General features: G+C 33.9%; 199 protein-coding genes, 2 tRNA genes and 2 riboswitches (1 of these 203 cut by a window edge). Of the genes, 138 read left to right on the forward strand and 63 right to left on the reverse strand.

From position 1 onward, the window contains the following. Positions 1-952: the 5' portion of an Ig-like domain-containing protein gene (locus HHX25_RS05870; protein WP_169671166.1), read on the reverse strand. Its footprint begins 656 nt before the window's first position; 952 of the gene's 1,608 nt are visible here — the first part of the coding sequence; its start codon is at positions 950-952; its stop codon lies beyond the left edge, outside the window. 58 nt (positions 953-1,010) lie between these two features. Further along, positions 1,011-1,688: a ComF family protein gene (locus HHX25_RS05875; protein ID WP_169671168.1), complete on the reverse strand. Its 678-nt coding sequence runs from the start codon at positions 1,686-1,688 to the stop codon at positions 1,011-1,013. A 212-nt stretch (positions 1,689-1,900) separates the two neighbouring features. Between HHX25_RS05875 and HHX25_RS05880 the strand changes: the two genes are divergently transcribed. Next, the gene (locus tag HHX25_RS05880; protein ID WP_169671170.1) at positions 1,901-3,442 is read left to right on the forward strand and encodes a glycine--tRNA ligase; all 1,542 of its coding nucleotides are present in this window, start codon (positions 1,901-1,903) and stop codon (positions 3,440-3,442) included. 104 nt (positions 3,443-3,546) lie between these two features. On the opposite strand, the gene HHX25_RS05885 is transcribed toward HHX25_RS05880, so the two are convergent. From HHX25_RS05885 to HHX25_RS05895, 3 genes are all read right to left on the reverse strand, one after another. After that, a complete protein-coding gene (locus HHX25_RS05885; protein ID WP_169671172.1) occupies positions 3,547-3,873 on the reverse strand; it encodes a hypothetical protein in 327 nt (108 codons plus the stop codon). 346 nt (positions 3,874-4,219) lie between these two features. Next, positions 4,220-4,690, reverse strand: a complete 471-nt coding sequence (locus HHX25_RS05890; protein WP_169671174.1) for an Lrp/AsnC ligand binding domain-containing protein — start codon at positions 4,688-4,690, stop codon at positions 4,220-4,222. A gap of 199 nt (positions 4,691-4,889) precedes the next feature. Beyond that, complete coding sequence (locus tag HHX25_RS05895; protein ID WP_169671176.1) at positions 4,890-6,254, reverse strand: saccharopine dehydrogenase family protein; 1,365 nt, start codon at positions 6,252-6,254, stop codon at positions 4,890-4,892. An 80-nt stretch (positions 6,255-6,334) separates the two neighbouring features. On the opposite strand from HHX25_RS05895, the gene HHX25_RS05900 reads away from it, so the two are divergent. Together HHX25_RS05900 and pckA are read left to right on the forward strand one after the other, a co-directional pair. Next, positions 6,335-6,733 (forward strand): DUF423 domain-containing protein, encoded by a 399-nt coding sequence (locus HHX25_RS05900; protein ID WP_169671178.1) that lies wholly within the window; start codon positions 6,335-6,337, stop codon positions 6,731-6,733. Positions 6,734-6,793: 60 nt separating this feature from the next. Further along, the gene (gene pckA, locus HHX25_RS05905; RefSeq protein ID WP_169671180.1) at positions 6,794-8,410 is read left to right on the forward strand and encodes a phosphoenolpyruvate carboxykinase (ATP); all 1,617 of its coding nucleotides are present in this window, start codon (positions 6,794-6,796) and stop codon (positions 8,408-8,410) included. 74 nt (positions 8,411-8,484) lie between these two features. Here the strand turns inward: pckA and HHX25_RS05910 are convergent, their stop codons facing one another. Both HHX25_RS05910 and HHX25_RS05915 read right to left on the reverse strand, forming a co-directional pair. Continuing rightward, positions 8,485-9,234: a uroporphyrinogen-III synthase gene (locus tag HHX25_RS05910; protein WP_169671183.1), complete on the reverse strand. Its 750-nt coding sequence runs from the start codon at positions 9,232-9,234 to the stop codon at positions 8,485-8,487. 18 nt (positions 9,235-9,252) lie between these two features. After that, on the reverse strand, positions 9,253-9,825 hold the full coding sequence (locus tag HHX25_RS05915; RefSeq protein ID WP_240964317.1) for a DUF4271 domain-containing protein: 573 nt from the start codon (positions 9,823-9,825) through the stop codon (positions 9,253-9,255). Positions 9,826-10,015: 190 nt separating this feature from the next. Here HHX25_RS05915 and HHX25_RS05920 point away from each other — a divergent pair, with 190 nt between their 5' ends. From HHX25_RS05920 to HHX25_RS05930, 3 genes are read left to right on the forward strand one after another with little or no spacing between them, the layout of a single operon-like run. Beyond that, positions 10,016-10,738: a polyprenol monophosphomannose synthase gene (locus HHX25_RS05920; RefSeq protein ID WP_169671187.1), complete on the forward strand. Its 723-nt coding sequence runs from the start codon at positions 10,016-10,018 to the stop codon at positions 10,736-10,738. 6 nt (positions 10,739-10,744) lie between these two features. Further along, on the forward strand, positions 10,745-12,091 hold the full coding sequence (locus HHX25_RS05925) for a dihydroorotase (protein WP_169671189.1): 1,347 nt from the start codon (positions 10,745-10,747) through the stop codon (positions 12,089-12,091). Beyond that, positions 12,088-12,648 carry a DUF4296 domain-containing protein gene (locus HHX25_RS05930; protein WP_169671192.1) on the forward strand — a complete coding sequence of 187 codons (561 nt, stop codon included), beginning with the start codon at positions 12,088-12,090 and terminating at the stop codon, positions 12,646-12,648. The genes HHX25_RS05925 and HHX25_RS05930 overlap by 4 nt, the downstream gene beginning before the upstream one ends. On the opposite strand, the gene HHX25_RS05935 is transcribed toward HHX25_RS05930, so the two are convergent. Continuing rightward, a complete protein-coding gene (locus tag HHX25_RS05935; RefSeq protein ID WP_169671194.1) occupies positions 12,617-13,624 on the reverse strand; it encodes an NAD-dependent epimerase/dehydratase family protein in 1,008 nt (335 codons plus the stop codon). The genes HHX25_RS05930 and HHX25_RS05935 overlap by 32 nt on opposite strands. 232 nt (positions 13,625-13,856) lie before the next feature. Between HHX25_RS05935 and tyrS the strand changes: the two genes are divergently transcribed. After that, on the forward strand, positions 13,857-15,152 hold the full coding sequence (gene tyrS, locus HHX25_RS05940; protein ID WP_169671196.1) for a tyrosine--tRNA ligase: 1,296 nt from the start codon (positions 13,857-13,859) through the stop codon (positions 15,150-15,152). Positions 15,153-15,303: 151 nt separating this feature from the next. Here the strand turns inward: tyrS and HHX25_RS05945 are convergent, their stop codons facing one another. After that, positions 15,304-16,284 (reverse strand): LuxE/PaaK family acyltransferase, encoded by a 981-nt coding sequence (locus tag HHX25_RS05945; RefSeq protein ID WP_169671198.1) that lies wholly within the window; start codon positions 16,282-16,284, stop codon positions 15,304-15,306. 80 nt (positions 16,285-16,364) lie between these two features. Further along, entirely contained in the window at positions 16,365-16,706 is a 342-nt protein-coding gene (locus HHX25_RS05950) for a T9SS type A sorting domain-containing protein (protein ID WP_169671200.1), read from the reverse strand. A gap of 204 nt (positions 16,707-16,910) precedes the next feature. Here HHX25_RS05950 and HHX25_RS05955 point away from each other — a divergent pair, with 204 nt between their 5' ends. Further along, positions 16,911-17,591: a response regulator transcription factor gene (locus HHX25_RS05955; protein ID WP_169671202.1), complete on the forward strand. Its 681-nt coding sequence runs from the start codon at positions 16,911-16,913 to the stop codon at positions 17,589-17,591. Continuing rightward, the gene (locus HHX25_RS05960; protein WP_169671204.1) at positions 17,592-18,635 is read left to right on the forward strand and encodes a sensor histidine kinase; all 1,044 of its coding nucleotides are present in this window, start codon (positions 17,592-17,594) and stop codon (positions 18,633-18,635) included. Here HHX25_RS05960 and HHX25_RS05965 read toward each other — a convergent pair. Beyond that, entirely contained in the window at positions 18,609-19,664 is a 1,056-nt protein-coding gene (locus tag HHX25_RS05965) for a glycosyltransferase (RefSeq protein ID WP_169671207.1), read from the reverse strand. The two genes, HHX25_RS05960 and HHX25_RS05965, sit on opposite strands and share 27 nt — an antisense overlap. 186 nt (positions 19,665-19,850) lie before the next feature. Between HHX25_RS05965 and trmB the strand changes: the two genes are divergently transcribed. The 6 genes from trmB to HHX25_RS05995 all read left to right on the forward strand — a co-directional run bounded on the left by trmB (position 19,851) and on the right by HHX25_RS05995 (position 23,539). Beyond that, complete coding sequence (gene trmB / locus HHX25_RS05970) at positions 19,851-20,528, forward strand: tRNA (guanosine(46)-N7)-methyltransferase TrmB (protein ID WP_169671209.1); 678 nt, start codon at positions 19,851-19,853, stop codon at positions 20,526-20,528. Then, the gene (locus tag HHX25_RS05975; protein WP_169671211.1) at positions 20,528-21,157 is read left to right on the forward strand and encodes a lysine transporter LysE; all 630 of its coding nucleotides are present in this window, start codon (positions 20,528-20,530) and stop codon (positions 21,155-21,157) included. The genes trmB and HHX25_RS05975 overlap by 1 nt, the downstream gene beginning before the upstream one ends. 3 nt (positions 21,158-21,160) lie before the next feature. Further along, positions 21,161-21,490: an MGMT family protein gene (locus tag HHX25_RS05980; RefSeq protein ID WP_169671213.1), complete on the forward strand. Its 330-nt coding sequence runs from the start codon at positions 21,161-21,163 to the stop codon at positions 21,488-21,490. Between the two features lie 205 nt (positions 21,491-21,695). Further along, positions 21,696-22,832 (forward strand): Mrp/NBP35 family ATP-binding protein, encoded by a 1,137-nt coding sequence (locus HHX25_RS05985; protein WP_169671215.1) that lies wholly within the window; start codon positions 21,696-21,698, stop codon positions 22,830-22,832. Between the two features lie 11 nt (positions 22,833-22,843). After that, positions 22,844-23,086 carry a NifU family protein gene (locus HHX25_RS05990; protein ID WP_169671217.1) on the forward strand — a complete coding sequence of 81 codons (243 nt, stop codon included), beginning with the start codon at positions 22,844-22,846 and terminating at the stop codon, positions 23,084-23,086. Between the two features lie 123 nt (positions 23,087-23,209). Beyond that, positions 23,210-23,539, forward strand: a complete 330-nt coding sequence (locus tag HHX25_RS05995; RefSeq protein ID WP_169671219.1) for a 2Fe-2S iron-sulfur cluster-binding family protein — start codon at positions 23,210-23,212, stop codon at positions 23,537-23,539. Between the two features lie 6 nt (positions 23,540-23,545). Here HHX25_RS05995 and HHX25_RS06000 read toward each other — a convergent pair whose 3' ends face one another. The 10 genes from HHX25_RS06000 to HHX25_RS06045 all read right to left on the reverse strand — a co-directional run bounded on the left by HHX25_RS06000 (position 23,546) and on the right by HHX25_RS06045 (position 34,785). After that, positions 23,546-24,340 (reverse strand): DUF1853 family protein, encoded by a 795-nt coding sequence (locus HHX25_RS06000; protein ID WP_169671221.1) that lies wholly within the window; start codon positions 24,338-24,340, stop codon positions 23,546-23,548. A 24-nt stretch (positions 24,341-24,364) separates the two neighbouring features. After that, entirely contained in the window at positions 24,365-24,988 is a 624-nt protein-coding gene (locus HHX25_RS06005; protein WP_169671223.1) for a hypothetical protein, read from the reverse strand. Positions 24,989-24,990: 2 nt separating this feature from the next. After that, entirely contained in the window at positions 24,991-25,890 is a 900-nt protein-coding gene (locus HHX25_RS06010) for a metallophosphoesterase family protein (protein ID WP_169671225.1), read from the reverse strand. Positions 25,891-25,923: 33 nt separating this feature from the next. Then, positions 25,924-26,670: an SGNH/GDSL hydrolase family protein gene (locus HHX25_RS06015; protein WP_169671226.1), complete on the reverse strand. Its 747-nt coding sequence runs from the start codon at positions 26,668-26,670 to the stop codon at positions 25,924-25,926. 108 nt (positions 26,671-26,778) lie between these two features. Then, positions 26,779-27,498, reverse strand: coding sequence for a 3-ketoacyl-ACP reductase (locus HHX25_RS06020; protein WP_169671228.1), 720 nt, complete (start codon positions 27,496-27,498; stop codon positions 26,779-26,781). Between the two features lie 12 nt (positions 27,499-27,510). Then, the gene (locus HHX25_RS06025) at positions 27,511-29,025 is read right to left on the reverse strand and encodes a Dabb family protein (protein ID WP_205958003.1); all 1,515 of its coding nucleotides are present in this window, start codon (positions 29,023-29,025) and stop codon (positions 27,511-27,513) included. Between the two features lie 33 nt (positions 29,026-29,058). Continuing rightward, positions 29,059-29,544: a GlcG/HbpS family heme-binding protein gene (locus HHX25_RS06030; RefSeq protein WP_169671230.1), complete on the reverse strand. Its 486-nt coding sequence runs from the start codon at positions 29,542-29,544 to the stop codon at positions 29,059-29,061. Between the two features lie 90 nt (positions 29,545-29,634). Then, positions 29,635-30,207: a Crp/Fnr family transcriptional regulator gene (locus HHX25_RS06035; RefSeq protein ID WP_169671231.1), complete on the reverse strand. Its 573-nt coding sequence runs from the start codon at positions 30,205-30,207 to the stop codon at positions 29,635-29,637. A 223-nt stretch (positions 30,208-30,430) separates the two neighbouring features. Further along, entirely contained in the window at positions 30,431-33,883 is a 3,453-nt protein-coding gene (locus tag HHX25_RS06040; protein ID WP_169671233.1) for a hypothetical protein, read from the reverse strand. Positions 33,884-34,059: 176 nt separating this feature from the next. Beyond that, the gene (locus HHX25_RS06045) at positions 34,060-34,785 is read right to left on the reverse strand and encodes a LytR/AlgR family response regulator transcription factor (RefSeq protein WP_169671235.1); all 726 of its coding nucleotides are present in this window, start codon (positions 34,783-34,785) and stop codon (positions 34,060-34,062) included. A gap of 153 nt (positions 34,786-34,938) precedes the next feature. Here HHX25_RS06045 and HHX25_RS06050 point away from each other — a divergent pair, with 153 nt between their 5' ends. Both HHX25_RS06050 and HHX25_RS06055 read left to right on the forward strand, forming a co-directional pair. Further along, positions 34,939-35,310, forward strand: coding sequence for a MotA/TolQ/ExbB proton channel family protein (locus tag HHX25_RS06050; RefSeq protein ID WP_169671237.1), 372 nt, complete (start codon positions 34,939-34,941; stop codon positions 35,308-35,310). A gap of 13 nt (positions 35,311-35,323) precedes the next feature. After that, positions 35,324-36,790: an alpha/beta hydrolase family protein gene (locus tag HHX25_RS06055; RefSeq protein ID WP_169671239.1), complete on the forward strand. Its 1,467-nt coding sequence runs from the start codon at positions 35,324-35,326 to the stop codon at positions 36,788-36,790. A 6-nt stretch (positions 36,791-36,796) separates the two neighbouring features. Here the strand turns inward: HHX25_RS06055 and HHX25_RS06060 are convergent, their stop codons facing one another. Together HHX25_RS06060 and HHX25_RS06065 are read right to left on the reverse strand one after the other, a co-directional pair. Continuing rightward, positions 36,797-37,975 carry an acyl-CoA dehydrogenase family protein gene (locus HHX25_RS06060; RefSeq protein ID WP_169671241.1) on the reverse strand — a complete coding sequence of 393 codons (1,179 nt, stop codon included), beginning with the start codon at positions 37,973-37,975 and terminating at the stop codon, positions 36,797-36,799. Positions 37,976-38,084: 109 nt separating this feature from the next. Further along, entirely contained in the window at positions 38,085-38,828 is a 744-nt protein-coding gene (locus HHX25_RS06065) for a tRNA1(Val) (adenine(37)-N6)-methyltransferase (protein ID WP_169671243.1), read from the reverse strand. A 152-nt stretch (positions 38,829-38,980) separates the two neighbouring features. On the opposite strand from HHX25_RS06065, the gene HHX25_RS06070 reads away from it, so the two are divergent. Beyond that, entirely contained in the window at positions 38,981-39,430 is a 450-nt protein-coding gene (locus HHX25_RS06070; RefSeq protein WP_169671245.1) for a hypothetical protein, read from the forward strand. 21 nt (positions 39,431-39,451) lie between these two features. Here HHX25_RS06070 and rimM read toward each other — a convergent pair whose 3' ends face one another. The 3 genes from rimM to HHX25_RS06085 form a co-directional block, all read right to left on the reverse strand. Beyond that, positions 39,452-39,976, reverse strand: coding sequence for a ribosome maturation factor RimM (rimM, locus tag HHX25_RS06075; RefSeq protein WP_169671247.1), 525 nt, complete (start codon positions 39,974-39,976; stop codon positions 39,452-39,454). Between the two features lie 175 nt (positions 39,977-40,151). After that, complete coding sequence (locus HHX25_RS06080; RefSeq protein ID WP_169671249.1) at positions 40,152-40,670, reverse strand: 30S ribosomal protein S16; 519 nt, start codon at positions 40,668-40,670, stop codon at positions 40,152-40,154. Between the two features lie 111 nt (positions 40,671-40,781). Then, entirely contained in the window at positions 40,782-41,843 is a 1,062-nt protein-coding gene (locus tag HHX25_RS06085) for a lactonase family protein (protein WP_169671251.1), read from the reverse strand. A gap of 156 nt (positions 41,844-41,999) precedes the next feature. Between HHX25_RS06085 and dnaE the strand changes: the two genes are divergently transcribed. Next, positions 42,000-46,388, forward strand: a complete 4,389-nt coding sequence (gene dnaE / locus HHX25_RS06090; RefSeq protein WP_169671254.1) for a DNA polymerase III subunit alpha — start codon at positions 42,000-42,002, stop codon at positions 46,386-46,388. Positions 46,389-46,909: 521 nt separating this feature from the next. Here dnaE and HHX25_RS06095 read toward each other — a convergent pair. From HHX25_RS06095 to HHX25_RS06105, 3 genes are read right to left on the reverse strand one after another with little or no spacing between them, the layout of a single operon-like run. Beyond that, entirely contained in the window at positions 46,910-47,359 is a 450-nt protein-coding gene (locus tag HHX25_RS06095; RefSeq protein ID WP_169671256.1) for an SRPBCC domain-containing protein, read from the reverse strand. Beyond that, positions 47,352-47,681 carry an ArsR/SmtB family transcription factor gene (locus tag HHX25_RS06100; RefSeq protein WP_169671258.1) on the reverse strand — a complete coding sequence of 110 codons (330 nt, stop codon included), beginning with the start codon at positions 47,679-47,681 and terminating at the stop codon, positions 47,352-47,354. Before HHX25_RS06100 ends, HHX25_RS06095 begins: the two co-directional genes overlap by 8 nt. Beyond that, a complete protein-coding gene (locus tag HHX25_RS06105) occupies positions 47,671-48,102 on the reverse strand; it encodes an SRPBCC family protein (protein ID WP_169671260.1) in 432 nt (143 codons plus the stop codon). Before HHX25_RS06105 ends, HHX25_RS06100 begins: the two co-directional genes overlap by 11 nt. A gap of 525 nt (positions 48,103-48,627) precedes the next feature. On the opposite strand from HHX25_RS06105, the gene trxA reads away from it, so the two are divergent. The 10 genes from trxA (at position 48,628) to HHX25_RS06155 (ending at position 58,975) form a co-directional block, all read left to right on the forward strand. Then, positions 48,628-48,945: a thioredoxin gene (gene trxA, locus HHX25_RS06110; RefSeq protein ID WP_169671262.1), complete on the forward strand. Its 318-nt coding sequence runs from the start codon at positions 48,628-48,630 to the stop codon at positions 48,943-48,945. A 215-nt stretch (positions 48,946-49,160) separates the two neighbouring features. Next, positions 49,161-49,703: a ClpP family protease gene (locus tag HHX25_RS06115; protein ID WP_169671264.1), complete on the forward strand. Its 543-nt coding sequence runs from the start codon at positions 49,161-49,163 to the stop codon at positions 49,701-49,703. A gap of 55 nt (positions 49,704-49,758) precedes the next feature. Then, positions 49,759-50,688, forward strand: a complete 930-nt coding sequence (locus HHX25_RS06120; RefSeq protein WP_169671266.1) for a DUF58 domain-containing protein — start codon at positions 49,759-49,761, stop codon at positions 50,686-50,688. Positions 50,689-50,826: 138 nt separating this feature from the next. Further along, positions 50,827-50,900, forward strand: a tRNA-Asp gene (locus tag HHX25_RS06125). Positions 50,901-51,155: 255 nt separating this feature from the next. Further along, complete coding sequence (locus HHX25_RS06130; protein ID WP_169671268.1) at positions 51,156-51,485, forward strand: YegP family protein; 330 nt, start codon at positions 51,156-51,158, stop codon at positions 51,483-51,485. A 182-nt stretch (positions 51,486-51,667) separates the two neighbouring features. Beyond that, positions 51,668-52,279 (forward strand): hypothetical protein, encoded by a 612-nt coding sequence (locus HHX25_RS06135; protein ID WP_169671270.1) that lies wholly within the window; start codon positions 51,668-51,670, stop codon positions 52,277-52,279. Positions 52,280-52,521: 242 nt separating this feature from the next. Continuing rightward, on the forward strand, positions 52,522-53,268 hold the full coding sequence (locus HHX25_RS06140) for a hypothetical protein (RefSeq protein WP_169671272.1): 747 nt from the start codon (positions 52,522-52,524) through the stop codon (positions 53,266-53,268). A 1-nt stretch (position 53,269) separates the two neighbouring features. Continuing rightward, positions 53,270-56,035, forward strand: coding sequence for a TonB-dependent receptor (locus tag HHX25_RS06145; RefSeq protein WP_169671275.1), 2,766 nt, complete (start codon positions 53,270-53,272; stop codon positions 56,033-56,035). Position 56,036: 1 nt separating this feature from the next. Then, positions 56,037-57,224 carry a DUF4249 domain-containing protein gene (locus tag HHX25_RS06150; protein ID WP_169671277.1) on the forward strand — a complete coding sequence of 396 codons (1,188 nt, stop codon included), beginning with the start codon at positions 56,037-56,039 and terminating at the stop codon, positions 57,222-57,224. Further along, complete coding sequence (locus tag HHX25_RS06155; RefSeq protein ID WP_169671279.1) at positions 57,212-58,975, forward strand: hypothetical protein; 1,764 nt, start codon at positions 57,212-57,214, stop codon at positions 58,973-58,975. Before HHX25_RS06150 ends, HHX25_RS06155 begins: the two co-directional genes overlap by 13 nt. A 1-nt stretch (position 58,976) precedes the next feature. Here HHX25_RS06155 and HHX25_RS06160 read toward each other — a convergent pair whose 3' ends face one another. Beyond that, on the reverse strand, positions 58,977-59,591 hold the full coding sequence (locus HHX25_RS06160; protein ID WP_169671281.1) for a deoxynucleoside kinase: 615 nt from the start codon (positions 59,589-59,591) through the stop codon (positions 58,977-58,979). 5 nt (positions 59,592-59,596) lie between these two features. Then, positions 59,597-60,379 carry a hypothetical protein gene (locus HHX25_RS06165; protein WP_169671284.1) on the reverse strand — a complete coding sequence of 261 codons (783 nt, stop codon included), beginning with the start codon at positions 60,377-60,379 and terminating at the stop codon, positions 59,597-59,599. 284 nt (positions 60,380-60,663) lie between these two features. Between HHX25_RS06165 and HHX25_RS06170 the strand changes: the two genes are divergently transcribed. The 7 genes from HHX25_RS06170 (at position 60,664) to HHX25_RS06200 (ending at position 70,171) form a co-directional block, all read left to right on the forward strand. Then, on the forward strand, positions 60,664-61,518 hold the full coding sequence (locus HHX25_RS06170) for a GLPGLI family protein (RefSeq protein ID WP_169671286.1): 855 nt from the start codon (positions 60,664-60,666) through the stop codon (positions 61,516-61,518). A gap of 35 nt (positions 61,519-61,553) precedes the next feature. Further along, the gene (locus HHX25_RS06175) at positions 61,554-64,265 is read left to right on the forward strand and encodes a TonB-dependent receptor (RefSeq protein WP_169671287.1); all 2,712 of its coding nucleotides are present in this window, start codon (positions 61,554-61,556) and stop codon (positions 64,263-64,265) included. A 59-nt stretch (positions 64,266-64,324) separates the two neighbouring features. Next, positions 64,325-64,406 (forward strand) — tRNA-Tyr (locus HHX25_RS06180). A 620-nt stretch (positions 64,407-65,026) separates the two neighbouring features. Beyond that, a complete protein-coding gene (locus HHX25_RS06185; protein ID WP_169671289.1) occupies positions 65,027-67,876 on the forward strand; it encodes a leucine-rich repeat domain-containing protein in 2,850 nt (949 codons plus the stop codon). Between the two features lie 341 nt (positions 67,877-68,217). Beyond that, a complete protein-coding gene (locus HHX25_RS06190) occupies positions 68,218-68,964 on the forward strand; it encodes an AraC family transcriptional regulator (RefSeq protein ID WP_169671291.1) in 747 nt (248 codons plus the stop codon). 134 nt (positions 68,965-69,098) lie between these two features. Then, positions 69,099-69,491, forward strand: a complete 393-nt coding sequence (locus HHX25_RS06195) for a VOC family protein (protein ID WP_169671294.1) — start codon at positions 69,099-69,101, stop codon at positions 69,489-69,491. 8 nt (positions 69,492-69,499) lie between these two features. Continuing rightward, positions 69,500-70,171 (forward strand): class I SAM-dependent methyltransferase, encoded by a 672-nt coding sequence (locus HHX25_RS06200; protein ID WP_169671297.1) that lies wholly within the window; start codon positions 69,500-69,502, stop codon positions 70,169-70,171. Between the two features lie 382 nt (positions 70,172-70,553). On the opposite strand, the gene HHX25_RS06205 is transcribed toward HHX25_RS06200, so the two are convergent. The 4 genes from HHX25_RS06205 to metK form a co-directional block, all read right to left on the reverse strand. Beyond that, positions 70,554-70,895 carry a hypothetical protein gene (locus HHX25_RS06205; RefSeq protein ID WP_169671299.1) on the reverse strand — a complete coding sequence of 114 codons (342 nt, stop codon included), beginning with the start codon at positions 70,893-70,895 and terminating at the stop codon, positions 70,554-70,556. 289 nt (positions 70,896-71,184) lie between these two features. Then, on the reverse strand, positions 71,185-71,505 hold the full coding sequence (locus HHX25_RS06210; protein ID WP_169671301.1) for a hypothetical protein: 321 nt from the start codon (positions 71,503-71,505) through the stop codon (positions 71,185-71,187). Between the two features lie 225 nt (positions 71,506-71,730). Further along, on the reverse strand, positions 71,731-72,306 hold the full coding sequence (locus HHX25_RS06215) for a hypothetical protein (protein WP_169671303.1): 576 nt from the start codon (positions 72,304-72,306) through the stop codon (positions 71,731-71,733). A 182-nt stretch (positions 72,307-72,488) separates the two neighbouring features. Then, positions 72,489-73,742: a methionine adenosyltransferase gene (gene metK / locus HHX25_RS06220; RefSeq protein ID WP_169671305.1), complete on the reverse strand. Its 1,254-nt coding sequence runs from the start codon at positions 73,740-73,742 to the stop codon at positions 72,489-72,491. A 652-nt stretch (positions 73,743-74,394) separates the two neighbouring features. Here metK and ilvD point away from each other — a divergent pair. The 5 genes from ilvD (at position 74,395) to ilvA (ending at position 81,240) form a co-directional block, all read left to right on the forward strand. Beyond that, entirely contained in the window at positions 74,395-76,074 is a 1,680-nt protein-coding gene (gene ilvD / locus HHX25_RS06225) for a dihydroxy-acid dehydratase (RefSeq protein WP_169671307.1), read from the forward strand. Positions 76,075-76,085: 11 nt separating this feature from the next. Continuing rightward, positions 76,086-77,822 (forward strand): biosynthetic-type acetolactate synthase large subunit, encoded by a 1,737-nt coding sequence (gene ilvB / locus HHX25_RS06230; protein WP_169671309.1) that lies wholly within the window; start codon positions 76,086-76,088, stop codon positions 77,820-77,822. 109 nt (positions 77,823-77,931) lie between these two features. Then, positions 77,932-78,465 carry an acetolactate synthase small subunit gene (ilvN, locus tag HHX25_RS06235; protein WP_169671312.1) on the forward strand — a complete coding sequence of 178 codons (534 nt, stop codon included), beginning with the start codon at positions 77,932-77,934 and terminating at the stop codon, positions 78,463-78,465. Positions 78,466-78,482: 17 nt separating this feature from the next. After that, positions 78,483-79,958 carry a ketol-acid reductoisomerase gene (gene ilvC, locus HHX25_RS06240; protein ID WP_169671314.1) on the forward strand — a complete coding sequence of 492 codons (1,476 nt, stop codon included), beginning with the start codon at positions 78,483-78,485 and terminating at the stop codon, positions 79,956-79,958. 16 nt (positions 79,959-79,974) lie between these two features. Further along, positions 79,975-81,240 carry a threonine ammonia-lyase IlvA gene (gene ilvA / locus HHX25_RS06245; RefSeq protein WP_169671316.1) on the forward strand — a complete coding sequence of 422 codons (1,266 nt, stop codon included), beginning with the start codon at positions 79,975-79,977 and terminating at the stop codon, positions 81,238-81,240. 259 nt (positions 81,241-81,499) lie between these two features. On the opposite strand, the gene HHX25_RS06250 is transcribed toward ilvA, so the two are convergent. The 3 genes from HHX25_RS06250 to HHX25_RS06260 are packed head-to-tail and all read right to left on the reverse strand — an operon-like array spanning position 81,500 to position 85,487. Then, positions 81,500-82,681: a Gfo/Idh/MocA family protein gene (locus HHX25_RS06250; RefSeq protein WP_169671318.1), complete on the reverse strand. Its 1,182-nt coding sequence runs from the start codon at positions 82,679-82,681 to the stop codon at positions 81,500-81,502. 39 nt (positions 82,682-82,720) lie between these two features. Then, positions 82,721-84,067, reverse strand: a complete 1,347-nt coding sequence (locus HHX25_RS06255; RefSeq protein WP_169671320.1) for a Gfo/Idh/MocA family protein — start codon at positions 84,065-84,067, stop codon at positions 82,721-82,723. A 16-nt stretch (positions 84,068-84,083) separates the two neighbouring features. Beyond that, the gene (locus tag HHX25_RS06260) at positions 84,084-85,487 is read right to left on the reverse strand and encodes a 3-keto-disaccharide hydrolase (RefSeq protein ID WP_169671322.1); all 1,404 of its coding nucleotides are present in this window, start codon (positions 85,485-85,487) and stop codon (positions 84,084-84,086) included. Between the two features lie 258 nt (positions 85,488-85,745). On the opposite strand from HHX25_RS06260, the gene HHX25_RS06265 reads away from it, so the two are divergent. The 3 genes from HHX25_RS06265 to HHX25_RS06275 all read left to right on the forward strand — a co-directional run bounded on the left by HHX25_RS06265 (position 85,746) and on the right by HHX25_RS06275 (position 88,582). Then, the gene (locus tag HHX25_RS06265) at positions 85,746-87,338 is read left to right on the forward strand and encodes an NADP-dependent glyceraldehyde-3-phosphate dehydrogenase (RefSeq protein WP_169671324.1); all 1,593 of its coding nucleotides are present in this window, start codon (positions 85,746-85,748) and stop codon (positions 87,336-87,338) included. A 45-nt stretch (positions 87,339-87,383) separates the two neighbouring features. Further along, complete coding sequence (gene azu / locus HHX25_RS06270) at positions 87,384-87,893, forward strand: azurin (protein ID WP_169671326.1); 510 nt, start codon at positions 87,384-87,386, stop codon at positions 87,891-87,893. A gap of 146 nt (positions 87,894-88,039) precedes the next feature. Continuing rightward, positions 88,040-88,582, forward strand: a complete 543-nt coding sequence (locus HHX25_RS06275; protein ID WP_169671328.1) for a hypothetical protein — start codon at positions 88,040-88,042, stop codon at positions 88,580-88,582. A gap of 22 nt (positions 88,583-88,604) precedes the next feature. Here the strand turns inward: HHX25_RS06275 and HHX25_RS06280 are convergent, their stop codons facing one another. The 6 genes from HHX25_RS06280 to HHX25_RS06305 form a co-directional block, all read right to left on the reverse strand. Further along, positions 88,605-89,468 carry a hydroxypyruvate isomerase family protein gene (locus HHX25_RS06280; protein WP_394352858.1) on the reverse strand — a complete coding sequence of 288 codons (864 nt, stop codon included), beginning with the start codon at positions 89,466-89,468 and terminating at the stop codon, positions 88,605-88,607. A gap of 91 nt (positions 89,469-89,559) precedes the next feature. Then, positions 89,560-90,369 carry a 3-keto-disaccharide hydrolase gene (locus tag HHX25_RS06285; RefSeq protein ID WP_169671333.1) on the reverse strand — a complete coding sequence of 270 codons (810 nt, stop codon included), beginning with the start codon at positions 90,367-90,369 and terminating at the stop codon, positions 89,560-89,562. A 13-nt stretch (positions 90,370-90,382) separates the two neighbouring features. Further along, the gene (locus HHX25_RS06290) at positions 90,383-90,988 is read right to left on the reverse strand and encodes a gluconate 2-dehydrogenase subunit 3 family protein (RefSeq protein WP_169671335.1); all 606 of its coding nucleotides are present in this window, start codon (positions 90,986-90,988) and stop codon (positions 90,383-90,385) included. Then, positions 90,985-92,676: a GMC oxidoreductase gene (locus HHX25_RS06295; RefSeq protein WP_169671337.1), complete on the reverse strand. Its 1,692-nt coding sequence runs from the start codon at positions 92,674-92,676 to the stop codon at positions 90,985-90,987. The genes HHX25_RS06290 and HHX25_RS06295 overlap by 4 nt, the downstream gene beginning before the upstream one ends. Before the next feature lie 24 nt (positions 92,677-92,700). After that, positions 92,701-93,318: a gluconate 2-dehydrogenase subunit 3 family protein gene (locus HHX25_RS06300; RefSeq protein ID WP_169671339.1), complete on the reverse strand. Its 618-nt coding sequence runs from the start codon at positions 93,316-93,318 to the stop codon at positions 92,701-92,703. A gap of 4 nt (positions 93,319-93,322) precedes the next feature. Continuing rightward, positions 93,323-95,047 (reverse strand): GMC oxidoreductase, encoded by a 1,725-nt coding sequence (locus HHX25_RS06305; protein ID WP_169671341.1) that lies wholly within the window; start codon positions 95,045-95,047, stop codon positions 93,323-93,325. Between the two features lie 149 nt (positions 95,048-95,196). Here HHX25_RS06305 and HHX25_RS06310 point away from each other — a divergent pair, with 149 nt between their 5' ends. From HHX25_RS06310 to fucP, 23 genes are all read left to right on the forward strand, one after another. Beyond that, complete coding sequence (locus HHX25_RS06310) at positions 95,197-96,228, forward strand: helix-turn-helix transcriptional regulator (RefSeq protein ID WP_169671343.1); 1,032 nt, start codon at positions 95,197-95,199, stop codon at positions 96,226-96,228. Between the two features lie 130 nt (positions 96,229-96,358). Further along, positions 96,359-97,315 (forward strand): sugar phosphate isomerase/epimerase family protein, encoded by a 957-nt coding sequence (locus tag HHX25_RS06315; protein ID WP_169671345.1) that lies wholly within the window; start codon positions 96,359-96,361, stop codon positions 97,313-97,315. A gap of 23 nt (positions 97,316-97,338) precedes the next feature. After that, complete coding sequence (locus HHX25_RS06320) at positions 97,339-98,553, forward strand: MFS transporter (protein WP_169671347.1); 1,215 nt, start codon at positions 97,339-97,341, stop codon at positions 98,551-98,553. An 8-nt stretch (positions 98,554-98,561) separates the two neighbouring features. After that, the gene (locus HHX25_RS06325) at positions 98,562-99,710 is read left to right on the forward strand and encodes a Gfo/Idh/MocA family protein (RefSeq protein WP_240964280.1); all 1,149 of its coding nucleotides are present in this window, start codon (positions 98,562-98,564) and stop codon (positions 99,708-99,710) included. 87 nt (positions 99,711-99,797) lie between these two features. Beyond that, positions 99,798-100,850 carry a sugar phosphate isomerase/epimerase family protein gene (locus HHX25_RS06330; RefSeq protein ID WP_169671349.1) on the forward strand — a complete coding sequence of 351 codons (1,053 nt, stop codon included), beginning with the start codon at positions 99,798-99,800 and terminating at the stop codon, positions 100,848-100,850. A 102-nt stretch (positions 100,851-100,952) separates the two neighbouring features. Further along, positions 100,953-101,729: a 3-keto-disaccharide hydrolase gene (locus HHX25_RS06335; protein ID WP_169671768.1), complete on the forward strand. Its 777-nt coding sequence runs from the start codon at positions 100,953-100,955 to the stop codon at positions 101,727-101,729. An 11-nt stretch (positions 101,730-101,740) separates the two neighbouring features. Next, positions 101,741-103,108, forward strand: a complete 1,368-nt coding sequence (locus HHX25_RS06340) for a Gfo/Idh/MocA family protein (protein WP_169671351.1) — start codon at positions 101,741-101,743, stop codon at positions 103,106-103,108. Between the two features lie 521 nt (positions 103,109-103,629). Continuing rightward, positions 103,630-104,247 carry a GNAT family N-acetyltransferase gene (locus tag HHX25_RS06345; protein ID WP_169671353.1) on the forward strand — a complete coding sequence of 206 codons (618 nt, stop codon included), beginning with the start codon at positions 103,630-103,632 and terminating at the stop codon, positions 104,245-104,247. Then, positions 104,244-105,419: an argininosuccinate synthase gene (locus HHX25_RS06350; protein ID WP_169671355.1), complete on the forward strand. Its 1,176-nt coding sequence runs from the start codon at positions 104,244-104,246 to the stop codon at positions 105,417-105,419. The genes HHX25_RS06345 and HHX25_RS06350 overlap by 4 nt, the downstream gene beginning before the upstream one ends. 3 nt (positions 105,420-105,422) lie before the next feature. After that, positions 105,423-106,400 carry an N-acetyl-gamma-glutamyl-phosphate reductase gene (argC, locus tag HHX25_RS06355; protein WP_169671357.1) on the forward strand — a complete coding sequence of 326 codons (978 nt, stop codon included), beginning with the start codon at positions 105,423-105,425 and terminating at the stop codon, positions 106,398-106,400. Positions 106,401-106,516: 116 nt separating this feature from the next. Continuing rightward, on the forward strand, positions 106,517-107,311 hold the full coding sequence (gene proC / locus HHX25_RS06360) for a pyrroline-5-carboxylate reductase (protein ID WP_169671360.1): 795 nt from the start codon (positions 106,517-106,519) through the stop codon (positions 107,309-107,311). A 1-nt stretch (position 107,312) separates the two neighbouring features. After that, positions 107,313-108,458, forward strand: a complete 1,146-nt coding sequence (locus tag HHX25_RS06365) for an aspartate aminotransferase family protein (protein WP_169671362.1) — start codon at positions 107,313-107,315, stop codon at positions 108,456-108,458. A gap of 62 nt (positions 108,459-108,520) precedes the next feature. Further along, positions 108,521-109,717: a glutamate-5-semialdehyde dehydrogenase gene (locus HHX25_RS06370; RefSeq protein WP_169671364.1), complete on the forward strand. Its 1,197-nt coding sequence runs from the start codon at positions 108,521-108,523 to the stop codon at positions 109,715-109,717. A gap of 2 nt (positions 109,718-109,719) precedes the next feature. Continuing rightward, on the forward strand, positions 109,720-110,481 hold the full coding sequence (proB, locus tag HHX25_RS06375; protein ID WP_169671366.1) for a glutamate 5-kinase: 762 nt from the start codon (positions 109,720-109,722) through the stop codon (positions 110,479-110,481). 58 nt (positions 110,482-110,539) lie between these two features. Continuing rightward, on the forward strand, positions 110,540-111,481 hold the full coding sequence (locus tag HHX25_RS06380) for an N-acetylornithine carbamoyltransferase (protein WP_169671368.1): 942 nt from the start codon (positions 110,540-110,542) through the stop codon (positions 111,479-111,481). Positions 111,482-111,524: 43 nt separating this feature from the next. Continuing rightward, positions 111,525-112,301 (forward strand): acetylglutamate kinase, encoded by a 777-nt coding sequence (gene argB / locus HHX25_RS06385; RefSeq protein WP_169671370.1) that lies wholly within the window; start codon positions 111,525-111,527, stop codon positions 112,299-112,301. Position 112,302: 1 nt separating this feature from the next. Beyond that, complete coding sequence (locus HHX25_RS06390) at positions 112,303-113,367, forward strand: M20 family metallo-hydrolase (protein ID WP_169671372.1); 1,065 nt, start codon at positions 112,303-112,305, stop codon at positions 113,365-113,367. 296 nt (positions 113,368-113,663) lie between these two features. Further along, the gene (gene argH / locus HHX25_RS06395; RefSeq protein WP_169671374.1) at positions 113,664-114,938 is read left to right on the forward strand and encodes an argininosuccinate lyase; all 1,275 of its coding nucleotides are present in this window, start codon (positions 113,664-113,666) and stop codon (positions 114,936-114,938) included. Positions 114,939-115,301: 363 nt separating this feature from the next. Continuing rightward, on the forward strand, positions 115,302-115,868 hold the full coding sequence (locus HHX25_RS06400; RefSeq protein ID WP_169671375.1) for a TetR/AcrR family transcriptional regulator: 567 nt from the start codon (positions 115,302-115,304) through the stop codon (positions 115,866-115,868). Positions 115,869-115,930: 62 nt separating this feature from the next. Then, positions 115,931-116,503 (forward strand): carboxymuconolactone decarboxylase family protein, encoded by a 573-nt coding sequence (locus HHX25_RS06405; RefSeq protein ID WP_240964284.1) that lies wholly within the window; start codon positions 115,931-115,933, stop codon positions 116,501-116,503. Between the two features lie 180 nt (positions 116,504-116,683). Beyond that, the gene (locus tag HHX25_RS06410) at positions 116,684-117,550 is read left to right on the forward strand and encodes an alpha/beta hydrolase (protein WP_169671376.1); all 867 of its coding nucleotides are present in this window, start codon (positions 116,684-116,686) and stop codon (positions 117,548-117,550) included. A 438-nt stretch (positions 117,551-117,988) separates the two neighbouring features. Further along, positions 117,989-121,006: a GH92 family glycosyl hydrolase gene (locus HHX25_RS06415; RefSeq protein ID WP_169671377.1), complete on the forward strand. Its 3,018-nt coding sequence runs from the start codon at positions 117,989-117,991 to the stop codon at positions 121,004-121,006. A 32-nt stretch (positions 121,007-121,038) separates the two neighbouring features. Next, positions 121,039-122,343 (forward strand): L-fucose:H+ symporter permease, encoded by a 1,305-nt coding sequence (fucP, locus tag HHX25_RS06420; protein ID WP_169671378.1) that lies wholly within the window; start codon positions 121,039-121,041, stop codon positions 122,341-122,343. Between the two features lie 65 nt (positions 122,344-122,408). Here the strand turns inward: fucP and HHX25_RS06425 are convergent, their stop codons facing one another. Together HHX25_RS06425 and HHX25_RS06430 are read right to left on the reverse strand one after the other, a co-directional pair. Continuing rightward, complete coding sequence (locus tag HHX25_RS06425; protein ID WP_169671379.1) at positions 122,409-123,128, reverse strand: LytR/AlgR family response regulator transcription factor; 720 nt, start codon at positions 123,126-123,128, stop codon at positions 122,409-122,411. Then, positions 123,128-124,207, reverse strand: a complete 1,080-nt coding sequence (locus HHX25_RS06430; RefSeq protein ID WP_169671380.1) for a sensor histidine kinase — start codon at positions 124,205-124,207, stop codon at positions 123,128-123,130. Before HHX25_RS06430 ends, HHX25_RS06425 begins: the two co-directional genes overlap by 1 nt. A 318-nt stretch (positions 124,208-124,525) precedes the next feature. On the opposite strand from HHX25_RS06430, the gene HHX25_RS06435 reads away from it, so the two are divergent. The 13 genes from HHX25_RS06435 (at position 124,526) to HHX25_RS06495 (ending at position 146,910) form a co-directional block, all read left to right on the forward strand. Next, positions 124,526-126,421 carry a sodium:solute symporter family protein gene (locus tag HHX25_RS06435; protein WP_169671381.1) on the forward strand — a complete coding sequence of 632 codons (1,896 nt, stop codon included), beginning with the start codon at positions 124,526-124,528 and terminating at the stop codon, positions 126,419-126,421. Further along, positions 126,384-127,346, forward strand: a complete 963-nt coding sequence (locus HHX25_RS06440) for a glycoside hydrolase family 130 protein (RefSeq protein ID WP_169671382.1) — start codon at positions 126,384-126,386, stop codon at positions 127,344-127,346. Before HHX25_RS06435 ends, HHX25_RS06440 begins: the two co-directional genes overlap by 38 nt. Positions 127,347-127,348: 2 nt before the next feature. Further along, complete coding sequence (locus HHX25_RS06445; protein WP_169671383.1) at positions 127,349-128,431, forward strand: carbohydrate-binding family 9-like protein; 1,083 nt, start codon at positions 127,349-127,351, stop codon at positions 128,429-128,431. An 8-nt stretch (positions 128,432-128,439) separates the two neighbouring features. Next, entirely contained in the window at positions 128,440-129,534 is a 1,095-nt protein-coding gene (locus tag HHX25_RS06450) for a putative glycoside hydrolase (RefSeq protein WP_169671384.1), read from the forward strand. An 8-nt stretch (positions 129,535-129,542) separates the two neighbouring features. Further along, positions 129,543-131,816, forward strand: coding sequence for a GH92 family glycosyl hydrolase (locus HHX25_RS06455; protein ID WP_169671385.1), 2,274 nt, complete (start codon positions 129,543-129,545; stop codon positions 131,814-131,816). Positions 131,817-131,863: 47 nt separating this feature from the next. Then, entirely contained in the window at positions 131,864-132,805 is a 942-nt protein-coding gene (locus HHX25_RS06460; RefSeq protein WP_169671772.1) for a N(4)-(beta-N-acetylglucosaminyl)-L-asparaginase, read from the forward strand. Then, positions 132,783-135,122 carry a GH92 family glycosyl hydrolase gene (locus HHX25_RS06465; protein ID WP_394352857.1) on the forward strand — a complete coding sequence of 780 codons (2,340 nt, stop codon included), beginning with the start codon at positions 132,783-132,785 and terminating at the stop codon, positions 135,120-135,122. Before HHX25_RS06460 ends, HHX25_RS06465 begins: the two co-directional genes overlap by 23 nt. Before the next feature lie 9 nt (positions 135,123-135,131). After that, complete coding sequence (locus HHX25_RS06470; protein WP_169671386.1) at positions 135,132-136,343, forward strand: PNGase F N-terminal domain-containing protein; 1,212 nt, start codon at positions 135,132-135,134, stop codon at positions 136,341-136,343. 58 nt (positions 136,344-136,401) lie between these two features. Continuing rightward, positions 136,402-138,636, forward strand: coding sequence for a GH92 family glycosyl hydrolase (locus HHX25_RS06475; RefSeq protein WP_169671387.1), 2,235 nt, complete (start codon positions 136,402-136,404; stop codon positions 138,634-138,636). 178 nt (positions 138,637-138,814) lie between these two features. Then, complete coding sequence (locus HHX25_RS06480; RefSeq protein WP_169671388.1) at positions 138,815-141,949, forward strand: SusC/RagA family TonB-linked outer membrane protein; 3,135 nt, start codon at positions 138,815-138,817, stop codon at positions 141,947-141,949. A gap of 33 nt (positions 141,950-141,982) precedes the next feature. Next, positions 141,983-143,935: a SusD/RagB family nutrient-binding outer membrane lipoprotein gene (locus HHX25_RS06485; RefSeq protein WP_169671389.1), complete on the forward strand. Its 1,953-nt coding sequence runs from the start codon at positions 141,983-141,985 to the stop codon at positions 143,933-143,935. Between the two features lie 352 nt (positions 143,936-144,287). Beyond that, complete coding sequence (gene nagB, locus HHX25_RS06490; RefSeq protein ID WP_169671390.1) at positions 144,288-146,225, forward strand: glucosamine-6-phosphate deaminase; 1,938 nt, start codon at positions 144,288-144,290, stop codon at positions 146,223-146,225. A gap of 166 nt (positions 146,226-146,391) precedes the next feature. After that, positions 146,392-146,910 carry a DUF5004 domain-containing protein gene (locus HHX25_RS06495; protein ID WP_169671391.1) on the forward strand — a complete coding sequence of 173 codons (519 nt, stop codon included), beginning with the start codon at positions 146,392-146,394 and terminating at the stop codon, positions 146,908-146,910. 118 nt (positions 146,911-147,028) lie between these two features. Here the strand turns inward: HHX25_RS06495 and HHX25_RS06500 are convergent, their stop codons facing one another. From HHX25_RS06500 to HHX25_RS06515, 4 genes are all read right to left on the reverse strand, one after another. Then, on the reverse strand, positions 147,029-148,204 hold the full coding sequence (locus HHX25_RS06500) for a trans-sulfuration enzyme family protein (protein WP_169671392.1): 1,176 nt from the start codon (positions 148,202-148,204) through the stop codon (positions 147,029-147,031). 135 nt (positions 148,205-148,339) lie between these two features. Further along, positions 148,340-151,765, reverse strand: a complete 3,426-nt coding sequence (thrA, locus tag HHX25_RS06505; protein WP_169671393.1) for a bifunctional aspartate kinase/homoserine dehydrogenase I — start codon at positions 151,763-151,765, stop codon at positions 148,340-148,342. A gap of 17 nt (positions 151,766-151,782) precedes the next feature. Then, entirely contained in the window at positions 151,783-153,057 is a 1,275-nt protein-coding gene (locus HHX25_RS06510) for an O-acetylhomoserine aminocarboxypropyltransferase/cysteine synthase family protein (protein WP_169671394.1), read from the reverse strand. Positions 153,058-153,299: 242 nt separating this feature from the next. Next, positions 153,300-153,400: riboswitch (SAM riboswitch) on the reverse strand. Between the two features lie 149 nt (positions 153,401-153,549). Beyond that, positions 153,550-155,100, reverse strand: a complete 1,551-nt coding sequence (locus tag HHX25_RS06515; protein ID WP_169671396.1) for a hypothetical protein — start codon at positions 155,098-155,100, stop codon at positions 153,550-153,552. Positions 155,101-155,248: 148 nt separating this feature from the next. On the opposite strand from HHX25_RS06515, the gene HHX25_RS06520 reads away from it, so the two are divergent. The 21 genes from HHX25_RS06520 to HHX25_RS06620 all read left to right on the forward strand — a co-directional run bounded on the left by HHX25_RS06520 (position 155,249) and on the right by HHX25_RS06620 (position 176,425). Beyond that, a complete protein-coding gene (locus HHX25_RS06520; protein WP_169671398.1) occupies positions 155,249-156,424 on the forward strand; it encodes a 2-isopropylmalate synthase in 1,176 nt (391 codons plus the stop codon). Positions 156,425-156,500: 76 nt separating this feature from the next. Then, a complete protein-coding gene (gene leuB / locus HHX25_RS06525) occupies positions 156,501-157,619 on the forward strand; it encodes a 3-isopropylmalate dehydrogenase (protein WP_169671400.1) in 1,119 nt (372 codons plus the stop codon). A gap of 172 nt (positions 157,620-157,791) precedes the next feature. Then, complete coding sequence (locus tag HHX25_RS06530) at positions 157,792-158,205, forward strand: RrF2 family transcriptional regulator (RefSeq protein ID WP_169671402.1); 414 nt, start codon at positions 157,792-157,794, stop codon at positions 158,203-158,205. Positions 158,206-158,385: 180 nt separating this feature from the next. Further along, positions 158,386-158,631 carry a DUF2061 domain-containing protein gene (locus HHX25_RS06535; RefSeq protein WP_240964297.1) on the forward strand — a complete coding sequence of 82 codons (246 nt, stop codon included), beginning with the start codon at positions 158,386-158,388 and terminating at the stop codon, positions 158,629-158,631. Positions 158,632-158,645: 14 nt separating this feature from the next. Continuing rightward, on the forward strand, positions 158,646-159,266 hold the full coding sequence (locus tag HHX25_RS06540) for a phosphoadenosine phosphosulfate reductase domain-containing protein (RefSeq protein WP_169671407.1): 621 nt from the start codon (positions 158,646-158,648) through the stop codon (positions 159,264-159,266). 122 nt (positions 159,267-159,388) lie between these two features. Next, positions 159,389-160,294, forward strand: coding sequence for a sulfate adenylyltransferase subunit CysD (gene cysD, locus HHX25_RS06545; RefSeq protein WP_169671409.1), 906 nt, complete (start codon positions 159,389-159,391; stop codon positions 160,292-160,294). 128 nt (positions 160,295-160,422) lie between these two features. Then, positions 160,423-161,670 (forward strand): sulfate adenylyltransferase subunit 1, encoded by a 1,248-nt coding sequence (locus tag HHX25_RS06550; protein WP_169671410.1) that lies wholly within the window; start codon positions 160,423-160,425, stop codon positions 161,668-161,670. Between the two features lie 50 nt (positions 161,671-161,720). Then, positions 161,721-163,829 (forward strand): HEPN domain-containing protein, encoded by a 2,109-nt coding sequence (locus HHX25_RS06555; RefSeq protein WP_169671411.1) that lies wholly within the window; start codon positions 161,721-161,723, stop codon positions 163,827-163,829. An 8-nt stretch (positions 163,830-163,837) separates the two neighbouring features. Next, the gene (gene cobA / locus HHX25_RS06560) at positions 163,838-164,599 is read left to right on the forward strand and encodes a uroporphyrinogen-III C-methyltransferase (protein WP_169671412.1); all 762 of its coding nucleotides are present in this window, start codon (positions 163,838-163,840) and stop codon (positions 164,597-164,599) included. Positions 164,600-164,610: 11 nt separating this feature from the next. After that, positions 164,611-165,195: a precorrin-2 dehydrogenase/sirohydrochlorin ferrochelatase family protein gene (locus HHX25_RS06565; RefSeq protein WP_169671413.1), complete on the forward strand. Its 585-nt coding sequence runs from the start codon at positions 164,611-164,613 to the stop codon at positions 165,193-165,195. Position 165,196: 1 nt separating this feature from the next. Continuing rightward, positions 165,197-166,249 (forward strand): NAD(P)/FAD-dependent oxidoreductase, encoded by a 1,053-nt coding sequence (locus HHX25_RS06570; protein WP_169671414.1) that lies wholly within the window; start codon positions 165,197-165,199, stop codon positions 166,247-166,249. A gap of 8 nt (positions 166,250-166,257) precedes the next feature. Then, positions 166,258-167,001: a serine O-acetyltransferase EpsC gene (epsC, locus tag HHX25_RS06575; RefSeq protein WP_169671415.1), complete on the forward strand. Its 744-nt coding sequence runs from the start codon at positions 166,258-166,260 to the stop codon at positions 166,999-167,001. Further along, positions 166,988-167,878, forward strand: coding sequence for a cysteine synthase CysM (gene cysM, locus HHX25_RS06580; RefSeq protein ID WP_169671416.1), 891 nt, complete (start codon positions 166,988-166,990; stop codon positions 167,876-167,878). The genes epsC and cysM overlap by 14 nt, the downstream gene beginning before the upstream one ends. Before the next feature lie 76 nt (positions 167,879-167,954). After that, positions 167,955-168,065: riboswitch (SAM riboswitch) on the forward strand. Positions 168,066-168,220: 155 nt separating this feature from the next. Beyond that, positions 168,221-169,240: a homocysteine S-methyltransferase family protein gene (locus HHX25_RS06585; RefSeq protein ID WP_169671417.1), complete on the forward strand. Its 1,020-nt coding sequence runs from the start codon at positions 168,221-168,223 to the stop codon at positions 169,238-169,240. Positions 169,241-169,252: 12 nt separating this feature from the next. Then, entirely contained in the window at positions 169,253-169,534 is a 282-nt protein-coding gene (locus HHX25_RS06590) for an antibiotic biosynthesis monooxygenase family protein (RefSeq protein ID WP_169671419.1), read from the forward strand. Next, positions 169,534-172,209 (forward strand): methionine synthase, encoded by a 2,676-nt coding sequence (gene metH / locus HHX25_RS06595; RefSeq protein ID WP_169671421.1) that lies wholly within the window; start codon positions 169,534-169,536, stop codon positions 172,207-172,209. Before HHX25_RS06590 ends, metH begins: the two co-directional genes overlap by 1 nt. A 61-nt stretch (positions 172,210-172,270) precedes the next feature. Continuing rightward, positions 172,271-172,510, forward strand: coding sequence for a hypothetical protein (locus HHX25_RS06600; protein WP_240964300.1), 240 nt, complete (start codon positions 172,271-172,273; stop codon positions 172,508-172,510). A gap of 3 nt (positions 172,511-172,513) precedes the next feature. Further along, complete coding sequence (locus HHX25_RS06605) at positions 172,514-173,467, forward strand: methylenetetrahydrofolate reductase (protein WP_169671423.1); 954 nt, start codon at positions 172,514-172,516, stop codon at positions 173,465-173,467. 90 nt (positions 173,468-173,557) lie between these two features. Then, positions 173,558-174,514, forward strand: a complete 957-nt coding sequence (gene metF, locus HHX25_RS06610; protein WP_169671425.1) for a methylenetetrahydrofolate reductase [NAD(P)H] — start codon at positions 173,558-173,560, stop codon at positions 174,512-174,514. 37 nt (positions 174,515-174,551) lie between these two features. Then, entirely contained in the window at positions 174,552-175,652 is a 1,101-nt protein-coding gene (locus HHX25_RS06615; RefSeq protein ID WP_169671427.1) for an acyloxyacyl hydrolase, read from the forward strand. A 26-nt stretch (positions 175,653-175,678) separates the two neighbouring features. Further along, a complete protein-coding gene (locus tag HHX25_RS06620) occupies positions 175,679-176,425 on the forward strand; it encodes a head GIN domain-containing protein (protein ID WP_169671429.1) in 747 nt (248 codons plus the stop codon). On the opposite strand, the gene HHX25_RS06625 is transcribed toward HHX25_RS06620, so the two are convergent. From HHX25_RS06625 to gldA, 3 genes are all read right to left on the reverse strand, one after another. Then, positions 176,396-177,598 carry an acetate/propionate family kinase gene (locus HHX25_RS06625; protein ID WP_169671431.1) on the reverse strand — a complete coding sequence of 401 codons (1,203 nt, stop codon included), beginning with the start codon at positions 177,596-177,598 and terminating at the stop codon, positions 176,396-176,398. The genes HHX25_RS06620 and HHX25_RS06625 overlap by 30 nt on opposite strands. A gap of 2 nt (positions 177,599-177,600) precedes the next feature. After that, entirely contained in the window at positions 177,601-179,691 is a 2,091-nt protein-coding gene (pta, locus tag HHX25_RS06630) for a phosphate acetyltransferase (protein ID WP_169671433.1), read from the reverse strand. A gap of 150 nt (positions 179,692-179,841) precedes the next feature. Then, a complete protein-coding gene (gene gldA, locus HHX25_RS06635; protein ID WP_169671435.1) occupies positions 179,842-180,738 on the reverse strand; it encodes a gliding motility-associated ABC transporter ATP-binding subunit GldA in 897 nt (298 codons plus the stop codon). A gap of 341 nt (positions 180,739-181,079) precedes the next feature. Between gldA and HHX25_RS06640 the strand changes: the two genes are divergently transcribed. The 4 genes from HHX25_RS06640 (at position 181,080) to HHX25_RS06655 (ending at position 185,106) form a co-directional block, all read left to right on the forward strand. After that, a complete protein-coding gene (locus HHX25_RS06640; RefSeq protein ID WP_169671437.1) occupies positions 181,080-181,907 on the forward strand; it encodes a prephenate dehydratase in 828 nt (275 codons plus the stop codon). Then, positions 181,904-183,049: a pyridoxal phosphate-dependent aminotransferase gene (locus HHX25_RS06645; RefSeq protein ID WP_169671439.1), complete on the forward strand. Its 1,146-nt coding sequence runs from the start codon at positions 181,904-181,906 to the stop codon at positions 183,047-183,049. Before HHX25_RS06640 ends, HHX25_RS06645 begins: the two co-directional genes overlap by 4 nt. Before the next feature lie 102 nt (positions 183,050-183,151). After that, complete coding sequence (locus HHX25_RS06650) at positions 183,152-184,003, forward strand: prephenate dehydrogenase (RefSeq protein ID WP_169671441.1); 852 nt, start codon at positions 183,152-183,154, stop codon at positions 184,001-184,003. A 20-nt stretch (positions 184,004-184,023) separates the two neighbouring features. Then, positions 184,024-185,106: a bifunctional 3-deoxy-7-phosphoheptulonate synthase/chorismate mutase type II gene (locus tag HHX25_RS06655; protein WP_169671443.1), complete on the forward strand. Its 1,083-nt coding sequence runs from the start codon at positions 184,024-184,026 to the stop codon at positions 185,104-185,106. A gap of 68 nt (positions 185,107-185,174) precedes the next feature. Here HHX25_RS06655 and HHX25_RS06660 read toward each other — a convergent pair whose 3' ends face one another. Beyond that, positions 185,175-185,624: a hypothetical protein gene (locus tag HHX25_RS06660; protein ID WP_169671445.1), complete on the reverse strand. Its 450-nt coding sequence runs from the start codon at positions 185,622-185,624 to the stop codon at positions 185,175-185,177. A gap of 88 nt (positions 185,625-185,712) precedes the next feature. Here HHX25_RS06660 and rsgA point away from each other — a divergent pair, with 88 nt between their 5' ends. The 13 genes from rsgA (at position 185,713) to HHX25_RS06725 (ending at position 199,617) form a co-directional block, all read left to right on the forward strand. Then, a complete protein-coding gene (rsgA, locus tag HHX25_RS06665; protein WP_169671446.1) occupies positions 185,713-186,663 on the forward strand; it encodes a ribosome small subunit-dependent GTPase A in 951 nt (316 codons plus the stop codon). Between the two features lie 60 nt (positions 186,664-186,723). Beyond that, positions 186,724-187,176, forward strand: a complete 453-nt coding sequence (gene dtd, locus HHX25_RS06670; protein WP_169671449.1) for a D-aminoacyl-tRNA deacylase — start codon at positions 186,724-186,726, stop codon at positions 187,174-187,176. Further along, positions 187,176-187,697 (forward strand): metal-dependent hydrolase, encoded by a 522-nt coding sequence (locus HHX25_RS06675; protein WP_169671451.1) that lies wholly within the window; start codon positions 187,176-187,178, stop codon positions 187,695-187,697. Before dtd ends, HHX25_RS06675 begins: the two co-directional genes overlap by 1 nt. Before the next feature lie 72 nt (positions 187,698-187,769). Continuing rightward, positions 187,770-189,680: a DUF3857 domain-containing transglutaminase family protein gene (locus HHX25_RS06680; RefSeq protein WP_169671453.1), complete on the forward strand. Its 1,911-nt coding sequence runs from the start codon at positions 187,770-187,772 to the stop codon at positions 189,678-189,680. An 18-nt stretch (positions 189,681-189,698) separates the two neighbouring features. After that, positions 189,699-191,702 carry a DUF3857 domain-containing protein gene (locus HHX25_RS06685; RefSeq protein WP_169671455.1) on the forward strand — a complete coding sequence of 668 codons (2,004 nt, stop codon included), beginning with the start codon at positions 189,699-189,701 and terminating at the stop codon, positions 191,700-191,702. Position 191,703: 1 nt separating this feature from the next. Then, positions 191,704-192,030, forward strand: coding sequence for a nucleotide pyrophosphohydrolase (locus HHX25_RS06690; RefSeq protein WP_169671456.1), 327 nt, complete (start codon positions 191,704-191,706; stop codon positions 192,028-192,030). Between the two features lie 33 nt (positions 192,031-192,063). Next, positions 192,064-193,290 carry a 3-phosphoshikimate 1-carboxyvinyltransferase gene (locus tag HHX25_RS06695; protein ID WP_169671778.1) on the forward strand — a complete coding sequence of 409 codons (1,227 nt, stop codon included), beginning with the start codon at positions 192,064-192,066 and terminating at the stop codon, positions 193,288-193,290. 169 nt (positions 193,291-193,459) lie between these two features. Then, positions 193,460-194,509, forward strand: coding sequence for a tRNA preQ1(34) S-adenosylmethionine ribosyltransferase-isomerase QueA (gene queA / locus HHX25_RS06700; RefSeq protein ID WP_169671458.1), 1,050 nt, complete (start codon positions 193,460-193,462; stop codon positions 194,507-194,509). Positions 194,510-194,699: 190 nt separating this feature from the next. Beyond that, positions 194,700-195,740 (forward strand): 23S rRNA (adenine(2503)-C(2))-methyltransferase RlmN, encoded by a 1,041-nt coding sequence (rlmN, locus tag HHX25_RS06705; protein ID WP_169671460.1) that lies wholly within the window; start codon positions 194,700-194,702, stop codon positions 195,738-195,740. A gap of 184 nt (positions 195,741-195,924) precedes the next feature. Next, on the forward strand, positions 195,925-196,902 hold the full coding sequence (locus tag HHX25_RS06710; RefSeq protein WP_169671462.1) for a polyprenyl synthetase family protein: 978 nt from the start codon (positions 195,925-195,927) through the stop codon (positions 196,900-196,902). Between the two features lie 173 nt (positions 196,903-197,075). Then, positions 197,076-197,654 (forward strand): RNA polymerase sigma factor, encoded by a 579-nt coding sequence (locus HHX25_RS06715; RefSeq protein ID WP_240964303.1) that lies wholly within the window; start codon positions 197,076-197,078, stop codon positions 197,652-197,654. Further along, positions 197,641-198,405 (forward strand): hypothetical protein, encoded by a 765-nt coding sequence (locus HHX25_RS06720; RefSeq protein ID WP_169671464.1) that lies wholly within the window; start codon positions 197,641-197,643, stop codon positions 198,403-198,405. The genes HHX25_RS06715 and HHX25_RS06720 overlap by 14 nt, the downstream gene beginning before the upstream one ends. 132 nt (positions 198,406-198,537) lie before the next feature. Next, the gene (locus tag HHX25_RS06725; protein WP_169671466.1) at positions 198,538-199,617 is read left to right on the forward strand and encodes a hypothetical protein; all 1,080 of its coding nucleotides are present in this window, start codon (positions 198,538-198,540) and stop codon (positions 199,615-199,617) included. Positions 199,618-199,851: 234 nt separating this feature from the next. On the opposite strand, the gene HHX25_RS06730 is transcribed toward HHX25_RS06725, so the two are convergent. Together HHX25_RS06730 and HHX25_RS06735 are read right to left on the reverse strand one after the other, a co-directional pair. Then, positions 199,852-201,036: a cytochrome-c peroxidase gene (locus HHX25_RS06730; protein WP_169671468.1), complete on the reverse strand. Its 1,185-nt coding sequence runs from the start codon at positions 201,034-201,036 to the stop codon at positions 199,852-199,854. 7 nt (positions 201,037-201,043) lie between these two features. After that, the gene (locus HHX25_RS06735) at positions 201,044-203,278 is read right to left on the reverse strand and encodes a M1 family metallopeptidase (RefSeq protein ID WP_169671469.1); all 2,235 of its coding nucleotides are present in this window, start codon (positions 203,276-203,278) and stop codon (positions 201,044-201,046) included. A gap of 127 nt (positions 203,279-203,405) precedes the next feature. On the opposite strand from HHX25_RS06735, the gene HHX25_RS06740 reads away from it, so the two are divergent. Further along, a complete protein-coding gene (locus HHX25_RS06740) occupies positions 203,406-203,933 on the forward strand; it encodes an inorganic diphosphatase (protein ID WP_169671471.1) in 528 nt (175 codons plus the stop codon). Positions 203,934-204,233: 300 nt separating this feature from the next. Further along, positions 204,234-206,549: a sodium-translocating pyrophosphatase gene (locus HHX25_RS06745; RefSeq protein WP_169671473.1), complete on the forward strand. Its 2,316-nt coding sequence runs from the start codon at positions 204,234-204,236 to the stop codon at positions 206,547-206,549. A gap of 70 nt (positions 206,550-206,619) precedes the next feature. Here the strand turns inward: HHX25_RS06745 and HHX25_RS06750 are convergent, their stop codons facing one another. Both HHX25_RS06750 and HHX25_RS06755 read right to left on the reverse strand, forming a co-directional pair. After that, a complete protein-coding gene (locus HHX25_RS06750; RefSeq protein ID WP_169671475.1) occupies positions 206,620-209,130 on the reverse strand; it encodes a S9 family peptidase in 2,511 nt (836 codons plus the stop codon). A gap of 38 nt (positions 209,131-209,168) precedes the next feature. Next, positions 209,169-210,497, reverse strand: coding sequence for a sugar MFS transporter (locus tag HHX25_RS06755; protein ID WP_169671477.1), 1,329 nt, complete (start codon positions 210,495-210,497; stop codon positions 209,169-209,171). Positions 210,498-210,756: 259 nt separating this feature from the next. Between HHX25_RS06755 and HHX25_RS06760 the strand changes: the two genes are divergently transcribed. From HHX25_RS06760 to HHX25_RS06780, 5 genes are all read left to right on the forward strand, one after another. Further along, entirely contained in the window at positions 210,757-210,900 is a 144-nt protein-coding gene (locus HHX25_RS06760) for a DUF5679 domain-containing protein (RefSeq protein ID WP_169671480.1), read from the forward strand. Positions 210,901-211,182: 282 nt separating this feature from the next. After that, positions 211,183-212,190, forward strand: coding sequence for a LacI family DNA-binding transcriptional regulator (locus HHX25_RS06765; protein ID WP_169671482.1), 1,008 nt, complete (start codon positions 211,183-211,185; stop codon positions 212,188-212,190). A gap of 344 nt (positions 212,191-212,534) precedes the next feature. After that, on the forward strand, positions 212,535-212,687 hold the full coding sequence (locus HHX25_RS06770; RefSeq protein WP_169671484.1) for a hypothetical protein: 153 nt from the start codon (positions 212,535-212,537) through the stop codon (positions 212,685-212,687). 185 nt (positions 212,688-212,872) lie between these two features. Then, positions 212,873-214,642, forward strand: coding sequence for a tetratricopeptide repeat-containing sensor histidine kinase (locus HHX25_RS06775; RefSeq protein WP_169671485.1), 1,770 nt, complete (start codon positions 212,873-212,875; stop codon positions 214,640-214,642). Positions 214,643-214,656: 14 nt separating this feature from the next. Then, positions 214,657-215,331 (forward strand): response regulator, encoded by a 675-nt coding sequence (locus HHX25_RS06780; RefSeq protein ID WP_169671487.1) that lies wholly within the window; start codon positions 214,657-214,659, stop codon positions 215,329-215,331. A 506-nt stretch (positions 215,332-215,837) separates the two neighbouring features. Here the strand turns inward: HHX25_RS06780 and HHX25_RS06785 are convergent. Continuing rightward, a complete protein-coding gene (locus HHX25_RS06785) occupies positions 215,838-216,317 on the reverse strand; it encodes a DUF456 domain-containing protein (protein ID WP_169671490.1) in 480 nt (159 codons plus the stop codon). A 158-nt stretch (positions 216,318-216,475) separates the two neighbouring features. On the opposite strand from HHX25_RS06785, the gene HHX25_RS06790 reads away from it, so the two are divergent. From HHX25_RS06790 to HHX25_RS06805, 4 genes are read left to right on the forward strand one after another with little or no spacing between them, the layout of a single operon-like run. Continuing rightward, entirely contained in the window at positions 216,476-216,838 is a 363-nt protein-coding gene (locus HHX25_RS06790) for a BlaI/MecI/CopY family transcriptional regulator (RefSeq protein WP_169671492.1), read from the forward strand. Between the two features lies 1 nt (position 216,839). Continuing rightward, the gene (locus HHX25_RS06795) at positions 216,840-218,243 is read left to right on the forward strand and encodes a M56 family metallopeptidase (protein WP_169671494.1); all 1,404 of its coding nucleotides are present in this window, start codon (positions 216,840-216,842) and stop codon (positions 218,241-218,243) included. Continuing rightward, positions 218,240-219,385: a tetratricopeptide repeat protein gene (locus HHX25_RS06800; RefSeq protein ID WP_169671496.1), complete on the forward strand. Its 1,146-nt coding sequence runs from the start codon at positions 218,240-218,242 to the stop codon at positions 219,383-219,385. Before HHX25_RS06795 ends, HHX25_RS06800 begins: the two co-directional genes overlap by 4 nt. Before the next feature lie 41 nt (positions 219,386-219,426). Next, entirely contained in the window at positions 219,427-219,903 is a 477-nt protein-coding gene (locus HHX25_RS06805) for a hypothetical protein (protein ID WP_169671498.1), read from the forward strand. A 262-nt stretch (positions 219,904-220,165) separates the two neighbouring features. Here HHX25_RS06805 and HHX25_RS06810 read toward each other — a convergent pair whose 3' ends face one another. Then, complete coding sequence (locus tag HHX25_RS06810; RefSeq protein ID WP_169671500.1) at positions 220,166-221,290, reverse strand: glycosyltransferase; 1,125 nt, start codon at positions 221,288-221,290, stop codon at positions 220,166-220,168. Positions 221,291-221,292: 2 nt separating this feature from the next. Then, positions 221,293-222,261, reverse strand: coding sequence for a lysylphosphatidylglycerol synthase domain-containing protein (locus HHX25_RS06815; RefSeq protein WP_169671782.1), 969 nt, complete (start codon positions 222,259-222,261; stop codon positions 221,293-221,295). 38 nt (positions 222,262-222,299) lie between these two features. Between HHX25_RS06815 and HHX25_RS06820 the strand changes: the two genes are divergently transcribed. The 9 genes from HHX25_RS06820 to HHX25_RS06860 all read left to right on the forward strand — a co-directional run bounded on the left by HHX25_RS06820 (position 222,300) and on the right by HHX25_RS06860 (position 229,530). Beyond that, positions 222,300-222,941 carry an outer membrane beta-barrel protein gene (locus tag HHX25_RS06820; protein ID WP_169671502.1) on the forward strand — a complete coding sequence of 214 codons (642 nt, stop codon included), beginning with the start codon at positions 222,300-222,302 and terminating at the stop codon, positions 222,939-222,941. Further along, positions 222,938-223,489 carry a crossover junction endodeoxyribonuclease RuvC gene (gene ruvC / locus HHX25_RS06825; RefSeq protein ID WP_169671504.1) on the forward strand — a complete coding sequence of 184 codons (552 nt, stop codon included), beginning with the start codon at positions 222,938-222,940 and terminating at the stop codon, positions 223,487-223,489. Before HHX25_RS06820 ends, ruvC begins: the two co-directional genes overlap by 4 nt. A gap of 62 nt (positions 223,490-223,551) precedes the next feature. Beyond that, a complete protein-coding gene (gene hemW / locus HHX25_RS06830) occupies positions 223,552-224,706 on the forward strand; it encodes a radical SAM family heme chaperone HemW (RefSeq protein ID WP_169671506.1) in 1,155 nt (384 codons plus the stop codon). Between the two features lie 138 nt (positions 224,707-224,844). Then, positions 224,845-225,594 (forward strand): cyclase family protein, encoded by a 750-nt coding sequence (locus tag HHX25_RS06835; protein WP_169671507.1) that lies wholly within the window; start codon positions 224,845-224,847, stop codon positions 225,592-225,594. After that, positions 225,595-226,203, forward strand: a complete 609-nt coding sequence (locus HHX25_RS06840; RefSeq protein ID WP_169671509.1) for a DUF4230 domain-containing protein — start codon at positions 225,595-225,597, stop codon at positions 226,201-226,203. 56 nt (positions 226,204-226,259) lie between these two features. Next, entirely contained in the window at positions 226,260-226,622 is a 363-nt protein-coding gene (locus HHX25_RS06845; protein ID WP_169671511.1) for an MmcQ/YjbR family DNA-binding protein, read from the forward strand. Positions 226,623-226,640: 18 nt separating this feature from the next. Further along, the gene (locus HHX25_RS06850) at positions 226,641-227,510 is read left to right on the forward strand and encodes a LamG domain-containing protein (RefSeq protein ID WP_169671513.1); all 870 of its coding nucleotides are present in this window, start codon (positions 226,641-226,643) and stop codon (positions 227,508-227,510) included. A 375-nt stretch (positions 227,511-227,885) separates the two neighbouring features. Further along, positions 227,886-228,719: a hypothetical protein gene (locus HHX25_RS06855; protein WP_169671515.1), complete on the forward strand. Its 834-nt coding sequence runs from the start codon at positions 227,886-227,888 to the stop codon at positions 228,717-228,719. A gap of 232 nt (positions 228,720-228,951) precedes the next feature. Then, positions 228,952-229,530 (forward strand): PhnA domain-containing protein, encoded by a 579-nt coding sequence (locus HHX25_RS06860; RefSeq protein WP_169671517.1) that lies wholly within the window; start codon positions 228,952-228,954, stop codon positions 229,528-229,530. A gap of 26 nt (positions 229,531-229,556) precedes the next feature. Here HHX25_RS06860 and HHX25_RS06865 read toward each other — a convergent pair whose 3' ends face one another. Together HHX25_RS06865 and HHX25_RS06870 are read right to left on the reverse strand one after the other, a co-directional pair. Continuing rightward, entirely contained in the window at positions 229,557-230,033 is a 477-nt protein-coding gene (locus HHX25_RS06865; RefSeq protein WP_169671519.1) for a GNAT family N-acetyltransferase, read from the reverse strand. 3 nt (positions 230,034-230,036) lie between these two features. Continuing rightward, positions 230,037-230,468, reverse strand: a complete 432-nt coding sequence (locus HHX25_RS06870; protein ID WP_169671521.1) for a YybH family protein — start codon at positions 230,466-230,468, stop codon at positions 230,037-230,039. Positions 230,469-230,686: the final 218 nt, after the last annotated feature.

Genomic DNA, 230,686 nt, shown 5'->3' on the forward strand with positions numbered 1-230,686 from the left:
TGACTTTAAAAAGCAACGAATCTACTTCAAGACGGGGTTTGTACCAATAATTAAGACTGTCTGTTTTGGGATCTTTGGTTACACGGTATTCGAAATCTGGAGGTGTTTCAGATAGTATATTAATAGCCATACCTTCATAATCTCCTTCATAGCCAAAAGCAATTTTTTCACCAGATAGTAATTTAGGCCTTGTAGAGTTAAAATCTAACGCTTCAGAAAATAATTTTAAAGTATAAAGTGAATCTGTGGGTACCTCGATAAAATCTTTATAAAATGCGATCTGATCTGTCTTTTGCTGGAACTTGTTATCCCCATTGTTATCTTTTAAGGCCATAAGCATATACGTCCCTTCTTTGATGTTTTCAATAGAGAAGGTGGTAAGGCTATCCAGTGTATTGGTAATATATCTAGGGGTTTCCTTATAAACAATGGAGTCGCTAAAAGTAGAATCAATTTCGTATAGAGACACCGAAACAAAAGTTTCAGGTTGTTTTTTTAAGGCATCTACAATAATACCATTTACACTAAGGGAATCTATGTAGTCGCCCGTTGATAGTACATATCTGTAGTACGGATACGGATTGCCTTCATTATTATCTGCAATACTGTTTCCAAAGTTAAAAGCATAGGTGGTGTTGGGTTGTAGGGTGTCGTGAATTTTTATAGTAATATATTTACTGGCACCTCCTAAAGGTGTCACTTCAGGTTGAGTGGTCATAGGAGGCGAAATAATAAGTTGTTTTTGCAAGTCTTTAATTTTAACATATTCGTCAAAGTATACCCGTATTTCGTTCCCTGTAAAATTGGTTGAATAATTTTCTGGAACAGATTTAATGATATTCGGAGGGGTTTCATCTTTTGGGCCTCCACCAGGAGTCCCACGATTAGCACAGTTTATAAAAAACAAGCTCAAAAAAACGATTAAAATAAAATTTGAAAGGGTTTTATTCATTACCAATTTTAAATTTTGCACAAACCTACATAATTTTAGAGATATAACGGTTAACTCATTAAGCTATTGCCATAGTAGCGATGCTTATTTTTATGTTTTTTGCCTGATTTAGCACCGTAATACAAGCTTCTAAAGTGGCTCCAGTAGTAATAATGTCGTCTACTAACAGGATATGTTTGTTCTCAATGGATTTAGAATCAACAAGTGTAAACAATTCGTCACTGTTGTTCCAGCGTGCTAATCTTTTTTTATTAACCAGCGATTTGGAAGCGGTGATTTTTAAAAGAGCATCGGCCTTGTAATCTATGTTTAAGGCTTTAGCTATTTGTTGACCAAATTTAGTGGTTTGATTATACCCTCGTTCCTTTAATTTCTTTTTATGCAGTGGCACAGGAACCACTACGTCAATAGATTTATACGATTCTATATTTTTTAATTCGCCTCCCAGCCAATCACCAAGAAAGAAACCAATGCTTTCGTAACCTTTATATTTTAACCTGTGAATGAGTTGCTGTACGATACCTTTTTTTTCAAATCGAAAAAGAGCAGTTCCGTTTTCAATTTTTGCACGCCCATAAAGCACCTTTTTAACTGTGTCATCATTATCAAAATGAAAATTGGTGATAGGTAAATTGTGGCGACAATCTATACAAATGGTCTTTTCATTATCGCCCAACAAATTAAGGCATGCGTAGCATACTTTGGGGAAGAACAGGTTGATTATTGAGTGGATCATTTATTGAGAATAAGAACAGGAGTAAACTTAAATAAAAAATAGATTAAAGAATTATTTTTTCGAAAAATAATTCTTACAATTCGCTTGCTGGGAATTTTTTTGAAATGATAGATGTTGTATAAAGTTGAAATCCGATATGAAGAATTTAAAGAAAGGCTTTATTTTTTAAGAAAGAACTCTGTTTGTTTAAAGCGGTTTTTTATTTTTGCACCATGGCAAATCAAGACGATCAATTTAAGAAGGTTATTTCGCATGCAAAGGAGTACGGTTATGTATTTCAAAGTAGCGAAATTTATGATGGATTAAGTGCAGTTTACGACTATGCGCAAAATGGTGCAGAGTTAAAGAAAAATATACGCGACTACTGGTGGAAAGCCATGGTGCAAATGCATGACAATATTGTAGGCATAGATGCTGCCATTTTTATGCACCCGACGACTTGGAAAGCGTCTGGACATGTCGATGCGTTTAATGACCCATTGATCGATAATAAAGATTCTAAAAAACGCTACCGTGCTGATGTTTTAGTTGAAGATTTTAGAGAGAAAATATCTGAAAAAATAGAAAAGGATGTTACTAAAGCCAAAAAACGTTTTGGAGATGTATTCGATGAACAACAATTTAGAGAAACGAATCCAAATGTGGTTCGTCGTCAGAAGCAAATAGATGAAATTACTGAGCGTTTAACTAAGGTTCAAGAAGAAGGTGATTTAGAAGGGTTTAAACAATTAATATTGGATTTAGAGATAGCCTGCCCGGTTTCTGGAAGTAAAAACTGGACCGATGTTAAGCAGTTTAACCTCATGTTTGGTACAAAACTTGGGGCGTCTGCCGATTCTGCTATGGATTTGTATTTGCGTCCAGAAACAGCTCAAGGAATTTTTGTGAATTTTTTGAATGTTCAGAAAACAGGACGTATGAAGATTCCGTTTGGAATCGCACAAACAGGAAAAGCTTTTAGGAATGAGATTGTAGCCAGACAGTTTATTTTTAGAATGCGTGAGTTTGAACAAATGGAAATGCAGTTTTTCATTAAGCCAGGTACTCAAAAAGAGTGGTACGAACACTGGAAAGAAACAAGACTAAAATGGCATTTGTCTTTAGGTATGGGAGAAGACAAGTACCGTTTCCACAATCATGAAAAATTAGCACACTATGCTGATGCTGCGGCCGACATTGAATTTAAGTTTCCATTCGGTTTTAAAGAATTAGAAGGAATCCATTCGCGTACAGATTTCGATTTAAAAGCGCATGAAGAATACTCAGGAAAGAAATTACAGTATTTCGATCACGAGGATAATGCAAGTTATACGCCTTACGTTTTAGAAACCTCCATTGGTTTAGACCGTATGTTTTTAGCGGTATTTTCCAATTCGCTGCAAGAAGAGGAACTGGAAAATGGCACCACGCGTACAGTTTTAAAATTACCAAGCGTTTTAGCTCCAGTAAAAGCCGCTATTTTGCCATTGGTTAAAAAAGATGGTTTGCCAGATGTGGCCCGTAAGATTGTAGATGAACTGAAATGGGATTTCAATGTGATCTATGATGAAAAAGATGCGGTTGGAAGACGTTATAGAAGGCAGGATGCCAATGGAACACCATTTTGTATTACTGTAGATCATGATACTCTGGAAGATAATACCGTAACGATTAGACATAGGGATACTATGGAACAACAACGTGTTAACATTGAAGATTTAAGAGAGATTATAAAGCAAGAAGTAGATGTACGTTCTTGGTTGATGAAGATGTAAACGATAAGTGTTTTATGCTGAACTTGTTTCAGCATCTCATAAAACTATAAAACCTAGGTCTTTGCCTGGGTTTCTTTTTTATACCAAAATTTGATTTTGAAATATTATCTGTTTTTTTCAAGAACGATGACTACCGAGAACAATTTTCTTTTAATAAAAAAGTTCACTTTTTTGTCGTTTAACCTAGACTTTACGTAGTTAACAATTTTTTCATCTTGAGGTTTCACATCCAAAACATGAATCTTTTTATCATCATCTATTTTAAAAACAATTTTTGTACGAACATTTTCTTTAAGAATAATGTCAGGTTCTTCAAGTAGTGTCGCAATTTTTGATCTTAATTTTCGCTCAGGGTCATAATCTAATTCATTATAGGCAAAAGGAGTATTAGAATTTAAAAAAACAAGAAGTAATACAAACAAATTTTTCATTGCAGGCTAATTTTAAGGTTGATTTGAGGGGAATGCAAATATATTTTTGAAAACCATTTAATACGTATTATATCATGTTATTAGATTGTCATGTTTATGTAATTAAGCCGTTAATTTTAGCTTTAGCTAAAGGGGAATTTGCCTGTATTATTTGTCCAAGCCAAAAAGTTAAAGCCCTATAGCGGGTAGGAAACGAAAAGAAAAACCACATTTTTAGATACAAGATGTGGTTTTGTTATTATAGATGCTAAATTTTAAATTCTACAATAGTATCACATGATGTGAGGGTTTAAGTTAAAGTCTTCTTGTCAATCAAATCAAATATTTTTTAGATCTTTTGTGCTATCTATATACGTATTTGCCTATTAATTTGCTGATCTAAAGAAATTATAGATTCCGTTCTTAAAACGCCTTTTATACTTTGAATTTTGTTATTTAATAATAGCATTAGATGGTTATTGTTATAAGCCAGCATTTTAATAAAGATATTCCAATCGCCGGTGGTATAATGGCATTCTAAAACTTCAGGGACCTTCTTTAAGGCTCTAATAACATCTTCTGTATTTACGGCCTTTTCGAGATAAATTCCAACAAAGGTCATGGTGGAATAGCCTAAAACTTTGGGGTCAATAATAAACTGTGAACCAGAAATAAGCTTCGATTTTTCTAGCTTTCGTAAACGTTGGTGTATAGCGGCACCAGAGATACCAACATTACGGGCAATCTCTAAAATGGGGGTTCTGGCATCTTCAGTTAATGCACGCAGTATTTTTTTATCGATTCCATCTATTATTATAGGCTTGTTTTTAGATTTCATTAGTTTTATTTTAAAACATAAAAGTAACTATTTGATTTCAATTCGAAACTATTTTAATTAGAAGACTATTTGTCGAATAGTATTAAGAATGAATGTGTTTAGGGGCTGATTGAGATCTATTCGTGAAAGTCCCACGACAGTTCTTGAGAAAGCAAATAGATGTATTTTGTTTGTTTAATAAGGCCAGCTTATAATAGAATTAATTGTTTAAGGGGTTGTACCCCAGATAAGGCACTTCCTTTTCGTGAAAAGTTACACCAAAAGCTTCCAATTCTTTTAAAATAGGTTCATAAACTTCTTTAGTAATGGGAATTTGAACACCAGGTGTTGTGATTTTTTTGTTAAGAATGCCTAAAGTAGCCATAGCAACAGGTAAACCTACCGTTTTTGCCATAGCCGTATAGGTTTGATCTTCACCCAAAACAACCATATTGGCATCGATTTGATATTTTTTGCCCTCATTTTCATAACCAAATTTATGGTACATAACGATCATGTCTTTATCATGTATATCAAGCGTCCAACTATCCATGAGTATTTTTTGAAGTATTTGAGCAGGAGTGGCTTTTTTAAGTCCCACCTTTTTATGAGGATTAAAAATATCGAGTTCTGTAAGTTTATCCCAAACAATATCATCCTGATCAATTTTAAGGGCATGCCTTAATTTTAATTCTACAGAATCTGTAGGGCTGTAGGTTAAAAAGGCATTTATAAAATCACGATAGCTCATGTTTTCACTATCGTCTATGGTATAACTATCGTCAGTCATTCCCAGTATAACAAAAATGTTCCATGCGCGACTAAAACCAACGCGCCTCATAGTACCTCTATACAGGGTTTTAGCATTATCGAGCCCGTAAACACTTTGGTATTTTAGAGAATCTCTGTTTGCATAAGCTTCAAAACGGCCATAACCGTCAACGTCCAAAAATTCGGTACGCCTGAATAAACGATGATAAGGAATATATTTATAAGTGCCTTCCTGTAAAAACTTGGCAGTACCTCCTTGCCCAGCAGTTACCACATTTCGAGGGTTCCATGTAAATTTATAATTCCATAAATTGGTATCACTTTCGGGAGCTACTAAACCACCAGTAAACGATTCGAATAAAATTATTTTCCCCCCGTTGTTGCGTATGCGATCTAAAACCTGCATGGCACTCATATGATCGATACCTGGGTCGACACCAATCTCATTCATGAGTATAAGCCCTTTGCTTTTTGCATCTTCATCCAACGCTTGCATTCCTGGACTTACGTACGAGGCCGTAACCATATGTTTTCCATGCAAAATACAATCTTTAGCAACTTCAATATGTAAACGGGCAGGCAACATAGAAACTACGATATCTGCTTCTTTTATCGCATTGGTACGTGATGTTTCATCAAAAATGTCCAACAACATGGCTTTGGCATTTTGATGCTTACCAATTAGCTTTTTTGCAGCATCTAGGTTTAAATCACCAACCGTGACAAAAAGATTTTCTGAAGCCGATTTATCTAACAAATATTTTAGAAGACTAGAAGCTGATTTTCCTGAACCAATGACTAAAATTTTTCGCATACTAAGAATAGTTAACTAGTTTTGTAATGACGAATTTAATAAATACAATAGGTTTTAATAGACAATGAGTAAGGTATATTATGAACAAAAAAATATTAATCACGGCATCCATTTTTGGTTTATTGGCAGTTGTTTTGGGAGCATTTGGAGCCCATACATTAAAAGAATTGATAACGGTTGAAGCACAACAAACTTTTGAGACTGGAGTGAGATATCAGATGTATCATGCTATTTTGTTATTGTTTGTAGGATTTATTCCATATATTCAACAAAAAATAAAAAAGGTTTTATACTATTTAATTGTTGTCGGAATTATTTTGTTTTCAGGATCCATTTATGGACTGGCAACAAATTTGTTAACAACTTTTGATTTCAAAACCATTGGTTTTGTAACTCCAATAGGCGGATTATTTCTAATTTTGGCATGGGGAATAATGATTGTGAATTTCTTAAAAATGAAAGCTAAAAACGATTATTAATAACAAATAGTTTAAAATAATTGTTTTAATTTTGCATAATAAATAATTTTACAACAAATTATGGTGAATAATAATCAAGATACGAAAACGATTTCGTTAGAGGCATACGGAATAAAAAATGCCAATGTAAAATATCAACTTTCCCCAGAACAACTTCATGAAATTACTATCGAAAAAGGCTTAGGTTTGGAAGCTTCATCTGGAGCTTTAGCCGTAAACACAGGCGAATTTACAGGACGTTCTCCAAAAGATCGTTTTATTGTTAAAGATGATATCACACGAAATCGAATTTGGTGGGGTGACATTAATATTCCGTTTGACACAGATAAGTTTGATTCGCTATATGATAAGGTTGTTAATTATTTGTCTAATAAAGAGATTTTTGTAAGGGATAGCTATGCTTGTGCAGATGATGATTATAGATTGAATATTCGTGTTATTAATGAATATCCTTGGAGCAATCAGTTTGCGTATAATATGTTTTTACGGCCAACGGATAATGAGTTAGAAGGTTTCGACCCAGAATGGATAGTTGTTAATGCACCAGGATTTATGGCAAATCCTGAAGTGGATGGTACACGCCAACATAATTTTGCAATTTTAAATTTTTCTAAAAAAATAGCATTAATCGGTGGTACAGGTTATACGGGTGAAATTAAAAAAGGTATTTTTTCTGCTCTTAATTTTATACTTCCAGTATTTAAAAACACCCTGCCAATGCATTGCAGTGCCAATGTTGGAAAGGAAGGAGACACAGCTATTTTCTTTGGATTATCAGGTACAGGGAAAACAACCTTGTCAACAGACCCAAATAGAAGTTTGATTGGAGATGATGAGCATGGTTGGACCGCTGAGAATTCAGTATTTAATTTTGAGGGTGGATGTTATGCTAAGGTTATTAATCTTTCAAGAGATAATGAACCAGAAATATATGATGCTATTAAAAAAGGAGCGATTCTTGAAAATGTGATTTTAGATGGGAAAGGAGATGTTAATTTTGAAGATACTTCGATTACCCAAAATACAAGAGTTAGTTATCCTATAGAGCATATTGAAAATATTCAAGTACCTTCGATGGGTAAAAATCCAAAAAATATTTTCTTTTTAACGGCAGATGCTTTTGGAGTATTGCCTCCAATTTCTAAGTTAACACCTAGCCAGGCAGCTTATCACTTTATTTCTGGGTATACAGCGAAAGTTGCTGGAACTGAAGCTGGAGTTGTAGAACCGCAACCATCTTTTTCTGCTTGTTTTGGAGCGCCATTTATGCCTTTACATCCTGCTAAATATGCCGAAATGCTAAGTGAAAAGATGGTAAGCTCTGGAGTTAATGTATGGCTGGTAAATACTGGCTGGACAGGCGGACCTTACGGTATAGGAACAAGAATGAAATTAAAATATACACGTGCGATGATTAACGCCGTATTAGATGGTAAGCTAGGTTTATATAATTACGATGATTACCATATACATTCTGTTTTTGGAGTGGCACAACCAAGAGAGTGTCCAGGGGTGCCAACGAGTGTTTTGAGTCCTAGAGCGACTTGGAATAATGATAAAAAGTATTACAAAACAGCTTTTAAATTAACCAATGCGTTTCGAGAAAATTTTAAAAAATTCGAAGCTCATTGTAATGAGGAAATTAGGCGTGGGGGACCACAGCGTTATGCATTTTAATTAAAAGGAGCGTTAAAATAAAAAGGGACGATTGTTAAAAATCGTCCCTTTTTTTATTTATACTTTCTGTAAGGCTACTTTCCTTTATTGACCTTATCAATATATTTCTGTAAAGCCATTGTCATGGAGGGTGTTTCAGGTGTTGGTGCAGCAATATCTACTCGCAACCCTTTTTCTTCCACAGCTTTTATCGTTGTATTCCCAAAAACGGCAATTCGTGTATTGTTTTGTTTGAAATCTGGAAAATTTTGAAATAAGGATTCTATTCCAGAAGGGCTAAAAAATACTAAAACATCATAATACACATTGGCTAGGTCTGATAAGTCGCTAACCACCGTTTTGTAAAAAGTAGCTTGTTTCCAATTAACACCTAAAGCGTTCAGAGTTTCGGGAACTGCAGGTTTTACTTTATCTGTATTAGGCAATAAGAAAGTTTCTTCCTTGTACTTTTTAATTAATGGTGATAATTCTGCAAATGTGCGTTTACCAACATAAATTTTACGTTTTCTATACACCACATATTTTTGAAGGTAGAAAGCAACAGCTTCAGACTGACAAAAATATTTCATAGTGTCTGGCACTTTGAATCGCATTTCCTCAGCAATTCTAAAAAAGTGATCTACGGCATTTCTGCTGGTTAAAATAATAGCCGTGTAGTTTTTTAAATCTACCTTTTGCTGTCTAATTTCCTTTGCAGAGACACCTTCAACATGAATAAAGGGTCTGAAATCTATTTTTACCTTTTGCTTTTCTTGTAAATCAAAGTAGGGTGAGTTCTCTATTTTAGGTTCTGGTTGAGATACTAAAATTGTCTTTACTTTCATACTTGTAAGTAGTTTGTTCTAATTATTTGGCAAAAACACCTTATATAAAATGATATAAGGTGAGATTTCGAGTGTGCAAAGATACAAAATAAAATAAAAATAATGCGATTTTATTAAACTTTGATGTGTTTTAAAAGAAGTGATAAGGCCAATAATATTTACAATTAACAATAAAATAATTATTAAATATATTATAACTAAAGATGGTTGAAAACTAAATAGTAGCAGAGCATTTATAGGAAGCAATAAAATACCTAAGTAATTTTTATAGGTTATTTTCTGAAAAAGATATTGATCTAAAAGTTTGTCAATTTCTAAAAGGCTACCAATAAGTCGTTCAACAAGTACCTTTATCAAAATTAAAATAGCGATGCTTAAAGGTAGTTTTATTTTGAGACCAGTAGAAAGAATTCCTCCATTTGTTAAAAATTGGTAAGAAATAAAGATAAAAACTGATAAGGAAATAATTAAGTTGCCAAATAACAAAGCATCAAATTTGTCAAGGAATTTTTGATCCCTTGAATAGATTTTAAGGTATTTAGAATTTCCCAAAACAAATATGAAATCATCAAAACGTTTTGGAGAAACCAATTTTGCGATAGCAACAATGAGTAATCCTGTAACTAGTAGAATAGTGTATAATTCATTTGATATGATATCCCGAAGCATGCCATAAAATTATTATAATTATTAACACAACGCTTATAATTATTAAGGAATATTTAAAAAAAATAAGCGCTTATTGACGTACATTTGCTAAAATTTTAATTAAAGTTAGAGAATGAAGGATACGGTTGTTATCATTCCAACATACAACGAGATAGAAAATATTGAAGCGATTGTAAAGGCTGTATTCTCTCAATCGGATAGTATTCACATACTTGTTGTCGATGATAATTCCCCAGATCTAACAGCTTCAAAAGTAAAAGAACTTCAAGCTCATTTTGTCAATAGGCTGTTTTTAGAAACACGACAAGAAAAATCGGGACTTGGAACTGCCTATATTCACGGTTTTAAATGGTGTTTGAGCAAATCTTATAAGTATATTTTTGAAATGGATGCCGATTTCTCACATGATCCTAAGGATTTAATAAAACTCTACAATGCTTGTCATACAGATGGTGCCGATTTATCTATAGGCTCTAGATATGTAACGGGAGTGAATGTTGTTAACTGGCCCATGAACCGCGTTCTCATGTCTTATGGTGCATCTAGATACGTGCGTATAATTACTGGTATGAAAATTCATGATACAACCGCTGGTTATGTTTGTTATAGGCGTCATGTACTTGAGGCTATAAATTTAGATACTATAAAATTTATCGGTTATGCGTTTCAAATTGAAATGAAATTTAAAGCCTACTTAAAAAAATTTAAAATTATAGAAGTACCAGTTATTTTTACTGATAGAACAAAGGGCGAATCAAAATTAAGTTCAGGTATTATTTCTGAAGCTATTTTTGGAGTTATTTCGATGAAATTAAAAAGCCTGTTTAAAAAATAGAACGATATGAAACTAAAATCGACACTTATTAAAAATGCGAATATTGTAAATGAAGGCGTCATTTTTAATGGAGATATATTAATTGAAGGAGAATACATTAAGAAGATAAGCGATTCAATAAGCGTGAAATCTGCCGATGTACTTGTTGTAGATGCCGAAGGTAAGTATTTATTGCCTGGAGCTATCGATGACCAGGTTCATTTTAGAGAACCAGGATTAACCCATAAAGGTAATATAGAAACAGAATCTAGAGCAGCTATTGCAGGAGGTATTACTTCTTTTATAGAAATGCCAAATACAAATCCTCAAACGACTACTATTGAGAAGTTGGAAGAAAAATTTGAGATAGCTTCTAGAACTTCGTCTGCTAATTATTCGTTTATGTTTGGTGGCACTAATGATAATCTGGAAGAAATTTTAAAATTAGACGTTAACCAAGCTGCTGGTCTAAAATTATTTTTGGGATCTTCAACAGGTAACATGTTGGTTGATGATTTGGAAGTATTGGAGAAAATTTTTAAAAGCACCAACATGCTTATTTCTGTTCATTGTGAGGATGAAGCAACCATAAAAAAGAATTTTCAAGAGCATATAGATACATTTGGAGACGATATTCCTATAAAATATCATCCTGTTATAAGAAGCGAAGAAGCTTGCTATTTGTCATCTTCCAGAGCCATCGAATTAGCAAAAAAAACTGGAGCGAGACTTCATGTTTTTCATCTTTCAACAGGAAAGGAAACGAATTTATTTAGTAACAAAATACCTTTAAAAGAAAAAAGAATTACATCTGAAGTTTGTATCCACCATTTGTGGTTTAGCGATGAAGATTACGATAACAAGGGCACTTTTATAAAGTGGAATCCAGCTGTAAAAACAAAAGAAGATAGAACTCAATTATGGGATGCTTTGTTAGACGATAGAATAGATGTTATTGCTACAGACCATGCGCCACATACTTTAGAAGAAAAGAAAAACGTTTATACTAAAGCGCCATCTGGTGGCCCGTTGGTACAACATGCGCTACCTGCAATGCTAGAAATGTATCATAAAGGTAAAATTTCTGTAGAAAAAGTAGTTGAAAAAATGTGCCATAACCCAGCCATTTTATTTCAAGTTGCAAGAAGAGGTTTTATAAAAGAAGGCTATTATGCAGATTTGGTGTTAGTAGATTTAAATAGTCCTTGGACTGTAAATAAAGATAATATTCTATATAAATGTGAGTGGTCTCCTTTTGAAGGAACTACTTTTAAATCTAGAATAACGCATACATTTTTAAACGGTAGTTTAGTGTATCAAAACTCTAAGTTCAACAATATAAAAGCGGCTAAACGCTTAACTTTTAATAGATGATTTTAAGACGACTTACCATATATTTAAGCATTATTGTAGCTTTTTTAGCTTGCCATGATATAGAAAAACCAAAGAAACCTGATAATTTGATTTCCAAGGAGAAAATGGTTGATATTCTAATTGACGCTAAAATAATAGCATCGGCGAGTTCTGCAAATAGAAAAATAATGGAGGAGCATGGGGTTAAATTAAATTCGTATGTTTATACTAAGCACCAAATAGATAGCCTGCAGTTTGCCTTGAGTAATGATTATTATGCATTTCATGTAAAAGATTATGAAGAAATTTATGAGAAAGTTAAGGACAGTTTAGGAAAGCTTATAGTCAAGGTAAAAGAAGAGGAAGAGAAAGAAAGGATTGAAAAGGAAAAGAGAAGAGAAGATTCGCTTAGGGTGGTATTTAAAGACAAGGATTCTTTAGGCCTGTTCAGAATTAGGGACTCATTAAAGGTACAGGCAATAAAAGATTCGATAACCGAAATGTTAATTGACAACAGACTTGAGGAATTGAGAGGTTTAATAGCGCCTATTTCTTCTTCAGATAAAGATGACCAATAGTGCTAATCGTTTCGTCTATAGGTTTAAACTTGTAATTTAAACCTGTTTTAATTTTTTTATTACTGTAATTTTTTTCTGTCGATAAAGATGTGACAATATGTTTAGTCAATTGTCTTCGTTTGCCTGTTAATTTAGTTTTTAACCAATCTAGTTTCCAAGCCAGTTGTAATAACCAACTACTAGCCATTTTTTCTGGAGGCTTAACTTGAACAGATTTAGACAAGGTTTGCAAAAATTGCTTATAGGTCCAATTCTCGGCAACTAACAAAAAACGTTCATTTACAATATCACTTTTTGTAAGTGCTATCATAATTGAAACAACATCTTCAACAGCTATGAGAGCAATGGTTCCAGAGGTGTAATATTTAAATCCCTTATGCGCCTTTTTAAAAAAACTTCCAGTCCCATAGCGCCAGATACCTGCGCCTAAAATAACGCCAGGATTAACTATGACAACATTAAGGCCTTCTTGTGTAGCGCGCCAAACTTCCATTTCTGCACCGTATTTCGTAATGGCATAAACGCTATTATCATCTTCAGGATTCCAAATCGTTTCTTCTGTAATTTCTTCATTATTAATAGCATTTCCTAAAGTAGCGATAGAACTTACATAGCAAAGTTTGTTAATTGTATTTGATAAACAGAGGTTAACAATATTAGCAGTTCCTTCAATATTTGTTTTTCGTAATGTTTGATATTTATCTGGTTCAAAAGATACAAATGCAGCACAGTGATATACATGGGTAACTCCAGTAAACGCTTCAGACAAAGCTGGGATATCTAAAAGGTCTGCCTTCACCCATTCAATAGCTTTGAAAAGGGATTCGAAATTAGAACTATAAGTAGCAAAAACAGATTTCACATTGGCAAGTTTATGTTCTGTCCTATAAATAGCCCTAACTTTCTCTTTACCACTTACAAGCTTGTAAAGTAAATGAGAACCAACTAAACCAGTACTTCCTGTTACTAAAATCATGCAACGAAAGTAATAAATATTTAAGAGTACTCAGGTTTAAATAATGCCTATATAAATTTTATTGCTTGTATTCCTGTTAAAACCATACCGAGAGAAGAAAATGGTAATTTCAACCAAAATTGAAGCCCTTTTTTAATAACCTCATGTTTTTCGAATAAAGAATTATTCATAATATCTAAGTAATTATACATTGATTTTTATCTTTGCCATAATTTTTAAAAATTGAAGAGTAATGATAAAGAATTTTGTTGAAGAATTAACATGGAGAGGTATGATACATACCGTAATGCCTGGAGCAGAAGAGCATTTAATGGAATGTATGCGCAGTGCTTATGTGGGTTTCGACCCTACAGCAGATTCTTTACATATTGGAAATCTAGTCCCTATTATGCTTTTGGCACATTACCAACGTTGTGGGCATAGACCGGTAGCTTTGGTAGGAGGAGCCACAGGAATGATTGGAGATCCTTCGGGTAAATCAAATGAGCGTAATTTGTTAGATGAAAAAACATTACGCCACAACCAGGAAGCTATTAAAAATCAATTATCGCATTTTTTAGATTTTGAAAGCGATGCTGAAAATGCAGCACTTTTAGTGAATAATTACGATTGGATGAAAGATTTTTCGTTTCTTGAATTTATTCGAGACATTGGTAAACATATTACCGTAAACTATATGATGGCAAAAGATTCTGTAAAAAACAGAATTTCATCTGAGTCGTCTGAAGGTATGAGTTTTACTGAGTTTACGTATCAATTAGTTCAAGGGTACGATTTTCTTCATTTATACAAGGAAAATGATTGTTCCATACAAATGGGAGGAAGCGATCAATGGGGTAATATTACAACGGGAACAGAATTAATTAGAAGGATTGGTAGTGGAAAAGGATTTGCTATCACTTGCCCGTTAATTACAAAATCTGATGGTTCTAAGTTTGGAAAATCAGAAGGAGGTAATGTTTGGTTAGATGCCAATAGAACGTCTCCTTATAAATTCTATCAGTACTGGCTAAACTCTAGTGATGAAGATGCTGAAAAATATATTAAGATCTTCACTTTTTTAACTCAAGAAGAAATTAATACTTTGATAAAAACACATAAAGAAGCACCACATTTACGTGTTTTACAAAAACGGTTGGCAGGAGAAATTACAACAATGGTACATTCTAAAGATGATTTAGAAAATGCTGTAAAAGCGAGTAATATTCTTTTTGGAAAATCTACCAGCAATGATTTAAAAGGGTTAAATGAACAAACATTTTTAGATGTGTTTGATGGTGTACCGCAAACAGCAATACTCCAATCGGATATAGATAGTGGCTTAGATATTATTGCAGCTTTAGCAGAAAAGGGAGGGTTTTTAAAATCTAACGGAGAAGCAAGGAGAGCGCTTAAGGAAAATTCCATTTCTGTAAACAAAGAAAAAGTAAAGGATGATTACCGTATCACTGCAAAAGATTTGATTAATGATAAGTTTGTGTTATTGCAGCGTGGTAAGAAAAACTATTTTGTACTACGCGTTAAATAAAAAATAACAAAGCCTGGTTTCAAACCAGGCTTTGTGTTTAACCAACCAACTAAAAACTAATCTTTCTTTTTCTTAGCTGATAATTTTGTCGTAGTTATTTTAAATGCCTTACACAAAGATTAAATTATTTCGATTAAGCTTGTTTTTGCAATTAAAGCACCATAAGGTTACACCCGCGAATATCCGAATTATCAAACCGGCCAAGGACTTCGAACGTGCTGTTATCGTTAACGCGCCCCAGATCTTGAGTGGCAATAAAAGAACAAGAATTAATGTTTGCCAGATCAATGATATTTATTCCGCCAGTTTTACCCGTTGCTTGTATAGAAAGTGGGTCTTCGGTATCCCGTGTTAAAATACGCATCCAATTAGGGGAATTAAAAAGACCGTGCCCTTTTGAGTAGCCCTGACTTAAAAGTTCAGTCATACCATATTCGCTATGTATCAAGTCAACCCCGAAACCTGTTTTCAATTTTGCATGTAAATCTTCCCTGATAAGTTCTTTTCTTCTGCCTTTCATACCTCCAGTTTCCATAATAGTGGTGTGATTTAAATTAAACTGATATGTTTCAACCAAGTCTAATAAGGCAAAAGATACGCCTATTAATAAGATTTTTTCCCCACTTGAGTCTAATCTTATCAATGTGTCTTTTAACTCAGAATAATTGTTTAAATAAAAGCCGCTTTCAGAATATTTTGATTGCTTAATCATGGCATTTGCCATATATATTAACGAAGAACCTTCGCGTTCTAGATAAGAAGGTAATAATGCCAGAATTACATAGTCTTCAACATAGCCATAGAATTGTTGAAAACCTTTGGTAAAGCTTTGTATGTAAATATCTAAATCTGTTATATGGTGTTTACTTGTATTACTTCCAGTAGTACCAGAACTTGAAAAAGTAGTTTGAATGGGAACCTTAGAACTTAGTATTTTATGAGATTTAAAGAACTGAATGGGCAAAAAAGGAATATCCTTTATGGTTTTTACATCGCTGGGATGTTTGTATAACAAATCGCAAAAAGAACGATAAGTACGATTGTTTTCAAATTGAAATCTGAAAATTTTCAGAGCTAACTCTTCAAACTCTGTTTGGTTATTAATGTTGAAAATAGAATTTGTGTCAATCATAATTATTAGAAAGACAAAAGTATGTAAAATAAAAAAGTGTTACCAATGGTAACACTTTTAAAATTTATGAATTGTGATATTTACTTGATCACTAATTTTCTTGTTTCACTAATATCGTTTTCTGTAATCTTCAAAATATAAACGCCTTTTCGCAAATTTGAAATCTTTAATTCCTTGCCGGTTAAAATGGTAGAATAAACTTTTTTACCTAAAACGTTAAAGAACTCAATTTTTTTAGTCAAATTACGTTTAGATGTTAGATATACAAATGTTCTATTGCTACTAGCGGGGTTTGGATATATAGATAAGCCTTCTATATTTTGCGCAATAGAAACCTCTTTAACATTGTTTTGAGCGAATCCGTATTGGGTGGCTGACAATGTTAAGGCTAAAAATAAAATGAATAAGTAGTTTTTTTTCATACGTTCTATTCGGTACCATAAAGGTAATGAATTACTACAAAAGTGATGCCAAAAAAGTGTTAAAGATTTCGTTATTTGGTCGAAAGTTTAATTTACTGTATCTTGTTTGTTACGTTAATGTTATTAATTTTGAAATATCAATAAAACGGTATTATTTAGTTTTATCTTTACTTTAAGAAATAAATTATAATTTGTTATTTAAGTATGAAAAAGAATGATATTAAAATATTATTAGTTGATGATGAACCTGATATTTTAGAGATTGTAGGCTATAATTTGTCAAGCGAAGGCTATCAAGTTATTACTGCGGAGAATGGTCATGAAGGTGTTAAAAAGGCAAAAAAAGAGTTACCGCAATTAATCATTTTAGATGTCATGATGCCAGAAATGGACGGTATTGAAGCTTGTGAATTAATTCGTAAAAATCCAGATTTAAAAAATAGCATTATCACTTTTTTAACAGCGAGAGGAGAAGATTATTCTCAGGTGGCTGGTTTTGATGCTGGTGCAGATGATTACATAACAAAACCCATAAAACCTAAGGTTTTAGTAAGTAAAGTAAAAGCGCTTTTAAGACGTTTTAAAGAAGAAGATGTAACAGATACTGTTAAAATAGGAAGCTTGGTAATAAATAGAGATGAGTATAAGATCATTTCTAAAGGAGAAGAAATTGTTTTGCCAAGAAAAGAATTTGAATTACTATCATTATTGGCCTCAAAACCAGGAAAAGTTTTTAAAAGAGATGAGATTCTTGATGCCGTTTGGGGTAATGAGGTTGTTGTTGGAGGCAGAACAATCGATGTACACATTCGTAAATTAAGGGAGAAATTAGGAGATAAGAGTTTTAAAACCATAAAAGGAGTAGGCTACAAGTTTGTAGAATAAATGCAGACAAAATTTAAAAGATCATATAGGTTTTCTATAAAAACGTCACTATATATAACTTTATATACAACGCTCGTAATGAGTGTTTTTTTATATTATTTTTATGAACTTAAGTGGCTTCATTTACTCATTTTTGTTCCAAGTGTTTATGTTTTTTCTTTTGTTGTCATTCAGTTTAGTGTAGAACGGTTTATATATAAACGTGTTAAAAAAATATACGATGATTTAACACTTTTAGAATCGGCTAGTTTAAGTAAGGGGCCTATTACGACCGATATGCGAACGCTTACCCAAGAGATTGATAAGTTTGCACGAGACAAAAAGATAGAAATAGAAACCCTAAAGGTTCGTGAAAAGTATAGAAAAGAATTTTTAGGAAATGTATCTCACGAACTAAAAACACCATTATTTACAGTGCAAGGGTACGTTCTTACACTATTGGATGGTGCTATGAATGATGAGAAATTACGAGAAAAATATTTAGAACGAGCAAGTAAAGGTATTGAGCGTTTAGGTTATATTATTAAAGATTTAGACATGATTACCAAATTAGAAGTTGGTGATTTAAGTTTAAATATAGAAGAATTCGATATTGTAGAGTTGGTCGAAAATGTATTCGAAATGCTTGAGATGAAAGCCAGTAAAAAAAGAATTACGCTTACTTTTGATACTGAGTACAACAAACAAGTACTAGTTAAAGCAGATAAAGAACGTATACAGCAAGTATTGGCAAACCTCATAGTAAATTCTTTAAAATATGGAAGAGAAAAAGGGACTACAGAAGTAAGTATCGAAAATTTGATAAAAAACAAGGTTATAGTTCGTGTTACCGATAATGGTGAGGGTATTGAAAAAAGGCACCTTCCTCGTTTGTTTGAACGTTTCTATAGAGTAGACAAAAGTGGTTCCCGTAAAGAAGGAGGATCGGGGTTAGGACTTTCTATAGTAAAACATATTATTGAAGCTCATGACGAAAAAATATATGTAGAAAGTGAGTTTGGAGTTGGTAGCGAGTTTTCATTCACACTCGAAAAGGTTGAATAGTTTTTTGAAATTCACATGATAATCAAAAGCGTTTAAACCTTTAAAAGATATCATGTTTTTTAATTTATCTAATGTAAAATCTTCTTGTTTGCAACTTGGAACCAATTCTAAGTCCGTTAGCCTTTTTGCCAGGTATTCTTGTTCATATTGCCCAGGAGTAGGTATAAAAAAGGCTTTTTTACTAAGTTTTGTTAAATCCATAATGGTTGTATAACCAGATCTGGATAAAATTAACTTGCTTTGGTTAATGGTTTTTTCTAGTAAATTTGAAGTCATAAAATTATAAATCGTCATATTTCCTATAATCTGAATAGTTTGTTCCTTATCCATAATGCCTTTAACAAAAACAATTTTTCCAGCATAATTCTTTAACTCTGAAAGAAGTTTTTTTTCAAGTAAAGTACGTTGTGGTTCTGGGCCAGAAAGCAATACCATTAAGTCGTTTACAATATTTAAATGCTTCTTTTCAAACCGACTCAAGGGACCTATGTATTTAGTAAGTATTTCAAAATCATCAGTATGTCCAAGTTTTCCACTTAAACTCATGCTCCCCTCGGTATCAGGAACCCAGCATTCATTAAATTTTTTGATGATTTTTTGATGCATTTTTGTGCTAAACCATGTTGTACTCCCTGTTAAAACATTTAATTGATGTGTTATGAAAACCGATGGTACTTTCTTACTATAAACACCCAATCGGTTATCGGAAATAATGCCTATAATATTATGAGTTTCTACAATTACCTTGGTTATTTTCTTTTCAGCTTTAATAGCTTTAAGAAGTTTAGGAGAATCCTTAATCATCTTTAATTTAAAATGCTTTCCTTTTTTAGCATAAGTAATATTATAAGATGGTAATTCTATAGAAGAAAGGCTAGGGAATTCTTTTTGCAAAAGTGTTAAAGCAACACCATCACTGGCAATAATAGGTTGGAAACCATGTTTTATTAACGCATAAATAATAGGAATACTTCTTGTGGCATGTCCTAGCCCCCAGTTTAAAGGCGCAACTAAAATTCTTTTTTTCATAGATAGTTTAAGACGCGTTTTTTATAAAAACTAAGCTTTCTGTTTATATCTTGCACCTAATTTGAATAAAAATCAAATTAAAAAGGGTATAGTAGAAAGCTTTCGCGCAAGTTTTCAGTAAAATCAAAGATAAGCATAATAACACTCTCGTATATTTCCTTAATTTTACCAAAATTTTAAATAATAGTGGGAAGTAAAAATAAACTCAGAAGATTTAAAGAAAACGAAACTTTTTCAAACGTATTTCAACCAACTAGGAATGAGTTGGTTAAAAGTGAGTATGAGTTAAAAGGCAATTGGCGAAAGTCTGTATTCAAAAACGAAAACCCATTGGTATTGGAGCTAGGTTGTGGAAAAGGGGAATATGCTGTAGCGTTGGCGAAAAAATACCCAGATAGAAATTTTATAGGAATAGATATTAAAGGAGCACGTTTTTGGAGAGGAGCAAAAACAGCTATAGAAGAAGGTATACCAAATGTTGTTTTTTTAAGAACCCAAATCGAATTAATAGATCATGCTTTTGCAGAAAATGAAGTGGATGAAATTTGGATAACTTTCCCAGATCCTCAAATAAAGTATAAGCGCACGAAACATAGAATGACTAATGAAGCGTTTTTAAAACGCTATAAAAAAATATTGAAACTTGAAGGTGTTGTTAATCTAAAAACCGATAGTGAATTCATGCATGGGTATACGCTTGGTTTATTGCATGGAGCGGGGCATGAGGTGCTTTATGCCAATCATAATGTTTATAAGCAAGAAGGCAGTCCCGAAGAGGTAACAAGCATTCAAACATTTTACGAATCGCAATATTTAGAACAAAACAAACCAATTACGTATATTCGATTTAAAATTAAGCATTAGTGAATATTACTTTTATCTTTATTTTAGGATTATTTATAGCTTTAATAGGGGTTATTCCCCCAGGTTTGCTAAATATGACAGCTGCTAAAATAAGTTTAAAGGAAGGACACACGAGAGGTGTTATGTTTTCTATTGGGGTCTGTGTTATTGTGCTACTTCAAACTTATGTAGCCTCAGTTTTTGCAAGATATTTAAGTAAACATTTAGAAGTTGTCGACATTTTACAGCGCGTAGCGTTTGTTATTTTTGTATTAATAACGGTCTATTTTTTACTTATAGCAAAATCAAAACACAAACAACAAATTAAACCTCAAATTCGTAGTAAGCATAGTCGTTTTTTTCAAGGAGTATTCCTCTCGGCAATCAATGTATTCCCTATTCCTTACCAAGCATATATGACCATTACTTTGGCATCTTTTGGATGGATGTCGTTCGACCAAATTAGCATTATATCATATATGGCGGGTGCTGCTATGGGGACTTTCGTTATGTTATATATGTATATTTTCTTTTTTGATAAAATAAAAGGAAAGTCGTTTACATCTCAAAAAAATATGAATTATGTTATAGGAGGTATTACAGCTGTTATTTCTGTGATTACACTAATTAATATAATTAAGGAGATATAGATTATGAAACCAGAGACTTTAAATTTCTTCGATAAAGTTTATAAGGTTGCTAAATTGATTCCTTATGGGAGGGTGACCAGTTATGGAGCTATTGCCAACTATTTAGGAGCAGTTAGAAGTGCTCGTATGGTTGGTTATGCTATGAATGGTTCAGGAGGAAAAGACGTGCCAGCACATCGTGTAGTTAATAGAAAAGGCCTATTAACAGGTAAACATCACTTTGATGGAACAAACCTGATGCAACAATTACTGGAAAGCGAAGGCATTGAGGTAATTGACAATCAAATTCAGAATTTGGAAAAGGTGTTTTGGGATCCCTCAAAAGAGTTATAACTATTTCCTATAAATAAACTGAATGTTTGTATAAATCATTTCAATTAAATGCCTTTAAATTCTAAACAATTCACTGTATATTTGCATTTTAGAACGATTCTTAATTAGTAAAGCTTTTAGTTCGAAAGTTAAGGCGAATCAAACTAAATTGATTGAATTTGTCCCAATTTTATATTGGGATTTCATAATGTAGAACTTTTAGTTAATGAAGCTCAATAAACAAGATATATTAAAAGCGCTTGAATCTATAACCGTACCAGGTGAAGGACAAAACATGGTTGAAAGCGGTGCTGTAAAAAACGTTATCACCTTTGGAGATGAGGTTATTGTAGATATTACTATTAAAAACCCTAGCTTACAAGCAAAAAAACGTACAGAGGTAGATATTTTAAAAACGATACATGAACAGGTTTATGAAAAAGCTAAAATAACCGTAAATGTAAAAGTTGATGCTCCAGCGAAGCCAAAAGCAAATGTTATTAAAGGAAAACCTATTCCAGGTATTCAGAATATTGTAGCAGTAGCCTCAGGCAAAGGAGGTGTAGGTAAATCTACTGTGACAGCCAACTTAGCAGTAACTTTAGCGAAGATGGGCTTTAAGGTAGGTGTTTTAGATGCCGATATTTATGGGCCTTCTATTCCTATTATGTTTGATGTAGAAGCTGAAAAGCCTTTAGCAGTGAATATTGGTGGAAAGTCTAAAATGAAACCTATAGAAAATTATGGGGTAAAGATATTATCTATTGGATTTTTTACACAGCCTAATCAAGCAGTGGTTTGGAGAGGTCCTATGGCGGCAAAAGCATTAAACCAAATGATTTTTGATGCACATTGGGGGGAACTTGACTTTTTGCTTTTGGATTTGCCTCCAGGAACGGGCGATATTCATTTAAGTATTATGCAGTCCCTTCCAATTACAGGAGCTGTTGTTGTGAGTACGCCACAAAACGTAGCATTAGCAGATGCTAAGAAGGGAGTGGCAATGTTCCAACAAGAAAGCATAAATGTACCTGTATTAGGAATTATAGAGAATATGGCTTATTTTACACCTGAAGAATTACCAGATAATAAGTATTATATCTTTGGAAAAGAAGGTGCTAAAAATTTGTCAGAAGATTTAAAAGTACCATTTTTAGGAGAACTGCCTTTGGTACAAAGTATTAGAGAAGCAGGAGATGTTGGGCGTCCAGCAGCTTTACAAACAGCTACAGCGTTAGAACAAGCTTTTGAAAAACTAACTCAAAATGTAGTAGAAGAAGTAGTTAGACGAAACGATGATCTGCCTCCTACAGAAGCAATTAAAATAACAACAATGGCTGGGTGTTCAGCGGTTAAAAAGTAGTATAGTAACAGATGACTTCAGAAGAACTTAAAGTAAATGTTGAGAAAGCCTTGGATGAGATTCGTCCTTTTTTACAAAGTGATGGTGGTGATATTTCTTTGCTATCAATAGAAAATGATACTTTAGTTAAAGTACAGCTACAAGGGGCTTGTGTAGGTTGCAGTGTTAACCAAATGACCTTAAAATCTGGCGTCGAAATGACCATTAAAAAGTATGCACCTCAAATAGAACAGGTTATTAATATTGAAATTTAATCTCTTTTTTTTAATTCCTACTAAAATAATAGGAAAAACTTACCCTTAAATAATTCAGAAAGTTTAAATTTGCGGCACGAATTGTGAAATGCTTTTTATTCGAGAAAGTATAAAAATTTAACAATGGAAGACATTAATATAAAAATAACAGATAGAGATGGTGTAACTCATGATATAGTCGCACCAACAGATATGGCAATGAATCTTATGGAAGTTGTAAGGACTTACGAACTGGCTCCAGAAGGGACTATTGGTGTTTGTGGAGGTATGGCTATGTGTGCGTCCTGTCAATGTTATGTTAAGAGTGATACTGAGTTACCGCCAATGTCTGATGACGAAGAAGCCATGCTTTCTGAAGCGTTTGATGTTCAAGATAATTCACGTTTAGGTTGTCAAATCCAAATGACTCCAGATATGGAGGGATTAGAGGTGGAATTGGCTCCTGAGAGTTAATACTGATTACCACCAAACCAGAAACACTTTTTTTAATTCTCCATTTTTAAATTTTATCCAGAACAATGGAGAAAATTGTTGCTCGAAATAATCTTTAGCGATTAGTATAAACTCATTAAAGCTTAACCATTTTACGCGAGTGTATGGAATTACCAACCAATCCTTCTTTTTGGGGATATAAAACTTACAATTGGTAAATTTTCTCAGTTCATTTTTAGTAATATAAAACCCAACAACGCAGGCGTTATTTAATGTTTTAAGATGTATATCTTGGTTGGCATAAGGGAGGAATAATTGGGCTTTAAAATAGACCTGTTGGGAAATATCAGCTGTTTTTATACTAAGACTTTTTAGGTAATGCTTACATTCATTGGAATGCAAGAGTGGTAATTGTTTATCTTTTAGTTTGGATATTTTGTCTTTTAAAGAATCCTTTCTGTTAGGACCAATAAAATACTCGATTTCCGTCTCTCCCACTAAAGGATCGTAGAGATAGAATTTATAAATAATCTCTAGATGTATGGGTTTATTATTTTTAAGTAGTAAACAGTCTAATTCTCCTAAAGTTACTTTGTGATGTTGAATTTGCACATTTTCAGCTAAAATAGAAATGTTCTTATGTTGGTTTAATTGAAAAGAAACAAGGCGTTCAACATATTTGCCCAAACGTAGTTTTTCATCAATGTTAATATTAATTTTGTTAAATATGGAATTAACTTCAAACTGTTCCAATTTAAGAATGGCATCATTGTGCCATAAACATGGCGTTTTTAAAAAGCCTTTATATCTCTTTTGAAGCATATATTGTATTAGCTTTTTTAATACTTATTTCCAAACACCAAATTCATTACTTAAAAGATTAGTTATTTCAGAATAAAAAATCAATTCGTCTATTTCTGGATATAGTTTTAGATATTCGATATGATTTGAAAAGGAGAATTCATTGTTTTTGTAATCAGAAATTTGAACTTTGATAACATAACCATCGACAATATTATGTTTTTTTCGACCTTCTAATTCATAGTTTATTTTTTTATCCCCTTTATTGTTTATCTTTCTTTGAATAGTTATAACTTTTCCTTTATCAACCATTTTCCAATTAATACTATTCATATCTGGCAAATCAAGAATGTGATTAAGTTTAAGGTTTAGGTAAATTAGTTCTATATCAGTTTTCGGTTTTAGATGTCTTTTTTTAGAATTGAATCCTTTTTCATTGTTAGTCATGAACCAATGTTCATAGAATTCGGCTTTCCATTCATTTGCATTATCCATATAAATTCTAAGAACGGATGTATAATTCGAAACTCCAAATCTTTTGTATAATCGAACTTCTTTTTGAAATGTAAGAGAGTCTGATAATTCCAAGTTTTTATTTATTTTCGACACATTTTGGCAAATTGCTATAAATGGAGCCAGATAGAAGATAGTAAATAAAAAGATCCTCATTCTTATTCAGTTTTATAATCAATCAATTTTCTAGGACCTTCAAGTACCGTTCTAACAATTTGAAGTGTGCCATCGTCTTTGGTGGCGATATGCCATTTGATTAATGAGATTTCACCCTTTTCAATTTCAATACCCGTAATGCTTCTTGGGTGTACGCAACTCCCATCATTAAAAAAAGCGATATCTCCTGGTTCTGGAAAACGAGGCCTGTGTGTATGCCCGACAATAGTTAATAAATTATTGTTTTCGCTAATCCATTTTTTAGTTCTACGCTCTACTTTTATAAGTTCTTTGTAATTCTTAGCAGGACTTGTTGGGTCTGCAATCCCCATAACATTTAAGGGTTTCCAAAGAATTCTAACTAAAAACCTACTCCACTTCCAAAATAAAAAATTCCACCAATCGGCCTGGTGGCCATGGGTTAAAAAAAGTTCTTGTCCTGTTTCGGAATGTTTTAAAATAATGGCTTCATTGTATACAATATTACCAAAAAGCTCTACGTCTTCACCAATTTTTGGGTCAAAATAAGAAGACAAATGCTTTTTTACATAATTTGGATTTCTATAAACCATATCATGGTTGCCCCAAATCATGTGTAGTTTACCTTCCTTATGAAATTGTTTCATAAGCATAAATACATTCTTATGCGCATTAAGAATTGATGTAAACGAAATGTTTTCCCAAAGCTCATCGCCATCACCAAGTTCACAATACTGAAAGCCTTCTTTGGAATAGTGCTTTAAGGCATGGAAGTAAATATTTCTATTATTAGCGAAGTCGTCTGCAAAACTATTGTCTCCACGGTGGCAATCACTAAATAAAATAAATTTACTAGAGTCATTAAATGAAATAACTTTAGCATTTTTATAAGCGTGGTCTAAGCGTTTTTTAGATGAAAACATTTGCCTTTGTACTTTGGGCTAATATAGACATTATTAATTTGTATTGTATCCAATTTTTTCAAGGGCTTTTGGTAGCATGCGACTTACAAAATGGGAATAGGCAATTGTAGATGGATGTAAACCATCATTAGCTACTAATTCTGGTTTTTGAAAACCCTCTCTAGTAATATCTGTTATATAAACATATGTAATGCTGTACTGTTTACAATAGTTTTCAATGTAGGTATTGTACTTATCTAAATCTTCAGAAATATTTGTGTTTCCATTGCCAAAAGGTGTAAAAGCATAATCAGGGATAGAAACTACTATGAGCTTTTCCTTATTTAATTTAGTGAGTTTTATAGCAGTATTTACTAATTGAGGAAATTCTTCTTCGAATAAACTAAATGGTTTACGTTGAAATTGATTGTTAACACCTATAAGTAAGGTTACTAAGTCATAGTCTTCGATTAAATTTTCTTTTTCAATGGCGTCTTTTAAAAAAGTGGTAGTCCAGCCAGTTTGTGCTATAACCTTTAAGGTTACATTATTCTTGCCTATTTTTTTAATAATACTGTCTTTAAGTTGTTCGGGGAATTTACAAGTATCACAAACGCTTTCTCCAATAGTGTAACTATCTCCAAGTGAAATTATTTTTATAATAGTATCCTCATGAGAGTCATCTTTGGGTATTTCAGAATCTATTTCTTCATCGCTTAGTTTATCAACGTCTGATGAAGAGCAACTAAACCAAACTATAGTAAATATACCAAGACATAGTAAAGAGGTTTTCAATGTCATTTTTCTTTTAAAGATACAACTTTAAAAAATGTGGTTAAATAAGAAAAGCCTCTGTTTGTAGAGGCTTTTCATAAGTTTATGTTTGTCAAGTGTCCTACTTAGTTAAATTTATGGGTTTGTAGACCATAAAGCTGCACTTTTCATCATAGCTCTTCTTGGAAGTTTTAAACCTGATAGAATTAATTCTGCAAAATCCTCTGGCTGAAGTACTGTTTCATGAGATCCTTCTTTTGCAATCCCTAGATCAATTGTCATATCTGATTCTATGGTGCTAGGTGTTAAAGTGATGACTCTTATGTTGTTTTTACGGACTTCCTTCATTAAAGATTCAGACATACCTATTACGGCAAATTTTGATGCCGAATAAGCAGATATATTTGCATTTCCATTTAAACCAGCTGTAGAAGCTACATTAAAAATATCACCTTCATTTTTGTCTAATAAATAAGGTAATACTTCTTTAGTAACATAATACATACCCATGACGTTGGTTTGAATCATTTCGCTCCATTGTTCTACAGGCATATCGTTAAAAGACCCAACAGCAGCAATACCAGCATTATTTACTAAAATATCTACACCTCCTAAAGTATTAATAATGTTTTTAATATTACTTTTTACCTCCTTGTAATTTCCAACATCAAATACAGCATAGGTGACGTTTACGCCAAATGTTTTTAATTCTTCAGTGGTTTTCTTTAAAACCGTTTCATTTCTGCCTGTTATGGCAACATCAATGCCTTCTTTAGCAAATGCTATCGCTGTTGCTTTTCCTAAGCCTCTACTACCACCGGTTATAATGGCTTTTTTATGTTTTAAATTGCTCATATGCTTTTTTAATTATTTTTTTGTCCAATAATCCATTACTAAAACACCACCTATAATTGGGCCTACTTTACTAATGAGGTCTAAATGTGCTTTGTGAAATAAGTAAATTTCTCTAGCGTGTTCATCATTAAAGGTTAGGGTAAAACAATGGGTAAAACCATCACTATGGCCTTCTGTACTATCATTCACACCCCACTCTATATCAGCTATTTCTGGAATTTTATTTTTGAGCTCTAAAAATATATTAACAGCTTCATCTATTTGTTTTTGAGAGGCTTCTTCTTTATATTTTAGATTTACAATATGTCGTAAAACTTTTCCTTCTCTTTCTATTTTTGGTGCTACTCTATAAGTTGCTACCTTTCCAAAGTCAAACCTGAAAGACCCAGCAATTAAGAAATTGGTATCTTCAATTTTATGAGATCTTAAACCATAATAGATAGAGAAGCCAGTTTCTAAATAGTTGATTGGGGTTAAGACACCCGCCTCACTTAATTTGCAAAGTTGAATAGCTTCATCATCTCTGGTGCCTACAGCTATTACTGCTTCGTTATTATCTACTGAAACTACCTCTATTCTTGTTTGTCCTTGCAACTTGGTGTTTTCATCATCTTTTAAAATAGAATGAGGTACTAAAGCCCCCTTTTTATTCACTTTAAAAACACTTACGGCATCACCATGATACACAAAATCTGTCTTTTTAATAAAACCACTTCTTTTATAATATTTATGGTGTCTGTGCCCAACAATTACATAATTGTTATCGCCTAAAGTTACACCAGTTACAGGATAAGCACCAGTTAAGAATCTATCTTTGGTATTATCACTTATGTTGTTCACATTTTTGAACGTTCCATCATCATAAATTCTAAAGCTGCTTACACCATTGTCTTGAAATCCACTTGTATATAAAAAGGTTTTACCCTTAATTTTATGAACATACATGCCAATAATACCATCTGTATGAAGTTTGTCATCATCTTTCATAGATTGTACATGTGTTAACTTTCCATCATCTTGAATTTTAAAACAGCTTAACCCAGGCGTATCTTCAAGCCCTCCAACAAATAGGTAAGATGCATTTTTCATATGCACTACTTGTAGTGTAATTGCAACAGCAAGGTGAGTGTCTTCAGTATCTTCTACCAGAGCAACACGTTCAATAGAACCGTTATCTAAAATTTTAAAGGTTTCTATAACATTACCGTATTTATTGGCTACAAATAAGAAATCTGTACCATTAATATTGTCGGCCACCATACCTCTTGCAGGGCCTTTTTGTTTGTACAGCTCATGATTGCTAATAGGCGTAAGCATACCTTCTTTATCAAGGCTATATACATCAATATTGCCAAAACCTCCAACGTATACATAATCTGAACTTCCTTTTTTGTAGCTCGTTACAGTTACTGTGTTTTGTGCAGAAATATTTTTAAAATCTTTACGGTAAAGCATTAAATCGTCAGATGTTTGAGCAAAACAAACATGGGATAAAAACAATGCTAAAATGAAAATTGCTTTTTTCATGGGTTTATATATTTTATATTTCAAATTTAGTTATTATAAGATAGATGCTGCACCAGCAGTAGCAATAGCTCTGTCTTGATCAATAGTACCACCGCTCACACCAATGGCACCAATAATTTTACCTTCTTTATTTTTTATAGGTATGCCGCCAGGGAACGTAATTAAACCATCATTAGAATGTTCTATATTGTAAATTATGCCTCCTGGTTGCGTTAGTTCTCCCAATTTTCCAGTATCAATATTAAAATACCTTGCCGTTTTTGCTTTTTTAATGGCTACATCGATGCTTCCTAGAAAAGATTCATCCATTCTTATAAAGGCTTTTAAATTAGCACCAGCATCTACTACTGCAATATTTACCAATACGTTCGAGTCTTCGGCTTTTTTCTTGGCAGCTAAAAGGGCTTTAAAAGCTTCATTGTGAGTAATATCATTAGTAATTTGGGCATGTACCGTATTTGATAGTAATGCTAGTGTCAATGTAATGATACAAATTTTTAATGGTTTAAGTAAGTTCATAATTCTGTTTATCGTTTTATAAATACAAAAATTATAAACCATTCTGAGAAAATAGTTGAACAAGTTCAACTTGATAAAATTTCACTGGATTTAAGATTGTTTTTTAATTTTACTTAAAAACTCATGCGTAATACCCAAATAGCTGGCAATTTGTTTGTCGGTGAGTTTGGAAGCGATGTTCGGATAGGTATTTGCAAAGTAATGATAGCGTTCTTTTGCCGTTTCGCAATGATTTCTAATTAAACGACGCTGCCATGCAACTAGCGCTTTTTGAGACATCACTCTGAATAATTTCTCAACGATAGGGATAGATTCGTAAAGCGCCAATTTATCGGTTCTGTTAATTAAAAGTACTTTGCTGTCTTCCAGGGCTTGTATATTTAAATTCGATGGTGTTTGGTTCATGAAACTATCAATATCCATTAACCACCAATCTCTCGTGGCAAAATATAAGGTGTTTTCATTGCCTTTTTTATCGATGGTGAAGATTCTAAAACAGCCTTCTAAAACAAAGCCTTCAAATTTGCATATTTCACCTTGGGTTAGTAGAGAAGCCTTTTTTTTAATAGACTGAGGATAAAAGTATTTACAGATTTCTTCTAATTCTGAATTAGAGAGTTGGGCATTTTTCTTTATATTTTGTTTTAGTAAATCGTTAACCATTAATGTAAATAAGCATTGGAAACTCGGTGGAAATTTACTAATTTTAAAAGGATTGAAACATAATATTTCAATAGAATTTTATCTGTGCTATGTGTAAGTAAATAATATGTTTGTGACTCTTAACTCTGCGTATACGGATTTCTCTTTTTTTATATAAAAAAGGTCTGAAAAACCAAAATAGATTTTTCAGACCTCATTGAAAAACGCAATTCAAGGTATTATGTTACTTCCTGTATAAAGGATCTGCTCCAATAGTACCAATTAAACTGTTTAAATATGAGTCGGATTTAACTCGATTATATAATTGTTTTACAGATTCCAAACGATCTTTAATTTTCATTTCGGCTACTAAAACATTATTGTTCGGGTTTGAAATGAAGGCTTCTAAATAAGTGATTTGCGAATCATAAAAACGGATATCTTTTTGTTGTTTCAATACCAGTCTTTCTTTATACCAGTCACTATTTAATACGTAATCTCTGTTAAAATATTTACGTAACTCAGGATCACTGATGTCTTTTCCTTCATAATTGCCATAGGCCATCATGTGCAATAAGATTTTTAGTGGTGGTATAGCAGATTCTATGCTACCATCTTCGAAATAACTTATAGCCACTTTTTGCTGAGCTTCAACAATGTTTTTTATGCCATCTACGTAATCCTCCATACCTTGCAGTTCAGGTTTTAACATCCTTTCATTAAAAACGGCAATTGGTTCATCAAATAAACGATTTAAACATCTTAGGGAGAATGTTTTGGTAATTCTGTATCCTAAACGGCTTGCTAAAATGGTTTCACCATTAAACTCAAAATCTTCAATTTTTTCTAAGGAACCATCAGCAATTAGTTTTTGAGGGTCTCTGTTCTCTGGTTCTAAACGTGCCCAAATCTCTGGAATTAATAAGCTTACATCGTGGTCTATCTTGTTTTCAGCGCCTACATAACCAGCAGCCGTACTAAATCCGTTAGATTCTGTTAAAATATGTGATAATAGGGCATTATTTAAATCGGTTGTAGGCGTTAACATGTTAAACGGGGCTTTTGTTAAAGCACCTTCCGATCCTGCGCCTGTTGTTGATGGTGACTTACCTGTTAAACTACAGATAAAGTCCATAAATAACTCTGGTGTTTCTTGATAGTGAATCGGGTTGTAAACTGCTAATGGTCTAATACCAGCTTCTCTATCTACAGGGTTGTTTCTTCTGCCGGGAAGTACAGCATTTACGACGTGAATAACAGGGTCTTCAGGTTTGATTTTTCTGCGTAAGCGCACGCCTATATTAGAGATATACGAGGCTTCTGTTTCATTGTAAAACCTGTTTGGTTCTAAATAACGCGGGTTTTTAGTTGGTAGACCATCTTCAATAATTCTTGGGTGAGACGGTAATACAAACTGTTCGTCATCATTTTCGCTATTAATAACTTCAAGTATAAAATCCTTAACAGGTTGTGTGTATTTGTCAAAATTTATAGTGTCCTCATATATCGCAATAGCATCTTCTTTTGTTAACATTTCATAATTTGTTAAGAATCTGCCATCTGAAATAATATCTAATTCGGCAATTTTATCATAACCTCTAACAATGGCCTCATCGGGTCTTTGGAATAAATGTGCTTCACAATTAGTTAATACTTTTACACTAGGGTTGTTGTATTCTGGATTCAAGTCTTTAAACTGGTCTCTTGGAAGCGTAATAGATGCAGAAATATCATCTTCGGTTTGAATTTTTTCACTTGCAGAGAAATCAGAACGCAGTTTGTTAAGCATCCAGTTGCCGTTTTGGTTGAACCCGATACGAACATAACTACCAACAACAGGATTGTTGTTGTAAATTAACGAAGTCCCTTTTACACCATTAATAATCTCGACAGACATCATGTCTTTCCAGTTAAGGTTGGCGCCGTGAGCTTGTCTGAATAAACGTTTTACAAAAAGAACTAAGGAACGTATGTGTACTGGAATATTTTTTAGCCACTCATTGAATTCATCTGAGTTCTCTTCAGAAGGTGTTAATAATTTTACCACAGACCCTAAGGTTCTTTTTTCACTTAAGAACGACCTTGATTTGGGTCTATTAGGATCTTCTGTTTTCCATCTTGTAGAATAATCGAATTCAATAATTTCGTCAGCTTTTTTGAAATCCTCCTCAATATTATGAATATTGAACGTACCATAGGTAATAGCATTTTGCATGGATTTTGAAATCTCTGATTTTCCACCACCAGATACGGTACAAGGCTTATGACAAAAGATACCTTCTGGAAATGTTTCTACGATACGCCATAAGTTGATAGATGGATGTTTTTCTAATCGTAATTTATTCCCTGATGGGTGTACATAGGTTTTAAATGGGGACAATATTAACTTTTGTTCTTTACCATTATAATCCCATGTGATACTATTTTTGTTGATATTGAAATATGCAGATTCTGGAATATAAACAACATTTGGGTATTTCTTATCTACCGCATAATTTTCTGGTTTTATATCAATTCGATCTGCCAATAAGGTTTTTACCTCTTCAAAGGTGTGGTCTAGTCCATAACTTCGAGAATAATCTTTACCATTTACGGTATCTCCCATGATACGTCTTGCATAGGCAATAGCACCACCAGCATGTTCCTCTTCTACTAAACCATAAAGATTTGCCGAATAACTTATTTGGGTTTTAATTTCCTTTTTAGAATAACCGTAGTAGTTGTCTGCAATCAAGGTAACCACAACACCACGTTCATCTCTACAGGTTATTTTAAAGGCTCCACCATCATTATAGAGTTCATTTTCATCTTTCCAGCACATGCCGTCTTTTCGTTGACGTTCTGTAGCATGATCGTAATGCGGTAACCCCACATCTTTTTTCTTTAAGGACTTTAAATGAGGTGCTAAAATAATACACCCAGTATGGCCTGTCCAATGCTCGGTATCTAAAGCAGCATCATTCTTAGCTAGGTTTGGGTTGCCTGCATTGCCAAAAATGTTTTCAACAAAATCTAAGTTGCTCACTAAATTCCCTGGCACAAAAAAGCGAACCTCTAAAGATTTTTCTTTAATAATACCTTTTACTTCGGGACAAACAATGGGCCTGAGCAGCATTGAGACCATAACCTTGGCCTTTTCTTTTTTGTTGGCTGTGAATGGTAAAACTTTTAAATCATCTGGTGCATTAAAAGCAGCATTTAAAAAGTGTGCTAATACAATTTTAGGAACTTCTTTTTTGTCCAGTGGAACTGGTAAGTCGCCTTCTACAATGTGAAAGGTTCCTTTTGTTGTTCTTTTATCGTGTAAAGGGTTGTTTAAAATACCTTGCTTTAGTCTTTTGGAATTAACTAAATCGCTTTGAAAAGAATTTCCATCTGGTGGTAAACTGGCTTCTCTGGCTTGTCCTTTTTTTGATAAAATAAGCGTATCATTTGGTAACGTGTAAGGTTTATCAAAAGAAACATCTTTTAGATAATCATTAATGAAGTTTTGTATTCTGGAGTCAGCAGGTGATTGATGATTAGCCAGAAGCCTTGAGTTTTCTTGAATGCTCTTTATTAATCCGTTAGTTAATTCTTCAAACTTAGGGTCGCAAAACGTTTCTTTGCTACCTTCTTCATCTTTGAAGGTTGGTTGTCCAATAGATGCTAACTTTAAGTTGATAGATTGAACAATGTCTTTTCTTAGTTTTTCCATAGGTTCTAACTTTGCTAACTATTTATAGTTCATTATAATTCATAGCAAAGTTATATTTAGGATGTTTTAAAAAAGCTGTCAAAAGTCATGTTGCCTACAAATTTTTTACTCAAACGATGTAGTAAGAAACTGGTGGTTAGAAAGGAGGAATAACTATTGTGCGCTTCAAAGATTTCTTAGTTTGGTGAAGTTAATTTTTCTAAAACGTTTGGCTTATATTTTCTACTAATGGGGATTTCGTTTCCAAAAATTACTATTTTGGTGTTGTTGAAAGATTCTATTTTTGTTATGTTTATTAGATAAGACCTATGAACCCTAATAAAGCTTGACGAAAGTCTATCTTCAAGTTTACTTATCTTTTCTCTGGTTGTAAATATTTTTTCTTCACTATATATTTTAACATAATCGCCCTGACTTTCAATATAATTGATTTTTGACTCTAAAAGTTGAACCGTTTTTCTGTTTGATTTAAATTGAATTAATGGCTCTAAATTTTCTTCTTTAACCGACCATCTTCTAATGAGGTATATTAAATTACTTAGAAATACAATAAAAAATAATACAATAGCTAATTGTTCAATATTGTAACTGTAAGCAGGCATGTTCTTAAAAGAATAGTTGCCTAAGCAAATAAGAAGGCATAGGATAATTAGAGTTTCTAGGTATATAGAAATAATAGTAATAAACAATCCAAATGATATAAATTTTAAGAATTGTTTTTTGAATAAGTATTTTGGAAATAGCCAATAATTAATAAGGTAAGAAGTGGCTATTATTATGGGTGTTAGTAAGCTAGTAAAAACTATTGCAAAATACATGTTTTGTTTTACACCAATTAAAAGTGCAATTAAAACACTATTGGCAATCCAAAATAAAAAATGTAATAATATACGTTTGTACATAAAAATAGAATTCTAAAAACAAAGATTCTACAATTTTTTTAAAAAAGACTTTTTTGTAGGTGAATAACCAGTTTAGGGACGGATTTAACATGCCGAATTAATCTTTATTATTTCTAAATTTGGATTAATTAAAATTGATTTCTAAGACAAATTATGATTGATTTTTTGAACAAAGGAGGATATGTGTTTATGTTGCCTTTAACACTTTTGTTGTTAATAAACATTATAATAATAGCTAAAAATATCTCGTTTCTTTTTGCTAATAAGTTCTCATCAAAAGAAGCTGCGAAACAAAGTTTTGATTATATATTTCACATTGGATTATTTGCATTGACTTTAGGTTTATTAGGGCAAATTGTTGGATTGTATGAAGGATTTGAGTCTATTGAAAATTGGGGTAATGTAGATGCTGATTTCCTCTTTAAGGGCATTGCAGTATCAGCTATACCAGCAATCTATGGATTGGGTATATTCATTGTATCATATGTGTTTTATTTATTATTGAAAGTAAAATTAAATTCATAAACATAAAAACGAAATGAGATATTTAGAAATAGTATTATTGTTATTGGTAACCTTCCTGCCTTTTACAAAACGTATATTACTTAAAATATTAGAAAAGAAATATTTATTAGCTGCTTTAGTTACTATTTTGGTATCGCATTTATTAATAGAGGGTTGGCGTTGGCAAATGTTTCCAGTCTATCTATTATTAATTATTATTTTATATCGGATTATTTCAACAAACGCAATAACTAATTATAAATTAACTTTTTTAAGAATTGTTGGTTATGTAGTTGTTGTATTGCTATTGATTCCTGGGTGGGTTTTGCCAAATATACTTCCTGTATTTCAACTTCCTGAACCAACAGGTAAATATACAGTGGGAACTTATAAAATACATTTAAAGACTAATATTGATGAGGTAATAACCAAGAATGAAGGAGATAAGAGGGAGCTCATGATTAAGGTTTGGTATCCATCTCTTTCAAGTACCAATAGAAAACAAGAACCTTATCTAGACCATGCCAATAGAGTTGGTTTTGTAAATAAGTACCTGGGCTTTATGCCAACTACAGCATTAAATTATTTAGATGAAGTAAAAACGCATGTTTATCCAAACATTCCAATAGCTAATGAATCTTTTCCAGTTTTAATCTTTTCTCATGGTTATGGTTCCAATGCTTCAGGTTACTATACATTATTAACTGAAATAGCTAGTCAAGGTTACATCATTTTAAATATGAATCATACCTATGAGAGTTTGGGGGCTGTTTTTCCTAATGGTAAAGAAGTCTTTTTTGATTATGACTTTCAGGCTACCCAAAATGTAAATTCCATGAAACATATTACTCCTATTAGAGAAGCTTTCAAAAAAAATCTTCCTTTTGAAGAACGGCATTCTATTATTAGAGAAGCATCTAAAGGCTATGCTGCAACGAAAATGATAAAAAGATGGGCTAAGGATATTACATACACTTTAGATCAATTAGAATATTGGAATAATGAGGGTTTTTTTAAAGGAAAATTAGACTTAGATAGAATAGGTGTTTTTGGACACTCTCGTGGTGGTGGAGCTGCTGGACAGGCAACTATTGAAGATGCCAGAATAAAAGCATCTGCAAATATTGACGGTGTGCAATGGGGCGAAATGATGGATACTATTTATCAAACTCCCTTTTTATATCTTTCTTCAGATTGGGGAGAGAATCACGAAGATGTTAACTTGCATGTTTATAAAAATAAAAGTACCAATTATTTTTATGAGGCAAAACTGTTAACCGCAGCGCACCCAAATTTCATGGACATCCCTTTTATGATTCCAGTTAAAGAGTTAGCGCAAACTGGTAATATTGATGTTAAATTAGGTGTTAAAATTACTAATGAGCTTGTCATAGCATTTTTTAATTCACACTTAAGAGGTGATTCTATTAGTATAAAAGAAATAAGCAAAAAGTATGATTTGCTTAAAATGACTGTACATGAAGGAGATTCATTAAAGTAGAAAAATCTACTTAAAAGCATTCAATCCCGTCACATCTAATCCAGTAATTAATAAATGAATATCGTGGGTACCTTCATAAGTAATCACACTTTCAAGATTCATCATATGACGCATAATGCTATATTCTCCCGTAATACCCATGCCGCCAAGTATTTGTCTGGCCTCTCGTGCAATATTAATGGCCATGTCTACATTATTGCGTTTTGCCATGGATATTTGTGCTGAGGTTGCTTTACCATCGTTACGTAAAACACCAAGTCGCCAGGTTAATAATTGGGCTTTGGTAATTTCGGTAATCATTTCTGCCAATTTTTTTTGCTGTAATTGAAACTGACCAATAGGTTTTCCAAATTGCATACGTTCTTTGCTATACCGAAGCGCTGTATCATAACAATCCATAGCAGCACCAATAGCGCCCCAGGCAATACCATAACGTGCGGAGTCTAGACATCCTAACGGGGCACCAAGTCCAGATTTGTTAGGTAGTACGTTCTCTTTAGGCACTTTTACATTGTCAAAAATAAGTTCGCCAGTAGCAGAAGCTCGTAAAGACCATTTATTGTGAGTTTCTGGCGTTGTAAAACCTTCCATACCACGCTCTACGATTAAACCATGAATACGTCCTTCCTCATTTTTTGCCCAAACAACAGCCACTTGTGCAAATGGGGCGTTGCTAATCCACATTTTGGCACCATTTAAAAGATAGTGGTCACCCATATCCTTAAAGTTTGTCATCATACCTCCCGGATTACTTCCATGATCGGGTTCGGTTAGACCAAAACAGCCAATCCATTCGCCGCTTGCTAATTTTGGCAGGTATTTTTGACGTTGTTCTTCGTTGCCATATTTCCAGATGGGGTACATAACCAAAGAAGACTGTACCGAAGCTGTACTTCTAACCCCAGAGTCGCCACGTTCTATTTCCTGCATGATTAAACCATAAGAAATTTGGTCTAATCCTGCACCCCCATATTCCATAGGGATATAAGGACCAAAAGCACCTATTTCTGCTAATCCGTTAATAATTTGTGTTGGAAATTCTGCTTTTTGTGCATAATCTTCAATAATCGGGGAGATTTCACGTTTAACCCATTCGCGGGCAGCATCACGCACTAATTTATGTTCGTCTGTAAGTAGCTCATCAAGGTTATAATAGTCTGGAGCTTCGAATAAGTCTGGTCGCATAAAAACTAAATTTAAGTCTGTTTTAAAATAAAATTATTAATAAAAAAGCTATTTTTTTGTTAAATCAATATTTTAAAGACTCAAATTTAATTAATTCCTACCGATTCGATTACATTTTTAGATAAAAATCTTTGGTAAGATTTGTGTAATCTTTAGTGTACTCGTGTCTCGATGTTTCAATAACAAGACTATCTATTTTTTTTTCACTTTCTCGAAAAGAGAATTCGATCAAACTTCGTTTAATTTCAGAAACTGGAGTTCCTTTTACATGCAGTATTCTATTTGGGATAAGTTTAAATTTTGAAGCTAAATTAATGAGTTTTTCTTCCTCTTTAAATGGAATGATCACAGAAAATATACCATTTTTAGATAACAATTTTGAGACACTTTCAATTAAATGATCAAAAGGCATAGCGTCTTGAAATCTTGCTGTTTTTCGAGCATTAGACATTGGTTTTTCCCCTTTTGAGAGAAACGGCAAAGCCTGAGAAGGGGAGTAAAAAGGCGGGTTAGAAATGATGAGATCGTAGTTGTCATCTATTTCATCAACAAATTCTTCAAGTGCAGCATGGTAGCAAAACAAGCGGTCTCCCCAGGGTGATTGTTCAAAATTATCAACACATTGCTCGTAAGCTTGATCATCAATTTCTATGGCATCAATAATTTCTGCATGACTTCGTTGTGCTAACATAAGCGACAAAATACCTGTGCCAGCTCCGATATCAAGTATAGAGAACGGGTGGGTTTCAATAGATGTCCAAGCACCAAGTAAAACACTGTCGGTGCCAATTTTCATGGCGCATTGTTCCTGATTTATCTCAAATTGTTTGAAAACAAAAGGCTTTTTAGACATGAAATGATGTTTGAAATTTATGGCAATAGTATAAAATAAAAAAATGAGATGACGGAAAAAATCTTAAAATTATATTAAAATTAATACTAAAGATATCCGTTTGTTTTATAATTTACGTATATAAAAATAATGGCTTATATTGTATTAAAAAAATGAAAAAAGAAAATAAAATTTTAGTAAAGTTAAATGACGTGTTTTTAATGAATGAAGCCATCGAAAAAGTCTATACGAAAGCTTGCGAAAAAGTTTCTAATATAGATGTAAAGGCCGTTTTAAAAGAAAAAAGTTTAGAGCGATATAACTTTGGTAAAATGTTGCAAAATGAGATAAAAAAACTTGATGCCAATGCCAAAGAGGATATCATGTCAAGAAGGATATACCAACTTTATATGAAGAGTTTTAGTAATTTATTAAGGATGGAAAACCATAGTGATTTGTTAAATGCGATCTGTAAAATTGAGTTATTATGTTTAGAAAAATATAATGAATTACTTAGAGAAATTAATCTGTCTTTATCACTTTGCAGATTATTGATAAAGCAACAGGATAATATTCAATACGGAGTACGTTCAATAAAAAAAGAATTGATTGTTGCCGATTAATTTTTTAATATCAAATATCTTCTATAGATATAAGTCGATTAACCCTTCTGGTGTTTCTACCAAAATAGTCTTATTTTCTCTATCCACCTTAACTATAAATTCATCATTCATAGGAATTAAAATTTCAGTGCCGTTTCGATCTATTTCAAAAAGCGCTTGAGCGGTAGAATCGTTTATGGCTTTTATAGTTCCTACTTTTCCACGATTTACATCTTCAACCGAAAAACCAATAACTTCGTGGAAATAAAACTTATTGCCTTCGAGTTTAGGGAGCATATCGAGTGGTAAGTATAAATCACTTTTCATTATAGCATCTGCATCAGCTTCCTCATCAATATCTTCAAATTTAATGCGGAGTAATTCTGATTTATGAAGTTGCGAGCGTTCAATAAAAAAAGGAACAAGGTTATTTCTTAAGTTTAAGAAAATAGCATCCAAGTTCTCATAAAGTTCTGGCTGATCTGTGTCAAGTTTGGCTAAAACTTCTCCTTTAAAGCTATATTTTTTTACAATTTTACCTAGGTAAAAGCAATCTTCTTTTCGCATGACAAATGATTTTTTTATCATTCCCGTGAAAACGAGAACCTTTCTAAGTTTATCCTGGTAAACTTATGAGATTTCCACATTCGTGGGAATTATTTAATCAAACTTGGAAACGTTTGATTAAATAAAAAAACTCCGATAAAAATATCGGAGTTTAAAAGTATAAAAAATTCTTTTTTTATTCTTCTTCTTTTGAAGCTTCTGCTTCGGCAGCAGGGGCCTCTTCTTCAGCAACTTCCTCTTCAACAACAGGAGCAGCTGCAGCAATACGAGCTTCATTGGCAGCTTTTTCAGCTTCAAGAGCTTTTGCTTTGGCATCAGCATCCGCTTTAGCGACATCATTCGCTTTAGCACTAACTTTACTAGCTTTTTCTTCCAACCAAGCATTAAACTTCGCTTCAGCTTGTTCTTCAGTTAAGGCTCCTTTTCTAACACCACCTGCAAGGTGATTTTTAAGTAAAGCGCCTTTGTAAGATAAAATAGCTTTGGCTGTATCAGTTGGCTGTGCACCATTCTGTAACCATTGTACCGCACCATCAATATTTAATTCTATGGTTGCTGGGTTTGTGTTTGGATTGTAAGCACCTAATTTTTCTAGGTATTTACCATCTCTTTTTGAACGTGCATCTGCTGCTACGATCCAGTAGTAAGGTTTTCCTTTTTTACCGTGTCTTTGTAATCTAATCTTTACTGGCATAATAATTAATTATTTGAGGTTCTCGACCTCGGTTATTAATAAGGGCGCAAAGATACTATATTTTTTTAATTATCAATGCTATATTTTGATTAGAAATTATGCAAAAATGTATTAAAATAATAGACAAACTGGAGCTGGCAAATTTGTTGCGTGTAAGAAAGTAAGTTTTCCCGATTTGTTGTTTATCTTAAACACACTAATATTGTTACTCTTTTTATTTGCTACTAAAAGAAATTTGCCAGTTGGGTCCAATGTAAAGTTTCGTGGCCAATCCCCATGAACACTTATGTTTTGAATTTTTTTAACAGTGCCATCAGACAAGTTTCTTTTAAAAACAGCAATAGAATTTTCACCACGGTTGGAGCCGTATAAAAAGCGTTCGTCTTTGGATAAATGAATGTCGGCACATTTGTTTTTGCCTTTATAATTTTCATCAAGAGTAGAATCGAAATCTATATTTTTAAAACCATCCTCGGTCCTTTTTATTGAAGTTATGGAACCGCCATATTCATTAATGATGTAAATAAACTGACCATCTTTGCTTAATTCAAAGTGACGAGGCCCAGGGTTGCCTTCCATCTCAATGAAAAAATGACGTATAAATTCATCAGAAGAATCTTTTAGCTTATATTGGTAAAACATATTCCTTCCTAAATCAGCGACAAATAAGTCATCTTTAAAAAACTTGGCAGAATGTGCATGTGACTTTTCATTTAAAGAATTATGATTGAAAATCTGGTAAGCTTCTTTTAGGCTGCCATCTTCATTGATAGGATAAATAGATACGGTGCCCCCAGTATAATTGGAAACAACAATTTTATTACCACTTTCATTTATCGAAATATGACAAGGCCCTTTGCCATTGCTTCGTACTCTTGTTAATAGTGATAAAGTACCATCGTTATTGATTTTATACGATGATGCGAACCCGTTTTCACTTTGATTCACCGAATATAAATATTTTTTATCTGGAGAATACGCTAAAAAAGAAGGGTTGTCTATGTTTATAGCAAGCTGTTTGTTGCTTAAATTACCATTTTCTGTATTGAATTCCAGTTGGTAAATACCCTCACTGTCGCCTTGGGTGTATGTACCAACATATAAATGGATGTTTTGAGCTTGGATATTAAAAAGAATAAAAGTGAAACCGAGAAGTAATAATTTAATTTTCATATAAATAAAGGATAAAAAATGCTTTCAAAAATAATACAATTAAAATTAAGGTTCTTTTGTTTAAAACTCTTTATAACTTCACTTTAAAAAAGTATTATTTCTATGTATTTTTATAAGCTATTAATTTCTCTCTTTTTGGGAGGCTAAGAGCAGCTTATGTACTTAATTTTCGATACAGAAACTACTGGATTACCTAAACGATGGGATGCGCCTATTACAGATGTTGATAATTGGCCTAGGTGTATTCAAATTGCATGGCAGCTGCACGATGCCATGGGAAATTGTATCGATCACCAAGATTATTTAGTACAACCAGAAGGGTTTAATATTCCATATGACGCGGAGAAAGTTCATGGTATTTCAACAGAATTAGCTCAGGAACAAGGTATTCCGTTAGCTGAGGTCTTAGAAAAATTTAATGATGCCTTAAGTAAAACCAAATTTGTTGTCGGACAAAATGTGAAGTTCGATTTAAACATTATGGGCGCCGAATTTGTTCGTGGAGATGTTTCAAATCCATTACAGGAATTACCTGTTTTAGATACCTGTACAGAACATACGGCAAGTTTATGTCAGATCCCTGGTGGTCGTGGTGGTAAATTTAAGTTACCAACACTTACAGAATTACATGAATTTTTATTTAAAGTGCCTTTTGCCGAAGCCCATAATGCCACGGCCGATGTTGAGGCAACGACACGTTGCTTTTTTGAGCTGATTCGTTTAGGAGAATACACCAAAGAGCAGCTCGATGTAGAACCTGATTATTTTCAGAACTTTAATGAAGCCAATCCAAAAGAGATTGAGCTTATAAATTTAAAGCATGTTAACCTTAAAAAGGAAAGTGCTAAAATTCGTGAGCGCATTAATAGCCTTAAACAAGACACGGTTTCTACTGAAGATATAGAGCGAAATATATCCGATTTGGCAGATGCTGGTTTTGTGCACCTTCATAATCATTCGCAGTTTTCTGTATTGCAATCAACTATGAGTGTTGGTGATATTGTGGCTGCCGCTGCCTCTCATAATATGTCTGCTGTAGCGCTTACCGATCACGCCAATATGATGGGGGCATTTCATTTTATAAATGCTGTTAACAAACAAAATAATAGTATAAAAGCGCTTTTAGAGGAGGCTGAAGCTAAAGGAGAAGTTTCAGAAAAACAATTGATAAAACCAATTGTGGGGTGTGAGTTTTTTGTTTGTGAAAACCATCAAGATAAATCAAGAAAAGATAATGGGTATCAAGTTGTATTGATAGCTAAAAACAAAAATGGTTATCATAATCTGGCAAAATTATCGTCCCACGCCTTTGTTAACGGTTTTTATTATGTGCCTAGAATAGATAAAAAACTTATTCAGGAATATAAGGAAGATATTATAGTACTTACTGGTAACTTATATGGTGAAGTACCAAGTAAAGTCCTTAATATTGGAGAGAAACAAGCTGAAGAAGCGCTGTTATGGTGGAAAAATGAGTTTGGAGATGATTTGTATGTGGAAATTATGCGTCATAATCAGGAAGATGAAAATCGCGTTAATACAACCCTGATAGCATTAGCAAAAAAACATGATGTAAAATTAGTCGCAACGAATAACACATATTACCAAAAGAAAGACGATGCGAACGCACATGATATTTTACTATGTGTAAAAGATGGAGAGAAGCAGGCTACTCCCATAGGTAGAGGAAGAGGCTACCGTTATGGATTGCCTAACCAAGAGTATTATTTTAAGTCTTCTGAAGAAATGAAACAATTGTTTCAAGATCAGCCAGAAGCCATTTTAAATATTAAGGAGGTTGTAGATAAAATTGAAGGGTTTCAACTAGCGAGAGATGTCCTTTTACCTGCCTTTGATATCCCCGATGAGTTTAAGCATGAAGAAGATTTAATAGATGGGGGTAAGCGCGGTGAGAATGCCTATTTACGTCATTTAACCTATGAAGGAGCAAAAAAACGTTATGGTGACCCTCTCTCTGAAGATGTTATTGAGCGTCTTGATTTCGAATTAAGTGTTATCGAAAACACGGGATATCCAGGATATTTTTTAATTGTTGAAGATTTTATTCGTGAAGCCCGAAACATGGATGTATCTGTAGGGCCAGGGCGTGGATCTGCTGCTGGGTCGGTAGCTGCTTATTGTTTGTGGATTACCAACATTGATCCTATGAAATACGATTTGCTTTTTGAGCGTTTTTTAAATCCAGATCGTATTAGTATGCCCGATATTGATATTGATTTTGATGATGAAGGACGAAGTCGTGTCATGGACTATGTTATTGAAAAATATGGTGCTAATCAAGTAGCTCAGATTATTACTTATGGAACCATGGCCGCTAAATCTTCTATTCGCGATACGGCTCGTGTTTTGGATTTACCGCTTTTTGATGCCGATAGAATTGCGAAGTTAATTCCAACCATGTCTAAACTGAACAAGATTTTTGGTTTAGATGAAAAAGAATTAGGTAAAAAGTTTCGTGCTGAAGACTTAGAAAAAGTGAATCAGCTTTTAAATATTTCAGAAGGATCAGATTTAGAGGCAGAAACGGTTAATACGGCAAGAGCTTTGGAAGGTTCGGTAAGAAATACTGGTATCCATGCCTGTGGGGTTATAATAACTCCCGATGATATCACCAAGTTTGTCCCTGTATCTGTGGCTAAAGATTCCGATTTATATGTCACACAGTTTGATAATTCGGTTGTTGAAGATGCTGGTTTGTTAAAAATGGATTTTTTAGGGTTGAAGACGTTGACTTTAATAAAAGATACCGTTAAAATAGTAAAAGCAAAACATGATATTTTACTAGATCCAGAGACATTCCCTTTAGATGACCAAAAGACGTATGAATTATTCCAGCGAGGTGAAACTGTTGGTGTGTTCCAATATGAATCTCCTGGGATGCAAAAACACCTTAGAGATTTAAAACCTACCGTTTTTGAAGATCTAATTGCCATGAATGCTTTGTACCGACCAGGGCCTATGGAATACATTCCAAGTTTTGTTAGGAGAAAACATGGTGATGAAGATATTGAGTACGATTTGCCAGCCATGGAGGAGTACTTGAAAGAAACATACGGAATTACGGTTTACCAAGAGCAGGTGATGTTGTTGTCTCAAAAATTAGCTGGTTTTACAAAAGGTGAAGCCGATGTATTACGTAAGGCGATGGGGAAAAAGCAAATTGCGGTATTGGATAAAATGAAACCAAAGTTTGTTGAGCAGGCGAGTGCAAATGGGCATGATGCTAAAATTTTGGAAAAAGTTTGGAAAGATTGGGAAGCCTTTGCGAGTTATGCCTTTAATAAATCTCACTCTACATGCTATGCTTGGATTGCCTATCAAACGGCCTATTTAAAAGCCCATTATCCTGCGGAATATATGGCGGCGGTTCTATCTAACAATATGAACGATATTAAACAGGTGACCTTCTTTATGGAAGAATGTAAACGTATGAAATTGGATGTATTGGGTCCAGATGTTAACGAATCGTATTATAAGTTTTCTGTAAATCAGGATAATGCGGTACGTTTTGGTATGGGAGCTATTAAAGGTGTTGGTCATGGAGCTGTAATGACTATTGTCGAAAAAAGAAAAGAGGATGGCCCCTATAAATCTATTTTCGATTTGGCAAAACGAATCGATTTAAGGGCTGCAAATAAAAAGGCTTTCGAAAATTTAGCTTTAGCTGGCGGGTTCGATTGTTTTGGAAATACGCATCGCGCTCAGTATTTTCATAAAGAAGGAGATGATATCACTTTTTTAGAAAAAGCAGTTAAGTATGGTAGTAAGCACCAAGAAAATGAGAACTCATCTCAAGTGAGTTTGTTTGGAGCAACGAGCGAGGTGCAAATAGCAGAACCCCAAGTACCACCATGTGAAGAATGGGGAACTATGGAGAAATTGGCCCAAGAACGTGAGGTTGTAGGGGTTTATATTTCTGGTCATCCGTTAGACGATTTTAAAACCGAAATGAAAACGTTTTGTAACGGTACCATTGCCATGTTCAATAATCTGGAGCCTTATGTTAATAGAGAAATTGTTTTTGGAGGTGTCGTCACCGATGTGCAACACCGTGTAAGCAAGCAAGGAAAAGGCTGGGGGCTTTTTACTGTTGAAGATTATACTGATAGTTTTGAGTTTAGGATTTTTGGTGAAGAATATTTAAAATTCAGGCATTTTTTAATGAAGAACAATTTTGTGTTTATTAAATCATTTATCCGGGAAGGATGGGTTAATAAAGACACAGGAAAAAAGAGCGATCCAAGGTTGCAGTTCAATAGTTTTCAGCTGCTGCATGATGTTATGGAAAATTATGCTAAAAAACTATCCATCCAACTTAATATTAGAGATCTGAAAGAAGAAAACATTCTGCATTTAAAAGAATTGTTGCAAATGCACCCTGGAAACCAGGCGTTAAATTTTGTGGTGTATGACAACAAGGAGCAAATAAAACTACAAATGCCAAGTAGACGACAAAAAGTTAAAGTATCCCAAGAGTTGCTTAGTGAACTTGAGAGTCGGGATGTGTTATTTAAGTTGAACTGATAAACCTTGCATGCAATGAGTTTGTCAAAATGAAGGAATCTCATGATTATGAAAAAGATACTATTCTACCATATAATAGCCTTTTTGGTTTTAGAAGTAATTTTCTTTTTTTCTTCAGGAGAATTGATAAAATTGTTAGTGCCAGAAGAGGGTGTCTAAAAAGTATGTTCAATGTCATATTGAGCTTGTCGAAATATTTTTAAAATACTGATACTCAATGTTGGTTTCGACAGGTTGAATGCTGAGCGTAGTCGAAGTGCTCAACCTGACAAATCAAATTACTAAGACTTTTTAGACACCCTCTTATTTAAACCTGTTTGGGGTAGCTTTTCTTTTCATAGCAGTTCTTATTGTATTTCTAATTAATAGAAAAAAGTTTAAAAAGCATTGTTCTTAATCTTTCAAAATAAGGTGTAAGAACCTGTTTATGGATTTACTTAATTTGTGTTTTGAATTTTCAAAAAATAGATTGTTGCAGCTATTTCACCTTAACAAAGACAATTTGATTTACTATTAAAAGCTTATTTGTCTTCCTCTAAAAAATCTTTTAAACTACTGGTAATAAATCGATTCCAGGTGGTAGAGCATACCTCATAACACTCAATATTTGGAGTCAATCCATTTTGATGGAACTTAATCAAGCTTTTTCCATTTTGTTCTTTTATTTTCCAATGTAGTACATGGCCTATCCACTCTTTGTTAAAATCAGGTTCACCACCAATACATTTCCAAATGAGCTCGTGATTAGGGGTGTGTTCTATAATCTTAAAAGTCCACCAATAACCATTTTCAAATTGAATGGTAAAGTGACCACCAGCTTTAAATTCTGAATTACTTATGTTTCCCCACCATGAATGGAGCCCCTCGTTTAAAGCAAAAAAGATGCTTTCTGCATTAGTACTAACTTCTAATTGTATATTGTAGTTTGCATCTTGATCTTCAAGATTTTTTAATTTAATAGCGTTATCCATTTTTTGGTGTGTTTAAATAATTTTCTAAATCTTGCAGCGAATTATCCCAGAATTGTGAGTAAAACTGAACCCATTTGCTAACCTCTTTTAATGGTTTGGCATTGGCATTACAAAATCGTTCACGCCCGTTTGTGTTGATATATACCAAACCAGCTTCTTCCAGTGTTTTTATATGTTTTGTCACCCCTTGTCTGCTAATATCAAATTGACTTGATATTTGCGTAATAGATAGTGCTGAGGTTGCAATAACTAAGGCGTGAAAAATATCACGCCTTGTCGGGTCTGCAATGGCCTTGAATAATTTGGTTATTTTATCCTGCATTGACTAGTTGTTTTAAATAATCTGTTAGTTCACTTATACAATTGTCCCAACCGCCGTTAAAACTTTCAAACATATGTACGGCAGTCTCTCCTTCGTAATTAGAAATACCAGAGTGTTCCAGGTATAATTTGGTACCATCTTCAGTAGGCTCCAATTGCCATGTTACTGTAGTTTCCACTTTCATTTCGGCAACTATCCATGTATAAACTAATTTGTAGGGATTAGACTCTTTAACTTCTCCGCTAATAACGGTGCAACCTTTTTCGTTGGGCTCTGAAGTAAATGTATATTTATACCCTTTTTCAGCTTTAAAATCTGCTTGAATAAACCAAGCAGAAATTTCTTCAGCTTTAGAAATGGCATTCCATACTTTGTCTATAGGGTGCTTGAAGACCTTCTCTTTTTTTATAACATCATTCATAATTATTTCGATTTTTTGGTTAATATGCAACTTTTCGGTTGCTAAACTAAAACAAATATTTTTAATATGCAACTTTTTGGTTGCTTAATATGAGTTTGATTTAAGTTGTTATTGAATAAAGTACTGATTTATATATGTCATACCAATTTGAAACATGCTCTTTTTGGTAAATATGTAATAAAAACTGGTTGGGTATTTTGAGTTTAAAAGGGCTCTTGGAGCTAGTTCGAGGGGTTTTTATAAAAAAGCTTATATCGAGAACTAACCTAGGCACTAAAATTCTTATTTTCGATACAAATTTCACTCATTTCACTCGTTAAGTTCATTTGGATTTGGTAGAATTTTATCAAAATATGTGACAGGTTACAATAGCTTAACTATTGAGTTTAGTGGTGTTCAAGAAAATATAATAGTGCTAAACAATATTGATATAAATAAAACAAATTGTTACCTTGTAAGCTTTAGGAAATATTTTGACTAATTTTGTGTAATAAAAATAAATATAAGAATTAAAACATAAATATTATGGCATTAGAAATCACAGATGCGACGTTTGAAGAAACTGTATTAAAAAGCGATAAACCAGTATTGGTTGACTTTTGGGCTGCTTGGTGTGGACCTTGTAGAATGGTTGGACCAATTATTGAAGAAATTAGTGGAGAATACGATGGCAAAGCCATTGTAGGAAAAGTTGATGTAGATGCAAATCAAGAGTTCGCTGCAAAATATGGTGTGCGTAACATCCCTACTGTTTTAGTTTTTCAAAACGGAGAGGTTGTAGGTAGACAAGTTGGAGTAGCACCAAAAAATGCATATACAGAAGCTATAGATTCACTTTTATAATTAGATATATAAAAAAAGAAATTGAAAAGGTTTGTCATGATGGCAAACCTTTTTTTATTTTAGATAAAACAAAAATTAATAAATTTAAAAAGTACATTTACAAAATGTATTTTTTAAGATTTTTAATGAAAGAGCGAAGCGGTTCTTCGTGTTCTCATTTTTATTATTAATTTTAAAATCAATAAAATTTAAACGAGCAAAAAATAGAAAAAGATATGAGTGAACAAATAAAAGTACAGGATGTTATTGATAGCAAATTGATAGAAGAACGGAAAGTGTTTTTGTGGGGGCAAGTTGATGATGATTCTGCCAAGCATGTTATAGATCGCCTTATGTATTTGGATGCATTGGAAACTAAAGACATTCATTTGTACATTAATAGTCCAGGTGGTTATGTAACATCTGGCTTTGCTATATACGATTGTATAAAATCCTTAAAAAGTGAGGTGTCAACAATTTGTACAGGGTTTGCTGCTTCAATGGGGTCTTTAATATTATCTGCTGGAGAAAAAGGAAAACGTTTTATACAACCACATGCACGTGTTATGATTCATCAGCCTAGTGGTGGTGCTCGTGGGCAAGCAAGTGATATAGAAATTACAGCAAAAGAAATTATAATAACTAAAGAATTGAGTGCTCAAATCTTAGCCGATAATTGTGGTCAAACCTTTGAAAAAATAATGAAAGATTTTAATCGTGATCATTGGATGGGAGCCGATGAGTCTGTTGCATATGGTATTGTTGATAGTGTGATTTAAAACTAAAAATATTGGAAGGTGATGTTAAGATAGATTGCCTTTAATCCTAGATTTTATGAATTTACAGCATGAACTTAATAAGGCTAGTGGGTTTAAAAACTTAGAGCTGCTCGCAAAGCAAGTGGTGGAAGGTTTTATTGCAGGGATGCACAAGAGCCCGTTTCATGGATTTTCAGCCGAATTTGCTGAACATAAAATCTATAATCAGGGAGAGAGCACGCGTCATATAGACTGGAAACTATTTGCTAAAACAGATAAGTTGTACACCAAACGCTATGACGATGAAACGAATCTGCGTTGTCATATTATTATAGATAACAGTAGCTCTATGCACTATCCTAAAATGGATTCGTTTTCTATTGAAGGATTAAATAAAATAGGCTTTTCAGCTTTGGCTTCCGCCTCTTTAATGTATATTTTAAAAAAGCAACGCGATGCGGTTGGTCTAAGCATTTATAGTGACGATTACGATTACTATGCACCAGAAAAAGGTAGCGAACGTCATCACCAAATGTTGTTAAATCATTTAAGTGATGCTGTGATTTCTAAACCTTTGAATAAAGAAACGGAGACCTATAAATATTTACACGAAATAGCAGAAAAGATACATAGACGTTCTATGATATTTTTGTTTACTGATATGTTTCAAACATCAGAAGATGAAACGAGGTTATTTGAAGCCTTACGCCACTTAAAATACAACAAACATGAAGTGGTCTTGTTTCATGTATTTGATAAAGACAAAGAGTTGGTTTTTAATTTTGATAATAAACCCAAACGCTTCATTGACGTTGAAACAGGTGAGTATATTAATTTATATGCCGATACGATAAAAGATAATTATAAAAAAAATGTAAGTGATTATTTTGAAGCTTTACGTTTAAAGTGTGCGCAGTACAAGATTAAATATGTTGAAGCAGATATTAATAAAGGATTCAATAACATATTGACAACATACATGATAGAGCGTCAAAAGTTTGTATAGGTTACGCATAACAATTTAAATTAAAACTTTAGTGCAAAGTCTCAAAAGCATGCTTTTTTAAAATAAAATTTAAAAAACTTAAAAAAACATTTGAGATATAAAAAAAGGCGTGTATATTTGCAACCGCAATAAAGCAACGGTCTGGTAGTTCAGTTGGTTAGAATGTCGCCCTGTCACGGCGAAGGTCGCGGGTTCGAGTCCCGTCCAGACCGCGAAAATTGCAAAAGAAAAGCTCTGAGAAATTAGGGCTTTTTTTGGCAATTTAAAGAAGTTGTGTTGTTCGCGCCGTAGGCGTGATGTAGTAATACCAAATTTATTTGGTATTCCAATGAGAAGCTTTCCTTTTTTCTGTGAAGAAAATTGGGATGCTTTTTTGTTTTAGCTTATATCTTTCTTCAATAGCATGTGACTTTTTATTATAACCTGTGTCTTATTATTAAACTTACATTATAAAACCCTATTTTAAGATGGCAAAATTTGAAATTTACAAAGACAAAAGAGGCGAATTTAGATTTAGATTAAAAGCTGGCAATGGGCAGTCTATCCTAGCTAGTGAAGGTTATGCTGCAAAATCTGGCTGTACCAATGGCATTGAATCTGTAAAGAAAAACTCGACAGACGATGCTAGATACGAACGCTTAGAATCTAAAGGAGGTAGTCCTTATTTTAACTTAAAAGCTTCAAACGGACAGGTTATAGGAACCAGTGAAATGTACTCATCTACAAGTGCTATGGAGAATGGGATCGCTTCAGTAAAGAAAAATGCGTCAGAAGCTAGTATAGACGATTTATCATAGATATTTATTCATAATTAGATTGTTTAGGCTGCAAGGAATTGCAGCTTTTTTTTGCTTTCAACTCAAGATATGCCTGTTTTATACAACTTAAAACGAAGGAAAATGAAATATTACGTTGTATGATTTTTTTTATTAAATTTAAGGAATAGAAATAATGATTAATTTAAATTATTGAATTGGTTATGAAAAAAGTGATCTTATGTATTACTGTTTTAGTTTCAACACTTAGCTATACACAAACCAATAATTCGAAGTTTGTTTATGGAGGGGAGGGCTTGGTTCCTAGAAGTTTCACCGTGGAGGTAAAAGGAATGGATAGAAACGAACTGCTACTAAAAGCTAAAGCATGGCTTGATGAAAAATTTGAGGATTCAAACGATGTTATTCTCAAAAATGATAGCAAAAGCAAGACTTTCGATGACGATGATGTATACGATGACGATGAAACAGGGAAAGCCAAAAAAAATGAAAAGATTCGTTTTAACGGTTTTACAGATAATGCCATATGTTTTGGCAGAGGGGATAATTACAGTTGCGAAGGGGTGGAATATATTATAGAGCTAAGATTTAGAGATGGCGATTATAGATTCAAGCCCATAAAACTAACTTACAAAACGGCTTCAAATAAAAAAAGTCAAAAAATAGGTTTAAAAAAGCACAAGTTTTATTCGAACGATGGGAAAATAAAAGAGGGTTATGAAAAAGTTTCTTCGCAAATAGAAACCCTGCTCAATAATTTAAATAAAAGCCTTTTAAGTTATTTAACCAATAGGGATCAGGAAGACGAGTGGTGATTATTCGTAAACTGTTATTTTAGAATGACCTGTGTTATCTCTGCAACGATCTTATTTGATAAGGTTGCCCAAATCTACTGAGTTTTCCACAAATGTCAAAAAATACAATTTTGCCTTAGGTGTGTCTTCTAGCCTTTTGAATAAGCTATAATAAACAGAAATATTTGTACTAACTTTAGAACGATTTCTACACCCATTTTATAGTAAGTTAGATTAGTTTTAGTATCTAATTGACTTTCAAAGTGAAATACTATTTATTTCCCCTATTACTCATTTTAATAGCCATTGATTTTAGCTTTTCTCAAGATAAATCACCCACAGAAACATATTATAAGTTGTTCGATTCATATTTTAATTATAAGAATTATGAAGTTTTTAATGGTTTGGAGTATGTAGATGAGTTCCCAGAATTAATAAGAACAAAAGAGACTAATAATAAATTTTATGATTCGTACGATTTTATAAAAGGGCTCATTGTTTATAATGGGGAGCCATATTACAATTTAGAAATAAAGTATGATTTATTTAATGATCATGTGCTTTTGAAGTATTTAAATAAAAAGATAAATTATTTAAAACTCAATTCTAAGATGGTTTCTCAATTTAGACTAAAAGAAGACAAGTTTGTAAGACTGAAAAATAATTTGGCATTAAACAATTTTTACAGAAATGGTTTTTTTAAGGAAGGGTATAAAGGAGAAAGATTTTCGCTATATGTAAAGTATAAAAAAAATAAACAGGAAGATTTAAATCAAGGAAGGGTTGTTTACATTTTTGAGGAATACAAATTTTTTTTTGTGTGCTATATGGGTGCACTTCATAGAATAAATTCTAAAAAAGATATGCTAAAAGCTTTTCCTTTTAGAGAAAAAGAAATTCGAACATTTTATAAAAATAACTCTAGCCTGTTAAAGAGTAGTAAAGAACATTTTTTCATAAGACTTGTGAAATATCTGGATACTTTAAATCATATAAATACAAACGAGTGAAATGAATACAAAGAGAATATTTGGAATTATTTGTTTTTTCGTTTTTTTTTCTCAAATAGTTTTTTGCCAATCTAAAGAAAAAGTTTCTGTTGCTTTTGAAAATATCGGAATAACCGAGGCTTTATTAGAATTAGAAAACATATCTGAATACCAATTTTATTTTAATAAAGATTGGTTCAACGATTTGTTGATTTCAAAATCATTTACGAATGCTGATATTGAAGAAGTTTTAAGCGGGATTTTTGAAGCATCTTCAATTAATTTTTTCATTTTAAATAATAAGGTCATTCTAACCAAGAATAATGTGATTAGAGATAAAGTGTCCTTGAATTATTATGATTATAAGGATGATGAAAATATGGGGCAAGATTATAAAAAGGCTCCCGTACTACAAAAACAGTATGTTAATGCAGTTAAATCTAAAAACATTGAAATTTTTCATATAGGTAAAGAAGATGCAGGGTCATCTCAAAAAATCTTTACCATATCTGGATATATTAAAGACGCTAAAACTAAAAAACCAATAGAAAATTTAGTCGTATTTGTCCAGGGGACATCTATTAATACAATAACCAACAACCTGGGGTACTACAATATTAAGGTGCCTGTCGGATTTAGTATTTTAGAAATAGCCTCAATGTCCTATGGTAAACAACAAAAACAAATAGTCGTTTATGGTGATGGTATATTAAATTTTGAATTAGATGAAGATATTGAAGAGTTGGAAGAAATAGTTATTGAATCTGATAGAGATAAAAACATTAAAAGTGCTAATGTTGGAGTAACCAAAATATATGTTGAAGGAATTAAAAATATACCATTAGTTCTTGGTGAAAGAGATGTTCTAAAAGTTGCAACAACAATGCCAGGTATAAAAACTACAGGGGAAGGAGCTTTGGGGTACAATGTTAGGGGCGGGAAGGTCGATCAAAATTTGATTCTTTTTGATGATGCGGTAATTTATAATCCGTCTCATTTTTTCGGGATATTTTCGGCTATAAATCCTTTTGCAACAGGGAGTGTCGATATTTATAAAGGCAGTATTCCTGCAGAATTTGGTGGGCGATTATCTTCTGTAATAGATATTTCTACAAAAGAAGCAAATACAAAAGAACTTTCTGGAGAAGGCAATATTGGTCCAGTAACTGGGAATTTATTAGTGGAGGTTCCAATTATAAAAGACAAAGCTGCAGTTTTGGTAGGAGGTAGGGCTACTTATTCAGACTGGGTTCTAAAATCAATTTCCGAGGAGTCTATAAAAAATAGTAAAGCTTCGTTTTACGATGCTGTACTAAAATATAACCATAAAATTAATAATAAGAATTCATTACAGGCAACAGCTTATTACAGCGAGGATGCGTTTAGTATAACTTCAGATTCTGTTTATAATTATAGTAATAGATTGGCCTCCATAAAATGGAATCATGAGTTTAATGATAAAAATATGGCATCGGTTCAGTTGGCGACTAGTCAATACAAATTCAGCATAATTTATGATGGTATATTTAATAGAAATTTTGATTTTGGTTATGGTATTAACGAAACCCAATTAAAACTAAAGGCGCGATACTTGCGAAACAAAAAGCATAAGTTTACTTATGGTTTAAGTAGTAAGTTATATAGTATCAAACCAGGAGATATCAACCCGTTAGGAGAGGAATCCGTTATTGAAAGCAAATCTGTAGAAAAAGAAAAGGGACTGGAGTCGGCTGTTTTTATCTCGGATTTATTTGAAGTTAATAAGAAATTACTTTTCGACCTAGGTTTCAGATATTCTTTTTATAAAGCGTTAGGGCCAGACAGTCAGAATGTTTATGCTTTAAATGTACCGCTAAGTTCAGAATCGGTTACGGAAACAAAACAATATGGTAATAATGAAATCATAAAAACATACGGTGGTTCGGAATTCAGATTTTCAGCAAGGTATTTTTTATCACCTACCCTTTCAGTAAAGGGTAGTTACAATAAAACAATTCAATATTCTCACTTACTGTCTTCTAATACAACTGCATCTCCAGTTGACTCCTGGAAATTATCAGATTTAAATATTGAGCCCCAAAGGGCAGAACAGTATGCTTTAGGAGCATTTAAAAATTTTGATAATGGAATATATGAGATAAGTATAGAAGGGTATTATAAAAAAATGAAAAATCTTTTAGATTTTAAAGTTGGTGCCGATTTACTACTCAATGAAGATATTGAAACAGAACTATTGCAGGGAGAAGGTAAGGCCTATGGTATAGAATTTTTACTGAAAAAGAAAAAAGGAAAATTTAATGGATGGTTGGGATATTCTTATTCCAGAACATTGGTGAAATTAGATAGTGAATTCTTAACAAATCAAGTAAATAAAGGAGATTATTTTTCGGCCAATCAAGATCGGCCTCATGATGTTAGTCTAATATCAAACTATAAATTAACCAAACGTTATAGCTTTTCTTTAAATTTTAATTATCAGTCTGGAAGGCCTATTACATATCCTGTAGGCAAATACAGTTATAATGGAACGGAACAATTGTTATATAGTGATAGAAACAAATTTAGAGTACCAGATTATTATCGACTAGACCTTGGGGTTAATATTGAAGGGAACCATAAAAATGTAAAGCTTGCACATAGTTTTTGGAATATTTCTGTTTATAACGTTTTAGGAAGAAATAACCCATATTCAGTCTTTTTTGTAAATGAGGAAGGAGAAGTAAAAGGTTATAAATCGTCCATTTTTGCTATTCCTGTACCTACAATAACTTATAATTTTAAATTTTAAAATGAGATTAAATAAAAATATATTGTTACTTGTTTTGGTCATTAACTTTAGTTGTACCGAACCATTTAAACTAGTCACTGAGTCTTTTGAGGATGTTTTGGTAGTTGAGGCCACGATAACTGATGAGCTGAAAACGCAAAAAATAAAAGTTTCTCGTACATATAAATTAGAAAGTGATATCCCTGTTATTGAAGAAACAGCAGAAGTTAAAATAGTAGATAGCAACAATAATGAATACGATTTTAAGCATGAAGGCGATGGTGTCTATAATTCGGTACGGAAATTTCAGGCTGTAGAAGGTGTTTCTTATAAATTATTTATAACAACATCAGATGGGAAAGAATATGTTTCTAATGAAGAATTGTTAGCTCCAAAAGCAGAAATGGATCTATATGCAGAATCATTTAATTTGAATGGCGAAATAGGGGCACAGGTTTTTGTTAATAGTTACGATAATTTGGGTAAAGCCAAATATTTTAGATATGAATACGAGGAGACCTATAAAATTGTGACGCCATACACTATTACTCAAGATGCTTTGGCTACTAATATTACTGGTTCTGGGTTGAGTATAAGATATGATATAGAATTCGTTCCTAGACCTTTAAATAGGAACGTTTGTTACTCTAGTAATTATTCAAATAAAATTTTAATCACAAATGTTAACGGATTAAATGAAGATAAAATATCTAGGTACCCGATTCGTTTTTTGCCTTCTGGGAGCCATTTGTTAAGAGAACGGTATAGTATTTTAGTAAAACAATATGTGCAATCTGCAAATGCAAACAATTTCTATAAAATACTAAAAGAATTAGGTTCTGATGAGAGTTTGTTAATAGACATTCAACCAGGGTTTATTCAAGGAAATATTTTTCCCAAACAAAACCCTGAAGAGAAAGTTATTGGCTTTTTTGATGTCTCTTCGGTAACATCTAAAAGGATTTATTTTAATTATGCAGATTTCAATTTTAAATATCCAGGTTATTTTTTTTCGTGTGATCTTACCACATTGAATTATAACGCTGGTGGAGAGAAAAGGCTAGCTTTATATTATTTGATGGTTGGTATTGGTCATTTGTACCTCACTGGAGGAACCCCAGAAAGCCCTTCTCTTACATTTGTTTCATTACGATGTGGAGATTGTACTACGTTTTCTTCAAACATAAAACCAGAATTTTGGGAAGATTAATAAAATATTTAGCACACATAAGCATAATTATATTGTGCTTATCTCATCATATTGCTTTTGGCCAAGTACAAAGCGATATTCAAGATATCATGATAAAAACAATCCCAAAAGAAAAAGTAGTTGTGCACCTCAATGATAAATTGCTGCTTACTGGGGATACGTTTTATTATAAAGTTTTTTGTTTATCAGAGCAAACAAATCAATTAAGTGATATAAGTAAGATAGTATATGTCGAATTAATAGGAGAAAATAGTAATGCTTTATTTAACCAGAAGCTCAAGTTGGTAAATGGTATGGCAAGTGGCGATTATTTTATATCATCTGATATTAAAACTGGTAACTACAAACTTATTGCTTACACTAAATGGATGATTAATAATCCTCAAAACTCTTTTTTTGTTAAAGATATTTACATTATTAACCCTTATATACCAACCTCGAATTTATTAAAAAACACGTCTGAAAATGATAAATCAGTTAAGATTCAAATTAGAAAAACAAGAAGTGTTCAATCGGGAATCACCAAAAATGTTGGCGTGCAATTGAAAACAGATTTTGATATATACAAACCTAGAAGTAGGGTTTTGTTAGAATTAGATAATACGTTTGGAACATCGATGTACGGTAACTATACCGTATCTGTTAAAAAGATAGACTCGGTAGAGGTAGAAACCGCTAATAGTGTTGAATTAAAAAAGGCTATTAATACAACTAATACATTTTATTTGCCAGAACTTAGAGGAGAAATTGTATCTGGATATGTTGTATCTAAAGATCATGATTCAGTGATACCAAACAAAATAGTTGCTCTGTCTATTCCGGGTAAAAATTATGTATACAAAAATGTATTAACCGATAAATTTGGCGTGTTTTATTTTAATTTAGATGAAAGATACACTAATTCTGAATGTGTTTTACAAATTTTAGATCCCGATAGAAATGATTATAAAATAGTTTTAGACGGTTCTCAATTTAAATATTTTGGGACATTAAAATTTCAAAAGATTCAATTAAGTTCAAATATTCAAAATTGGGTACAAAATCAAAGTATTTATAATCAAATTGAGAACGCCTACAGTGCCTCTAAATTAGACAGTATATTGCCTCTAAGTTTTTTAAAACCATTTTACGAAAAACCTAGTATTACTTATGTGTTAGATGATTATAAACGTTTTTCAACACTAAAAGAGACTTTTACCGAAGTAATTGAAGGCGGATTTGTAAGGAGGCATAAAGGGGTGAATAAATTAATAGTTCGTAGAAATAATGTGTCTACATTTAACCCTTATGATGAGCGGGATCCATTAATACTTCTAGACGGCGTGTTAATTCAAGATAGTGAATACATATTAAATTACGATGCTTCAAAAATAGAAAAAGTGAGTTTGGTAAAAGAAATTTACTTTTATGGACCGAGCATATTTAACGGGATTATTGACATAACAACAAAAAAGGGAGATTTTTATTTGCCACCTAAAGTTGATGGTATAAGTTACTTAAATCTAGATATTCCTAAAGAAAGAAGAGAATATTATCAACCTAATTATGACAATAACGGACAGATGTTAAAAAGAATTCCTGATTATAGGAGTCAGTTATTATGGGAACCAAACATTGATTTAAAATCTAAATCCAAGTCAATTGAATTTTATACATCAGATCTAGAGGGTACATTTGAGATACAGTTTGAAGGCTACACATTGAATGGAGCCCATGTAAATTCAAAAAGTTACTTCAAGGTAAAAAATTAACTTAAAATAACCCATTTATTTCTGCATCGATCCTATTGATAACGTTACCCAAATCCTCTGGGTTATCCACAAAGTTTAAGTCATCCACATCGATAATTAATAACTTTCCTTTGTCATAGCCATGAATCCAGGCCTCATAGCGTTCGTTCAACCGACTTAAATAGTCTATGCTTATGGAGTTTTCGTAATCACGGCCGCGTTTGTGTATTTGGGATACCAGATTAGGAATAGAGCTGCGTAAATAAATTAATATATCGGGACCTTGAACTAAAGATTCCATTAAATCGAAAAGCGACCTGTAGTTTTCATAATCACGGTTAGTCATAAGACCCATCGCATGCAAGTTTGGTGCGAAAATATGAGCATCTTCGTAAATGGTTCTATCTTGAATAATGTCTTTGCCACTTTGGCGAATTTGTAACACCTGACTAAATCTACTATTTAAAAAATACACCTGTAAATTGAAACTCCAACGTTCCATTTGGTTATAAAAATCATCTAAGTACGGATTGTCAACAACATCTTCCAGTTGTGCTTCCCATCTATAATGTTTTGCTAATAGTTTAGTAAGCGTGGTCTTTCCGGCACCAATGTTTCCAGCAATAGCAATATGCATAATTTTTAGTCAATTTTTATTTTGTACTTCTGAAGGGCTTCGTTTGCGTAAATATACAAGGTTTCATTGGTTACAAAAAAATCATTTATCAATAAATTTGGTATTGATATTGGAATGGGGGTTTTACTGTTTTTTTTCAAATAAACCAATGATTTTTTTATTTTTAAAATGATATCTCCGTTACTTTCAGTAAGTTCTGTGTATTCGTTGTTTTTTGTTTTTTTTACCAGACTGCCAAAATAATTGTAAACATATAAGTGGTCTTTGGTAAGTAAATAACAAAAATTGTAATTGCTTTTTAAATCTAAAATGGGACTTTGAATAGGTATTGTTTGAGCACGCGTTGTTCGTGTTTTGTAATCAAAAAGTTCTAACTTTTGATTATCCTGATTAAAAATCCATATGGTATTATCATATCCAGTAGAAACATGAGACACATTTTTGTACTCAGTGAGTGTATTAAAATCGATTCTAAATATCTCTGCCAATCGGTTGTCTAGAATTATAACACTATTAAAGTCTTTGTAAAATAGGTTGATTTTTAAAGGGTTAAAAACATTGGCAGTTGTGATGTCGCCAAGTTGTAAATTATTATACGTAATAATGGTCTGGTTGAGATCTTTTTTATTAAAAACATTGTTGCTTATAAAGTAAGCAGTGCCAAAATTATCAATAGTAATAAACCGATCTGTTTTAAAATCTGTTTTTTTTATAAATGAAGTTTCAATAGCCTTTTGAGCACATATTGAATAAGATAGAAGTAAAAAAAGATAGAGTGTATATTTCATATTGGCTCGAAAAATACAAAAACCTTACCACTTTTCAGTTAATTGAATGTAGTAAAATTCTTAATATCAAGATAATGTCATATTGCTTTAAGATATGTAGAGATCATCAAATGAAGAGCGAAAAGAAAAGCGATATTATTTAAGAAATGGTGTTGAAAGAATAAGTAATTATGTTGGGAGGGTGTTTTAAGAGTTATTTAACATTTCTGCATTAAACCAAATAGAAAGGTTTTAGTCAAATTAGGACATTGTTTTAATAAGCTAACTAAAAGATACTAATTTCAATGAAAACGAATTTTATAAGATTAACAGCTATTCTTTTACTTTTCATATCCGCTCTGTCATTTGCTCAAAAAGATTTTCAAGGGAAAGCATATTATCAAACTAAAACCACTTTAGATATGAACAGGTTTGAAGGTAGACAAATGAGCGAGGACCAAAAAAAGCGTATTGCAGAACGCATGAAGAGCATGTTTGAAAAAACATATATTCTAACATTTAACCAAATAGAATCTATTTATAAAGAGGAGGAAAAACTTGAAGCACCTGGGACTAGAGGAGGACGTTGGAGAGGCATGATGGGTAGTTTTACACCAGGTGACCTATATAAAAATGTGAAAGAACAGACCCTGTTGCAAGGTCAGGAGTTTTTCGGAAAGCAATTTTTAATCAAAGATTCTTTGCCTCAATTAAAATGGGTTATGGGTAGTGAAACAAAACAAATAGGAACCTATACCTGCTTTAAGGCAACTGCTATAAAAACCAAAACTGATTTTGATTTCAATAGGTTTAGGAGACCACCAGAACATAGAGGGAAAAAGGAGATGATCAATGGAAAAGAAGAAAGACCTATTCAGGTTGAGGTCGTAGTTTGGTACACGCCTCAAATCCCAGTGAATCAAGGACCAGGGGGATATTGGGGGCTTCCAGGTTTAATTTTAGAAGTCAATGAGGGAAGAACAACGATTTTATGTTCTAAAATTGTTATAAATCCAGAAGAGAAAGATATCATCAAAGCACCATCAAAAGGGAAAGAAGTGTCAAAAGAAACGTACCATGCTATTGTAAAAAAGAAGACAGAAGAGATGCGAGAGAACTTTAGAAGAGATGGTGGCCGACCAGGAGGTAGAAGAAGGTAGTTTGGATGAATAAATAATTAATCAAAGAATCTTTAATGAAGTTTAAAATAGCCCTGTTGCTTTTGTTGGTAACAAGCTCACTTTTCTCTCAAATCAAGTTGGAAGGTGTCGTAAAAGATAGTACAGGTATCCTTTTAGAGTTAGCAAATGTTGTGGCGATAAACCAAGAAACGAAAGCCTTGGATTCTTATGGAATTACCAATAATGAAGGACGGTATAAACTTAATTTGAAAAAGAACACATCATATAAAATTCAAGTGAGTTATATAGGTACAAAAACCAGTGAAGAACAATTAGAAACCAAAGAGAAAGCTATCACTAAAAACTTCATATTGCAATATGATAACGCTTTAGACGAAGTGGAGTTGGTATACGAAATGCCAGTAACAGTAAAAGGAGATACCATTGTTTACAATGCAGATTCTTTTAATCGAGGCACGGAGAGGAAATTGGAAGACGTGCTTGAAAACTTGCCAGGTGTAGAAATCAATGATGACGGCGATGTGGAAGTAGAAGGTAAAGTGGTTTCGAAGGTGATGGTTGAGGGTAAAGATTTTTTTGATGGCGATTCTAAACTGGCAACAAAAAATATCCCTTCCAATGCAGTAGACAAGGTTGAAGTACTTAAAAATTATGCTGAGGTTGGTCAGTTAAGAGGTGTTACTAATAACCAGGATAATATTGCCTTGAATATTAAATTAAAAGAGGGGAAAAAGAATTTTTGGTTTGGTAATATAAAGGCTGGTGGCGGCGCTTCCAATAAAAATGAATTGTATTTATTCCAACCAAAACTATTTTATTATAGTCCCGAGTATAGTGTTAATGTTATTACCGATTTAAACAACCTGGGGGAAATTGCCTTTACCCGACGCGATTATTTCAATTTTACAGGCGGATTTAGAAATCCCAGCCGACAAAGTGGGACAAATATCAATCTAGGGAGTAATAACCTCGGGTTTTTAATGGTTCAGAATAACAGGGCAAAAGATATCAATACCAAATTTGGAGCAGCGAATTTTAGTTGGTCACCAAACAAAGCTTTAGATTTAAGTGGATTTGCCATTTTTTCTAATAGTAAAACCGAATTACAAGAAAACAAGGGCGTGCAATATACCAACCCAGATTTAGGAATTCCAGACGAAACCACAGAAAGTAACACCATTCAACGCAGTGATTTAGGCATGTTAAAACTGTCTGCTAAATATAAGCCTAATACCAATAACCAACTAGACTATGATATTTTGGGCCGTGTGTCAAAAGAATCACAAGACCAAGGTTTTTTCTCGTCGATTATTGGAAATATTGATCAGCTAGAAACATCGAGCCCTTATAGTATTAATCAGAATTTAAACTATTACTATACCTTGGACGACACCAATATTTTTGCGTTTGAAGTTCAACATTTATTACAGGACGAAGACCCCTTCTATAACGCTACTTTAGATGATAAAGCCAATTACAATGGTACAGCAAATAATTTGGGGCTGGATGGCGCGCAATTAGACTACAACATAGCACAAGATAAACGCGTAAAATCAAATCAAGTAGATGCAAAGTTGGATTATTGGAATGTTTTGAATAATAAAAGTGATATTAATTTCACTCTGGGAACCATATTGAGCAGCCAGCAATTCGACTCGAATATTTTTCAATTCTTAGATGATAATTCTCGATTCGATCCTACACCAACTATTAATAATGGTGTAGATACTAATGCTATTAAATATAATTTTAGTGATGTGTATTTAGGGGTGCATTATAGATTAAAGTCAGGTGTTTTTACATTTACGCCAGGTTTTTCGGCACATGTCTATAGTGCAAAAAACACGCAATTTAATAATCGGATAGTCGATAATTTTTTCAGGTTGTTACCAGATTTTAACATGAGGATGCAATTAAAAAAGAGTGAGCAAATAGTTTTAAACTATAAAATGCAAACCCAGTTTACAGATGTGTCAAAATTTGCAAGCGGTTTGGTACTTAACAATTATAATGCTTTGTTTTCTGGTAATCCAGATTTAGAAAGTGCCTTGTCCCATAATTTAAACCTGTCCTATTTTAGCTTTAATATGTTTAACTATACCAATGTTTTTGCTAATATTAACTATAACAAAAGCATTGATAATATAAGAAATATATCTGTTTTTGAACCAGGGAGCGTCGTACGGGTTAGTTCAACATTTAATTCATCTTTTGCAGACGAAAGCCTGAGTGTAAATGGAAGGTTTGAGCGTACCTTCGGAAAACTAAAAGCAAATTTGAGGGGTAATTTTAACTATTCTAAGTTTAATCAATTTGTACAAAATGTACAGTCTATAAACGAAAGTTTTTCGCAAACGTATAGAGCAGGATTACGAACTAACTTTAGAAGCGCCCCCAATATCGACCTTAGGTATCTTTATCGCATTCAAGATAACAATCAAGGTGCCAGCACAACTAAATTCGTTACTAAGACGCCCTCGGTCGAGGCAGACGCCCTCATATTAAAATCTTTTACTTTTAAAACAGATTATTCATATAATAACTTTAGTGATGCATCTGGCACCATAAATAGTTATGAGTTTTTAAATGCCTCTCTATCTTATCGAAAAGATAAAGATGCTAAGCTGGAATATGAGATAAAAGCAACAAACTTGTTCGATACAAAGTCACAGAACAATAGCAATACCACTAACATATCTGTAAGTGCTGCAGAATATTATATCCAACCATTATTTTTATCGTTTAGATTGCGTTATGAATTGTAAAAAATATAACATTTTTATTTGTAAAATTAAAGAACAGTAATATATTTGCGCTCAGTTTTGGGGAGATACTCAAGCGGCCAACGAGGGCAGACTGTAAATCTGCTGACTATGTCTTCGCAGGTTCGAATCCTGCTCTCCCCACTTAACTCGGAAAGTTTGCATGAAGATGCAGACTTTTTTAGTTTTAAAACATATACAAAGCTTGCTTTAGGATATGTTTTAAAACTAAAAAAAAAGGGCGTTGTGTTAGCAACGTAACTTTCCATTTTCACGATTGGGGAACGAGGATATTTAATCCTGTCCTCAATACTAATATTACTATGTTTCCCATCCAGGTTCTATTTAGATGTAATCCTCCTAAATTTTATCATAATTTTAATTTCACATTGAAAGAAAGACTTATTTTTTCATTATTGGAAAGGCGTCCTTTGTGAATAAGATTTCCTTGCATATTAAAAATAACATAATTTTAGGCTGAGAAAGGCAGAGATTGGAATATGATTAGTTGAAGGAGTGGAATAAATTTGAAATTATGGCTATGTATAAGTTAAAGAAAAGGCTTTTCGTTTTCATGAATCGGGAATAAACCGTTCTTAAAATATGAGCTGGATTTTTCATTTGTACAGAAGTTTCATGACAGCATTGATCGTAGCTTTCTGTCTAAATGACTAAGAGTTTTTTGTCCTGTAACCTTGGTAATTCATATTAATCTATTAAATTCACCGTCCATATTAAATATTTATATGTAATAAATCATTATTATGACTTTAAAGACCTACTTAGAATATACCGATGAGAAATCATCAAAATTTTGGATGATTGAAGTGAACGAAGAACGTTATACAATCACCTATGGAAAACTAAATACCGAAGGGAAGCAAATAACAAAAAATGCCGATTCGGCCGAAAAAGCTCTTAAAGATGCTAAAAAGTTAATCGACTCAAAAGTGAAAAAGGGTTATATCGTAGTATCTTCAGAAGAACAGGAAGCCGAAGAAAAAGGATGGCTTGAAAATTTAGAAGATACGGTCTACAAAATTTATAAAAATGAGATTCTACGATATGAACAAAAAGACTACCGTACGATTCGATTAACTAGAAGAGGCGACTACAATCGTTATGCATTAGGGTTGGAAACCAAAGAAAATGGTGATTATTGGGAAGGCATAAATGCAGCTTACGATTACGAATATGAGCAGTTTGAATCTTTCTGCTGGGAGGCGTTTGGAGAAAAAGGGATAAAAAATAATTGGCCCACAGAAGATCATTATTTTGAATTAAATGCTTTTTTAACCTCGGTTATACTAGGAAAGGTGTATTTAAAACTTAACCAGACTCCTGAATTAAAAGATTACTTAAAGGATGTTAGTACCATAACTATAGATTTTAACGATATGCATAAGCTGCCATTTACTGAGTATTTTCCAGATGAAGCAACGCGTACGGCTTTTGTGAAAAAAGTAGCAGCACAAAAGGCAAATCAACAATTGATCTCCGATTTATGGGCAGACAAAGTAGATGGTGACGGAATCGATTTTTTAACGCAATTACAAATTCCGTTGCCAAAGAAAAAAGCGGACTCGACAATTGAACAGTTTAAATCTATTTTAGAAACTTCTATAGATTTATGGGAAGAAGATAAAACTAAAAAGGCCATTAAATTATTGGAACCAGCCCTGTACGATTTTGCTAAAAAGAACAGCGGTCAAAAAAGCTTAATAGATGAAGCCAGTGGTTACCTGGCACGTTATTTCAAAGAACTTGAACAAATTCCTGAAGCTGTAAAAGCTTATCAAATAGGAATAACTCATCTTCCTAATGGTTACACGACTCTTAACTTATTGTCGCTTCTTAAAAAAACGGCTTTTGATAATGAGCTGATGTTTTCTACAGCAGAAACCTTGGTGAAAAAAGGGCAATTTAATAATAAAGAGTACAGATACTATGCCTATTATTATTTAGCCTATGCATGTGTCGTTACAAAAAGGGAAAAAGAAGCAAAAAAGACTTTTCAAACGGTTAAAACTTCCGTTGATTCGTTAAAAGACCTAAATAAGGTAGAGGAGATTATAAAAGACTTATCGGCACTTGTGGAGTCTAAAACTCCAGGATTCGAAATAGCAAAGGAGATACTTCCCCTTTTTAAAGGAGAAGAACAGGAAATAGATGGAAAGAAGGCAGCAAAACTTATTGCATGGTGGGCTTCAGTGCCATCTAAGGTAAAAAGTACGGCTATGAAATATGCTAAAGTAAAAGGTGATACAGACCAATTAGCACCTTCTGCTTTATTAAGAATTTCGCGCATGCATTTTCTACCCTTGATGGAACATAGTTTAGAGAATATTTCTTTTTTAACAGGATTTACGCATTTGGAAACGTTATATATTAATAGAAACCAAATAACCGAAATAAATATACTCTCCAAGTGTTTTTCTCTTAAAGAATTATATATTTCTAATAATCCAATTACTTCAATTTCACCTTTAAAAAGTCTTTATAGACTTGAAAAATTAGAGGCTGGTAGATGTGAAATAGATGATATTTCAGTGTTAAGTAATTTGAAGCGACTAGAGGTGTTGGAATTAAATAATAATAACATTTCTAATATTGAAGCACTTCATGGTTTAAGTATGTTGGGGGAGTTAAAGCTATCTGATAATGCTATTTCAGATGTTTCTGCTATAGGTATGTGTAAAGCCTTAAGAGCATTGGAATTAGAAGACAACCCGATAGAAAAAGGTATGGAAGCTATTGTTAAATTGCCGCTTTTGCAAGACATAGAATTTGATTATGATCTATTAGAAGAGCATTTCAGTGACTTGCCTTATCTTTCAGAAGATTGGGGAGCCTGGGAAGAACATGCATCAGAAGAAGAAAAAAAAGAATTAAAGACCTGGTTAAAGAGTGTTAAAGCGCATTCAAAATTCAAGGACATATGGTGGGAAGGAGAGGAACCTGACGTTGAAGAATTAGCTGAGTTCGTTTATACGGAAGATCATATTTCTCTTAAAAAGAAAAAAATAGATGATTTGTCTCTATTACACATCTTTAAAAGATGTAACTATTTGAATATTGAAAATACTAAAATTTCAAGTTTAGAAGGTATTGAAAACCTGTCTTTGTTAGAATATCTTATAGTGGATAATAATACTATTTATGATATTTCAACAGTTGAAAATTTTAAACACCTTAGAACTTTAAGGGCCTCGAGCTGCAAATTAAATAATTTATACGAATTAGAAAATTGCCGCAATCTGAAGAACCTGCATATTAATGATAATAACTTAAAAAATTTATTCCCTTTAGATGAGTTGGAAAACCTTGTTCATTTTAGTGCCTCTAATAATAAATTAAGAGATATCAAGCCTTTGGCTAATCATAAAAAATTATCTGAAGTAACTATTGAAAACAATGAGGAAGCATTAGACCTTTCTCCTTTGGCATCGTGCAGAGAATTGCGTGTTGTTAAATGCTCTAGCTCAAGAGGAATAACAGGCTTGGCTGCACTTGCTAAGTTGCCGTTGCTTAGAGAGGTAGATACTAAGGGTACAGCCAGCAAAATTCAAATAGATATGTTAAAAGGGAAAAATCCAAATATATTAATTAGTTGAGATATTCTTATTGTGCTTGCCTTTTATGTGGTTAAGGGAAGTGTCTTTTTCGATTTTATAAAAATATACAGTGGCATGATTTGCATTTAAAAAAACAATTTTTGTCTTGCCATGCTTTAAGAAATACATCTTGGACAATACTTTTAGAAACCTCTAAATCGTTGAGGTACTTGTATGCCAATATACATAGTTGTGGATATAAGTCTTTAAAAAGTTTTTTAAAGTTAGTTCGTTGTTATTTTCCTTGGTAGTAAACATATTACTCGTAATTTGTGCGCACTATGTCGTTCGTCGCAATGCACAGTTTTATGTTTTTTATAAGGATGTTGGCAGTAATTAGAATGAACTATAAAGAATACATACCATCTAAAAATTTGAATTCAATTGTTGATATCATTTGGATAGCAACAAACAATGGAAAAGAAATAGAGTCTAAAATCTTACCAGACGGATGTGTCGACATTATTTTTGACCTTGACAAACAAATGCATTTGAATTCAGGAAATGAAATTAGAATTTCAGGTATGATGACAAAGTTTAAAAAAGTAACATCAAGGAAAAATTCAGAAACTCTAGGGATTAGGTTTAAACCAGGACAATTTAATGCTATCTCGAATATCCCACTTTCAGAAATAAAAAACATTGCTATAAATGCATCAAACTTATTCCCTAAACTTAACAATTCATTTTGGGATGAATTAATTGAAAAAAAGAATCAATGGGAAAAGGTCCAATTAATCAATAGATTTTTAATAGCTGAAATAAATTGGTCAGGTTTAACAGTAAGCAAATTAGAACACTCCGTTTGTGAATCTATTCATTTAAACTACAGAGAGTTAGATTTGAATAAAGTAGCTAAAAATCATTGTATAAGTTTGAGACAATTAGAAAGGCGTTTTAAAACGACAATTGGAGTTACCATGAAAGAATATCACTCTATAATTCGTTTTAATAAAGTTAAAGATTATATCACTGAAAATCCAAACATGAGTTTATTAAACATAGCTTTTGATAATGGTTATTTTGACCATTCTCATCTTTCTAAAGAAATAAAAAAAATGTCTGGATTAAATCCTTCTGAATTATAATCTTGTCGTTTTTTTACAAAACACAATCCTTTCTTGACTTCTACATTTGTCATAAAATGATTATGAAATATTTTTTAATGGTAGTTCTCATTAGTTTCTCTATTAAATCTTATTCTCAAACTAAAAACAATAATATGACAAAATTAGAATCTCTTACACCAAACATAATGGTTAAAGACGTAAATGCAACTTTAGATTATTACACAACGAAGCTAGGTTTCGCAATAATAGATATTAATCCCGAATCAGGTCAATATGAATGGGGCTATGTAATATTAGATAATGTAGGTATAATGTTCCAAGAGGAAAAATCATTAAAAACTGAGTATAAAGAAATAGAACCTTTAAAAGTTGGAGGTGCTTTGACTTTTTATATTAGAGTAAAAGACATAAATGAATATTTCAATCAATTACCTAAAGAAGTTAACATTGTAAAACCTATGAACAAAACTTTTTATGGCACTAACGAATTTGCTATAATGGATATAAACGGATTTATCCTAACCTTTTCTGAAACACCAGAATAAGCCCCAATATGAATTTTGAAAAGATTGCAAAACAGTTGGCCAACCCATCTGGAAAATTTGGAGAAGAGGTAGCATCTGGAATGAATACAATGAATCAATTTATTAGTGAAACTACATATGAACTATTGCAAATAAAGAATTCAGAAAGTATTTTAGAAATCGGTTTGGGGAATGGAAAATTCACTAAGGACATTCTTAATTATGGAAGTAATATTTATTATACAGGAGTAGATATTTCCAAGACAATGATAGCGGAAGCAAAAAAGCTTAATCATAATCTTATCAAAAAGGGATATGTAGATTTAATTCATGCAGACATAGAGCAAATGCCTTTTTGGGATGAGACATTTGATAAAGTATGTACGATTAATACAGTATACTTTTTGAAAGCCCCTTTAAATGCATTTAAAGAAGTTTTTCGAGTTTTGGCCAACAAGGGTATTTTTATTATTTCATATAGACCCTTTATAGAGGGCCAAACACTTAACTTCACCCAGTATGGATTTAGAGAATACAGTTCCGAAGATTTAGAATCATTAATTCTTAAATCTGATTTCAGAATAATAGAAAAAATAGAAAAAGTTGAACCTGAAATTAAATTTAATGGACAAATCTATAATTTGAAATCTCAATATTTTCTATTACAAAAAACTACTGCCATCAACGTATATAAAAAATAGCTCACTAGGTACAAGATATAAAACTTTGCCCCAGCTCTCGCTAGTTTCCAAAACTAGTGGCGAAAAGTAGCTAAAAATCAACTTTCTAAAAAGCAGAAAAAATCTCAAGATCTCTATAAAATATTTTCTCTTTATTTTTTATCACAGGTATGTCACTAGGAAATCCAAGCGGTATCGTGGCTTAAGGTGTTATTTAGCGCTTACTCTTGTATCTGGCTATAATCAAGTGAAATCGGAAAAAGTGGGTTTGTTGACAATTAGAGGATTATAAGAATTTCAGGCTTTAAAATACAAAAACCATGGAGGTCTTTAGACAGTCTGACAGTTTGTTATGTCGTCTTAGTATTCCTTAAGAATTACGTATTACACACCATGTTGAGGCTTATTCCTTTTTAAAAATCTTAATTTCAATATATTCATTGTAATCAATCTTTTCTAATTGAAATTTATAACCTTTCCATAATACAGAACTAAAACGTTCAGCTTTAGAAAGTCCATCTTCAGATTTTGATTTTCCTTCTACTCCATGTTCAGAAAGAAATATTTCCTCATATTCATTATCCTTGGAAATGGTTAAAGATGTCATAACCTTTGTTGCGCCTCCAATATATGGGCGTTTATGAGTAAAATACGTTAGTTCAATAGAAAAAGTGTCATTAACGAGTGTAACTTCATTAATATTTAACTTTATAACCTCACCATATTTATAGTTGATTTTGTGCATTATTTGTTTTTCAGATGTAATTTGGGAATACGTTATGGGAGCTGAAAAAAGAAAAATACAACAAAAAACAATTATTTTTTTTGCGAAGCACTTTTGAAACTTCATAGTTCTGCGATTTTTATTTCTTTTATTATTGCATGTGTTGCGGTATAACACACAATAATGATTATATGTACCAGATCCATTATATTTTTAACAAATCTAAGTAGCTTCTAATTAGCTTAAAATTAACGTATTTTCTAGCATTTACCGCACGCTAGAGGTTTTAAACTAGTGCCAGTGACAGCTTTTAATCTATTTCTACCGATATAGGGCCTCCATTAGAGACATATCCTCCACCGATTTCGTCTATATTAACGTCCAATTCATCATGAGTATCTATACCAACAATGTTAACGTCAATTTTGTTATTGGTACTTAGTTTTACACTTATGGTTCCATCGTCATTTAAAGGGACAAGCCCATAATTCATAGGAGGAGACAATTTTAAGTTGTTTGAAGGTTCATTTGCATAAGCTTTTGGTATCAACTCTAAATTTTTAATAGTCAATATTGTTAGGTTGACTGCGATTACTGTTAAAACTATTTTAGTGAATTTGTCTATTTTCATAAGATCAATTTTAGTAATTATTAGATAGTTTAATATGACTTTTTTATACAAGTTAACTAATGGCTATGTATATCAGTAAACATATACCCATTTAGTTAAGACCACTAATCTAGTCGATTTTTAATAGTTTTGAAAGTATTTACTGCTAAATATGTTAAAGGAAGGTCATAGGAAATTTACAATCCAAATACTTATTTAATTAAAGTCAGTTTTGATATTTTACACTTATATATTGGCATGGTAAGTTTCAATCCCAATCTTATAATCTTCAGGCTGGTCGTATCTTTTTATGTCAATTGGTTTGTGTAAAAAATTAAAGTGAAGGCATCTATCTCCAAAACCATGTTTCCATTCATAATTTTCATCACCATAACCGTCTTTTGTATAATTTGACCAGCTCGAGCTTGCTGCAATTTTGAAAGATTCTTCAAACTGAATCACGAAAAGCATTTCTGTTAAGAAAAGTGATTGATTGTCAGTATGATTTTTGAAACTTGTATAGCAAACCCAGAATTTTCCGTATTTTTTATGTGTGTATTCACTTATTTTAAATAGCTTTCTTGGTAATCGGGGGTATGGATTACTAAAAAAACTTTTGCCTCCAAATAGTTCTATTTCATCTTCATCCCTCTCGCCTTCGAGAGCCATAAACTCAATATGAGGGTGTAAATAAAATGAGTTCGCTTTATCTATATTAGCATTATACTCGTTATAACTCAATTTCCATTTCAGGGTTTCTGTTTCGGCTTCTACTTTGGCAAAGTCTTCAAAAAAGATTCTTACATCTTCAATGTTCCTCATTTAGATTGGTTTTGTTGAGATCGCTAATCTAATGGATTTTTAATTGTTTTAAAAGTGTTTATTGTTGTATGTAGTTCTATAAATAATGCTAAACAAAGACAGAATAAGTTTTATAAAAACAATGCAAACAAAAAAGACCGCCAATGTAGGCGGTCTTTAATAAGATTTATAAAATGTTTGGTTTACAAACCAAACACTTCTTTTACTTTATCAACATAATCCAGTTTCTCCCATGTGAATAATTCGACGTCTAAAGTAGTCGCTTCACCATTAGGTTGTGTGAATGTTTTAGTAACGATTTCGTTGTTACGCCCCATATGTCCGTAAGCCGCCGTTTCGCTGTACATAGGTGACCGAAGTTTTAAGCGTTCTTCTATGGCAAATGGACGCATATCAAAAATTTCGGAAACTTTTTCGGCAATTTCACCATCAGTCATATTAAAAGGGCAGGTGCCATAAGTATCAATAAAAATACCCATAGGTTCTACCACACCAATAGCATAACTAACCTGAACTAAAACCTCGTCGGCAACACCTGCAGCAACCAGATTTTTTGCAATATGTCGCGTTGCATAGGCTGCACTTCTATCTACCTTACTCGGGTCTTTCCCAGAAAAGGCACCACCACCATGCGCACCTTTTCCGCCATAGGTGTCAACAATAATTTTTCTACCAGTTAAACCAGTGTCTCCATGAGGGCCACCAATTACAAATTTCCCTGTTGGGTTTATGTGGTATTTAATGTCGTCATTAAACAAGACCTGAATTTGCTTAGGTAGTTTGGCAACAACACGTGGAATTAAAATGTCGACAATATCCTTTCTAATTTTTGCAAGCATGGTATCATCATCTCCAAAATCGTCATGCTGTGTAGATACTACAATAGCATCAATACGTTGCGGAATATTGTCATCACTATACTCAATAGTTACCTGACTTTTAGAATCGGGACGTAAATAAGTAATGTCTTTGTTTTCTCTTCTTAATTCGGCAAGTTCTATCAAGATTCTATGCGACAGATCTAAAGCTAAAGGCATAAAGTTTTCGGTCTCATTGGTTGCGTATCCAAACATCATCCCTTGATCCCCAGCGCCTTGTTGCTCTTTGCTTGCTCTATCGACACCTCTGTTAATATCGTCCGATTGTTCATGAATAGCAGACACTACACCACAAGAATTACCATCAAACATATACTCGCCTTTAGTGTAGCCAATTTTGTTTATGGTCTCTCTGGCAATTTTTTGTACGTCTAAATATGTTTTAGATTTTACTTCACCAGCAAGGACAACTTGCCCTGTAGTAACCAGGGTCTCACAAGCTACTTTCGAGTCTGTATCGAAAGCTAAAAAATGGTCAATTAAAGCATCGCTAATTTGATCTGCTACTTTGTCTGGATGTCCTTCGGAAACACTTTCCGAAGTAAATAAATAAGCCATAAATTGTATTTTATATTTAGGATTTGACGATAGCGTCGAAGGAAGTTTACACTGCCTTTAGCATTTTTCAATTTTGAATTTGTTTCAGAATTTTTCGATTCTAAAGTTTTTCAAAAAAGATGCCGAAACAAGTTCAGCATAAAGAGGTTGCAATCAGTCAAATCTTTCCTCTGTTATTTGTGATGGCAAAAGTAAAAAAATAAAAGGAAATGAGGATTCGTTTTTATTTTTTTAAAAAATAAATTGGTTATTATATTTTAATTCCAAATATTTGTACAAACAAAATGAAAAAGCAAATATTAAATATCGTTTCTTTTATCGTCATTGTGATTAGTTCGCAACGGTAGGAAGCGCTATATGTAAATATTATAAATTTAAAAGCCTTCCGATTAAGGAAGGCTTTTTTATTGCATATTTTTTAAATTTTGAACATCATAAAAATAATAGTTTAAATAGTTGTTTTACAGCGTGTTGTGTCATTTTGGGTGGTTGTGGATTTAACCATAAAAAACGAAAGAATAATATAAATAAAAACCTAATAAATTAATTTCGAATATTATTTTGATTTGGTTGTAGGATTTTTAAAAGAATTCTTAAATCATTAAAATATTAAATTAAAAAAAGATAAAACGTAAAATTATCTGTAACAAAGATGAAGGAACTTAATAAATTTAGTAAAACAGTAACTCAAGACTCAACGCAACCAGCAGCACAAGCCATGTTATATGCCATTGGCTTCTCTGATGAAGACTTTTTTAAACCCTTAATTGGTATTGCTAGTACAGGTTATGAGGGGAATCCTTGTAATATGCACTTAAATGATTTAGCAAAATTGGCAAAAGAAGGTACTAAGAATGAAGATCTGGTCGGATTAATCTTTAATACCATTGGGGTCAGCGATGGTATTTCTATGGGAACTCCTGGGATGCGTTACTCGTTGCCTTCAAGAGATATTATTGCAGATTCTATGGAGACTGTTGTACAAGGTATGAGCTACGATGGTTTGATAACTGTTGTAGGCTGTGATAAAAATATGCCAGGAGCTTTAATGGCGATGATTCGTTTAAACAGGCCTTCCATTTTAATTTTTGGAGGTACTACAGATTCTGGTTGCCATAACGGAAAGAAATTAGACATCGTGTCTTCTTTTGAAGCTTGGGGAAGTAAAGTAGCTGGGACCATGGAAGAAGAAGAATATAGAAGTGTGATAAAAAAGTCAATTCCCGGACAAGGCGCTTGTGGTGGCATGTATACAGCTAATACTATGGCCTCTGCCATAGAAACTTTGGGAATGGCATTACCATATAATTCATCTAACCCAGCAAGTAGTGACCTTAAAAAACAAGAGTCTGTAAAGGCAGGTGAAGCAATGCGTTTATTGTTAGAAAAGGATATTAAGCCTTCAGATATTATTACTAGAAAATCTTTAGAAAATGCAATTAGAGTTGTTACTATTTTAGGAGGGTCTACAAATGCTGTACTGCACTTTTTGGCCATAGCCAGAGCTGCACAAATAGATTTCACGCTTAAAGACTTTCAGGCGATTAGTGATAGTACACCATACATTGCCGATTTAAAGCCTAGTGGTAAATATTTAATGGAAGATCTTCATGCTGTAGGAGGCGTTCCAGCAGTATTGAAATACTTGTTGAAAAAAGGGCTGTTACATGGTGATTGTTTAACGGTTACAGGAAAAACTTTAGCTGAAAATTTATTAGATGTTAAAGATTTAGACGAAGGTCAAGACATTATTAAGACCATAGAAGAACCAATAAAAGCTACAGGGCATTTACGTATGCTATACGGAAATTTGGCAAAAGATGGAAGTGTGGCTAAAATTACTGGAAAGGAAGGTCTGAATTTTATTGGAAAGGCAAAGGTTTTCGATAGTGAATATGATGCGAATGATGGGATTCGTGATGGGAAAGTAGAAAAAGGAGATGTGGTGGTTATTCGTTATGAAGGGCCAAAAGGAGGTCCTGGAATGCCAGAAATGCTAAAGCCAACAGCCGCAATTATGGGTGCAGGATTAGGAAAAGAGGTTGCGTTGATTACAGATGGACGTTTCTCTGGAGGGACACATGGTTTTGTTGTAGGTCATATTACACCAGAAGCCCAAGATGGTGGAACCATAGCTTTGGTAAAAGATGGTGATATGATTACCATTGATGCTGAAACTAATACAATTTCTTTAGAAGTTTCAGAAGAAGAACTAGAACAACGAAGACAAAATTGGACAGCACCTAAGTTAAAATTTGATAGAGGTGTTCTTTATAAATATGCAAGGTCAGTATCATCTGCATCTAAAGGCTGTGTTACTGATGAATTTTAATTTTTTTCGATATGAAAGAAACACAAACAATGGAAACAAGTAAAACCGACATTGCCCAAACAGAGCGCATTTGTGGTAGCGAAGCTATTATAAAATGTTTAATAGCTGAAGGTGTTGACATACTTTATGGATATCCTGGAGGAGCTATTATGCCCGTTTATGATGAATTATATAAATACAGAGATGAAATTCATCATGTATTGACACGTCATGAGCAAGGTGCTGCACACGCAGCTCAAGGATTTGCAAGAATATCGGGTAGAGTTGGTGTTGCTATGGCAACTTCAGGACCAGGAGCGACCAATCTTATTACTGGAATAGCAGATGCTCAAATCGATTCTACACCAATAGTATGTATTACTGGGCAAGTACCGTCTCATTTATTAGGTACCGATGCGTTTCAAGAAACAGATATTATTGGTATTTCTACACCCGTTACCAAATGGAATCATCAGGTGACAAAAGCTTCGGAAATCCCAGAAGTTTTGGCAAAAGCGTTTTATATAGCTAAAAGTGGTCGTCCAGGACCAGTGTTAATTGATATCACTAAAGATGCTCAGTTTGGGGAACTTGATTTTAAATATGAAAAGTGCACAGGGGTAAGAAGTTATATTCCAACGCCAAAAACTAATGTAGAATCAGTGAATGCTGCTGCCAATTTAATTAATGCAGCAAAAAAACCAATGATTGTTTGGGGACAAGGTGTTATTTTAGGGGAAGCAGAAGCAGAATTGAAGGCAGTTATTGAAAAAACAGGTATTCCTTCGGCTTGGACCATTATGGGGGCTTCGGCTATACCAACATCACACCCTTTAAACATTGGTATGGTTGGAATGCATGGTAATTATGCACCAAATAAGTTAACCAACGAATGTGACGTGCTTATCGCAATCGGGATGCGTTTTGATGACCGCGTTACAGGAGATTTAAATACCTATGCCAAACAAGCGAAAGTCATTCATTTTGAAATAGACCCAGCAGAAGTCAATAAAAATGTGCATGCAGATGTTGCCGTTTTAGGTAATTCTAAAGATAGTTTATCTCAATTATTACCATTGTTAAATGAGAATACGCATATAGAATGGTTACAAGAGTTTAAAGATTTGTATGCGATTGAATTTGACAAAGTCATTAAAAGTGACCTTCATCCAACCAAAGAGGGACTGACTATGGGTGAAGTATTGAAAGAAATAAACGTGCAAAGTAAAGGAGATGCCGCTATTGTATCGGATGTTGGACAACACCAAATGATTGCTTGCCGTTATTCAGAATTTAATAAAACGAAGAGTAATATAACTTCTGGTGGTTTAGGAACTATGGGCTTTGCATTACCAGCGGCTATTGGTGCTAAAATGGCGGCACCAGAGCGTGAAGTCGTAGCAATAATTGGTGATGGTGGTTACCAAATGAATATTCAGGAGTTAGGAACCATATTTCAACAAAAAGTACCTGTAAAAATTGTGGTACTGAATAATGAATTTTTGGGAATGGTGCGCCAGTGGCAACAATTGTTTTTCGATAAGCGTTATGCGTCTACAGAAATGACAAACCCAGATTTTGTTACCATAGCAAAAGGATACCATATAGAAGGAAAACGTGTTGTAAAAAGAGAAGAGTTGGCAGATGCCATTAAAGAAATGATAGCATCTAAAGAGTCTTATTTCTTAGAGGTTTGTGTAGAAAAAGAAGACAATGTATTTCCAATGATTCCTTCTGGAGCATCGGTTTCAGATATTAGATTAAGTTAGTTATAAAATAAGAACAAAGAATATAGAACAAAGAGTGAAGACGATAACAACCTATTAAAGAATTACTGTCTCTTTCTCTTTTATCTTTTTTCTGTTATCTGTTAATAAAATGAACGAAGAAATAAAATCATTTACGATTTCAATCTATACCGAAAATAATATCGGTCTATTAAATCGTATATCTGCAATTTTTCAACGCAGACATATAAATATTGAAAGTTTAACAACATCGCAATCAGAAATTGAAGGCGTAAACAGATTTGTAATTGTTGTTAATATCACCGAATCTCAAGCTAAAAAGATTATAGGACAATTTCAGAAACAAATTGAAGTTATTCGTGCTTATTATCATACAGAAGAGCAAACCATTTATCAAGAATCAGGTATGTTTAAAATAAAATCTGATTTGTTATTTGATGAACCTCAAATTCAGAATATAATTAAAGAAAGTAATGCCAGAATAGTTACTGTAAACAAAGAGTTCTTTGTTTTGGAAAAATCTGGTAGAAGAAACGAAATAGAATCACTTCGCAGAGATTTAAATATTTTTGGGATCATGCAATTTGTACGATCTGGACGCATTGCGGTAACTAAAGAAGAAATGAAAATCACAGAAATGCTTTTAGCATTTAATAACCAATAACAACAATAAAAATTAAAATGGGAAATTATTTTAACACACTTTCATTAAGAGATAAACTAGATCAATTATCAAAGTGTAGATTTATGGATGCTTCAGAGTTTTCAGATGGAGTAGACGCTTTAAAAGGTAAAAAAATAGTCATAGTAGGATGTGGAGCACAAGGTCTTAATCAAGGTTTAAACATGAGAGATTCTGGATTGGATATTTCTTATGCTTTGCGTGATGCTGCAATCTCTGAAAAACGTGCTTCTTATGTTAATGCTACAGATAATGGTTTTACAGTAGGTACATACCAGGAGTTGATTCCATCTGCAGATTTAGTGTTAAACTTGACTCCAGATAAGCAACATACAAACGTTGTAAATGCAGTGATGCCTTTAATGAAGCAAGGAGCTACCTTATCATATTCTCACGGATTTAATATTGTTGAAGAAGGTATGCAAATTCGTAAAGATCTTACAGTTATTATGGTGGCGCCAAAGTGTCCTGGATCTGAAGTAAGAGAAGAGTACAAACGTGGTTTTGGTGTGCCAACACTTATAGCCGTTCATCCAGAAAATGACCCAGAAGGAAAAGGTTGGGCGCAGGCAAAAGCTTATGCAGCAGGAACAGGAGGCGATAGAGCAGGTGTTTTAGAATCATCTTTTGTTGCCGAAGTTAAAAGTGATTTAATGGGAGAACAAACCATTCTTTGTGGATTGCTACAAACTGGTTCTATTCTTTGTTTTGATAAAATGGTTGAAAAAGGAATAGATGCGGGTTATGCTTCTAAACTTATTCAATATGGTTGGGAAACTATTACTGAGGGTCTTAAATATGGTGGTATTACTAACATGATGGATCGTTTATCTAACCCAGCAAAAATTAAGGCTTTCGAATTATCGGAAGAATTAAAAAACATCATGCGTCCTTTATTCCAAAAGCATATGGATGATATCATGCTAGGGAATTTTTCTAAAGGAATGATGGAAGATTGGGCCAACGATGATAAAAATCTATTAGGTTGGAGAGCTGCTACAGGAGAAACAGCTTTTGAAAAAACGCCAGCAGGAGATGTTGAAATCTCTGAGCAAGAATTTTACGATAACGGTGTGTTAATGGTGGCATTTGTAAGAGCAGGTGTTGAATTAGCTTTTGAAGCTATGACAGATTCTGGAATTATTGATGCATCTGCATACTACGAATCATTACATGAAACGCCACTTATTGCAAATACTATTGCAAGAAAGAAATTATATGAAATGAATCGTGTTATTTCTGATACAGCTGAGTACGGATGTTATTTGTTCGATCATGCTTGTAAGCCATTATTAGCCGATTTCATGAAAACTATCGATACTGATGTTATAGGAAAGGCTTATGCTAAAGACAATGGAGCTAGTGTTGATAACGCAAAATTAATTGAAGTTAATGCTGCGTTAAGAAACCATCCTGTTGAAAAAATAGGAACCTTTTTAAGAGCGTCTATGACGGCTATGAAGCCTATAGTATAGTTTAAAATAAATTAATATGAGTAAGGAAAACGTTATATATTTTCCTAGTATTGATAATATTAAAGTAGCTGCCGATACCATTAAAAAAGTATCGGCAGTTACGCCTTTAGGCCCTAGTGTAAGATATTCAAATTATCATAGTGCCAATATCTTTTTAAAGCGTGAGGATCTTCAACAGGTTCGGTCTTATAAAATTAGAGGTGCTTATAATAAAATAAGCTCATTAACTACTAAAGAATCTAAAAAGGGTGTTGTTTGTGCCAGCGCTGGGAATCATGCACAGGGTGTTGCTTTATCTTGTAAACTGTTGGAGATTGAAGGTGCTATTTATATGCCAGCTCCAACGCCAAATCAAAAAATAGAGCAGGTTAAAATGTTTGGTGGCGATTTTATAGATATTAAACTTATAGGAGATACGTTTGATGATGCTTATCATGCAGCTATGTTAGAATGTGATGAGTTGCACAAAACATTTATTCATCCTTTCAACGATGAAAAAGTTATAGAAGGACAAGCTACCATAGGTCTGGAAATTCTGGAACAATCGACAGCGCCTATCGATTATGTTTTTATTCCCGTTGGCGGCGGTGGTTTAGCCGCTGGATTATCTGCTGTTTTTAAACAATTGTCACCTCATACTAAAATTATTGGAGTAGAGCCTGAAGGTGCGCCTTCTATGTCTGTATCGATTAAAAACAATAGCAATACAACATTAGAACAAATTGAAAAATTTATCGATGGAGCAGCCGTAAAACGTGTGGGAGACTTAACCTTTTCTATTTGTAAAGAGAACCTACATAATATGATAACGGTACCAGAAGGCAAAGTATGCGAGACTATTTTGGAGCTTTATAATAGAGATGCCATTGTTGTAGAACCAGCTGGAGCGTTAAGTATTTCTGCTTTAGATTTTTATGCTGAAGAAATAAAAGGAAAAAACGTCGTATGTGTTGTTAGTGGTAGTAACAATGATATTACCAGAACTTCTGAAATTAAGGAACGAGCCTTGCTGTACGCTAAATTAAAGCACTATTTTATTGTGAAATTCCCACAACGTGCAGGAGCCTTAAAAGAGTTTGTGGCAGATATTTTAGGAGAGAATGATGATATTACCTATTTTCAATATGCAAAAAAAACGAATCGGGAAAATGGTTCCGCTGTGGTTGGTATTCAATTAAAATCTGTTGCCGATTTAGAACCTCTAATAACCAAAATGAAGCTTCGTAATTTTTATGGTGATTATCTAAATGATAAACCAGATTTATTTCAGTTTTTGGTGTAATTTATCTTGTCATTCCTGCGAAGGCAGGAGCCCTCTTGAATGTTAAGAAGTATTATTTTTCTTCTATACGTAATTTAAAATCGGTTGCCACTTTGATATAGAATGTTCCACAAGTTTTATGGATTAAAATGTTAAATAAACGACGATAACGTTAATGAATTACTTATTTTATTATGTCTATCCTTAACTAGTAGATTCTTGCCTTCGCAGGAATGACAAAGCTAATAGTTAGAAATTTAAATTAATTAATATAAACAATTTATCCTTTCCAATATTGAATAGCTTCATGATGCATAGCGTCTAACGACAATTGAACAGCTCTGGCCGTATCGGCACCAGTAAATACATTTGAAATGGGTTGCTTATTTTCCAGAATAGAGTCTCTAAAGTCCACTAAAGCTTGCTTGCTAGGATCTAAATGAGACACTTTAATGGGATACCCTTTGCCTTGTAAATGACTATTTATGGTAGCTCCAGAAACACCATCAACATCTGCTATTTCTTTTTTATATCCTTTTTCATAATATATCCAGGCTTTGGTATAATCCAATAGAATAGTACCCTTACTTCCATGTATTTTTATTTGATAATTACCTAAAGCATTACTAGTTAAACAGGTAAATTTAGCTTTTACGCCACTTGGGTATTCATACAATAAATGGATGTTATCAAAAGTCTCTCTCCCGTCTTTCCAATAATCAATACCACCCATTCCCATTATTTTTTTAGGATTCTCACCTAAAACCCAGTGTACAAAATCAATTTGATGCGAGCAAAGTTCTGCAACCAATCCACCAGAATATTCCCTATACATACGCCAATTGATAGCGTGCTCTAAAGAAGCATCTGGAACAGGTCTTCTCCAGTTTCCATTTCTATTCCATTGGCATTCAAAAGAAGTTATCTGCCCAATCTCACCATTTTTCAGCATATCTACGACATGTTTGTATAGTCTGGAGCTATGATATTGGTGGCCAGTTTGAAAGATGGTTTTCGAATTTGAAGCCTTTTCCACAAGATTATTAATACTATCAAATCCTTTTGCCATTGTTTTTTCACAATAGATATGTTTACCAGCATCTAGGGCGTCAAGTGCTATGTTAGAATGTGTACTAAATGGTGTCGCTATTAATACGGCATCAATATCTTTGTTGCCTAATAGTTTTTTATAATTGTTATAAGCTTCAACTTTATTTGAAGCTTTAGAAACCCCTTTTTCTAACCGGAAGGGTAAAATATCACAGACAGCAGACACACGCACGCCTTCAATTTTGTTTAGCACAGGGATAAGTCCGCCACCTCTATCTCCCGTACCTATGATTCCAATATTGATGGTATCATTAGAGCTAAATTTTTTATTGATAGCTCCTAAAGTTGCTGTTCCAGCAATAATTCCTGCTGATGCCATGCTGCTTTTTGTAATAAATTCTCTTCTTTTCATTTGTTGCAATTTCTAATAACTGTGGGGATTGGTTCTAACTTATACAGGCTTTATTTCCCAACCTGGCTCGTATGTTCTAGACCATAATTTCATGGCGTCTCTGTCATAAATTCGTCCAGTAATCTCATCTACCTCAAAAGATTTATTAATTCTTGAACCAATATTGGCATAATGCGTAAGCATTTGACTAATAACACCTTGCTCTATTGGCGAAGTTAATGAATCTTTTCTTCTTATAGTTTGGAAAAAGTTAACAGCATGTCTTGTAGAAAGGCTGCCACCGCCTCCAAGTGCCACACCATCTTCGCCTCCATTTAAATTTCGACTGCGAATAACCTTACCTTTAAGGTCATATAATTTATAACCACCTCTATCTATAAAAACCATGCCTTTAGAACCATAGATCAAGGTACCCCTGCCGGCCCCATATTTATTGTATCCGTTTCTGCTTTGACCATCCCATTGAATGGTTTTGTTATTATTAAATCTAAAGGTAGCAAGCATGGTATCGTACATTTCCCATCCGTCATCTTTATGCTGAAATTTTCCTGAATATACATCGACGTGTTCTGGATATTCAACATCTAAAGCCCAACGGGCAATATCTAATTCATGGGTAGCGTTATTGCCAGTTTCAGCTGTTCCGTAATCCCATCCATACCAATGCCAGTTATAATTCCAAGTATCATGCATATATGCCTTTCTTGGAGCAGGACCTTGAAAAAGTTCCCAATCGAGCCCTTCAGGAGGGGCTGCTTTTACTGGAACAGGGACTTTACCTCTGGAGTTTGTATAAAAAGCAATGGCCTTATAGGCATCTCCAATGATGCCGTTATGAATATCTTTAATAATTTCGGTAGATTCTAATGAAGATCGTTGTTGGTTCCCCATTTGTACCAATTTATTATATTTTTTTTGATAGGCAACGAGTAACTCTCCTTCTCTTGGATTATGGCTACAAGGCTTCTCTAAATAGACATGTTTATTAGCCTGCATGGCCATGCAGGCTCCTGGCGCATGCCAGTGGTCTGGCGTTGCCATAAAAACAGCATCTACTTTTTTATCATCTAAAACAACTCTAATATCGTTTTCTAATTTTGCGTTATGGTCCATCAATTTAGAAAAAGAGTTGGATGCCTTTTCTCGCTGACTTTTCATAACATCACATAAGTACATGAGTTCGATATTATTCTCTTTACTAGAAATGGCTTCCTTAAAGCCTCCTAAGCGTCTTCCTAAGCCTTGAATAGCTACATGAATCCTATCGTTAGCACCTATTATTCGTGAATAACTTTTTGCCGAGGCACTTGTTATTCCTCCTGTAAGTGTCACTCCAAGAGCTCCTGCTGATGCCTTTTTTAAAAAATCTCTTCTATTTGAACTCATTGTTCTATATGTTTTATTAATTAAATTCTCTAACTTTTATACTTCTGTAATGTACCGTATCCCCATGATCTTGAAGTAAGATATGGCCACTAGGCCACTGTCCGAATTCTGGCCATTTTTTATACTTGCTGTAAGCTACAAGTGCTCTAAACATTTGTGAAGATCGATCGTATTCTATTACTTTTTCATTGTTTAGCCAATGCTCAACATGGCCTCCTTTAACAACAATTCTTGCTTTGTTCCAAGCACCTATACCTTTAAATTGTTTGCTTCTTCCTTTTACGGAAAGGTTTTCGGCTGCAATTAAATCGTAAAGAGACCCTACTGTTCTATTACCATTAACGCCAGCTTTTGCATCAGGGTGGTTTTTATCATCTAAAATTTGAAACTCACACCCTATCGCAGACCCAGTTCCTTTATTAAGCTCGGCGTCTACAAAATATTTAATACCACTATTGGCAGCTTTTGTGATTTTAAAATCTAGCTCTAATTCGAAGCTACTAAAAACTTTTTCGGTAACAATGTCTCCTGGACCAGTTGATTCTGCGCCATCAGTTGCTAAAATAGTTAATTCGCCATTTTGGATGTCCCAACCAGACTGCGGAAAATGGTCCAACTTAGCGCCTCTCCAGCCTTTAGATGTTTTTCCATCCCAAAGCAAACGCCATCCATTATTTACTTCATTTTCTGTAAGCTGATTAACCAAATAACTCATTTCTTTTACTTCAGGATCCGATGTCCAACGTTCTTTTTCTAAGTTGTTTGTTTTAATTCTAATATTTTTCCATTTAATATGTTTGCCTACTTGCTTTTCACTATAAATACTGTGTACCTGTAATGCTATAAACCCTGATGATGTTAAATCATCAACCAAGTTTGAGCATTGTACCCCATTTATCCATGTTCTAATAGTCGATCCAATAGCTTCGATTCGACATGTATTCCATACTCCATTTTTAAAAACTTTACTGCCTTTCGGATTTAAAGATAAAGGATATATCCAACCTCTTCTTCCCTCATCGTATATCCCACCACTAAAAGCACGAGCTGTTGGGTCTAGTTCAAATTGATAGCCATGAACCTTTCCGTTTTTATATGACTTGGAACTATTGGACCTAAATTGAACACCCGAATTAGTTGTGGGGTCTAAAAGAACTTCAAATTCTAGAATAAAATCACCGTATGTCTTTTCAGTGCACAAAAAACTATTTGGTGTTTTGGCTTTTGTAGTGCCAATAATTTCACCATTAGCCACTTCATAAGTAGCGGTTCCATTTAATTGTTTCCAACCTTTTAAGTTCTTTCCGTTGAAAAGAGATATCCATCCGTCTTGAGATGTTTGAGAATGAGCACTAATGCCTATAAGACTTATCAAAAGAAAACTAGAAAAAAAAAGAAGCTTAGATTGTATTGATTTCATTTGTATTTATATTTTCGTGTACGTACACAAAAATACAAATATTTATAACGAAAATCCAAATGTTAAGAGATATTAGAATGATCATTTTATTGTTAAAATAATTGCCAGTCGAAAACGATTTCGTCGTAACTATTTTATTCCCATGTTATTATTTTGCTAAGAATATCGTATTAATTCTAATAAACCGATTTTATTTAAAAGTTTTTATTGATATTAAGGATATATTAGCTTTAGTCACAATTAATAAATTCAGGTAAAATGAGTACTACTTTTTTAGAAATTCCAGAAGCTTATAAAATACAATCTTTATTACATCAAAAAACCTATTTAGTTTCCGGCGAACTAAAACAATGGGAAGGTGATATAGCAGAAGTATATTCGACCATTTCTTCAACCGAAGATTATAAACCAACTTTATTGGGGACCATTCCCCAACTTACAGAGAAAGAAGCTTTAGAGGCGTTAGATGCGGCATCAGCAGCATATGACAAAGGACAGGGGCTATGGCCAACTATGAAGGTGGTAGATAGAATTGCTTGCATGGAAAAGTTTGTAGAGCAAATGAAAACCAAGCGAGAAGAGATTGTAAAGCTTTTAATGTGGGAAATAGGGAAAAACCTTCCAGACTCACAAAAAGAGTTTGATAGAACCATTGATTATATATACGATACTATTGAAGCTTATAAGCAGATAGATAGAGATTCGGCGAAATTTGAAAAGAATCAAGGGGTTTATGCGCATATACGCAGAGGACCGTTAGGAGTTGTTTTGTGTTTAGGACCTTATAACTACCCATTAAATGAAACGTTTACATTGCTTATTCCTGCGTTAATTATGGGTAATCCTGTTATTTTTAAACCAGCGAAGCTAGGTGTATTGTTAATTTCACCATTATTGGAAGCTTTCCAAAATAGTTTTCCTAAGGGCGTTGTAAATGTTATTTATGGTCGTGGCCGGGTATTGGCAACACCTATCATGCAATCGGGTAAAATTGATGTATTGGCACTAATTGGTAACAGCAAATCTGCAAATGCCATTCAAAATAATCATCCAAAAAAGAATAGGTTGCGTTTGGTATTAGGTCTAGAAGCCAAAAATCCAGCGATTGTTTTACCAGATGCCGATTTAGATTTGGCAGTGGACGAGTGTATAGCAGGTACCTTGTCTTTTAATGGGCAACGTTGTACTGCCTTAAAAGTATTGTATGTTCATGAATCTGTTGTAGATGATTTTAATAAACGATATTCGGCTAAAGTAGATGCGCTTAAATTTGGTAACCCGTGGGATTCTGATGTTAAGTTAACGCCGCTTCCAGAAGTGAATAAACCTCCTTATATTAAGGAGTTGATAGATGATGCTCTAGAAAAAGGCGCAAAAATATTGAATGATAAAGGTGGGGAACTTAGTGAGAATTTTATTTTTCCAGCAGTCTTATACCCTGTTGATAAAAGCATGCGAATATTTAATGAAGAACAGTTTGGTCCATTAATACCTATCGTCCCGTTTACAGATATTGAAGAGCCATTAGATGATATGGCAGCTTCCAATTATGGGCAACAAGTAAGTTTGTTTGGTAAAGATATAAATACGTTATCACCATTAATCGATACTTTGGTAAACTTGGTGTGTCGAGTTAATTTAAATAGTTCTTGCCAAAGGGGACCAGATGTTTATCCCTTTACGGGAAGAAAAGACTCTGCATTTAGTACTTTGAGTGTGCATGATGCTCTACGTTCTTTCTCTATAAGAACTTTTGTAGCATCAAAAGATAACGATTATAATAATACCATTTTAAAAGAGCTATTAGAGAAAAAAACATCCAATTTTATAAGTACGGATTATATTTTATAAACGGCATTTTATTATTTTTATGGCTCACAAAACAATATTTTAGGTATGAAGACATTTAAGTATTTGGTATTATCTTTTTTTTCGGTTTTACTATTAGCCTGTGGGGGTAAGGAAGAAAAAAAGAAAGAAGGTTTTAGTTATGAGAAAAAGGAGGAGACTTCTAAGAGCGTAGAGACAAAAAATTCTAATGAAATTGTTATTTCAGGAGACGATTTAATGAAGTTTGATAAAACCGAAATTAAAGTAAAAACAGGACAAAAAGTAAAAATTACGTTAAGGCATAAAGGAAAATTAGATGTAAATGTTATGGGGCATAATTTCGTGCTTCTTAAACAAGGTGTAGACTTAGCAGGGTTTGCTGCTAAGGCGGCTGTAGCTAAAGAGAATGAATATATACCAGAAAAGACAAAAGATGTTATAGCTTATACATCTTTAATTGGAGGTGGGCAAACAACAACTGTTGAATTTGATGCTCCTGCAGTTGGGACATACGATTTTTTATGCAGTTTCCCAGGACATTATGGTATGATGAAAGGCAAATTTATAGTAGAGTAAATTAGAGATAATTAGAAGCGTAAACCGCAATCTTTATCTATTGAATTTTAGTAGAGCAATCCTGTATCAATTAAATACAGGATTGTTTTACAACAAATCTTGGCCTCACATAATATGACATCTTTTGCCATTCCCAGATCATACGTATGAGAAATATTAAATTACTAATTGGGTTCTTAGTTATTCCTTTAACTGGAATGTCTCAAGGTTCAAATGAATTGATTCTGAAAATCAGAGCTGAATTCCAACGCATCAATTCAGTCAAACATCTGGAAAAAATTGAATTGTTCAATGCAGATTTTATGGATTATAGAACTGATGGCGGAGGAAAACTTACAGGTTTTTTTGAAAATGATCAATTGGTAAAAATTACTGAATGGATAGGGCCTTCTTACGGAACTATAATAACCGATTATTATTTGAAAGATGGAGAGCTGTTTTTTGCTTATCAACAAGAAAATAAGTTCAAAAATATAATTGATGAATCTGGAGAATGGATTGGTCTGGATACTTCAGAACTGGACATCATATTTGAAGGAAGGTATTATTTTAATGATCGCATACTCATAAAAAAACTAATTAAAGGAAAACGTATGTTTGATAAGTTTTTTGATCAGGCTAAGTTTTTAGAACATACCAATTTAATAGTCCAAACATTGCTGAAAAGCAAGTTGACCAGAAAAAAATAAAATAATTTGTGCGTATTGGTGCTTAGAAGTTGGAGCTTTCTAAATAAGCATTTATGACCTTTTTTTCACCTTCTTTCCCGTCTACGGAATTTCCATGTTCCATGCCTAGAATACCATTGTATCCTTTGGAGTGAATATGCTTAAATACATTTTTGTAATTTATTTCTCCTGTTGTTGGTTCTTTGCGCCCTGGGTTATCACCAATTTGAAAATAGGCAATTTCACTCCAACACGCATCAATATTTGGAATTAGGTTGCCCTCTTGTATCTGTTGATGGTAAATGTCGAATAATATTTTACAAGATGGTGAATTTACCGCTTTACAAATTTGAAAAGCTTGAGGTGACCCTGTTAAAAATAATCCAGGATGGTCCCTGAAATTTAGAGGCTCCAAGACCATGGTTATTTGATGCGGTTCTAAAATAGCCGATGCTTGTTTTAGAGTCTCTATAACATGCTCTGTTTGGTAATCCATATGCTGCCTTAAATCTAAATGGCCTGGTACTACAGTTATCCATTTTGCATTCACACGCTTAGCGACTTCAACAGACTGTCTTATTTCATTTAAGAATTCACGTCGCTTATCTATATTTCCACTTGCTAAATTAGGTGCTCTCCAATAAATTTTATGTGCAACAAATACACCCATAGTTATATTTCTGTCGGCCATGGTTTTGGCCATTTTTTCTTGAATTTCAACAGGGCGATTTTTCATGTTATTATCTTCAAAAGCAGTAAAACCTTGATCAGCCATAAAGTTTAATTGATCAATAGGGTTATTGCCAACATGATGTTTGAACATGCCTATATGTGGTGCAAAATTTAATTTGAATGTATTTACATTGGGATTTAGTACATTCATGGCATTTACACCTGAAAGTCCCATGCCTATTAGTGAAGCAGCAGCCGTACTTTTTTTAATAAATGATCTCCTTTTCATCTTAATAGATTGTTCGTCTTACTCTTACATATCACTGTTATTCTAACTCCAAAATTTCAATGTTTTTAAATTCTACAGGATGGCTTTCGCTTTGTAAAGAAATGTATCCCTTTTTTAAAGGTGCTCCTTCTTTGCTTTTCCAAAGGCCTTCATTAAAATCAACCGATCCGCCTATCTGTGGTTTTGTATAAGTGAATACAATATGGTCATTAATTAGATGCTTAATAATAGAATCGTTTCTAACTTCAATTTCAAGTTTAACCCATTGGTCTCCATGATATGTTTTTGAAGATGATTGAAAACAGTGATCGGTAGCAATGGAATCATTTATAACAACATGTGTGCCAGGCGTACATAAATTCGCAGTTGGTCGCTCTCCAGTTCCTAATCCTCCTAAAAGTTGTACTTCAATAGATACAGGAAAGTTTTGATCTAACCCCATATTTTTAGGATCTTCACAATGTATCATGACACCGCTGTTTGCGGTTGCCCATGATGCCCCATCGCTTAATTGCTTTCCTGTAAAGCGATATTCCAATCGTAATTTATAATTAGAAAACGCTTTGTTGTAGTAAATATGACCAAATGTGGAATTAAACGTGTCGTCATATGCATCATAATTAACTTTAAGACAGCCATCTTCAGCGATAAAAGTATTTTTGTAATTGTCGCCAACAGGATGTCCTTTAATTTTTACAGTCCAATTATTTAAATCTTTACCATTAAATAAAGAAACCCATTTTTCTGTTAATATACTGGTTTCAATCTTTTTTGTGTCAGGTTTTTTTTTGCAACTTATTGTAAGTATAGTCAATACGCCGCAAAATAAGTATAAAAAAAATCTCATATTGTATATAGTTTTATAAAGACCATGCTTTACCATTAGTTAAATCTTCTACCGAAGCACACCCTATTTGAGCACCAGGAATAGGATCGTAGGTCAAAACATGTTCGCCAATTTGTTCACTGTTTTTATAAGCCCAGATAGCAATATTTCTCAAGCCTGAAAGCGTATTATAAATAATGGCATCTACATTATTTTCATCACTTTCATTTTCATAAATAACTCGTTGCTCTTTTGGTGCTTTTAAATACTTAGCGAGCAAAGTATCATAATCATTGTGCGCTAATTTAGAAACTCCTTCTTCGGGAATATTGAGGGCTTTCATTATGGCGTTAATACCTTGTTTAAACTTATGTTGTTGTTTGTCTGTATAAACTTCATGAGCATATATATCTATAAATTCAGGAACATTAACGTCAAGAGCTCCAGGAGTAGCTTCTGTTTTTGGAAGTATGATATCTATTAAATTTTTTACAATAACGCCTTCGTCTATAGATAGGAATTTAGGCGTCCATAATTTTACTTCCGTATTACAGCTTTGTAGCAAACTCATAACACTGGGAGTCGCAATGGTGTAACCTAATGTGAGTCCTAATCCTTTTAGCGCATCTCTTCTATTCATTTTTGTAAACTTTTAAATTGTTTAGCAGCGTGATTTGCTGCCCTGGCTGTTAAAGCCATATAAGTAAGTGATGGATTTTGACATCCAGAAGAAGTCATGCAAGATCCATCGGTTACATATACATTGGGTACGGTATGTATTTGGTTGTGTTTATTTAATATAGATGTTTTTGGATCCCACCCCATTCGAGCAGTTCCCATTTCATGGATTCCAATACCAGGAGCTGCTAAATTGTTTTGTGTGGTTATATCTTTAAAACCAGCTTTTCCTAACATGTCTACAGCCTGCTGAATCATATCTTCCCGCATTTTAAGTTCGTTTTCTTTCCATTCAGCATCAAATGTAATCGTAGGTAGGCCCCATTCGTCTAGCTTTTCGTAATCAAGTGTCATTTTATTGTCATGATAAGGTAAGCACTCGCCAAAACCACCTAATCTCATGCGCCATTCTCCAGGTTCTAAAATTTTCTCTTTGAATTCTGCTCCATATGCTAACTCGGCAATATGTTCGGAAAATCCCCCTCTGCCGCCGCCGCCTTGATAGCCATAGCCTCTCAAAAACTCTTTTTTATGGGTTTTTTTATCGCCTAAATTTCTAAATCTTGGAATGTAAATGCCATTTGGTCGTCTTCCTTTATAATACTTGTCGTGGAATCCATCAAATCTTCCTGAGGCACCTGCTCCTAAATGATGGTCCATAATATTATGTCCTAACTCTCCAGAGTCATTACCTAACCCGTTTGGAAATCTATCAGATTTGGATTGTAATAATATGGATGTTGATGCCATGGAAGAGGCGCAACAAAAAATAATATTTGCATTAAAGACAAGTGCCTCTTTGGTTTCGGCATCAATAACTTTTACGCCAGTAGCTTTTTTTAAAGACGCGTCATATATAATTTCATGAACAATAGAGTTGGGTCTAAGCGTCATGTTACCAGTGAGTTCTGCTGCTGGTAATGTGGTGGAATTGCTACTAAAATAAGCACCAAAAGGACAGCCTCTCATGCATCTGGCTCTAAACTGGCATTTACTCCTTCCGTTGTAATTTTTGGTTCCTGTAATATTTGCAGAGCGTCCGATGGTGAGTAATCGGTCATCAAAATTTTCTGTAAGGCTATTTTTTAAATGTTTTTCTACGCAATTAAGTTCCATAGGAGGTGTAAAAACACCATCAGGAAGTTGCGAGAGTCCCAGTTTTTCTCCACTTACACCAATATAAGATTCTACATAATCATACCAGGGCGAAATATCTTTATAGCGAATGGGCCAATCAACACCGTGTCCGTCTTTTTTATTAGCCTCAAAATCCAGATCACTCAATCGATAACTTTGTCTGCCCCAAGTAATGGAACGGCCTCCTACATGGTAGCCTCGCATCCAATCGAAGCGTTTTGTTTCATTGTAAGGATGTTTTAAATCGTTAACAAACCAGTGCTTGGTTGATGCTTTTGTTGTGTAGCGCGTTCTGCTTTGCTTTAATTGTTGTGCTTTGTCTTTTATAGATGTTTGCCCTTTTAATTCGAAATCCCATGGATCCATATGCATGGTTGGGTAATCTTCAATGTGCTTAACCATAGGGCCTCTTTCCAAAACCAATGTTTTTAGTCCATTTTCGCAAAGTTCTTTGGCAGCCCATCCGCCCGAAATACCAGTGCCAATTACAATGGCGTCATAAGAATCTCTCATTTACATTTATTATGTTTAAAAAGTTTATAAAGACCAGGCGCGACCACCAGTTGCTTCATCAACTGAAATACATGCTTGATAATTACCAGGAATAGGATCGTATGCTAAAATATTTTCACCAACCTCCTCAGAAGTAAAATAACCAAATAATGTATAGTATTTGACTGATAACAAAAACTTGTATAAAGTATAGTTTTCTATTTTATCTTCTTTGATTTTTGCTAAAGGTAGCTTTTGTTCTTTTAATAAGAGCTTAGAGTCTTCTTTTGGAATATTAAAACAGGCCGATAATAATTTTTCAAAATCTTCCTTTTTGCTTTCTAAGATAGAAATACTAATTTTTTTAGCAAAAATAGCGGCTCCCTTTTTGAAAAGTTCCTGATTCTCTTTCTTCTCTATGTCATGATACATTAAATCTAAAAATTGAGGAATATTAACATCTAGAGCTCCAGGAATATCTGTAGTTGGTAAAATAATATCTGCTAAATGCGTTACCATATATTTTTCTTCAGGAGATAAAAATAAAGGTTTCCACGTTTCAGCTTCAGCTGTACAAGAAGCAAGTATATTGAGTATGGTTGGAGCGGCTACTGTGTAGCCTAAACTCATAGTTAAGTTTTTTAAAGCGGATCTTCTATTCATAACCTTAGCTTTTCTTATTTTTTTTAAATTCAGCAGCAGCGTGGTTGGCTGCTCTAGCAGTTAATGCCATATAGGTTAACGATGGGTTTTGGCAAGCAGACGATGTCATGCAGGCGCCATCGGTAACATAAACATTAGGAACAGTATGAATTTGATTGTATTTGTTTAAAACAGATGTTTTAGGATCGTGCCCCATTCTTGCTGTACCCATTTCATGAATACAGGCTCCTGGAACCGCTTTCCCTAGAAATCCTTGTACATTTTTATAGCCAGCAGCCTTAAGCATCGCTACGGCTTGATCCCTCATATCTTCTCGCATTTTAAGCTCATTTTCTTTGACTTCTGCGTCCATGTCTAAGGTTGGTAGTCCCCATTCATCTAAAATATCATAATTTAAAGATACTTTATTTTCATGGTAAGGCAAGCACTCGCCAAAACCAGACATGCCTATGCGCCATGGTCCAGGTTTTAAAAGTTCATCTTTTAGTTCTTTTCCAAAACTTAGCTCTGAAACCGCACGTTGCCAACCTGTTCTACTGGCTCCACCTTGATAACCATAACCTCTAATAAATTCTTTTTGCTTGGTTTTTTCATCAATATTCCTAAACCTTGGAATGTAAAAACCGTTAGGTTTTCTGCCTTTGTAGTACTGGTCGTTAAACCCTTCAATTTCGGCCGATGCTCCTACAGCATAATGATGATCCATAAGATTATGTCCAAGTTCCCCACTATCATTACCCAATCCGTTAGGGAATCTTTTAGATTTTGACTGTAATAAAATAGATGTAGATCCTAATGCAGATGCGCAACTAAATATAATAGATGCTTTAAAAAACAGCTTTTCTTTGGTCTCAGCATCAATAATTTTAACTCCAGAGGCTAAGCCAGTAGTCTCATCATAAACAATTTCATAAGCAATAGAGTTGGGGCGTAAATGCATATTCCCAGTTCGTTCTGCTGCTGGTAATGTTGAAGAATTGCTGCTAAAATAACCTCCAAAAGGACAGCCACGAATACATCTATTTCTGTATTGGCAATTAGACCTGCCCTCATGTGTTGCATTTCCTGTTAAATGTGCTACTCTTCCTGGTGTTAAAACTCTACCATCATCAAATTGATCTTCTATATTTTTTTGTAAATCTTTTTCAACACAGTTTAATTCCATAGGGTCAGAGAGTTTACCATCTGGTAGTTGAGGAAGCCCTAGATTTTGACCAGAAACGCCAATGAATTCTTCTACTTTATCGTACCATGGAGCGATGTCTTTATAACGAATAGGCCAATCGACACCATATCCATCTTTTTTATTGGCTTTAAAATCCATGTCACTCCACCTATAACTATGCTTGCCCCACATAATAGAACGGCCTCCAACATGATAACCGCGTATCCATAGATATTCTTTTACTTCATTATAGGGGTGTTTTGTATCATCTACAAACCAATGTTTCGTTTCTGGTTTTATAAGAGATCCGTTCCATAGTCTACTTTGAACTTTTTGATTTTCTTTTTCTTTTTCAGATTCTTTTCCCCGATGCTTAAAATCCCAGGGGTCCATATGCATCGTGGGGTAGTCTTCAATATGTTTTACCATACGACCTCTGTCAAGAACCAATGTTTTTAATCCATTTTCGCAAAGTTCTTTAGCTGCCCATCCTCCGCTAATTCCAGTGCCTATCACTATGGCGTCATAAGCAGTAGGATATTCTTTTGTAATATCTTCAGTCATTATTTATAATATATGAGTGTTTTTTGATGAATCATTAGGAATTTATAATTTGATAACTTTTCTTGTTAAAAACAGAGAAAAACGCGATTTAATTCCTAATAATTGGAAAATTAGTTAATTTGCACGATAATAATGTTTAAATTATTTCAATGAAAGCAAACATACAAGAAATTGAGCCTTATGAAGCGGACGGTGTTGTTTATCATGCAGATACTTGTTTGCCGTTAATTGATGCTTATAAGCGTAATAAATTAAAATTTAAAGCGCTAGCGAGACATACTTATCCAGGGGATAGATTGGACGAAAATACACTAGGGCTCAATAGTATTGGGTATTGGGATGCTAACGAGCCACAGGATTGGGGATTAGATTGGCACCGAAATGAGGGAATAGAGTTTCATTTTTTAGAATCGGGATCAATGCCGTATGCCCAAGAGAACAAAGAGGTTTTGTTGACTCCCAATCATTTAACAATTACACGTCCTTGGGAGGCTCATAAGGTGGGAAATCCATATATAGGCATGGGGAAATTTTATTGGGTTATTATCGATTTGGGTGTGCGTAGGCCGCATCAGGATTGGGTCTGGCCAGATTGGATTACGTTGACGCCATCAGATTTAACAAGGCTTACCACTATTTTAAGACAAAACGAAAAGTCTATTTGGAAAACAGACAAGCGTATTCGAGATTGTTTTTTAAGAATCAATAAAGCGATAGATACAGATGACAATGGTAACAATGCTTCAAGGATAAGATTGCTTGTAAATTATTTGTTGATTTTATTGCTAGATTTATTGAATACAGATGATATTGTTTTAAATGAGTCACTTACAGATAGTTCAAGGAGTGTGAAATTCTTTTTAAAAGAACTTGAAAAGAACCTTTCAGAGAATTGGACCATTGAGCTAATGGCACAGTCTGCTGGGGTTGGTTTGACACGATTTACACATCATTGTAAGCGGTTGACAAATTTGACGCCTATGCGTTATTTGACAATGAAAAGACTGGAAATGTCCAAAGAAGTGCTTCAGGAAAATCAAGACTTGACAATTGCCGAAGTAGCCTATATGTGTGGATTTGCTACGGGTCAATATTTTGCCACGGTGTTTAAGAAGCATGAAAAATGTTCTCCTAATGAATATCGGTTAAAATGTGCCGCTCATAACCTCCAGCCAGCTTAATTTGTGCTTAGAAGGCATTAGGGAGTGTTTAAATTCTTTCACTGAATAAAAATACACAGTATTTTCAATTCAAATACATATTTTCACATAATCATCTTATTGGTAAGATGTTTTAATTAAGAACATTTTTATGAAACGAAGAGATTTTGTTGTGAAAACGGCTTCAGCAGGTGCTGCATTGTCGTTAATGGGTTTGTATGGATGCAAAAATTCCGAAAAAAAAGAAAAACCATCTGATCAGGTTGCGAAGGAAGACACCTTATTTTTTAAGATATCCTTGGCGCAGTGGTCATTACATCGTGCCTTGTTTGGAAATAAAATGGACCATTTGGATTTTGCTGCCAAATCTAGAAGTTTTGGCTTGGATGGCTTAGAATATGTAAATGGGTTTTTTAAAGATAAGGCCAAAGAAATGTCCTATTTAAAAGAAATGAATCTAAGAGCTGATTCTGAAGGACAGCAAAATGTTTTAATTATGATCGATGGGGAAGGGATGCTTGCCAATGTCGATAATAAAGAGAGGCTTAAAGCTATCGAAAACCATTACAAATGGGTTGAAGCAGCCCATTTTCTAGGTTGTCATGCCATTCGAGTTAATCTGGCAGGTGGCGTAGATAAAAATGAAGCCGTAAAAGCAAGTATTGATTCTTTAAATAAGCTTTCTGAGTTTGCAAAAGGATCCAATATTAATGTTTTGGTTGAGAATCATGGTGGTTTTTCTTCAAATGGCCAGTGGATGGTCGATGTGTTTTCTCAAATTGAAAATAAGAATTGTGGAACCTTACCAGATTTTGGAAACTTCTGTATAGAAAAGAATAAAGATGGTGGGTGTGTTGAGGCTTATGATAGATACCAAGGGATGAAAGAGTTGTTGCCTTATGCCAAGGCAGTAAGCGCAAAATCTTATAATTTTAATGAAAAGGGAGAAGATACCGTCATAGATTATCTTAAAATGATGGAAATGGTGAAAAAATCAGGTTATACAGGATTTGTTGGTGTTGAATATGAAGGTAATATATTGCCTGAAGAAAAAGGTATTGAACTAACCCGGGATTTGCTGATGCGTGTCGGTAAACAACTTGCATAAAAACTAATTAAACTAAATATATAATGGAACAGATTAATAAAAATAGGTTGTTTTTAGCATCGTGTATTTCTTTGATTGTAACGGCTATGACTTTTGCTATTAGAGCAGGTATCTTGGGACAGTTGGGAACGGATTTTGGATTGACGGATACGGAGCTTGGATGGGTGAATAGTATGGCATTCTTAGGGTTTCCTATAGCTACGATTTTTGGAGGCCTGGTTTATAACTCACTTGGAGCTAGAAAATTAATGATTATTGCTTTCTTGTCTCATCTATTGGGAATACTACTTACTATTTTTGCTGGTGGCTTTTGGACACTTTTAATTTCAACCTTTTTTATAGGATTTGCTAATGGTTCTGTAGAAGCAGCATGTAATCCTTTAATTGCAGATATGTATACTGCAAACAGGACAACGATGTTGAATAAATTTCATGTTTGGTTTCCTGGAGGCATAGTGATTGGTGCCTTAGCATCTAAATTTATGACTGATACTCTTGGAAGCGACAGTTGGCAATGGCAAATAGGGATCATGCTTATTCCAACACTATTATACGGCTTTTTGTTTTTTGGACAAAAATTTCCAAAAAACGAAAATATTGTTTCTGATACAAAAGTGAATATAAAAAGTTTGCTTTCACCATTATTCATTTTTATGGTGATTTGTATGACATTAACAGCAACAACCGAGTTAGGAACACAACAATGGGTTGAAAAAATTCTCGGAAATTCTGGAGCAAGTCCGATGTTGATTTTAGCTATGGTAACTGGTTTAATGGCGGTTGGACGTTATTTTGCTGGTCCAATAATTCATAAATTAAATCCGCCAGGTGTATTGTTTATATCTGCTATCATTGCTTCTGTAGCAATATACCTAATGAGTTCGGCAACAGGGGGAATGGTATATGTTTCTGCTATCTTATTTGCCATAGGCGTATGCTATTTCTGGCCAACTATGATTGGTTTTGTTAGTGAATATATACCAAAAACGGGTGCTTTGGGAATGTCGTTAATTGGTGGTGCAGGTATGTTTGCAACCAGTATTTGGCAACCAGTAATTGGCTCTTGGTTGGATAATGCAAAATCGGCCGCCATAGATTCTGGGATTTCTGTAGAAGCAGCAGAGTTAATAGCAGGACAGGAAACACTGAGTAATATTGCTATTTTTCCAATGGTATTGATCCTATTATTTGGAATCCTTTATACACAACGAAAAAAGTTAGAAGCTAAAAGAGTTTAAAATAAAATATGACAAGAAAATTAAGAATGGGAATGATTGGTGGAGGCACTGGATCATTCATTGGAGATGTACACAGAAAAGCAGCATCCATTGATGGGGTGATAGATTTAGTGTGTGGTGCTTTTAGTAGTAGTGCAGAAAAATCGATAGCGTCAGGAAAAGCCTTATGTCTTTCTGAAGATAGATGCTATGGGAGTTACGAGGAAATGATCTTAAAAGAAAAAGAACTCCCCGAAGATATACGTATGGATTTTGTAGCTATTGTAACGCCAAACCATATGCATTTTCCTCCAGCAAAATTCGCTTTAGAAAATGGTTTTCATGTGGTTTGCGATAAGCCCATGACGTTAACATTAGATGAGGCGATTGCATTAGAGAAGATTGTTAGTGAAAGCGGAAAATTATTTGCACTTACGCATAATTATACAGGGCATCCATTAGTAAAACAAGCCAAAGCGATGGTTGCTAACGGTGATTTGGGAAATATTAGAAAAATACAGGTCCAATATTTACAGGGTTGGTTGTCTACGGCTGTAGAATCGACAGACAATAAACAAGCATCTTGGCGTGTAGATCCTAAACGTTCTGGAATTGGAGGGGCCTTGGGAGACATTGGAACCCATGCTGAAAACCTGGTGGAATATATCACAGGCTTGAAAATTGATGAATTGGCTGCCGATTTAGGCAAATTTGGAGCAGGCAGAATTTTAGATGATGATGGTAACTTGTTACTTCGTATGGAAAATGGAGCCAAAGGAACGATGTCTATTTCTCAAATAGCTCTAGGAGAAGAAAATAATTTAGCGATTAAAGTATATGGAGAAAAGGGGAGTTTGGAATGGCATCAAGAGAACCCAAATCAATTAATTACACGTTGGCTTGAAGAGCCTGTTAAAGTCTTTACGCCAAATGGTAACGGACTATACCCAGAAGCATTAAATGTATCTAGAATTCCAGCAGGGCATCCAGAAGGTTACCTAGAAGCTTTTGCTACCATATATAAAAACTTTGCAAAACATTTAATGGCTGTTTTAAAAGGAGAAACGATCGATAAGCCAGATTACCCAACGGCTAAAGATGGCATTCGAGGAATGAAATTTATTTATGCTGCAGTAGAAAGTGATGCTAATAATGCCGCTTGGACAAAATTAAAATAAAACAATCTCCATACTGCTCTTTTGGTAGTTGGTAAGGAAAATATAACTAATAAAACTCCTTCCTTTTAGGGAGGTTAGAATGAGAATATGAAAACAATAAAAGGACCAGCTGTTTTTTTAGCGCAATTTGCAGGAGATAAAGAACCATTCAATAGTTTGGATGGTATGTGTAAATGGGCTGCAGATTTAGGATATAAAGGCATTCAAATCCCAACATGGGAATCTGGTTTAATAGATGTGGAAAAAGCAGCAGAAAGTCAAACTTATTGCGATGAGTTGAAAGGGAAAGTAGAATCGTATGGTTTAGAAATTACAGAACTGTCTACACATTTGCAAGGACAGTTGGTCGCAGTAAATCCTGCTTATGATACGATGTTTGATGGTTTTGCACCCGAACAGGTTAGAAATAATCCAAAAGCGAGAACAGAATGGGCGATCGATTTTGTGAAAAAATCTGGAACGGCTAGTGGAAGATTAGGCTTAAAAGCACATGCTACTTTTTCTGGAGCTTTGATGTGGCATACCATGTATCCATGGCCGCAACGTCCTAATGGACTAGTAGAAATGGGTTTCAAAGAATTAGCAAACCGTTGGATTCCCATATTAAATCATTTCGACGAACATGGTGTCGATGTATGTTATGAAATTCACCCAGGAGAAGATATTCATGATGGCATCACATTCGAACGCTTTTTAGAAGCAACAAACAATCACAAAAGAGCTAATATACTTTATGATCCGAGCCATTATGTGCTTCAACAGTTAGATTATTTAACATTTATAGATCATTACCACGAGCGTATTAAAGCTTTTCATGTTAAAGATGCCGAGTTTAATCCAACAGGAAAACAGGGTGTTTATGGTGGGTATGCCGATTGGAAAGATAGAGCTGGACGTTTTAGATCATTAGGAGATGGTCAGGTGGATTTTAAAGCAATTTTTTCAAAATTAACAAAATATGAATGTGATTTCTGGGCTGTTATGGAATGGGAATGTTGTATAAAATCTTCAGAGCAAGGAGCGAGAGAAGGTGCACCTTTCATAAAAAAGCATATCATTGAGGCTGCTGAAAAAGGATTTGATGATTTTGCTGGGGGAGATACAGATGACGAGCAATTAAAGAAAATACTTGGGCTATAATAATGAAATGATTATTTATTTGATGCAGCATGCAATTGAAGCCCTAAAAGTGAAACTTAAAAACGATATATTTTGAATATAAAAGAAACGGCTTTGATAGTCATGCTGGTTTGTTTTTTTGCATGCACTAATAACAAAGAGAAAGAAAACAAATCGCCTACCGAGGTTAAGCCTGAGGTAGAACTGAAAGAGCCAACAAAGCCAGAAGAAACGGAACTTTATGAACCTGTCCCTCCAACAGTTAATCCTAAGGGGCAACATGGTACTCCGAGTGATGCTATTGTATTGTTTAATGGGGAAAATTTAGATAATTGGGAGCATACTAAAGATGGCAGTCCAGCAAAATGGATTTTAAATAAAGATGGCTCTATGACGGTTAAAGATAAATCTGGAGACATCCAAACGAAGCAGAAGTTTGGTAGTATACAATTGCATCTTGAATGGCAATCTTCATCAGAGAAAAGAGCAAGTGGCCAAAATAGAAGTAACAGTGGTGTTTTTCTTCAAGAACGCTATGAAGTGCAGGTTTTGGATAATAATGATAACGATACATATGTTAATGGGCAGGTTGGATCTATATACAAGCAATCCATTCCTTTAGTTAAGGCTTCAGTGCCAACTGGAGAATGGAATACCTATGATATTATTTATCATGCTCCAGAATTTAATTTGGAAGGTGAAAAAACAAAATCGGCTACCATAACCGTATTGCATAATGGCATTTTAATTCAAGATCATTATGAAATAAAAGGGACGACACCATATATTGGTTGGCCTAAAAATAACCCACACGGCAAAGGTTCACTAAAGTTACAAGATCATGGTGATAATAGTGGGGTAAGTTATAGAAATATTTGGATTCGAGAATTGGAAGATTAAACACTTAAGTTATGACAAATTTATCAAGACGATCTTTTTTGAAATCGACATCGGTGGCATCTGCTGGTGTGTTAATAATACCTGGGCTATTAGGTTTTTCACCTAGTAGTAAATTAAATATAGCCGTTGTTGGTGTGGGACATAGAGCGGGTTATAACATGAGAAAAGTAGCAAAAGGAAATAACATTGTGGCATTATGCGATGTCGATGATAATTTTTTGCAAAAGGCATCTGTTGCATTTCCCAAAGCTAAAACATTTAAAGATTTTAGAGTCATGCTGGATAAGGTGGCCAATGAAATTGATGCTGTAGTTGTTTCTACGCCCGACCATACGCATTTTCCGGTAACAATGGCAGCCATGCAGCTAGGTAAACATGTATTTGTAGAAAAACCATTGGCGCATAATATCTGGGAATTACGAACTTTAAAAAAAGCAGCTAAGTATTATAAAGTCGTATCGCAAATGGGAAACCAAGGGCACACCACCCATGGTATTCGTCTGGTAAAAGAATGGTATGATGCTGGTGTTTTAGGAGATGTTAAAGAAGTGCATGCATGGCGTGGTGTTAATACATTTAAACCAGGGTTTTATTTTACTAAGCCAGCTAGTTTTCCACCTCCCAAAAATTCTATTCCTCCCACACTTGATTGGGATTTGTGGCAGGGTCCAGTAAAAGAAAGGCCTTTTAACAAAGCATACGCTCCAAAATCTTGGCGTGGATTTTACGATTTTGGAAGTGGTCAGCTGGGTGATTGGGCTTGTCATACCATAGATGCCCCTTATTGGGCATTAGATTTGGGGCAGCCTACCAAAGTTAAGGGGGAAATACCAGAAGGTAGTTTTAACGACCGGAACTTTATGCCAGATTCTTCTGTGGTTACCTATAAATTTCCCAAACGCGGAAAAAAACCTCCTGTTACTTTAAAATGGCATGAAGGCTTTAGTGCTCCTGATATTGAAATAAGACCAGAATGGGGTGTTAGTAAATTGCCTGCGAATGGAGGTATGATTATGATTGGAAGTAAAAACACGCTTATTACAGGAGCAAGACCAGAAAAACCAAAGTTACTCGTTCCTGAAGAGGAATGGCAAGCATTTTTGGCAAATGCTCCCGATCAAACTATTCCTAGAATTGAAGAAAATAATCCGCATAAAGAATGGATTGATGCCATAAAAAATGATACATTGCCAGGGGCTAGTTTTGATTATGCAGCAGATTTGACCGAAATGGCTCTTGTTGGAGTTCTTGCTCAACGTTTTGGTGGTACGATAAAATATGACGCTAAAAAAATGAAGATAAAAAATCGTAAAGAATTAAATGCATATATCAAAGAGCCAGTAAGAGAAGGGTGGGCTTACGGAGAGAATCTTTGGTAAAGAGCAATAAGAAAAGTTGCTTTTCTTTAAATGACTATAATTCAAAATTTTAGAACTGTGGTCGTTTTTTAATTAGTATTTATACTTTTGTAGCTTCAAAAAGAAGTACTAAAAACTGAATATTTAAAAACAAAATCATTGTTATTCTAGGAAATTAATAATTTTTAGCAAATAGTTATTCTTTTTTGCTGGGTTTTTAAAAATAAAATTCTAGCTTTACCACATGAAAAATTTAAAAAGTAAAATACGTTACTCTGTTCCCGGTTTGCCCGCACGACGTCGCCGTCGTTGCATCTAGTCTTTATTTCCGCAAACCTAAAACGTAATTTTAATTTTTTTCATAGTGTCCAAAACATATTTCATAGCATTTCAAAATTTAGTTAATTTCTTAGTTAACACATATATTATGCGCCGTATTTTTCCGCGTCGCCCGTAAGGGTGTACTTCTATTTTTGAACTAGGTGAGTCCAGTTCAGCAATCAAAAAAAGGTTAAAGTTCAAATTAAAATAGATCCAAATAAATGGAGATTGTAATTGCTAATAAATCACATACTAAGTACGCAGAAATTATTTGCGAAACTATTGCAGAGTCAGCAAAAGTTAGAGGGACGGGTATTGCCAAACGTACACCAGAATATATCTCAACAAAAATAGAGAATGGTAATGCTGTTATAGCTTTAGATGGTGACATATTTGCTGGTTTTTGCTATATAGAACTTTGGGGACACGGCAAGTTTGTTGCTAACTCAGGTTTAATTGTACATCCCGATTATAGAGGCAAAGGCTTGGCAAAAAAGATAAAACACAAAGTTTTTAAGCATTCGAGAACGAAGTTTCCAGATGCTAAAGTATTTAGTATCACAACGGGTTTGGCTGTTATGAAATTAAATAGTGATTTGGGGTATAAGCCCGTAACGTTTTCAGAATTGACAGACGATCAAACATTTTGGGACGGTTGTCAAACCTGTCAGAATTATGATGTTTTAACACGTACAAATCGTAAAATGTGTTTGTGTACAGGTATGTTGTATGATGCAAAAGCAAACGAAAAAGTAGAGTCAAAAAAAATAAAAGAAAAGGTTTTTAAAAGATTAAAGCATATTAAAGAAACCATGTTTTTAAAAAAAGATAAAAAATGAAGAAATTAGTAATAGCATATAGTGGCGGATTAGATACATCTTATTGTGCGGTTAGCTTATCTAAAACACACGAAGTACATGCGGTGAGTGTGAACACAGGAGGGTTTACAAAAGAAGAAATTGAGCATATTGAAAGCAATGCCTATAAAATGGGGGTCGCTACTTATAAAAATATAGATGCCGTAGCCACATTTTATCAAAAAGTAGTAAAGTATTTGATTTTTGGTAATGTTTTAAAAAATAACACGTATCCGCTATCTGTAAGTGCAGAACGAATTATACAGGCTATCGAAATTGTAGAGTACGCAAAAAGTATAGGGGCAGGATATATTGCCCATGGTAGTACAGGAGCAGGAAATGATCAGGTGAGGTTTGATATGATTTTTCAAACATTGGCTCCAGAAATTGAGATTATTACGCCTATTAGAGATGAAAAATTAACAAGACAAGAAGAAATAGATTATTTAAAATCTAATGGTATTGATATGTCTTGGGAAAAAGCACAATATTCAATAAACAAAGGGCTTTGGGGAACGAGTGTTGGAGGTTCTGAAACGTTGACATCCGAAAAACCATTGCCTAGTGAGGCTTATCCATCGCAATTGGAAAAAGAAGGAGAGGAAAAAGTAACCCTCACATTTAAAAATGGTGAATTTATAGCATTGAATGGTAAAGAAAATACTTCAGAGGTTAATATTGAATTATTAAACGATATCGCTTCAGGTTATGCTATAGGAAGAGATATTCATGTAGGCGATACCATTGTTGGTATAAAAGGTCGTGTTGGTTTTGAAGCTGCCGCCGCTTTAATTACGGTAAAGGCACACCATTTATTGGAAAAGCATACGCTCACCAAATGGCAGCTTCAACATAAAGAATACTTATCGAGCTTTTATGGCATGCATTTGCATGAAGGTCAGTATTTAGACCCTGTGATGAGAAATATAGAAGCCTTTTTAGAAAGTAGTCAAGAAAAAGTAAGTGGTGATGTTATAGTCACTTTAAAACCCTATCATTTTTCATTAGATGGTATCGTATCCGAACATGATTTAATGAACGCGAAATTTGGAAGCTACGGAGAGATCAATAAAGGATGGACCGCAGATGAAGCCAAAGGATTTATTAAAATTATTGGAAATCAAAATAAAATATATCAACAAGTAAACTCATAAGTTATGATTGAAGTTGGCATTATAGGAGGCGCTGGTTATACAGCAGGAGAATTGGTTAGGTTATTAGTATCGCATCCAAAAACAAATATTAATTTTGTGTTCAGTACATCCAATGCTGGTAATAAAATTAGTCATATCCATCAAGATTTAGTGGGCTCTTTAGATTTGAAATTCACAGATACCATTAACCCAGATGTCGATGTGTTATTTCTATGTTTAGGTCATGGTAATTCAGTAAAGTTTTTAGAGAACAATAGGTTTTCAGAGAAAACTAAGATTATTGATTTAGGAAATGATTTTAGGTTGGAAAAAGATAAGATTTTTGATGGTAAGAACTTTGTATACGGTTTGCCAGAATTGCAAAAAGAAGCTGTTAAATCCGCTAGTTATATTGCCAATCCAGGCTGTTTTGCAACAGCTATTCAATTAGGATTACTGCCATTAGCTGAAAACAATTTATTAAACAGCGATGTGCATATCAATGCTGTAACAGGTGCTACAGGAGCAGGTACGTCATTATCTGCAACGACGCATTATACATGGAGAGATAATAATTTTTCATATTACAAACCCTTTACACATCAGCATTTAGGAGAAATTAACCAGTCTGTAAAACAATTGCAAAATGATTTTTCATCAGAGATTTTATTTATGCCAAACAGAGGGAATTTTTCAAGAGGTATTTTTGCGACACTTTATACAGATTTTGAAGGTACTGTAGAAGAAGCCATCACTATTTATAAAGACTTTTATAAAGATGCCAAGTTTACATTTATTTCAGATAAAACCATTCATTTAAAACAAGTAGTTAATACTAATAAATGTATTATACATTTGCATAAACACAATGATAAATTATTGATTACAAGTGTGATTGATAACTTGTTAAAAGGCGCTTCGGGCCAAGCTATTCAAAATATGAATTTAATGTTTGGGTTAGAGGAGACAGAGGGATTACAATTAAAAGCTACCTACTTTTAATTAATACCTTTTTCATTTCCGCGGTTTATGCTGGACTCATTTCAGTAAGGCGGAAATCTTAAGGAATATTGATAAATAGATTTCCGCCTTCGCGGAAATGAAAAAAAGAGAATAAAATGAAAATAGCCATAATAGGAACCGGAAACTTAGGAAGTGCAATCGCTAAAGGACTTATAAAAAATAAGTCATTTACGTCGTTGTATTTAAGTGATAAAAACACATCGGCAGTAAAAGCTTTTGAAGAAGAACCTTATGTTACGATTACAAGTGACAATGTTGAGGCGGTTGAAGCATCCGATATTGTCATTTTTGCATTGCAACCCCGACATGTAGAAGGTGTTTTAAAAAGTGTTGCACCAAGTATAAACGCTAATCATATTATACTTTCGGTAGCTGCTGGTTTCGAGATTTCCAGAATAGAAAATATTATTGGGAATGATAAAAACATTATTCGTGTTATGCCAAATACGGCTATATCGATAGGAAAATCCATGACATGTCTTTCTGCGAACGATAAAGGCCAGGAAAAAATTGAATTGGCAAAAGATATTTTTAATCAGTTGGGAGTTACCATGGTTATTCCAGAAGAACAACTACAGGCCGCAACAGTTATTTGTGCCAGTGGTATAGCGTTTTGGATGCGTTTGGTACGTGCCACGACCCAAGGAGCCATTCAATTAGGTTTTGAAGCACATGAAGCGCATGAATTGGCTGTTCAGACTTGTTTTGGTTCGGCCAGTTTATTAATTGAATCGGGAAGGCACCCCGAACAGGAGATTGACCGTGTAACAACACCTAGCGGATGTACTATTGAAGGACTGAATGCTATGGAACATCAAGGTTTGAGCTCCGCTTTAATACAAGGTATTGTGTCCTCATTCGAAAAAATTAACCAAATTAAAAAGAATTAAAATGCCATTATTTGACGTTTACCCATTATACAATGTCACTCCTGTTTCAGGAAAGGACATTCTCGTTTATGATAACGAGGGCAGCGAATATTTGGATCTTTATGGCGGGCATGCCGTTATTTCTATAGGTCATGCACATCCAAATTATGTTGAAGCCATTACCAATCAGGTTAATGCATTGGGGTTTTATTCCAATGCGATTCAAAACCCTTTGCAAAAACAACTAGCAGATAAAATTGAAGTATTATCTGGATGTAAGGATTATGAGTTGTTTTTATGTAATTCGGGAGCAGAAGCCAACGAAAATGCTTTAAAATTAGCTTCATTTAAAACAGGAAAGAAGCGTGTTGTAGCGTTTAGTAATGGGTTTCATGGACGTACATCGGCGGCCGTGGCAGCAACCGATAATCAAAATATTATTGCACCAATAAATGCACAACAAGCTGTAACCATTTTACCTTTAAATGATATTGAAGGTGTTAAAAAAGAATTGGAAAAAGGAGATGTTTGTGCCGTCATTGTAGAGTTTATACAAGGTGTTGGTGGTTTAGATCAAGGTACAGCGGCATTTTTCGAGCAAGTCGATGCACTTTGTAAAGCCAATAATACCATGTTTATTGCTGATGAAATTCAGTGTGGTTATGGGCGTTCAGGCAAGTTTTTTTCGTTTCAACATTACAACGTTACACCAGATATTATCTCCATGGCAAAAGGTATGGGAAATGGGTTTCCAATAGGTGGGATTTTAATTCATCCAGCTATCGAAGCTAAATTTGGTATGTTAGGAACAACTTTTGGTGGGAACCATTTGGCATGTGCAGCAGGTTTAGCGGTTTTAAATACCATTGAAGAAGAAAATCTTATTGAAAATACGAATAACATTTCGGAGTATTTTATTGAAAAAGCAAAAACCATTCCGCAGATAAAAAATATAAAAGGAAGAGGTTTGATGCTAGGTTTAGAATTCGATTTTGAAGTTGGAGACTTGCGCAAAGCATTAATATATAATCATAAAATATTTACTGGTGGCGCATCCAATAAAAAGTTGTTAAGAATATTACCGCCATTAACGATTAAAAAAGAGCACGTAGATCAATTTTTTATAGCATTGGCTAAAGTGTTGAAAGAAGTTGAAGCGTCTGTATAAAGAAGTAGAATTAATACTGAACTCGTATACTGAACATACTGGAAAAACCGAATACTAAAAAAATGAATACACTATTATCCATAGAAAAAAGAAATGCTGTGTTACTTAGAATGGCAGAGCTTTTAGAACAAGAACGAAACGCAATTATTGCTATTAATAAAACGGATTTAGAAGCTTATAATGGAGATGATATTTCAATGTATGATAGGCTTAAAGTGGACGATGCCAAGGTGAATGAAATGATTGCTTCGGTAACACATTTGGCTTCTCAAGAAGACCCAGTGGGCGTGGAACGCTTTAGTTTTAAACATGATAATGGTATGCAGGTTTATAATAAAACAGCATCGTTTGGAACTGTTTTGATTATTTACGAATCCAGACCAGATGTGACTGTTGAGGCAGCAGGTATCGCTTTTAAATCGGGTAATAAAATATTACTAAAAGGCGGTAAAGAATCACTTAATTCAAATTTGAAAATTGTAACGTTGTGGCGCCAAGCTTTAAAAGAACATGAGGCTTCGACAGATTGGGTGGCGTATTTACAGTTTAACAGAACAGAAACACAAGCTTTTTTAGAGAAGCCAACACAGAAAGTTGACTTAATTGTTCCTCGAGGTGGCGAAAGATTAATCGCTTTTGTAAAGCAACATGCCACATGCCCTGTTATTGTTAGTGGGCGCGGTAATAATTTCGTGTATGTACACCCAGAGGCAGATCAACAAATAGCATTAGACTTGATAGTGAATGGAAAAACAGCTAAAATATCAGCATGTAATGCCATTGATAAAGTGATAATAGATAAAAATTTACCTAATAAAAAAGATTTTATAGAAAACTTAATTTCTAAATTACAAGCATTTAATGTTGAAATCTTAGGTGATGAACATATTTGTGAATTTGATGAGGTAAAAGAAATATCTTCAAATGAAATCTGGTTCGAAGAGTTTTTGGATTATAAGATAGCTGTTGGAGAAATTGCTTCAAATGAAGAAGCTATAGCTATGATAAACAAGTACTCTGGTGGACATTCATCAGTCATAGTCACAACCAACGAAGCTGAAGCGAAATTGTTTATGGAAAATGTAGATACGGCGGCGGTATATCACAATGCGTCCTCGCGTTTTACAGATGGTGGACAATTAGGACTAGGTGGAGAGTTGGCCATTAGCACAGATAAATTACACCAAAGAGGTCCTATAGGCTTGCAGCATTTGGTAACTAACAAGTGGTATGTTCATGGCAATGGACAAACAAGGTAACCATGAAAAAGAAAAGAATATTACTTAAAGTAGGATCTAATACGCTTACCAAAGAAACCAATAACATTTCAAGAGGTAAGATTGAAGACATTGCAAATCAAATAGCGCAACTACAGGATACTTGCGAGTTTGTTATCGTAAGTTCTGGAGCTATAGCCGTAGCAAAGCAATTTGTGAAACTAGAAAGTAAGCAAAAAGACGTTTTTGTAAAGCAAGCCTTGGCATCTATTGGTCAGCCACACCTAATAAGGATTTATCAGGAGATTTTTAGAGAATATGGCTTGTTAACATCACAATGTCTATTGTCCTATTCAGACTTTGAAAAACAGGAAAGTAAAAGCAATATTGTGAATACGATTAATGTACTTGTTAATAATAATTATATACCTATTATTAATGAAAACGATACGGTGGCTACTGACGAAATTAAGTTTGGAGATAATGATAAATTAGGGGCACTTACAGCGTCCCTTTTAAATGCCGATTTGTTTATAATAGCGACTAATACAAATGGGATTTATACCAAAGAATCTATTGAAAATGGCGTACCGAAAACCATTAAAGTTGTTTCAGATTTATCTGAATTAAAAAAACAGGTTGTTAACTCAAAATCATCACACGGAAGTGGAGGCATGCAATCTAAAATAGAAGCCGCTTCAGTAACGAAAAAACAAAATATAGAAACATGGATTGTAAACGGATTGGAAGATGATTTTATAACCAACGCTATGGATAATAAAGTTCCGTTTACTAAAATAAAATAATGGAGACAGACCTGTCAGGTTTTTAAAACCTGACAGGTCTTAAAATAACAATTAAACAATGAAAAACTATACTTCCATACATGATATAGATAATATAGATTCATGGATTGAAGAAGCAAAAGCTTTAAAACAAGACCCTTTAAAACACGGGGAACTAGGAAAAAACAAAACCATTGGCTTATTATTCTTCAATTCCAGTTTGCGTACCCGTTTAAGTACTCAAAAAGCGGCATTAAACTTAGGAATGGATCCTATTGTTATGAATGTGTCTGGAGATGCCTGGGGTATCGAATTTGGAGATGGGACGGTTATGAACGGAAATACAGCAGAACATATAAAAGAGGCAGCAGCTGTCGTATCACAATACTGTGATATTATTGCAGTACGAGCATTTCCAACATTAACAGACAAGGCAAAAGATGAAAGCGAGCAAGTTTTAAAATCGTTTGTTAAATATGCATCCGTTCCTATTGTAAATATGGAGAGTGCTACAGGGCATCCGTTACAAGGGTTAACCGATGCATTAACCATTTCAGAACATGCTAAAGTTGCAAAACCTAAAGTGGTGTTAAGTTGGGCGCCACATGTTAGAACCTTGCCTCATGCGGTAGCAAATAGTTTTGTACAAGCTATGCAGAAAATGGATGTCGAATTTGTAATTGCGCATCCTGAAGGTTACGATTTAAATCCTGAAATTACTGGTGATACACCTATAATTTACAATCAGGAGGAAGCTTTTGCAAATGCTGATTTTGTGTATACTAAAAACTGGAGTTCATATACAGATTACGGAAAAATTTTAAATGAAGATGCTAACTGGATGATTACTAAAGAAAAATTAGGGGACGCTAAATTCATGCATTGCTTACCAGTAAGGCGAAATGTAGTCGTAGAAGATGCAGTTTTAGATAGTGATAGTTCGTTGGTTATTGAACAGGCGAATAACAGAACTTATGCAGCTCAGTTGGTACTAAAAAAACTATTGGAAAATTTAAAATAATTAAAAAAACCCCCTCTCCTTTGGAGAGGGCGGAGGGAGAAGCATGGAAAAACTATCCATAGTAAAAATAGGAGGAAATATTATTGAAGACGAAACATCTTTAAAAGCCTTTTTAAAACTGTTTTCTAACTTAGAAGGAAAGAAGATCTTGGTACATGGTGGTGGCAAGCGCGCTACGCATATCGCTTCTAAGCTAGGTATAGAATCTAAAATGATAAACGGTAGGCGTATAACAGATGCCGAAACTTTAGAAGTAATCACTATGGTTTACGGTGGACTGGTTAACAAAAATATAGTAGCCAAACTCCAAGCTTTAAACACCAATGCTATTGGTTTAACAGGAGCCGACATAAATAGCATAGCATCAGATAAAAGGCCCGTAAAAGAGATCGATTTTGGGTTTGTTGGAGACGTTAAACAAGTCGCTCACGAATCTATAGATAAACTCATTCAGGCGAATTTCACACCAGTTTTTTGTGCTATCACGCATGATGGAAAAGGACAGTTATTAAATACCAATGCAGATACCATTACCTCTCAAGTAGCCGTGGGGATGAGTCATTTGTACGAAACCTCTATTTATTATTGTTTTGAATTGAATGGCGTTCTGGAAGATATTAATGATAAGAACTCCGTTGTAAAACATATCGACTCAAAGACTTATAAAGAGTTGTTAGAAAAAGGGATCATTGCCGATGGGATGCTGCCAAAGCTAGAAAACTGTTTTGATGCATTAAATAATGGAGTAAGTACAATTAATATGGGAAATACATCGATGTTAACTCAAGAAAATGATAATTTTACAACCATAACTTTATAGTATGACGCAGCAAGAATTAACAAATGATGCCATATCACTTTTAAAAAAGCTGATAGAAACGCAATCATTTTCTTCAGAAGAAGATCAAACAGCATTGCATATAGAAGATTGGTTCAAGCGTTATAAGATCGATTATAAAAGAACGCAAAATAATGTATGGGCTATCAATAAGTATTTTGACGAAAGTAAACCAACGCTTTTACTAAATTCGCATCACGATACAGTTAAGCCCAATAGTGCCTACACTAAAAATCCATTTAAAGCTACAGTAGAAGATGGTAAACTGTATGGTTTGGGAAGCAATGATGCGGGAGGCTGTTTGGTATCATTAATTGCTACATTTACGCATTTCTATAATCAAAAGAATTTAAAATATAACCTAGTCATAGTCGCTTCTGCGGAAGAAGAGAGTAGTGGGCCAAACGGACTAAATAGTATGTTGGCTATTATCCCAAAAGTAGATGTTGCGATTGTAGGTGAACCAACATTGATGAATTTAGCGGTGGCCGAAAAAGGCTTAGTGGTTTTTGATGCTGTGGTTAAAGGGACTCCTAGTCATGCCGCACACCCTAATGATAACAATGCCATTTACAATTCAATTGAAGTGCTGCAATGGTTTAAAGATTTTAAATTTGAAAAAGGATCGGAAGCTTTAGGAGATGTAAAATTAACCGTAACACAAATTAATGCAGGAAAACAACATAATGTTGTTCCAGCAGACGTACAATTAGTCATAGATGTTCGTGTAAATGATGCTTATAGCAATGCAGAGATAGCAGAAATATTGCAAAAGCAATCACCGTGTACAAGTATCACGCCCCGTAGTTTGCGTTTAAATTCATCGTGTATCCCTGTAGATCACGATTTGGTTAAAGCTGGTATAGCCATTGGTAGAACGACATATGGTTCACCAACCCTGTCAGATCAGGCAGTGCTATCATGTCCGTCTTTAAAATTAGGACCAGGAGATAGTACCCGTTCGCATTCGGCTGATGAGTTTATTTATGTGAATGAGATTGAAGAAGGAGTGGGTATTTATATTGAATTATTAGAGAAAGTGCTTTAAAGTAACAAGATAAAAGAACCAAGAATCAAGACTAGATATTGGTTAATCGAGTAACAGTTTAAGACAAAAAGAAACGTATTGTTACTCTGAGCGCAGTCGAAGGATCTCAAACAAAATAAAAAGTATAAAAAAGAATTAAGAATATAGAATCAAGAAGCAAAATATAAATGTAGTTCATTAACAGTCTTTGCTCTAAAAGCGAAGTGGTCTTAATATCTTGGTTCTAAATTTTAAGAATATTAGTGAAGTTAAAAAAAGATTCCCGTCTTCACGGGAATGACAAAAATATAATAAGGATGAAACTCTGGGATAAAGGTATATCAATCGACAAAAAAATAGAACAATTCACCGTTGGAAACGATAGAGAAATAGATATTCATATCGCCAAATATGATATTATAGCATCTAAGGCGCATGCAAAAATGCTTCAAAAGATCGGTATCATTACTGTTGAAGAATTGGTTGAATTATTGGGAGGGTTGAAGGTTTTAGAAACCCAGATTGAAAATGGCACCTTTGTTATCGATTCTCAATTTGAAGATGTACATTCTAAAATAGAATTCGAACTTACTAAATCATTGGGAGAAGTAGGTAAAAAAATCCATACCGCACGCTCTAGAAACGATCAGGTTTTAGTGGCTTTACATTTGTATTATAAAGAAAATTTAGGCATAGTAAAAGAAAAAACAAAAGAGCTGTTTACAACACTTCTTGGGTTAGCAGAAACCTATAAAGACAAGGTGTTACCGGGGTATACCCATTTACAAGTAGCGATGCCATCGTCATTCGGATTATGGTTTTCAGCCTATGCAGAGCTCATGATAGATGATGTGTATTTGCTTAATGCAGCCATTCAAACAGTAAATCAAAATCCATTGGGATCTGCCGCAGGTTACGGAAGCTCATTTCCTATTGATAGAGAATTAACCACCAAAGAAATGCAATTTTCTACTCTAAAGTATAATGTTGTAGCAGCTCAAATGAGTCGTGGTAAGAGTGAGCGAACCATAGCAACTAGTTTAGGAAGTTTGTGCAATACCATGTCTCGTTTCGCTATGGACATCTGTTTGTATATGAGTCAGAACTTCGGATTTATTTCCTTCCCAGACGAATTAACTACAGGTAGTAGCATTATGCCCCATAAAAAGAATCCAGACGTATTTGAATTGATTCGAGGCAAGTGTAACAAAATTCAAGCATTGCAAAGTGAAATGATTTTAATAACCAATAATTTACCAAGTGGTTATCATAGAGATTTTCAGTTATTAAAAGAGAATATAATAGCTGCGTTCGAAGAGATTAAAGACATTCTGGATATTTTTAATTATTCCATTCAACAAATCATTGTAAAAGATGTGGATATTAATAGTGATTTGTATAAATATCTATTTACAGTAGATAATATAAACACACTGGTTGTTGAAGGACAGAGTTTTAGAGAAGCTTACCAGAAAATTGGCGGACAGGTACAAGATGGTACCTATGTTCCTGATACTTCTAAACATCACACACATATTGGAAGTATCCATAATTTGAGTTTAGATAAGATTCGAGCTAAGTTTCCTGATTAATTTGATTGAAATAATTCTTAGGTGCAGAGCATCTCGGTTTCTGCTAGTCTTGTCATTCTTGCGAAAGCAGGAATCTACTTAAATATTAGAAACCAAAATTACTCCTTAATTTTTATTAAAATACTAGTTGTTCAAAATTATTTGTAACACTATTGCAGAATACTTTTAGGTTTTATCAGCTAAATTCTAAAAACCTTACAAGTATATTTTATATCTATGAAGTTTTTATTTACTATGTGGATTCCTGCTTTCGCAAGAATGACAAAACGTATTTAATTCATATTCTTTAACTCATCAGAAAATATAATTAAACATTTGGCTATTTCTAAGCAATTGATTAGTTTTGTTTGCTTATTAACAATTATGGCTAGAAAAAAGGAATATATTGAAGAAGAAGTTATAGAAAAGGCTATGAACTTATTTTGGCGTAATGGTTACGAAACCACTTCTGTTCGAATGCTAGAAAAAGAAATGGGAATTAACCAGTTTTCTATGTATTCTAGTTTTGGAAACAAGCAAGGCGTCTTTTTAGAGAGCATAAAATGTTATAAGAAAAAGGCAAAAGAAGAACTTTTCGATAAACTTAAACAATCCACTAATGGTATAGAAGCTATAAAAGAATACTTCTATAATTTCATTGAATTTTCTAAAGAGACAAGGCTTAATAAAGGTTGCCTGTTGACAAATACGGTTAACGAGTTGGGTGAATATGCCGATACTCTGATTATGTCTGAAATTGTAAAATTTGCTACCGATGTTAAATCACATATCATAGAAAAACTAGAAACAGACAAACAAAAAGATTCAGAAACAATAAGCAAACAAGCCAATTATTTAATGGTTTCTTTACAAGGATTATCCGTTGCTTCTAAAATGTTTGAAAAACAACAAATAGAAGATTTCATTGAAAGTGTTTTCGAAAACTTATAAACTTTTTTTTAATTCAAAACTAAGCAATTGCTTAGTAATAATAATCTAAATAAATAATAACTATGAATACAATTAAAATGACAAATTTAGAACTAAAAACTGTTGAAACAGCCAATGCTATTTCAAGCGAAATTTTAAAAACTACCCAGAAAAAATTAGGTTTTATTCCTAATATGTATGCAGGTATGGCAAATAATACGGCGCTGTTAGATGGATATGTTGCAGCTTATAATTCATTTAGAGTTCATTCTGGTTTTACACCTCAAGAACAAGAAGTGGTGTTTTTATCTATTGCTTATGTAAATAACTGCGACTATTGTATGGCTGCTCATAGTTTTGTAGGGGATCATATGACACATGTACCTAAAGAAGTAACCGATGCGATTAGAAACAATTCTGAAATACCAGATGCTAAACTTAAAGCATTAAGTTTATTTGCAAAAGAGGTGACTATAAGTCGAGGACTGCCTTCAGAAGTAGATATTGAGAGTTTTTTAAACGCAGGGTACACCCAAAACCATATTTTAGGTGTTATTTCTGGAGTAGGCGTTAAAACAATGAGTAATTACTTCAATCATATTTTTAAAACATCTGTAGATGCTATTTTTAAAGATAGAATTTGGAAAAAGTACTAATTGTATTCGATCTTTCCTGTGATGATTTAAACGCGAACATTTTAAATGTTTGCGTTTTTGATTTAACAATTTACATATAGGAGATGTTTATAACTAAATTTATTGATAAACTTATAATTACAAATAAATATTAAGTAAATTACAACCTGTATTAAAGTCTTCTGGTAAAATAAGTTTAAAATGAGAAAAGGACTCGTATTTCTTAGTTTTTGTTTGTTGTTTTCTTTGATAAATTCTGCACAAACAGGAAAAGTATTCGATCAATTATCGCAGCCAAGTAAAATCTTAAAAGGCGATCGAAACTTTGCGATCTATTTGCCGCCAGATTATGAAACGTCGCAAAGGAGTTACCCCGTTTTATACTTATTACATGGTGCTACCGATAACCATACAGGTTGGATACAGTTTGGAGAAGTATTAAGGATAGCCGATAAAGCTATAAAAGAAGGTAAGGCAACCCCCATGATAATAGTCATGCCCGATGCCGATACCAAAAGAATGGGGTACTTTAATGATATACGAGGTGATTGGAATTATGAAGACTATTTTTTTGAAGAGTTTATGCCTTATGTAGAAAAGACCTATCGCATAAAAAGTGAAAAACGTTATAGAGCTGTTGCTGGATTATCTATGGGAGGCGGTGGCACTTTTATGTATGCATTGCACCATCCAGAATTATTTTCATCTGCTTGTCCGTTAAGTGCTTATACAGGACCAAAATCTGTTGAAGACGTAAAAAATAGAGCAAAACGATATTATAACTATGAAGTCAGTGATGCAGATGCCGAAAAATATTTATCAAAGCATAGTGCATTACCTCTAATAGAATCTATGACCAAAAAACAAATTGAATCTGTAAAATGGTATATTGATTGTGGTGACGACGATTTTTTATATGAAGGAAATAGCTTGATTCATATAGCATTTCGTAAAAAGGAAGTCCCCCATGAGTTTAGAATTAGAGATGGAGGACATTCGTGGACTTATTGGCGCGAATCACTTCCTGAAGTTTTAGAATTTGTATCGGATACATTTCACCAGAAGTAAGCAAAGCTGGAAAGTTTAATTTTATTACTTCTGACTAAGATTATAAAATTAAGTTTCCTAGTCGTTCATAACAAAAGTATATGTGGTTTAAAATCATATAAATATCACTTATGGTTATCTGGAATACTTTAAAATAGAAAAGTGTATAAAATGTACTTTTTACAAACCTCAACCATTTTAATTTGTTATTAATTCTAACATCAATTTTTATTGGTCTTTTCAAAACTGTTGTTGGTCGATAACTTTAATAGTCTAAATTTGATTTACCATACATTTATTAGCTGTAAGTAAAATTAACAGAAGCCCCATAAAAGTATTATGTTCAAGAATTAGGAGCTAATAGAGTTGGTTTTAGAGCTGATTTAAATATCAGTGCAAAATCTAAATCAATACATCGTGCTATCATTATAAACAAATTGTGAGAGAGTTAAGTTAATTATGAGAAAAAGCATTGCTATATTGGGTGGACTATTAGTTCTTTTTTCTTGTCAGAAGAAAACATTAAAAAATCTAACCGATTATGTAGATCCTATGATTGGGACTTCTGCACATGGTCATACATTCCCAGGGGCTACAACACCGTTTGGAATGGTGCAATTAAGTCCGTCAAATGACTTTAAGGCTTGGGATTGGTGTTCTGGATACCATTATTCCGATTCTATTATTAAAGGTTTTGCACATAATCATATTAGTGGTGCAGGCTTATCTGGATTAGGCGATATTTTGTTAATGCCTACAATGGACAAAAAGACAACAAAATCGGGTTCTGATGCCTTAGTAGATACTAGTTACCGATCGCGTTTTTCGCATAAAACGGAACAGGTCCGAGCTGGTTATTATACCGTCAAATTAGACGATTATAATATTAAAGTAGAATTAACGGCAACCCTCCGAACGGGTTTTCATAAATATACATTTAATAAAGCTGGTGTTGCAGATATTATTATAGACCCAACACATGCTATAATGGAAAGAGCTGCTGAAACAGGTATTCAAGTGGTTTCTAATACCGAAATAAGAGGTTTTAAACGTGTTGATGCTGGTAGTGGTAAAAACCGCTATACCTATTTTAGTGCTAAATTTTCAAAGCCTTTTAAAAAAGCAACAGTTACCAATAAGGATGAGGAAGTCGAAACGATTAGCTTAACAGCCCTCAAAGCCAAAAGTTATGTTTCTTTTAATGTTGAAAAAGATGAGCAAATTGAAGTTTCGGTGACATTATCACCAATAGATTACGATGGTGTTGAAAAAAATTTCATAGCAGAAGCCAAAGGAAAATCCTTTGATGATGTTTTAAAGGAGTCTACAAAAGCATGGAACAACGTTTTAAATAAAATAGTGATTAGTGAAACGAGTTCAGAAGCTAAAAAAAGAACGTTTTACACAGCTATGTACCATGCGTTCATTTCACCTAATATTATTTCAGATGTAGATGGTCGTTATGCTGTTGAAGGTAAGTCATATAAATCTGAAATCCCGCAGTATAGTAACTATTCAACCTGGGATACCTATAGGGCTTTACATCCTTTATTAACTATTATAGAACAACAAGAAACCTCAAAGATGATTAATAGCTTGATCTCCAGAGATACCCAAACTGGTGTTGGACAGCCAGTTTGGGAACTTGTAGGTTTCGATAATGCCTGTATGATAGGTTATACAACCTCATCAGTTATTGGAGATGCTGTATTAAAAGACATTAAAGGTATTAATTACGATGAGGCTTTTAATTCTATGTATAAATCTGCATTTAATCTAACAAAGCACAGTGCCGTATATGATGTTAGTGGATTAGAAGATTATATTAATTATGGCTATGTCACTGCAGAAACAGGAAGCTCGGTATCCAAAACAACAGAATATAATTACCATGATTATGTGATAGCAAAAGTTGCTGAAAAACTGGGGAAAGCTAAAGAAGCCGAGGTATTTTATAAAAGAAGTCTGGGGTATAGAGCTTTGTTTCATCCAGATGATGGCTATTTGTACCCAGTTTATAGCACTGGTAAGATGCGTAAATTAGACTTGACTACATGGGATAACCTCATTCCTAATTATGTTTCCGGGAACATTTGGGCCTATTCGGCATACACACCACATGACATGAAAGGCGCTATTCAATTGCATGGAGGCAAAGAAAAATATGCAGAATGGTTAGACAACATCTTTTCGGATACATTATCAATAGGAGGTGCGCAACATGTTGATATTTCTGGATTTATTGGTAAGTATGGTCATGGAGATGAACCAGGGCATCAAATGCCTTATTTATATAATTACGTAGGACAACCATGGAAAAGTCAAAAGTATATTAATGAGGTCGTCACCACAATGTATTCCGACAAGCCCGATGGATTGATTAACAATGAAGATTTAGGACAGATGTCTGCCTGGTATATTTTTAGTACGTTAGGATTTTACCCTGTAGCACCAGCAAGTCTTAATTATCAATTAGGCGCTCCATACCATGAACATGCCACTATTAATTTAGAGAATGGTAATACGTTTACGGTAAAAGCGATCAATCTATCTGATGACAATTTTTATGTGCAATCTGTTAAACTTAACGGAGAAACATATGGCAAAAGCTATATAAGCCATCAGGATATCATGGCTGGTGGTGTTTTAGAATTTACTATGGGAGCATTACCCAATAAAGATTGGGGAAGTTTGGATGAAAGTGCATCCATAGGAGCAGTTTTTAAAGAAAAACCAGAAGTATTAGTAAAAGCGACAGCTTCACCCTACGATACAAATAACTCATTCTTCTTTTCTAACAAACATACAGCAACTTTAAAAAGTAATGATAGTGAAGCTGCTATTTATTATACAACAGATGGCTCAATTCCAACGAAGGCCTCTAAGAAATATGAGTATCCATTCGAAATAAAAGAGAACTGCATTTTAAAAGCAGCCGCTGTAATGGAAGGTTTAAATATGAGTAAGGTATATGAAAAGCCTTTATTTAAAAGTGTTTTTCCATTACTAAAAGATGGATATCCTAAATATACCATGAACAATTGGTCTGAACCCAATTACGGAAAATCGAATGGTAAAATGCTGTTTGATGAGATTGTTGGTTCCAAAAGTTATGGAGACGCCAAGTGGACGGGTCTAAAAACAGGTTTTGATGTCGATATTGATTTGGGACAAAAAGCATGGGTTGAATATGTTTCTGTAGGTGTTTTAACAGATATTGGCTCTTGGATTTTCCCTGCGAAATCCGTTCAGGTTTATGGGGGAGCTTCTAAGCAAAATTTAAAACTTATAGGAGAGATAAGCGTTCCAAAAACAGATAGTTATCCCAAAGAAGTAAATCGTCATACCGTGCCATTAAAAAAAGGTTCTTACGAATATTTAAAAGTTAAAATAATCCCCTTTGGTGTAGCACCCGAATGGCATGGAGCGGTAGGTAAAAAGGTTTGGTTGTTTGTAGATGAAATTATGGTGTACTGAATTTTGAAGCCTAAAAATTAACTAACTATAATATGATGACCGACGATAAAGTTATTGTTCCCAAAAAAGTAATTGTTCCGTTTATTTTAGTAACCTCTCTATTTGCATTATGGGGATTTGCCAATGCCGTTACAGATCCTATGGTAACGGCGTTTAAAAAGGTTTTGGAATTAACAAACTCTCAAGCTTCGTGGGTGCAAATGGCATTTTATGGCGGTTATTTTTGTATGGCCTTGCCTGCTGCGTTGTTTATTAGAAAGTATTCATATAAAACAGCGATTTTAATAGGGCTCATTTTATATTCTGGAGGCGCCTTATTATTCTTTCCTGCTGCAACTAATGAAGAATTTTGGGTGTTCTGTGTCGCCCTATACATTCTAACCTTTGGCCTTGCATTTTTAGAAACAGCAGCAAACCCATATATATTGGCTATGGGGTCTAGAAAAACAGCAACACAAAGACTGAATTTGGCACAAGCATTTAACCCAGTTGGTTTATTGGCGGGTTTATTGGTGGCACAGCATTTTGTATTGAAGAACCTTCAGTCTGATGATATTGAAAATTTCTCAATGTTAGATACTGCTAAAAAGGCCCTTATAAGAACGTCTGATTTGATGGTTATCCGTAATCCTTATGTTACTTTAGGATTGGTCATTTTGATTTTTTTATTACTAATTGCAATTATAAAAATGCCCAAATTTAAAGATGAAGGCGGCATACCTAGTTTGGGAAGGACGTTTTCTGGTCTATTCAAAAATAGTAACTATGTATATGGCGTTTTATCACAAGCACTATATGTAGGTGCTCAAATTATGTGTTGGACTTATATTTATCAGTATGCTGAAGGGATAGGGATACCTAGTGAAACTGCAGCAAACTATCAGCTTATAGCTTTTATTCTATTTTTAGTTGGAAGATGGATCGGTACAGCACTATTACGATATATTAATTCAGGTAAATTATTGATGTTGTTTTGTATTCTGGCACTTATATGTACTGCAGGCACCATCTTTATTGAAGGAATAGCTGGGTTATATTGTCTTGTTGCTATTTCGTTTTTTATGTCTTTAATGTTCCCGACCATTTATGGTATTGCCTTAGATGGACTAGGGGAAGAAGCGTCTAAAATTGGGGCTGCGGGATTAGTTATGGCCATAGTTGGGGGCGCTTTAATGCCTCAATGGCAAGCCATGATTATGGATATTGGTGGTGAAAAAGTGAATGATACAACTATATTGGGCGTATCTGAAGTTAATTTCTCTTTTGTTTTACCTTTAATATGCTTTTTGTTTATAGCATTGTATGGTAAAAAAGCCAGTAAAACTGTAGTTGATTAATAATGGCATAGACATCATCTTGACTTTTAGGTTTCATTAAAAAATCAAGATGAAGTTACTAAAACTTATTCATTCAAGGCATTACTCTTTAAGATAATACTTTTTACTTCGTTTAAATAGCTTCTGCCAATAGTATACCTAATACCTGCTATTTCAACGCTATTGCCTTCAACAGTTTCAACCTTCTCAATTGGAATGGTATACGAACGGTGAATCCTTATAAACCTATCAGAGGGTAATTCATCAGTAAAACTCCCTAAAGTTTGATGTACAATATACCTGTTTGTATGTGTATTTATCTTTATGTAATCTTTTAAGCTTTCTACAGATAAGATTTCATCCAAATAGACTTTAGCCATCTTCTTTTTATCAACTTTAACAAAGATAAAAGCCCTTTCGTTATGTGTAGCAGCAACACCTTTAGTTTGATTATTTGCTTTAAAAGCTTTATTTATGGCCATAATAAACCTGTGAAAAGGGATGGGTTTAACTAAATAATCCAAAACCTCTAATTCGTAACTTTCAACAGCAAATTCTTCATGGGCAGTTGTTATAATTGTAAGCGGTTTATTATCTAAGCTTTTTAAAAGATTCAGACCATCTAATAAAGGCATGTTGATATCTAAAAAGAGTAAATCAACAGTGTTTTTTCTTACGTAATCAATACTTTCTACGGCATTACTAAAAGTATTTAACAATTCTAATCCTTTGGTTTCTTCTATATAACTTTTAATAACGTTAATAGCCAATGGTTCATCGTCCACTATAACACATTTCAAACTCATCACACTTTAATTTTAAGATTCACAATATATTCTTTCCCGTCATTATTGATATCAAGATAATATTCACCTTCATCATAACCTAATTCCAATCTTTTTTTAACATTTCCAATACCAATACCTCCTTGCAACGTTTCAATAGCGTTATAATTTTTTTCAGTTGCAATTGGGTTTGAAACTCTAAAATGGAGGAAATTTTCAATAACATTAAAATCGATATCAATATTTACTTCCCCTACATTTTTATTGGCACCATGTTTAAAAGCATTTTCTATAAAAGCTAATAATAACATCGGAGCAATTTCCTTATCCTCTATTTCTCCAGATATATTCATATTAATTTTTAGTTGATCGCCATACCTTATACGTTCTAAATCCAAATAATTTTGAAGACATATTATTTCCTTGGTTAAGCTCTGTCTTTCTTGTTTTGTATCGTACAAAAGATATCGCATTAATTCTGATAATTTAAGAATGATTTTCGGGGCTTTATCAGATTTCTCAATAGTCAAAGAATAAATATTATTTAAAGTATTAAAGAAAAAATGTGGAGAAACTTGGGTTCTTAGTAATCGTAATTCGGTTTCTAATTGCAATCTTTCCATATCAACCAATCTTTTATGCTCTCTAATCCAATCAAAAGTGACTTTTATTGCCGCAACAAAAGCAACAACATATAGCTCACCCAACATCATTTCAATAGCATAATTTAAAGTTAAGGTTGATGTTACCTCGGGACCTTCTGGCCATACATTATTGCTTACTAAAAAAAATGTTAAGTTGAATTTTAAAATTAGCATGAAAAATAAAGAAGCAATAAGGGCCATGCTATAGATAATGTATTTACGCGTATAAATAAACTTTGGCATTAAGTAGTAAATATTAAAATAGCATAAGGTCATATGAATGGAAAAACCTAGAAGCGTGGTTTTAAAAGCATATTCATAGTCATTAAAATAACTACCCCATCTAAAGGTGGTAAATAAAAAGTAGACCAGCCAAAATATAACATGATGCTTTAATGTGATATTAAAATTATTGCTGTCATTTATATTAATAATATCCTTGATTTTTTGAGACATAGTCCTATTTGGTTTTATGACGTTTAGCTTTCTACGGTTGTTGTTGGTCTAAAAATGTTCGCATAGAAAGTAAAATTATAAATATTTAATATTATTAACAGATACACTAAAAAATTATAGGAAAGGAATGTGTTTTTTAATGTGTATTATAACAAATATAAGTAGAACAAATATAAAAAATTACTCTATTACTTCTTGTTTTTTCTTTTCTCAAGCCATATGATGTTTGCAGTCATTGTATTGTGTTAAGTGTGATTGTTTGTGTTTTTTAATGATGATTGTAGAGTAAACATTTTTAATGTTTTTAAATAAGAATGAATGAATTTAGCAACCATAGACATTGTTATTATTTTAGGCTATATAGTAATAACAGTTTTATTTGGGTTATACGTATCAAAAAAAGCGTCGAAAAATTTAAAATCTTATTTTCTTGGTGGTAATGAAATCCCTTGGTATTACTTAGGATTATCAAATGCTTCAGGGATGTTTGATATTTCTGGCACTATGTGGGCCGTAACCATTATGTTCGTTTATGGCTTAAAAAGTGCTTGGTTACCTTGGTCTTGGCCTGTATGGAATCAAGTATTTATGTTTGTTTTTCTTGCAGCTTGGTTAAGAAGGTCTAATACTATGACAGGTGCCCAATGGATTAGCTATCGTTTTGGTCATGGTATGGGAGCCAGGCTATCGCATATTATAGTTACCATATTTGCCATTATAAGTACCTTAGGGTTCATGGCTTACTTTTTTGAGGGGATAGGGAAGTTTGTTGTCATTTTTTTTCCTTGGGATTTATCATTTAATATGGGAATGTTTCTGGTTTCTTCAGAACAGGCATACGCACTTATAATTATAGGAATCACAACCTTATACACGCTTAAAGGAGGTATGTATAGTGTTGTAGCCACAGAAGTATTGCAATTTGTAATTATGACTATCTCATGCTTTGTTATTGGCTACATAGCATTTAACTCAGTAAGCTACGAGCAAATAGATGCAGCAGTACCAAAAAATTGGAAGGATTTATCTTTTGGAATGAACTTAGATATAGATTGGACGGGATATATCGATAGTGTAAACCAAAAAATAGAAAAAGATGGTTTTTCTTTATTTGGCTTTTTGTTTATGATGATGATTTTTAAGGGTATCTTTGCAAGCCTTGCAGGTCCTGTCCCAAGTTATGATATGCAACGTGTTTTGTCAACAAAAAATGAAGTAGAAGCCTCTAAAATGAGTGCTTTAACTATAGTCGTCCTTTCCGTTCCTAGATATTTAATGATTACGGGGTTTGCAATACTGTGTCTGGTTTACATGGGACCAGAATTGCAGGCTATGGGCTCTGGTTTTGACTTTGAAACGATACTGCCAGAAGCCATACAGCGTTTTGTTCCTATAGGTGTTAAAGGTCTGTTGTTAGCGGGGTTATTGGCAGCGTTTATGGGAACGTTTGCAGCATTTATAAATGCGGCGCCAGCATATATCGTCAACGACATATATAAAAAATATATCAATCCAAATGCTTCCAGTAAAACCTATATTAGATACAGTTACTTGTCATCTTTTTTGCTTGTTGCCCTTGGGGTTATTGGTGGTTTCTTTGCCTCATCAATCAATGCATTAACCATATGGTTGACTTTTGGTTTATATGGAGGCTATGCTGCCGCTAATGTATTAAAATGGGTCTGGTGGCGATTTAATTCATACGGTTATTTTGGAGGTATGTTGGCAGGGCTTATAGCATCTACGATTTTGCCAGAAGTATTTTCGGATGTATCGTCAATCTATTTATTCCCTTATGTATTGGTCGTTTCCTTTATTGGTTGCTTTATTGGTGTTTATTCATTTAAAGCAGATGATAGGGAAGTGCTAAAATATTTTTATAAAACAACAAAGCCCTGGGGTTTTTGGAAACCCATAATAAATGAAATTAAAAAATCCGATCCTGATTTTCTTCCAAACAAATCGTTTAAATCAGATATTTTTAATTGTGTTATAGGAATCATTTGGCAGATGACCTTTGTTTTGGCTCCCATGTATTTAATACTTAAAGAATATAATAGTTTGTATATTGTTATAGGAACTATGGTAACAACCTCGTTTATCTTAAAAAAAACCTGGTATGATAAATTGCATATAAAAAAGACAAATATTAATATATCTAACGTAATAAAAGAGAATGAAACTACCTTGGCAGGAAAGACCACAAAAGTGTAAGGACGTTGTATGGAGGTATACTGAAAACCCAATCGTAGAAAGGGATGCTATACCTACATCGAATAGCATTTTTAATAGTGCTGTAGTGCCTTTTGAAAACGGTTATGCAGGTGTTTTTAGATGTGATAATAAAGCCGTGCAAATGAATATTTTTGCAGGTTTTAGTAAAGATGGAATCCATTGGGATATCAATCATCAACCCATTAATTTTAAAGCTGGGGATATTGACAAGGTTCACGGAGATTATAAATACGACCCAAGAGTTGTTTTTATAGAAGATCGTTACTGGATTACTTGGTGTGAAGGACATAACGGACCTACAATTGGAGTGGGGTACACATTTGATTTTAAAGTTTTTTTTCAGTGTGAAAATGCTTTTCTGCCCTTTAATAGAAATGGCGTATTATTTCCAGAAAAAATTAATGGGAAATATGCCATGATGAGCAGGCCTAGCGATAATGGACATACACCTTTTGGTGATATCTATTTAAGTTATAGCCCAGATATGAAATATTGGGGTGAGCATAGGCATATCATGTCTCCAACACCCTTTAAGGACAGTGCTTGGCAATGTACAAAAATTGGAGCAGGATCTGTTCCTTTTTTAACAGACGAAGGTTGGCTTATGTTTTACCATGGTGTTATTACTACCTGTAGCGGTTTTAGATATGCTATGGGATCGGCTATTTTAGATAAAGAAAACCCAAATATGGTAAAATATAGAACACAACCCTACCTTTTAACCCCTTCAGAATTATATGAACAAGTAGGAGATGTCCCTAATGTTATTTTTCCATGTGCTACATTACAAGATATAAAAGCCGATAAGGTTGCTATCTATTACGGAGCGGCTGATACAGTCGTTGCTTTGGCCTTTGGTTATATAAGTGAGATTTTGGAGTTTACTAAACAAAATACATTATAGCCATGGGACTGTTAAATAGTAAATATACTTGGGTTAAAACAATAAGTGTTCTTTTTGTTTTTGTGATTTTTATACTATTAAATAATAATCTTGAAGCTCAAAACAAAATTCAGAAAAATATTCCTAAAACATATATAGCCAATCATGCAAAAGACATAATAAACATTGATGGCTTAGGTAATGAGTCCTCTTGGCAGAACGCTGAATTTTCAGATCTATTTATTGATATTGAAGGTGTTAAGAAACCAGCCTATTCCACAAAGTTTAAAATGCTTTGGGATGAAAGCAATATCTATTTTTTTGCCGAACTGGAAGATCCGCACATCTGGGCAACCCTTAAAAAAAGGGATACCATTATTTTTCACAATAACGATTTTGAGATTTTTATTGATCCAGATGGCGACTCTCATAACTATTATGAGTTTGAATTTAATGCACTAAATACGCTATGGGATTTATTCCTCACAAAACCATATAGAGAGGGTAATGCCGTTTTAAATGATTGGGAAGCAAAAGGACTAAAATCTGCTGTTTATATAGATGGGACATTGAATAACCCAATCGATACGGATAAAAAATGGAGCATAGAAATAGCCATTCCTTTAAACGTTTTTAAAACATCTTATTTTGAAAACATAGTACTTAAAGATCATTTTTGGCGTATGAATTTTTCCAGGGTTTTTTGGGAGTTTCAAATAGAGAATGGTAAATACCAACGTAAAACTAATGCCGAAGGAAAACTTTTGCATGAAAAGAATTGGGTATGGTCTCCACAAGGCGTTGTGGCAATGCATCAACCAGAAACTTGGGGCTACATATATTTCTCTCCGAGCAAAACGAATAATAAAATCCCGTTCAATATTCCCAACGATGAGCATATAAAATGGTATTTATATAAACTCCACAAGCTTATAAAAAATAAAAATACAGACATGAACCTTATTGAAGCCCCAACTACTATTGTAAATAAGATAATAACCCCCAAATTTCAAACGCACGAATCAGGTTATAACATTTGGGTTAAAAGTCCGTTTTCAGGACAAAAAATATTAATTACCGAAGACGGAAAAATTATGATCAAATAAATATGACTATGAAACTGTTTAAAACCATATTTTTTATTGTTACAGCCTTAATAACTGGATGTACTTCACCAAACAAAAAAGAGGATACCATGTCTAAAGAAGTCGAAAACATACACCCCACTTTTAAATATTGGTCCTGGTACGGAGCTGGTGTAGAAAAAACAGATGAAGACCACAGAATATGGTTTAAGAAATTGGCCCAAAATGGTATTGATGCGGTATTAATAGATACACAGGCAGATGCAAAAAGGCTAGAGAAAGTAGCCCCGTTAGCCTTAGAAGAAGGCTTAGAGGTTCATGCATGGATGTTTACTATGAACCGTCCAGGAGATACTGTTGCATTGAAACACCCAGATTGGTATATGGTAAGCAGAAGTGGGAAATCCTGCTTTGATGATCGCCCCTATGTCGATTATTACCAATGGTTGTCCCCGAGCCACCCAGAAGCACGCCAACATGTATGGAATTTGGTTGAAAGCATCGCTAAAATAGAAGGTATTACCAGTGTTCATTTAGATTATATAAGATATCCAGATGTGTACTTGCCAATTGGGTTATTGCCTAAATACAATTTAGTCCAAAATGAAGAACTTCCTGATTTCGATTTTGATTATTCGGAGGCTGCTGTAGAAAAATTTAAAAAATTATACGGAAAAGATATCAGAAAAGCAGAAGTTCCAGCTATAGATATTGAATGGAAACAATTTAGATTAAATGAAATAAAAGCTGTTGTTGATGGAGCATATGATATAGCCCATAAACACGGGAAAGAACTAACAGCTGCTGTTTTTCCTTATCCAGAAATGGCCGATCACATGGTTCGCCAACGTTGGGACAAATGGAAAGTAGATCATGTTTTGCCCATGATTTACAACAATTTTTATAATGAAGGATTAGATTGGGTGAAGTTTGCTTCCCAACAAGGCATCGAAGATTTAAAAGGAAAAAACACCAAATTACATACAGGCTTATACATACCTGAAATGACAGCCGACGAGGTTACCACTGCCATCGAAACAGTAAAAGAAAGTGGTGCATCAGGTGTAGCCCTTTTTGATATTAAAGAGCATCATTTTGAAGCCATAAAAGCATCAAAAAAATAAATTGAAGTATGAAAACACGATGTGTTTATTTCTTTGTTCTACTTTCCTTATACGCATGTAAGAAAGAAACACAATATGTACCTAACACAAAAATGTTAGTAGATTATGTAAATCCATTTATTGGTACTGATGGCCCAGGAAATACGTATCCAGGAGCCACCGTGCCTTTCGGCATGGTACAGTTAAGTCCAGATATTGGAATTCCAGGCTGGGATAGAATAGCAGGCTATTATTATCAAGACTCAATTATTACGGGTTTTTCGCATACACACCTTACAGGAACAGGGGCAGGAGATTTATATGATATTCTGGTCATGCCAATCAATAGCCGTTCAAATAAAAGAATTGAAGAAAATAATTTCAAACCGTTCTCATCTTTCAATCATAAACAAGAAGAGGCATCACCAGGTTATTATACAGTAGATTTGTTAGATTACGGTATAAAAGCTGAATTAACTGCAACAGCAAGGGTTGGGATACATCGTTATACATTTCCAAAAGATAAAGACACCGAAATACATGTCGATTTAGGATACACTATAAACTGGGACAAGCCAACCGCTATTCACATTGAAAAAGTAAATGATTCTACCATTCAAGGATATCGTATGTCAACAGGGTGGGCTAGGAACCAAAAAGTGTATTTCCAGATGCAGTTTTCTAAACCGTTTTCTTCATATGGCTACTATGAAGAAAAAGCGATTAATGTAAATCCGATTAAAGGAAATACTAGAGTTGTTCTTAAATATGATGTCGAAGCGGGTGATAAAATAGTAGTTAAAACAGGTTTGTCCACCACAAGTTGTAAAGCGGCAGCTCACGCTATAAAAATAGAAGCTATGGGGTTCGATTTTGATGCGCATCGAGACAAAGCCAGATTAACATGGGAAAAAGAACTTCAAAAAATAAAAATTACATCCTCAGACAAAGACAAGAAAAGCGTCTTTTACACAATGCTGTACCAATCGATGTTGGCACCAACATTATTGAGTGATATAGATGGCAGTTATAAAGCTGCTAATGATGAATATGGCTTGTACAAAACGGGTAAAGACAGTCTGGCTAAAGCTAATGGTTTTAATAGATATGATACTTTTTCATTATGGGACACCTTTAGGGCAGCACACCCTTTATATACAATTACACAACCAGAGCGTGTATCAGATATGATAAAATCGCTTTTAGCTCATTATAAAGAAACCGATGAGCTTCCTGTATGGTCTTTACAAGGTAGTGAAACGAATATGATGATTGGTTACCATGCAGTACCCGTTATTGTAGACGCCTATTTTAAGGGCTTCGATTTCGATTCAGAACTAGCATATAAAGCCTGTAAAGAAAGTGCTATGATTCAAGATAGGCAAGTAGATATATACATGGAAAAAGGCTATGTGCCTGTGGATGATCAACACGAAAATTGGTCAGTTTCTAAAACCTTGGAATATGCCTATGATGATTGGTGCATTGCTATGTTTGCAAAAGATTTAGGCAAACATGATGACTATGAATATTTTTTAAAACGTTCTGAAAACTGGGCAAATCTATACAATGAGAAGACAACTTGGATTCAGCCTAAAGACACAAAAGGAACGTTTGTAAAGCCTTTCATTCCCAAACAATACACACCTTATTTTTGTGAAAGTAATGCATGGCAATATTATTGGTTTGTACCTCATAATATCGATGCGTTAATTGATAAAACAGGAGGAAAAGAACGTTTTGAACAAAAACTGGATTCTATGTTCAGTTATTATCCTGGGCCAGAAGATAAACTGCCTCTTTTTAGTACAGGTATGATAGGGCAATATGCCCATGGGAACGAACCGAGTCATCATGTCGCATACCTATATAATTATTTAAACAACCCTTCCAAAACACAAAAATTAATACGCCAAATTTTAGAGAATCAATATAAAAACAAACCCAATGGACATTGTGGTAATGAAGATTGTGGGCAAATGTCTTCATGGTATATATTTAGCTCATTGGGATTTTATCCAGTAAATCCAGCCCAGGGTATTTATCATATTGGCATCCCATTATTTGAAGAAGCAATAATTCAAGTACCAAATGGAAAAACGTTTAAAGTAATAGCATCAAATTTTTCTAAAGAAAACAACTATGTAAAGCAGGTTTTTTTAAACGGAAAACCACTCCAAAGAATTTACATAGCCCATAAAGAAATTGTTAACGGTGGTGTTTTGGAATTTGTTATGACCAACACTGCCAATAATAACGATTTTAAGAAACTAGAAACACCTAACCCCAATAAAGTGTATTAGTAATGAAGAAAATAGTAGCAAGTCTTGGTTTAGTGGTATTAACAGTAATGCTTTTAATTGGTGTTAAATACCAAAATAAAGCGGCAGATTTAAATAAGCAGTCAATCATTAAACCTGTTGTAATTTCTACTTGGAATCATGGTGTCTTAGCCAATGATGCCGCTTGGAAAATTTTGATTAATAATGGAGATGCTCTGGACGCCGTAGAGCAAGGTGTAAGAACGGCCGAAGCCAATCCAGATGTTCAAACAGTTGGATTGGGAGGTTTTCCGGACAGAGAGGGGCATGTTACTTTAGATGCTTGTATCATGGACCACCATAACAATTGTGGTTCGGTAGCATTTTTACAACATATAAAACACCCTATTTCTGTAGCAAGAAAAGTTATGGAAGAAACCCCGCATGTGATGTTGGTAGGAGAAGGTGCTTTAAAATTTGCATTAGAACAAGGGTTTCAAAAGGAAAATTTACTAACTGAAAAATCAAAGCAAGCCTATGAGGTATGGTTGGAAAAATCAGATTACAAACCCATTATAAATATTGAAAATCACGATACTATAAGCATGCTGGCTTTAGATGAAAATGGGAATCTTTCAGGCGCCTGTACAACAAGTGGGGCCTCATGGAAAATGCATGGACGTGTTGGGGATTCTCCTATTATTGGGGCAGGGTTATTTTTAGACAATGAGGTTGGTGCCGCTGCAGCTACGGGAATGGGAGAAGCCATGATGAAGACCGCAGGGAGTGCTATGGTGGTTGAATTAATGCGCCATGGAAGATCGCCTTATGAAGCTTGCAAGGAAGTTGTAGAACGCATTTATAAGATTTATAAAAATGAACCCGACTTAGAATGGTTGCAAGTGGGTTTTATAGCATTAAATAAACAAGGCGAATACGGATCCTATTGTCTGCGTCCTGGTTTCAATTATGCCGTTCAAACCAATACAATTAAAAATAAACTGATCAATGCAGATTTTAAGATACAATAAAAGCAAACGAATAAAAAGAAGTGTAAGGCTTGCCATGGCTTGTCTTTTAATGTTTTCATGTAGTGATGTTAAAAAACAAAAGGAAGTATTTACAAAAGTCGATTTAATAGACTATGTGAATCCGCTTATGGGAACGGATTCGGACTTTAGTCTTTCTAATGGAAATACATATCCTGCAATTGCTAGACCCTGGGGAATGAATTTTTGGACACCAATGACCTCTAAAATGGGTGATGGCTGGACTTATAAATACCGTGATAAAAAAATAAGAGGCATAAAACAGACCCACCAACCGAGTCCCTGGATTAATGATTATGCTGCATTTTCACTCATGGCTATTACAGGTGATTTGAAATTTCAAGAAGACGAACGAGCATCTTATTTTTCACATAAAGCCGAAACGGTAAGACCAGATTATTATAGTGTGTATTTGGCAGACTACGATGTGGTTGCTGAGGTAACTCCAACTGAACGTGCTGCCCAATTCCGATTTACATTTCCAGAAACCGATAACGCTTATATCATGTTAGATGCCTTTTTTAAAGGTTCTATGGTTAAAATTATCCCAGAAGAGCGAAAAATTATTGGGTATTGTAGAAATAATAGTGGTGGCGTTCCAGATAATTTTCATAATTATTTTGTAGCAGAGTTTGATAAGGATTTTGAGTTAAACCATACCTGGGGAGACCATTGGAGGCTTATAGAGGACTCAACCGAAAATAAAGGTGAACATGTAGGGGCTATTATTGGTTTTAAAACCAAACGTGGTGAACAAATTCATGTAAAAGTAGCGTCTTCTTTTATTAGCCAAGAGCAAGCACAACTAAATCTTGAGAGAGAAATAGGGAGCAAAACTTTTAATCAAGTAAAGACAGAAGCAGCTAAAGCATGGGAAAATGAGCTGGGTAGAATTGAAGCCTATTCTTTGAATGAAACGCAATTAAAAACATTTTACTCTTGTCTGTATCGAGTGCTTTTGTTTCCAAGAAAATTCTATGAATTTGATACTAATAATAACGTTGTGCATTACAGTCCCTATAATGGAAACATATTACCAGGTTATATGTTTACAGATAATGGTTTTTGGGATACATTTCGAGCCGTATTTCCATTTTTTAATATGATGTATCCCGAATTAAATGGTCAAATTATGGAAGGTTTGGTAAACACTTATAAAGAATCGGGGTGGTTACCTGAATGGGCAAGTCCCGGACATAGAGATTGTATGATTGGATCAAATTCTGCACCTATAATTGCAGATGCCCATTTGTCAGGAATAGAAGGGTTTGATAAAGAATTATTATTGGAAGCTATTATAAAAAATGCCACTGTGGCCAATGGTCGTCCGGTAAATAGTGTTGGTCGTGCAGGTATCGATTATTATAATGAGTTGGGCTATGTGCCGTATGATGTTGGTATTAACGAAAATGCGGCGAGAACTTTAGAATATGCTTACGCAGATTTTACAATTGCACAAATGGCAAAGTCACTTGGGAAGGAGGATGTGGCCGAAAAATATTATAAAAAATCATTGAATTATAAACATCTTTTTGACCCTTCGAACAATTTAATGCGCGGAAAAAATAAAGATGGAAGTTTTCAATCGCCATTTAATCCTTTAAAGTGGGGCGATGCATTTACAGAAGGCAATAGTTTACACTATACATGGAGTGTTTTTCATGATGTGCAAGGGTTGATTGATTTAATGGGAGGCGACGAAAAATTTGTAAATGCTTTAGACAATGTTTTTAATATGCCTCCAGATTTTGATGCTTCGTATTACGGATTTACAATTCATGAAATCCGTGAAATGCAGATTGTAAATATGGGCAATTATGCACATGGGAATCAGCCCATACAGCATATGGTGTATTTGTATAATTATGCCAAACAACCCTGGAAAACACAAACGAAGGTTCGTGATATTATGAATAAATTGTATTTGCCAACTCCCGATGGATATTGTGGAGATGAAGATAACGGACAAACATCTGCCTGGTATGTTTTTAGTGCCTTAGGGTTTTATCCTGTAGCACCAGCAACCAATCAATACATTATAGGAAGCCCACTTTTTGATGTGGTAAAATTGCACTTGCAAAACGGAAATACATTTACAATTTCTGCCAATAATAATCAAAAGAACCATCATTTTATTCAAAACGCAAATTTGAATGGTAAAGGTTTTAACCAAACCTGGATTGATACACAAACCATTCAAAATGGTGGAAATTTAAAATTTAATATGGGAGACCAACCAAATATGAGCTGGGGCATTTCAACAGAGGTTGCCCCTTATTCACTGAGTAATAAAAAATAAGAAATATTTATGAACCTACCTTTTTATATAAAATATACGTGTTGCCTTATTGTTTTTTTGTTTTGGACCCAAGCTAATAGTCAGCATAATGATAAATCATTAAAAATAGAAGTTTTTAAAAATCGTCTTATAAATTTTGGAGGAGAGACAGGGGATACCACAACTGTAAAGAGGCTTCAAAACGGACGTATTGTATTTAAAAAAGTAACAGTACCGATTTATAAAAAAGGGACAGATGTTTCCATTAAAGTGAAACTAAGATCTAATGGCGATAAATGGGATAAATCGGGCTCCTGTTTTGTAGTGACTGATAGAGGGCAAATAGATATTATCGATGTTGCTTTAGGAAAAGAAAAATTTCCTGAAAATTCGAATGTCCTTGAAGATTTTCAAGGCGTTTTAAAAACAAAGAATTATACGCCTGCCATAGAATTAATGCGATTCATGACGCCTTTTGGAGTAGGGTACTATAGTGATGAAGAGAAACATCCAAGAATTAAATATAACAGACCTGTTTATGTGCCGAAATGGGAAGAGGAAGTGGTATGGGAAAGTGATATTTCAGAACTAGAATCTTTAGTGACAGGTGAATTTTATATTGGTGTTTGGATCGATACCTGGACACCTGAAGGTTATGTTGTAGATGTTTCTTTACAATACTCTGGAAGGCAAAGACACAAGCTAAAAGTGATGCCATTAATGAATACAGTTTATTATGTTGATGGACAAAAAATACCAGACTTATTCTCTCAGTCAACCTTAGATCTGGATTTTTTTGTACCCAAAAATTTAAAAAACGTTCAATTATATTATACGACAACAGGTCACGGAGGTCATAGTGGTGGCGATGAATTCATTAAATTAAGAAATGAAGTGTTTTTTGATTCAAAATTGGTTATTAATAAAATCCCTTGGCGAGATGATTGTGCTTCCTTTAGAAGGTTTAACCCGTCTTCTGGGGTCTGGACAAAAAAAGATTCAGCTTATGCCTATAATAAAAACTTTAAAAGAGAGTTTAAAGAAATAGAAGAAAGATTAGCTTCGTCTGATATATCCAGATCTAATTGGTGCCCAGGTTCTATGGTAGCTCCATATAAAACTAATTTGAAAGACATAAAAAAAGGCAAGCATAAACTCCAGGTAAAAATTCCAGGAACTGCCAATAAAAAAGAACAATATAATCATTGGTTGGTGTCTGCATATATCACTTACCAAGATTAGTAAAATAAGCAAATTGAGGTATCTTCGATTCTGAGTAAAATACTTGAAAAGTAATCAAATGAAAAATAAACTAGTTCTACTATTTTTTATGACCGTCTCGGTTGTTTTGTCTCAAAGCAAACCCATAGATTATGTAAACCCATTTATTGGCACGTCTAACTTCGGAACAACAAACCCTGGACCTATTGCTGTTCGGGGCATGGTAAGTGTATCACCTTTTAATGTTGCTGGGACTCAAAATCTTCCTTTGGAAAAAGACAGTCGATGGTTATCAACGCCGTATATATATGAGAACACATTTTTAACGGGATTTAGTCATGTAAATTTAAGTGGTGTAGGTTGTCCGGAACTTGGTGTTATTCTCGCTATGCCAACTATTGGAAACTTGGAAACCGATCATTTAAAATATGGCTCAACGTATTCAGAAGAAAAAGCAGCTGTAGGCTATTACACCAATAAAATTGATAAATACAATATAAAAGTAGAAGCAACTGCAACGACTAGGACTGGAATTAGTAAATATCATTTTCCTGCTGGGAAAGCTAATATTCTTTTAAATTTAGGACTAGGACTTACAAATGAAGAAGGTGCCATGGTGAAAGTGGTTTCGCCTACCGAAATTGAAGGGGTACGCTCGGTAGGTTCTTTTTGTTATTACAAACCTGAAGAAGCGTATCCCGTATATTTTGTAGCTCGTTTTTCAAAACCAGCCGATGAATTTGGTGTTTGGAAAAAACCTAGGAAATATACTGGCACTGAAGCAGAATGGTTTTTAAAAAATGGAGAAAGCAGAATTAAAAGAGGCTATACAAAAGAAATTGTAGGCGATAGCATAGGCGCCTATATGCAATATAATTTCGAAAAACCTACGGAAATAGAAATGCAGATTGGGGTTTCCTATGTGAGTATTGAAAACGCACGAGAAAATTTAGAAAAAGAAACTTCAGGTAAGACATTTAATCAAATTTTGGCAGCTTCAAAAAAAGAGTGGAATAACAATTTATCAAGAATAAAAGTTGAAGGAGGAACCAAAGATGACAAAACTATTTTCTATACGGCGTTGTATCATACATTAATCCATCCAAATACTTTAAATGATTTTAATGGAGAATATCCTAAAATGAAAACAAGAGAAACATTGCATACCATAGGAACGCGGTACACAACATTTTCTTTTTGGGATACCTATAGAAACTTGCACCAGTTAATGAGTTTGGTTTATCCAGAACAACAATCCGATATGGTAAAGAGTATGTTGCAAGTTTATGATGAGTCTGGCTGGTTGCCAAAATGGGAGCTTAATGCGACAGAAACCACAACAATGGTAGGAGACCCTGCTGGCATCATTATAGCAGATACATATCTTAAGGGGATTCAAGATTTCGATATAGAAAAAGCATATAGAGCGATGCTTAAAAGTGCAAATCAGTTAGAAAGCAATCCACTTAGGCCAGGCATTAAAGATTACCTGAACAAAGGGTATTTAACCACAAAAACGACTCATAGCGGATCTGTATCAACCACTCAGGAATACAATGTTTCCGATTTTGCCATAGCTCAATTAGCTAAAGCCCTGGGAAAGAAAGAAGATTACAAGGCATTCTTTAAACGTGCTACTTCTTATCGAAGTTTATTTGATAAAAAAATCAATTTATTGCGGCCAAAAAATGACGATGGGAGTTGGCTAACACCTTATGATCCAGAATACGGAGCTAATTTTCAAAAAAATCTGGGGTTTATAGAAGGTAATGCCTGGCAATATACTTTTATGGTAACACATGATATAAAAAAGCTCATCAATTTAATGGGAGGTGAAAAACCTTTTGTAGCTCAATTAGAACAAGTTTTTAACAACAACTTGTTCGATATGGCTAATGAGCCCGATATAGCCTATCCATATTTATTTAATTATGTAAAAGGAGAAGAATGGCGTACTCAAGAAAAAGTGAGTCAATTGTTAAACAAATATTTTAAAAATACTCCTGATGGCTTGCCAGGGAATGATGATACAGGAACTATGTCTGCATGGGCTGTGTTTTCTATGATGGGTATTTATCCTGTATCTCCAGCAGAACCCATGTATGCCATCGCTATACCAGTTTTTGATAAGGTTACAATTCTGTTAAATAAAAAATATTATACTAACGATAAAGTAGAAATTTATCGCGTACAAGAAAACAGTAAAAGTCACATTATTAATTCCATTTACATTGATGGAGAAAAGCTCTCTAAATACTTTATTAATCATCGCAAATTAAGCAATACATCGGTTGTAAAAATAAAACTACAATAGAGTGATAACTTAGAATTGATAATCTTTATTTAATAATGTCTTTTAGCCTTTCAGCACCGTCATTGGTCGAAAAACTTTCAAAAAACTTAACATTATAATAAAATTTACCTAAAACCTTTTGCCCCAAAAAAAGGCGAAAAACTAAGCAAATAAATTAATTTAAAAACTCAATTAACACATGTCTAAAAAACTACTATTTTTTTTAATATGGGTGTTTTTATTGTCAAGCAGTACAATAATTGCGCAAAATAAAACAGTTACTGGAACCGTTACAGATCAGTACGGTGCATCCCTCCCAGGGACTAATGTTATTCTAAAAGATACCCCTGTTGGTACCTCATCAGATTTTGACGGAAAATATTCTATTGATTTACAAAGTGATGGTATCTTGGTATTCTCTATGGTAGGTTTCAAAACACAGGAGATTTCAACATCAGGAAAAAAAACAATCAATGTCACATTAATTGAAGATATTTCTGAGTTAAAAGAGGTTGTTGTAACAGCTTTGGGTATAAAAAGAGAAGCCAAATCTGTAGGATATGCAACTCAAACCATATCTGGAAGCGATCTGGTAGCAGCTAGAGAACCAAACGTAACTAACAGTTTAACAGGTAAAGTTGCTGGTGTACAAATTTTGCGAAGTAGTAACGGGCCTGCTGGATCATCGAAAATTGTATTGAGAGGTAACAATTCACTAACAGGAGATAACCAGCCATTAATTGTTGTTGATGGGGTTCCAATGGACAACTTTACAGGAGCTGCCAATAATGACTTTTTTAATCCTTCTCCCGATTTAGGAAATGGTTTGGGGGATTTAAATGCTGAAGATATTGAGAATATCTCGGTTCTAAAAGGAGCGGCTGCAGCTGCATTATATGGTACTAGAGCAGGTAACGGAGCCATATTAATAACTACAAAAACAGGTAAAGGACAAAAAGGTCTTGGAATTACATATTCTGCAACGACATCTTTTGAGACCATTTTTATGTCTCCAGACTTACAGAGCAGTTTTGGTCAGGGATCTGATGGTTTATATGACAACCAGAGTGGGTCTAGTTGGGGACCAAAAATAGAAGGCCAAATTGTTGAACGCCCTAATGGATTAAGTGATGCTCCTTTGCTGGCACACGATAACTTAGATAGTTTTTTTAGAACAGGTACATCTCAAGAGCATAGTTTGTCATTTCAACAACAAGTAAATGAAAAAACATCTATATATTCATCTATTAAACACTCAGATATTGAGAGTATGATACCAGAAGTATCACTTGAAAAATTAAATGTAACAACACGTAGTATCTCTAAGTTTGGAAAAGATGAAAATTGGCAAACAGATGTTAAGTTTCAGTACTTAAACATTATAGCAAATAATAGACCTGTTGGTGGAGATAGAACCAATAATTCTAACTTGTTTGCAACTATGTATTTATTGCCACGCTCTTTAAACATAAATGATTATAGAATAAATGAAGATGAGTTTGGTAATATGATTTGGTACAGAGAAGATGGGCTTGGAGGTGCTGTAAATCCGTTTTTTGCTGTAAATAATCAATCAAGTTTTGATAAAAGGAACCGTTTTTTATTTAATGGTGCTATTAAAAACCAGATTAATAACTGGTTAAGTGCCGAGGTAAAAGCTGGTGTAGATTTATATTCAACTAATAATGAATCGAGAATATATTCCGGAGGACCTCAAAAACCTACAGGAGCTTTTAGCTTAGGAAAAATTAACTTTGTTGAAAGAAACTTTAGTGCACTTATTACAGCCTCCAAAAAAGATGTTTTTGGAAAATTAGGAGGAACTGTAAACTTAGGAGGTAATTTGATGCACAGAGAAAATAGTTTCATAAACTCCCAAGCCGAAGATTTAGTTGTTCCAGATCTATTCTCTATAAATAATGCTGTTAACAGACCAAATATAAACGAGGGTATTGGAAGAAAAAAAATAAACTCCCTTTTTGGTACTTTCCAAATAAGTTACGATGATGTTGTATTTTTAGACTTTACAGGTAGAAATGACTGGTCTTCAGCTTTAAGTAAAGATAACAGATCGTTTTTCTATCCATCGGTAAGTTCCTCGGTTGTTTTATCCGAGTTATTTGGTTTGAATGATGAGAATTCAAAGGTGTCATATCTAAAATTAAGAGGTTCTTATGCTGAGGTGGGTAATGATTTAGATGAATTTAGACTTGTAAATACTTTTAGAGTTGGTCTTGATCCTAATGGCGATTTAACAAGTACTACTGGAGAAACATTACTTAATCCCGATATTAAAAGTGAGTTGATAAAATCTTGGGAAGTTGGTTTCGATGCACGTGTGCTTAACAATAGAGTAGGCATTAATTTAACTTATTATAAAAGTAATGCCACTAACCAATTAATTAATATTCCTTTAGATCCATTGAGTGGTTTTAAAAACCAGATAATCAATGCAGGAGATATTGAAAATAAAGGTTTAGAGATATTGGCAAATGTAAGAGCTGTAGAAGCTAAAGATTTCACTTGGGATTTTACGCTAAACTATTCCAAAAATGAAAATACCGTAAAAACATTGTCGGGAGACGTAACCCAATTTAGATTGGGAGGTTTTGATAATGTTGAAATTTTGGCAGTAGCAGGAGCACCTTATGGTGAAATATACGGAACAGCATTTGCTAGGGTTGAAGATGAACAAAGCCCAGATTTTGGAAAAATAATTGTTGATGCTGAAGGTATCCCAACTGCATTGAATGATGGAGAATCTGTAAGGTTAGGAAACCAACAACCAGATGCATTATTAGGTTTTTCTAATACATTTACGTACAAGAACTTTTCTTTTAGTTTCCTAATAGATGCACGTATAGGAGGTGAAATCTTCTCTGCTTCCAACGTAGCTTTGCAAGTAGCGGGAACAGCAGCCAATACAGTGGTAAATGGAGAACGTCCTGATATAACATTTGATGGAGTTGTTGCCGATGGTAGTGGCGGATTTACACAGAACACCGTTGCTGTAAATCCTGAGGTATTTTACCAAACAATTAATGGTAGAACTGGAAACTTGGGTATTTCAGAGAATAATATTTACGACGCTACAAATGTAAGGCTTAGAAGTGCACAATTAAACTATTCTTTTTCGGATAGACTACTAAATAAAACGCCTTTCAACAAAGCCAAAATTGGGGTTTCAGCCAATAATATTTGGATGATTTCTAGTAAACTTAATGGCATTGATCCAGAATCTGTTTATGCTACAGGAACTAACGCAGTTGGTTTTGAGAATTTATCGTCTCCAACATCGCGTACCGTATTCTTTAACATACTGTTAGGGTTTTAAAAATGATATACATTTATAATAAAAAATGAAAAAATGAAAAAATTAAAGATAAAATCAGAAAGATTTTTTAGTCTACTTCTTATAAGCTTCATTGTATTCTCATGCTCAGATTTTGAGGAAATTAATACAGACCCTAAAGCTGCAGGTGTAGAGCAAATTCAAGTAGAATACTTTATCAATGCGTCAATGAATGGCGCACAGTTAAATCCGCATTTGGCAGAACGTGCTTTTGAGTTGTACTGGGGTTCGGCTGGAAGAATGAGCAAAAGTTCGGGTTTAATGACTGGAAATGATAATGACGGCTGGAGCACAGATTATTTTAATGCATCCGCAAAGTGGCAAACAGATATTAATACAGCTATTTCGGTTGCAGAACAAAAAATAGAAAGTGGTCAGATTAAAGAATATACTAACAACCTTTTGCAAGTAGCGCGTATTTGGAGAGTGTATTTAATGAGTGAAATGACAGATACTTTTGGACCAACAACTATTGATGGTTTTAAAGGTGTAAACCCAAGTTTTAGTAGTGTTAAAGATGTATATTATTTTCTTCTAGCAGAATTAAAAGATGCCACCGAAGCTTTGGATGAGTCTATTGATGCGTCTACAATATCAAGTTTCGATCCTTCAACTTATGGATACAATTTCACTAAATGGAAAAAGTATGGAAATTCGCTAAGAATGCGTTTGGCAATGCGATTATCAGAGGTAGATGAAGTTAAAGCTAGGCAAGAATTCGAAGAAGCTGTAAGTAGTGAAATAATAGCGTCTAACGAAGATAATTTTAAAGTTTTTGAAGGGCCAGGATGGAATGATCTTTCAGGAGTTATGTCAAGACCTTGGTGGTATCACCCAATTACTACAACACTAAATAATTTAATGATAGGTTTAGGGGGCATTACTACAGAGGAACAGTTTGCTGATAAGCCAGATTATCATACTGCTTCTTTTGAAATTAACGATTCTATAAAAGATGAAAACTATTTAGGGATTAAATATACCGATCATTTACCTACTAAAACAAATGCACCAGCAAGTGAGTATTGGTTAGATGGTTTAGTTAATAAAATTGACCCAAGAGCATATAAGGCTTATACCATACCCAATGACCCTGCAGATGGAGATAGAATTTTCTTAAGAACGTTAACTGGAAATCCACTTCAATTCCATGAGTTATTAAAAACAGATGGCTCAGGTGATGTATTGGAAACATTGGATGCAACAGTTACGTGGAATTCTTTCCCTGATGGCGATTGGGGTGTCAAAGGAAATTTTAACTCTAGGCTCGTATGGCATCCAGGAGCATTACCGTGTTTGGATAAAAAATTTAGAATTACAGATGGTAGTGAAGCTCGAATATTCTTTGCTGCATGGGAAAGTCATTTTTTAATTGCTGAAGCAGCAGTAAGAGGTTGGAATGTGCCTATGTCTGCAAAGGCTGCTTACGAAGAAGGAGTTGCTCAAAATTTTGATTATTGGGGAGCAACTCAATATTTAGCAACTTATTTAGCGTCCGAAGATTATAATAGAGTAGGGACATCGGTTAGTTGGGACCATACTACGGAACCACCAGCATCGTATACTATGAATTTTGTAGATGGATATGATGGTACTCCAGGAACTGTAGATATAGAATATCCTAGTAACACGATATATGAAGGAGGAGCTGTTAAAAATGATTTACTAACAAAGATTATTACGCAAAAATACATTGCTCAAACACCATGGTTACCTTTAGAGGCTTGGAGTGATCATAGAAGGTTAGGCTTACCGTTTTTTGAAAATCCAGTAGCCGAAGAATCTCTACCTAACATTCCAGATTTAAACGATGGTAATTTAAATACCAACCGCCCTCAGTTTTACCCTCAACGAATAAGGTATTACAGTGGTTTCTCGGCAAATAATCCCTCAAATTATGCCGATGCTGTAAATCTTTTAGAAGGACCTGATGAAATTTTGACTTCACTTTGGTGGGCAAAAAAATAAAAAAAAGCTTGTAATGCTATTATTTAAAGAAGGTGAATACAGTTTTTCTGTATTTGCCTTTTTTTATAGTTTTCTTGGAGGCTTATTTTGATTGACTTAAACTAGAAGTCTGTCTCTTAAAACCTATAGCTATCCACATTTGTTATTAGTCGAAATTGTTCAATTGTTTTCACCATAATTTCATTTATTTATGCTCTCATAGTTAGTTTAGTTTGTTGTTAGTCATAAGGAGAATTAGGTAGTTTCATAATTCTCCTTTTTCTATTTGTGTAAAAATGTTGTTTGTCGAAATACTTATCGGGTTAAATATTACTCTTTTAATTTTATAATTCATTCAAACAGTTAAATAGTTATGACAGCAGAAGTATATTTTCAAAACTTAAAAGACATAAGTTATAGAGAAGCAGGAATATTTGAGAACACGCGCTTTGAAAAAATTCACAATATCGTTTTTAAAGAATCAAATGAAGCTTCAAAAATCGTTGCCAGGGAAATAGCAGATTTAATCGAGCATAAACAATCTAAAAAGGAAAACTGCATATTAGGGCTAGCTACTGGATCTTCACCTATTCGAGTTTATGAGGAGTTGGTACGATTACATAAAGAAGAAGGTCTGAGCTTTAAAAACGTTATTACTTTTAATTTGGATGAATACTATCCCATGGAAAAGGAAAACGAACAGAGTTATCATTACTTCATGCATGATCATTTATTTAATCATATAGACATTTTGCCAGAAAACATTTATATCCCTAGAGGGGATTTAAAACCTGATGAAATTTTAGATTTTTGTATTGATTATGAGAAAAAGATAAAAAATCATGGAGGACTGGACTTTCAATTATTGGGCATTGGTAGAACTGGCCATATTGGATTCAATGAACCTGGTTCTCATAACAATTCTCGTACACGCTTAATAACACTGGACTATTTGACAAGAACAGATGCTGCATCCGATTTTTTGGGATTAGAAAAAGTTCCTAAACGAGCTATTACTATGGGGATTGGAACCGTTAAAGAAGCTAAAAGAATTGTGTTATTAGCGTGGGGAGATAATAAAGCCTCTATAATTCAGGAAACTATAGAAGGAACTGTTTCATCTCAAGTCCCGGCGACTTACCTCCAAAATCATAAAAACACAACATTTATATTGGATGAAGGTGCGGCATCCATGCTTACACAATATCATACCCCATGGTTGGTTGGTCATTGTGAATGGACAGAAAGTTTAATAAGAAGAGCTACTGTTTGGTTGTGTCATTTAACTTCAAAATCTATTTTAAAGCTAACAGATAAAGACTATAACGACCATGGCATGGAAAGTCTTTTGGCCCAAGAAGGAAGTGCATACGATTTGAACATTAAAATGTTTAACATCCTTCAACATACTATTACGGGGTGGCCAGGCGGCAAACCTCATTCAGATGATACTAGTAGACCCGAAAGAGCAACTCCTGAAAAAAAGCGTATAATTATTTTTAGTCCACACCCAGATGATGATGTTATTTCTATGGGAGGGACTTTTGATAGGTTAGTAGCTCAAGGACATGACGTGCATGTTGCTTTTCAAACATCAGGAAATATAGCAGTATCCAATCATGAGGCCTTAAAGTTTGCAGAAGTAGGTTTAGAAATGAATCCGGAAAATACCGTTTTTAAAAAAATTATAGAGCAGGTTAGGGCAAAGTCAGAAGAAGAATTTAACACGCCCGAATTATTAAAAGTAAAAGGCTTTATTCGTCAGAAAGAATCATTGGGTGCCACAAGATACATTGGGATAGACGATACAAATGTTCACTTTTTGAATTTACCTTTTTACGAGACCGGAAGTGTTAAAAAAAATGCTCTTGGGAAAGAAGATATAAACATTGTAGAAGCTTTGATTAGTTTGATTAAACCCCATCAAATATATGCAGCTGGTGATCTTACTGATCCTCATGGAACCCATAAAGTGGCTTTAGATAGTATTTTTATGGCTATTGAAAATATTAAAAACCAACCCTTTATGGAAGACTGTTGGGTTTGGCTTTATAGAGGCGCATGGCATGAATGGGGAATTCATGAAATAGACATGGCTATTCCTATGAGTCCAGATCAGGTTTTAAGAAAAAGAAAAGCGATATTCTTTCATCAATCTCAAAAAGATGGTGTCATGTTCCAAGGGGATGATTCACGTGAGTTTTGGGTTAGGGCTGAAGAACGGAATAAAGAAACTGCCTTGAAATATAGACAATTAGGTATGGCGGATTATGAAGCTATGGAAGCCTTTAAGAGGTATGTTTTTATGTGATCTTTTTGTAGAATAAAATAATTAAGGCTGCGTTTTAATTAATAATGCCTAATCTTTTGATGTGTTAACGCGTACCTTTTGTAAAGCGTGAATAAAAAAAATGAGATTTCACGCAACTATTCTAAGATTTTGCATCTATATATATTGAACCTTAAATTTATTAAATATGAAAAAAAGGAATGCCCTAATGATCAGCTTGGCAGTCGTTGCGCTTATGATTGTTGGTTGTAACAATGATGATTCGAATTGTATCCCAGATTTAACGGGAGAACTGAGCAGTGAAGAAACTTCATTTTCGCATACATGGGTTTTGGCAGAAATCGTTTCAGATAAGGAAATTGATTTAACCGATGATAACGATGATAACCCCAGCACCGATTTGTTTAGTCAATACTCAGCATGTGAAAGAGATGCTGTTTATGAGTTTAAAAATGACAGAAACTATGCTTTCAAGCAAGGACAATTACCATCAGGTTGTAATAATAAACAAACATCGGTGGGTACCTGGAAATTAGAAGGGAATACTTTGACCTTAGTAAGTTTTTGTAATATGCGAATCATCGATATAGAAATTAATACAGAGAAGACGTCATTTTTTATTGAAGATAATTTCAACTTTACTGATGCAAAAGGAACTGTTGTTAACAGTAATGTTAAATTTACTTATAATAAAGTGACTAATTAGTTCTCATAAAAACATTTCGCTAAGAGAATTTCCTATTTCTGGGAATTTTTGTTTTAATATTTCAACCTTAAAATAATACGGACTCGATGTAAATTTTAAGGTTGAAATATCAAAATAGCTATTCTTGTAGTGCTTGTGCCAGATCTTTTATTATATCATCGGCATGCTCTAAACCAACAGATACTCTTACTAAGCCATCTGTAATACTAACTTCGAGCCTATCGGCTTCGGATAGTTTACTATGTGTTGTAGAGGCTGGGTGCGTTACAATCGTTCTTGTATCTCCTAAATTGGCAGAGAGCGAACATAGTTTTATGGCATCTAAAAAGCTGCGCCCAGCTTCAATACCACCTTTAACTTCAAAAGCAACGATGTTGCCGCCAAGTTTCATTTGTTTTTTAGCTACTTCATATTGCGGGTGCGATTTCAAAAATGGATATTTCACCCAATTTACCTTTGGGTGATTTTCTAGAAACTCCGCAACTTTCAAGGCGTTTTCACAATGTTTATCTACTCTTACTGCTAGTGTTTCTAAACTTTTTGATAAGGTCCATGCATTAAATGGAGACAAGGCAGGCCCTGTATTTCTTGCAAATAAGTACACTTCACGAACTAGATCGGCATTACCAACTGTGATACCTCCTAAAACACGCCCTTGCCCGTCCATAAGCTTGGTTGCCGAATGAATTACCAAATGAGCACCGTGCTTTATAGGCTGTTGTATATAAGGCGTCGCAAAACAGTTATCGATGATTAAAATCAAATTATGCTTTTTGGCAATTTCACCTAACAACTCTAAATCAATGATATCAATTGCTGGATTTGTTGGCGATTCTGCATATAAAATTTTTGTTTTTGGCGTAATACAACTTTCAATAGTTTCGGGCTTGTTGATATCGAAATACGTGGTTTCAATTTGCCACTTAGGTAAATACTTTGTAAACAATGTATGTGTAGATCCAAAAACAGAACGCGCAGAGACAATGTGGTCGCCGCTATCCAGTAAGGCTGCAAAAGTTGAAAATATGGCCGCCATCCCTGTTGCAAAGGCATAGCCTGCTTCTGCACCTTCCATTTTGCATACTTTCTCTACAAATTCAGTAGTGTTAGGGTTTGTAAAACGACTGTATATGTTACGTTCCTTTTCTTCTGTAAATGAAGCACGCATATCTTCGGCATCTTCAAATACAAAACTAGATGTTAGGTATAGCGGACTTGTATGCTCCAAAAATTCGGTACGTTCTAATTGCGTCCGAATGGCTTCTGTTTCAAATTGTTTTTTCTCTTTGCTCATAATTTTTATACTCCCTTAATATGGAATCAAGATATTAGATTGTATGCTTCAAGAACTAAGATTTGTTTCGAATTAGCTTCTTGTATTCTTCTAATTATCTATGTTCTAGATTCTTTATGCTTAATTCCAATTTTTTCAATTAATATGTTTAGACAGCCTCAAAATATCTCCAAAAACACCTCTTGCTGTAACTTCTGCGCCTGCACCTGCTCCTTGAATAACGATAGGTTGTTCACCGTAAGATTCTGTGAAAATTTCAAAAATAGCATCCGATCCTTTTACATGACCTAGAGTACTATCTTCTGGTACAGATACTAATTTCACCTCCAAATTTCCTTTGTCCTGTGAAAGGTCTCCAGATAAATCACCTACATACCTGAGCACATGGCCTTCTTTTTGTTCGTCTTTTTTCTCCTGAAATGCTTCATCCAATACATCTAACTGTTGCAAGAATTCCTGAACCGAAATGTTCTGATAAGCTTCTGGAATTAAATTCTGAACAGCCACATCTTCAAATTCATTTTGTAGATCTAATTCCCTTGCCAGAATCAATAATTTTCTAGCTACATCATTTCCAGAAAAATCTTCTCTTGGATCTGGTTCTGTAAAACCTTTGTCGATAGTTTCTTGAACAATCACACTAAATGGTTTGTCTTGAACTGAAAAGTTATTAAACAAATAGCTTAAGGTACCTGAGAAAACACCTCGTATTCTGGTAATATTTTCTCCAGATTCATGCAATAGTTTAATGGTGTCAATTAATGGCAAACCTGCACCAACAGTAGTTTCATATAAATATTGCTTGTTGTGTTCCTCTAATTGCGAACGCAATTCTGTATAAAACTCATGAGATATGGTATTGGCTATTTTATTTGATGATACCAAATCGAAACCAGCTTCCACCAATGGGACATAATTCATATGGAATTCTGAACTCGATGTGTTATCTACAGCAATTAAATTCTCTAAGTGATGGGCTTTGGCAAAAGCAATAATATCTTGAATAGAACTTTTTTGCGTTGTCGATTTTATGGTTTCTTGCCAATTATTTTCAACGCCATCTTTGTTTAGAAGAAGCTTTTTAGAATTAGCAATAGCAAATACATTTAGATTAATGCCTTTTCTTTTTTCAATATCATTTTTAGACTTTAAAATCTGATTAATTAAAGCCCCACCAACCAAACCGTGTCCGAAAATGGCAATATTTATCTTTTTTGAAATTCCAAAAACCTCACCATGAATCACATTCATGGCTTTATGTAATTGCCTCTTTTTAACCACCAAACTAACATTTCTGCCTGTAACTGTATTGTTGAACAATAAAGGCGTGATTTGGTTTTTAATCAATGCATTAAAAGGTTTGTGGAAAGAACTTAATTCTATGCCTATAATAGAAATCACAGAAACATCATCAACAATTTCAATCTTATTGACGTCTTGTGAGTAAAAATCATTTTCAAATTCACGTTCTAGTGCAATAACTGCCTGAGTCGCTTGGTCTGCATTTATAATTAATCCAATGCCTCTTTCTGAAGAGCCCTGGGAAATAATACTTACACTAATATTATGAATGCTCAAGGCTTTAAAAATCCTAGCATCTACACCAATCTTACCTAATAAACCTCTTCCTTCTAAATTTAATAATGCAACATCATCTAAAACCGACAGGGAAGTGACCTCCTTGGAACTTGGCTTGGCCGTAATTAAAGTTCCTTCATCGTCAGAATTAAAAGTATTTAAAATACGAAGATTGATATTCTTTTCAACGAGTGGAATAATGGTTTTGGCATGTAACACGTTTGTTCCGAAATTGGCTAACTCGTTCGCCTCACTGAATGATAATTCTCTAATTTTTTGAGCATCTGCAACCAGATCGGGATTTGCTGTATAAATACCATTTACATGGGTGTAGTTTTGTAACTCTTCGGCATCCAGATAATTGGCTAATAAAGCAGCCGAATAATTGCTTCCATTTCTACCTAAAGTAGTCGTTTCATTTTTTGAATTAGAAGCTATAAACCCAGTTACTATATTAACAGTATCTCCATTATTTTGTTTAAAATAATTTCTGACATTGTCTTTGGTTAACTGTGAAATAGGCTGAGCATTACCAAAAGCATCATCTGTTTTTATTAATTGCCTTGCATCTGTCGCTTTTGCTTTAATACCTCGCTGGTTCAGTAATTCTGAAACTAATTTTACAGATAACAATTCGCCTTGTGCCAAAATTTCATCTTTTGTTTTTTGACTGCAATCTCGTAATAAGCTAACACCTTCAAAAAGTTTGCCCAGAATTGAAAATTGCTCGGAAAAATCTATGGATTTTAATGGTTCTTTTTGGTAGGCTTTAAAAGCATTTAATGCGTCTTGAAAAGGTTCACCTTTTAAAGCTTTATTTAGAATGTGCTCTAATTCGTCTGTAGCATGCCCCCTTGCCGAAACAACGGCAGTAACTCTCTCTCCATTATTGACCTTGTTTTCAATAATGGAAATCACTTTGTTCAGGCCATCGCCATTTGCTAAAGATTTACCTCCAAACTTTAGTACTTTCATTTTTCTTTTTTTAGAATCTGGCACAAAAATGCCTTCAATAATTTTTTCTAGTTGTTCATATTCCATTAAAAAAGCATCATGCCCGTGTACCGAATGTATCTCATTATATGTTACATTTGGATGGGTTAACGCTAATTGCTTATGGGTTTGCCTGTTTTCTTCTGCTGTAAAAAATAAATCGGAGTCTACACCTATAATATGGATGTTAGCGTCGATACGCTCTAAAATAACTTGTGCTGAACTTGATTCAGTGTTAAAATCGTTTGTCCTATTTTTAGTGACATCAATGGTTTTTAATAATTGATTCATCAGTTTATAAGCCGATAACTGAAAACGTTCCTGTAATTTTTTACCGTGGTGCAATAACCAGCTTTCTACATTAAAAATCTCCAAATCTTCATTTTTAGAACGATGAAAACGTTCTTTGAATGATTCTGGAGTACGATAACACAACATAGCATGCATTCTGGCATCGTGCACAGGATTTTTTGAGTTTAGTAGAAACTGTTCTTGTATTTGGCAATTGGCAATTAACCAATCGGTCGATTTCCAATCGGTTGCTACAGGGATTAAATGCTCGGTAATATCTGGCTTTATTGCAGCCATCTCCCAGGCAATACCACCACCTAAAGATCCTCCTATAATAGCAAAAAGCCTGTCGATCTTTAATACTTTAAGACCTGTTAAGAATAACTTAGCAACATCTCTGGCTACAAAATCTTTATAGTTATCGATTACAAAGCCATCAAAGCCATTCCCAGGAATATTAAATGCTAAAACGGTATATAAATTAGTATCTATGACTTTGTCATTACCAACCAATTCTTTCCACCAGCCATCATCTCCTGCAACGTTGCTATTACCTGTTAAAGCATGATTTACCAAAACAATTGGGGCTGTACCCAAAGTTTTTCCAAAAGACTGATAGCTCAGTTTAATTTCAGAGACTAAAACGTTACTTTCGGTTGTGTAATCTGGAATTGTGATATGTGACAACGCGTCTTTCATTAGTAATTTTTTAGGACTTAAATTTCACTAAAAGCAGCTTTTAAATCGGCTTTTAAATCTTCTACATCTTCTATACCAACAGATAATCTAATTAAATCTTTAGTCGCACCAGCCGATATTTGTTCTTCATCACTTAATTGCTGATGTGTTGTACTTGCTGGATGAATAATGAGTGATTTTGTATCTCCAATATTTGCTAACAAAGAGAATATTTTTGTTTTATCTGCGATGGTTTTAGCGGCATCGTACCCGCCTTTTGCTCCAAAAGTAACAATACCACTTTGTCCTTTAGGCAAATATTTATCAGCTAACGCCTTGTATTTGCTGCTTTCTAAGCCTGGATAATTTACCCAAGCAACTTCTTCTTGTTTTTCTAGCCATTTTGCAAGTTCTAAAGCATTTTCACTATGTTGTTTTATTCTTACAGGAAGTGTTTCTAGACCTTGAATAATATTGAATGCGTTAGTTGGACTTAAAGCGCCTCCAAAATCTCTTAATCCTTCTAAAATTAATTTAAAAGTATACGCTGCTGCGCCTAAAGTTTCACTGTAAACTAGTCCGTGATATCCAGCAGAAGGCTCTGTAAATTCAGGGAATTTTCCATTAGCCCAATCAAAGGTACCGCCATCTATAATAGCACCACCCAAAGAAGTTCCTTGTCCACCAATGTATTTTGTAAGGGAATGAATAACAATATTAGCACCGTGTTTTAACGGATTTAATAGAGCTGGCGTTGCTACTGTATTATCAACAATAAAAGGAACACCAGCTGCCTTAGAATGTACCGCAATAGCTTCTAAATCTAAAACATCTAATTTAGGGTTACCTAAAGATTCTACAAAGAATGCTTTCGTATTATCTTTTACAGCAGCCTTAAAATTATCTGGATTAGAGGCATCTACAAATGTTGTAGTAATACCTAACCTGGGTAAGGTTACACTTAATAGGTTATAAGTTCCTCCATACAAGCTACTAGATGCTACAATATGGTCTCCAGCTTTTAAAAGCGTCAACAACCCTGTTGAGATAGCTGCAGTTCCTGAAGCAAATACAACAGCTCCGATACCACCTTCGACGGCAGCTAAACGTTCTTGAAGAATTTGATTTGTTGGGTTGTTAAGTCTGGTATATATAAACCCTAATTCTTGCAATGAAAATAAATTCGCTGCGTGATCGGAGTTATTAAAAACATATGATGTTGTTTGATAAATCGGTACGGCTCTTGTTCCGCCATTTGTTGTTACATCGTGTCCTGCATGTAATGCATTTGTTGCTAATTTTTGAGTACTCATTTTTCTAATTTTTTTGAATTAATTCCCACTCATACCAAAACAAATTCAGCATGTGTACGATAAAAATATTTTAAAAGCTATCTAAATGAAAAACATTTAGAAATTCTTTACGATTAAGTCAAATACGCTACGAATAGCTTACTTATATAGAAAAATGTTAAAAAGAAAATTTAAAATTACTGAATGTAATTTCGTTTGGTTATCTATCCGTATAATCCCAAAAATAATGCTGAAATAAATTCAGCTTATAGTTCAGGACGGGGTAGAATTTAGCACCTTCTTTACGCATAAAGGGTTGCTAAGGCTTCATTGGGTCTAATCCCTCCGCCTTTCTTGATAACATTTCAATAAGTGATTGAACTTTGTGAATGCAAATATTCGTTCAGAAAAAGTTAAAATCCTAATTTTTTTTGAAAAATTTTATAAAAACTTTTTTTGACGGCTAAAATTTATGGTGCCCAATAGGCCATTTTTATTAAACGAGTATACTATTTAGGTACCGCGTTTCGCTTCTTGAAACTTATCTCTAATAACTAAGTCAATAGGTTTATTGTCTATTTTAGATTCCAACCATGAGATAATATCCAAATACAAGAAAGCACGACTTTGGTAGGGGTCATCTTCATACTGCTTTAGCTTTTTATGAAGTTTGATAAACTCTCTTTTTACTTCATTCGGATAAATATCGCCTAGGCCTCTCAAGAATTTAATAAACTCTTTTTGCACTTCATACAAGTCTTCCATTTTAATTAAAAACTTATAAGTGCTTCTTATTAAAACGTCCAGGTTATAATCCAGACCAGCTTCATAATGGGCAACAAGATTTAAAATTCTTGAAAAACACAATAAATCCTCACGCATTTGCAAAGATTTGTTGCTTATTATTTTTTCTAAAAAATAAATACACTTCTTGTTCTCTCCAGCACCAAAATACATACTCGCAATCTTATAATAGAATACCATAATATGGTGCTCGTCTATACGGTCTTTGTAATTTTTTAAACGCTCTAATACTTCTTCAATTAAAGGAAGCCCTTCTTTAAAGCTTCCATCCATGAAATGCAGATTGAACTTATTGTGGTAAATGTATAAAAAAGCCAACCCATCAACATTATCATCAACAGGGAACCATTTTTGCTTTGTAATGTCTTCTAAATTAAAAAGGGTTTCCTTAAATTTATCGTATTGTCTTAAGTAAAATAATGCTTCGAGTAAATAGTGGTTCCCTTTTAGAAAAAAGACTGGGTTTAGAATAACCTGATCTTTGTTTTCATAAAATAAGTCTACCCATTTAGAAGCATATTTATAACTCGCTAAAAAATCTGAAGTCAAAAAGCTATACCATAAATAGGCTTTGTACAGCCAAAGTTTTTCTCTAAAACCTAATTTGTTGATATCGTATTTTGGTATTCTATTGTTAAAGTAATCTGTAACCCTCTGATTTTCTTTATCATTTTTTATATAGCCTGTTTTTAAAAATAAACCATACAACTGGAGAGATAAATTAGATAATTTACTGGCTATGACGTTTTGTTGACTTAGTTCTTTGGCCTGTACAGATAACTCGTCTGCTCTATTATTAAGACTTCTGGTGATATATTGAGATTCAATTATTTTTTCCAGTTCTACAATTTCATAGGCAACGTTCTTTTCTTCATTTGCAATAGCTAAACTTTTGGCTTTGTCCAATATTTTCAAACTTTGTTTGTAAAGCCCTTTATGGTATAAAATGGTAGCAAAATCTAATTGCTCACGAATTTGAATCCTAACATTTTGATGGGAAGGGTTTAATCTTAAACTAATTAGAATTTGTTTATATAAATGAGCCTTTAAATTAGAAAGTTGTTGTTTTTTTACAATGCCTTTTTTAAGAATGGCAACTTCGTCATAAACAGATAGTTTATCAAGGATGTTAAAAAGCATCAAAAATTTAGAGTCCTCGTTTACACCCAAACGACCTACATAAAGCTTAAACTGCCTCTTTTCAGATTTAGACAGTGATTTTATTAACACAAACAAATTATCTTTTTGCTCTCTTGTCATAGTTTTGAAAACAATATTAATGTGCTGAATATTAGATATTTATAAAATCAATATATGGGTTAAACATCGTAAAAACGAAAGCTTTAATTCTGCTTTTAGGAAACCAAAATATAAATTCGTAGTACAATAAGAAAATATATTTAAATAAATGTCTAATAATAACGTCCAAATTTTTGATACTACGCTTCGAGATGGCGAGCAAGTCCCAGGTTGTAAATTGAACACTGAGCAGAAGTTAATTATTGCTGAACAGTTAGACAATTTAGGAGTTGATATTATTGAAGCTGGTTTTCCTGTTTCAAGTCCTGGTGATTTTAAATCGGTTGAGGCTATTTCTAAAATTGTAAAGAATGCAACAGTTTGTGGTTTAACACGTTCTGTTGAAAATGATATAAAGGTAGCTGCCGAGGCGTTAAAACATGCTAAAACACCTAGAATCCATACAGGTATCGGAACTTCAGATTCTCATATAAAATTCAAGTTTAAATCAACACAGGAAGCTATTATAGAACGGGCTGTCAAAGCAGTTAGCTATGCGAAATCTTTTGTTGAAGATGTGGAATTTTATGCAGAAGATGCTGGTAGAACTGATAACGAATACTTAGCACGTGTTTGTGAGGCTGTTATAGAAGCTGGCGCAACTGTTTTGAATATTCCAGATACTACAGGTTACTGTTTGCCACATGAGTATGGTGCTAAAATTAAGTATTTAAAGGAAAATGTAAAAGGTATTGATAAGGCTATTTTATCGTGCCATTGCCATAATGACCTTGGTTTGGCAACAGCCAATTCTATTGAAGGTGTTATTAACGGAGCAAGACAAATAGAATGTACGATTAACGGTATAGGAGAGCGAGCTGGTAATACTGCTTTAGAAGAAGTGGTCATGATTTTAAAACAGCACCCGTATTTAAATCTTGATACTAGAATACAGACAGAAATGTTATATGGTATTAGCCAATTGGTTTCAGATAGTATGGGTATATACACACAACCAAATAAAGCCATTGTTGGAGCAAACGCATTTGCGCATAGTTCTGGGATTCATCAAGATGGTGTTATTAAAAACCGCGAAACTTACGAGATTATTGATCCTAAAGATGTAGGAGTAACAGAGTCTGCTATTGTATTGACAGCAAGAAGTGGAAGAGCGGCGTTGGCATATAGAGCAAAAAATATTGGATACGAACTAACCAAGCTTCAGTTGGATGAAATTTATGTAAATTTCTTGAATTTTGCCGACAAAAAGAAAGAGGTTAATGACAGTGATATCCACCAAATTATAGAAAATAGCAAAGTATATAACGAAATTACTTCTGCTTAACTAAAAAGAGTCCCAAGGGCAATCTTTGAGATTTTCTTTGAATTTTGTACATGTGGGAAGCTAAATAAAATAAAAGATGAAACTAAATATTGCCGTTTTACCAGGCGATGGTATAGGTCCAGAGGTTATAGCACAAGCCGTCAAGGTTTTGAAAGCTATTGCCATGGAGTTTAACCATGTATTTACTTTCGAAACTGGTTTGGTCGGCGGAGCCTCCATAGACAAAACTGGAGACCCTTTGCCAGAAGAAACCATAAGCATTTGTGAAAACGCAGATGCTGTTTTGTTTGGAGCTATTGGAGAAACCAAATATGATATGGATCCAGATGCTGAAGTACGACCAGAGCAGGGACTTTTAGGGCTTCGCAAGGTATTGGATTTATACACCAATATAAGACCTGTTATTGCTTACGAAGATTTATTAAACAAATCGTCGTTAAAGAAAAAACAAATTAAGGACACCAATATCCTTATTTATCGTGAGCTTACAGGGGGGATTTATTTTGGTGAGAAAAAGTTAAGTGAAGATGGTAATACAGCATCCGATATTTGCCAATACACGCGTTTTGAAATAGAACGCATTGCGCATTTGGCATTTAAGGCAGCGCAATCCAGAAAACGTAAGCTAACACTGGTAGATAAAGCTAATGTTTTGGCAAGTTCTCGTTTGTGGCGTAAAGTGGTTCAGGAATTGGCGGCTCAATATCCAGACGTAAAACTAGATTTTCTGTATATAGATAATGCGGCTATGGAGCTCATTATTAACCCAAGGCAGTTTGATGTTATTTTAACCGAAAATATGTTTGGAGATATCCTGTCTGAAGAGGCTAGTGTTATTGTAGGCTCTATAGGTTTGTTAGCTTCTGCATCTATTGGCGACAAATATGCTATGTTTGAACCCATACATGGTGCATACACCAAAGCAGCCAATAAAGGTATAGCAAATCCGATCGCATCTATTTTATCGGCAGCCATGCTGTTGGATCATTTTGAATTGCATGAAGAAGCAGACCTTATTAGAGAGGGTGTCGATAAATCATTAAAGCTCCATATTACAACTCCAGATTTAAACACAAAATACGACCATATAACGACCACTAAAGTTGGTGATTTTATAGAGGATTTTATAAATAACCCAGAGGAAACGAATTTAAACTTTACTAACATACATTTAGGACAGTCCACAATCATTTAATTATTTGAGTTAGTCGCCAAATTAAAATTGTTGGGATTCATGAAAAGCGCATTTCATATGCGCTTTTCTATTTTATATTATTTTATGCTCTAAGGGGTGTTTGACCTATTCTTACTAATTACATTAGTTTATTAACATTGGTAGCAAGCCCTAAATTAAGTATATTAGCAGCATGCTATCGAAAAAGACTAAATATGGCTTAAAAGCACTAACCTTTATAGCTAAAAGTGAAGGGGAAGCCCCTGTTCAAATAAGTGAGATTTCAAAGAGCGAAAATATTCCGCAGAAATTCTTGGAGAGTATTATGCTTACTCTCAGGAAATCTGGGTTCTTAGGCTCTAAAAAAGGAAAGCATGGGGGGTATTATCTTATAAAAGAACCTTCTCAAATAAAAATGGCTGATGTTATGCGTGTTTTAGAGGGGCCTATTGCTATGGTGCCCTGTGTGAGTTTAAATTTTTATGAGAAATGCGACGATTGTCCAGACGAACATGAATGTAGTGTACATAAACTTATGATTCAAGTACGTGATAACACCTTAAAAGTATTAAGAAATAATACATTAGAGGATCTGTCTGGGATTTGAACGATGAAAACTTCATAAAAAAAATAGAATTTCCCTATAAATTCGGTTGATTAACCCCAAAATATTCCATTATTCCAAATAAGTTGTTAATAATTTTTGCCGTGTAACAAAAAGTGTTACTTTTGTAATTCCTATTAAATCGATAGGATTAATGTAATACAACGACAAATGATAGCGCAGATGTTATTTAAAAATAAAGAAAAATCTACTTACAAAGCCGATAGCTCAGGCGAAAAACCAATAAGGAGTGTTGCTAAGGCGCTTAGCTGGAGGGTTGTAGGTACTTTAGATACGCTTGCAGTTTCTTTTGTTTTGGCAAAGGATATTAAGATTGCTGCTTCAATAGCTTCAATAGATTTTATAACAAAATTGATTTTATACTTTTTCCACGAACGTGTATGGAACGCTATTAAGTGGGGAAAATAAAATAATATAAAGACATGTTTACAGAGACTCAAATAGAAGAATTAAATAAAAGCTTTGAAAAAGCTACGCCAGCTGAGATTATTAAAAAAGCTTTTGAGCTTAATAATAAGGCGGTTGTAACAACTAATTTCAGACCATATGAAGCTGCAATTTTACATGCTGTAAATTCGGTTGATCCTACTATTTCGGTGATTTGGTGCGATACGGGTTATAATACGCCTCAAACGTACAGGCATGCAGAACAGGTGATAAAAGATTTAAATTTAAATATCTTTTTGTACGTGCCAAAGCAAACATCGTCACACCGAGATGTAGTTATGGGAATTCCAAGTATCGATGCACCCGAACATGCGTTGTTTACAGAACAAGTGAAGTTAGAGCCTTTTAGAAGGGCTATGGAAGAGCATAAGCCAAATATTTGGTTTACAAACCTGCGTCAAGGACAAACGGCATTTAGAAACAGCATCGGAATTTTTAGTTTGAGTAAAGATGGTGTTTTAAAAGTGAGCCCTTTTTATTATTGGACTGATGAGAAATTAGATGGTTATTTAGAAGAAAATGGTTTGCCAAACGAATTTAAATATTTCGATCCAACTAAAGCATTGGAGAATAGAGAGTGTGGATTACACGCGTAGCAGTGTGCAAAGAAACAGTATGCGGTTGCAATAAACAGTTATAGAGAATAAAAGAGAAATCATAAACTTTTACCTCGCCCGAGTAAAAGTTCCCCCTTTAGGGGATTAGAGGGCTAAAAATTATGAATAAAGATACATCACATATCAATTCACTGGAAAACGAGGCGATATATATCATGAGAGAAGTAGCGGCACAGTTTGAAAAACCAGTGTTGTTGTTTTCAGGAGGAAAAGATTCTATTACTTTGGTGAGGCTTGCTGTTAAGGCATTTTATCCAGCTAAAATTCCATTCCCTTTAATGCATATTGATACAGGACATAACTTTCCTGAAACAATAGAGTTTAGAGATCGACTGGTTAAAGAATTAGGTTTAGAGCTTATTGTACGTAATGTACAAGATTCCATCGATCAAGGAAAGGTAAAAGAGGAAACGGGTAGATATTCTAGTAGAAATCAACTTCAAACAACTACGCTTTTAGATGCTATCGAAGAATTTAAGTTTGATGCTTGTATTGGTGGAGCACGTCGTGATGAGGAAAAGGCCAGAGCTAAAGAGCGTATTTTTTCCGTGCGTGATGATTTTGGACAGTGGGATGAGAAAAACCAACGTCCTGAATTATTCGATATGTTAAACGGTAATATCGAGCTTGGACAAAATGTTCGTGTATTTCCAATTTCAAACTGGACAGAATTAGATGTTTGGTCTTATATAGAGAAAGAAAATATAGAAATACCTTCGATATATTTTGCGCATAAACGTAAAGTGTTCTTAAGAGATGGTATGATATGGTCTGCAGAAGATGGTGTTGTTTACAGAGATGAACATGAAGAAGTTATAGAAGAATTGGTGCGTTTTAGAACTGTAGGGGATATGAGCTGTACTGCGGCGGTGTTATCAGATGCAGTATCTATTTCTAAAGTAGTACAGGAAATTAGAGAGTCTACGATTTCGGAACGCGGTGCGCGTATTGACGATAAACGTTCTGAGGCAGCTATGGAAAAACGTAAGCAACAAGGGTATTTCTAGTAAGTACTAAGTGATTAGTACAAAGAATTAAGTACTGGAAAGTGGAGATAAAAAGATAATTAGAAAATAAAAAAGTAGAGAGAGGTAAGGTCTTAGTACTACCGACTTAATACTTAATACTAAATAAAATGGAAGTATTAAAAATTGCAACAGCAGGAAGTGTAGATGATGGAAAAAGTACCTTAATAGGGCGTATTCTATATGATACAAAATCATTAACTACAGATAAATTAGAAGCTATTGAAAAAACAAGTAAGCAAAGAGGCTACGATTATTTAGATTTTTCTTTAGCAACCGATGGTTTGGTGGCAGAAAGAGAGCAAGGTATTACCATAGATGTTGCTCATATTTACTTTTCAACGGCTAAGAAAAGTTATATTATTGCAGATACACCTGGTCATGTGGAATATACACGTAACATGGTTACGGGTGCTTCAACATCACAAGCCTCTATCATTTTAATTGATGCTAGAAAAGGGGTGATCGAGCAAACAAATCGTCATTTTTTTATCAATAACTTATTGAGAGTTAAAGATATTGTTGTTGCTATTAATAAAATGGATTTGGTTGATTATTCAGAAGAAACCTATAATAAAATTAAGGCAGACTTTGAAGCGTTGATGAGCAAGAGAGATTACCAAGGTCAAAAAATAACTTTTATTCCTGTTAGTGCCCTAAAAGGGGATAATGTTGTAAATAAAACAGATAAGATGCCTTGGTACGAAGGTCAGACTTTATTAGAACATTTAGAGGAAATCGATAAAGCAGATATTTTTAATATTGGCACACCTAGGTTCCCAGTACAATATGTGGTACGTCCAAAAACTGAAGAATTTCACGATTTTAGAGGCTATGCAGGAAAAGTATACGGAGGAAATCTAAGTGTAGGAGATGATATCGTAGTATTACCATCTCAAACAAAATCGAAAATTAAAGATATTTATTTCTATGATGAAAAGTATGAAACGGCTTCAAGACGTTCGTCGGTAACCATCACTTTAGAGGATGATATTAATGTAAGTCGTGGCGATATGATTGTTAAGGATGGTGATTTACCAACTATAGATAAACAATTTACAGCGAATGTTTGCTGGATGGATTCTACACAATTAACAGCAGGATCTAAATATATAGTACAGCACGGTATTAATAAAGTATTGGCAAAAGTAGATGCGATTCACCATAAGATACATCCAGATTATTCAGGAATCGATACGGAGGTGTCTGGTATAGGAGTTAACGATATAGCATCGGTAACTTTCAAATTAAATAAGCCAATTTTTTACGATCAGTTTAAAAATCACAGAACAAACGGATCGTTTATTTTAATCGATACTCAAACAAATAATACGGTTGGAGCTGGCTTCATTCAATAAAAAATATAAACACTAAATAAATCCTTTCCCTTTGGGAAGGTAAGGATGGAATGCAAAGTTTTAGAACAGAAATAGAAAATCCGATTGTCGAAAATGACATTATAGAATTAGCTAATAAAATTGAGCTTTTTCATAACGGTAAAATAGACGAAGAGAAGTTTAGAAGTCTTCGTTTAGCAAGAGGTGTTTACGGACAGCGTCAAGAAGGCGTGCAAATGATTCGTATTAAATTACCTTACGGAAAGGTTAAGAGTAATCAATTACGCAGAATTTCGGAAGTATCCGACGAGTATTCTCGTGGCCGTTTACATATTACCACACGTCAGGATATTCAAATTCACTATGTGGATTTAAATAGAACGCCAGAGCTTTGGGCTGAGTTAGAACGTGATGATGTGACACTTAGAGAAGCCTGTGGTAATACGGTTAGAAATGTAACAGCATCTGAAACAGCGGGAATAGATGTTAATGAACCGTTTGATGTATCGCCTTATGCAGATGCTTTATTCCGTTTTTTCCTAAGAAACCCTATTTGTCAGGAAATGGGACGTAAGTTTAAGGTGTCTTTCTCTGCTTCAGATGAAGATACAGGCTTATCATACATGCATGATTTAGGTTTTATAGCCAAAATCAAAAATGGTGTTCGTGGATTTAAAGTGATGCTTGGTGGTGGGTTAGGTTCACAGCCACGTCATGCCGATGTACTATATGATTTCCTGGAAACAGATAAGATTATTCCAGTAATGGAAGGTGTTTTGAGAATTTTTGATCGTCATGGTGAGCGTAAAAGTCGAGCCAAAGCACGTATGAAATTCTTAATAAAAGATATCGGATTAGAAGCTTTTAAAAGTTTGGTTGAAGAAGAACAAAATGCCATTGAGTTTAAATCGGTGGCTATTGATGCAGATGCGTATGAAACTTCTAGACCAGTTGAAGTAAATGAAATTCCACAAGTTGAAATAAAAGACCAAAAGGCTTTTGAAACTTGGAAGTCTACGAATCTCATTCCTCAAAAACAGGAAGGCTATGTAGCGATAGGTATTAAAGTGTTTTTAGGAGATTTCTATACAGATAAAGCAAGATTATTAGCCGATTTAGTAGAAAAATATGCGGCTGGAGAATTAAGACTATCGTTACGTCAAAATATTGTGATTCCTTTTGTAAAGGAAGCATTAGTACCGTTTTTCTACAATGAATTAGAAAAGTTAGGATTTGTAGAAGCGGGTTATAATAAAGCTGTCGATATTACAGCATGCCCAGGAACGGATACTTGTAATTTAGGAATTGCAAGTAGTACAGGAATTGCAGATGAATTGGAGCGTGTTATTAAGTCGGAATACCCACAATATCTAAATAATGAAGATCTAGTTATTAAAATAAGTGGTTGTATGAATGCTTGTGGACAACACAATATGGCAAATATTGGTTTCCAAGGCATGTCTGTTCGTACACCAGATAAATTAGTAGCGCCAGCATTACAAGTACTGTTAGGTGGCGGTAATTTAGGGGACGGTCAAGGCGTATTTGCAGATAAGGTCGTTAAAGTGCCAAGTAAAAGAGGACCAGAAGCTTTAAGACGTATTTTAGACGATTTTGAGGCAAATGCCAATGGAAAGCAATTTGTAGAATATTATAAAGAAAAAGGAGAAAAGTATTTCTACGATTTCTTAAACGATCTTCAAGATGTTACTAACTTAGCCCAAGATGATTTTATAGATTGGGGTGAAGAAGAGAAGTATGTTAAGGAGATTGGTATTGGTGAATGTGCTGGTGTTGTTATCGATTTAATTGCCACGTTGTTTTTAGAAAGTGAAGAGAAAATTGAAAATGCTAAAAAATCTTTTGATAATAAAGTATATTCAAGTGCTATTTACCATGCATATAGTTCTTTAGTTAATTCTGCGAAAGCATTGTTATTAGCAGAAAATAAGAAAACAAATACACATGCAGGTATCGTAAGCCAATTTGACGAATTGTTTGTTGCAAATGGAAATATAGATTTAGGAACATCTTTTTCAGAATTGATATATCAAATTAATAAATTTGCTCCAACTGAAGATTTTGCATCAAAGTATATTAACAATGCAAATTTATTTTTAGAAAAAGTAAAAGCATATAGAGAAGCTGAAACTAACAAGCTTGAGAAAAAAGCTGTTTAAAAATTAATATGAGTTTAAAAACCCCAAAATTAACTGTTGTAGGTGCTGGACCAGGCGATGTAGATTTAATAACACTTAAGGCTATTAAAGCTATTGAGTCTGCAGATGTTATCCTGTACGATGCACTTATAAATGAAGCCCTGCTAAAATATGCATCAAGCGAGGCAGAACTTATTTTTGTGGGTAAGCGAAAAGGATGTTATGCTTTTCAGCAAGAACAAATCAATGAACTTATAGTTAGTAAAGCAAAAAGTTCTGGTCACGTCGTGCGTTTAAAAGGAGGTGATCCATTTATATTTGGGAGAGGTGCTGAGGAGATTGATTATGTAAGGTCTTTTGGGTTGGAAACTTTTGTAGTTCCTGGAATATCATCGGCTCTTGCTGTACCAGCATATCAAGGGATTCCTTTAACCAAACGAAATGCTTCCGAAAGTTTTTGGGTGATTACTGGAACAACTAAAAATCATCAATTGTCATCCGATGTTGCCTTGGCAGCAAAATCAAAGGCGACTGTAGTCATTTTGATGGGCATGAGTAAGCTGCGTGAAATTGTTCGTATTTTTTCAGAAGAAAACAAACAAGATACACCTATCGCGATTATCCAAAATGGAACGCGAGACAATGAAAATGTAGGTATCGGGACTATAGAAAACATCGTTGGTATTGTAACAGAAAAAGAGTTGGCAAACCCAGCTATTATTGTTATCGGTGATGTCGTTAAGGAGCGTGCTGTATTAACAACCATTTGTAAAGAGGTTAACGCTATATAAGTTGATTGGATATGGAAAGGAATAATTTATATCCTATTTTTTTAAAGACTAAAAATTTAAGTGTTCTCATTGTAGGCGGTGGTTATGTAGCTGAGGAAAAATTAACCTTTTTACTTAAATCGAGCCCTGACGCACATGTTACCATGGTATCGCCTATGTTTAGAGAGGGGACCGTAGCACTAGCAAAAAAAGGCGATGTTGCGTTGGTTGAAGATGTATATGAAAAAAGTTATTTAGAAGGAAAGCATATGGTTGTAGCTACGACTGATGTACCCGAAGTCAATATACAGGTCTGGAAAGACTGTAGGGTTGAGGCCAAATTAGTTAATGTAGCAGATAATCCACCATATTGTGATTTTTACATGGGTGGTATTGTAACAAAAGGTCATGTAAAAGTAGCGATATCCACCAATGGAAAATCGCCAACAACAGCTAAAAGGTTACGTCAGTTTTTTGAGGATGTCATTCCAGAAAATGTAGACGACTTGGTCAAGAATTTAAATGAATATAGAAAAACAATAAAAGGTGATTTCGAACAAAAAGTAGAAACGCTAAACGAATTTACCAAAGGATTAATTGCAAAAAAAGAATCGTAATATGATTAAAACAGATATACTTATAATAGGTGCAGGACCAACGGGATTATTTACAGTTTTTGAAGCGGGTTTATTAAAACTTAAATGTCATTTAATTGATGCGTTGCCGCAAGCAGGAGGACAATGTTCAGAAATTTATCCTAAAAAGCCTATTTATGATATTCCTGGGTTTCCAGAAATTTTGGCAGGTGATTTAACTAAAAACCTTTTAGAACAAGGAAAACAATTTGAACCTGGGTTTACTCTAGGCGAGCGTGCTGAAACTATAGAGAAACAAGAAGACGGCTCTTTTATCGTAACAACAAACAAAGGAACACAACACCATGCACCAGTAGTAGCCATTGCAGGTGGTTTGGGGTCTTTCGAGCCTAGAAAACCAGCTATCGAAGGTATTGCCGATTATGAAGATAAAGGTGTTGAATATATCATTAAAGACCCTGAAGTTTATAGAGATAAAAAAGTAGTGATTTCTGGAGGAGGAGATTCTGCTTTAGATTGGAGCATCTTTTTAACTGATGTCGCTTCAGAAGTAACATTGATTCATAGAAGAAATGAATTTAGAGGGGCTTTAGATTCTGTTGAAAAAGTTAGGGAATTAACCCTTCTAAATAAAATAAACTTGATCACGCCAGCAGAGGTTAAAGAACTTCATGGTGATGAAAAAATAGAAGCGGTTACTGTAGTGAAAGATGGAGAAGCTACTAAAATTGAAACAGACCACTTCATTCCATTATTTGGTTTATCTCCTAAATTGGGACCTATTGCTAATTGGGGATTAGAAATAGAGAAAAATGCTATAAAAGTTGATAATTCCTTAAACTATCAAACAAATATACCTGGTATTTTTGCTATAGGTGATGTCAATACATATCCAGAGAAATTAAAACTAATTCTTTGTGGTTTCCATGAGGCAACTTTAATGTGTCAGGCAGCTTATAGAATTATCAATCCAGGTAAAAAGTATGTATTAAAATATACAACAGTTAGTGGTATTGATGGTTTTGACGGCACACGTAAAGAAGCACCTAAAGCAGTTGTTCAAGCGATTAATTAAACAAATGCATGAAAAAAAGTTACAATGTTTGTTTAAAGGATACGGTTAAAACGTTTACAAAAAGATTGTTTTATGCTTTGTTTGATGAAGAACAGGAAGTAACACATGCAGAATATTTAGAAAAAACGTTTCTTAAAACACTATCTAAACTATCCATAGAAGACGGGGCAGGAACATGGAAACGTTTTAAAGAAAACCTTCCAGACATTAGAAGGCAATTAGATTTAGATGCTAAAGCTTTTGAGAATAACGATCCAGCTTCCTATAATTTAGAGGAAATCTATCTGGCATATCCTGGGTTTCATGCCATATCTATTTATAGATTGAGCCATGCACTTTATAAATTGAATGTGCCAATTCTTCCCAGAATGATGAGCGAATATATTCATGGTATAACGGGTATAGACATACATCCAGGAGCAACTATAGAAGAATCATTTTATATAGATCACGGAACAGGGATTGTAATAGGGGAATCGTCCATTATTGGTAAGAACGTAAAAATATATCAAGGAGTTACCTTAGGGGGGATTCAAGTATCTAAAAGTCTGGCATCAACAAAAAGACACCCAACTATTGAAGATAATGTATGTATCTATGCGAATGCAACCATTTTAGGAGGCGATATTGTTATAGGGGCCAATAGTATTATAGGGGCCAATGTATGGATAACCCAATCGGTACCAGAAAACTCGTTGGTAACTTATCAAACCGAAATTAAAATAAGACCTAAAAAGAATGGCATACGGTAAAAGTATCCTGGATCAAATTGGAAATACACCAATTGTAGAAGCCAGTCATATTATAAAAAATAAAAACGTCCGATTGTTTTTAAAACTAGAAGGAAATAATCCTGGAGGTAGTGTGAAAGATCGTGCTGCTTTTAATATGATTAATGAGGCACTTAAACGTGGCGATATTAAAAAAGGGGGTACTTTAGTAGAAGCAACTAGTGGGAATACGGGAATAGCGCTGGCTTTTATTGCACAATTGCTAGGGTTGAATATGGTGTTAATTATGCCAGAGAATTCTACCGAAGAACGGGTGAAGACGATGCGAGCTTATGGCGCGGAGGTAATTTTAACTCCAGCAGATATTGGTATTGAAGGTTCTAGAGATTTAGCTTTTAAATTGAGAGATGAAAAAGGATATACACTTTTAAATCAGTTTGAAAATGATGATAACTGGAAAGCACATTACAAAACGACAGGACCAGAAATATGGAGAGATACAGAAGGTGAAGTAACGCACTTTGTATCTGCTATGGGAACAACTGGAACCATTATGGGGACATCAACTTTTTTGAAAGAAAAAAATAAAAATATATCCATTGTAGGAGCGCAACCTGCTGATGGTGCCAGGATACCTGGTATTAGAAAATGGTCACCAGATTATGTGCCTAAGTTTTTTGATCGTTCTAGGGTAGATGTTGTAGTAGATGTGAATGAAGAAGATGCCAGAGTAACAACCCAACGTTTAGCAAAAGAAGAAGGGGTTTTTGCAGGTATGAGCAGTGGTGGCGCTGTATTTTGTGCTTTAAAAATAGCTGAGTCTATTGATAAAGGCGTTATCGTTGCCATTATTTGTGATAGAGGAGATAGATATTTATCATCACCTTTATTCGAATAATACATTTTTCAGTAAATTATAAGGATAAGAGAAATATAGTTGTTATTTTTGCCCTTAGTTCATTAACGTATTAATATTGTTATCAAGAAAGGTAGAGGGAATAGACCCTGTGAAGCCTTGGCAACCCTTTAACTTTAAAGAAGGTGCTAAATTCTACTAATATTCAATAATATTAGAAAGATAACGAAAAGTGTTTCTTTTACTTTTCTTGATGACAACATATAGATAAAACGAATATTTGAAAATCAAATAGACGTCAAACTGAATGTGTTTTAGTTTCTCATAATATTTGGATGAGATGATTCTGAAATTAATTTAGAATAAGGTTTAAAAAGTATTAAAATGTCGAACATACAACAAGCTTTACAAGAACGTATTTTAGTGCTGGATGGTGCTATGGGTACCATGTTACAGGCTTATAAGTTTACTGAAGAAGATTTTAGAGGCGAACGCTTCAAAGATTACCCTACACCATTGCAAGGCAATAACGATTTGCTATCAATTACACAGCCAGAAGCGATTAAAGAGATACATGCCAAGTACTTTGAAGTGGGTGCAGATATTGTGGAAACCAATACGTTTTCTGGTACAACAATTGCCATGGCAGATTATCAAATGGAAGATTTGGTGTATGAGCTTAATTACCAATCTGCCAAGATCGCTAAGGAAGTAGCAGACGAATTTACAGCAAAAGAGCCGCACAAGCCTCGTTTTGTGGCTGGATCCATTGGACCAACAAACCGTACGGCAAGTATGTCTCCAGATGTTAACGATCCAGGCTATAGAGCCGTTACTTTTGATGAGCTGCGTATAGCCTATAAACTACAGGTGGAAGCGCTCGTTGATGGTGGTGCCGATTTGTTATTGGTAGAAACAGTTTTTGATACTTTAAATGCTAAAGCGGCTTTGTTTGCCATAGAAGAAGTTAAAGAAGAGCGAAATATCGATATTCCCATTATGCTTAGCGGTACCATTACAGATGCATCAGGAAGAACACTTTCTGGCCAAACGGCAGAAGCTTTTTTAATTTCCGTGTCACATATTCCGTTACTGTCCGTTGGTTTTAATTGTGCTTTAGGTGCTAATTTATTACAGCCTCATTTAGAAGCCATTGCCTCTAAAACCGATTTTGCTATTTCGGCACACCCTAATGCAGGCTTACCAAATGCTTTTGGTGAGTATGATGAAACACCAGAAGAAATGGGGGCTCAAATAGAAGAGTACTTGAAAAAGAATTTAATAAACATTATAGGAGGCTGTTGTGGTACGAGTCCAGAGCATATTAAAGTTATTGCAGATATAGCTGCGAAGTATAAACCTAGGCAAAGTGTCACCCTGAGCGCAGTCGAAGGGTCTCATTAATAGAAGCATATAATGATACTGGAAGTAGCCATACTAAATATCAAAAAAGGACTTTCTGAAGATTTTGAAAAAAGTTTTCAAGAAGCACAAAGTATCATTGTATCTATGAAAGGCTATATATCTCACGAATTAAAGAAGTGTATAGAACAAGAAGATAAATATATATTATTGGTGAATTGGGAAACTGTTGAAGACCATGACATAGGGTTCAGAAAATCGAATGCTTATCAAAAATGGAAAACACTATTACATCATTTTTATGAACCATTTCCAATTGTAGAACATTATAAATAATGAGCACGATTCAAAAAAAATACATGCGTTTGTCTGGATTAGAACCACTAATCCTAAATGAAAACAGCAATTTTATAAACGTTGGAGAACGTACCAATGTAGCCGGGTCACGTAAGTTTTTAAGATTAATAAAAGAAGAAAAGTTTGATGAGGCACTAGATATTGCACGTCATCAGGTAGATGGAGGTGCGCAAATCATAGATATCAATATGGACGATGGTCTTATTGATGGAAAAGAATCTATGGTTCGTTTTTTAAATTTAATTGCTGCCGAACCAGATATCTGTCGTGTGCCTATTATGATAGATAGTTCTAAGTGGGAAATTATCGAAGCAGGGCTTCAAGTTGTGCAAGGAAAATGTGTGGTAAATTCCATTTCTTTAAAAGAAGGTGAAGAAAAATTTATTTGGGAAGCAAAACAGATTAAGCGATATGGTGCAGCCGTTATAGTCATGGCTTTTGATGAAGTTGGGCAGGCCGATAATTACGAAAGGCGTATTGAAATAGCCAAACGTTCTTATGATGTATTGGTAAACAAAGTAGGGTTCCCATCGGAAGATATTATTTTCGACTTAAATATATTTCCTGTAGCAACAGGGATGGAAGAGCACCGCAAAAATGCGATTGATTTTATTGAAGCCACGCGTTGGGTACGTGAAAATTTACCAAATGTTAGTGTTAGTGGAGGCGTAAGTAATGTATCGTTTTCTTTTAGAGGAAACAATGTGGTACGAGAAGCGATGCACTCGGTATTTTTATACTATGCCATTCAGGCTGGTATGAACATGGGGATTGTAAACCCAGCGATGCTGGAAGTTTACGATGATATTCCTAAAGATTTATTAGAACATGTCGAAGATGTTATTTTAGACAGACGTGATGATGCTACCGAGCGGTTATTGGACTTTGCAGAAACCGTTAAAGGATCTAAAGCGGAAAAGAAAGCCGATTTATCATGGCGGGAAGCTTCCCTTCAAGATAGAATTACACATGCCTTGGTAAAAGGAATTGATGCATTTATAATTGAAGATGTCGAGTTGGCAAGACAAGAAGCTAAAAAACCTATTGAGGTTATAGAAGGACATTTAATGATAGGTATGAATGTCGTAGGGGATTTATTCGGAGAAGGAAAAATGTTTTTACCTCAAGTTGTTAAATCGGCCAGGGTGATGAAAAAAGCAGTTGCCTATTTAAATCCGTTTATTGAAGCTGAAAAATCTGAAAAGCAACAAGCCCTAGGCAAAGTGTTAATGGCAACGGTGAAAGGCGATGTACACGATATAGGTAAAAATATTGTGAGCGTTGTTTTAGGATGTAATAACTACGAAATAGTTGATTTGGGAGTTATGGTACCACCAGAAAAAATAATTTCCGAGGCCAAAGAACATAATGTAGATGCCATTGGTTTATCGGGTCTAATCACGCCGTCTTTAGACGAAATGGTGTATTTGGCTAAAGAAATGGAACGTCAAAATTTCACGGTGCCTTTACTTATTGGAGGAGCAACCACATCGAAAGCACATACCGCAGTAAAAATTGATCCTCAGTACAAAAATGCTGTAGTTCATGTCAATGATGCTTCTAGGGCTGTAACGGTTGTAGGGGATTTATTGAATGAGAAAACCTCTAATGCCTATGTTGCCAAACTTAAAAAGGATTACGATGAATTCCGCGAGAAGTTTTTAAAGAGAGGTAAAGAGAAATCATATATATCTATAGAAGAAGCTCGGAGTAAAAAGTATCGTATAGATTGGGAAACATCTGAAATTGTGAAACCTAAAGAGTTAGGCGTTCAAATATTAAAACAATTAAGCTTAAAGGAGTTGTTGCCTTATATAGATTGGAAGCCTTTCTTTATTTCTTGGGATTTACATGGTAAATTTCCAGAAATATTATCGGATGAGGTTGTAGGAGAACAGGCGACGCAATTGTATGAGGATGCTCAAGAAATGATTAAGCAGATTGTTGCTAAACAGTTATTAAAGCCAAAAGCTGTTTTTGGTTTGTTTGAAGCCAATGCTATTAATGATGACGATATCTCTATTCGGAAAAAAGGCCGTGAGATTGCTGTGTTTAGAACTTTACGTCAGCAATTAAAGAAAAGAGAAGGAGTTCCTAATATAGCATTGTCCGATTTTGTTGCGCCAAAAGAAACTGGTAAAACAGATTATATGGGGGCGTTCTGTGTAGGTATTTTTGGTGCGCAAGAATTAGCAACTTACTATAAGAAAAAAGATGACGATTATAACTCCATAATGGCACAAGCCATTGCAGATAGATTTGCAGAAGCATTTGCCGAATATTTGCATAAGCAAGTGCGAACAAAACACTGGGGATATGCATTAGATGAAAATTTATCGAATGAAGAATTGATAAAAGAAACCTATAAAGGAATTCGTCCAGCACCTGGTTACCCTGCATGCCCAGATCATTTAGAGAAAGAAACCATTTGGGAGTTGTTGGATGTTGAAAAACTGATTGGCGTTTCCTTGACAGAAAGTCTAGCCATGTGGCCGGCAGCAGCAGTATCAGGATATTATTTTGCCAACCCAGAGGCTAAATATTTTGGTTTGGGTAAAATAACAGACGATCAGGTAACCGATTACGCTACAAGAAAAGGGATTGAAAAGGATAAAGCCCGAAAATGGTTGCATCCTAATCTTGCCGATCAGTAGTCAGTAACTTTTTAGACCTGTCAGGTTTAGAAAACCTGACAGGTCTTGATAAAAAGAAGATATGAATTTGAAATTTATAGAATTGACATTAGGAAGTCATATGATATCTCATGGTTATGATGCCGATAACAAGGAAGTATTAGAAAATGTAACTGTTGACGGATTTTCTAAAAAAATTGTAGCAGTATCTCGAATCAAGTCGGTTAGTGAAACCTATATATTAACAGACTATTTGGATGGGAGATGGATTTATTGGGAGTATCAGGAATCTTTCGAAGATTTGAAAAAAATATTAGTGTAGTACATGTTAGAAGATAAAATCAATAATAGAAAATCTGGAATTTTACTTTATGGGTTAACGCCACCTAAATTACATACAGACGAAAGTAAAATTAAAACCATTGCTAATAAGCAAATAGAACGTATTAATGGTTTAGATATTGATGGCCTAGTCTTGTACGATATTCAAGACGAATCTTCTAGAAATAATACGGTTAGGCCATTTCCTTTTATGGAAACCCTTAGTCCAGATGTTTACAATAATAACTATCTAAAAGACTTAAATCTACCAAAGATCATCTATAAAAGTGTAGGGAAATATTCTGTTAACGAATTAAGTATATGGATTAACGAAAACTCAAAGCATATAGATTATTCTGTTTTTGTAGGTACGCCATCAAATAAACAGAAATCGATGCTTTCCTTGAACGATGCCTATCGAATTAATCAAAATTCCGATCCTTCAATCCGGTTAGGTGGTGTTACTATTCCTGAGCGTCACCATAAAAAAAATGACGAGCATATGCGTCTTTTTAAAAAGTCAGAAAAAGGGTGTCGTTTTTTTATTTCGCAATGTGTATATAATATAAATAACACTAAAAATTTCCTTTCAGATTATTACTATAGTTCGATAGAGAGTAATCGCGAATTGCTCCCCATTATTTTTACCTTAACACCTTGTGGTTCTCTGAAAACTATGGAATTTATGGAATGGCTGGGTATTGATATTCCAAAGTGGTTGAAAAATGACTTAAAAAATTCAAAAGATATACTATCAAAGTCTGTAGACGTTTGTAAAGATATTGCTGTAGAATTATTGAATTATTGTGAAGACAAAAAAATACCCATTGGTTTCAACATAGAAAGTGTCTCAATACGAAAAGCAGAAATAGAGGCATCTATTGAATTGCTGAAGGATGTAAAATTGTTGATGAATAAATATGAATATTCAACTGCTGCATTGGAATTAGAATATTAAGTTTGCGTTAGCAATAAAGATGAGATTTGTTCTTTACACGGAAATGACAAATATAAATTAGAAACAGATACTGAAATAAATTCAGCATAAATGAAAGTTACAGACCATATAAAAAAAGCAAACGGAAAAACATTGTTTTCGTTTGAAATCATTCCACCACAAAAAGGGAGGAATATTCAAGAATTATATAGTAATATAGATCCGTTAATGGAGTTTAAACCGCCATTTATTGATGTAACGACTTCTAGGGAACAATATATATACATAGATAAGGGCGATGGGTTATTAGATAGGAAAATAACACGTATGCGTCCAGGGACTGTTGGTATTTGTGCAGCCTTAAAGCACAAATATAATGTCGATACAGTTCCGCATGTACTATGTGGTGGTTTTACAAAGGAAGAGACTGAATATTTATTGGTAGATTGCCATTATTTAGGTATCGATAATGTTATGGCGTTACGAGGAGATGCTATGAGTCATCAAAAATATTTTGAACCTTCAAAAGGAGGAAATCATTATGCGACAGAGTTGGTAACTCAAATTCAAAATTTAAATTGCGGCAAGTATTTACACGAGGTAATAGAGTCTGATCATAAATCTGATTTTTGTATTGGTGTTGCAGGCTATCCAGAAAAGCATATGGAAGCCCCTTCTTTACAAGCAGATTTAAGACGTCTTAAAGAGAAAGTAGAAGCTGGAGCAGATTATGTGGTTACACAAATGTTTTTTGATAATAAAAAATACTTCGAATTTGTAGATAAAGCCAAAGAAGCAGGGATTGACGTACCTATTATCCCAGGAATAAAACCTATAGCTGTAAAACGTCATTTACAAATTTTACCACAGGTCTTTAAAATTGATCTTCCAGAGACTTTAGTCAATGAAGTTGAGAAGTGTAAAGATAATAAGCAAGTAAGGCAAGTAGGTATAGAATGGGCCATCAAACAATCTGAAGAGCTTAAAAAAGCGGGTGTTCCTGTGCTTCATTATTACTCTATGGGTAAAAGTGATAATATAAAAGCCATTGCATCGCATATGTTTTGATAATTCCGTTATTTTTGCTCTTTAAGCAAATCTATTAATGAGATTATTTTTAGTCTGTATTTTTTGTGCAGTTTTCGGCATTTCTTTCTCACAAGAAAAGGAGCATACCTCTTATTTTGATATTAATTATTTTAAAGGAAATATAGCACTGCATAACAATGATATTTCACACTTAATAAAAGGACATCCCGAAGGCGTTATTTTAAGTTGGAATAAAAAAACCTATGGGTTTAACGATTGGGAACGACGCTATAATTACCCCGATTATGGTGTGTCTTTTGCCTACCAAAACCTAAAAAATGATGTTTTAGGTAATAACTATGCCTTATATACACATTACAATTTCTATTTCTTAAACCGTCATTTAATGTTGCGTATTGGTCAAGGTTTAGCCTTAACAACCCATCCTTATGATAAGGAAGAGAATTTTAGAAATATAGCTTTTGGCTCTAAAATATTAAGCAGTACTTATTTAATGCTTAATTATAAAAAGGAACGTATTATAGATAGGTTTGGGCTGCAAGCAGGTTTATCGTTTATTCATTATTCCAACGCGAATGTAAAAGCACCAAACACAAGTATAAATTCCATGGCTCTCAATGTTGGAGTAACTTATAATTTAGATGATGAAGAACCTGAATATATAAGAACACTCCATGATATTGAACAAGAAAAATTTACAGAGCCCATAAAATATAACTTAGCTTTTCGAGTAGGTATTAATGAAAGTGATGTTGTTGGTAGCGGGCAATTTCCTTTTTATGTTTTTTCTGCCTATGCCGATAAACGCATTAATATAAAAAGTGCCTTGCAGTTTGGAACGGATATTTTCTTTTCAAATTTTTTAAAAGAGTTTATTAATTATAGATCGGTTGCTTTTCCAGAAGATAATACATCTGGAAATGAAGATTATAAAAGAGTAGGGGTTTTTGCTGGGCATGAATTATTCATTAATAAAACATCGCTTGTTTCACAGTTTGGGTATTATGTATATTATCCATTTGATTTTGAAGGGCGAACCTATATAAGAATAGGTTTAAAGCGGTACTTTAGTAATAAGTGGTTTGGAGCATTAACACTTAAATCGCATGGAGCGAAAGCAGAAGCGGTGGAATTTGGAGTTGGGCTAAGGTTATGAATAGAGTAAAGCAAGAATAACAACATATGAAAAGAATAGTTTATATCTTGATTTTATTTTTAACTACAGCTTGTAATAGTGAGCATGCAGGGGATTGTTTTCAAAAAACAGGTCCCATTATTCAACGGGAAGTAATTGTTGAAGTTTTTGATAAAATACGAGTCAATCGTGACATAGAACTGATTATTAAAGAAGGTGTAGATCAAAAAGTTGTTATTGAAACAGGTAAAAACTTAATGAATGATGTAGAGGCCATTGTTTTAGATAACAAGTTAATATTGACCGATAACAATACTTGTAACTACGTACGCGATTACGGTATAACCAAGGTTTATGTAACAGCTCCTAACATTACAGAAATAAGAAGCTCGACACAGTACGATATAAGCTCCGATGGCATTTTAAATTATCCAAGTTTAACAATTCTGTCGGAAGATTTTGGAGAACCAGATACCTTTACAAATGCCAATTTTAGGTTACAAATAGATAACAATACCTTTCGATTAGTTTTTAATGGTATATCTAATTGCTTTATTTCAGGCAAAACAGAAAACTTAAATCTTACTTTTGCCGCAGGAATTTCGCGGTTTGAAGGTCGAGATCTGATTGCTCAAAAAGTACAATTATGGAACAGGGCATCAAACGATATGATTGTCAACCCACAACAAGAAATAAAAGGTACTATTTCTGGAACGGGTAACGTGATTTCCGTAAACCGTCCATCTATAGTTGAGGTTGATGAATTATATAAAGGACGCCTGGTCTTTGAATAAATCAGTAGCCTGTTTGGCTATTTCCAATTCTTCATTAGTTGGAATGACTAAAATGTCCACTTTTGAATCTTCCGTATTAATGGCGAGAGTTTCCTTTGATCTAATTTTATTTTTTTCAGTATTTAAACGAATACCCAAAAAGTCCAGATCTTTGCAAACAAGTTCCCGCATTAACTGTGAATTTTCTCCAATACCAGCAGTGAATACAATAGCATCCAGTCCGTTCAAAATAGCTGCATAACTACCAATATATTTCTTTATGCGATATACATTCATTTCTAAAGCTAATTGACAGGCTTTGTTGCCTTGGGCTGCCTGCTCTTGAATATCTCTCAGGTCACTAAAGCCAGTAAGCCCCAGCATACCACTCTTTTTTTGCAGCAATGTATTAATGTCGTTTAAACTGAAATCTAATTTGTTTGCTAGATGAAAAATAATGGCAGGATCGATGTCACCCGAACGGGTTCCCATAATTAAGCCGCTTACAGGAGAAAACCCTAAGGAATGATCAATACTCTTACCATTTTTAATGGCTGTCATACTACAACCATTACCCAAATGAATTGTGATGATTTTAGAGTCTTTTTTATTTAAATAGTCGATGGCTTTTTCTGAAACATATTTGTGGCTCGTACCGTGAAATCCATATAGGCGAATATGATGATCGTCTAAAAAGTTATTAGGGATGGCATATTTATAAGCATGTTCTGGTATGGATTGATGAAAAGCCGTATCGAAAACAGCAACCTGCTTTGCATTTGGAAATATATCTTCAGCGACTTCAATGCCTTCAAGGTTAGCAGGGTTATGTAAAGGTGCCAAAGAGGATAGTTCCTTTATTTTTTCTTTTACAATCTCAGTAATCTCTGTGGTTTCATTAAAATAAATACCACCATGAACCACGCGATGTCCAACTATTGAGATATCTTCGGGCGATTTTATAATACCAGTATTTTTATCTAAAAGCTGTTTTGATAATAATTGTAAGCCATCTTTATGGTTTAAAATGGCACTTTCAAATTCAATAGCGTCCTTCTGGGTTTTGAATTTAAAGATAGCATCTTCAAAACCAATACGTTCAATTTGTCCCGAACATAAAATACGGGCTTCTGGCATTGAAAATAATTGAAATTTTATTGAGGAACTACCAGAGTTTAAAACTAATACTTGCATATTTATTGGTTTTGGGCTTGAATAGCAGTTATGATAACAGTGCTATAAATATCATCGACAGTACAACCTCTACTTAGGTCGTTAACTGGTTTGTTTAATCCTTGTAAAACAGGACCTATAGCTAATGCGCCTGTTTCACGTTGTACGGCTTTATATGTGTTATTACCTGTATTTAAGTCTGGAAAAATTAAAACACTGGCATGCCCAGCAACTTCAGAGTCTGGTAATTTGGTTTTTCCAATACGCATATCTACGGCAGCATCGTATTGAATTGGACCTTCTATTTTTAAATCCGAATTTTGTGCTTTTACAATATCGGTAGCCTCTCTAACTTTTTCTACATCGGCACCTTTACCAGAAGCACCCGAAGAGTAAGAAAGCATGGCAACTTTAGCTTCTATACCAAATTCTTCAGCAGTTTGAGCAGATGAAATAGCTATTTCTGCTAATTGTTGGGCATTGGGATTTGGATTAATGGCACAGTCTCCAAATACAGAAATTCTATCTTCCAAACACATAAAGAAAATTGACGATACCAGATTAACACCAGGTTTCGTTTTTATAAATTGTAATGCAGGGCGTAAAGTGTGTTGGGTTGTGTGTACTGCCCCAGACACCATACCATCTGCATGTCCTTTATAGATCATCATTGTACCAAAATATGAAACGTCTGCCATAGTGTCCTTTGCCATTTGTAAAGTCACATTTTTGTGTTTTCTAAGCTCATAAAAGGTGTTGGCATAATCTTCAAAGTGAGGCGATTTTGTAGGTGATATGATGTTTATTTCATCGGTATTTAAGGGAATATCTAATTTTTCAATAAGTTCTTTGATTCTATCTTCTTCGCCAAGAATTGTTAAGTCTACAACATGGGCATTGATTAATTTGGCAGCAGCACGTAAAACGCGTTCATCATAACCTTCAGGTAACACAATATGCTTTTTGTCATTTAAAGCACGTTGCAATAAATTATATTGAAACATTCTAGGAGTGAATACTTCAGATTCAAAAGTGATGAGTTTATCTGCAAGCCTATCGGTGTCTACATGCTTTTCAAAAGTGGCTATAGATGTTGTGATTTTTTCGGTGTTTTCAGCATATATTCTAGCCTTTATGCTTCCAATACTACTGGTTACATTGTAGGTGCCGCCTTTAACACTAATAAGAGGAACAATACTGGAGAGTCCTTCGATAAGCTTTAAAATAGGCTCTTCAGGAATAAGACCGCCTGTTAGAATAATTCCAGCAATTTTGGGGTAATTTTTAGAAATATTAGCTTGTAATGCGCCTAAGATAATATCGGCTCTGTCGCCAGGGGCAATAACTAGTGCATTTTCCTTAAGATGTATTAAATAATTCCGTAATTGCATAGCACCCACACTAAAATTCTCTGTTAAGTTATTTAGCATGTCCTGCCCAAAAAGAACCTCACCGCCTAAAGCTTTCGAAATCTCTTTTACAGTAGGGCTACTAAGGCTAGGTATCTTAGGGATTACTGTGATATTGGTACCATTATTAATACGTTCTTTTAATTGCGTTTTAAGAGCAGAAAGATCATCTGGGTTTGCTTTGTTCGTTATTATAGAAAGTACATCAACGTCCTGTGTAAAGGTGTCATGTGCCAATTGCACACTGTCTACAATCTCTTTAAGCGCCTTCTTATCACCTTGAGACACTATAATTACAGGGAGTCCAAGATTTTTAGAGATTAAGATATTTATGTCTAATTCTAAACTTGAGTTTTCATGAGAGAAATCAGTGCCTTCAACTAAAACAAAATCAAAACGCTCTTCAAGATTTTTATATTTCTTAATGATTTCATCGATGACTTCACCAGATTTTCCTTGATTATATAAATCAAGCACCTGGTTTCTTGTATATGCAAATGTTTTCTTATAATTGATATCTAATTCAAAATGAGACATGACCGTATTGATATGATTGTCCATTTCTCCTGCTTCAAGATCTTCGATAATTGGTCTAAAATAGCCAACCTTTGCAGTTTTTCCTAAAAGCATACGCATTAAACCAAGAACAACAACAGATTTCCCGCTGTTAGGTTCAATAGTAGCTACATAAATTCCTTTACTCATAGTGTTCTATATTATAAGAAGGCTCATTTCTAAGCCAGATAACTATACTTATTTTTAAATATTCTACCGCAAAATTAGCACCTACATATTATCATAAGGATGATATTTGTCATACTTTTCATTTAAAACGTATTCAATTATAAAGAAAGGTTATTTTGATGTTAAATCCCTAAAGAGAGATTCCAAACTTGCATTTTTTTGATTAAGTTGTAAAATTTTTAATTGATTGTCGTGAGCAAAATCAAATACATGAGATCGCATGTCTTCTGAGGTTTTAAAAGTAATTTCATAAACAAAACCATGCGTATTGTTTACACTTTTAACTTTTGGAAGTTTAAGTAAAAAAGCATCTTCAACACGATAATCAAATTCAACAACAACAATCTGTTCCTTTTCATCCCGTAACTCACTAAGCTTTTTGTCTGCAACAATTTCACCTTTATTGATTATGATCACACGATCGCACATAGCTTCAACCTCTTGCATAATATGTGTAGATAGGAATACGGTTTTGGTTTCTCCAATGGTTTTAATGAGGTTTCTAATATCAACCAATTGGTTTGGATCTAGACCAGTGGTTGGTTCGTCTAATATTAAAACATCAGGATCATGCAATAAGGCATTTGCCAAGCCAACACGCTGGCGATACCCCTTTGAAAGCTGCCCTATTTTTTTATGAACTTCTGGGGTTAAGCCAGTAAGTTCAATAACATCATTAATACGCTGTTTCGAAACCTTGTAAATATTGGCATTAAAGTTTAGATATTCTTTAACAAACATGTCCAAGTATAAAGGATTGTGTTCTGGTAAATATCCGACGCTTTGCTGAACAAGTTGCGTGTGCTCTTTTATATCATGTCCATTGACTTTGGCAGCACCTTCAGTAGGGTTGATATAAGTAGTTAATATTTTCATCATGGTAGATTTTCCAGCACCATTGGGACCTAAAAATCCAACAATTTCCGGTTTGTTAACCTTAAATGAAACCTGGCTTAAAGCTTTTTGTTCACCATAGTGTTTTGAAATTCCTACTACTTCAATAGACATAATTAAAATTATTTATTCAAAAATAATAATAATATAATGCTATAGAAGTTTTGTTGTATAATCTTTAAAACTTTTAAAAAATTCAAAAAAAACCGATACCACAATTTTGATTTCTTAAAATATTATTTACTTTAGCCTCATAATTATGACAACAACAGTATTTTATACATATTATAACAACTGGTTTTATTTCTTTTTTAGCAAAAGGAACGAGGCGTTGTATGTATAATTTATAACTATAAATTTTAAATATGAGTCTCGATGAAAATCGGGACTTTTTTTTGTTCAACCTTTAGTTGAATAACCTCCATTAAAACGAGGTCTTATAAAAAAAATGAATTTTGATTAAAACAGTAGCCATACAAGGAGTAAAAGGATCTTTTCATCACATTGTGTCACAACAATTTTTTGAGAAGTCTGTCGATGTTATTGAATGTCTGACATTTGATAGGGTTGTAGATTCGTTAATTACAAAAGAATGCGATGCGGCTATTATGGCTTTAGAGAATTCTATTGTAGGATCCATTATTCCTAATTACGCTTTAATTGATACGTATGGTTTACATGTTGTTGGCGAACATTATTTAGATATTCAACACAATTTAATGGCATTGCCGAATCAACGTATAGAGGATATAGAAGAAGTGTATTCGCACCCTATGGCATTATTGCAATGTAAGGAATTTTTTAAACAGTATCCCCACATTAAGTTGGTAGAAGATAAAGATACAGCCGAGGTAGCACAGCGTATCCAAGAAAAAAAACTTAAAGGGGTTGGCGCAATTGCAAGTGTTATGGCCGCCGACATATTTGAATTGGATGTTCTGGCAACAAGTATTCAAACGATAAAGCATAACGAAACACGATTTGTTATTGTAAAACGAACAAATTCTGAAGTGTCTGAAAATGAAATCAACAAGGCTTCTGTTAAATTTGAAAGCGATCATAAAAGAGGTAGTTTGGCAGCAATTCTTAATGTGATGAGCGATTGTAAATTGAATTTAACCAAGATTCAATCCTTGCCAATAATTGAAACACCATGGAAGTATGCCTTTTTTGTTGATGTTACTTTTGAAAAATATGTGGATTTTAAAAAATCAAAATCCATAATTGATATTATGGGAGAAGGATTTAAAGTATTAGGCGAATATAAAAATGCTAAATTATGATTGAAGCTGCTAATAGATTGCAAACGGTAGAGGAGTATTACTTTTCAAAAAAATTAAGAGAAGTAAATTTCCTTATTACTAGTGGAAAACCTATTATTAATTTAGGTATTGGGAGTCCAGATTTACAGCCGCCACAACGTGTTTTGGAAGCTATAAAAGAAGGGCTGTTGGAACCTAATGCACATAAATATCAAAGCTATCAGGGACTTCCAGAATTAAGAGAAGCTATAACAGGATTTTATAAAGATCATTTTTCGGTGTCTTTAAGTGCTTCCACTGAGGTTTTACCGCTCATGGGAAGCAAAGAAGGTATTATGCATATATCGATGGCATATTTAAATGAAGGTGATAAGGTTTTGATTCCAAATCCAGGATACCCAACGTACCAATCTGTTACCAAATTAGTAGGTGCAAAACCTGTTTTTTATGATTTAGATGCAGCAAATAATTGGCTGCCAGATTTTGAAGCTTTAGAACAATTAGATTTAAGTCGCGTGAAATTGATGTGGGTAAATTATCCCCACATGCCAACAGGCGCTAAACCTATTGCAAGTTTATTTGAAGAATTAGTAGCCTTTGCAAAACGGCATGATATTTTAATTGTTAACGATAACCCATATAGTTTTATATTGAATGAAGATCCAAAAAGTATATTAAGTGTTGAAGGAGCAAAAGAGGTCTGTTTAGAGCTTAATTCATTAAGCAAGACGTTTAATATGGCAGGATGGCGCGTAGGAATGGTTGTTGGAGATAACAAGCATATAAATAATATTTTGAAGGTAAAGAGTAATATGGATTCAGGGATGTTTTATGGAATTCAAAAAGGAGCTATTGAAGCTTTAAAATGTTCAAATATGTGGTTTGTAACTTTAAACAGTGTTTATAAAAAACGTCGTGATTTGGTTTGGAAATTAGCAGATGCGCTAAACTGTACTTACGATAAAAATGCAACTGGTCTTTTTGTTTGGGCTAAATTACCAGCCTCAGAAAAAGCTGAAGCCTATATAGATTCGGTGCTTAAAAACAAGCATATATTCATTACGCCAGGAACCATTTTTGGAAGTCAGGGCGAGGGCTATATCCGATTTTCTTTATGTGCATCAAACGACGTTTTAGAAGAAGCTATAAAAAGAGTTGAATAGTCCGCAATTTTCAATTGCAGTTACTATGAATAGAGAAGTAAAATAGTAAAAATAATACCCATTACAGAACGCTCTTCTTTGGAGAGGGTTAGGGCAAGGAAAATGAAAAATATATACATTATAGGCGTTGGATTAATAGGTGGTAGTCTTGCTATAGATATAAAAAAGAACGATCCAGAAGTGGTTATTCATGGTATTAGCAGGAAGCAAACAACGTTAGATGAAGCACTGTCACTTAAATTAATTGATAAAAAAGCAACGCTAGATGATATAGGAAATGCCGATTTGGTCATTATATCCATCCCCGTAGATGCTACAGTAAAATTGTTACCAACTATTTTAGATAAGATTTCAGATTCTGGATTAGTTGTGGATGCAGGATCTACCAAAGTAGATATATGTAAAGTTATTGAAGATCATCCTAAGCGTAGAAATTTTTTAGCGATGCATCCTATTGCTGGAACGGAACATTCGGGACCTGGTGCTGCAATTCCTAGCTTGTTTAAAGGCAAAACAAATATTGTTTGCGAAGTTGAAAAAACAGCATTTAAACTTCAAGAAAAAGCCTTAAAGCTTTTTGCAGATATTGGGATGCGTATGCGTTATATGAACCCTGAGGCACACGATAAGCATATAGCATATATGTCACATTTATCGCATATAAGCTCTTTTATGTTGGGAAAAACCGTGATAGAGAAGGAGAAGAATGAGCGTGATATTTTTGATATGGCGGGTAGTGGATTCGCTTCTACGGTTCGTCTGGCAAAAAGCTCGCCAGAAATGTGGACTCCCATTTTTAAGCAAAACAAAGAAAATGTCATTGAAACTTTAGAAGAGTATATCAATAACCTAAGACAGTTTAAGGAACTTATGGAAAAAGATGACTTTGAAGAAGTTTATAATGAAATGAAAAATACGAATCATATAAAACAAATTTTAAACGGAATAGCTTAAGCAGCTAAATATTAAAAATCATGGAAAATAAAAAAGAAATGAGAAACTGGTTGGATGCGTTAAATTTAGATCATCCTTTGGTTATAGCAGGACCTTGTAGTGCTGAAACAGAAGAGCAAGTATTAAAAATTGCTCATGAGTTAAAAGACACAGATGTTAACTATTTTAGAGCCGGTATTTGGAAACCAAGAACAAGACCAGGAATGTTTGAAGGTGTTGGAGCTTTAGGTTTAAAATGGCTACAAAAAGTAAAAGAAGAAACAGGCATGAAAACCTGTACGGAAGTAGCAAATGCTGCCCATGTGAAATTAGCTTTAGAGCATGATGTTGATTTATTATGGATTGGAGCGCGTTCTACAGTGAGTCCGTTTATCATGCAAGAAATTGCAGATGCTTTAGAAGGAACAGATAAACCTGTGCTGATAAAGAATCCTGTAAATCCAGATTTATCTTTATGGTTAGGTGGTATAGAGCGAATATATAAAGCAGGTGTTAAAAATATTGGAGCTATACACAGAGGGTTTTCAACCTACCAAAAAACCAAGTATAGAAACATTCCAGAATGGCAATTAGCTATCGAATTTCAAAATAAATTTCCAGATATCCCTTTAATTTTAGACCCATCTCATATTACAGGAAATAGAGAGATGATTTTTGATGTATCTCAAACAGCTCTAGATTTAAATTATGATGGGCTTATGATTGAAACACATTACGATCCTGAAAATGCATGGAGTGATGCTGCACAACAAGTTACACCTAGTACTTTAGTGCAAATTATGAAAGATCTTAAGATTAGAAAAGAGACAGATGCAGAAGCAGAATATAACAATGCATTAAATAATTTAAGAGCACAAATTGATGTTGTTGATAATGATATTATTAACTTATTAGGAAAACGTATGGTAGCAGCAGATGGTATAGGAGCACTTAAAAAGAAAAAAAATGTTGCTGTTTTACAATCTAAACGCTGGAATGAGATTTTAGGAAAAATGGTTTTAGAAGGACAAGAGCACGGACTTAGTGAAGAGTTTATCTTGAGAATGTTTAAGGCGATTCACCAAGAATCGATTAATCATCAAGAGAAGATTATTAACGGCTAATAAATAAGTCATAATAAAGCAAAAGCCTCGCAATTGCGAGGCTTTGTTGTTTTGAAGGGAAATAAAAATTAATTATTTCTTTTAAAGATATAACGTGTTATAAAAATACCTTGCTTATCATCTTTACCACCTTTACTTTCTACAGCACTAGTAACAAAAGCTAACTCCCAGCCTTCTTCTATCATCGTATTGATTTTTGAAGTAATTAAAGCATCATTGGCAGCAATGTTTTGGAAACGAATACCTCCTAGGTTGTAAAAGTTTAATAATTTTGTTTCATCAAACCCTTTAACTCTAATGTCTCCACGTTTAGATTTATTACGAGTATTATCCTCCTCAGTTTGTGTGCTGGTATATTCCTTGTAATCTTTTTCTTCGTTGGCACTAATAAGTCTAGAACGACCTAATCCATTAGGAACAATAGATTCCACACTGGTAATAACTTTGTACTGAACTTGGGCGTTACCATCGATAAAAGAAAATAAAGCAATAGTAAAAACGATAAGTAATTTTTTCATGTTGTTGATTGTTTAAAAATTTATAATGACAAGTTTAAACAATATCTATGCCAAAAAAAATATTTTTTAGCTTTACTTTTGAAAAAATATGACAGGACTCGTTTATAAATCTACTGGAAGTTGGTACACGGTTAAAACCGATTTAGGCCATATATATGAATGCCGTATAAAAGGCAAGTTTCGTATAAAGGGTATTAAAAGTACGAATCCTATAGCGGTTGGAGATAGGGTAGATTTCGAACTTGAAACCCATAATAATCAAGAATCGGGGATTATATACAAGATTCATGATAGAGCGAATTATATCGTTAGAAAATCTGTTAATTTATCTAAGCAAACACATATTATTGCTGCCAATTTGGATCAGGTTTTTTTAATGATTACTATTAATAACCCACCAACATTAACCAGTTTCATCGATAGGTTTTTGGTAACGGCCAATGCGTATTCCATAAAAACGATATTGTTGTTTAATAAAATTGATGTTTACGATGATGAAACTCTTTTAGAAGTTAAATGTTTAGCCCATCTTTATAGAAAAATAGGTTATGAGTGTATAGGCGTTTCTGCAAAAACTGGTAAAAATGTTGATAAAGTAAAAGGGCTCATGCTCGATAAAACCAGTATGTTTTCAGGACACTCTGGAGTTGGTAAATCTACACTTGTAAACGCGATTGAACCCACTTTAAATATTAAAACAAAAGAAATTTCGTCACAGCATATGCAAGGGCAGCATACAACAACCTTTGCAGAAATGTTCGATTTAAGTTTTGGAGCAAAAATTATTGATACACCAGGTATAAAAGGGTTTGGAGTGGTCGATATGGATAAGGAAGAAGTTGGTGATTACTTTCCAGAGATATTTAAATTGAAACAAGACTGTAAGTTTAATAATTGCCTACACATTCAAGAACCCAAATGCGCTGTTAAAAAAGCATTGGATAATGATGAGATTGCGTTTTCAAGATACCGAAGTTATTTACAAATTATTGAAGGAGAAGATGAGCATTACAGAACAGATAATTGGGATAAGGAGTAAGTAGTTTGTATAGGTGATATCAGTTTTAATTAATAAAGACCTAGGGATATAGGAGAGAACATGAAAGTTGTTATTCAAAGAGTATCTGAAGCAAGTGTAACCATCGATGGAGAGCAAGTAGCATCCATGTCACAAGGCCTTTTAATTCTTTTGGGGATTGTAAATGAAGATACACCAGAAGATATAAAATGGCTAATTAATAAAATCGTAAATCTTCGTGTTTTTGCCGACGAAAATAATATAATGAATCGCTCTTTATTAGATGTTAAAGGGGAGGCTATAGTGGTAAGCCAATTCACTTTACATGCTTCTACAAAAAAAGGAAATAGGCCTAGTTATATTAAGGCAGCAAAACCTGATGTTGCCATACCGCTTTATGAAAACTTTGTAAAACAATTAGAGCTTAGCTTAGATAAAAAAGTACAGACAGGGCAATTTGGAGCCGATATGAAAGTGACGTTGATTAACGACGGACCAGTTACTATAATCATCGATTCAAAAGACAAAACATAATGGCATCAGTATTTGGGCATGGTATCGTTGGTTTTACATTAGCTAAAGTTATCGATAATCAAAATACAAGATGGTTGATGATATTAGCTGTGTTTTCAACTATTCTCCCAGACTTTGATGTTATAGGTTTTAAATGGGGTATTCCCTACGCGCATCCTATAGGGCACCGCGGGTTTTCGCATTCTATATTGTTTTCTGTAATATGGACCTTTCTTTTAATGCTTACTTTTGGTCGGAAAAACAAACTCATATGGTTTTGTGTTATTTTTTTATCCACACTCTCGCACGGTATTTTGGATGCCATGACATCGGGAGGTATGGGAGTTGGCTTTTTAATTCCATTTAATAATGGTCGTTTTTTCTTTCCATTTCGAGAGATACAGGTGTCACCAATTGGAGTAGAATCGTTTTTCTCTAAATGGGGACTGAAAGTGTTATATAGTGAGTTTAAATATATTTTTGTCCCATCTTTTCTTATATTGGCTGTGAGATTTTTAATTTGCCGTGTCAAAGATATTTAATAATAAAACTGATTTTCCTCATAGATTAATCAATATTATACAAATATCTTCCGCGTTTAAAACCCTTAATATATGATTGTTAAAAAAATTGTGGGCATTCTTATGTTGCTCATGACTTTATCCCTCACTTCTCAAGAAAATTTATATACAAGTTTCACAATTCCAGTCAACCTTAAAGAAAAAGCCAATGCCGTTATTCGGTCTGATGATGTACATATTTTGTTAAAATCTTCAAGTGAAATGTATGTCACTAGGAAAAAAATTATTACAGTTTTAAATAAAAAAGGAGATGACGATGTCGATGCTTATGTGTATTACGATAATAATGCAAAAATAAGGCGTTTAGAGGTTTTGGTTTTTGATAATTTCGGCAAAGAAATTAAAAAAATAAAAAAGAATGATTTTAAAGACGTGAGTGCAGTAGATGGAGGTACTTTATACTCAGATTCTAGAGTTAAGTACTTAGATTATACACCGATTAAATATCCCTATACTATTAAATTTACTAGTGAATTTGTAAATAATAACACAGCTTTTATTCACCCCTTCATGCCAGCGAACGGTTATTTTTTAAGTGTAGAAAATAGCACTTATACTATAGAATTCCCAGAAGATATAACCATTAGAACTAAGGAAAAGAATTTTGAAACGCTTGATTTAGAAAAAGAGATACTTCCTGGGAAAATCACATATAAGGTGAAAAATATTCAAGCGGTTAAACCTGAGGCATATAGCCCTGGGACAGCCAATATATCTCCTAAAGTATTAGTGGCTTCAAAGCAATTTGCATTAGAAGGCGTGCATACACAGGTGGAAAACTGGAACGATTTTGGAAAATGGATGTATCATGATTTGATAAAAGATACTTATGATCTACCAACAAGTACTATTAGCATGATACAGGATCTGGTAAAAGATGAACCGAATGATGTGGCAAAGGCAAAAAAAATCTACCAGTACGTGCAAGATAAGACACGTTATATAAGTGTACAAGTGGGGATTGGGGGCTGGAAGCCTTTTAATGCTTCAGAAGTAGATAAACTAGGTTATGGAGACTGTAAAGCCTTAACAAATTATACCATGTCACTTTTAAAAGCAGCTGGAGTTAAGTCTAATTATACGGTTGTTTATGCGGGTAGCTCTCAAAGAAGTTTAGAGAAAGACTTCGCAGCGATGCAGGGTAATCATGTCATTCTCAATATTCCTCAAGATAATAAAGAAGATATCTGGCTAGAATGTACAAGTCAAAAACTGCCCTTTGGTTTTATTGGAGATTTTACAGACGATAGGGATGTATTGGTTATCACCCCGGAAGGCGGAAAAATCCAGCACACAAAAAAATACAAAACGGAAGAGAGTATTCAACGAATTAAAGGGAACTATAAAATTTCAAACGAGGGCGCTATTATTGCAAATGTAAATGTTGCCTCTAAAGGTATTCAATATGATGATAAATATTGGTTAGAAACCGAAACAGAAAGAGACCTTGATAAACATTATAAAAAACGCTGGAAATACATTAATACTATTAAGATCAATAGTATGAAGATTACAAATAACAAAGAAGCTATCGAATTTATTGAAGATATTAGTTTTCAGGCAACTAAATACTCCAAGAAACTAGGAAATAGAATGTTACTTACATTAAATGCTTTGAATAGAAATACAGATATACCAGACCGTTATAGAAATAGAAAACTTCCTCTTAAAATTAAAAGAGGTTTTACAGATGTTGATGAAGTTGAAATAATATTACCACAAGATTATAAGGTAGAATCGAAACCTCATGATAAAATTATTGAAAACAAGTTTGGTAGTTATAAAGCTAAGATCATTGTAAAAGATGAAAATACACTTATTTATAAAAGAGAATTTGTAGTAAAAGATGGTGAGTTTCCTAAAGAAGATTACGATGCATTTAGAAACTTTTATAAAGAAGTGAACAAACAAGATAATGCCAAAATAGCACTGATTAAAAAATAATAAATTGAAAATAACTATATGAGAAGCACATTGATTTTGTTTAGTTTATGCTTTGCTTTAACAGCGTTTACCCAAGATTACAAATTTGGAAAAGTTTCTAAAGAGGAGTTGCAAGAAAAATTTAATCCCTTAGATTCATCGGCAAGTGCCACATATTTGTATAAGTACAGAAGAACTTTTTTTGAATATATACAAAGTGAAGGTTTTCGTTTGGTGACGGATGTACATGAGCGCATAAAAATATACAACCAAGAAGGGTTTGATTATGCCACTGAACAAATAAGATTGCATAAAAATGGAAGTGATGAAGAAGAAATAAATAGTATTAAAGCTTATACCTACAATTTATTGGAAGGTAAAATCGAAGAGACGAAGCTCACTAAAAGTGGTATTTTTAAAACAGAAAGGTCTAAATATTTAGATGAAACAAAATTTACGATGCCAAATATTAAAGAAGGCTGTGTGGTTGAGTTTAGGTATAAGATCCTATCTCCTTTTTTTTCAAACGTTGATGACTTTGTTTTTCAGTATGACATCCCTGTAAAAAAATTAGATGCTATTTTTGAAGCACCCGAGTATTTTGTCTTTAAAACGAATGCAAAAGGTTTTTTGTCAGTAATTCCTAAAACAGAAACGAAAAGGGATAAAATTACTTTTACAAGTAAAAGCCGATCAGGGAATTATGTAAGTAACACATCATTTCATTCCTCAGATATAAACTTTACGAAAGAAGTATCATCATATAACCTTGCCAACATACCTGCCTTAAAAGAAGAACCTTATGTAAATAGCATAAATAATTACAGGTCGTCTATGCAATACGAGTTGTCTTATACGAAGTTTCCACAATCGCCCGTTAAATATTATTCAACCACTTGGGAAGATGTCGTTAAAACCATTTATAAAAGCTCCTATTTTGGTGAGGAATTAAATAAAACAGGCTATTTCAAAGAAGACATAGATGCTATAATCAGTTCGATATCAGATCCTATGAAACGCACAGCTTTGATTTTTGATTTTGTTAAATCTAAAATGCGATGGAATAGAGGCTATGGCAAGTATACCAATGTTGGCGTTAAAAAAGCATTTAAAGAACATGTGGGAAATGTTGCAGAGATAAATTTAATGTTAACTTCTATGTTAAAGTATGCAGGTTTAAATGCATATCCCGTTTTGGTGAGTACAAGGCAAAATGGAGTCCCGTTATTCCCAACAAGAGAAGGTTACAATTATGTTGTTAGTTATGTTAAATTTCCTCAAGGAAGCATACTGTTAGATGCCACAAGTAAGTATAGTATACCAAATGTTTTACCATTTAGAACATTAAATTGGCACGGACGAGTAATTGCAGAAAAGGGTGGGTCTACGTTGGTAGATTTATACCCAAAACAAAAATCAAAAGACAATATTTCCATGATGGTTAATTTAAATGAGGAAGGGATTATTGAAGGAAGTTATAGGAGTGTAAAAACGAACCATATGGCATTATCGTATAGACAGAAGTATAATAAAGCTAATGAAGAAGATTTTTTAGAAAAATTAGAAAACAAATACAGCGATTTGGAAATTTCCGATTTTCAGGTGAAAAACAAAAATGATTTGTCCAAGCCAGTTATAGAATCCTATAAATTTAATAAAGAGAGCCAAGCAGATATTATAGGCGATAAGTTATATTTCTCACCTATGTTCTTTTTAAAGACTGTAGAAAACCCTTTTAAATTAGATAGTCGTGAATTTCCCGTAGATTTTGGTTATCCAGCTGCTACTAAATATCAAATTATAATAAAAATACCAGAAGGGTATAAAGTGGAGTCGGCTCCAGAGAAAGTAGCTTATAGTATGCCAGATAATTTAGGAGTTTTTAAATATAATGTGTCCCTATCAGATAATACGATGCATTTTTTAATTATATTAGAAATGAATCAATCGATTATTTCTCCTACATATTATGATGCTCTAAAAGAGTACTTTAAGCAAATAATAGAAAAAGAAAATGAACAGGTAGTATTAACAAAAGTATAGTATGGATATAAAAAATGCACAAAAAGTAGTTGATAACTGGATTAATGAACATGGTGTTCGCTATTTTAACGAGCTTACCAATATGGCTCAACTTACCGAAGAAGTAGGTGAAGTGGCTCGTATTATAGCTAGGCGCTATGGAGAACAAAGCGAAAAAGAAAGTGACAAAGATAAAGATCTTGGGGAAGAATTGGCAGATGTTTTATTTGTAGTTTTATGTTTAGCAAACCAAACAGGGGTTGATTTACAAAAAGCATTTGATAAAAGAATGGATAAGAAAGCAAAACGAGATCATGATAGACACCATAATAACGAAAAATTAAAGTAAATTTGCAGCTTGATTAAAAGAGAATCAATGAGTATGCATATTACACTTCAAAAATCGATAATTTCTAAACAATCCTCAATTCAAATAACAGGATCTAAAAGTGAGTCCAATAGATTATTGCTTTTAAAGGCACTGTATCCCGAAATGAGTCTTGAAAACGTGTCAAATTCTGATGATAGTAACCTAATGACGAATGCTTTAAGCACAGATTCAGATGTGGTCGACATTAATCATGCAGGAACAGCGATGCGCTTTTTAACGGCATACTTTTCAGTTCAAGAAGGAAGAGACGTCACGCTTACAGGTTCTAAACGAATGAAAGAACGTCCTATTGCTGTGCTTGTAGATGCGCTTCGTGAGCTTGGTGCAGATATTAGTTATGTAGAGAATGAAGGACTTCCTCCAATAAAAATAAAAGGGAAAAAGTTAACGAAACATAAAGTAGCGCTAAAAGCAAATGTAAGTAGTCAATACATTTCTGCGTTATTACTCATAGCTTCTAAACTCGAAAATGGATTGGAACTTATCCTGGAAGGAGACATAACATCGGTGCCTTATATAAAAATGACACTTAGTTTATTAGATGAGATTGGTGTAGAATCTTCATTTAATGAAAATGTTATAACTGTAAAACCAGGAAGTAAGGACCAGAGTCCAAAAACATTAACTGTAGAATCCGATTGGTCATCAGCATCCTATTTTTTTAGTATTGTTGCGATGAGTGAAATTGGAACAGAAATTACAATATCCTCATATAAAGAAAACTCCTTACAAGGAGATTCCGTTTTAGTAGATGTCTACAGGCATTTTGGAATTAGTACCGTTTTTAATGATAACAATAGTGTTACTTTAAAGAAAGAATTTTCGAATTTAGAACCGCTGACATTAAATTTAAAAGATGCACCAGATATTGCTCAAACAATTGCGGTCACCTGTTTTGCTATAGGAATACCTTGTGATTTAACAGGGTTGCATACGCTTAAAATTAAAGAAACCGATAGGTTGGTTGCTTTAAAAAATGAAATTGAAAAATTAGGCGGTCATGTTGAGATCACAGGTAAGTCGCTGCATTTAGCGGCTTCTAAAACGATTAACGAATCTGTATCAATTGCAACTTACCATGATCATAGAATGGCCATGGCATTTGCACCTTTGGCTCTTAAAACACCAATTATTATCGAAGATGCCATGGTTGTTTCAAAATCATATCCAGCTTTTTGGGACGATTTGAAATCCATCGGATTTAAAATAACCAAATAATAATCACTCATTTACTTGACAACCCCTATTCACAGATTGTATATTTGCAGCTTTCAAAAAAAAACTAAACAACTCATTAAATGAGCCTTTCAGTATTTTAAGGTGTTTTTTATCTAAGCTTTATGTTATTGAAAGCGTCATTTGACGTACTAAAACAAAAAACTAACAAATGAAATTATCACACTTTGGTTTCAATCTTCCAGATGAATTATTAGCAGAATACCCTGCAGAAAACAGAGACGAGTCACGTTTAATGGTTTTAAATAGAAAAGAACAAACCATTGAGCATAAAATGTTCAAGGACCTAATAGATTATTTTGATGAAGAGGATGTATTAATCCTTAATAACACTAAAGTGTTTCCAGCAAGATTATATGGTAATAAGGAAAAAACAGGTGCTAGGATAGAAGTATTCTTATTAAGAGAATTAAATGAAGAACAACGCCTTTGGGATGTTTTGGTAGACCCTGCACGTAAAATAAGAATAGGTAATAAACTATATTTTGGTGATGATGATACATTGGTAGCAGAGGTTATAGACAATACGACATCTAGAGGGCGTACATTACGTTTTTTATATGATGGTTCCTATACGGAGTTCCGTAGAAAGTTAAATGAGCTTGGAGAAACACCACTTCCCAAATATATAAAAAGGGATGTAGAGCCAGATGATGAGGAGCGTTACCAAACCATATATGCAAAAAATGAAGGCGCTGTGGCGGCTCCTACAGCAGGTCTTCACTTTTCTAAGCACTTACTAAAAAGACTGGAAATTAAAGGTGTTGATTTTGCAGAAGTAACTTTACATGTAGGATTGGGTACTTTTAATCCAGTGGAGGTTGAAGATTTGTCGAAACACAAAATGGATAGCGAAGAGCTAAAAATTGATGAGAAAGCAGTCAATATCGTAAATAAAGGTATAGAGAATAAAAAACGTATCTGTGCAGTAGGAACTACCGCTATGCGAGCTATAGAAAGTTCTGTGTCATCAAATGGTAGATTAAATGAAATTGACGGATGGACCAATAAATTTATTTTTCCTCCTTACGATTTTAGTATTGCTAATAGCATGATTACTAATTTTCATACCCCAAAATCAACGTTGCTAATGATGGTTTCGGCATTTGCGGGACACGATTTTATTAAGAAAGCATATGAGGAAGCTGTAAAAGAAAAGTATAAATTTTATAGCTATGGTGATGCCATGTTAATCCTATAAAACCTGAACTTGATTCAGGGGCTTTTTTAAACATATCTTGAGGTCTTAAAAGTATTAAAACGGAAAGTACTTTTAAGACCTTTTTAGTGTCAATTAATAAAAAACAAAAACAAGACCTTTAACTTTTGAGAATTAATCAATAAATCAAAAACAGTAAATAGTAAAACCTTTCACTATTTTTGCAACACTTATGGCAGCAAGTAAAAAAGACATTCGTGCATTAACCAAAGAAGATTTAAGAGTGTTCTTTGTAGAGCAAGGAGATAAAGCCTTTCGTGGGAACCAGGTTTATGAGTGGCTTTGGCAAAAATCGGCACATACTTTTGAGGATATGACGAATGTTTCAAAAGAAACACGCCAGATGTTGGAAGACAATTTTGTTATTAACCATATTGAAGTAGATACCATGCAGCGTAGTAAAGATGGAACGGTGAAAAATGCAGTTCGGCTACATGATGGTTTGGTAGTAGAATCGGTTTTAATACCAACAGCCACAAGAACAACCGCTTGCGTATCCAGCCAAGTGGGTTGTAGTTTAGATTGTAAGTTTTGTGCAACAGCGCGTTTAAAGCGTATGCGTAACCTAAACCCAGATGAGATTTATGATCAGGTAGTGGCCATCGATAAAGAAAGTCGTTTATATCACAATCGCCCATTGAGTAATATTGTATTTATGGGGATGGGAGAGCCTCTTATGAATTATAACAATGTTATGAAGGCCATCGATAAAATTACATCCTCAGAAGGTTTAGGGATGTCTGCAAAACGAATTACAGTATCAACATCGGGTGTGCCAAAAATGATAAAGAAAATGGCAGATGATGATGTGAAATTTAATTTGGCAGTGTCTTTACATTCGGCTATCGATGAAGTACGCACGTCAATTATGCCCTTTAATGAGACCTTTCCCTTAATAGATTTAAAAGAAGCATTAGAATACTGGTATGCCAAAACCAAACGTAAAATAAGTTACGAATATGTAGTTTGGAAAGGGATAAATGATACACAAAAGGATGTAGATGCCTTGGTGGAATTCTGTAAGCATGTACCAAGTAAAGTAAATATAATTGAATATAATCCTATCGATGATGGTGATTTTAAGCAGGCAACCAATGAGGCTCTAGAAAACTATATCCATGCCTTAGAGAAAAATAGAATTGTTGTCAATGTGCGCCGCAGTCGCGGAAAAGATATTGATGCTGCTTGCGGACAATTAGCCAATAAAAAATAAAAACCCCTCTAAAAACTCTTTTGACATGCTCTGTTAGGGCAGAATTATTTTTCTGGTATAAGAATCTCATCGATTAAACATTTTTTAGAGATTAATAGTAAACAGATAGAAAAGGAACTTTCGAGAGTCAATAGTAGTAATATCTTAACTTTATTAGTAATTTCGCTGAGATTAAGTTTTTACATTGAAGATAGTAGAGCAAATAAAACAGCCTATAGCTTATGAAATGGATCTTTTCGAGCAAAAGTTTCAACTCTCTATGTCTAGTAGGGTTGCATTACTTAATAGGATTACGCACTATATTGTAAACAGAAAGGGGAAGCAAATGCGGCCCATGTTTGTGTTTTTGGTTTCTAAAATGGTGTCTAATGGCGAGGTTAGTGAGCGAACTTATAGAGGTGCTTCGGTCATTGAACTTATACATACAGCAACCTTAGTGCACGATGATGTTGTTGATGATAGCAATAGAAGACGCGGTTTTTTCTCTGTAAATGCCCTTTGGAAAAATAAGATAGCTGTTTTAATAGGCGATTATTTACTGTCTAAAGGCTTGCTTTTAAGTATTGATAATAATGATTTCGACTTACTCAAGATTATTTCTATTGCGGTTCGAGAAATGAGCGAAGGTGAATTGCTTCAGATTGAAAAAGCAAGGAAATTAGATATTACAGAAGCTGTTTACTATGAAATTATTCGTCAAAAAACAGCAACTTTAATTGCGGCTTGTTGTAGTTTAGGAGCTGCATCTGTAAAACCAGAATCGCAGCATGTGGAATCCATGCGAAAATTTGGTGAATTAATAGGCATGGCATTTCAAATAAAAGACGACTTATTTGATTATGGTGATGCTCAAATAGGAAAACCTACAGGTATTGATATTAAAGAGCAAAAAATGACCTTGCCTTTAATTTATGTACTTAATCAGTCTTCAAAAAAAGATAAAAACTGGCTTATTAACTCTATAAAAAACCATAATAAAGATACTAAGCGTGTTAAGGAAGTTATTGCTTTTGTGAAAAATAATGGCGGATTGGACTATGCTATAAAAAAGATGAAAGCATTTCAAGAAGAAGCTCTGCAAATACTTCAAACATACCCAGAATCGGATTATAGAAATTCGCTGGAGCTTATGGTGAACTATGTGATTGATAGGAAGAAGTAGTTTGCTTTTTTATTGATAACAGATAGTTTTTTAATTAAATCTCTTATTTTTTTTAATAAATCAAACGCCTCATTTTTAAGGTGTTATTTTTAATTTCTTTTTAGATTACATTTATATTTTTATACTGGGCAACCATTTGCATAGAATTTGCGTCTTTAAAAATAGAAGACTAAATGAAAACATTTTTGAAAGTAATCCAACTGCATAAAAACGAATTGTTACTTATAAAAAAAGCGATTAAAAACAATCGTGAGGCGCAACATTTATTATTTGAAATACATGCTCCAAAAATGTTGAGTGTTTGTAGATATTATATAAAAGATTTACAGCAAGCAGAAGAAGTTATGCTTAATGGATTTTTTAAAGTGTTTTCTAATTTAAAAAGCTTTAAAAATAAAGGTAGTTTTGAAGGTTGGATCCGACGGATTATGGTGAGAGAGTCTATCTCGTTTTTAAGGCAAAAAAAGCAAATAGAATTTTCTGTTGAAAATTTTGAGTATGGTAATGATTATACAAATAATATTCATACCAATATGGAAGTTGCGGAAATACAACAGCTCATAGATACGCTTCCTGAAGGTTATAAAATAGTATTTGTGATGCATGCTATTGAAGGATATAAGCATAGTGAAATAGCAAAGGTGCTAAACATAACGGAAGGTACATCGAAATCACAATTGTTTAAAGCACGAAAAATGCTTCAGGAAAAGATTAAAAAATTGAATAAAACAACAAGCTATGGAACCAATTAAATTTGAAGAAAATATAAAAAATAAGCTTGATAAAAGAACATTGCAACCGTCTAATGATGCTTGGGGTAAACTTTCAGAACGATTAGATAGTCAGGGGGCTAAAAGAAAAAACAGGTCGCTTTTATGGGTAGGTCTTGCAGCAAGTATTGTTGGGGTTTTGTTAGTGATTTCCCAGTTTTTTAATAATGAAACAGGTGTGAACGATATGCCAAAAATAGTGGTGGTACCAGAAGTTATAGAGCAGCATACAGATAAAACTATAGCTGTTGAAGCGCATGTTAATATTGAGACAGTTTCTCAGGATATCAATAAAAACCGGAAAGAAGACATCAACGAAATCATTAAAAAACCAGTTTTAATTACCTCGGAATTTAATGATGAACAAGCAATTATTACTCAAGAAAATAACATGGAAAAATTGAAGAAAGAGTCAGTTGATACTTCTGTAAAAGTGCCTGTTGAATCTTTAACTTTCGAGCAGAAAAAAATACAAGCTGTTGCAAACCAGATACAGGCGCTGAAAGATAATAATACTGTAACAGATGATGCAATAGATGTTTTGTTATTAGAGGCTCAAAAGGAAATCCAATTAAATCAATTATATAATGAAACTACAGGAGTAGTCGATGCTAATTTATTACTTCAGGATGTTGAAGCAGAATTGGATCAATCCTTTAGAACGAAAGTTTTTGAAGCTATAAAAGCAAGCTATGGTACTGTAAAGACAGCAGTTGCCCAACGTAACGATTAATTAACATTCCCATGAAAAAGCCTGCCAGAATGCGGTCTGGGAATCTTATAAATTATAACCATAAACAATCATCAAATCAAATATCAATCAACACATGCTGAAAATCAATTCAGCATAAAAAAACGAACAGTTATGCAAATTATTACTAAGTATTTGGCATTTGCCATATTATGTGTAAGTGTGCAATTAATCAATGCACAAGACACCATTCAAAATGTAAATAATAAAGACAAAATTGAAACTTTAAAAGAAATTAAAGAACGTATTAAAAATGAAGAACGTGATTTTTTAAAGGCTGAGGTCGAGGCTATAAATAAACGGTTAGAAAAAGGAGAGCTTTCCAACGAAGAAGCTAACATATTAAAAAAAGAAGTAGCAAAAAAACGCGCCCTAAATATTGAAAATCGCATAGCTATTATAAATAATAAAATTGCTCTTTTAGAACGAAATGAAGAAGGTTATAAAACAAACGATAGTGAAGATTTATCAAAAATAGGTTTTAGTATTGGAGGCGATGAAGAGAGTTTTGCGGGTATTAAAATTAAAGCCAAAAACAAGCCAAAGAAATACGACCGACGTACTTCCAACGACTTTGTTTTAGCTTTTGGTTTAAACAATGCCATTATTGAAGGCGAAAAATTGGACGATTCTCCTTATAAGTTTGGAGGATCCCGATTTTTGGAATTAGGTTGGGCATGGAAAACACGAGTATTTAATAATACTAATTTTTTACGTTTTAAATACGGGTTCTCTTTTCAAATAAACGGATTAAAACCTGATGATAATAGGTATTTCGTTCAGCAGGGCAATCAAACCATATTAGAGGAATTTCCAGAAAGCCTTAAAAAGTCTAAATTGTCGATTACCAATTTGGTATTTCCTGTTCACTTAGAGTTTGGGCCTTCAAAAAAAATTGAGAATGACACTTATTTTAGATATTCCACCCGAAATCAATTCAAAATAGGTTTAGGAGGATATGCTGGTTTTAATATTGGTACACGTCAAAAACTAAAGTATGAGATGAATGGTGAGCGTATAAAAGAAAAACAGAAGCGTGGCTTTAATACCAGTAGTTTAGTGTACGGATTAAGCGGTTACATTGCTTTTGACGATATGGCGCTCTATGTTAAGTATGACCTGTCACCTATTTTTAAAGATCAAATTGTAAAGCAGAACAATATTTCAATAGGTGTTAGGTTTGATGTGGATTAAAGCAAAATAGTACGAAAAATTAAATAACTTCTCATTTAAAAGTTTTTTTGATACACAGTATTCATATTTAATGTATTAGGCTTTGTTTGTCTTTAGTAAGCAGGTGTAAGGCAAAAAACCACATTCCAGCAATGGAATGTGGTTTTTTATGTGACCGATTTAAGCGTTATGTCTTTAAATGAAAGACATCTAAGGTTGGTCAGTACAGTTATATTTCAAACAGAATAAAAATACTTACTCAATATCTCCGCCAACCATTAAGCCGCTAGGTACGGTTTCTGGTACTGTTTTATCAAAATCATCGTCATTTAATGTATTTAAGAAAGAAATAATTTGATTAAAGTCTTTCATGGCAATAGTTAGATTTTGAGCAAGTGAATCAATTTGGTCAATGTTAACCCCAGGGTTTCTGGTTTTTTTGAATTTTAAGTCTTCATAAAACTCTAACACCTTTTTTAGCGTTGGTAAGGTGCCGTTATGCATATACGGATTCGTAAAACGTAAGTTGCGAAGTGTTGGTGTGCGAAATCCGAACTGTTGTTTAAAGCCATCGTCGACTTTAGTTAGTTTGTCATTTTCAGGAACACTTAAAACATGAATCTTGTAATCGGAAAACATGGGGCCGTTATGGCAATTAATACAGCCTACTTTTTTAAACATCTTAAAACCTTCTTTTTCAGATAATGAGATGGCATCAGCATCGCCACGCATGTATTTGTCGAAACGGGAGTTATTGGTAATTAGGGTTCTTTCGTAAGCAGCAATAGCTTTTCCTATATTTTCAATAGTTATGGTGTTTTCTCCTTTAAAAGACTCTTTAAATAACTTTTTGTATTCAGGAATAGCATTTAATCGAGATACAACTTCGACCAAAATTTCAGTTTCAGAATAGTTTAAACCACGCATTTCTTCCATAGCCTTTATAGGTTCTATCGCTTGGGCTTCTAAACTAGTAACACGGTTGTCCCAGAACATAGGTGATTTTTCTGGATCGTAACGATTTAGGGAATCAATACCATTAAAAGCCGTATTAAGAACAGTATGTGCGTTTCGTTTAACAAAAGGAATTTTATTTGGCATTTTAAAAACGCGTTTATTGCCAAACCCTTTACCGTTAACACCAATAGATAAATCCCTAAACTCTGCAAAACCGTTTGTAGGGTGATGGCAAGTAGCGCAGGCCACATCTTTATTGCCAGATAAAATAGGGTCGAAAAAAAGCAAACGCCCCAGATTGGTTTTTTCCGCAGAGGCAGGATTGTTAGGAGGTGATTTAACTTTTAAAGGAAGGGCATGCACCCTTTGATCTGTTTTGGTAACCGCTACAGTTTTTTTATCATGATTATTACAACTAATCAGTATAAATACACATACTAAAAAAATATTTTTATAAATAGTAGGCAAAGCTTTATAGCTCATTGTTGTTTTAGTTGTTTCCTTTTTTTTCTTTAAAGGCATCAAAATCCGATTGTCCTTTTACTTTTGGAAAGGTATTGTTTTCTCCGTTAGTATCTGCATATTCAAAATTGGGATCTAAATTAACTTCTTTAACTTCTTTTTCCTTTATAAAGGTTTTTTGAATTTCGTACTCGTTTCTACGCCAAACTTCGGCTGGAATGGTATTAACTTCTTTAGTGCCATCAACAAAAACCCATTCAATTGTAATAGGCATCACAAGGCCACCGATATTTTTAACGGTGATTTCATAAATATTTTTGCCAGAAAGTTGTTTGCGTAATTCAGGCTCATTAATCCTTGATAAAAATTGACCATAGGCAGTATCTGGTGTGGCGTTCATGGTGATGGTTTCTGGGCCACTAGAAAAATCTTTAGTTAGCGATTGAATGCCTTTGCCAGAGGTTTCTATCTTTATCTTGGAGCTGTTATTTTGATCCTCAATATTCGAGTTCTCTTCATATACTTTAAACCACTTTACCTGACTTAGTTCCATATCCACATGATCGGTAGTAAAAAACCACCCTCTAAAAAACCAATCTAAATCGGTTGCCGTAGCATCTTCAAGTGTTCTAAATAAATCGGAAGGGTTTGGGTGTTTGTATTTCCATCGATTGGCATATTCCTTAAAGGCTTCATCAAATAACTCTTTTCCAATAATAGAATTACGGAGCATTTGCAGTCCAACGGTCGGTTTTAAATAGAAATTAGCACCAAATTGAGACATAAGCTCACTATCTGAAGTCGTCATGATGGGGCGTAAAATATTTTTGTCACCACTCATAAATGGCACGATGCTTTTAGATGTTACGCTATTAAAACCAGGATAACGCTCTGCGACGGTTCGTTGATGCAAAAATGTATTTAAACCTTCATCCATCCACATCCATTTACGTTCGTCTGAGCTCACAATCATGGGAAACCAGTTATGGCCTACTTCGTGAATAATGGTTCCTATCATTCCCTGTTTGGCGGCAGGGCTTATTTTGCCATTTTTTGGACGGCCTCCATTAAAGCTGATCATAGGGAATTCCATACCAATATTAGACGTGTTTACTGAAATTGCCACAGGGTATGGATAATCGAACGTCGCTTCAGAATATACCTCTAAAGCATGCTTCACGGCTTTAGTCGATTCTTCTTGCCATACGGGAAGCCCTTCTTTGGGATAAAAAGACATTGCCATAACGGTATTGGTGGGCAATTTTACGGCCTGTGCATCCCACATGAATTTACGAGACGAAGCAAAGGCAAAATCCCGAACGTTTTTAGCCTTAAATTTCCATGTTTTTTGTTTTTTAGATTTCTGCTTCTCATTGGCTTCGGCTTCGGCCTGTGTAATAATCATGATCGGCTTTTCAAAAGATTTTCGTGCGGCGTCCATACGCTTACGCTGCGTTTTGGTCAATACAGATTCGCTATTTTGTAGTAAACCAGTAGATGCTACAATATGATCTTCTGGTACGGTAATTTCAACCTCGTAATCGCCAAACTCCAAAGCAAATTCTCCAAGCTTCTGGAATTGCTGATTTTGCCAACCTTCTGTATCGTTATAAACAGCCATTCTAGGAAACCAGTGTGCAATCAGGTAAACGGTATTGTCATCAGAAGGAAAATATTCATAGCCTTCACGAGATAATAAGTACATACTTCTATCGGTAATTGGATAAGACCATGCAATAGAAAAACTTGTAGATTCGCCAGATTTAAGAAGGGTGTTCAATTTAACCTTCATCATGGTGTTGTTAACCATTGTTTTTATATGGTTTCCGTTGGAGTCTTTTACATGTTTAATGGAATAACCAGCTGGGAAATCTATAGCTCTGGTGAGAAACTGCATTTGCCTGGTGGTCATACCGTCTTTTATATTGTTATTTATGGCTCCAAAATCTTCATTCCCTTTTTTGTTGACATTTTGTTCGAGCTGTATCCATAGATAGCTTAAATCGTCTGGCGAATTGTTATAATAGGTAATGATTTCTTCTCCAGTAATAGTGTTGTTGCCTTCGTCTAAGGTTACTTTTATTTTGTAGTTAGCACGTTGTTGCCAATAATCTTTTCCAGGAGCGCCACTGGCTGTTCTGTAGGCGCTTGGCGGTTTGATGAGGTTGTCAATAGGTTCAAATTTACCTTGCCAGGGCTGGGTTTGGGAGCTAATGGGTGATAAATAAAATAGGGTTAAGCATGCAAAAAGAAAACGTCTCATAGTCTTTGGTTATATTATTTGAATTAGTCAGGCACAAGATATGGAATATTAATATAAAACAACCTGATTTTTGTTGCTTAAAGTCTAAGGGTTCAGTACTTTTGTGTCCCTAAATTATTTATAAAATATGACTAAGAAAAAAGATTTAACATTTGATGTGTTAATTGAGATACCTAAAGGAAGTAGAAATAAATATGAATACGATTTTGCGTTGCACAAAATTCGTTTCGACCGTATGTTGTTCTCATCTATGATGTATCCAGGAGATTACGGTTTTATTCCAGAAACATTAGCTTTGGATCAAGACCCTCTAGATGTATTGGTTATGGGAACTGAGCCGACATATCCTATGGTTGTTATGGAAGTTAGACCCATTGGGGTATTCCATATGACGGATGAAAAAGGACCAGATGAAAAAATAATTTGTGTGCCAGTTTCAGACCCAATTTGGAGCAACAATAGAGATATAGCAGATTTAAATCCTCATAGATTGAAAGAAATAGAACATTTTTTTCAGGTGTATAAGGATTTAGAAAAGAAGAAAGTTGATACTGGTGGTTGGGGAAATGCAGAAGAAGCTGCTAAGATTTATCATGAATGTGTGCATCGATATGAAAATAGCGAACACAAGAAAAAAAGAACGTTTACTATTTAGTCGAAATTTTATATTGACTGTTTTAAAAGAAAGCACCCGAGCAAATTATAATTTTGTTCGGGTGCTTTCTTTTTTTAGAAACATAATTGTTGGTAATGTCCTTTTTGGGATACAATTTTATAGTGTAATTTCATTTAAATAGACAAGAAAAAACTAACATATGTCATAGTATTAAAGATAATATATTTAAACAGGGGTTTGAATATATTATCTTTAATTAATAGGGGTTTTTTTTATCACTTATATTTTCCTATTTTTAGCTCCGTTAAAAAATAATAACCAAATAAAGAACTAATTAATATGGAATTAATAGTGAAATTTTTACCAGTGTTTGGGGTCATAGCGTTAGCTTATGTCTTTGTAAAAAGTGCCTGGGTGTCCAAACAAGATCAAGGCGATGAAAAAATGATTAGAATTGCTAAAAACATTGCAGATGGTGCCATGTCTTTTTTAAAGGCGGAATATAAAATTCTATCGGTATTTGTAATAGCTGTTGCAGTTCTGTTATATTTTAAGGGAAGTTCGGAAGTGGGGTCGAATGGTATGGTTGCTGTATCTTTTATAGTTGGAGCTATTTGTTCTGCGTTAGCTGGATTTATAGGTATGAAAGTTGCTACCAAAGCAAATGTACGAACTACAAGTGCTGCAAGAACCTCTTTGGGTAAAGCCTTGGAAGTTGCTTTTGCTGGTGGTGCGGTTATGGGACTTGGTGTTGTAGGACTTGGTGTTTTAGGCTTGAGTGGTCTCTTTATGGTTTATAGTGAAATGGGCTGGGGGATTAACGAAGTCTTAAATGTATTGTCAGGATTTTCACTTGGTGCATCGTCTATAGCATTATTTGCCCGTGTAGGTGGTGGTATTTATACAAAAGCTGCCGATGTTGGAGCCGATTTAGTTGGTAAAGTAGAGGCAGGAATTCCTGAGGATCACCCTTTAAACCCTGCGACCATTGCAGATAATGTAGGTGATAATGTAGGTGATGTAGCTGGTATGGGAGCCGATTTATTCGAATCGTATGTGGGTTCTATTATAGGAACCATGGTATTAGGAGCTTTTATTTTAACGCCAGATTTTAATGGTTTAGGTGCTGTGTATTTGCCGTTGGTTTTGGCGGCCGTAGGTATTATTATGTCTATTATAGGGACCTTTTTTGTAAGGGTGAAAGATGGAGGAAACCCACAAACAGCTTTAAATATTGGCGAGTTTGGCTCGGCAGGTCTTATGGTTATCGCATCTTATTTTATAATTGATAGCATGCTTGCGGGTACTACTGGATTGCCTCATGGCTCACTAGGTGTTTTTATAGCGGTGATTGCTGGTTTAGTAGCAGGTTTGGCTGTTGGAAAAGTTACCGAATATTATACAGGAACAGGAACAAAACCTGTTAATTCTATAGTAAAACAATCTGAAACTGGAGCAGCTACAAATATTATTGCTGGGTTAGGTATTGGTATGATGTCTACTGCCATCCCTATTATATTGATAGCAGCGGCTATTTTAGTATCGCACCATTATGCAGGCTTATATGGTATTGCTATTGCAGCTGTTGGTATGTTGGCAAATACAGGGATACAGTTAGCAGTTGATGCTTACGGACCAATATCTGATAATGCAGGTGGTATTGCCGAAATGGCAGAATTGCCAAGTGAGGTTCGTGAACGTACCGATAAATTAGATGCTGTAGGTAATACAACCGCTGCCATTGGTAAAGGTTTTGCAATCGCTTCAGCCGCATTAACGGCTCTGGCTTTATTTGCCGCTTTTATGAAAACTGCAAACGTAACAGCTATTGATGTGTCACAACCTCAAATTATGGCAGGTTTATTAGTAGGAGGTATGTTGCCGTTTGTATTTTCAGCATTGTCTATGAATGCTGTGGGACGTGCAGCAATGGCTATGATTGAAGAAGTACGACGTCAGTTTAGGGATATTCCTCAATTGAAAGCAGCTTTAGAGGTTATGCGTAAGTATGATTCTGATATGAGTAAAGCGAATGAAGAGGATAGAAAAATATTTGATGCGGCCGATGGCGTAGCAGAATACGATAAATGTGTTGCTATTTCAACAAAAGCATCTATTAAAGAAATGGTATTCCCAGGATTATTAGCTATTGCAGTACCTGTAGCCGTAGGGTTTATTGGAGGTGCAGAAATGCTCGGGGGTTTGCTTGCGGGAGTTACTACTTGTGGTGTACTGATGGCTATCTTCCAATCTAACGCTGGAGGAGCATGGGATAATGCTAAAAAAACTATTGAAGAGCAAGGTAGAAAAGGAACAGATGCTCATAAGGCAGCTGTGGTTGGTGACACTGTTGGTGATCCTTTTAAAGATACTTCGGGGCCTTCTTTAAATATCTTATTAAAATTAATGTCGGTTGTAGCGTTGGTTATTGCACCAAGTATTGCTTTAACATCAGAAGGTGTTGCAGCTTATGTTGAAGAAAAAGCGACTACTGAAGTTCTTGCTTATCAAGTATCTGAAAAAGATGTGACCATTAATGTCATTCGAGCTAAGGAAACTAGTAAGATTGAGAAAGAGGTTGTTATTGAGGATGGTACTTCAATAGCTTACGAAGATGTTGCCACTGTTACTAAAAACTTAAAAAAAGCTAACTAAACTAAATTCAATTATACTAAACTAAGAAGCCATGCTATTTGTTATAGCATGGCTTTTTTATTAGTGTATGCTATTTTCTAGGCTTGTCTCTATTCATTTCTACAATATCGATATTTGCAGCTTCTTTGTCTAATAGATGTTTGCTAAAATGATCAGCTCTGAGCCAAAACGAGTATTCTGTCATGTTTCCAAACCCATGACGTTGTCCAGGCATGATCATAAAATCGAATCGCTTATTTGCTTTAATAAGGGCATTTGCCATTCTAATGGTGCCACCTGGGTGTACATTGTTATCGATATCGCCAGTAATTAACATAAGATGGCCTTTTAGGTTGGATGCTAAAGACTGGTTTTTATCAATCGCATATTCATAAGAAATCTTATTATTGGCATCCTTTTTTTCCTTAACGCCATGATGCGTTTCGCTCCACCAGCTGTTATAAATAGAATTGTCATGGTTTCCAGCTGAAGAGACTGCTGCTTTAAAGAAATCAGGATACACTAACATAGCTGCGGTAGACATGAAACCACCTCCAGAATGTCCATAAATACCAACCTTGTCTATATTGATATAAGAGTGCATTTTAGCCAGTTGCTCGGCTACGTATTTTTTATCTGCGAGGCCGTAATCCCTCAGGTTTCCATAACCGTAATTGTGGTACCATTTCGAACGATTGGGATGCCCGCCCCTATTGCCCAATGTAATCACCACAAAGCCTACTTGAGCCATGCGGTCCAGTCTATCCATTCTAACCGAAAAAGATTTGTTTACGGCTTCTGTTTGCGGGCCTGGATATACATATTCTAATAAAGGGTACTGTTTGGTTTCATCAAAATTAAAAGGTTTGTACATCACGCCATAAATGTCTGTAATACCATCGTCTGCCTTTACCTTAAAAGGTTCGGGGAATTTATAACCTGTAGCAAAGAGCTGAGATAAATCGGCTTCTTCCAAGTTCATAATAACGGTGCCGTTATGGTTTCGAAGCTCAGATTTTGGTGAGGTATTGACCCTGGAGTAGTTGCTTACAAAATACTTGTTAGAATCGGACATGCTCGTTGCTGTGTTATAATCTCCAGGATTGATATTTTTTAAGCCAGAGCCATCAAGATTGATACGATGTAAATGTTCGTAATAAGGGTCCTGGTCTTTAGAAATCCCATTTGCTGTAAAATAAAGCACCCGTGCTTTCTCGTCTATATTGGTGAATCGGTTTGCATGGTAAGCTCCCGAAGTTACCTGACGTTTTAGGTTGCCGTTTACATCATACAAGTAAAAATGCGCCCAACCGTCACGCTCAGACCAATGGAGCAGTTCTTGTTCATTATTGAACAATACCAAAGGTCTTGATTCAATATAGGTGTTAAATCGTTCTTCAATTAAAACGTTTACATCGCCAGAGTTGATATCGGCTACACAGACATCCAGTTTTTTTCGGTCTCGGCTAATGGTGTTAAAATAAATTTTTCCTTTTTTAGAAAGTAATAATGATGGTTGAAATTCATCATCCCTGTTCGATTGTTTTCTGGGTGCCCTGTGAACTGAGATGCCTTGTTGTTTTGTGGTATCTAATTTTACACTGACAACCGATTTAGAGGGCATATCGAAAACCAATAATTCTTGCTTGTAAAATTCCTGTTCTCCTGGCATATGGTATTTGTAGGTTTCCAGGGTAGGACGTTTTTTGGCAACTGAGTTAATGACCCATAAATCCTTGATGTGTCTGGAATCAGATTTTGTAAACACAAATTTCTTGGAATCATGGGACCAAATACCGCGAATTTTTTTCCTGTCGTTTTTCTTTTTCTCTTTGGTTTCATTATTTTCTCCACGGTTAGAGCCTCCATAGCCATAGTACTCTACACCATCGGTAGTCCATTGATTTTCTACAATAGTAGAGTCTTTTTCATCTTTAACGGCTTTTAAAAAATTAGCTTTATCCATCCAAAACAAGTTGTAGTTTTTGGAGAATAACACAATAGTACTATCTGGTGAGATATTGGCCCATTTTTTCCATGGCTCTTTTTCTTTCTTTTTATTATCAATGACAGTTAGAGAATTGCCACCTAATTTATATTCAAGATGGTATACTTTTTTCTCCATTTTAGGCGCCTTATTTTTTTTCTTTTTTGTGGCAGAAGAGTCATTTTCAACAGTTTTATCATCTTCAATAACTTCAACTTCTTCTGTAGAAGTGACCCTAAAGCGAATTGCTGTTTCATTTTTAACGAACTTAAATTTAAAACGGGGTAAATGTTGTGCATCATAAGGATCTTTTGTGATTTCCGTTAGCCACTTTGCCATTTTTTCATTGTCGAACAATTTTGATTTCGATTTCGTATCGGCATTTACCAGATAATAGTTAGAGCCAGCTGTAGTCTTGTATTGATACCAAAAACGATTGCCTCTTTTTAGCCAATGGGGGCTTACTTTAGTAGAGTGCACTAACTTGGCAAGGTTTTTTGGAGAAAATTGTGAGGCTAAACGGTAATTAGGTTTTGGTATTGTTGCACTAGTATCTTGGGCTGAAATTGAATTTATACTTAAAAAAAGAATAAATAACAAAGTAATGTTTTTCATTGTTTGGTTGTATTTGTTTGTTGGGTGTGAATGATTTTTTATGCTTTTTTTAGACCTACTTTATGTCCCCAAAAGGCATAATATAAAATAATGAGATAACAAGGGAGTAAGATCCAATAGCCGCTGGAAGCAGATTCTGCTATGGCAGACGCTTCTTCAATACCGCTAGTTAATAATTGTTCTTTTTTTGCATCAACAATGGCACCGTACAAAGGTGGTATAATAGCGCCCCCAGAAATGGCCATAATGAGTAGTGCAGATGCCGTTTTGGTAAATTTCCCCAATCCTTTTAAAGTAAGTGGCCAAACAGCTGGCCAAACCAAAGCATTGGCGATTCCTAATGCCGCTACAAAAAGTACCGATGTAAACCCTGTAGAAAATACAATGCAAAATGATAGTATAATCCCCAAAGTAGCACTGGCTTTTAGGGCGAACGATTGGCTCATGTATTTAGGAATTAAAATCACGCCCAAAGCATAGGTAGCAACCATGGCGAGTAAGGTAAATGATGTGAAAAATTGAGCTTGGCTCACGGGGAGGTTTAAAGAAATACCATAAGCTATGATAGTGTCCCCTGCTATAACTTCTACGCCCACATAAACAAACAATGCCAAGACGCCTAGCCATAGGTGTGGGAATTGGAAAATACTTGTCTTTGCCGTTTCTCCTTCTTTAGACGTATCAATAGGTGCTGCCTCCACATGAGGTAAAGGTGCTTGTCTTATTAAAATGCCTAAAAGGAATAGTACGATGGCCATGACTATGTATGGAGTTACAACGCTATCTGCCATAGTATTTAATAATTCTGCTTTTTCTGTATCTGAAACGGTACTTAATTTATCTTTTATATCATCAATGCCAGATAGCAGAATTGCACTAAAAATTAATGATCCTAACCCTCCTGCTACTTTGTTTGCTATTCCCATTATAGAAATTCGTTTAGCAGCACTTTCTATGGGACCTAAAATGGTAATGTAAGGGTTTGATGCTGTTTGTAAAAGCGTCATACCTGTACCTTGAATAAAAATACCTGTTAAAAACATCCAATAGGTTCTTGCTTCGGCTGCTGGAATAAAAACCAAAGCCCCTAGGCCCATAATAACCAACCCGAGCGACATGCCTTTTTTATAACCAATTTTATTGATGATATAAGAAGACGGCAAAGCCATAACAACAAAAGAGATGTAAGACGCAGAGGCCACAAGATAAGATTGCGCATCGGTTAATTCGTTAATGGTTTTCATAAAAGGAATAAGAGCGCCATTAATCCATGTTACAAACCCAAAGATAAAGAAGAGTCCAGCAATAATCATTATTGGAATTAATGTGCTGTTCTTTGATGCTGATAATTGATTTGTGCCAGACATAATTATTAATTGGTATTAATGATTTAATAATATTGAGTTGATCGCATAAATATATTATTAGATAACCATCTAACCAAGGTATTCTATGAGAAAGATTTAGGGAATAACTTGTGCTTAATTGATAAGAGTTTGAAAATCAAAACAATAAATTTTGTTTTTTGTTTAATATGTAGTTTTAGTACTACGTATTGGTTTGCTAACACCAACAATTAAACCTACATTTATAGAGTTAAAGTTTTAACAAATAAAATTTAAAACCATGGAAGGATATTGTGTAAAGTGTAAAGACAAAAAAGAAATTAAAAATGCAAATGAAGTGACTATGAAGAATGGCAGAAAAGCTATAAAAGGGATTTGTCCAACGTGCGGCACAGGTATGTTTAGAATACTAGGGAAGTCTTAAATCTAGGAAGTTACTAGTTTTTTTGATCTTACCCGCCTATTTAATTGTGTAAAATTTTTACTCATGTTTGATTATTGTCTATCAAATTTGATACATTTCTATTTAAAATTATTTTCTACACATGTCTGTCTTTTTCTTTCCTATAAACGATTGATTTTAATTGACGATAGTTCTTTAATTCTACTTTATCCATATATTAAAAGATACTCAATCTTTTTAACTAGACTATTAACAAAGAGTAATTTTGTAAATTGCGATACTTATAATATATATGTAAAGGGTATGGTTACTTTAAAACAGTTGGCAAAAGAATTAAACGTTTCTATTTCTACGGTTTCGAAAGCATTGAATAACAGTGAAGAAATTGGCGAGGATACGGTTAAACGTGTTAAAGAGTTAGCCGAATTATATAATTATAAGCCTAATAAAGTTGCCTTAAGCTTAAAACAAAACAAGACTAAAACCATAGGTGTTATAATCCCAAACATCCTTAATCATTTTTTGGCTAAAGTTCTTTTTGGTATTGAAAGAGAAGCCACCAATTTGGGATATAATATCATTACATGTATTTCTAACGAATCTTTAGAAAAAGAAAAAGAAAGCCTTTTGTTGCTTGCTAATGGCAGTGTAGATGGGTTTATATTATCGGTTGCCGAAGAAACCCAAATTAAAAATGAAATAGACCATTTTAAGAAGACCATTAGTCAGGGGTTGCCAATTGTCATGTTCGACCGGGTAGCCCATGATGTATTATGTGATAAAGTTATTGTAGATGATTTTGATGCGACCTATAATGCTACCAAGGGGCTACTTCTTGAAAATCGTAAAAACATAGCCTTTATTAGTAATATTAACGATTTAAGTGTTGGTAAATTAAGAGAAAGAGGCTATAACAAGGCTATACTGGAAGAAAACAACCAAACACCTTTGGTTTTAAAAATAAAAAAGAAGGACGACCATCAGAAAAAAATAAAATCTTTCCTTAAAAAGAATAAAACAGTAGATGCTGTTATCGCTGCAGATAGTTCTTCGGGTATTATTGCCATAAATACGGCGATTAATTTGGGTTTAAAAGTACCCAAAGATATTTCTGTTATAGGCTTTGCGAGCAAGGCAGATTCTATTCATTCGCTTCCAAGATTGACAACCATTAGGCAGCATGCTAAAATTATCGGAGCCCATGCAGCTCAATTGCTAATTAATAGGTTGGAAAACATGCATTTAAACGAAGATGTAAAGACAAAAATTATTAAAACAAGTCTTGTTAAAAGCAAATCTACACTCAAATAGTTTTTAACAGGTTATCAACAGTTATTTTGAGTCAATTGTCTTTTCATCGTAAAAAACATACATTTTATCGATTATATTTTATTGGAAGATGCAGTTTAACGATTTTTACTGCGTCTTAGAGTTCGCCCCAACAATCCCTAAGTTCTTCAAAGACGAATTAATCTGTATTATTTTTCCCTCAAAAACATTTTTAAAAAATCAGAGCATTTTTGCGCATTTGATTTTAAGTTAATTATCCGTTTTTTCCCTCGCCCAAGACTCATTTTTGTGTCTTTGGTCAACAATTTTGTATTAGAATAATTAGAGAAAAATAGTAATAATAATAACCTTAAAATCAAAAAATTATGAAAGCCCTAAAAATTACTTTATTCGTAGCGTTTATTTTTGCAACATTAGTATCATGTACAAAACAAGATTTAAATGAAGATGATGTGTTAAGAGCAGGTGATGATACTGAAATGCCTACGCCATATACTGGTGGAGATTTGGATAATTAAAAATATAGCCCAAATTATTAAGTTAAACTCTGTACATTGATGTATAGAGTTTTTTTTGTTCAAAAATATAGATACATTTGAAGGTCTGTTAATCCCTTATTAATTCTAATTTGTTGAAAACAAACCTAATTTATATCATAGTTTTTTCTATCTGGTGTCATTCTTATGGACAGAATAACATAGACTTGGATAGAATAGATTCTTTAAAGCAGGCAGTATTAAATTTAAAACCTTCTGACTCATCTTCAATTGCTGATATTAATTATTCTATAGGAGATATATACAGAAAAAACACAAGATTTACCGATAGTGCTTTTATTTATTATTACAATGCAGAAAAAATATACAGGAGTATTAATAACAAATTTAAGTTGGCAAAAGCATTGTATGGCATTTCGGTTATATTGAAAAATGAGAAAGAGTTTACGGAAAGTGAAGTTATTTCTGCTCAAATATTGACACTTTTGGAATCAATGGAACAAAATAATTCAGTACTTGAGTTGAAATCATATGTGTATAATAACCTAGGAATTGTTTTTAAGGAGTTAGATGAATTTGATGAAGCTGTGGTCTATCACAAAAAGTCACTAAAATTAAAAAAGAAAATTAATATAAAGAATAAAGACTTAATAGTAAATAGCTCTATAGTAAATTTAGCAAATACGTACAAGAAGGCAGGTAAATATAAATTGGCAATAAACTATTATGAGCAAATTTTAAAAAATAAAAACTTAATTGATAAATATCCTTATGTATACTCTCTGGTATTGGATAATTATGCGCATACTTTATATTTAGCTAAAGAAACAGAAAAGCTGCCTAAGTTATATATTAAAGCTTTAAGGGTAAGTGATAGTATTAGTAGTCAAGGATATAATTCAATTATAATAAACCAACATTTGGCTGAGTATTATCATGATTATGAGAATAAAGACTCTGCTTTATATTATGGTTACAAAGCAAAAGAAATTTCAGAAAAATATCATAATGATGATTTGCTTAAATCGTTGATGTTGCTTTCAAGAATAGAAGATGACAGTATGGCTTTAGTTCATTCACATGATTATATTAAACTTAATGATAGTTTGCAAAAAAATGAACGTGCTGTAAGAAACAAATTCGCCAGAATCCGTTTTGAAACCCAACAAATAGAAAGAGAAAATATTCGAATTACCAAAGAACGTTTATGGCTTTTAATCATTTCGGTGGTCGTGGTTATTTCTTCTTTACTGCTATATATGGTAATTATGCAACGAAATAAAAATAAGGAACTAAAGTTTATACAAAAGCAGCAAGAAACCAATGAAGAGATTTATAACCTGATGCTCTCACAAAACGAAAGTATTGAAGAAGCACGAACGCAGGAGAAAAAACGTATTTCTGAAGAGTTGCACGATGGTGTTTTAGGCCGCTTATTTGGTACCCGTTTAAGCTTAGATAGCTTAAATATGAGCAACAGTACTGAGGCTATAAAAACCAGAGGGCAGTATATAGACGAACTTAAGGAGATTGAGCAGGATATAAGGAAGGTGTCACATGAGTTAAATACCGATTTTGTATCTGGTTCTGGATTTATAGACATTATAAAAACATTTTTGGAAACCCAAACGGCGGCCTATAATCTTAATTATAAATTGGTGCACGATGATGACATTAATTGGGATGAGGTCTCCAATAAAAATAAGATTCATACCTACAGAATTATACAGGAATCCCTCCATAATATACATAAACATGCCCATGCAACGGAGGTAAATATTAGTTTTAAACTAAAAAATAATGTAATTTGCTTAAAAATGAGCGATAATGGTTCAGGGTTCGATGTCAATAAAGCAAAGTCAGGTATTGGTTTAAAGAATATGAATTCCAGAATAAACGAAATAAGTGGGAGTTTAAATATAACCTCAAAAATAGATGTAGGAACTACTGTCACTATAAAAGTCCCCATTACCTAAAACGAAATATCATTATGATAGAAAAATTAAAAATATTAATGATTGATGATCATCCAATGATTATTGAGGGGTATCAAAACACCTTGCTTTTCACTAAAAAGGAAAGTCAGGAACTCGATATTGATATTGCTAATAATTGTGATGAAGCCATTGCCTACATGGATAAATCAATTGAAAATGAAACCCCTTACGATGTGTTGTTTGTAGACATAAGCTTACCACCCTCTGCTGATGGGCTCATGAATTCTGGTGAAGATCTGGCAGAATATGCACGTCGGATTTTACCAAGATCTAAGATTATCATATTAACCATGTTTAATGAATCTTTTAGGATTCATAATATTATTAAAACGATAGATCCTGAGGGATTTTTAATTAAAAGTGATTTAACGTCCAGTGAACTCGCGAGTGCTTTTCAAGCGGTTCTTAACAATCCACCATTTTATAGCGGTACCGTAAGCAGCCATATTAGAAAAACCATTACAAGCGATTTGGTTATAGATGATAAAAACAGAAAAATACTTCATTTGCTATCCCAAGGTGTGAAAACTAAAAATTTGGCATCCCATCTGGATATCTCCTTAAGTGCTGTAGAGAAAAGGAAAAAACACCTAAGAGAGATCTTTGAAGTTAGTGACGGACAGGATGAAACTTTATTAAATGAAGCAAGGAAAAAGGGCTTTGTTTAGTTAAAATGTGAGGGTTGGATTACTTTTTTTGAAAAAATACTACTTTTTTACCCTCTGAAAACCGTTGATATACTTAAAAACTACCATTTACCCGTAATAGTGTTACGGGTTTCCCGCAGTTGAAAGACAATACTTATGGCTATATTTACAATATCAACACTTCTAAAAATTAATTAATCCCTCAATTTTTTTTGTTGATAATAGCAATTTACAAGCCCTATGGAGGTGAGAGACCCATAGGGTTTCTTCTTTTTATATGGTTGAATCATTATATATTAGATGCTAGACTTTGAGGATCAAGATAAAGACTTGTGCACTAAAAATATCCTTTCTTTCAATGTTACATTAAAACAGTGACAAAAACTTAAGGCAAAACTCGAAAATATGAATCGGGCTTTGGGAGGATTACATCAAAATAGAGTCTCAGTTTGATCAGTCCATTAAATGAATCAACGATTTGACATTTAATATGGGTTCTAATGGGTACAAGCTCATTCGAGTACTAATTAACCTAAAAGGAATCCTATGTAAAAGCCCAGATAAATAATAGCCGTAATAAACTTTATAAATGTAGAGGTTATAAAGCCAATAAAAGATCCAAAAGCAGCTTTTGTAGCGGTTTTGGTATCATTTTTATTTAAAAGCTCTCCAATTAATGCCCCCAAAAAAGGACCAAAAATAATACCACCAGGAAAGGGAATTAAGAGCCCTACTATAAGCCCAATGGTGGTCCCCACCATACCATATTTGGTACCGCCAAATCGTTTCGTACCAATAGCAGGGATAATATAATCTAACACCCAAATAAGTACGGCAACAATTAATGTGATAATTAAAAATGATTTACTCATTGTTATAGAATCGGCGAAGTAAAGTATTAAGAGTCCAACCCAACTTGTTAAAGGCCCAGGCAATACAGGTAAAAAACTGCCTATAATGCCCAGAGCCATAAATAAAGCAGCAATGATAATTAAAATAATATCCATATAAGTATTTGTATTCTAACTATTAGACGTGACAAGTGGGCAAATGTTACATTTTAAACTAAAAAATTAGTTTAAACTAATTTTTTAGTTATATTTGTTGAACTAAAAAGTTAGTTGAAAAAAGATTTGAGTTTTAGTGACTATTAAAAAATGTTAAAATGAAACAACTTACTAAGGCAGAAGAAGATATCATGCAGATACTTTGGGAATTGAAAAGAGCCAATGTTAAAGCTATAATAGAGCAATTCCCCGAACCTAAGCCAGCTTATAATACAGTGTCTACCATAGTTAGAATTTTAGAGAGTAAAGGGGTTGTAGATTATGAAAAAGAAGGGAAAGGGCATGTTTATTTCCCGTTGATGGCTAAACAAGATTATAGCAATCAGTCGATTAATAAATTAGTTGACAACTATTTTCAAGGGTCTTTTAAGAGTATGGTATCCTTTTTTGTAAAGAAAAATGACATGAATATTAAAGATTTGGAATCTATTTTGAAAGACATTAATAGGAAAGATACATAACATGGTACAGTATATAATCAATACAATAGCGTTTCAGTTATTCTTTCTAATTATTTATGACTTGTTTTTAAAGAAAGAAACATTTTTTAATTGGAATCGGTTTTATCTCATTGGAACCTCGCTTTTAGCATTAGTAATTCCTTTCATTAAAATAAACCGTCTTAAGGAAGTACTCCCTCAAGAATTTATGTTTAGCTTACCAGAGATTATTGTTGGGAATACATCCTCAACGAATACCAATGCTTTACCTTCAGGTTCTGTTTTAATGACTTCAAAATCTTTATGGTCTTGGGAAACAGTTTTATATATAGGCATGTTATTGGCGACATTTTTATTACTGTTTAAAGTAGCCAAATTGGTTCTAATAATTTCCAAAAATCCTAAAAGTAAAATCGGTAATTTGTTTGTTGTTAGCTTGCTAAATAGCCATGCCGCTTTTTCGTGTTTCCACTATATCTTTTTAGGAGAACAAATAAATGAAAAAGATAAGGCTGCCATTTTGAAGCATGAAATGGTACATGTTAAACAAAGACATACACTAGATCTATTATTTTTTGAAGCACTACGTATTCTATTTTGGTTTAACCCTTTGGTGTATATGTACCAAAGCAGAATGATGCAACTTCATGAGTTTATAGCAGACAAACAGGCTATAGAAAATCAAAATAAAAAAGACTACTACGAAAATTTGTTGTCTCAGTTTTTTCAAACTAAAAATATATCATTCATCAATCCATTTTTTAAACAATCATTAATCAAAAAACGAATCGTTATGTTACAAAAATCGAAGTCAAAAAAAATTAATCTATTGAAGTATGCTCTTTTAGTTCCTATGATTATGGGGATGTTAATTTATACTTCTTGCGGCACCCAAAAAAGTGTAAAGAGGGAAGAAGTACCATTAACAGATCAAATTAATCAATTAAAATCTGCCATCGAACATAAAGGAGAAATTACATCAGAAGAGGAAAAACAAGCTATGAAAAACTTGTCGGTAGTATTAAATAAAACAAAATATGCCAATCGAGGCGTTGTTCCTTTTTCAGTTTTAGATCGCGCACCAATATTCCCCGAGTGTAAGGATGTGGATATAGCTAAACAAAAAGCTTGCTTTTCTAGAATGGTGTCAGAGCATGTAAACAGGAACTTTAATACTAAGAAAGCAGACAGTTTAAATTTAAAAGGTAGGCAGCGTATCAATGTCATTTTTAAAATTAATAAAGAAGGCGGTATCGTTGATGTTCGCTCCAGAGCACCGCATAAAGCATTGGAAGCTGAAGCTGTTCGCGTTATAAAAACACTTCCTAAAATGGTGCCAGGAGAGTATGAGGGAAAGAAAGTTAATACATTTTATTCGTTACCAATAATTTTTGAAGTTAAATCCTTAGATAAAGAAAACGGATGATTAGAACGTCCTTATTGCTGCTGTTAATATTATCATTTAAAACCGAAGCACAAACTTCGGTTTTAAATATAGCAGATAGTTTATATGCATATGGTAATTACTCTAAAGCCATAGAGCAATATAAAACCTTGGAAAACCAATCTGAAGTTTTTGATAAAATAGCGAGAGCTTACACAGCTATTGGTAATTATGATGAAGCATTAAAATATTACAAAATAAAAGTAGAGGCGACGCCTAAAAATATGCTTTTAAAATACGAATATGCTAAATTGCTTTCTAAAACTAAAAAGTACGAAACAGCTGCACATGTGTTTAATAATTTGGTTTCTATGGATAATAAAAATCCCAATTACCATTATGAGCTCGGTTTGGTGTTAGAACAGCTTAAAGACTCTACAGCAATTCATAGTTTTCTTTCCGCTTATGATTTAGACCAAACATACCAAAAAGCTATTTATAAAGTGGCTAAGTATTACCTTAAAAAGAGGAAGCATCAGTTCGTAAATAAATATATTGATAAGGGACTCGAAACCTATGCAAACAATGTGAAATTAATAGGTCTTAAAGCCCAAAATTATTATTGGCAACAGTATTATAGAAAGGCTGTTATTTGGTTTGAAAAGCTCATTGAACTTGGTGAGTCTTCAGAGTTTATTCATGAAAAACTTAGTGTATGTTACTATAAAATCTATGAATTTGAGAAGGCTATTGAGCAGCGAAAACTGGTATTAAAATATAATAAGAATGATGTAGCATCTCTATATGTCATAGGAACATATTATTATGAACTTAACGATTTTATTAATGCGGAAAAATATATAAAACAATTCCTGGCGTCGAAAGATTTGCCCTTGGATGCTGAGTATTCAAAATTGGCTAATATATTAAATAGGCAAAAAAAGTATAGTGAATCTATCGAAATACTAAAAAAGGCAATAAAAGAAAACCCCGACAATAAAGGAACACACTTTTTTTTATTAGTAACAAAGGATGCCTATTATGCAGATTTAGATACAAAACTTGAAATGTATAATAAGTTCAAAAAGAAATACCCATCTGGGTTCCATACTGAATATATTGATAGACGCATCAGTGAGTTAAGGGAAGAAAAGTTTATGAAGGATGGGGTAAAAAGCAATTAAAATGTAAAAAAATTGTACATTTCGGTTTTCAGATGTAATCCATGAAACAGATTTGTGCTTTTTTAGTAATCATATTGCTTACTTCTTGTGAGTATTTCAATGTGAAAAAAACATCTTCTGAAGCCATATTGAATGAAGAATTAGAAACTTTTAACTGGAATGATGTTGATGAATACCCGTCCTTTTCTTCGTGTGACTCTGTATCTTCCAAACAAGAAAAAAAACAGTGCTTTACAGATATTTTAACAGGCCATATATTTGAATACCTACAGGACGAAATCATTATTGTAACCCAGGATATTAATGATACGATAGACTTAAAACTTCAAATATCCAACACAGGAGAGATCACTTTATTAGAGTCTGATGTAGACAGCCTAACTGTAAAGGAAATACCAAATATTAATGATTTGTTAGTTCGTAGTTTAGATACATTGCCTAAAATATTTCCAGCGATAAAACGCGGGCAACAAGTTACGACAGAATTTAAATTACCAATTATTATTGGTGTGGATTGATACTATTTAATGTGGTTTTTTGTATAATTGAGCATAATCCTCGATAAGCTCGGATCGACATTAGATCATTCAATTGTCAAACTAACTAAATGAAAAGCATCATTGAATAGAAAGACAAATAAAAATTAGCCTGTCTTGCTAAGTACTTCGACTTAGCTCAGCACAAGCTTTGTCGAAGCATATTTTGACGCCTCAGTTTCAAATATATTCACTTTTATATCTTGTGCACTGCCGATGTACGTCAGAAGATATTAAACTCACGTTATTTTTTAAACCTCCTACCCTTCCATTTATAGGTTCTAAAAAGCGATGTAAAAGCGATATAGAAACTAAAAAAGGGGTATAAAATAAACCCTAAGATAAAATTTCTTAAAACTGCTTTCTGATTAAAAAAAACGGCCGACTTATAAATTAGAAAGAAATCAATATTGAATTTTATTATTAAAATATAACTCAGGATTTTAAAATTAAAAAGACCTAGGAGCGCTAATAATAATGTTAAAATAATTAAGCCGTTCATAAGTAAAACAATACCTCCGGTAAATTTTCCAAACCCATTATTATAGGCGCTTGTTTTCGCAGCCCAACGAACACGTTGCGATACTAAATCTTTCCACGATGGTTGTGTTCGCGTTTTTACTATAGCATTCTCGCATTTTAAATAATGAAGTTGTTCGGGATATGTTTTTGCTACTTTTTCAAGTAGAAAAATATCATCGCCACTTGCAATATCTGTATTACCTTCAAAACCGTTTAATTCTTGAAACAGTGCTTTTTCGTATGCGAAATTAGCACCATTACACAGAAAGGGCTTATGGATGCCAAAACTTCCTATGGTAGTGCCCTGTAAGCTTAAAACGTCTAGCAATTGAAATTGATCTAGAAAATTAGGAGCGTAAGTATAGGTGATTGGAGCAACGATACATTTTGAATTTGTTTTTTGAATCCATTCATCAAAACTATCGAGCCAATATTTTGGTAGTACACAATCGGCATCTGTTGTTACAATCCATTTGTTTTTAGCATGATGGATTGCTGTCGTAATGGCATCTTTTTTAGGAGCATTGGAAATTCTTTTGTTCTTAATAACCTTTATATCTTTTCGAACATTGGCGAGAAACCCCGTAATCAGGTCAACAGATGCATCATCAGAAGCATCGTCAACAAAAATAACCTCAAATAAATGATCTGGATATTCCAATTCATTTATAGATTCCAATAGATGTGGTAAATTTTCAACTTCATTTCTAAAAGGAATGATAACAGAAAATGTTGTTTTAGAAGGCGCATCCTCTAGTTTGAATGGCTTAACCTTATCAAAACCAAAAACGAAACCCCCAATTAAAAATAAATAGCTTATAGTAATAATAATGCTTGTTAAAACCATAACTAATCGGTGTCTTTAGGTAAATTAAAGTTAATGACGTAATAGCTTCCTAAAATACTTGGTAAAACAAAATTCAACAACCACATGATAGTGATCGTACTTAAAACAGTAATTTCATTAATACCTAATATGCCAAATAGGTAAATAGCGACACTACCTTTTATAATAACATCAAATATAAAAATGGAAGGGATTATCGAGGCCAACAGATACATGGAAGTAATAATGACCATTGTATTAATATATGTTATGTCACTTCCGAAGAGCCATAATAAAAGATAAAATTGAAATGAAAAAATAAGATAGCGAAGTATGGATAAAAATAGTGCTATGACACTGGATTTTTTAGGAAATCCCAAAATAAAGTGTTTAATTTTTTCTAAAGAAAACCCTTTAATAGTGAACTTTGTTTTCTGTAAGCCATAACCAATTAAAATAATAATAAGAATGCCTATTAAAAGACATTGAACAAATTTGTAATAATTAACATTTATTGAATATTTAGATATAAAGAAGTAAAGGCCTATAACTCCAAAAACAGTGGTGACTAACATTTGCATCATATTCCCTAACAAATTAATTAAAAGTATGCGCTTCCTATAATTGGAAGTATAATAAATGGCTTTGGCACCATATTCACCAATTCTATTGGGAGTAAATAATGAAGCTGTTAAGGACCCCAAACTTTGTTCGAAAGCATTTTTGAAGCTTATTTTTTTTATAGGAACTACCAACGTTTGCCATTTTAAAATTTCAAAAAACCAATTGAAAAATGTCAAAAAGAGTAATAAAAGAATATTTTTGAGTAAAAAGATATCTTTTTTTAATAAAAAAGTAATAAAAGTATGAAAATCCAGTTCTGGATTATTTACTAGTTTTTGGTATATAAAATAAAAAGCACCACAGACAACACCCAATTTAATAAGCTCAAAAAAGAATTGTTTAGTTTTGTATGGCAACATGTAAGTAATATACCGATTAAGAATGCAAATTAAATCATTATTACATTATGATCTCAAATTTAAAAATTTATAAAAAGACCTTTTATGCCATAGCTTTTATGCTGAGTTGCTTTGTGTCTGTTTCTCAAGGCGATACCAGTACTATAAAAGCACAATTTGCATTAGGCCTGAACAGTCCGTCAAAAAATGGATTTGTAAATGGCTTTGAGGGGAAGACTTCTAATTTTCCAACAGTAAACTTAGGTATTCAGTATATGTTTAAACCTATACTTGGTGTAAAATTAGACTATAGCTTTAGTAGAATATCTAATAAAAAAGATGCGCAGGCGTTTAAACTTAATTACTCCCGTATCAATTTACAGGCTGTTTATAACCTTAATAGAATATTTAATTTATCCCAAAACAAAGGGCTGTTTGTGCATGCTGGACCAGGATTGTCAACGGTAAAGCCTTTGGGGAATTTCACTCAGAATAAAGCATCGTTTTTGAATGCTATGACAGGTGTAGAGTTACATTTTGGAATTTCAGATAAGCTTTCTGTTTATACAGATGTTTCATATATCCATGGGTTTGCAAAAGATTTTAACCCGATATCGGATGGATTCGGAGCATTTAATGGTAACCTTTTAACATTAACAATAGGAGCTTCTATATCGCTTAGTGGGTGTTATTATTGTGAACAAAGATGACCAGAGAAAAAATTATTTTAGGTATTGACCCAGGTACCACCATTATGGGTTTCGGGCTTATAAAAGTTGTGGGGAAAACCATGAAATTTTTACAGCTTAATGAGCTCGATTTAAGAAAGTACGATGACCATTACTTAAAGCTAAAACTTATTTTTGAACGTACTATTGAGCTTATCGATACCCACAACCCAGATGAAATTGCTATTGAAGCACCCTTTTTTGGAAAAAATGTACAAAGTATGCTAAAGCTGGGGCGTGCTCAAGGTGTCGCAATGGCAGCAGGTCTAAGCAGGGAAATTCCTATTACAGAGTACCTTCCTAAAAAGATAAAAATGGCCATAACTGGTAATGGAAATGCCAGTAAAGAACAAGTTGCTAGAATGTTGCAAAGTGTGTTGGGGTTGAAAACCTTGCCTAAAAACTTAGATGCTACCGACGGTTTAGCAGCAGCAGTTTGTCATTTTTATAACTCAGGTAAGGTTAGTGTTGGTAAGAGTTATACGGGATGGGATGCTTTTGTAAAACAGAATCCTGATAAAATAAGATAATAGTGTTCAGGAGCAGTTTTATAATAATTTAAATATATATATAATTACTGACCACTAAAAAAATGCCAGGAATCTACATCCACATACCATTTTGCAAGCAAGCATGTTATTACTGCGATTTTTATTTTTCAACCTCCTTAAAAAAGAAAAATGAATTGATTCAAGCACTTATAAAGGAGCTGGGGATAAGAAAAGAGGAGCTAAAGAATCAAACTATTGAAACTATTTATTTTGGAGGTGGCACCCCTTCTTTATTGACGATTGACGAATTGCAATTTTTGATTGACGAGATCTATAAAAATTATTCAGTTACAGACAGTCCAGAAATTACATTGGAAGCAAACCCGGACGATTTATCAAATGATTTAATGGTTCAATTATTTAAAAGTCCAATAAATCGTCTAAGTATAGGCATTCAATCCTTTTTTGAAGATGATTTAAAAAGTATGAATCGTGCTCATAACTCCGAAGAAGCAAAAAAATGTTTGCAACTCGCAACGCAATATTTTGACAATATAACAATTGATCTTATTTATGGTATACCCAACATGAGTTTGGAAAAATGGAACGAAAACCTTGAAACAGCCTTTAGTTATGGGGTTAATCATATATCTAGTTATGCGCTCACTGTTGAGCCCAAAACGGCATTGGATACTTTTATAAAAAAAGGAAATTACCCACCAATTGATGAAGCATTGGCACTAAAACATTTTAATTATCTAATCGATAAAACCAAAGCAGAAGGGTTTGTGCATTATGAAATTTCAAATTTTGGAAAACCCCATTATTTTTCAAAGCATAATACCAGCTATTGGCAAGGGAAACCTTATTTAGGTATTGGTCCTTCTGCACATTCGTTTAACGGAAACCAACGGAGTTGGAATGTGTCGAATAACTTAAAATACATAAAGGCCATCCAAAACAATAAACTTCCAAATACAGTTGAAATACTTTCTAAGAAGGATCAGTATAATGAATACATTATGACTGGTTTGAGAACTGTTTGGGGAGTGTCTTTAAATAAAATAGAAAGGGAGTTTGGAAATCTTTTTCTTAAGCAATTAAGAGTATCGTCAGAAAAATTTATAAAAGACGGCTCGCTTGTTGTTGCTAGAGGCCTTGATGAGGACCAAAATAATATAGAGACATTAATAACAACACAAAAAGGTAAATTTTTGGTTGATGGAATTGCCTCAGAACTTTTTATTCTGAATTAGTTTCGGAATCTTTCAAATTAAAATACTACAAAATAGCATTAATATTTCTGGGTTTTTAAAGACGAAAAACAGTATTAAAAAACTTATATTTGGAATTATAGATGTAATTTAAGAGTTCCTTAAATAAATTCAGCATAAATGCTAGCAACCATTCAGTATAATTCAAAAAAACTTCAAATAGATTTGTCGCTACCTATTGATCTTTCAATACCACTTAGCGCATCAAAAAGTAACGTTAATGCGTGGTATATAGATGCGCCAACGATTGAGCCAGCAAAAGATGGAGAGAGAATCATTAGTGTAGAAGAAGGTGCCTGTGTCAATTTTAATAATATCTCTTTTAATCCGCATGCGCATGGTACCCATACGGAATGTGTGGGGCATATTACCGAAAAAGTACACTCTGTAAACCAGAATTTAAAGCGGTTTTTCTTTCTAGCTGAGGTTATAACGGTGGCTCCTGAAAAACTAAATGGAGATTTTGTAATTTCTAAAAAGCAGCTACAATTTGCTATTGGGAATAAAAAAAGAGAAGCCATAGTTATAAGGACGATTCCTAATACTACAGAAAAACTCACTGCGCAGTACTCGCATTCAAATCCGCCTTATCTATTAGAAGATGCAGCTGTTTATTTGCGAGAAAAAGGCGTGAAACATTTATTAATTGATTTGCCTAGTGTGGATAAAGAAAAGGATGAATGCCGATTATTGGCGCATAGCGCTTTTTGGAATACCAAAGGAAAAATACGACTTGAGGCTACTATAACAGAGTTTATTTTTGTGCCAAATAATGTGAAGGATGGTATGTATTTTTTAAACCTTCAAATAGCACCGTTTGAAAATGATGCATCACCTAGTAAGCCTGTTTTATATAAAATAATTGATTAGATGGAAGCACTTTTAGGAATTATTATAGGTGTCTTGGTTACTTTGGGGATTGTTACTTACTTTAAATCATTAAAGAAAAAACAGTTAGTTAAATCCCAATCCGTATTGCTTTTAGACAAAATAAAAAAGGTCTGCAAGTTTATAACAGTAGAAGGTGATTTTGCTGAAATATATCATTATGAAGATGTGAAAGAACGTTTTTTAAAGTTGATTTCCAGTAAAAAGAAAGCTCTGGTCGTTGTAAATGCAAAAGCCCATGTGGGATACGATTTATCTAAAATTGAACTGATAGCAGATAATGATAAAAAGAAAATTTTATTGCAACATTTTCCACAACCAGAGGTGCTTTCAATTGAAACCAATTTGAATTATTACGATAAATCGGATGGTTTATTTAATAAGTTTGAAGCTGCCGATCTAACCGATTTGCATAACGAAGCTAAACATCATATTCAAGATAAAATACCAGAAAGTGGCCTCATTCAAATAGCTCAGAAAGAAGCTTTGGAAACTATTTTGTTAATGGAAACGATTGTAGAAACCATAGGTTGGAAATTAGATTACTCAGCATTAAAAATAGAAGAACAACCTATTAAAAAGCTTCAGTGATAATTGAGATTTTAATTAAAAAAAACTTGTCTATACTGGAATAATAAAAAGAAAATATGCACATAGATCAACTTCGTGAATATTGTTTAAGTAAAAAAGGTACCACAGAAGAATTTCCCTTTGATGAAGAGACATTGGTTTTTAAAGTACTAGGAAAAATGTTTGCGCTGGCTTCCTTGAAGCGTTGGGAAGCTGGAGAGGCTGCCATAAATTTAAAAGCAGACCCAGAATATTCCGAAGAACTTCGAGCAGAATACAATAGCATTCGCCCGGGATTCCATATGAGTAAAAAACACTGGAACACTTTGTATATTCATGAAGGAGAACTACAACCTCAATTAATCAAAGCCTTGATAGATCATTCTTACGATATGGTTGTAAAAGGCATGACAAAAAAGCTAAGAGAGAAATTAATTTAATATTCAAGGAAAAATCAAATGAAAAAGTGCCTCAAAATTATATTGGCAATTACCTTTTTATCTATTGTATCTTGTAAAAATGAAACACCTACATTTCAAGAAAATGAAGACCCAAAACCAAAGGATAAAAAATGGGTGAAAGTTGATTATTTATCCGATGAGTTCATAGGAAACGAATTAGATGTATCAAAATGGCAAAAGGAGCCTGTTGGAAATGACTGGACTTGGATAGGTAGACCTCCAGGTCTTTTTAAAGCTAGTAATGTAAAGGTAGAAGATGGCAAGTTGCAGGTAACCGTTGGTAAATTAGACACTATTGTTAATATAAATGGTAAAAAATTCACACACCAGGGAGGTATAGTAAGGGCATTAAAACCTGGAAATGTTGGCTGGTATTTTGAGTGTAAAATGAAAGCTAATAAAACCGTTATGTCATCTACTTTTTGGTTGATGTCTAAATATAATTGCGAGAAAAAAGAAGAGCTGGATATTCAAGAATGTGTTGGTAGAACTACCGAACTAACAAAAGACTGGGCAAAAGATTGGGATCGAATTTTTCATTCCAATACCATTCATAGAAAAACCGATTGCCATCCAAAAAGCGAGCGAGACGAAGATGCTGTCATACTAGATGAGGCAAATCATAAGAGGTATTATGTATATGGGGCCTGGTGGAAATCGCCAACCGAAATTCTTTGTTATTTAGATGGTAAATTTATGTATAAATTGAATCCTACGATCGAGTGGGATACACCAGCTTTTTTACACATGGCCATAGAAACGTACAATTGGAATCCCATTCCTGAAGATGGCGGTCTTGTTGAGAGCGGAACCCTAGAAGAAAGAACCACTAAATACGATTGGGTGCGTACTTGGAAATTAGAATAATATTTATTGAACGTATCTTGGTTTTTTAGTGTTTATAACCAAAAACGAGATAACATTTATCCAGGTGAAATACTTTTTGAAGGGCATAGCATCACTAAGCGTAGGAAGAATTGATCGAGTTAAATCGAAGCTTGATTTTGTAAACATATGTTAATCAATTTGATATAAAGGTAAAATAAATTGCTTATTGAGTACGTAAAATGTGATCAACATGTTAATTGCACGTTTTTTTATTGTATATTTAAGTATTCTCAATTCTCCATATCATTATTTTTCATTATTACGTAATAGGTTGTCCTAAATCTTTTTACAGCCCCATAATCTTAAAGTTGTATTGACTAATTCAAATATATTAACTTTAAATTCTAACAGATTATGAAAACAACCAACCAATTTTTTACAGCTGTTTTAGCAATGCTATTATTGTTTAGTACCTCTATGATTTTTGCACAGGAAGAAGAAGCTCCAAAAGGCCCTAAGTTTATTACAGTAACTACCATGCATTGGAACATGGATATGGAAGATTTTGATATAGAGGCATGGAAAGCTATTGAAAAAGAGTTTTTAGACAAAGTAACCATGAAAAATGAATTTATTATGGGGGCATCTACTTATTTGCATTTATTTACGGCAGATAATACAGAGCTTATTTATGTGCAAACATTTGCATCGTGGGAAGATATGGGGAAATTTGGCGATAGAAATGGTGAATTAATAAAAGAAGCTTGGCCCGATGAAACCGAAAGGGAAGCATTCTTTAAAAAGCGTATGGCATATTATGCTAATGAGCATTCGGACGAAATTTATGCCACCATGCCTGGTACTAAGTTAATGGCCGAAAAGCCAACTAAAGATATGGTGACCTATGTTAGGAAAAATCATTTTTCATTTCCAGAAGATGGTACTCAGGAAGAGTTCATGGCGTTGAAAAAAGAAGGGTTTGATACTATTATTAATAAAAATGAATATATAAAAGCCTATTATCCGCATGTGCATGCTTGGGGATCTGATAGAACAGAATACGTAGAAGCCTTTTTCTTGGATTCTATGGGAGATTTAGATAAAATGTATGATAGGAATTCCGAACTTATGAAAGAAGCATTTCCAGACGAAGAAGCCAGAAAAGCAAAAGGTAAAGCATGGAGAAACTATTTTACAGGTGTTCATGGCGATTATTTATATACATGGGTACACGGTCTTTCTAAATAGTTTTTTTAACAATATTTAAATAATTGAGGTATTTGAATAGCTTGTCATTAATAGGTTAAATAGACGTAGTAATCTTTTGGACTGAATTTAAAATCAAACCAAAAATTACGATTTATATAAAATCTTGCATGACATGGGATTAAGCTTTTTGGATACCTTTTTTATTTGTCACAATTCTAAACTTGTAGAACCCTTTATTAAAACGTATTATTGCAGAAATTAAAGGCAAATCATGAGCGTATTACAAACATTGCAGGAAAGAAGCAACAATACCTGCGAATTATGTACTTCTACCGAAAACCTACAACAATATACCATTCCACCATCATTAAACGAAAATGTAGCTAATGATGTGTTGATTTGCAAAACCTGTTTAGATCAAATTGAAGGCCATGTAGATATAGATGTTAACCACTGGAGATGTTTAAACGATAGTATGTGGAGCGAGTATATAGCTGTACAGATTATGGCTTGGAGAATGCTTCAAAGATTACGTAACGAAGGATGGCCGCAAGATTTGTTGGACATGATGTATTTAGATGATGAGGCTTTAAGCCTGGCCCGTGCAACAGGCGAACATGAAGATGAAGCAAACAAGATTATTCATAGAGATGTTAATGGTGTTGTTTTAGAATCTGGAGATTCTGTAGTTCTGGTAAAAGACCTAAAAGTAAAAGGGTCTAGCATGGTTGCGAAACAAGGCACTGCCGTTAGAAATATTCGTTTAGATCGTGAAAACGCTGAGTATATAGAAGGTAAAGTTGGGGCACAACAGATAGTCATTATTACCAAGTACGTTAAGAAATTATAATTAAGCTGACCACCTTTAAGATTAACTTACTCCAAATCCAAATTTTCGATATCCAGGCGCATATTGATCATATGTTTTTTAAATCCTACTTTCTCGTAGGCTTTAATAGCAGGTACATTAACGTCATAAACATCTAATCTAATTTCGAAGATATTTCGGGTTTTACACCATTTTAATAAAGCATCAATAATCATTTTGTTAAGGCCCTGCCCTCTATGGTCTTGGGAAACAAACATAAAACCTAAGTAACCCTGATAAGCATGTTTTAAATAATGTCTGTCGGTTTTAATTTTGGCATATCCAGAAGCAACGATATCTTCGTTAGATTCAGCAACAAAGACTTCAGAATCTGGACTAGTTATTAATTCATTGATATCATAGTAGTTGATAGCCCCATTTTTTATTGTTGGATCAAAAGGACGTTCTGCAGTAATAACTCCTTGCTCAAACTTTAATAAGATAGGTAAATCGTTTAATGTGGCTTTTCTAACAGTTATGGACATGATTTAACTAGAAGTATCGGCAATGATTTTCCATTTGCCATCAATTTTTTTAAAAATAATCATAAAGATACCATCGGCATTTCCAACTTCACGTTTTAAATGATATTCTCCCAAAACATAATAAGCACCTTCTGCAATTTTGGTAACAGTATTTATTCTATAGTTTAATTTGCCTGTATGATCTTCTGTTGGGTATGCCCTTTTGTATCTGTCTAAAGTGTTTTCCCACCCATGGGTAATTCCATTACTACCATAAAATTTAAGCGAATCGCTTTTCCAATAACCTTCCATGAATTCTTCAATATTATTATCAGACCATGCAAGACGCTGTTTTTTCAATACTTTAAGAATGGCTTTTTTGTCTTGCTCTTCAGACGTTTGGGAATAGCCATTAAAAATAGAAACTAAGCAAATTAATAATACTAATTTTTTCATTACTGATTAATTAAAACATTTTATGAAGGTAAAAGTAACGAAATATTGATATTAATTCAGGTAACTTGTCGATGAAATTGGCACATAGGTTTTTTTCATCCAAAGTTGAAACCGATTGATCGAAAAAATAATATTTAAACTTTGAACTTCTATACTTTTGCTTTGTTATCAGTTTGATTAGTCTCCCTCAGATCTATCGTTTAACAATTTAAAATATT

The organism is Flavivirga algicola, assembly GCF_012910715.1.
GTDB lineage: Bacteria > Bacteroidota > Bacteroidia > Flavobacteriales > Flavobacteriaceae > Flavivirga > Flavivirga algicola.

What these genes read in the sequence shown, in the direction of transcription:
- HHX25_RS06615 (WP_169671427.1), top strand. Translation starts at nt 174,552, where the DNA reads ATGAGATTATTTTTAGTCTGTATTTTTTGTGCAGTTTTCGGCATTTCT.
- metF (WP_169671425.1), top strand. Translation starts at nt 173,558, where the DNA reads ATGAAAGTTACAGACCATATAAAAAAAGCAAACGGAAAAACATTGTTT.
- HHX25_RS06040 (WP_169671233.1), bottom strand. Translation starts at nt 33,883, where the DNA reads ATGGAAAAACTAAGAAAAGACATTGTTCAATCTATCAACTTAAAGTTA.
- HHX25_RS06095 (WP_169671256.1), bottom strand. Translation starts at nt 47,359, where the DNA reads ATGGATAACGCTATTAAATTAAAAAATCTTGAAGATCAAGATGCAAAC.
- HHX25_RS06025 (WP_205958003.1), bottom strand. Translation starts at nt 29,025, where the DNA reads ATGAAAAAAGCAATTTTCATTTTAGCATTGTTTTTATCCCATGTTTGT.
- dtd (WP_169671449.1), top strand. Translation starts at nt 186,724, where the DNA reads ATGAAAGTTGTTATTCAAAGAGTATCTGAAGCAAGTGTAACCATCGAT.
- HHX25_RS06600 (WP_240964300.1), top strand. Translation starts at nt 172,271, where the DNA reads ATGAATTTGAAATTTATAGAATTGACATTAGGAAGTCATATGATATCT.
- HHX25_RS06760 (WP_169671480.1), top strand. Translation starts at nt 210,757, where the DNA reads ATGGAAGGATATTGTGTAAAGTGTAAAGACAAAAAAGAAATTAAAAAT.
- HHX25_RS05895 (WP_169671176.1), bottom strand. Translation starts at nt 6,254, where the DNA reads ATGCGAAAAATTTTAGTCATTGGTTCAGGAAAATCAGCTTCTAGTCTT.
- HHX25_RS06605 (WP_169671423.1), top strand. Translation starts at nt 172,514, where the DNA reads ATGTTAGAAGATAAAATCAATAATAGAAAATCTGGAATTTTACTTTAT.
- HHX25_RS06425 (WP_169671379.1), bottom strand. Translation starts at nt 123,128, where the DNA reads ATGAGTTTGAAATGTGTTATAGTGGACGATGAACCATTGGCTATTAAC.
- trxA (WP_169671262.1), top strand. Translation starts at nt 48,628, where the DNA reads ATGGCATTAGAAATCACAGATGCGACGTTTGAAGAAACTGTATTAAAA.
- leuB (WP_169671400.1), top strand. Translation starts at nt 156,501, where the DNA reads ATGAAACTAAATATTGCCGTTTTACCAGGCGATGGTATAGGTCCAGAG.
- HHX25_RS06800 (WP_169671496.1), top strand. Translation starts at nt 218,240, where the DNA reads ATGATTAGAACGTCCTTATTGCTGCTGTTAATATTATCATTTAAAACC.
- HHX25_RS06565 (WP_169671413.1), top strand. Translation starts at nt 164,611, where the DNA reads ATGGAAAGGAATAATTTATATCCTATTTTTTTAAAGACTAAAAATTTA.
- HHX25_RS06030 (WP_169671230.1), bottom strand. Translation starts at nt 29,544, where the DNA reads ATGAACTTACTTAAACCATTAAAAATTTGTATCATTACATTGACACTA.
- HHX25_RS06515 (WP_169671396.1), bottom strand. Translation starts at nt 155,100, where the DNA reads ATGACAAGAGAGCAAAAAGATAATTTGTTTGTGTTAATAAAATCACTG.
- HHX25_RS06730 (WP_169671468.1), bottom strand. Translation starts at nt 201,036, where the DNA reads ATGAGCTATAAAGCTTTGCCTACTATTTATAAAAATATTTTTTTAGTA.
- HHX25_RS06195 (WP_169671294.1), top strand. Translation starts at nt 69,099, where the DNA reads ATGACAAAATTAGAATCTCTTACACCAAACATAATGGTTAAAGACGTA.
- epsC (WP_169671415.1), top strand. Translation starts at nt 166,258, where the DNA reads ATGAAAAAAAGTTACAATGTTTGTTTAAAGGATACGGTTAAAACGTTT.
- HHX25_RS06715 (WP_240964303.1), top strand. Translation starts at nt 197,076, where the DNA reads ATGAAAACATTTTTGAAAGTAATCCAACTGCATAAAAACGAATTGTTA.
- HHX25_RS05950 (WP_169671200.1), bottom strand. Translation starts at nt 16,706, where the DNA reads ATGAAAAAAAACTACTTATTCATTTTATTTTTAGCCTTAACATTGTCA.
- HHX25_RS06510 (WP_169671394.1), bottom strand. Translation starts at nt 153,057, where the DNA reads ATGAGTACTCAAAAATTAGCAACAAATGCATTACATGCAGGACACGAT.
- proC (WP_169671360.1), top strand. Translation starts at nt 106,517, where the DNA reads ATGAAAATAGCCATAATAGGAACCGGAAACTTAGGAAGTGCAATCGCT.
- HHX25_RS06430 (WP_169671380.1), bottom strand. Translation starts at nt 124,207, where the DNA reads ATGTCTCAAAAAATCAAGGATATTATTAATATAAATGACAGCAATAAT.
- HHX25_RS06850 (WP_169671513.1), top strand. Translation starts at nt 226,641, where the DNA reads ATGAAAAAGTGCCTCAAAATTATATTGGCAATTACCTTTTTATCTATT.
- HHX25_RS05980 (WP_169671213.1), top strand. Translation starts at nt 21,161, where the DNA reads ATGAAACCAGAGACTTTAAATTTCTTCGATAAAGTTTATAAGGTTGCT.
- HHX25_RS06335 (WP_169671768.1), top strand. Translation starts at nt 100,953, where the DNA reads ATGCTGGTTTGTTTTTTTGCATGCACTAATAACAAAGAGAAAGAAAAC.
- HHX25_RS05875 (WP_169671168.1), bottom strand. Translation starts at nt 1,688, where the DNA reads ATGATCCACTCAATAATCAACCTGTTCTTCCCCAAAGTATGCTACGCA.
- HHX25_RS06100 (WP_169671258.1), bottom strand. Translation starts at nt 47,681, where the DNA reads ATGCAGGATAAAATAACCAAATTATTCAAGGCCATTGCAGACCCGACA.
- HHX25_RS06330 (WP_169671349.1), top strand. Translation starts at nt 99,798, where the DNA reads ATGAAAACAATAAAAGGACCAGCTGTTTTTTTAGCGCAATTTGCAGGA.
- HHX25_RS06045 (WP_169671235.1), bottom strand. Translation starts at nt 34,785, where the DNA reads ATGTACAAACGTATATTATTACATTTTTTATTTTGGATTGCCAATAGT.
- HHX25_RS06285 (WP_169671333.1), bottom strand. Translation starts at nt 90,369, where the DNA reads ATGAGATTTTTTTTATACTTATTTTGCGGCGTATTGACTATACTTACA.
- HHX25_RS06480 (WP_169671388.1), top strand. Translation starts at nt 138,815, where the DNA reads ATGTCTAAAAAACTACTATTTTTTTTAATATGGGTGTTTTTATTGTCA.
- pckA (WP_169671180.1), top strand. Translation starts at nt 6,794, where the DNA reads ATGGTGAATAATAATCAAGATACGAAAACGATTTCGTTAGAGGCATAC.
- queA (WP_169671458.1), top strand. Translation starts at nt 193,460, where the DNA reads ATGAAATTATCACACTTTGGTTTCAATCTTCCAGATGAATTATTAGCA.
- HHX25_RS06055 (WP_169671239.1), top strand. Translation starts at nt 35,324, where the DNA reads ATGAGATATTTAGAAATAGTATTATTGTTATTGGTAACCTTCCTGCCT.
- HHX25_RS06370 (WP_169671364.1), top strand. Translation starts at nt 108,521, where the DNA reads ATGAATACACTATTATCCATAGAAAAAAGAAATGCTGTGTTACTTAGA.
- HHX25_RS06340 (WP_169671351.1), top strand. Translation starts at nt 101,741, where the DNA reads ATGACAAATTTATCAAGACGATCTTTTTTGAAATCGACATCGGTGGCA.
- HHX25_RS06520 (WP_169671398.1), top strand. Translation starts at nt 155,249, where the DNA reads ATGTCTAATAATAACGTCCAAATTTTTGATACTACGCTTCGAGATGGC.
- HHX25_RS06795 (WP_169671494.1), top strand. Translation starts at nt 216,840, where the DNA reads ATGGTACAGTATATAATCAATACAATAGCGTTTCAGTTATTCTTTCTA.
- HHX25_RS06465 (WP_394352857.1), top strand. Translation starts at nt 132,783, where the DNA reads ATGCAGATTTTAAGATACAATAAAAGCAAACGAATAAAAAGAAGTGTA.
- HHX25_RS06310 (WP_169671343.1), top strand. Translation starts at nt 95,197, where the DNA reads ATGAAAGCAAACATACAAGAAATTGAGCCTTATGAAGCGGACGGTGTT.
- HHX25_RS06185 (WP_169671289.1), top strand. Translation starts at nt 65,027, where the DNA reads ATGACTTTAAAGACCTACTTAGAATATACCGATGAGAAATCATCAAAA.
- HHX25_RS05935 (WP_169671194.1), bottom strand. Translation starts at nt 13,624, where the DNA reads ATGATTTTAGTAACAGGAAGTACTGGTTTAGTTGGTTCTCATTTACTT.
- HHX25_RS06035 (WP_169671231.1), bottom strand. Translation starts at nt 30,207, where the DNA reads ATGGTTAACGATTTACTAAAACAAAATATAAAGAAAAATGCCCAACTC.
- HHX25_RS06200 (WP_169671297.1), top strand. Translation starts at nt 69,500, where the DNA reads ATGAATTTTGAAAAGATTGCAAAACAGTTGGCCAACCCATCTGGAAAA.
- HHX25_RS06205 (WP_169671299.1), bottom strand. Translation starts at nt 70,895, where the DNA reads ATGCACAAAATCAACTATAAATATGGTGAGGTTATAAAGTTAAATATT.
- HHX25_RS06455 (WP_169671385.1), top strand. Translation starts at nt 129,543, where the DNA reads ATGAAAACACGATGTGTTTATTTCTTTGTTCTACTTTCCTTATACGCA.
- HHX25_RS06000 (WP_169671221.1), bottom strand. Translation starts at nt 24,340, where the DNA reads ATGCTTCAAAAGAGATATAAAGGCTTTTTAAAAACGCCATGTTTATGG.
- HHX25_RS06625 (WP_169671431.1), bottom strand. Translation starts at nt 177,598, where the DNA reads ATGCAAGTATTAGTTTTAAACTCTGGTAGTTCCTCAATAAAATTTCAA.
- HHX25_RS06805 (WP_169671498.1), top strand. Translation starts at nt 219,427, where the DNA reads ATGAAACAGATTTGTGCTTTTTTAGTAATCATATTGCTTACTTCTTGT.
- HHX25_RS06620 (WP_169671429.1), top strand. Translation starts at nt 175,679, where the DNA reads ATGAAAAGAATAGTTTATATCTTGATTTTATTTTTAACTACAGCTTGT.
- HHX25_RS06435 (WP_169671381.1), top strand. Translation starts at nt 124,526, where the DNA reads ATGAATTTAGCAACCATAGACATTGTTATTATTTTAGGCTATATAGTA.
- HHX25_RS06190 (WP_169671291.1), top strand. Translation starts at nt 68,218, where the DNA reads ATGAACTATAAAGAATACATACCATCTAAAAATTTGAATTCAATTGTT.
- HHX25_RS05930 (WP_169671192.1), top strand. Translation starts at nt 12,088, where the DNA reads ATGATTTTAAGACGACTTACCATATATTTAAGCATTATTGTAGCTTTT.
- HHX25_RS06770 (WP_169671484.1), top strand. Translation starts at nt 212,535, where the DNA reads ATGAAAGCCCTAAAAATTACTTTATTCGTAGCGTTTATTTTTGCAACA.
- HHX25_RS06660 (WP_169671445.1), bottom strand. Translation starts at nt 185,624, where the DNA reads ATGAAAAAATTACTTATCGTTTTTACTATTGCTTTATTTTCTTTTATC.
- HHX25_RS06130 (WP_169671268.1), top strand. Translation starts at nt 51,156, where the DNA reads ATGGCAAAATTTGAAATTTACAAAGACAAAAGAGGCGAATTTAGATTT.
- HHX25_RS06320 (WP_169671347.1), top strand. Translation starts at nt 97,339, where the DNA reads ATGGAACAGATTAATAAAAATAGGTTGTTTTTAGCATCGTGTATTTCT.
- HHX25_RS06255 (WP_169671320.1), bottom strand. Translation starts at nt 84,067, where the DNA reads ATGAGTTCAAATAGAAGAGATTTTTTAAAAAAGGCATCAGCAGGAGCT.
- ilvD (WP_169671307.1), top strand. Translation starts at nt 74,395, where the DNA reads ATGAAGGAACTTAATAAATTTAGTAAAACAGTAACTCAAGACTCAACG.
- HHX25_RS06535 (WP_240964297.1), top strand. Translation starts at nt 158,386, where the DNA reads ATGTTATTTAAAAATAAAGAAAAATCTACTTACAAAGCCGATAGCTCA.
- HHX25_RS06650 (WP_169671441.1), top strand. Translation starts at nt 183,152, where the DNA reads ATGAAAAATATATACATTATAGGCGTTGGATTAATAGGTGGTAGTCTT.
- HHX25_RS06655 (WP_169671443.1), top strand. Translation starts at nt 184,024, where the DNA reads ATGGAAAATAAAAAAGAAATGAGAAACTGGTTGGATGCGTTAAATTTA.
- HHX25_RS06410 (WP_169671376.1), top strand. Translation starts at nt 116,684, where the DNA reads ATGAGAAAAGGACTCGTATTTCTTAGTTTTTGTTTGTTGTTTTCTTTG.
- HHX25_RS05880 (WP_169671170.1), top strand. Translation starts at nt 1,901, where the DNA reads ATGGCAAATCAAGACGATCAATTTAAGAAGGTTATTTCGCATGCAAAG.
- rimM (WP_169671247.1), bottom strand. Translation starts at nt 39,976, where the DNA reads ATGCGAAAAGAAGATTGCTTTTACCTAGGTAAAATTGTAAAAAAATAT.
- azu (WP_169671326.1), top strand. Translation starts at nt 87,384, where the DNA reads ATGAAGACATTTAAGTATTTGGTATTATCTTTTTTTTCGGTTTTACTA.
- HHX25_RS06170 (WP_169671286.1), top strand. Translation starts at nt 60,664, where the DNA reads ATGAAAACGAATTTTATAAGATTAACAGCTATTCTTTTACTTTTCATA.
- ruvC (WP_169671504.1), top strand. Translation starts at nt 222,938, where the DNA reads ATGACCAGAGAAAAAATTATTTTAGGTATTGACCCAGGTACCACCATT.
- pta (WP_169671433.1), bottom strand. Translation starts at nt 179,691, where the DNA reads ATGAGTAAAGGAATTTATGTAGCTACTATTGAACCTAACAGCGGGAAA.
- HHX25_RS06400 (WP_169671375.1), top strand. Translation starts at nt 115,302, where the DNA reads ATGGCTAGAAAAAAGGAATATATTGAAGAAGAAGTTATAGAAAAGGCT.
- HHX25_RS05965 (WP_169671207.1), bottom strand. Translation starts at nt 19,664, where the DNA reads ATGAAAAAAAGAATTTTAGTTGCGCCTTTAAACTGGGGGCTAGGACAT.
- HHX25_RS06740 (WP_169671471.1), top strand. Translation starts at nt 203,406, where the DNA reads ATGACTAAGAAAAAAGATTTAACATTTGATGTGTTAATTGAGATACCT.
- cobA (WP_169671412.1), top strand. Translation starts at nt 163,838, where the DNA reads ATGAGTTTAAAAACCCCAAAATTAACTGTTGTAGGTGCTGGACCAGGC.
- HHX25_RS06835 (WP_169671507.1), top strand. Translation starts at nt 224,845, where the DNA reads ATGCTAGCAACCATTCAGTATAATTCAAAAAAACTTCAAATAGATTTG.
- gldA (WP_169671435.1), bottom strand. Translation starts at nt 180,738, where the DNA reads ATGTCTATTGAAGTAGTAGGAATTTCAAAACACTATGGTGAACAAAAA.
- HHX25_RS06860 (WP_169671517.1), top strand. Translation starts at nt 228,952, where the DNA reads ATGAGCGTATTACAAACATTGCAGGAAAGAAGCAACAATACCTGCGAA.
- hemW (WP_169671506.1), top strand. Translation starts at nt 223,552, where the DNA reads ATGCCAGGAATCTACATCCACATACCATTTTGCAAGCAAGCATGTTAT.
- metK (WP_169671305.1), bottom strand. Translation starts at nt 73,742, where the DNA reads ATGGCTTATTTATTTACTTCGGAAAGTGTTTCCGAAGGACATCCAGAC.
- ilvB (WP_169671309.1), top strand. Translation starts at nt 76,086, where the DNA reads ATGAAAGAAACACAAACAATGGAAACAAGTAAAACCGACATTGCCCAA.
- HHX25_RS06530 (WP_169671402.1), top strand. Translation starts at nt 157,792, where the DNA reads ATGCTATCGAAAAAGACTAAATATGGCTTAAAAGCACTAACCTTTATA.
- HHX25_RS05885 (WP_169671172.1), bottom strand. Translation starts at nt 3,873, where the DNA reads ATGAAAAATTTGTTTGTATTACTTCTTGTTTTTTTAAATTCTAATACT.
- HHX25_RS06020 (WP_169671228.1), bottom strand. Translation starts at nt 27,498, where the DNA reads ATGAGCAATTTAAAACATAAAAAAGCCATTATAACCGGTGGTAGTAGA.
- HHX25_RS06780 (WP_169671487.1), top strand. Translation starts at nt 214,657, where the DNA reads ATGATAGAAAAATTAAAAATATTAATGATTGATGATCATCCAATGATT.
- metH (WP_169671421.1), top strand. Translation starts at nt 169,534, where the DNA reads ATGAGCACGATTCAAAAAAAATACATGCGTTTGTCTGGATTAGAACCA.
- HHX25_RS06005 (WP_169671223.1), bottom strand. Translation starts at nt 24,988, where the DNA reads ATGAGGATCTTTTTATTTACTATCTTCTATCTGGCTCCATTTATAGCA.
- HHX25_RS06690 (WP_169671456.1), top strand. Translation starts at nt 191,704, where the DNA reads ATGGATATAAAAAATGCACAAAAAGTAGTTGATAACTGGATTAATGAA.
- HHX25_RS06210 (WP_169671301.1), bottom strand. Translation starts at nt 71,505, where the DNA reads ATGAAAATAGACAAATTCACTAAAATAGTTTTAACAGTAATCGCAGTC.
- HHX25_RS06135 (WP_169671270.1), top strand. Translation starts at nt 51,668, where the DNA reads ATGAAAAAAGTGATCTTATGTATTACTGTTTTAGTTTCAACACTTAGC.
- HHX25_RS06765 (WP_169671482.1), top strand. Translation starts at nt 211,183, where the DNA reads ATGGTTACTTTAAAACAGTTGGCAAAAGAATTAAACGTTTCTATTTCT.
- HHX25_RS06275 (WP_169671328.1), top strand. Translation starts at nt 88,040, where the DNA reads ATGAGAAATATTAAATTACTAATTGGGTTCTTAGTTATTCCTTTAACT.
- HHX25_RS06855 (WP_169671515.1), top strand. Translation starts at nt 227,886, where the DNA reads ATGAAAACAACCAACCAATTTTTTACAGCTGTTTTAGCAATGCTATTA.
- HHX25_RS06555 (WP_169671411.1), top strand. Translation starts at nt 161,721, where the DNA reads ATGCAAAGTTTTAGAACAGAAATAGAAAATCCGATTGTCGAAAATGAC.
- HHX25_RS06450 (WP_169671384.1), top strand. Translation starts at nt 128,440, where the DNA reads ATGAAACTGTTTAAAACCATATTTTTTATTGTTACAGCCTTAATAACT.
- dnaE (WP_169671254.1), top strand. Translation starts at nt 42,000, where the DNA reads ATGTACTTAATTTTCGATACAGAAACTACTGGATTACCTAAACGATGG.
- HHX25_RS06585 (WP_169671417.1), top strand. Translation starts at nt 168,221, where the DNA reads ATGTCGAACATACAACAAGCTTTACAAGAACGTATTTTAGTGCTGGAT.
- HHX25_RS05995 (WP_169671219.1), top strand. Translation starts at nt 23,210, where the DNA reads ATGGAAGACATTAATATAAAAATAACAGATAGAGATGGTGTAACTCAT.
- cysD (WP_169671409.1), top strand. Translation starts at nt 159,389, where the DNA reads ATGAATAAAGATACATCACATATCAATTCACTGGAAAACGAGGCGATA.
- ilvC (WP_169671314.1), top strand. Translation starts at nt 78,483, where the DNA reads ATGGGAAATTATTTTAACACACTTTCATTAAGAGATAAACTAGATCAA.
- HHX25_RS06720 (WP_169671464.1), top strand. Translation starts at nt 197,641, where the DNA reads ATGGAACCAATTAAATTTGAAGAAAATATAAAAAATAAGCTTGATAAA.
- HHX25_RS06365 (WP_169671362.1), top strand. Translation starts at nt 107,313, where the DNA reads ATGCCATTATTTGACGTTTACCCATTATACAATGTCACTCCTGTTTCA.
- HHX25_RS06215 (WP_169671303.1), bottom strand. Translation starts at nt 72,306, where the DNA reads ATGAGGAACATTGAAGATGTAAGAATCTTTTTTGAAGACTTTGCCAAA.
- HHX25_RS05920 (WP_169671187.1), top strand. Translation starts at nt 10,016, where the DNA reads ATGAAGGATACGGTTGTTATCATTCCAACATACAACGAGATAGAAAAT.
- HHX25_RS06145 (WP_169671275.1), top strand. Translation starts at nt 53,270, where the DNA reads ATGAATACAAAGAGAATATTTGGAATTATTTGTTTTTTCGTTTTTTTT.
- argB (WP_169671370.1), top strand. Translation starts at nt 111,525, where the DNA reads ATGGAAAAACTATCCATAGTAAAAATAGGAGGAAATATTATTGAAGAC.
- HHX25_RS06080 (WP_169671249.1), bottom strand. Translation starts at nt 40,670, where the DNA reads ATGCCAGTAAAGATTAGATTACAAAGACACGGTAAAAAAGGAAAACCT.
- HHX25_RS06745 (WP_169671473.1), top strand. Translation starts at nt 204,234, where the DNA reads ATGGAATTAATAGTGAAATTTTTACCAGTGTTTGGGGTCATAGCGTTA.
- HHX25_RS06115 (WP_169671264.1), top strand. Translation starts at nt 49,161, where the DNA reads ATGAGTGAACAAATAAAAGTACAGGATGTTATTGATAGCAAATTGATA.
- rsgA (WP_169671446.1), top strand. Translation starts at nt 185,713, where the DNA reads ATGACAGGACTCGTTTATAAATCTACTGGAAGTTGGTACACGGTTAAA.
- HHX25_RS06680 (WP_169671453.1), top strand. Translation starts at nt 187,770, where the DNA reads ATGATTGTTAAAAAAATTGTGGGCATTCTTATGTTGCTCATGACTTTA.
- HHX25_RS06165 (WP_169671284.1), bottom strand. Translation starts at nt 60,379, where the DNA reads ATGAAATATACACTCTATCTTTTTTTACTTCTATCTTATTCAATATGT.
- HHX25_RS06380 (WP_169671368.1), top strand. Translation starts at nt 110,540, where the DNA reads ATGAAAAACTATACTTCCATACATGATATAGATAATATAGATTCATGG.
- HHX25_RS06405 (WP_240964284.1), top strand. Translation starts at nt 115,931, where the DNA reads ATGAATACAATTAAAATGACAAATTTAGAACTAAAAACTGTTGAAACA.
- HHX25_RS06750 (WP_169671475.1), bottom strand. Translation starts at nt 209,130, where the DNA reads ATGAAAAACATTACTTTGTTATTTATTCTTTTTTTAAGTATAAATTCA.
- HHX25_RS06105 (WP_169671260.1), bottom strand. Translation starts at nt 48,102, where the DNA reads ATGAATGATGTTATAAAAAAAGAGAAGGTCTTCAAGCACCCTATAGAC.
- HHX25_RS06735 (WP_169671469.1), bottom strand. Translation starts at nt 203,278, where the DNA reads ATGAGACGTTTTCTTTTTGCATGCTTAACCCTATTTTATTTATCACCC.
- HHX25_RS06015 (WP_169671226.1), bottom strand. Translation starts at nt 26,670, where the DNA reads ATGACATTGAAAACCTCTTTACTATGTCTTGGTATATTTACTATAGTT.
- HHX25_RS06150 (WP_169671277.1), top strand. Translation starts at nt 56,037, where the DNA reads ATGAGATTAAATAAAAATATATTGTTACTTGTTTTGGTCATTAACTTT.
- HHX25_RS06065 (WP_169671243.1), bottom strand. Translation starts at nt 38,828, where the DNA reads ATGTCTAAAAAGCCTTTTGTTTTCAAACAATTTGAGATAAATCAGGAA.
- HHX25_RS06590 (WP_169671419.1), top strand. Translation starts at nt 169,253, where the DNA reads ATGATACTGGAAGTAGCCATACTAAATATCAAAAAAGGACTTTCTGAA.
- HHX25_RS05925 (WP_169671189.1), top strand. Translation starts at nt 10,745, where the DNA reads ATGAAACTAAAATCGACACTTATTAAAAATGCGAATATTGTAAATGAA.
- HHX25_RS06250 (WP_169671318.1), bottom strand. Translation starts at nt 82,681, where the DNA reads ATGAAAAGAAGAGAATTTATTACAAAAAGCAGCATGGCATCAGCAGGA.
- HHX25_RS06060 (WP_169671241.1), bottom strand. Translation starts at nt 37,975, where the DNA reads ATGCGACCAGACTTATTCGAAGCTCCAGACTATTATAACCTTGATGAG.
- fucP (WP_169671378.1), top strand. Translation starts at nt 121,039, where the DNA reads ATGATGACCGACGATAAAGTTATTGTTCCCAAAAAAGTAATTGTTCCG.
- HHX25_RS06840 (WP_169671509.1), top strand. Translation starts at nt 225,595, where the DNA reads ATGGAAGCACTTTTAGGAATTATTATAGGTGTCTTGGTTACTTTGGGG.
- HHX25_RS06570 (WP_169671414.1), top strand. Translation starts at nt 165,197, where the DNA reads ATGATTAAAACAGATATACTTATAATAGGTGCAGGACCAACGGGATTA.
- HHX25_RS06540 (WP_169671407.1), top strand. Translation starts at nt 158,646, where the DNA reads ATGTTTACAGAGACTCAAATAGAAGAATTAAATAAAAGCTTTGAAAAA.
- cysM (WP_169671416.1), top strand. Translation starts at nt 166,988, where the DNA reads ATGGCATACGGTAAAAGTATCCTGGATCAAATTGGAAATACACCAATT.
- HHX25_RS06070 (WP_169671245.1), top strand. Translation starts at nt 38,981, where the DNA reads ATGAAAAAAGAAAATAAAATTTTAGTAAAGTTAAATGACGTGTTTTTA.
- HHX25_RS06345 (WP_169671353.1), top strand. Translation starts at nt 103,630, where the DNA reads ATGGAGATTGTAATTGCTAATAAATCACATACTAAGTACGCAGAAATT.
- HHX25_RS06845 (WP_169671511.1), top strand. Translation starts at nt 226,260, where the DNA reads ATGCACATAGATCAACTTCGTGAATATTGTTTAAGTAAAAAAGGTACC.
- HHX25_RS06300 (WP_169671339.1), bottom strand. Translation starts at nt 93,318, where the DNA reads ATGAATAGAAGATCCGCTTTAAAAAACTTAACTATGAGTTTAGGCTAC.
- HHX25_RS06305 (WP_169671341.1), bottom strand. Translation starts at nt 95,047, where the DNA reads ATGACTGAAGATATTACAAAAGAATATCCTACTGCTTATGACGCCATA.
- HHX25_RS05910 (WP_169671183.1), bottom strand. Translation starts at nt 9,234, where the DNA reads ATGAAAGTAAAGACAATTTTAGTATCTCAACCAGAACCTAAAATAGAG.
- HHX25_RS06695 (WP_169671778.1), top strand. Translation starts at nt 192,064, where the DNA reads ATGCATATTACACTTCAAAAATCGATAATTTCTAAACAATCCTCAATT.
- HHX25_RS06475 (WP_169671387.1), top strand. Translation starts at nt 136,402, where the DNA reads ATGAAAAATAAACTAGTTCTACTATTTTTTATGACCGTCTCGGTTGTT.
- HHX25_RS06725 (WP_169671466.1), top strand. Translation starts at nt 198,538, where the DNA reads ATGCAAATTATTACTAAGTATTTGGCATTTGCCATATTATGTGTAAGT.
- ilvA (WP_169671316.1), top strand. Translation starts at nt 79,975, where the DNA reads ATGAGTAAGGAAAACGTTATATATTTTCCTAGTATTGATAATATTAAA.
- HHX25_RS05890 (WP_169671174.1), bottom strand. Translation starts at nt 4,690, where the DNA reads ATGAAATCTAAAAACAAGCCTATAATAATAGATGGAATCGATAAAAAA.
- HHX25_RS06120 (WP_169671266.1), top strand. Translation starts at nt 49,759, where the DNA reads ATGAATTTACAGCATGAACTTAATAAGGCTAGTGGGTTTAAAAACTTA.
- HHX25_RS06865 (WP_169671519.1), bottom strand. Translation starts at nt 230,033, where the DNA reads ATGTCCATAACTGTTAGAAAAGCCACATTAAACGATTTACCTATCTTA.
- HHX25_RS05955 (WP_169671202.1), top strand. Translation starts at nt 16,911, where the DNA reads ATGAAAAAGAATGATATTAAAATATTATTAGTTGATGATGAACCTGAT.
- HHX25_RS06010 (WP_169671225.1), bottom strand. Translation starts at nt 25,890, where the DNA reads ATGTTTTCATCTAAAAAACGCTTAGACCACGCTTATAAAAATGCTAAA.
- HHX25_RS06485 (WP_169671389.1), top strand. Translation starts at nt 141,983, where the DNA reads ATGAAAAAATTAAAGATAAAATCAGAAAGATTTTTTAGTCTACTTCTT.
- HHX25_RS06295 (WP_169671337.1), bottom strand. Translation starts at nt 92,676, where the DNA reads ATGAGAGATTCTTATGACGCCATTGTAATTGGCACTGGTATTTCGGGC.
- proB (WP_169671366.1), top strand. Translation starts at nt 109,720, where the DNA reads ATGAAAAAGAAAAGAATATTACTTAAAGTAGGATCTAATACGCTTACC.
- HHX25_RS06645 (WP_169671439.1), top strand. Translation starts at nt 181,904, where the DNA reads ATGATTGAAGCTGCTAATAGATTGCAAACGGTAGAGGAGTATTACTTT.
- tyrS (WP_169671196.1), top strand. Translation starts at nt 13,857, where the DNA reads ATGATAAAGAATTTTGTTGAAGAATTAACATGGAGAGGTATGATACAT.
- ilvN (WP_169671312.1), top strand. Translation starts at nt 77,932, where the DNA reads ATGAACGAAGAAATAAAATCATTTACGATTTCAATCTATACCGAAAAT.
- HHX25_RS06160 (WP_169671281.1), bottom strand. Translation starts at nt 59,591, where the DNA reads ATGCATATTGCTATTGCTGGAAACATTGGTGCCGGAAAGACCACGCTT.
- HHX25_RS06350 (WP_169671355.1), top strand. Translation starts at nt 104,244, where the DNA reads ATGAAGAAATTAGTAATAGCATATAGTGGCGGATTAGATACATCTTAT.
- HHX25_RS05990 (WP_169671217.1), top strand. Translation starts at nt 22,844, where the DNA reads ATGACTTCAGAAGAACTTAAAGTAAATGTTGAGAAAGCCTTGGATGAG.
- nagB (WP_169671390.1), top strand. Translation starts at nt 144,288, where the DNA reads ATGACAGCAGAAGTATATTTTCAAAACTTAAAAGACATAAGTTATAGA.
- HHX25_RS06315 (WP_169671345.1), top strand. Translation starts at nt 96,359, where the DNA reads ATGAAACGAAGAGATTTTGTTGTGAAAACGGCTTCAGCAGGTGCTGCA.
- HHX25_RS06050 (WP_169671237.1), top strand. Translation starts at nt 34,939, where the DNA reads ATGATTGATTTTTTGAACAAAGGAGGATATGTGTTTATGTTGCCTTTA.
- HHX25_RS06470 (WP_169671386.1), top strand. Translation starts at nt 135,132, where the DNA reads ATGAACCTACCTTTTTATATAAAATATACGTGTTGCCTTATTGTTTTT.
- HHX25_RS05960 (WP_169671204.1), top strand. Translation starts at nt 17,592, where the DNA reads ATGCAGACAAAATTTAAAAGATCATATAGGTTTTCTATAAAAACGTCA.
- HHX25_RS06390 (WP_169671372.1), top strand. Translation starts at nt 112,303, where the DNA reads ATGACGCAGCAAGAATTAACAAATGATGCCATATCACTTTTAAAAAAG.
- argC (WP_169671357.1), top strand. Translation starts at nt 105,423, where the DNA reads ATGATTGAAGTTGGCATTATAGGAGGCGCTGGTTATACAGCAGGAGAA.
- HHX25_RS06820 (WP_169671502.1), top strand. Translation starts at nt 222,300, where the DNA reads ATGATCTCAAATTTAAAAATTTATAAAAAGACCTTTTATGCCATAGCT.
- HHX25_RS06260 (WP_169671322.1), bottom strand. Translation starts at nt 85,487, where the DNA reads ATGAAATCAATACAATCTAAGCTTCTTTTTTTTTCTAGTTTTCTTTTG.
- HHX25_RS06085 (WP_169671251.1), bottom strand. Translation starts at nt 41,843, where the DNA reads ATGAAAATTAAATTATTACTTCTCGGTTTCACTTTTATTCTTTTTAAT.
- HHX25_RS06265 (WP_169671324.1), top strand. Translation starts at nt 85,746, where the DNA reads ATGAGTACTACTTTTTTAGAAATTCCAGAAGCTTATAAAATACAATCT.
- HHX25_RS06440 (WP_169671382.1), top strand. Translation starts at nt 126,384, where the DNA reads ATGAAACTACCTTGGCAGGAAAGACCACAAAAGTGTAAGGACGTTGTA.
- HHX25_RS06870 (WP_169671521.1), bottom strand. Translation starts at nt 230,468, where the DNA reads ATGAAAAAATTAGTATTATTAATTTGCTTAGTTTCTATTTTTAATGGC.
- HHX25_RS06675 (WP_169671451.1), top strand. Translation starts at nt 187,176, where the DNA reads ATGGCATCAGTATTTGGGCATGGTATCGTTGGTTTTACATTAGCTAAA.
- HHX25_RS06550 (WP_169671410.1), top strand. Translation starts at nt 160,423, where the DNA reads ATGGAAGTATTAAAAATTGCAACAGCAGGAAGTGTAGATGATGGAAAA.
- HHX25_RS05985 (WP_169671215.1), top strand. Translation starts at nt 21,696, where the DNA reads ATGAAGCTCAATAAACAAGATATATTAAAAGCGCTTGAATCTATAACC.
- HHX25_RS06415 (WP_169671377.1), top strand. Translation starts at nt 117,989, where the DNA reads ATGAGAAAAAGCATTGCTATATTGGGTGGACTATTAGTTCTTTTTTCT.
- HHX25_RS05900 (WP_169671178.1), top strand. Translation starts at nt 6,335, where the DNA reads ATGAACAAAAAAATATTAATCACGGCATCCATTTTTGGTTTATTGGCA.
- HHX25_RS06495 (WP_169671391.1), top strand. Translation starts at nt 146,392, where the DNA reads ATGAAAAAAAGGAATGCCCTAATGATCAGCTTGGCAGTCGTTGCGCTT.
- argH (WP_169671374.1), top strand. Translation starts at nt 113,664, where the DNA reads ATGAAACTCTGGGATAAAGGTATATCAATCGACAAAAAAATAGAACAA.
- HHX25_RS06325 (WP_240964280.1), top strand. Translation starts at nt 98,562, where the DNA reads ATGACAAGAAAATTAAGAATGGGAATGATTGGTGGAGGCACTGGATCA.
- HHX25_RS05945 (WP_169671198.1), bottom strand. Translation starts at nt 16,284, where the DNA reads ATGATTGACACAAATTCTATTTTCAACATTAATAACCAAACAGAGTTT.
- HHX25_RS06460 (WP_169671772.1), top strand. Translation starts at nt 131,864, where the DNA reads ATGCTTTTAATTGGTGTTAAATACCAAAATAAAGCGGCAGATTTAAAT.
- HHX25_RS06685 (WP_169671455.1), top strand. Translation starts at nt 189,699, where the DNA reads ATGAGAAGCACATTGATTTTGTTTAGTTTATGCTTTGCTTTAACAGCG.
- HHX25_RS06785 (WP_169671490.1), bottom strand. Translation starts at nt 216,317, where the DNA reads ATGGATATTATTTTAATTATCATTGCTGCTTTATTTATGGCTCTGGGC.
- HHX25_RS06290 (WP_169671335.1), bottom strand. Translation starts at nt 90,988, where the DNA reads ATGAATAGAAGAGATGCGCTAAAAGGATTAGGACTCACATTAGGTTAC.
- HHX25_RS06790 (WP_169671492.1), top strand. Translation starts at nt 216,476, where the DNA reads ATGAAACAACTTACTAAGGCAGAAGAAGATATCATGCAGATACTTTGG.
- HHX25_RS06280 (WP_394352858.1), bottom strand. Translation starts at nt 89,468, where the DNA reads ATGGGACTTTCAGGTGTAAATGCCATGAATGTACTAAATCCCAATGTA.
- rlmN (WP_169671460.1), top strand. Translation starts at nt 194,700, where the DNA reads ATGGCAGCAAGTAAAAAAGACATTCGTGCATTAACCAAAGAAGATTTA.
- HHX25_RS06445 (WP_169671383.1), top strand. Translation starts at nt 127,349, where the DNA reads ATGGGACTGTTAAATAGTAAATATACTTGGGTTAAAACAATAAGTGTT.
- HHX25_RS06175 (WP_169671287.1), top strand. Translation starts at nt 61,554, where the DNA reads ATGAAGTTTAAAATAGCCCTGTTGCTTTTGTTGGTAACAAGCTCACTT.
- thrA (WP_169671393.1), bottom strand. Translation starts at nt 151,765, where the DNA reads ATGAAAGACGCGTTGTCACATATCACAATTCCAGATTACACAACCGAA.
- HHX25_RS06810 (WP_169671500.1), bottom strand. Translation starts at nt 221,290, where the DNA reads ATGGTTTTAACAAGCATTATTATTACTATAAGCTATTTATTTTTAATT.
- HHX25_RS06755 (WP_169671477.1), bottom strand. Translation starts at nt 210,497, where the DNA reads ATGTCTGGCACAAATCAATTATCAGCATCAAAGAACAGCACATTAATT.
- HHX25_RS06500 (WP_169671392.1), bottom strand. Translation starts at nt 148,204, where the DNA reads ATGAGCAAAGAGAAAAAACAATTTGAAACAGAAGCCATTCGGACGCAA.